At 59.2% G+C, this 230,686-nt stretch carries 166 protein-coding genes, 1 tRNA gene, 6 pseudogenes and 2 riboswitches (2 of these 175 running past the window's edge); of the genes and pseudogenes, 118 read left to right on the top strand and 55 right to left on the bottom strand.

The features are described from left to right. Positions 1–1,149: the 3' portion of a mechanosensitive ion channel family protein gene (locus ACZ9H3_RS04750; protein WP_476219900.1), read on the top strand. 471 nt of this gene lie to the left of the window's left edge; the window shows 1,149 of its 1,620 coding nt (coding positions 472–1,620); the start codon falls outside the window, past its left edge; the stop codon is at positions 1,147–1,149. Positions 1,150–1,214: 65 nt separating this feature from the next. Here ACZ9H3_RS04750 and ACZ9H3_RS04745 read toward each other — a convergent pair whose 3' ends face one another. Together ACZ9H3_RS04745 and ACZ9H3_RS04740 are read right to left on the bottom strand one after the other, a co-directional pair. Beyond that, positions 1,215–1,583, bottom strand: a complete 369-nt coding sequence (locus ACZ9H3_RS04745) for a DUF5064 family protein (protein WP_330523588.1) — start codon at positions 1,581–1,583, stop codon at positions 1,215–1,217. A 10-nt stretch (positions 1,584–1,593) separates the two neighbouring features. Continuing rightward, positions 1,594–2,502 (bottom strand): universal stress protein, encoded by a 909-nt coding sequence (locus tag ACZ9H3_RS04740; protein WP_476219898.1) that lies wholly within the window; start codon positions 2,500–2,502, stop codon positions 1,594–1,596. Positions 2,503–2,813: 311 nt separating this feature from the next. Here ACZ9H3_RS04740 and ACZ9H3_RS04735 point away from each other — a divergent pair, with 311 nt between their 5' ends. Then, complete coding sequence (locus tag ACZ9H3_RS04735) at positions 2,814–3,566, top strand: carbonic anhydrase (protein ID WP_065758358.1); 753 nt, start codon at positions 2,814–2,816, stop codon at positions 3,564–3,566. A gap of 70 nt (positions 3,567–3,636) precedes the next feature. Here the strand turns inward: ACZ9H3_RS04735 and ACZ9H3_RS04730 are convergent, their stop codons facing one another. Next, complete coding sequence (locus ACZ9H3_RS04730) at positions 3,637–4,818, bottom strand: acetyl-CoA C-acetyltransferase (RefSeq protein ID WP_330523590.1); 1,182 nt, start codon at positions 4,816–4,818, stop codon at positions 3,637–3,639. Positions 4,819–4,943: 125 nt separating this feature from the next. On the opposite strand from ACZ9H3_RS04730, the gene ACZ9H3_RS04725 reads away from it, so the two are divergent. Next, on the top strand, positions 4,944–5,846 hold the full coding sequence (locus tag ACZ9H3_RS04725; protein WP_099774899.1) for a LysR family transcriptional regulator: 903 nt from the start codon (positions 4,944–4,946) through the stop codon (positions 5,844–5,846). 2 nt (positions 5,847–5,848) lie between these two features. Here the strand turns inward: ACZ9H3_RS04725 and ACZ9H3_RS04720 are convergent, their stop codons facing one another. The 4 genes from ACZ9H3_RS04720 to ACZ9H3_RS04705 form a co-directional block, all read right to left on the bottom strand. Further along, positions 5,849–6,970 (bottom strand): AI-2E family transporter, encoded by a 1,122-nt coding sequence (locus tag ACZ9H3_RS04720; protein WP_476219895.1) that lies wholly within the window; start codon positions 6,968–6,970, stop codon positions 5,849–5,851. Between the two features lie 189 nt (positions 6,971–7,159). Next, positions 7,160–9,307, bottom strand: coding sequence for a TonB-dependent siderophore receptor (locus ACZ9H3_RS04715; protein WP_476219894.1), 2,148 nt, complete (start codon positions 9,305–9,307; stop codon positions 7,160–7,162). Between the two features lie 212 nt (positions 9,308–9,519). Next, positions 9,520–11,520 (bottom strand): peptidase U32 family protein, encoded by a 2,001-nt coding sequence (locus ACZ9H3_RS04710; protein ID WP_476219892.1) that lies wholly within the window; start codon positions 11,518–11,520, stop codon positions 9,520–9,522. Positions 11,521–11,642: 122 nt separating this feature from the next. Next, complete coding sequence (locus ACZ9H3_RS04705) at positions 11,643–12,023, bottom strand: RidA family protein (protein ID WP_099774894.1); 381 nt, start codon at positions 12,021–12,023, stop codon at positions 11,643–11,645. 443 nt (positions 12,024–12,466) lie between these two features. Here ACZ9H3_RS04705 and tssA point away from each other — a divergent pair, with 443 nt between their 5' ends. From tssA to fhuF, 31 genes and pseudogenes are all read left to right on the top strand, one after another. Beyond that, positions 12,467–13,474, top strand: a complete 1,008-nt coding sequence (tssA, locus tag ACZ9H3_RS04700) for a type VI secretion system protein TssA (protein ID WP_099774892.1) — start codon at positions 12,467–12,469, stop codon at positions 13,472–13,474. 30 nt (positions 13,475–13,504) lie between these two features. Beyond that, on the top strand, positions 13,505–14,017 hold the full coding sequence (gene tssB, locus ACZ9H3_RS04695) for a type VI secretion system contractile sheath small subunit (protein WP_102052920.1): 513 nt from the start codon (positions 13,505–13,507) through the stop codon (positions 14,015–14,017). 11 nt (positions 14,018–14,028) lie between these two features. Further along, positions 14,029–15,519, top strand: coding sequence for a type VI secretion system contractile sheath large subunit (tssC, locus tag ACZ9H3_RS04690; RefSeq protein ID WP_102052921.1), 1,491 nt, complete (start codon positions 14,029–14,031; stop codon positions 15,517–15,519). Positions 15,520–15,556: 37 nt separating this feature from the next. Continuing rightward, positions 15,557–16,027: an Hcp family type VI secretion system effector gene (locus ACZ9H3_RS04685; RefSeq protein ID WP_102052922.1), complete on the top strand. Its 471-nt coding sequence runs from the start codon at positions 15,557–15,559 to the stop codon at positions 16,025–16,027. A 110-nt stretch (positions 16,028–16,137) separates the two neighbouring features. Further along, positions 16,138–16,626, top strand: coding sequence for a type VI secretion system baseplate subunit TssE (gene tssE, locus ACZ9H3_RS04680; RefSeq protein ID WP_145991796.1), 489 nt, complete (start codon positions 16,138–16,140; stop codon positions 16,624–16,626). Then, entirely contained in the window at positions 16,619–18,493 is a 1,875-nt protein-coding gene (gene tssF, locus ACZ9H3_RS04675) for a type VI secretion system baseplate subunit TssF (RefSeq protein ID WP_102052923.1), read from the top strand. Before tssE ends, tssF begins: the two co-directional genes overlap by 8 nt. Beyond that, the gene (gene tssG, locus ACZ9H3_RS04670) at positions 18,478–19,440 is read left to right on the top strand and encodes a type VI secretion system baseplate subunit TssG (protein WP_102052924.1); all 963 of its coding nucleotides are present in this window, start codon (positions 18,478–18,480) and stop codon (positions 19,438–19,440) included. The genes tssF and tssG overlap by 16 nt, the downstream gene beginning before the upstream one ends. A gap of 19 nt (positions 19,441–19,459) precedes the next feature. Beyond that, positions 19,460–22,087, top strand: a complete 2,628-nt coding sequence (gene tssH / locus ACZ9H3_RS04665; protein WP_476219887.1) for a type VI secretion system ATPase TssH — start codon at positions 19,460–19,462, stop codon at positions 22,085–22,087. Positions 22,088–22,468: 381 nt separating this feature from the next. Then, complete coding sequence (locus ACZ9H3_RS04660; RefSeq protein WP_476222700.1) at positions 22,469–22,840, top strand: DUF4280 domain-containing protein; 372 nt, start codon at positions 22,469–22,471, stop codon at positions 22,838–22,840. Between the two features lie 10 nt (positions 22,841–22,850). Next, the gene (locus ACZ9H3_RS04655; RefSeq protein ID WP_476219885.1) at positions 22,851–24,941 is read left to right on the top strand and encodes a type VI secretion system Vgr family protein; all 2,091 of its coding nucleotides are present in this window, start codon (positions 22,851–22,853) and stop codon (positions 24,939–24,941) included. After that, positions 24,928–25,467, top strand: a complete 540-nt coding sequence (gene tssJ, locus ACZ9H3_RS04650; RefSeq protein WP_476219883.1) for a type VI secretion system lipoprotein TssJ — start codon at positions 24,928–24,930, stop codon at positions 25,465–25,467. The genes ACZ9H3_RS04655 and tssJ overlap by 14 nt, the downstream gene beginning before the upstream one ends. Beyond that, positions 25,454–26,794, top strand: coding sequence for a type VI secretion system baseplate subunit TssK (gene tssK, locus ACZ9H3_RS04645; RefSeq protein WP_476219881.1), 1,341 nt, complete (start codon positions 25,454–25,456; stop codon positions 26,792–26,794). The genes tssJ and tssK overlap by 14 nt, the downstream gene beginning before the upstream one ends. Then, positions 26,791–28,002 carry a type IVB secretion system protein IcmH/DotU gene (icmH, locus tag ACZ9H3_RS04640; protein ID WP_099774876.1) on the top strand — a complete coding sequence of 404 codons (1,212 nt, stop codon included), beginning with the start codon at positions 26,791–26,793 and terminating at the stop codon, positions 28,000–28,002. Before tssK ends, icmH begins: the two co-directional genes overlap by 4 nt. A gap of 46 nt (positions 28,003–28,048) precedes the next feature. Further along, the gene (tssM, locus tag ACZ9H3_RS04635; RefSeq protein ID WP_476219879.1) at positions 28,049–31,321 is read left to right on the top strand and encodes a type VI secretion system membrane subunit TssM; all 3,273 of its coding nucleotides are present in this window, start codon (positions 28,049–28,051) and stop codon (positions 31,319–31,321) included. A gap of 121 nt (positions 31,322–31,442) precedes the next feature. Next, on the top strand, positions 31,443–32,138 hold the full coding sequence (locus ACZ9H3_RS04630; protein ID WP_476219877.1) for a hypothetical protein: 696 nt from the start codon (positions 31,443–31,445) through the stop codon (positions 32,136–32,138). Positions 32,139–32,614: 476 nt separating this feature from the next. Then, positions 32,615–34,855: a TonB-dependent siderophore receptor gene (locus tag ACZ9H3_RS04625; protein ID WP_476219875.1), complete on the top strand. Its 2,241-nt coding sequence runs from the start codon at positions 32,615–32,617 to the stop codon at positions 34,853–34,855. A gap of 69 nt (positions 34,856–34,924) precedes the next feature. After that, positions 34,925–35,965: a GNAT family N-acetyltransferase gene (locus ACZ9H3_RS04620; RefSeq protein ID WP_476219873.1), complete on the top strand. Its 1,041-nt coding sequence runs from the start codon at positions 34,925–34,927 to the stop codon at positions 35,963–35,965. Between the two features lie 103 nt (positions 35,966–36,068). Then, positions 36,069–36,272 carry an MbtH family protein gene (locus ACZ9H3_RS04615; protein ID WP_476219871.1) on the top strand — a complete coding sequence of 68 codons (204 nt, stop codon included), beginning with the start codon at positions 36,069–36,071 and terminating at the stop codon, positions 36,270–36,272. A 114-nt stretch (positions 36,273–36,386) separates the two neighbouring features. Further along, complete coding sequence (locus ACZ9H3_RS04610; RefSeq protein ID WP_158240129.1) at positions 36,387–37,706, top strand: lysine N(6)-hydroxylase/L-ornithine N(5)-oxygenase family protein; 1,320 nt, start codon at positions 36,387–36,389, stop codon at positions 37,704–37,706. Positions 37,707–37,771: 65 nt separating this feature from the next. After that, positions 37,772–39,424, top strand: a complete 1,653-nt coding sequence (locus tag ACZ9H3_RS04605) for a multidrug ABC transporter permease/ATP-binding protein (protein ID WP_476219868.1) — start codon at positions 37,772–37,774, stop codon at positions 39,422–39,424. Beyond that, a complete protein-coding gene (locus ACZ9H3_RS04600) occupies positions 39,421–41,088 on the top strand; it encodes a multidrug ABC transporter permease/ATP-binding protein (RefSeq protein WP_476219866.1) in 1,668 nt (555 codons plus the stop codon). Before ACZ9H3_RS04605 ends, ACZ9H3_RS04600 begins: the two co-directional genes overlap by 4 nt. Before the next feature lie 44 nt (positions 41,089–41,132). Next, a complete protein-coding gene (locus ACZ9H3_RS04595; RefSeq protein WP_476219864.1) occupies positions 41,133–43,535 on the top strand; it encodes a penicillin acylase family protein in 2,403 nt (800 codons plus the stop codon). A gap of 118 nt (positions 43,536–43,653) precedes the next feature. Next, positions 43,654–44,370: a thioesterase II family protein gene (locus ACZ9H3_RS04590; RefSeq protein WP_476219862.1), complete on the top strand. Its 717-nt coding sequence runs from the start codon at positions 43,654–43,656 to the stop codon at positions 44,368–44,370. A gap of 53 nt (positions 44,371–44,423) precedes the next feature. Continuing rightward, positions 44,424–45,401: a TauD/TfdA family dioxygenase gene (locus ACZ9H3_RS04585; RefSeq protein WP_476222698.1), complete on the top strand. Its 978-nt coding sequence runs from the start codon at positions 44,424–44,426 to the stop codon at positions 45,399–45,401. A gap of 87 nt (positions 45,402–45,488) precedes the next feature. Continuing rightward, complete coding sequence (locus ACZ9H3_RS04580; RefSeq protein ID WP_476219860.1) at positions 45,489–57,806, top strand: non-ribosomal peptide synthase/polyketide synthase; 12,318 nt, start codon at positions 45,489–45,491, stop codon at positions 57,804–57,806. Further along, on the top strand, positions 57,772–58,374 hold the full coding sequence (locus tag ACZ9H3_RS04575) for a phosphopantetheine-binding protein (RefSeq protein ID WP_476222696.1): 603 nt from the start codon (positions 57,772–57,774) through the stop codon (positions 58,372–58,374). The genes ACZ9H3_RS04580 and ACZ9H3_RS04575 overlap by 35 nt, the downstream gene beginning before the upstream one ends. 2 nt (positions 58,375–58,376) lie before the next feature. Beyond that, the gene (locus ACZ9H3_RS04570; protein WP_476219858.1) at positions 58,377–64,229 is read left to right on the top strand and encodes an amino acid adenylation domain-containing protein; all 5,853 of its coding nucleotides are present in this window, start codon (positions 58,377–58,379) and stop codon (positions 64,227–64,229) included. After that, on the top strand, positions 64,153–69,318 hold the full coding sequence (locus ACZ9H3_RS04565) for an amino acid adenylation domain-containing protein (protein ID WP_476219856.1): 5,166 nt from the start codon (positions 64,153–64,155) through the stop codon (positions 69,316–69,318). Before ACZ9H3_RS04570 ends, ACZ9H3_RS04565 begins: the two co-directional genes overlap by 77 nt. Before the next feature lie 15 nt (positions 69,319–69,333). Then, positions 69,334–77,862 (top strand): annotated as a pseudogene (locus ACZ9H3_RS04560) (amino acid adenylation domain-containing protein); the annotation flags it as partial. A 232-nt stretch (positions 77,863–78,094) separates the two neighbouring features. Continuing rightward, positions 78,095–78,592: a sigma-70 family RNA polymerase sigma factor gene (locus ACZ9H3_RS04555; RefSeq protein WP_065761045.1), complete on the top strand. Its 498-nt coding sequence runs from the start codon at positions 78,095–78,097 to the stop codon at positions 78,590–78,592. Positions 78,593–78,641: 49 nt separating this feature from the next. Next, positions 78,642–79,412, top strand: a complete 771-nt coding sequence (gene fhuF / locus ACZ9H3_RS04550; RefSeq protein ID WP_476219854.1) for a siderophore-iron reductase FhuF — start codon at positions 78,642–78,644, stop codon at positions 79,410–79,412. Between the two features lie 9 nt (positions 79,413–79,421). Here the strand turns inward: fhuF and fhuB are convergent, their stop codons facing one another. From fhuB to ACZ9H3_RS04535, 3 genes are all read right to left on the bottom strand, one after another. Next, positions 79,422–81,401 carry a Fe(3+)-hydroxamate ABC transporter permease FhuB gene (fhuB, locus tag ACZ9H3_RS04545; protein ID WP_476219852.1) on the bottom strand — a complete coding sequence of 660 codons (1,980 nt, stop codon included), beginning with the start codon at positions 81,399–81,401 and terminating at the stop codon, positions 79,422–79,424. Further along, positions 81,398–82,264 carry an ABC transporter substrate-binding protein gene (locus tag ACZ9H3_RS04540; protein ID WP_476219850.1) on the bottom strand — a complete coding sequence of 289 codons (867 nt, stop codon included), beginning with the start codon at positions 82,262–82,264 and terminating at the stop codon, positions 81,398–81,400. The genes fhuB and ACZ9H3_RS04540 overlap by 4 nt, the downstream gene beginning before the upstream one ends. 61 nt (positions 82,265–82,325) lie before the next feature. Then, positions 82,326–83,093 carry an ATP-binding cassette domain-containing protein gene (locus tag ACZ9H3_RS04535; RefSeq protein ID WP_476219848.1) on the bottom strand — a complete coding sequence of 256 codons (768 nt, stop codon included), beginning with the start codon at positions 83,091–83,093 and terminating at the stop codon, positions 82,326–82,328. Between the two features lie 234 nt (positions 83,094–83,327). Between ACZ9H3_RS04535 and ACZ9H3_RS04530 the strand changes: the two genes are divergently transcribed. Continuing rightward, positions 83,328–83,912, top strand: a complete 585-nt coding sequence (locus ACZ9H3_RS04530; RefSeq protein ID WP_330522533.1) for a hypothetical protein — start codon at positions 83,328–83,330, stop codon at positions 83,910–83,912. A 35-nt stretch (positions 83,913–83,947) separates the two neighbouring features. Beyond that, the gene (locus ACZ9H3_RS04525) at positions 83,948–85,354 is read left to right on the top strand and encodes a tetratricopeptide repeat protein (protein WP_476219846.1); all 1,407 of its coding nucleotides are present in this window, start codon (positions 83,948–83,950) and stop codon (positions 85,352–85,354) included. Positions 85,355–85,437: 83 nt separating this feature from the next. On the opposite strand, the gene ACZ9H3_RS04520 is transcribed toward ACZ9H3_RS04525, so the two are convergent. From ACZ9H3_RS04520 to ACZ9H3_RS04510, 3 genes are all read right to left on the bottom strand, one after another. Then, positions 85,438–86,196 (bottom strand): hypothetical protein, encoded by a 759-nt coding sequence (locus tag ACZ9H3_RS04520; RefSeq protein ID WP_476219844.1) that lies wholly within the window; start codon positions 86,194–86,196, stop codon positions 85,438–85,440. Positions 86,197–86,389: 193 nt separating this feature from the next. Continuing rightward, positions 86,390–89,794 carry a hypothetical protein gene (locus tag ACZ9H3_RS04515; RefSeq protein ID WP_476219842.1) on the bottom strand — a complete coding sequence of 1,135 codons (3,405 nt, stop codon included), beginning with the start codon at positions 89,792–89,794 and terminating at the stop codon, positions 86,390–86,392. Between the two features lie 81 nt (positions 89,795–89,875). Continuing rightward, positions 89,876–90,202 (bottom strand): hypothetical protein, encoded by a 327-nt coding sequence (locus ACZ9H3_RS04510; RefSeq protein ID WP_065761036.1) that lies wholly within the window; start codon positions 90,200–90,202, stop codon positions 89,876–89,878. Between the two features lie 309 nt (positions 90,203–90,511). Here ACZ9H3_RS04510 and ACZ9H3_RS04505 point away from each other — a divergent pair, with 309 nt between their 5' ends. From ACZ9H3_RS04505 to ACZ9H3_RS04475, 7 genes are all read left to right on the top strand, one after another. Next, a complete protein-coding gene (locus ACZ9H3_RS04505) occupies positions 90,512–91,429 on the top strand; it encodes a universal stress protein (RefSeq protein ID WP_476219840.1) in 918 nt (305 codons plus the stop codon). After that, on the top strand, positions 91,426–92,145 hold the full coding sequence (locus ACZ9H3_RS04500; protein ID WP_476219838.1) for an ABC transporter ATP-binding protein: 720 nt from the start codon (positions 91,426–91,428) through the stop codon (positions 92,143–92,145). The genes ACZ9H3_RS04505 and ACZ9H3_RS04500 overlap by 4 nt, the downstream gene beginning before the upstream one ends. Then, positions 92,142–93,029, top strand: a complete 888-nt coding sequence (locus ACZ9H3_RS04495; RefSeq protein ID WP_476219836.1) for an efflux RND transporter periplasmic adaptor subunit — start codon at positions 92,142–92,144, stop codon at positions 93,027–93,029. Before ACZ9H3_RS04500 ends, ACZ9H3_RS04495 begins: the two co-directional genes overlap by 4 nt. Further along, complete coding sequence (locus tag ACZ9H3_RS04490) at positions 93,029–94,522, top strand: efflux transporter outer membrane subunit (protein ID WP_476219834.1); 1,494 nt, start codon at positions 93,029–93,031, stop codon at positions 94,520–94,522. Before ACZ9H3_RS04495 ends, ACZ9H3_RS04490 begins: the two co-directional genes overlap by 1 nt. Further along, entirely contained in the window at positions 94,519–95,661 is a 1,143-nt protein-coding gene (locus ACZ9H3_RS04485; protein ID WP_454241580.1) for an ABC transporter permease, read from the top strand. Before ACZ9H3_RS04490 ends, ACZ9H3_RS04485 begins: the two co-directional genes overlap by 4 nt. A 110-nt stretch (positions 95,662–95,771) precedes the next feature. Then, entirely contained in the window at positions 95,772–97,553 is a 1,782-nt protein-coding gene (gene polX, locus ACZ9H3_RS04480; protein WP_476219831.1) for a DNA polymerase/3'-5' exonuclease PolX, read from the top strand. Between the two features lie 65 nt (positions 97,554–97,618). Next, a complete protein-coding gene (locus tag ACZ9H3_RS04475; protein ID WP_476219829.1) occupies positions 97,619–100,312 on the top strand; it encodes a cation-translocating P-type ATPase in 2,694 nt (897 codons plus the stop codon). A 24-nt stretch (positions 100,313–100,336) separates the two neighbouring features. On the opposite strand, the gene ACZ9H3_RS04470 is transcribed toward ACZ9H3_RS04475, so the two are convergent. The 3 genes from ACZ9H3_RS04470 to ACZ9H3_RS04460 all read right to left on the bottom strand — a co-directional run bounded on the left by ACZ9H3_RS04470 (position 100,337) and on the right by ACZ9H3_RS04460 (position 102,564). Further along, entirely contained in the window at positions 100,337–100,945 is a 609-nt protein-coding gene (locus ACZ9H3_RS04470; RefSeq protein ID WP_476219827.1) for a trimeric intracellular cation channel family protein, read from the bottom strand. A 141-nt stretch (positions 100,946–101,086) separates the two neighbouring features. Further along, a complete protein-coding gene (locus ACZ9H3_RS04465; protein ID WP_476219825.1) occupies positions 101,087–102,340 on the bottom strand; it encodes a HipA domain-containing protein in 1,254 nt (417 codons plus the stop codon). Continuing rightward, positions 102,337–102,564, bottom strand: a complete 228-nt coding sequence (locus ACZ9H3_RS04460) for a helix-turn-helix domain-containing protein (RefSeq protein WP_065761721.1) — start codon at positions 102,562–102,564, stop codon at positions 102,337–102,339. The genes ACZ9H3_RS04465 and ACZ9H3_RS04460 overlap by 4 nt, the downstream gene beginning before the upstream one ends. A gap of 434 nt (positions 102,565–102,998) precedes the next feature. On the opposite strand from ACZ9H3_RS04460, the gene ACZ9H3_RS04455 reads away from it, so the two are divergent. The 7 genes from ACZ9H3_RS04455 (at position 102,999) to ACZ9H3_RS04425 (ending at position 109,430) form a co-directional block, all read left to right on the top strand. Then, positions 102,999–103,607: a dTMP kinase gene (locus ACZ9H3_RS04455; protein ID WP_409277238.1), complete on the top strand. Its 609-nt coding sequence runs from the start codon at positions 102,999–103,001 to the stop codon at positions 103,605–103,607. A 275-nt stretch (positions 103,608–103,882) separates the two neighbouring features. Further along, positions 103,883–104,437: a helix-turn-helix domain-containing protein gene (locus ACZ9H3_RS04450; protein WP_476219822.1), complete on the top strand. Its 555-nt coding sequence runs from the start codon at positions 103,883–103,885 to the stop codon at positions 104,435–104,437. Between the two features lie 27 nt (positions 104,438–104,464). Then, positions 104,465–105,811, top strand: a complete 1,347-nt coding sequence (locus ACZ9H3_RS04445) for a glutamine synthetase family protein (protein ID WP_454241572.1) — start codon at positions 104,465–104,467, stop codon at positions 105,809–105,811. An 80-nt stretch (positions 105,812–105,891) separates the two neighbouring features. Continuing rightward, the gene (locus tag ACZ9H3_RS04440) at positions 105,892–106,665 is read left to right on the top strand and encodes a gamma-glutamyl-gamma-aminobutyrate hydrolase family protein (protein WP_409277207.1); all 774 of its coding nucleotides are present in this window, start codon (positions 105,892–105,894) and stop codon (positions 106,663–106,665) included. 71 nt (positions 106,666–106,736) lie between these two features. Next, positions 106,737–108,095, top strand: a complete 1,359-nt coding sequence (locus tag ACZ9H3_RS04435) for an aspartate aminotransferase family protein (protein ID WP_476219820.1) — start codon at positions 106,737–106,739, stop codon at positions 108,093–108,095. Between the two features lie 523 nt (positions 108,096–108,618). After that, positions 108,619–109,173 carry a helix-turn-helix domain-containing protein gene (locus tag ACZ9H3_RS04430; RefSeq protein ID WP_099776672.1) on the top strand — a complete coding sequence of 185 codons (555 nt, stop codon included), beginning with the start codon at positions 108,619–108,621 and terminating at the stop codon, positions 109,171–109,173. 181 nt (positions 109,174–109,354) lie between these two features. Beyond that, positions 109,355–109,430: transfer RNA gene (locus ACZ9H3_RS04425), tRNA-Phe, on the top strand. A gap of 409 nt (positions 109,431–109,839) precedes the next feature. On the opposite strand, the gene ACZ9H3_RS04420 is transcribed toward ACZ9H3_RS04425, so the two are convergent. From ACZ9H3_RS04420 to ACZ9H3_RS04380, 9 genes are all read right to left on the bottom strand, one after another. Beyond that, positions 109,840–110,757, bottom strand: coding sequence for a LysR family transcriptional regulator (locus ACZ9H3_RS04420; RefSeq protein ID WP_476219817.1), 918 nt, complete (start codon positions 110,755–110,757; stop codon positions 109,840–109,842). A gap of 50 nt (positions 110,758–110,807) precedes the next feature. Further along, positions 110,808–111,485 carry an alpha/beta hydrolase gene (locus ACZ9H3_RS04415; protein WP_476219815.1) on the bottom strand — a complete coding sequence of 226 codons (678 nt, stop codon included), beginning with the start codon at positions 111,483–111,485 and terminating at the stop codon, positions 110,808–110,810. Further along, a complete protein-coding gene (locus tag ACZ9H3_RS04410; RefSeq protein ID WP_476219814.1) occupies positions 111,478–112,320 on the bottom strand; it encodes a DODA-type extradiol aromatic ring-opening family dioxygenase in 843 nt (280 codons plus the stop codon). The genes ACZ9H3_RS04415 and ACZ9H3_RS04410 overlap by 8 nt, the downstream gene beginning before the upstream one ends. A gap of 20 nt (positions 112,321–112,340) precedes the next feature. Then, positions 112,341–112,970, bottom strand: a complete 630-nt coding sequence (locus ACZ9H3_RS04405) for an NADPH-dependent F420 reductase (protein WP_476219812.1) — start codon at positions 112,968–112,970, stop codon at positions 112,341–112,343. A gap of 235 nt (positions 112,971–113,205) precedes the next feature. Beyond that, a complete protein-coding gene (locus tag ACZ9H3_RS04400; RefSeq protein ID WP_476219810.1) occupies positions 113,206–114,165 on the bottom strand; it encodes an alpha/beta fold hydrolase in 960 nt (319 codons plus the stop codon). An 85-nt stretch (positions 114,166–114,250) separates the two neighbouring features. Then, on the bottom strand, positions 114,251–114,865 hold the full coding sequence (locus tag ACZ9H3_RS04395) for a nitroreductase family protein (protein WP_476219808.1): 615 nt from the start codon (positions 114,863–114,865) through the stop codon (positions 114,251–114,253). Between the two features lie 23 nt (positions 114,866–114,888). Then, entirely contained in the window at positions 114,889–115,242 is a 354-nt protein-coding gene (locus ACZ9H3_RS04390; protein WP_330522553.1) for a putative quinol monooxygenase, read from the bottom strand. Positions 115,243–115,325: 83 nt separating this feature from the next. Then, positions 115,326–115,523 carry a tautomerase family protein gene (locus tag ACZ9H3_RS04385; protein ID WP_330522554.1) on the bottom strand — a complete coding sequence of 66 codons (198 nt, stop codon included), beginning with the start codon at positions 115,521–115,523 and terminating at the stop codon, positions 115,326–115,328. Between the two features lie 330 nt (positions 115,524–115,853). Further along, positions 115,854–116,255, bottom strand: coding sequence for a DoxX family protein (locus ACZ9H3_RS04380; RefSeq protein ID WP_330522555.1), 402 nt, complete (start codon positions 116,253–116,255; stop codon positions 115,854–115,856). Positions 116,256–116,393: 138 nt separating this feature from the next. Between ACZ9H3_RS04380 and ACZ9H3_RS04375 the strand changes: the two genes are divergently transcribed. Then, positions 116,394–117,293, top strand: coding sequence for a LysR family transcriptional regulator (locus ACZ9H3_RS04375; protein WP_330522556.1), 900 nt, complete (start codon positions 116,394–116,396; stop codon positions 117,291–117,293). A 71-nt stretch (positions 117,294–117,364) separates the two neighbouring features. Then, a pseudogene (locus ACZ9H3_RS04370) lies at positions 117,365–117,580 on the top strand (SDR family oxidoreductase); the annotation flags it as partial. A 45-nt stretch (positions 117,581–117,625) separates the two neighbouring features. Here ACZ9H3_RS04370 and ACZ9H3_RS04365 read toward each other — a convergent pair. Genes ACZ9H3_RS04365 through ACZ9H3_RS04350 form a run of 4 tightly spaced genes read right to left on the bottom strand, consistent with a single transcriptional unit; the run spans position 117,626 to position 121,318 of the window. Beyond that, the gene (locus tag ACZ9H3_RS04365) at positions 117,626–118,612 is read right to left on the bottom strand and encodes an LLM class flavin-dependent oxidoreductase (protein WP_476219805.1); all 987 of its coding nucleotides are present in this window, start codon (positions 118,610–118,612) and stop codon (positions 117,626–117,628) included. A gap of 56 nt (positions 118,613–118,668) precedes the next feature. Then, entirely contained in the window at positions 118,669–119,478 is an 810-nt protein-coding gene (locus ACZ9H3_RS04360) for a sugar phosphate isomerase/epimerase family protein (RefSeq protein WP_454242196.1), read from the bottom strand. A 23-nt stretch (positions 119,479–119,501) separates the two neighbouring features. Further along, a complete protein-coding gene (locus ACZ9H3_RS04355; RefSeq protein WP_476219803.1) occupies positions 119,502–120,302 on the bottom strand; it encodes a sugar phosphate isomerase/epimerase family protein in 801 nt (266 codons plus the stop codon). Positions 120,303–120,325: 23 nt separating this feature from the next. Beyond that, positions 120,326–121,318: an LLM class oxidoreductase gene (locus tag ACZ9H3_RS04350; RefSeq protein WP_476219801.1), complete on the bottom strand. Its 993-nt coding sequence runs from the start codon at positions 121,316–121,318 to the stop codon at positions 120,326–120,328. Between the two features lie 142 nt (positions 121,319–121,460). On the opposite strand from ACZ9H3_RS04350, the gene ACZ9H3_RS04345 reads away from it, so the two are divergent. After that, positions 121,461–122,354 (top strand): LysR family transcriptional regulator, encoded by an 894-nt coding sequence (locus ACZ9H3_RS04345; protein ID WP_476222694.1) that lies wholly within the window; start codon positions 121,461–121,463, stop codon positions 122,352–122,354. Positions 122,355–122,416: 62 nt separating this feature from the next. Here ACZ9H3_RS04345 and ACZ9H3_RS04340 read toward each other — a convergent pair whose 3' ends face one another. From ACZ9H3_RS04340 to ACZ9H3_RS04330, 3 genes are all read right to left on the bottom strand, one after another. Continuing rightward, positions 122,417–122,743, bottom strand: coding sequence for an ArsR/SmtB family transcription factor (locus ACZ9H3_RS04340; RefSeq protein ID WP_476219799.1), 327 nt, complete (start codon positions 122,741–122,743; stop codon positions 122,417–122,419). A gap of 77 nt (positions 122,744–122,820) precedes the next feature. Further along, positions 122,821–123,741: a LysR family transcriptional regulator gene (locus tag ACZ9H3_RS04335; RefSeq protein ID WP_476219797.1), complete on the bottom strand. Its 921-nt coding sequence runs from the start codon at positions 123,739–123,741 to the stop codon at positions 122,821–122,823. A gap of 16 nt (positions 123,742–123,757) precedes the next feature. Beyond that, on the bottom strand, positions 123,758–124,630 hold the full coding sequence (locus ACZ9H3_RS04330; protein WP_476219795.1) for a LysR family transcriptional regulator: 873 nt from the start codon (positions 124,628–124,630) through the stop codon (positions 123,758–123,760). 148 nt (positions 124,631–124,778) lie between these two features. Between ACZ9H3_RS04330 and ACZ9H3_RS04325 the strand changes: the two genes are divergently transcribed. The 9 genes from ACZ9H3_RS04325 to ACZ9H3_RS04285 all read left to right on the top strand — a co-directional run bounded on the left by ACZ9H3_RS04325 (position 124,779) and on the right by ACZ9H3_RS04285 (position 134,949). After that, positions 124,779–125,900, top strand: coding sequence for a muconate cycloisomerase family protein (locus ACZ9H3_RS04325; RefSeq protein WP_476219793.1), 1,122 nt, complete (start codon positions 124,779–124,781; stop codon positions 125,898–125,900). A 23-nt stretch (positions 125,901–125,923) separates the two neighbouring features. Next, positions 125,924–126,214, top strand: a complete 291-nt coding sequence (gene catC, locus ACZ9H3_RS04320; RefSeq protein ID WP_476219791.1) for a muconolactone Delta-isomerase — start codon at positions 125,924–125,926, stop codon at positions 126,212–126,214. A 49-nt stretch (positions 126,215–126,263) separates the two neighbouring features. Continuing rightward, a complete protein-coding gene (catA, locus tag ACZ9H3_RS04315) occupies positions 126,264–127,199 on the top strand; it encodes a catechol 1,2-dioxygenase (RefSeq protein WP_476219789.1) in 936 nt (311 codons plus the stop codon). 552 nt (positions 127,200–127,751) lie between these two features. Next, positions 127,752–129,149, top strand: coding sequence for an MFS transporter (locus ACZ9H3_RS04310; RefSeq protein WP_476219787.1), 1,398 nt, complete (start codon positions 127,752–127,754; stop codon positions 129,147–129,149). Between the two features lie 127 nt (positions 129,150–129,276). Continuing rightward, positions 129,277–130,563: a salicylate 1-monooxygenase gene (gene salA / locus ACZ9H3_RS04305; RefSeq protein ID WP_476219785.1), complete on the top strand. Its 1,287-nt coding sequence runs from the start codon at positions 129,277–129,279 to the stop codon at positions 130,561–130,563. Positions 130,564–130,635: 72 nt separating this feature from the next. Continuing rightward, positions 130,636–131,574 carry a catechol 1,2-dioxygenase gene (gene catA / locus ACZ9H3_RS04300; protein WP_476219783.1) on the top strand — a complete coding sequence of 313 codons (939 nt, stop codon included), beginning with the start codon at positions 130,636–130,638 and terminating at the stop codon, positions 131,572–131,574. Between the two features lie 40 nt (positions 131,575–131,614). Next, positions 131,615–132,760, top strand: coding sequence for an NAD(P)-dependent alcohol dehydrogenase (locus ACZ9H3_RS04295; RefSeq protein ID WP_454241559.1), 1,146 nt, complete (start codon positions 131,615–131,617; stop codon positions 132,758–132,760). A 27-nt stretch (positions 132,761–132,787) separates the two neighbouring features. Beyond that, positions 132,788–134,239, top strand: coding sequence for an aldehyde dehydrogenase (locus tag ACZ9H3_RS04290; RefSeq protein ID WP_476219782.1), 1,452 nt, complete (start codon positions 132,788–132,790; stop codon positions 134,237–134,239). Between the two features lie 332 nt (positions 134,240–134,571). Then, complete coding sequence (locus tag ACZ9H3_RS04285) at positions 134,572–134,949, top strand: LysR substrate-binding domain-containing protein (protein WP_476219780.1); 378 nt, start codon at positions 134,572–134,574, stop codon at positions 134,947–134,949. Positions 134,950–135,125: 176 nt separating this feature from the next. Here ACZ9H3_RS04285 and ACZ9H3_RS04280 read toward each other — a convergent pair whose 3' ends face one another. Then, positions 135,126–136,496, bottom strand: a complete 1,371-nt coding sequence (locus tag ACZ9H3_RS04280) for an MFS transporter (protein WP_476219778.1) — start codon at positions 136,494–136,496, stop codon at positions 135,126–135,128. 100 nt (positions 136,497–136,596) lie between these two features. Between ACZ9H3_RS04280 and ACZ9H3_RS04275 the strand changes: the two genes are divergently transcribed. Next, a complete protein-coding gene (locus tag ACZ9H3_RS04275) occupies positions 136,597–137,457 on the top strand; it encodes a LysR family transcriptional regulator (protein ID WP_476219777.1) in 861 nt (286 codons plus the stop codon). A 230-nt stretch (positions 137,458–137,687) separates the two neighbouring features. Here the strand turns inward: ACZ9H3_RS04275 and ACZ9H3_RS04270 are convergent, their stop codons facing one another. Continuing rightward, positions 137,688–138,842, bottom strand: a complete 1,155-nt coding sequence (locus ACZ9H3_RS04270; RefSeq protein WP_476219775.1) for an acyl-CoA dehydrogenase family protein — start codon at positions 138,840–138,842, stop codon at positions 137,688–137,690. Between the two features lie 60 nt (positions 138,843–138,902). Further along, the gene (locus ACZ9H3_RS04265; protein ID WP_476219773.1) at positions 138,903–139,769 is read right to left on the bottom strand and encodes an IclR family transcriptional regulator; all 867 of its coding nucleotides are present in this window, start codon (positions 139,767–139,769) and stop codon (positions 138,903–138,905) included. A 237-nt stretch (positions 139,770–140,006) separates the two neighbouring features. Between ACZ9H3_RS04265 and ACZ9H3_RS04260 the strand changes: the two genes are divergently transcribed. From ACZ9H3_RS04260 to ACZ9H3_RS04235, 6 genes are read left to right on the top strand one after another with little or no spacing between them, the layout of a single operon-like run. Continuing rightward, on the top strand, positions 140,007–140,792 hold the full coding sequence (locus ACZ9H3_RS04260) for an enoyl-CoA hydratase (RefSeq protein ID WP_476219771.1): 786 nt from the start codon (positions 140,007–140,009) through the stop codon (positions 140,790–140,792). Between the two features lie 3 nt (positions 140,793–140,795). Further along, positions 140,796–142,325: a 3-hydroxyacyl-CoA dehydrogenase gene (locus ACZ9H3_RS04255; RefSeq protein WP_476219769.1), complete on the top strand. Its 1,530-nt coding sequence runs from the start codon at positions 140,796–140,798 to the stop codon at positions 142,323–142,325. A 24-nt stretch (positions 142,326–142,349) separates the two neighbouring features. After that, a complete protein-coding gene (locus ACZ9H3_RS04250; RefSeq protein WP_476219767.1) occupies positions 142,350–143,552 on the top strand; it encodes a 3-oxoadipyl-CoA thiolase in 1,203 nt (400 codons plus the stop codon). A 26-nt stretch (positions 143,553–143,578) separates the two neighbouring features. Next, positions 143,579–144,817: a CaiB/BaiF CoA transferase family protein gene (locus tag ACZ9H3_RS04245; RefSeq protein WP_476219766.1), complete on the top strand. Its 1,239-nt coding sequence runs from the start codon at positions 143,579–143,581 to the stop codon at positions 144,815–144,817. 56 nt (positions 144,818–144,873) lie between these two features. Further along, the gene (locus tag ACZ9H3_RS04240; RefSeq protein ID WP_476219764.1) at positions 144,874–145,623 is read left to right on the top strand and encodes an electron transfer flavoprotein subunit beta/FixA family protein; all 750 of its coding nucleotides are present in this window, start codon (positions 144,874–144,876) and stop codon (positions 145,621–145,623) included. Next, a complete protein-coding gene (locus tag ACZ9H3_RS04235) occupies positions 145,623–146,552 on the top strand; it encodes an electron transfer flavoprotein subunit alpha/FixB family protein (protein ID WP_476219762.1) in 930 nt (309 codons plus the stop codon). Before ACZ9H3_RS04240 ends, ACZ9H3_RS04235 begins: the two co-directional genes overlap by 1 nt. A 47-nt stretch (positions 146,553–146,599) precedes the next feature. Here the strand turns inward: ACZ9H3_RS04235 and ACZ9H3_RS04230 are convergent, their stop codons facing one another. Beyond that, a complete protein-coding gene (locus ACZ9H3_RS04230; RefSeq protein ID WP_476219760.1) occupies positions 146,600–148,468 on the bottom strand; it encodes a sigma-54-dependent Fis family transcriptional regulator in 1,869 nt (622 codons plus the stop codon). A gap of 316 nt (positions 148,469–148,784) precedes the next feature. Here ACZ9H3_RS04230 and ACZ9H3_RS04225 point away from each other — a divergent pair, with 316 nt between their 5' ends. The 8 genes and pseudogenes from ACZ9H3_RS04225 (at position 148,785) to ACZ9H3_RS04190 (ending at position 159,245) form a co-directional block, all read left to right on the top strand. After that, positions 148,785–149,585: an SDR family NAD(P)-dependent oxidoreductase gene (locus ACZ9H3_RS04225; protein WP_476219758.1), complete on the top strand. Its 801-nt coding sequence runs from the start codon at positions 148,785–148,787 to the stop codon at positions 149,583–149,585. Positions 149,586–149,744: 159 nt separating this feature from the next. Next, a complete protein-coding gene (locus ACZ9H3_RS04220) occupies positions 149,745–151,415 on the top strand; it encodes a flavin-containing monooxygenase (protein ID WP_476222692.1) in 1,671 nt (556 codons plus the stop codon). A 105-nt stretch (positions 151,416–151,520) separates the two neighbouring features. Continuing rightward, a complete protein-coding gene (gabD, locus tag ACZ9H3_RS04215; protein WP_476219756.1) occupies positions 151,521–152,969 on the top strand; it encodes an NADP-dependent succinate-semialdehyde dehydrogenase in 1,449 nt (482 codons plus the stop codon). 103 nt (positions 152,970–153,072) lie between these two features. After that, positions 153,073–154,404 (top strand): carbohydrate porin, encoded by a 1,332-nt coding sequence (locus tag ACZ9H3_RS04210; protein WP_476219754.1) that lies wholly within the window; start codon positions 153,073–153,075, stop codon positions 154,402–154,404. Between the two features lie 92 nt (positions 154,405–154,496). Beyond that, positions 154,497–155,279 carry a (S)-acetoin forming diacetyl reductase gene (locus ACZ9H3_RS04205; RefSeq protein ID WP_476222690.1) on the top strand — a complete coding sequence of 261 codons (783 nt, stop codon included), beginning with the start codon at positions 154,497–154,499 and terminating at the stop codon, positions 155,277–155,279. Positions 155,280–155,341: 62 nt separating this feature from the next. Beyond that, positions 155,342–156,466, top strand: a complete 1,125-nt coding sequence (locus tag ACZ9H3_RS04200) for a glycerol dehydrogenase (protein WP_476219752.1) — start codon at positions 155,342–155,344, stop codon at positions 156,464–156,466. Positions 156,467–157,754: 1,288 nt separating this feature from the next. Beyond that, positions 157,755–158,465, top strand: a pseudogene (locus ACZ9H3_RS04195) (MCP four helix bundle domain-containing protein); the annotation flags it as partial. A 42-nt stretch (positions 158,466–158,507) separates the two neighbouring features. Continuing rightward, positions 158,508–159,245 (top strand): methyl-accepting chemotaxis protein, encoded by a 738-nt coding sequence (locus ACZ9H3_RS04190; protein ID WP_476222688.1) that lies wholly within the window; start codon positions 158,508–158,510, stop codon positions 159,243–159,245. Between the two features lie 338 nt (positions 159,246–159,583). Here ACZ9H3_RS04190 and ACZ9H3_RS04185 read toward each other — a convergent pair whose 3' ends face one another. After that, a complete protein-coding gene (locus ACZ9H3_RS04185; RefSeq protein ID WP_476219750.1) occupies positions 159,584–159,850 on the bottom strand; it encodes a MarR family transcriptional regulator in 267 nt (88 codons plus the stop codon). 311 nt (positions 159,851–160,161) lie between these two features. Between ACZ9H3_RS04185 and ACZ9H3_RS04180 the strand changes: the two genes are divergently transcribed. Next, the gene (locus ACZ9H3_RS04180) at positions 160,162–160,386 is read left to right on the top strand and encodes a LysR substrate-binding domain-containing protein (RefSeq protein WP_476219748.1); all 225 of its coding nucleotides are present in this window, start codon (positions 160,162–160,164) and stop codon (positions 160,384–160,386) included. Between the two features lie 200 nt (positions 160,387–160,586). Here ACZ9H3_RS04180 and ACZ9H3_RS04175 read toward each other — a convergent pair whose 3' ends face one another. The 4 genes from ACZ9H3_RS04175 to ACZ9H3_RS04160 all read right to left on the bottom strand — a co-directional run bounded on the left by ACZ9H3_RS04175 (position 160,587) and on the right by ACZ9H3_RS04160 (position 165,558). After that, positions 160,587–162,107: an MFS transporter gene (locus ACZ9H3_RS04175; RefSeq protein ID WP_476219747.1), complete on the bottom strand. Its 1,521-nt coding sequence runs from the start codon at positions 162,105–162,107 to the stop codon at positions 160,587–160,589. A gap of 11 nt (positions 162,108–162,118) precedes the next feature. After that, positions 162,119–163,309, bottom strand: coding sequence for an EmrA/EmrK family multidrug efflux transporter periplasmic adaptor subunit (locus ACZ9H3_RS04170; RefSeq protein ID WP_476219746.1), 1,191 nt, complete (start codon positions 163,307–163,309; stop codon positions 162,119–162,121). After that, positions 163,306–164,814 (bottom strand): efflux transporter outer membrane subunit, encoded by a 1,509-nt coding sequence (locus ACZ9H3_RS04165; RefSeq protein ID WP_476222686.1) that lies wholly within the window; start codon positions 164,812–164,814, stop codon positions 163,306–163,308. Before ACZ9H3_RS04165 ends, ACZ9H3_RS04170 begins: the two co-directional genes overlap by 4 nt. Positions 164,815–164,937: 123 nt before the next feature. Next, the gene (locus ACZ9H3_RS04160; protein ID WP_476219744.1) at positions 164,938–165,558 is read right to left on the bottom strand and encodes a TetR/AcrR family transcriptional regulator; all 621 of its coding nucleotides are present in this window, start codon (positions 165,556–165,558) and stop codon (positions 164,938–164,940) included. A 1,548-nt stretch (positions 165,559–167,106) separates the two neighbouring features. Here ACZ9H3_RS04160 and ACZ9H3_RS04155 point away from each other — a divergent pair. The 4 genes from ACZ9H3_RS04155 (at position 167,107) to ACZ9H3_RS04140 (ending at position 169,920) form a co-directional block, all read left to right on the top strand. Then, positions 167,107–167,802, top strand: coding sequence for a 3-oxoacid CoA-transferase subunit A (locus ACZ9H3_RS04155; protein ID WP_065757762.1), 696 nt, complete (start codon positions 167,107–167,109; stop codon positions 167,800–167,802). Between the two features lie 8 nt (positions 167,803–167,810). Next, a complete protein-coding gene (locus tag ACZ9H3_RS04150; RefSeq protein ID WP_099774821.1) occupies positions 167,811–168,452 on the top strand; it encodes a 3-oxoacid CoA-transferase subunit B in 642 nt (213 codons plus the stop codon). 321 nt (positions 168,453–168,773) lie between these two features. Next, on the top strand, positions 168,774–169,367 hold the full coding sequence (locus tag ACZ9H3_RS04145) for a phosphoribosyltransferase family protein (protein ID WP_476219741.1): 594 nt from the start codon (positions 168,774–168,776) through the stop codon (positions 169,365–169,367). Between the two features lie 10 nt (positions 169,368–169,377). After that, positions 169,378–169,920, top strand: coding sequence for a flavin reductase family protein (locus ACZ9H3_RS04140; RefSeq protein WP_102052331.1), 543 nt, complete (start codon positions 169,378–169,380; stop codon positions 169,918–169,920). A gap of 88 nt (positions 169,921–170,008) precedes the next feature. On the opposite strand, the gene ACZ9H3_RS04135 is transcribed toward ACZ9H3_RS04140, so the two are convergent. Beyond that, positions 170,009–171,040: a GGDEF domain-containing protein gene (locus tag ACZ9H3_RS04135; RefSeq protein ID WP_065757766.1), complete on the bottom strand. Its 1,032-nt coding sequence runs from the start codon at positions 171,038–171,040 to the stop codon at positions 170,009–170,011. An 839-nt stretch (positions 171,041–171,879) separates the two neighbouring features. On the opposite strand from ACZ9H3_RS04135, the gene ACZ9H3_RS04130 reads away from it, so the two are divergent. From ACZ9H3_RS04130 to ppk2, 17 genes are all read left to right on the top strand, one after another. Continuing rightward, on the top strand, positions 171,880–173,211 hold the full coding sequence (locus ACZ9H3_RS04130) for a UDP-glucose dehydrogenase family protein (protein WP_476219738.1): 1,332 nt from the start codon (positions 171,880–171,882) through the stop codon (positions 173,209–173,211). After that, a complete protein-coding gene (locus tag ACZ9H3_RS04125; protein ID WP_099774811.1) occupies positions 173,208–174,203 on the top strand; it encodes an NAD-dependent epimerase in 996 nt (331 codons plus the stop codon). The genes ACZ9H3_RS04130 and ACZ9H3_RS04125 overlap by 4 nt, the downstream gene beginning before the upstream one ends. Before the next feature lie 38 nt (positions 174,204–174,241). After that, positions 174,242–174,985 carry a glycosyltransferase gene (locus ACZ9H3_RS04120; protein ID WP_476219736.1) on the top strand — a complete coding sequence of 248 codons (744 nt, stop codon included), beginning with the start codon at positions 174,242–174,244 and terminating at the stop codon, positions 174,983–174,985. Further along, complete coding sequence (locus ACZ9H3_RS04115) at positions 174,982–175,260, top strand: lipid-A-disaccharide synthase N-terminal domain-containing protein (protein ID WP_099774808.1); 279 nt, start codon at positions 174,982–174,984, stop codon at positions 175,258–175,260. Before ACZ9H3_RS04120 ends, ACZ9H3_RS04115 begins: the two co-directional genes overlap by 4 nt. Before the next feature lie 11 nt (positions 175,261–175,271). Next, on the top strand, positions 175,272–176,789 hold the full coding sequence (locus ACZ9H3_RS04110; protein ID WP_256587988.1) for an ArnT family glycosyltransferase: 1,518 nt from the start codon (positions 175,272–175,274) through the stop codon (positions 176,787–176,789). Positions 176,790–176,929: 140 nt separating this feature from the next. Next, positions 176,930–177,808 (top strand): SdiA-regulated domain-containing protein, encoded by an 879-nt coding sequence (locus ACZ9H3_RS04105; protein WP_476219733.1) that lies wholly within the window; start codon positions 176,930–176,932, stop codon positions 177,806–177,808. Between the two features lie 34 nt (positions 177,809–177,842). Then, on the top strand, positions 177,843–179,282 hold the full coding sequence (locus ACZ9H3_RS04100) for an ArnT family glycosyltransferase (RefSeq protein ID WP_476219731.1): 1,440 nt from the start codon (positions 177,843–177,845) through the stop codon (positions 179,280–179,282). Positions 179,283–179,493: 211 nt separating this feature from the next. Further along, complete coding sequence (pmrG, locus tag ACZ9H3_RS04095) at positions 179,494–180,186, top strand: lipopolysaccharide core heptose(II)-phosphate phosphatase PmrG (RefSeq protein WP_476219729.1); 693 nt, start codon at positions 179,494–179,496, stop codon at positions 180,184–180,186. A 2-nt stretch (positions 180,187–180,188) separates the two neighbouring features. Continuing rightward, positions 180,189–181,031 (top strand): phosphatase PAP2 family protein, encoded by an 843-nt coding sequence (locus ACZ9H3_RS04090; protein WP_476219727.1) that lies wholly within the window; start codon positions 180,189–180,191, stop codon positions 181,029–181,031. A 64-nt stretch (positions 181,032–181,095) separates the two neighbouring features. Further along, positions 181,096–181,485: a DUF2946 domain-containing protein gene (locus ACZ9H3_RS04085; RefSeq protein ID WP_476219725.1), complete on the top strand. Its 390-nt coding sequence runs from the start codon at positions 181,096–181,098 to the stop codon at positions 181,483–181,485. Between the two features lie 118 nt (positions 181,486–181,603). Next, positions 181,604–183,685, top strand: a complete 2,082-nt coding sequence (locus ACZ9H3_RS04080) for a TonB-dependent receptor (protein WP_476219723.1) — start codon at positions 181,604–181,606, stop codon at positions 183,683–183,685. A gap of 187 nt (positions 183,686–183,872) precedes the next feature. Beyond that, positions 183,873–184,472, top strand: a complete 600-nt coding sequence (locus ACZ9H3_RS04075; protein ID WP_099774796.1) for a paraquat-inducible protein A — start codon at positions 183,873–183,875, stop codon at positions 184,470–184,472. Continuing rightward, positions 184,469–185,113, top strand: coding sequence for a paraquat-inducible protein A (locus ACZ9H3_RS04070; protein WP_065757777.1), 645 nt, complete (start codon positions 184,469–184,471; stop codon positions 185,111–185,113). Before ACZ9H3_RS04075 ends, ACZ9H3_RS04070 begins: the two co-directional genes overlap by 4 nt. Next, positions 185,094–186,746 (top strand): PqiB family protein, encoded by a 1,653-nt coding sequence (locus ACZ9H3_RS04065; RefSeq protein ID WP_476219721.1) that lies wholly within the window; start codon positions 185,094–185,096, stop codon positions 186,744–186,746. Before ACZ9H3_RS04070 ends, ACZ9H3_RS04065 begins: the two co-directional genes overlap by 20 nt. Positions 186,747–186,763: 17 nt before the next feature. Beyond that, positions 186,764–187,327 carry a PqiC family protein gene (locus ACZ9H3_RS04060; protein ID WP_065757779.1) on the top strand — a complete coding sequence of 188 codons (564 nt, stop codon included), beginning with the start codon at positions 186,764–186,766 and terminating at the stop codon, positions 187,325–187,327. 6 nt (positions 187,328–187,333) lie between these two features. After that, complete coding sequence (locus ACZ9H3_RS04055; protein ID WP_065757780.1) at positions 187,334–188,524, top strand: cation:proton antiporter; 1,191 nt, start codon at positions 187,334–187,336, stop codon at positions 188,522–188,524. 107 nt (positions 188,525–188,631) lie between these two features. Further along, positions 188,632–189,450 carry a polyphosphate kinase 2 gene (gene ppk2 / locus ACZ9H3_RS04050; RefSeq protein ID WP_102052323.1) on the top strand — a complete coding sequence of 273 codons (819 nt, stop codon included), beginning with the start codon at positions 188,632–188,634 and terminating at the stop codon, positions 189,448–189,450. A 40-nt stretch (positions 189,451–189,490) separates the two neighbouring features. Here the strand turns inward: ppk2 and ACZ9H3_RS04045 are convergent, their stop codons facing one another. Together ACZ9H3_RS04045 and ACZ9H3_RS04040 are read right to left on the bottom strand one after the other, a co-directional pair. Continuing rightward, positions 189,491–189,997, bottom strand: coding sequence for a copper chaperone PCu(A)C (locus ACZ9H3_RS04045; RefSeq protein ID WP_371917201.1), 507 nt, complete (start codon positions 189,995–189,997; stop codon positions 189,491–189,493). Next, positions 189,997–190,602: an SCO family protein gene (locus tag ACZ9H3_RS04040; protein ID WP_099774788.1), complete on the bottom strand. Its 606-nt coding sequence runs from the start codon at positions 190,600–190,602 to the stop codon at positions 189,997–189,999. Before ACZ9H3_RS04040 ends, ACZ9H3_RS04045 begins: the two co-directional genes overlap by 1 nt. Before the next feature lie 238 nt (positions 190,603–190,840). Between ACZ9H3_RS04040 and ACZ9H3_RS04035 the strand changes: the two genes are divergently transcribed. The 3 genes from ACZ9H3_RS04035 to ACZ9H3_RS04025 are packed head-to-tail and all read left to right on the top strand — an operon-like array spanning position 190,841 to position 198,363. Beyond that, positions 190,841–192,700, top strand: a complete 1,860-nt coding sequence (locus ACZ9H3_RS04035; protein ID WP_476219717.1) for a zinc-dependent metalloprotease family protein — start codon at positions 190,841–190,843, stop codon at positions 192,698–192,700. 39 nt (positions 192,701–192,739) lie between these two features. After that, positions 192,740–196,972: a DUF1592 domain-containing protein gene (locus ACZ9H3_RS04030; RefSeq protein WP_476219715.1), complete on the top strand. Its 4,233-nt coding sequence runs from the start codon at positions 192,740–192,742 to the stop codon at positions 196,970–196,972. A gap of 2 nt (positions 196,973–196,974) precedes the next feature. Next, positions 196,975–198,363, top strand: a complete 1,389-nt coding sequence (locus ACZ9H3_RS04025; protein WP_102052320.1) for a DUF1552 domain-containing protein — start codon at positions 196,975–196,977, stop codon at positions 198,361–198,363. On the opposite strand, the gene ACZ9H3_RS04020 is transcribed toward ACZ9H3_RS04025, so the two are convergent. Continuing rightward, complete coding sequence (locus ACZ9H3_RS04020) at positions 198,325–199,380, bottom strand: DNA-binding protein (protein ID WP_476219713.1); 1,056 nt, start codon at positions 199,378–199,380, stop codon at positions 198,325–198,327. The two genes, ACZ9H3_RS04025 and ACZ9H3_RS04020, sit on opposite strands and share 39 nt — an antisense overlap. A 178-nt stretch (positions 199,381–199,558) precedes the next feature. Here ACZ9H3_RS04020 and ACZ9H3_RS04015 point away from each other — a divergent pair, with 178 nt between their 5' ends. Continuing rightward, a complete protein-coding gene (locus ACZ9H3_RS04015; protein WP_476219712.1) occupies positions 199,559–200,536 on the top strand; it encodes a site-specific integrase in 978 nt (325 codons plus the stop codon). On the opposite strand, the gene ACZ9H3_RS04010 is transcribed toward ACZ9H3_RS04015, so the two are convergent. Next, positions 200,489–201,814: a sigma-54 dependent transcriptional regulator gene (locus ACZ9H3_RS04010; protein ID WP_476219710.1), complete on the bottom strand. Its 1,326-nt coding sequence runs from the start codon at positions 201,812–201,814 to the stop codon at positions 200,489–200,491. The genes ACZ9H3_RS04015 and ACZ9H3_RS04010 overlap by 48 nt on opposite strands. A gap of 9 nt (positions 201,815–201,823) precedes the next feature. Between ACZ9H3_RS04010 and ACZ9H3_RS04005 the strand changes: the two genes are divergently transcribed. After that, positions 201,824–202,015: a hypothetical protein gene (locus tag ACZ9H3_RS04005; protein ID WP_476219708.1), complete on the top strand. Its 192-nt coding sequence runs from the start codon at positions 201,824–201,826 to the stop codon at positions 202,013–202,015. 111 nt (positions 202,016–202,126) lie between these two features. After that, positions 202,127–202,393 (top strand): DUF3509 domain-containing protein, encoded by a 267-nt coding sequence (locus tag ACZ9H3_RS04000; RefSeq protein WP_065758421.1) that lies wholly within the window; start codon positions 202,127–202,129, stop codon positions 202,391–202,393. A 119-nt stretch (positions 202,394–202,512) separates the two neighbouring features. Here the strand turns inward: ACZ9H3_RS04000 and ACZ9H3_RS03995 are convergent. The 4 genes and pseudogenes from ACZ9H3_RS03995 to cobW form a co-directional block, all read right to left on the bottom strand. Further along, positions 202,513–203,125 (bottom strand): annotated as a pseudogene (locus ACZ9H3_RS03995) (vWA domain-containing protein). Positions 203,126–203,178: 53 nt separating this feature from the next. Then, positions 203,179–204,180 (bottom strand): magnesium chelatase ATPase subunit I, encoded by a 1,002-nt coding sequence (locus ACZ9H3_RS03990; protein WP_476219705.1) that lies wholly within the window; start codon positions 204,178–204,180, stop codon positions 203,179–203,181. Between the two features lies 1 nt (position 204,181). Further along, positions 204,182–207,943 (bottom strand): cobaltochelatase subunit CobN, encoded by a 3,762-nt coding sequence (cobN, locus tag ACZ9H3_RS03985; RefSeq protein WP_476219704.1) that lies wholly within the window; start codon positions 207,941–207,943, stop codon positions 204,182–204,184. A gap of 3 nt (positions 207,944–207,946) precedes the next feature. Further along, positions 207,947–209,014 (bottom strand): cobalamin biosynthesis protein CobW, encoded by a 1,068-nt coding sequence (cobW, locus tag ACZ9H3_RS03980; RefSeq protein ID WP_065758418.1) that lies wholly within the window; start codon positions 209,012–209,014, stop codon positions 207,947–207,949. Between the two features lie 98 nt (positions 209,015–209,112). Continuing rightward, positions 209,113–209,312, bottom strand: a riboswitch (cobalamin riboswitch). A gap of 59 nt (positions 209,313–209,371) precedes the next feature. After that, positions 209,372–209,593: riboswitch (cobalamin riboswitch) on the top strand. Between the two features lie 97 nt (positions 209,594–209,690). Here cobW and ACZ9H3_RS03975 point away from each other — a divergent pair. From ACZ9H3_RS03975 to ACZ9H3_RS03945, 7 genes are all read left to right on the top strand, one after another. Next, the gene (locus ACZ9H3_RS03975) at positions 209,691–209,879 is read left to right on the top strand and encodes a CbtB domain-containing protein (protein ID WP_065758417.1); all 189 of its coding nucleotides are present in this window, start codon (positions 209,691–209,693) and stop codon (positions 209,877–209,879) included. Positions 209,880–209,890: 11 nt separating this feature from the next. After that, positions 209,891–210,580, top strand: coding sequence for a CbtA family protein (locus tag ACZ9H3_RS03970; protein ID WP_330522614.1), 690 nt, complete (start codon positions 209,891–209,893; stop codon positions 210,578–210,580). Further along, entirely contained in the window at positions 210,580–211,005 is a 426-nt protein-coding gene (locus ACZ9H3_RS03965) for a cobalamin biosynthesis protein (RefSeq protein WP_102052311.1), read from the top strand. Before ACZ9H3_RS03970 ends, ACZ9H3_RS03965 begins: the two co-directional genes overlap by 1 nt. 39 nt (positions 211,006–211,044) lie before the next feature. Beyond that, on the top strand, positions 211,045–211,791 hold the full coding sequence (cobM, locus tag ACZ9H3_RS03960; RefSeq protein WP_330522615.1) for a precorrin-4 C(11)-methyltransferase: 747 nt from the start codon (positions 211,045–211,047) through the stop codon (positions 211,789–211,791). Positions 211,792–211,838: 47 nt separating this feature from the next. Next, the gene (locus ACZ9H3_RS03955) at positions 211,839–212,093 is read left to right on the top strand and encodes a DUF1272 domain-containing protein (RefSeq protein WP_330522616.1); all 255 of its coding nucleotides are present in this window, start codon (positions 211,839–211,841) and stop codon (positions 212,091–212,093) included. A gap of 252 nt (positions 212,094–212,345) precedes the next feature. After that, entirely contained in the window at positions 212,346–212,954 is a 609-nt protein-coding gene (locus ACZ9H3_RS03950; RefSeq protein WP_065758412.1) for a response regulator transcription factor, read from the top strand. Beyond that, positions 212,951–216,280, top strand: coding sequence for a transporter substrate-binding domain-containing protein (locus tag ACZ9H3_RS03945; protein WP_476219700.1), 3,330 nt, complete (start codon positions 212,951–212,953; stop codon positions 216,278–216,280). The genes ACZ9H3_RS03950 and ACZ9H3_RS03945 overlap by 4 nt, the downstream gene beginning before the upstream one ends. A 2-nt stretch (positions 216,281–216,282) precedes the next feature. On the opposite strand, the pseudogene ACZ9H3_RS03940 reads toward ACZ9H3_RS03945, so the two are convergent. The 3 genes and pseudogenes from ACZ9H3_RS03940 to gntR form a co-directional block, all read right to left on the bottom strand. Continuing rightward, positions 216,283–216,708 (bottom strand): annotated as a pseudogene (locus ACZ9H3_RS03940) (methyl-accepting chemotaxis protein); the annotation flags it as partial. 111 nt (positions 216,709–216,819) lie between these two features. Next, a pseudogene (locus tag ACZ9H3_RS03935) lies at positions 216,820–217,503 on the bottom strand (PAS domain-containing protein); the annotation flags it as partial. A gap of 193 nt (positions 217,504–217,696) precedes the next feature. Continuing rightward, the gene (gene gntR, locus ACZ9H3_RS03930) at positions 217,697–218,716 is read right to left on the bottom strand and encodes an HTH-type transcriptional regulator GntR (protein ID WP_102052306.1); all 1,020 of its coding nucleotides are present in this window, start codon (positions 218,714–218,716) and stop codon (positions 217,697–217,699) included. 205 nt (positions 218,717–218,921) lie between these two features. Here gntR and ACZ9H3_RS03925 point away from each other — a divergent pair, with 205 nt between their 5' ends. Next, complete coding sequence (locus tag ACZ9H3_RS03925; protein WP_102052305.1) at positions 218,922–219,461, top strand: gluconokinase; 540 nt, start codon at positions 218,922–218,924, stop codon at positions 219,459–219,461. Positions 219,462–219,560: 99 nt separating this feature from the next. Beyond that, positions 219,561–220,913: a GntP family permease gene (locus ACZ9H3_RS03920; RefSeq protein ID WP_102052304.1), complete on the top strand. Its 1,353-nt coding sequence runs from the start codon at positions 219,561–219,563 to the stop codon at positions 220,911–220,913. Positions 220,914–220,949: 36 nt separating this feature from the next. Here the strand turns inward: ACZ9H3_RS03920 and yiaY are convergent, their stop codons facing one another. Then, positions 220,950–222,098 (bottom strand): L-threonine dehydrogenase, encoded by a 1,149-nt coding sequence (yiaY, locus tag ACZ9H3_RS03915; protein WP_102052303.1) that lies wholly within the window; start codon positions 222,096–222,098, stop codon positions 220,950–220,952. Between the two features lie 84 nt (positions 222,099–222,182). Continuing rightward, the gene (gene ilvA, locus ACZ9H3_RS03910; protein ID WP_099774761.1) at positions 222,183–223,745 is read right to left on the bottom strand and encodes a threonine ammonia-lyase, biosynthetic; all 1,563 of its coding nucleotides are present in this window, start codon (positions 223,743–223,745) and stop codon (positions 222,183–222,185) included. A gap of 336 nt (positions 223,746–224,081) precedes the next feature. On the opposite strand from ilvA, the gene wecB reads away from it, so the two are divergent. The 4 genes in view from wecB to ACZ9H3_RS03890 are tightly spaced (each overlapping or abutting the next) and all read left to right on the top strand, a layout consistent with a single transcriptional unit that may run on beyond the window. Further along, on the top strand, positions 224,082–225,236 hold the full coding sequence (wecB, locus tag ACZ9H3_RS03905) for a non-hydrolyzing UDP-N-acetylglucosamine 2-epimerase (protein ID WP_476219697.1): 1,155 nt from the start codon (positions 224,082–224,084) through the stop codon (positions 225,234–225,236). Further along, positions 225,233–227,407, top strand: a complete 2,175-nt coding sequence (nfrB, locus tag ACZ9H3_RS03900) for a cyclic di-3',5'-guanylate-activated glycosyltransferase NfrB (RefSeq protein WP_476219695.1) — start codon at positions 225,233–225,235, stop codon at positions 227,405–227,407. The genes wecB and nfrB overlap by 4 nt, the downstream gene beginning before the upstream one ends. Further along, positions 227,404–230,265 carry an NfrA family protein gene (locus ACZ9H3_RS03895; RefSeq protein ID WP_476219693.1) on the top strand — a complete coding sequence of 954 codons (2,862 nt, stop codon included), beginning with the start codon at positions 227,404–227,406 and terminating at the stop codon, positions 230,263–230,265. Before nfrB ends, ACZ9H3_RS03895 begins: the two co-directional genes overlap by 4 nt. Continuing rightward, positions 230,265–230,686, top strand: partial view of a DUF4434 family protein gene (locus ACZ9H3_RS03890; protein ID WP_454241517.1) — the start only. Its footprint extends 430 nt past the window's final position; the window shows 422 of its 852 coding nt (coding positions 1–422); the start codon lies at positions 230,265–230,267; its stop codon lies beyond the right edge, outside the window. The genes ACZ9H3_RS03895 and ACZ9H3_RS03890 overlap by 1 nt, the downstream gene beginning before the upstream one ends.

The raw sequence follows: 230,686 nt of genomic DNA, 5'->3' as shown, positions 1-230,686 counted from the left end.
TGGTTGATCTTTTTCATTCGCCGCAGGTTGCTTGCGGTACTGCCGGCATTGATGAAACGGCATGCGCTGTCGTTGAAGATTGGCCAGATGCCGCTGATCGACGCCAGTTACCTGTACCCCTTGATTAGCCGTGTCTTGTGGTTCGTGCGTTGGGTGCTGGTGGTGTTGCTCACGTACCAGTGGTTGGGCTTTGTGCTTTCACGCTTTCCGTATACGCGCCCTTGGGGTGAGAGCCTGAACAACTACTTGCTCAGCGTTGCCCAGTCATTGTTCGAGAGCATGATCGACGCTGTGCCTCGGCTGGGTGTTGTGCTGGCGATTTTCCTCATTGCTCGGGGCTTCAGTGGCTTTAGCAAAAGCGTGCTGCGGCGTATCGCCATGGCGGGTGTTTTCGGTTGGCTCAACGAAGAAACCCTGCAACCCACCACGCGCCTGACCTCGCTGGCCATCTGGCTGTTTGCTCTGGCAATGGCCTACCCGTACCTGCCGGGCGCTCATACGGAAGCCTTCAAGGGCCTGTCGGTACTGATCGGCCTGATGATCTCGCTGGGCGCCAGCAGTGTGGTCGGGCAGGCGGCGGCCGGGTTGATACTGACCTACACGCGTACATTGCGCCCAGGCGAGTTTGTGCGTATCGGTGAGCATGAAGGCACCGTGACGGAGCTTGGGATGTTTACGACTCGCATTCGTACCGGGCTTGGAGAAGTGCTGACCCTGCCCAATTCGATGATCACCAATGCGGTGACCAAGAATTACTCGCGCACCGTGCAAGGAGCTGGTTATGTCGTCGACACCACTGTCACCATTGGCTACGACACGCCTTGGCGGCAGGTGGAAGCGATGTTGTTGGAAGCTGCTCGGCGTACCACGGGCGTACTCGAACAGCCTCCACCGCAGGTGTTCCAGACGGCGCTGTCGGACTTCTACCCCGAGTACCGGTTAGTGGCGCAAGCCATTCCGAGCCAACCCCGTCCGCGTGCGGAGTTGTTGACCCTGCTGCATGCCAATATCCAGGACGTGTTCAATGAGTACGGCGTGCAGATCATGTCGCCGCACTATCTGGGCGACCCGCCCGAGGCGAAGTGGGTGCCCAGAGAAAAATGGTACAGCCCGCCCGCCGATCCGGACGGTGATCACCGGGCACCTTAGGCTCGCTGCTTCAGGGGGCGACTTGCGCTGTGGGTGCCAGGTAGATCAACCGACTAGGGCAGGGCTCAGAGCCCGTCTTTGTCCAGGTTATCCAGGTTGATCGGATCCCCTGGCTTGATACCCAGTTTGTCGCGAATATCCTTGAACATCGCGTCGTATTCGCTGTGATTGCGCATGATTGGGCTGGCATTGGGTGGTACGCCATTTTTGACCGCATGCTTGGCAATCAGGCTGGCAAAGTTGTGCGCGGTATCTCGGTGCATGTCGAACTCTTCGGAAAAAGCACGACCATTGACCTCCCCGGACATCGTGAAGTGCATCAGCATGCCTTCTTGGGGAACCTGACGGACCTCATAGAACACCTCAATGTCGAACGTTGGAACGCCAGGGATATTCGGGTTGTTAGTGCGACGCAGATGACCGGGTGTAAACATGGACGGTTCCTCAGGGTTCAAGTTTTTCTCGAGTTGCCAGTATGTTGCAGGGCACTTGATAGAGCACATTCTCGGTGGTGCTGCCTACTCGTTTATCAAGACCTGTGTGATGGGTGTTGCCCATGACGATGACGTCTGCGCGGTGCTGAGTGGCAAATTCGGCAATCGCCTTGACGGGGAATCCGGCAAGAAGGTGTTGTCGCTCAGGCGGTATCCCATAGTGTTCGGCAAGCTGAGTGAACGCATGCTGCAGTGCTTTGCGTACTTCACTGTTGAACCCTGGCATCGTTACCGTCCCGGCACCTGCATCGGTGATATGTGTGTGTGCCGTATCGTAGGCGTGCAGCAAGTGGAGCTCAGCATCGCATTGTTCAGCGAGCCGGGTAGCCGTCGCCATGATGCAGTCGTTGGTAGTTGAGGCCGGGTTTTGCGTGTGTTGTGGGGCGAGGTCCACGGCAGCGACGATGACACGTGGCAATGGGCATTGAATCTGGCTGACAAAATGCACAGCAGCCGGACATTCTCTGAGCAAGTGCCAATCCAGCGGCGTGATGAATACACGTTTGAGCAATGACTCATGGTGAACGTCTTTGATCACCAGGTCCGGCTGCAGCCGCTTCACCTGCTCAAGCATGTCTTCGTACACGGTACGGGTGAGCACCACTTCGCTGGTGACATCAATGCCGCTGCGGCGCATGACGTCAGCCTCATCGGCAAGCCACTTGCGGTGTTCATCCTGCAGTTGTTTGCGCAAGGCTTCGCCACCGCTCATCAGGCCCAGAATGTCGACATCTTCGATAAACAACGTGATGTGCAGGGCCGCCCCGGTAGCATCGGCAATTGCTTGCGCGCGCTGCATGGCGGGCGAATGGCGCATGCTCGGGCCGGCGATGAGAAAGATGCGCTGATATTGGCTCATGTGACACCTCCAACGGTTTGGATGGTCCGCTAGCTCCCCGGAATAGCGTGGGTCAATGAAGGTTTCAGGCGCGCACGCTTCACCGGCATCGACACCTTCAATATAGGCCGACATTCAGCGCATACGCAGAATAATGGCTGCTTTACGATAAGCAGTCATCGCGGGGGCTTGGCGGTCCAGGCGTCGACTGGATTGAAGCTTTACATGTCATAAGAGGAATTCTCCTACGGAGCTATCAGAATCATCCGGCGTTCACGGGAGGCAGATAACCGGAAAATGCGCGTTTTACGTGCTTCCGAGAAGGTATGCCCATGTGTGAATGTAACGAGCAACGCAATACGGCCAGCCAAGCCAGTCGCCGACAGTTTTTACGTTTTGGTGGCGGTGCCGCCTTGTTGACAGCTGGGGCGATGATGCTACCGGCCATGCCAGCAATAGCTGCACCCAAGGATGGCCCGTTACCTAAACCACAGAATGACCTCACGCCCGACCTGGCGCTGTCTCGGTTGATGGAAGGTAATCAGCGGTATGTCGAGGGCGTCGCCCGTCGGCATGACTTCCTCTCCGAGCGGGAAGCCTTGGCATCCGGGCAAAACCCCTTTGCGGCCATCCTCAGCTGTGCAGATTCACGCATTGCCCCGGAGTACGCCTTTGACAGTGCCCGTGGCGACATCTTTGCTGTGCGCGTGGCCGGCAATTTCGTTACCACCGATGGCCTGGCCAGCCTTGAGTACGCCGTAGCGGTGCTGGGCACCCCGGTGATCATGGTGCTGGGTCACGAAGCCTGTGGCGCGGTGAAGGCAGGGGTGCAGCGGGCAACCGATGGCACGACCTTCCCAGGGCATATCGACACGCTTGCCAAAGCCGTGGAGCCTTCGGTCAAGACTGTGATGGGCAAATCGGGCAATGTGCTCGACAACGCCATTCGCCAGAACGTTCTGGACAACGTCGAGCGCTTGAAAGGGGCGTCTGCGGTGTTGACCGAAGCCTTGGCCGCCAAGCGCTTGAAGATTGTCGGTGGGGTCTACGAACTGGCGAGTGGCAAGGTTCAGTTGCTGGGCTAAAACGCCAGCAAACACGCCGGTCAGCACACGCTTGTGCTGACCGGCGCTGTTCTATTGCACCTCGGCTTGATCAGTCGCGCTCAAGTGCCAGGGCAACACCCTGACCACCACCGATGCACAGCGTGGCCAGGCCTTTGTTGACATCACGTTTGATCATTTCATGCAGCAGGGTCACCAGCACCCGGCAACCGGAAGCACCGATAGGGTGCCCAAGCGCGATGGCACCTCCATTGACGTTGACCTTGTCTGCATCCCAACCCAGCTCTTTACCTACCGAGAGCGCTTGTGCGGCGAAGGCCTCGTTGGCTTCGATCAGGTCCAGTTGGTCCAGGGTCCAACCGGCCTTTTCCAGGCAGCGGCGGGTTGCGTCGACCGGGCCAATGCCCATGATTGCCGGGTCAACCCCGGCATTGGCGTAGGCTGCAATGCGGGCCAGTGCAGGCAAGCCCAAGGCCTTGGCTTTCTCTGCACTCATTAACAGCACCGCTGCTGCGCCGTCGTTGAGGCTGGACGCGTTGCCAGCAGTCACACTGCCGTCTTTCTTGAACGCCGGCTTGAGCTTGCCCAGGGATTCGGCAGTGGTTGCGCTGCGTGGTTGTTCGTCGGTGGCGAAGGCAATGGGCTCGCCCTTGCGCTGCGGGATCAGGATCGGTGTGATTTCATCGATGAAGCGACCGGCCTCGATGGCGGCACAGGCTTTCTGCTGGGAGGCCGCGGCAAACGCGTCCTGCGCTTCACGGCTGATCGCGTACTGCTCCACCAGGTTCTCGGCGGTAATACCCATGTGATAGTCGTTGAAGGCATCCCACAAGCCGTCACTGATCATGCTGTCGATCATGCTGGCATGGCCCATGCGCAGCCCCGTGCGGGCGGCCGGCAGCACATAAGGCGCCAGGCTCATGTTTTCCATGCCGCCGGCGATGATCACCTCGGCGTCGCCACACCGAATGGCCTGGGCACCGAGGTGCAGCGCCTTGAGGCCTGAGCCGCAGACCTTGTTCAGGGTCAGTGCCGGCACCGCATGGGGCAGGCCGGCGAGAATCGCCGCTTGACGTGCCGGGTTCTGGCCACTGCCAGCGGTGAGTACCTGGCCGAGGATGACTTCATCCACTTCACTGCCGCAAATCCCGGCCTGTTGCAGCAGGTTGCGTATCACCGAAGCACCCAGCTCCGTCGCAGGGATCGCGGCCAGTGAGCCTTGAAAACTGCCGATCGCGGTGCGGGTGGCGGCGACAATGACGACTTCTTGCATTGACTCTCTCCGTGTTCAGGGCCATTTGTGCTGAAGTGTTGCGCCAATACATATATTTGTTAAATTGATTTTTAAGATGAATTGATCGATAAACCTCAATAAAACGCAGCGATACAGGAGCAGTCATGACGGTCAAGCAGATACGGGCCTTTTGGGCGGTGGCGCAGAGCCTGAGTTTTGCCGTGGCCTGCGAGCGGTTGCACCTGTCGCAATCAGCGCTGAGCCTGACCATCAAGTCCTTGGAGGAGGGGTTGGGTGGGCGATTGTTCAGCCGCACCACGCGCACGGTTACCCTGACCCCGGAAGGCGAGTCACTATTGCCCCTGGCCCGCCGTCTGATCGCCGACTGGGACAACGCAGAGGATGAAATCCGCCAGCGGTTCACGCTCCAGCGGGGCCGCGTCACCCTGGCGGCGATGCCATCGTTCGCCTGCAACCTGCTGCCGCCGATCCTGAAAACCTTTCGTACGCGATACCCCAAGGTTGGCGTCACGGTAAACGATGTGATCAACGAGCAGGTGGTGGAAATGGTCCGCGATCGCCAGGTGGAACTGGGTGTCGCTTTTGAGCCGCTGCAGAGTTCGTCACTGGCGTTTACAACGCTGTACCGTGATCGATTCGTTGCCGTGGTGCCGCTTGACTCGCCGCTGGCTGAACTTCAGGAGGTCGACTGGCAAACCTTGCTTGAGCAGCCCTTTATTACCTTGCAACGCCCCTCAAGCGTGCGGGTGATGCTTGAAGATCACCTTCAAGCGCGGCAATTGAAGTTGGCGGTGGAGTTTGAAAGCCATCAGCTTGCGACCGTTGGCCGAATGGTTGCCAGCGGGCTGGGTGTCAGTACGGTACCGGCGTTGTGCGCCAGGCAAATGCAGGAGTTGGGCGCACGGTGCATTACCTTGCGCGATCCGGTGGAGCGGGCAATTGGCGTGTTGACCAAGCCCGGCCATGAGCTTTCGGCTGCGGCGCAGGCGCTGTTCGATATTCTGCTGGGCGCGCAGCCCGACGCACAGATGCCCGGGTGGCCGTGAGCTCAGTCGGCGGGCGGTTTTTCCGGCGTGTCACTTGCGTCGGGACCGTCATCTGGCAGTGTCTGATAGACCCAGTTCATGAAGAGCTGATACCCCACCGCCAGAATCACCGGCCCGATGAACAACCCGATGATGCCGTTGCTCAACATCCCGCCCAAGGCGCCAATCAGCACAACCGGCATCGGCACCGCCACGCCTCGTCCCAATAGCAGGGGTTTGAGAATGTTGTCCGAAAGCCCGGCAAATATCATCCAGGCCGTGAAGACGATGGTCGCGACGCTCACGCCATCATGCGCGAACACATAGATCACAATGGGCAGGAGGATCAAGATCGTCGGCAGCTGGGTAATGCCCAGCAGCAACACGACCAGTGACAGCAACCCGGCTGCGGGCACGCCCATCGCGACCAGGCCAATACCCACCATCAACATCTGGATGAAGGCAATGCCCACAACGCCCTGGGCCACTGCACGGATGGTGGCGGTGCACAGCGCTGCAAGCTGTGTGCCGCGCTCGGCGCCGGAAATGCGTGAGGCGATAGCCACTGCACTGTGCTGCAGACTGTCGCCTTTTGCCATCATCAGGCCGGCGATCATGAGGGCTGCGACAAACACCAGGACGCCCGTCCCGATGCCCGCAAGCTGGACCAGCAGGGTTTTGCTGACCCCTTTGATATGGGGGGCGATCTGCGAGTATGCCCAGCTCAAGTCATTGGACGCACGGCTCCAGATACCAAACAGGGTTTCGCCGATCAAAGGCCAACTGCGCACCGAGTCTGGCGGTGGAGGAATTTCGAGGGCCTGGTTATGTAGCGTCTGCATGCTGTTTTGTACGGAGTTGGCGACTGAGCTCCCCAGCAAGCTCAACGGGCCGATCAGGCAGGCGAGCCCCAGCAGAATCAGCAGAATGCTGGCCAGCCCCGGTCGATTGCCGAATACGACCGCGAGTTTCTGATTCAAGGGGTAAAGTGTGATTGCCAGGATCACTGCCCATAGCATCAGGTTCAAGAACGGCTGGAAAATCTGAAAGCACCAGCTCACCAGCACGGCGATCATCCCGGCACGAATCAGCACGTCCAGCAGCTCATGACCGCTGTTTACACCAAGGAAGCGGTTTGCAGGCATACGTATGTCCCTCCTGAACGGGATCGGAACGCCGCCACCCGTGTCGGCCAACAGGTGGCGTTGCGGACGGTGCCGCAAACCCATCAGCTCACTATAGAAGTGCGCTGCAATTGAGCAAACGCAACAGGGCGACGAGCCGGTGCGCAAGTACCCGCTCGTCCAGTGGCTGGGCCGTATGCCGTTGACGCGTCAGAAGGTATAGGCGATGCCCGCCTGAACCGTACGCGGCGCACCGGGATAGACGTAGTTGTTGAACGCGCCTTCGTCATAGCCTTTGTTGAATACGTTTTTCACGTCGAGGTTCAGACGTACATGTTCGTTGAGCTTATAGAAGCTCAACAGGTCGACCACGCTGTAACGGTCCATGGTGTAGGTCTGTGCGATGGTCTGCCCGGCCCGGTCATCGACATACTTGACCCCCATGCCCAGCCCCAGCCCCTGGGCTATGCCATCCTGGAACTCATAGACGTTGAGCAGGCTGAAGGTGTTGCGGGGAATGTTGGCCAGTCGTGTCCCAGTCTCCAGTGAGTTGTCCTTGGTCACCTCGGCATCAACGTAGGCATAGCCCCCGATAACCCGCCACTCGGGCGTGAGGTTGCCTGCAATGTTGAGGTCCAGACCACGGCTGCGCACCTCGCCCGCTGCAACCTTGTAGTCTTCATTGACTGGGTCGACGGTCAGGACGTTTTCCTTGACGATCTGATACACCGCTGCATCGACGCTCAACTGACGTTCAAGTGCTTCCCACTTCATACCCAGTTCGACGGATTTGCCTTTTTCCGGAGCAAAACCCTCATCCTGGCGGCTGGCACCGCTGTTGGGCTTGAACGAGCGCGCCGTGTTGGCATACACCGCAAGGGTATCGGTCAGGTCATACATCAGGCCAAAGCGTGGGGTGACCGCGTTGTCGGCTGCTTCCCAGCCTTTGCTGTTGGGCAGGTAGTTGTTGTAGTCGTGCTCGAAGCGCTCGACGCGTACCCCGGCCAATGCCTTGAGACGCTCGGTCAGAGCTACCTGGTCCTGGACAAAAAACGCCCAGGTCTTCAGGTTTTCCTTGTCATGGGTTGTGGTTCGGGTCAGGGCAGGGCGCGGTTGGCCGAGCACGGGATCGAAGATATCGATGGGGTACGCCGATGCCCCAGCCGCGGATCGCTGGATGATCGACTTGTAGTCGTAGTCCTCGTACTCGACGCCGGTCAGCAGGGTATGGGCGAAACCGGCGGTATCGAAGTGCCCCGTCAGGTTCAGTTGCACGTCCCGGTCGGTCCACTCCAGCTTGCGATAGTTGAAGTTACGGTTCAGGGTGCGGCCGTCCGCTTGCAGGGCGTTGGCTTCCACGGCGTTGCCTTCCACGGCGTTGCCTTCGAGGCTGCCGTCAAGCATCTGCACGCCACCGGCCAGTGTCCAGTCGTCGTTCAGCGCGTGGTCGAAGCGCAGTTGAGCCATGTTGTTGTCATTGTGCAGCAGGTTGTCGCTGCCTTTTTCCCAGATGTTGGTATCACGCGAGGCGCTGCCTTTTTGCGTGGCATAGCGCGTCAGGCCTCGGTCGAGCGGGTGGTTGTTACGCATGAAGTCACCCTCGAAAACGATCCGGGTCGTCTCGTTGACCTGCCAGCTCAGCACGGGCGCAACGTCGTAACGCTCACTCTCGACATTGTCGCGGAAACTCTCGCCACCTTCGCCCAGCAGGTTCAAACGATACGCCAGTGAACCCTCCTGGTTGAGCGTACCCGTAGCATCGAGGGTGGCACGGTGCATGCCTTGGTCGTCGATCTGGCTGCCGACAGTCACCTTTTGCTCAACCAGCGGCTGTTTGCTGACCACGTTGAAGGTGCCGCCGGGATCGCCACGGCCGTAAAGGCTGGTAGCCGGGCCGCGTAACACCTCGAGTCGCTCGACGGTGTTGGCATCGGGGGCGTTCGGGTAGCCGCGGTTGATAGGAAAACCGTTGCGGTAGAACTCGCCGGTGGTAAAGCCTCGGACAGTAAAGGTGGTCAAGCCCTGGCCACCGAAGTTGTTGGCCCGGCCAACGCCGCCAGCGTAGTCCAACGCGTCCTGCAATCGGGTCGAACCGGTGTCTTCAAGCACATCGCGTGGCACCACACTGACGGACTGCGGGGTTTCATGCAGGGCGGTGTCGGTACGGGTCGCACTGGCCGAGCGGGTTGCCTTGTAGCCTTGCACCGGGCCGTCGGCGCGCTCGGCATCGGCGGCGTCGGCATTGATACTCAAGGCTTGCAGCTCGACCAGCGGTGGCTCGGTTTCATTTGAAGGATTAGCCCACACGGTGGGCGTAACAGCATGAAGCAGGCATAGCGAGACGAACGTGCGACGCATGGAAGGCGCAATCCTTGGAGGCGAGTGGTAGCAATTTGAATGCGCGATAATAATAGTAATTATCGTTAACATTCAAAGTGTATTTTCCCACTTCACGCTTTCTCGCTGACAAGGCCCTTGAATGACAACAGGGCCCTTGGAAAACCAAGGGCCCTGTTGTAGGTGCAGGCCAAAATGAGCGGTTGCGACTGCCTTGAGCGCTACACGATCACTCAGTGAGGGGCGCGAGGAATGGTCTTGAGCAAGTCTTCCGGGCTGATGTGCCCGACGACCTGTTCCACCACGCTGCCCGGTTGCGGCAGGTCAAGGATGTGGCCCTTCATCTTGCCGATGACGTGCATTTCGCAAGGCTTGCAGTCGAACTTCAGCGTCAGCACCTCGTCGCCATGTATCAGTTGCATCGGTGCGACCTTGGTGCGCACACCGGTGACGCCCTTGGCCTGTTTGGGGCAGAGGTTGAAGGAAAAACGCAAGCAGTGCTTGGTGATCATCACCGGCACTTCGCCGGTTTCCTCGTGGGCCTCGAAGGCGGCGTCGATCAGCTTCACGCCATGGCGGTGATAGAAATCGCGGGCCTTCTGGTTGTAGACGTTGGCCAGGAACGACAGGTGCGACTCCGGGTATACCGGTGGCGGGTCTGTCTCGGCTTTGCGGCTGCCACGTGGGTGGGCGTTGATACGGGCCATGGTCAGCGCATCGATGACCTCGCGGCGTAACGCCTTGAGCTGCGAGTTGGGGATGAAATACGCCTGGGGTGCATCCAGCGTGATGGCCGTGGCGTGGTACTGGGTAGTACCCAACTGGCCAAGCAGGTCATGCAATTGCTCCAGGGCCTGTTCCGGCTTGTTGGCCAGGCCGAACGGGCCGTCCAGGGCAGCGCTGGCGGTGATGCCTTCCTCACTGGTGGCGGCCAGTTCCAGGCGATCCTCGCGCAGGCGAGCGAGCCAGGAAAGACCGACCCGGCGCTCGGCGGACGTCTTGAGCAGGGCTTGCTGCCAGTTGTGGTCCAGGTTGCGGCTCAGCGGGTGGCCTGGGCGCAACTGGTGCAGGCCCTCGGGCATTTCGTTGGGTTCGACGCGGTAGCGGTAACGCTTTTCGCCATCTTCTTCGAACTCGCCCTTGGCTTCGGCGATGTTGGCGCGAAAACCCACCACTTCGCGTTTGACCAGTACATTGAGGCCGTCGCCGTTGGACAACGGCTCATGGCTGACTACCAGCAGGTCACGCTTGCCGACCTTCTCGACGACACCCACCGGCAGGCCGGTGAAGGTTGGCGAATCAAAGGCGCCGATGTCGATCTTGCGCTCGCTGACGAAGTAGTCGGTACTGCCGCGGTGGAAGGTCTTGTCTGGATCAGGCACGAAAAAGTGCGCGGTACGGCCGCTGGAGGCGCGGGCCAGGTCCGGGCGGTCTTCGAGGACCTCGTCCAGGCGCTGGCGGTAATAGGCGGTGATGTTCTTCACATAGCCCATGTCCTTGTAGCGCCCTTCGATCTTGAACGAACGCACGCCGGCTTCCACCAGTGCGCGAATGTTGGCGCTCTGGTTGTTGTCCTTCATCGACAGCAGGTGCTTTTCGTAGGCAACCACGCGGCCTTGATCGTCTTTCAGGGTGTAGGGCAGTCGGCAGGCCTGGGAGCAGTCGCCGCGGTTGGCGCTGCGGCCGGTCTGGGCGTGAGAGATATTGCACTGGCCAGAGAAGGCCACGCACAGCGCGCCGTGAATAAAGAACTCGATCGCCGCATCGGTTTCGTCGGCGATGGCGCGGATTTCACTGAGGTTCAGTTCGCGGGCCAGTACCAGTTGAGAGAAGCCAGCCTGGTCGAGGAACTTCGCCCGCTCCAGCGTACGGATGTCGGTCTGGGTACTGGCGTGAAGTTCGATTGGCGGGATATCCAGCTCCATCACGCCCAGGTCCTGGACGATCAGTGCATCGACACCGGCATCGTACAGTTGGTGAATCAGCTTGCGTGCCGGCTCCAGCTCGTTGTCGTGCAGGATCGTATTGATGGTAGTGAACACCCGGGCGTGGTAGCGGCGGGCGAACTCTACCAATTGAGCGATATCACTCACTTCGTTGCAGGCGTTGTGGCGGGCGCCGAAGCTCGGGCCGCCGATGTACACGGCATCAGCGCCATGCAGGATAGCCTCGCGAGCAATGGCAACATCGCGGGCGGGGCTGAGTAATTCCAGGTGATGCTTGGGCAGGGACATGTTTTTCTGGTCGTTTGTCACGGTCAAGGCGCGCATTGTAGCTGCGAAACGCTTGACCGGCACCCACCTGCTGCCCGGTGGCGGCCGCTCGCGGAGGGCCGCCACTGGATAGCACCGTGGATTCAGCCCTTGGCGGCCATCGCTGTGACCTCTACGCGCATGCCTTCAACGGCAAGGGCCGCCACGCCGATCGCGGCGCGCACCGGCCAGGGCCTTGCGAAAAAGCGCTGATAAACCTCATTGAACGCGGCACGGTCGGCCATGTCGGTGAGGTAGATGGTCAGGTGCATCACACGGTCCATGGAACTGCCTGCGCGCTCCAGCGCAACCTTGAGTGCCTGCAGGGTGCATTCGCTCTGCTCGACGATGCCACCCAGCTCCAGACTGCCGTCAGCGCGGGTCGGGATCTGCGTGGAAACCAGCACGCCGCCGAAACTGGCGACGTCCGAAGAGATGGATTCCGGGTCGGGATCGGGGAGGAAGGTGAGGTCGTGGTTTGCCATTAAGGGTCTCTTGCTTGAGGTGATCATCTGCGGCACGCGTGTCGGGGCACGGCATCGTTAACGCGCCCAGTTTAAGCGCACTGGCCAGGGTATGCATGCACCAAAGCGCCCGGCGCGCAGGCATCTGTGGTCAATAGGGTAACGACGCCTTCATTTCGCAGGAAGCGTCCTACATTGCTGCGGTAACTAAACCTACTTTCACGGCCCCTGTTGATCAGCACAATAGCGTCGTCGGCAAACACCGATAAATAGAACATGCTGACAGTCATTTAAGTGATTGGGTCGCTATCAGGGTATTGAAAAACAGCCCGCTGCACTTTTAGTGGTTGCGTGTTTATAGCGTTTCTTCAAATTTCCTCGTTTGTATTCAAGGCCTGGGCGCAATGTTGTCATGCCCCGATCAACAGGTTTCGCAACTAACGTTTGTTGCAAAAGGCTAACGCATGAGTGTGGATAATTTTATTGCTGCGCTTGCCAATGAAGGGTGTGGTGAGCATCTTGAATACGACGCAGAGTTCCTTGAGCTGTTCAATCAAGTAACGGTGCGGGAAGAGTCGCAATACGGCGATTATGTATTTGTCCCTGAACCCATTGACTGGATTTCCGTCGAGGCGCGCTGCATCAGTTTGTTCAAGCGCACACATGATCTTCGCGTGGCTGTTTGCCTGGCGCGCGCATGGCTTGAGCGTGAGGGCTTGACGGGCTTTGCCAATGGCCTGCAGTTGATTGCCTTTTTGCTTCGGGAGCGTTGGGAGAGCGTGCATCCCCGGCTCAGTGCCGAAGATCACTTTGATCCGTTGGTCAGGGTCAATGCGCTTGCAGAACTTGCGGTGCCGTCGACCATCGGTGTCAGGCTGCGCCGCGAAGTGCTAGCCCGTATCCCTGGGGGCGAGAGCCTCTGTTGTTCGGACCTGGCGTTGATTGCCAGTGCAAACGAGTCCGCGGAGCGTGACGCCTCGCTGGTGCGCTTGACCGGGTTGATCGAGCCACTTTGCTCGGCGGATCTCATGCGTGGGTTGGGCGTGCTGAAGCGCCTTAAAAAGCTGTTGGTCGATATCGGTCAGTGCCTGGATGAAAAGACCGGCCTGGACGCGGTTTCGCCGCTGCATTCCATGGTGCTGCTCTTGCAGCAATGGATTCAGGTCGTTGACAGCCGGTTGCGTAACACGGCCCAGGCAGTGGCCATTGAGCGACTGGAGGAGCGACCGACGCCACAGCCGGTGGTTTACCAACACGCAGGGTTAATAGCGTTTTCCTCGCGAGAGGAGGTGGTCGTCGCGCTTGAGGCGATCGAGGCGTATTACAGCCGTCATGAGCCCAGCAGTCCGATCCCCATGTTGGTCCGCAGAGTACGCCGGCTCGCGGGAAAAGAGTTTCTGGAAATAATCGCCGAACTTGCACCGTCAAGTGTTGGCGAGATGCGCGCGTTGGCGGGTGAACAGGAAGATTGAGGGTTTAAGGTTTCTATTTGAGGGGGTGTCATGTCGAGTAATAGTGGGCAAAAGTTTATTGGTCGTAACCGCGCGCCGCGGGTTCAGATCGACTACGACGTCGAACTCTACGGGGCTGAGAAAACAGTAGAAATTCCTTTTGTGAACGGTGTATTGACGGATTTGTCGGGTGCCAATACTGCGCACTTGCCGTCCGTGGCCGATCGGAAGTTTCTGGAAATTGATATTGATAACTTCGATGAGCGCATGAATGCCATTGCGCCGTCGTTGAAGTTTGCAGTCAAGAATGAGCTGACCGGCGAAGGCCAGCTGTCCATTGCCCTGGATATCAAGAGCATGGACGACTTCAGCCCGGGCGCTATCGCACGCAATGTCGAACCCCTCAACAAGTTGTTGGAGGCGCGCAATCAGCTCTCCAACCTCTTGACCTACATGGATGGCAAGAGTGGCGCTGAGCAACTGGTCGCGCAGTTGCTCCAGGACCCTGCGCTCATGAGTTCGCTGCTGGCGCAAGCGAAGTCCCCAGCCCAAACCACTGAATGAGGTAAGCCGCCATGGCTGCAACTGAACAGATACAGGTCGCTGACAGTCAGCTCACTACCGATGCTCCCGATAGTTTCGGCAGCCTGCTGCAACGCGAGTTCAAGCCGCGCAGCGAGCGGGCCAGTGAAGCGCTGCACGCTGCGGTGCATACCCTGGCTGAGCAGGCACTGAGCGCATCGCACCTGATTGCGGAAGACACGCTGAGCACCATTGAGGCGCTTATCGCCGCGATCGACAGCAAGATGTCGAGCCAGATCAACGCGATCTTGCACCACGACGACTTCCAGAAGCTCGAAGCGTCCTGGCGCGGCTTGCATTACCTGGTCAGCAATACGGAGACCGACGAGAAACTGAAGATTCGCTTCTTCAACGTCTCCAAGGGCGATCTGGCCCGTGAACTGAAAAAGTTCAAAGGCGCGGCCTGGGACCAAAGCCCGTTGTTCAAGAAGATCTATGAGCACGAGTACGGCCAGTTTGGTGGCGAGCCCTTCGGTGTACTGATTGCCGACTACTACTTTGACAACAGCCCGCCGGATGTCGAACTGCTGTCGTCCATGGCCAAGATCGCGGCGGCAGCCCATGCGCCATTGATCAGCGCTGCCGACCCAGGCGCGCTGCTGATGGACTCGTGGCAAGAGCTGGCCAACCCACGTGACTTGAGCAAGATCTTCCAGACCCCTGAGCATGCGGCTTGGCGCAACCTGCGCAGTTCCGAAGACTCGCGCTACGTGGGCCTGACACTGCCGCGTTTCCTCGGGCGTATTCCTTACGGCGCGAAAACCGCGCCGGTGGAAAATTTCAACTTTGAAGAAGTGACGCAGGGCGACGCCAGCAAGTACCTCTGGCTCAATGCGGCCTATGCCATGGGCTTGAACATCAACCAGTCGTTCACGCAGTTTGGCTGGTGCTCGCAGATCCGCGGTATCGAGTCGGGCGGTGCAATCAGCGGGCTTCCCGTGCACACCTACCCGAGCGAAGACGGTGGTGTTGACATGACCTGCCCAACCGAGATCGCCATCAGTGATCGTCGCGAGCTGGAACTGGCGAACAACGGCTTTATGCCGCTGGTGCATTGCAAGCACACCTCGCTAGCGGCGTTTATCGGGGCGCAGTCGCTGCACAGCCCGCAGCAGTACGACGATCCCGACGCCACCGCGAATGCGCAATTGGCGGCGCGCTTGCCTTACCTGTTCGCTACCTGCCGTTTTGCCCACTACTTGAAGTGCATCGTGCGCGACAAGATCGGCTCGTTCAAAGAACGTGCGGATTTAGAGCGCTGGCTTAACAGTTGGATCATGCGTTATGTCGATCTGAACCCGGCAACGGCAACGGATATCGATAAAGCGCGTAAGCCGCTGTCGGCGGCAGAGGTGACGGTCGAAGAAAATGAGGCTAACCCTGGGTTCTATCGGGCCAAGTTTTTCTTGCGCCCACACTACCAGTTGGAAGGGTTGACTGTTTCGTTACGCCTGGTCTCAAAATTGCCGTCAGTCAAGTCTTAAAGTTTTCAATTTTTGCTTAATATGCGAGGAGTAATATATGATTTTGGTAAAGTTTTATTCGGAGATTAAGGGTACTTCCAAGGTTGAAGGCTATAGGGAATGGCTCGTGTTTGACTCTTATTCGTTCAATACAGTTAGGGACATTTCGGGGAGTGGCGCTGAGCGCAGACTTCTCGCTGGGTATATTTCGGAAGTTTCTCTTACGAAGTCTGCGGATAAGAGTTCGCCGGAATTTTTCATTCAGTCGTTGAAAGGTACGGCATTTACAGAGGCTATTATTGTTGTGCTACACGCTTCGGGTACAAACCAAAAACTGCAGGAGCTGCTACGCATAGAACTTACTAACCCAGTTATCAGTACTTTCTCGACGCACTGTCACACCGATGGTCAGCCTTCTGAACGCATCTCTTTAAACTATACGCGCATCCGTTACAAGTACAATGAATTTGATGGCACCGCCGAGAACGGTACGGCGGACAAAACTTTCGACGTGGCTGCTGCAAAGTAATGTGGTTATCAGGATCAAGGCGCGTTTGAAATGCGTTTGCCTTGGTCCTTTTGATTACGTCTGTTGGATTTCTATGCGTTATCAGTTATCGCTTGTGACCAGGCCTACCCATGAATAGCTGTGCCCACACGTTGCTTGAGCGTTTAAACCTGAATTTTCATGCTGCGAGCACACCTGACATTGCGGCAAGCAAAAATTCTCAGTTGTCCCGTTTACGCGAAGATCTGAGCACGCTGCTAAACACCCGTGGGCTTGTCAGCACACTGGACCTCAGCCAAGCGCCTCACGTCGCTCGTTCTGTACTGAACTACGGGATTGACAGCATTGCGGGCAAGACACTCTCCAGTTTTTCTCCGGAGGCTCTGGTGAAGCGTATTCATCAGGCCATTCTGGCCTACGAGCCAAGGGTGATTCGCCACAGCTTGCAGGTTTCCTGGGTAAGCCGCACCGAAGCGCCCCTGTTCGAAATACAGATGGTCATCGAGGGGCAACTGCGCGATGCAGAGGTCGCTCACCCGTTCACCTTTCGCTCCATCTGGAATACCCAAAGTGGTGCGGTACACGTCGATACAGCACCCCTCAGGGGGCGGCATGGATGAGCGACTGTTGCGCTTGTACGAGCGCGAATTGCAGTTCCTGCGCGAAGGGGCTGCCGAATTTGCCAAGGCCTACCCCAAGGTAGCAAGCCACATTGGCCTGGACACCCAACACAGCCACGACCCCGGTGTGGAGCGTCTGCTCGAGGGGCTGGGCTTCCTGACGGCTCGCATTCAACTGCAGATGGCGTCGGAGTTTCCGCAGTTCACCAGCAACCTGCTGGAGCAGGTCCAGCCTCAATCGTTAATGCCGCTGCCGTCCATGGCGGTGGTGCAGTTCACGCCGGACAAACATCAGGGCAGCCTGCTCAATGGCTTCTGCCTGCCTGCCAGTACCGCGTTGAGCGCGGTTGCCGAGCTTGACGGGCGCACCGTGCGTTGTGAGTGGCGTAGTACTCAGCCGGTCACCTTGTGGCCGGTGCAGATCGAGTCTGCCGACTACCTTGCCAGTACCAGCCTGCTGTCAGGGTTGCCTGCCAGGTTTACCGGCCAGGCGCACTCGGTGTTGCGGCTGCGCTTGCGAACCACCACGGGCGTCACGTTCAAGCAGATTGCTCTGGACGCGCTGTGCGTGTACCTGAGTGGGGCAGGGGCGCTGGCGGTTCACGAAGCGCTGCTCTCGCGTGCAGTCGGTGTGCTTGCAAGGCCGGTTGAGGACACCCCGGCCTGGTGCGAATTCATTGAGCCCGCGTGCATCACCCAGGCCAATCTTGAAGGCGCGCCTGACACACAGGAACCCCTGCGTGGCGTCAGCGGGCACGCCGGCTTCGCGCTGCTCAGGCGTTTTCTGGCGTTTCCCGAAGGGCAGCGCTTTATCAACCTGTCCGGGTTGGGCCCGGCGGTACGTCGGTGCGACAGCGAACATCTGGAACTGCTGATCGTGTTGGCGCCGTTGTCCAATCAGCTGCCCGCCGGGCTCGATGGTTCGATGTTCAATCTGTTCTGTGCGCCGGTGCAGAACCTGTTCCAGAAACGTACTGATCGCATCAACGTGTTGCACCATCGGCCGGAGATTCCTGTGCTGGTCGACCAGGCGAACCCCTTGAACCACGAAGTTCATCAGGTGCTGGAGGTGCACGGCTACTTTAGCGGCAGCCGCGAGCGCCAGCGCTTTGTACCATTGTATTCGCCGCAGGCTCGGGCAACCGACGCAGCCGGCACCGGCTTTTTTCAGGTACAGCGGGCGCCCAGCCGTCCGCGCTCGGCTGCACTGCATGGCAAGCCGTCTTATGCGGGCAGTGACCTGTCGATTGCCCTGGTAGACCCTCAGCACCCGCCGTATCGGCCGGACCTGCATCAACTGGCGGCTGAAGTGCTTTGCTCAAACCGCGACCTGCCGTTGCACATTGGCTTCGGCAAGGGCAATACCGATTTTGTCCTGGATGTCAGCGCGCCCGTACTGGCCATTCGCAGGCTGGCTGGCCCGTCGACGCCGCTCGCTGTGCCGGTTTCGGGCGAGGGGCCCTGGCAGGCGATTCAGCATTTGTCGCGGAACTACCTGCCACTGGCCAATGACGATGGACAGGCCGGGGCACAGGCGTTGCGCGAACTGCTATCGCTTTACATCGCCCCGGATGATGCGGTGCTGCAGCGCCTGCTTGAAGGCATCGTTTCCTTGCGCGCCACCGTGCTGACGCAGCGCTTGCCCGGCAGCGGGCCGGTAGCGTTCGGCCGAGGCTTGCAACTGCACCTGACCCTCGATGATGCCGCGTGCGAGGGCATTGGTACTGTTGCTTTCGGTGCGGTGCTGGATGTTTTTTTCGCCCGCTATGCGGCCATCAATGCGTTTACCCAGACCGTGCTGTACACCGTGGGACGCGGGATGATCATGCGCTGGCCGGTGAGGAGTAGCCAATGCATGACCCTGTGAGCCCTTGGGAGCAATTGCAGCGTCAGGCCTGGCGTTTTGATTTTTTCAGCGCGTTGCGCTGCCTGGATGCGCTCGACCCGCAGCGCCCGCGCCTGGGCACGTCGGAACACCTGCGTGAGGATCTACTGCGCCTGGGCCAGGCGGTGTCACTGGCCTTCGAGCCGGCCATGCTGCGCAACCTGCAACTGCGCGAGGGGCTGCCGCCACAGTTGCGGGTGACCTTTTTTGGCCTGACCGGGGTCAATGGCCCGATGCCGTTGCCCTTCAGTGAAGAGGCCTTGTCCCGCCAGATCAACCACAACGACGGAACACTGGCGGGTTTTCTGGACATCTTTCACCACCGCCTGCTGTGCCTGTTGTATCGCAGCTGGGCGATGGCGCGCCCGGTCGTCTGCGCAGACCGACCAAGCCAGGACCGTTTTTCCGAGTATGTGCAAGCGTTCGTTCCGCACAGCGAACGCTATTACGCCAGCCAATACCTCGACCAGCGACGCAGTGCCGAGGGCCTGCTGGGTGTGTTACGCGATCACCTGCAGGTGCCCGTCACCCTGCATCAATGGCATGGGCGCTGGAGTGCATTGGCGCCGACAGATCAACTGCAATTGGGCGCTGGCACCGAGGCCGCTCAACTGGGGCGCAGTTCCTTGCTCGGGCGCAGGGCGTGGAATGTCCAGCACAGCGTTCGCGTGACACTCGGGCCGCTGTCGCTGGCCGATATGACACGCTTCTTGCCTGGCACCGAGGCGTTGCGCGACCTGGCACGCCTGGTGGATGACTACCTGGGCTGCGGCTTTGAGTGGGATGTGCAACTGCTGCTCGCACCGAGTGCCAATACGCCGATGCGTCTGGGGGGCAATCTATCCCTTGGCCTGACCTCCTGGTTGTCCAGCCACCGCCCCGCGACTCAACCACGAGCCTGTGTTCTGACCCCGGCTCGTCTTCAATGACTACAACAGGAACTGCGCCATGACTGACATCAGCCGCGCCAAGCTTTTTGGAAAGCTCGACACCTTGGCTTATCAGGCGATGGAGTCCGCCACAACCTTGTGTCGGGTACGAGGCAACCCTTACGTTGAGCTGGTGCATTGGTTCCAGCTGGTGCTGCAACAGCCAGACTCCGACCTGCGACGCATCAACGAGCGCTTCGGCCTGAACGCGGGCACGCTTTCCAGCGATTTGATCAGTGCCCTCGACCGCTTGCCCGCGCAGGCGGCCTCGGTCGTCGACCTTTCCGCTCAGCTGGACGAAGCCATGGAGCGCGGCTGGTTGTATGGGGCGCTGCAACTGGATGCGAGCAGAATTCGCAGCGGTCACTTGTTGCTCGGTGTGCTGGGCACGGGAAGCTTGCGGCATACCTTGTTCGCAATGTCCCGAGAGTTCGAGAAGATCAATCGTGAGACGCTGCTCGAACAGTTCCACGAAATTGTCCAGCGTTCACCTGAGCAGCCCGTGCTACCCGGTGACGGGGCACCAGCGGACCAGCCCCGTGAAGCATCCAGCACATTGCAGCGTTACACCAGCGACCTCACCGAGCAGGCACGGCTTGGCAACCTCGACCCGGTGCTGGGGCGCAATGAGGAGGTGCGTCAACTCATCGACATTTTGATGCGTCGACGTCAGAACAACCCATTGCTAGCCGGTGAGGCGGGCGTTGGAAAAACCGCTGTGGTCGAGGGCTTTGCCCAGCGAATTGTCGCCGGTGACGTGCCCGAAGCGTTCCTCGGGGCCCGCGTGCTGGCGCTGGATATCGGCTTGTTGCAGGCCGGTGCCAGCGTCAAGGGCGAGTTCGAGCAGCGCCTGCGCCAGGTGGTCGACGAGGTGCAGGCGGCCACGCAACCGACACTCTTGTTCATCGACGAAGTGCATACCCTGGTTGGCGCAGGTGGTCAGGCCGGTACCGGTGACGCGGCCAACCTGCTCAAGCCGATGCTGGCGCGGGGCAAACTGCGTACGATCGGCGCCACCACGTGGAGCGAGTATAAAAAGCACATCGAGAAGGACCCCGCGCTCAAGCGACGTTTTCAGGTGCTGCGGGTAGACGAACCGAGCCCCGAGGTTGCGATCACCATGTTGCGCAGTGTGCTGCCCACGTTGCAGCGTCACCATCGGGTGCAGATTCTCGATGAGGCGGTGGTGGCTGCCGTCCACCTGTCACACCGTTATCTGCCGGATCGCCAACTCCCGGATAAAGCCATCAGCCTGCTCGACACCGCCTGTGCGCGGGTTGGCATCAGTCAGCAAGCGATGCCCGCACAACTGGCTGACAGCCGCGAGCGCATTGCAAACCTGCGCGCTGAAAAAGTGGTGGTGCAAACGGAACAGGCCATTGGCCTGCTCGACCCTGAGCGTCTGCAACGCCTTTCGCAGCAACTGCGCGATGAACAGCAGTACAGCGCTGAGCTGGAAAAGCGCTGGCAGGCGCAAACTGCTTGGGTCGGCGAGATCCAGCAGTTGCGCGAACGCCTCTGCACCGAGCACCTCGCGCCAAGCGCGGAGCAGGCTGAACTGCAGGCCGCCTTTCTGGAGCGCACCGAAGCGTTGCAGCAGCGCTTGCACGCCGCCCAGTCTGAAGCGCCTGCCCTGGTACTGACGGATGTCGATGCGCAGTCGGTGGCCAGCGTGCTGCAAGGTTGGACCGGCATTCCGTTGGGCACCCTGCAGCGTAATGAAATTGAAACCATCCTCAACCTCGCCGAGCGCCTGGGTGAGCGTGTCATTGGCCAATCCCATGCGATGGAAGCGATTGCCCGTCGTATTCAGACCTCCCGTGCCGGGCTCGATCACCCGGGCAAACCGGTAGGGGTGTTCCTGCTTGCCGGCCCTTCTGGCGTAGGCAAGACGGAAACCGCCCTGGCCCTGGCGGACTTGCTGTATGGCGGTAAGCACAACCTGGTAACGATCAACATGAGCGAGTACCAGGAGCCCCACACGGTTGCTTCGCTCAAGGGCGCGCCGCCGGGTTATGTCGGTTACGGTGAAGGCGGTGTCTTGACCGAGGCGGTGCGCCGTCGGCCGCACTGCGTGATCCTGCTCGACGAGATTGAAAAGGCTCACCCCGACGTCCATGAAGTGTTCTTCCAGGTGTTCGACAAGGGCTGGATGGAAGACGGCGAGGGCCAGGTCATCGATTTTCGCAATACCTTGATCCTGATGACTACCAACGTGGGCTCCGAAGTGCTGTTCAACCGGCAAGGCACCGAGACGGACCAAGACCTTGAACAGCGGCTCAAGCCGGAACTGCTACGCGTGTTCCCGCCCGCGCTGCTCGGTCGCCTTGTTGCCATTCCGTACTTTGCGCTCAACGACAACATGTTGGCCCGTATTGTCGAGTTGCAACTAAAGCGCGTCGCCGCACGCGTAGAACAGCGTTATCAGGTACCGCTGCACTATGACGCGGTATTGGTGGACTATATCGTCAGCCAGTGCACCGATATACACAGTGGCGGGCGCATGGTTGATTCCATTTTGACGAATGGGCTTTTACCGCAGCTCAGTCGCGCATTCTTGCTGGGCGAAATAAATCAAACCGTGCCTCAACGGGTCAGTTTATCGGTTGGGGATGCAGGGATTATTTACGAGTTTGCCAATGACTAAGGCCTTTTTTAGTCGACAGTCCCCGTTTTAAGGCGCGCGGTTCAGGCCACAGAGGCTGCTTCGCTACAGCACGGTTTAAAACATCGGTTTAAAACAACACGGTTTAACACCGCGCACCTGTTAGCTATGTGTGCGCGAGGTGTTTGCTTGTTTCGCATAATGGCAAATGAGTTTGGCGGGTGAATAGATGAAATGGGTGTGCGATCAAACCATTGGGTTGAATAAAACGCTGTCTGAAAATCCTTCGTGCCTCTCGGATTTTTCCTATTTAACGCTTCGTGGTTTTGGCCAAAATACCGCTTCACGTTTTCATCGGTGTCGGTTGCCGCATAACGTAACCAATTATTCAGCGGAGGGGCTGCTGTGCCAGAACAAGTTGTAATGGGGGCGCTGTTACGGTGTTCATTCGGGGCCGCGCCTGCGAACTTGGCTGTACTGCCGGTAAACCGCTACAACGTTGAAGGCCAGCCCGCCGCCAACATCATGGACCACAAGCCGATGGTCAACATCGCCCCGTTCGGCGTGTGTTCGTCGATGGCCAATCCGACGGTCTCCGCCGCGACGTCTGCGGCAATGGGGGTACTGACCCCAATGCCCTGTGTGCCGGCAACGGCCTCACCCTGGACACCCGGCGCTGTCAAGACCCATCTCGCGGGGCAACCGGCGCTGCATAGCCAATGCACCTGCCTGTGCAACTGGGGGGGCGTGATCAAGATTGTTCAGCCCGGTACCCGTAAAACGATGATTGCCTGAGGGGCTGCACGTGACTAGCGCTTCTGCAAAACACGCCCCTACCTCCTGCTCCTTCGCCGGGCCGCCAGGTTCCACTGCGTTGTTGTTCGCCGGCCTGGACGGTAGCGAGGGGCTGAGCCAGTTGTTTGAATACACGGTCAAGGCCCTGAGCCCGGAGGGCGAACTGAAGGCCGATGATTGGCTGGGCCAGCCCCTGGTCGTCGAGCTCCCGTACGACTTTCAAGCGCCTGCACGTGTCCTGCACGCGCACATCTGTGGTTTCCGCCGTGTGGCGGATCAGGGCCAACTGCCGTGCTATGAGTTTTTACTGCGCCCCTGGTTATGGTTTGCAACCTGTGCGAGCAACAGCCGGATTTTTCAAAGCAAGTCGGTGCCTGAGGTGCTCAAGGAGGTACTGAGCGTATACCCGGGAAACCTGGACTGCGTGCCCCTTGAGCAGTACCCGGCATTGGAATACTGCGTGCAGTTCGGTGAGAGTGATTTCGCCTTTGTCAGCCGCCTGATGGAGGAGGCCGGGCTTTACTACTTTTTCCGGCACACCGCTGAAGGGCACTGCCTGGTGATCACCGATTCAATGAGTGAACACACGCTGCTTGAAGGTGATCATCGGTTTGAACTGGGTGGAGGCCAGACCGAGCTGTTCAATCGCTTTTCGGCGTGGGTGCCGGAGCAGGTGTTGTGCAGTGGTCGAGTGCGTGCCACCGACTTCGATTTCACCAAGGCCAACACCCGCGAAGCCAGCGTGCTCAGCGCCGATGCCTCGGTGGTCATGGCGCATGATCAGGCCACTTATGAACACTACCACTACCCAGGGCACTTCAATGACGTCACTGCGGGTGAGGCGGCGACCAAGGTTCGGGTACAGGCGCTGAATGCCGAACAGCAGCGCATCCGCGCAGCAGGGTGTGCACCGTATCTTCTGCCCGGGGCCTGCTTCACCCTTGAGGGGCATCCCGAGCACAACCAGAACACGCAGTACCTGATCGTCCAGGCACAGCTTCAGGCAACTTGTGTGACCTCGACCTACGGCGTCAGTGGCCCACGTTTCAGTTGTCAGGTCGTGGCAATCCGCAGCGACGGTTGCTACCGCGCCGAACTCAAGACCCCACGGCCAAAGATCGTTGGTCCGCAGACCGCGTTCGTCGTCGGCAAGGAGGGCGAGCCGCTGTGGGTCGACGAATTCGGGCGGATCAAGGTGCAGTTCCACTGGGACCGTAGCGACCAGCGCAACGAGAACTGCTCATGCTGGGTGCGTGTCGCGCAGCCCCTGGCCGGGCAGCACTGGGGGGCGGTTTTCCTGCCACGGGTAGGCCAAGAGGTCGTGGTGGAATTTCTCGACGGCAATCCGGACCGTCCGCTGGTGACCGGGAGCCTCTACAACGGCGGCATGCGGCCACCCTACGCGTTACCCGCGCAGGTCGCTCGCAGTGGCATCAAGAGCCAGTCGCTGGGGGCCGAGGATGTCTACAACGAACTGCGTTTCGAGGACAAGGGTGGCGCCGAGCAGTTGTTGTTCCATGCCGGGCGCAACCAGGACATCACGGTGCGTAACGATGCCTTTGAACACATCGGCAACGATATACACCTCAAGGTAGGCGGCAATGCTTACCGCCAGGTGATGAAAGACGCCCACGAGCACATTGACGGTGACCTTAACGCTCGGGTCAGCGCGGACCACTCGCTTGATGTCGGTGGCGACCAGGCCTGTGCGATCAACGGCAGTTGCTCGCTCGAGGTGGGCGCTGATCAGCAGGTCAAGTTGGGCGGCGCGCATTCACTGGACATCGGCGCAGACAGCGATACCAAGGTTGGCGGCAAGTTCAAGCTCGGTGCAAGCAGTGTCGACGTCAAGGGCAGCCAGACGATCACCCTTGAAGCGGGCCAGACGCTGGTGCTCAAGGCCGGTTCCAGCACGGTGGAGTTAGGCCCCAAGGGGGTTTCGATCAATGGCGCGATGGTGGCCATCGACGGCAAGGGCAAGGTCGATATCAACGGGGGCGGCGAGGGTAGCTCGGCGTCCGCAGAGGCGCCGTCACCCAAACAACCGCAAAAACCGAAAAAAACCAAAGCCCCCAAGGAGGCTGATGATGGCCGCGACTAACACCATTGCACAGGTCCCGCGCACGGTGCTGCGTGGCACATTGCTGATGGCCCTGGGATTGCTGCAGGGCTGCCAGGCATTTGGCTGGTTTCAGGCGCCTGCGCCACTCGACCCGAAAAAGCGCGTGGACATTGTGGCGGCGCTCGATGTCAATCCGAACCTCTTCGGTCGTCCGTCTCCTGTGTTGCTCACGTTCTACCAACTGAGCGATGCCACAACCTTCCTCAAGGCTGACCTGTCACGTCTTGAGCATGCCAATGAGTCGTCGGCCGATGCGACCTGGCTCGTGCGCGAGACGTTTCAGCTAAGCCCTGGCGAACGGCGCGAACACCTTTTCGTACCCCATCCGCAGATGCGCCTGGTGGGCGTGGTCGCGGAGTACCGCGACCTGGATAACGCTCAATGGCGCGCGGTAGATGTCTTTCAAGCCCAAAGCCCCGAGGTACTGAAGGTGAACCTGGCGCGGGACAGGGTATCGGTTCAGGCCATTCCACTAGCAGAGGGCTTAACACATGCTCAGCAATGACGGCGTTGTCTGGTCGGAAGGCATGTTCCTCCAGCCGCAGCATTTCCAACAGCAACAACGCCACGTGCAGGCGCAGTTGGTTCAAGGGTTGCAAGCGGTACAGGCTAACGTCTGGGGGTTCAGCGCATTGAAACTCGACCCGGCGCAGTTGCTCCTGGGGCGAATCCAGTTGCTCGAGTGTGCAGGTGTTCTACCCGATGGCACGCTGTTCAGCCTCGATAGACAAGGCCTGGCGCAGGCCGGCTTTGTGGTCCCTGAGGGTGCACGCGGGCTGGACGTGGTATTGGCCTTGCCCAGAGCGGGCGCTGCACACATTGACGTCGAGCACGCGTCTGCCGCCGACAGCCTGTCGCGCTACCATCAGCTGGAGGCCACGGTGCAGGACAGCACCGCCGAGGGTGCCGCAGAGGCGACCTTGCAGCTTGCCCGGCTCAACCTGCGCCTGGCACGTCGGCAGGACGTCGAGCAGTCACATGTGTACCTGGATGTCGCCCGGGTGCTTGAACGCAGTTCTGGTGGCCAGGTCAGCCTGGATGAGGCCTTCATCGCACCGGTTCTGAACTGGCGCCTGGCGCCGCGGCTGGCGGCATTTGTGGATGACTTCCTCGGCCGTGTTCGGCAGCGGGGCTACATGTTGGCGACCAACATGGGTGTACCAGGGCTGGGCGGAATCGCCGAGGTCCATCATTTTCTGATGCTGCAGACGATCAACCGAGCCGAGCCGATGCTCGCCCACCTTGCAAGCTACCCGGGCTTGCACCCCGAGGTCCTGTTCCGTGAGTTGGTCGCACTGGCCGGTGAGTTGGCGATTTTCTCTGAAACCAGCAAGCGGCCAAAGTCCTATCCGGTGTACCGGCATGATCGGCTCGCCGACAGCTTCGACCCCGTCATGATCGACCTGGCTCATATCCTCAGTGCGCAGGCCGGAACCGATGTAGTGCCCCTGGCCTTGAATGAGCGTGAACACGGTATTCGTGTTGCCGCCGTGCTCGACACCAGCCTGTATGGCAGCGCCCGCTTTGTACTTGCAGTGCGTGCGCAAGTGCCGGATGACGAACTGCGCAAGGTGTTCCCGACGTGCCTGAAGGTTGGGCCAAGCGAACGCGTTGCCGACCTCGTCGACCTGCAGCTACCCGGAATCAACGTCTGTGTTCTGCCGGCCGCGCCACGTGAACTGCCGTATTACGCAGGCTTCAGCTACTTCGAGCTTCAGCGCGACAACCCGTTGTGGCAGGCACTTGGCAGCAGCGCCGGTTTCGGCCTGCATGTGGCCGGTGATTTTCCGGGCTTGCAACTGGCCTTCTGGGCGATCAAGGAGCCTCAATGAAACGCCGTTTCTGGACCCCTCTTGCAAACATCAAGGCGCGCTGGGGCGCGTCGGCGTTGCCGGCCCCGACAGCGCGGCCACATGACGCCTTGCCCGCGCTGAGCAGCGAAGGGCTTGGGCTGCATGCCAGTGACCTGCTGTATGAGGTCGTGCTGCTGCGCAGCCTTGAGCAGGCGCCCGACCTTGATGATCTGCGCGCCCATCTGGTCACCCAGATGCGTACGTTCCATCGAAAGGCGGTGGAGGATCGCGTACCGGTCAGCCTGGTTGAGCGCGCCCAGTACGCGATGTGTACGCTGCTCGATGAAACCATCTCCAGTGCTGAATGGGGCAGGGGAGAGTGGTCGAAACACAGCCTGCTGATGATCTTCCATGGCCAGACCTCGGGTGGAGACGGTTTTTTTGGCTACCTCGATGCAGCAGAGCTCAAGCCTGAGGAAAACCTCCCGCTGCTGGAGGTGATGTACCTGTGCCTGGCCCTTGGCCTGGAGGGCCGCTACCGCATTCAGAGTGAAGGGCGCGCCGCGCTTGCGCTACGGCGTAACCACCTGTTCGAAACGATTCGCATGCAACGCGGCTACCTGCCTACGGTCAGCCCGGATGAGCCGGTGCGTGGCTGGCGTCATGACTACTTCAGCCGTCGCCGTTATGTCTGGTGGGGGTGTGGGGCGTTGCTGGTGATGTTGGCGGCCGGCTTGGCCTATCACCTGGAAAACCGTTCCTACCAAACCCTGGTGCGGTTGCAGGCACTGGAGCAGGCACCGCTGAACACCTTGGCGCAGCAACTGGCCCTGGCGCTTTCCGCAGACGTACGGGCTGGCCGCCTGTACCTGCTTGAAGACGGCCTTGGCGTGCGCATCACGATCAGTTCCTCCGGTTTGTTTGCTGCCGGCGGTAGCGAAGTGGCGTCCCTCTACGAGCCTGTATTGAAGCGTATTGCCGCTGCACTGGAGCAGTGGCCGGTGCACATCAAGGTGATTGGCCACAGTGACGACACGCCGGTGGCGAGCCGCTTGATTTCCAATCAGGCATTGTCGCTGGCCCGTGCCGAGACCGTGCTTCGCGCGCTGGTGGGCAATGACATTGACCCTCTGCGCTATACCGCCGAGGGGCGTGGTGAGCTTGAACCCTTGTTCGCCAATGACAGCCCGGATAACCGTGCCCGAAACCGTCGCGTGGAAATTTTCGCCTATCCCACGCAAGGCTGACTGAGACGGCATTCCCCCACACCTTTTACTTGCGGATGTTGCTGCCATGCTTCTGCGCGCCATGAAAACCCTGCTGTTCGCCTGTTCGGCGCTGCTGGGCCTTGTAGTTATGATGTACCTGGTCCTGATGCATGGCCAGCGTCTGGCAGTCGATGGTTACGCACCCTTGGCCAGTGTGGTGAGCCGTCTGCTGCTCTGCGCCGGGCTTGCGGTTCTGGCACTGGTGCTATGGCTGCGTCGGCGTCGGCGCACAAAGGAAACCGATCCAGCGCCCTTGATCGACGCCGCGCCGCAGGAGGCCTGTTCGGACCGGGAACGGCTGCTGCGCGAGCGGCTGCAGGCCTGGTTTCAACGCGCCAGCGGCAGGTTGCCGGGGTTCTTGCTGATCGGCCCGCCCGGGCTGGACAAGGGCCCGTTGCTTGGCCTGAGCGGCAACGCCAACGACGACCTGCGCTGCGCCACGGTGAGCGGTTTCGCCCTGTTCGATATCAACGGCAGCCTGCTGAGCCCGTCTCAACCTGAGCAGGCACGGCTGTGGCGTCTGTTGCTCGATGAGCTCAAACAGGCTGAGGTTGGCGGCACACTGCCGCGCGGAATCCTGCTGGTGCTGTCGGCGCTGCAGTTACACAAAGCGAGCGTCGCCGAACGCGATCAGTTGGCACTGATGCTCCGTGCGCGCCTTGAAGAGCTGGCCAGTCGCTTTGGTAACGCCCTGTCGGTGCAGGTGATCGTCAGCGGTTGTGAGCAACTGCCTGGGTACACGGAGTCGCTGGCGTGGCTGGCGGCAGACCGGCGTGAATTGAGCCTGGCGTTTGCGCCTGCCCTGCGTAACCGAGACCTGCTCGCGACCTTAGGCCCGCGCATGAGGGCGCTGATTGCCGACCTGCACAGCACCGCGCTCGAGCGTCTTCAGCGTGAGCCGGATGTTCAGGTGCGTTCCATGCTGTTCGGCTTCACGCCGATGTGGCGCGCTCTCTCCATGAGCCTGCAGGCGGTGCTGGAAACGGCCCTGGCCCAAGAACGCGGCATTGCCCAGGTCGCCCTGCAGTCGGTGCGTTTCAGTGCACAACCGGCCACGGTCGAATCGCCGGCCCCGGTCTTGTTGCGGGCGTTGCACACCTGTTGGCGCCCCGGCCGACTGCGCACGCCAATGCGCCAGGGGCTGGCATGGGGCAGGTCATGGGCACACATTCTGGTGCCGGCAATCAGCCTGATGCTCGGCCTGCTGTTGCTCAGCCTGCACCGCGATCAGACCCGTCGCCTGGAACACGCCGATCAACAGATAGCAGCGTTACAGCAGGCGCCCCATCATGCCAACACCCCGGTGCTGGGGGGCGACACCCTGCTGCGGCTTGATCGGCTCGCCCACATGGCGCACACCCTCGACCAGGGCTGGTTGCCCTGGTCGACCGGTCGTCAATTGCAGTTGCATGCGGCGCAAGCCTATGCGCATGCCCTTGAACAGCAGGTGCTGGCCGATCTGCTGCAGCGTCTCGAAGATCGTCTACGCCGTGCTCAAACCCTTAGCGAAGCAACACTGCGCCAGAGCCTGTCGTTGTACCTGATGCTTGGCGGTGAAGGGCGCTTTGATGCGCAAGCGCTGGGCGAGTGGTACACCAGCGCCTTTCGCGACAGTGCCGGAAGCCGCCTGAGTGATGCGCAGCATCAGCAGTTGGACGAGCACCTGCAGCGGTTGCTCAAACGTCTGGCACTGTCTACGCCACGGCCACTGGACCGCGGGCTCATCGAGCAGGCGCGCAACCAGCTGGCGGCTGAACCTGTGGCCCACCGGTTGTACCGGCAGCTACTGGAGCAGGTGGATGATCGCACCTTGAGCGAATTCAGTATCGCCTCTGTACTGGGCGCGGGTGGCCTGTTGCTGTTCACCAAGCGCAGCGGAGAATCCCAGGCCCGTGGGGTACCGGGGCTTTACACCGTGGAGGGGCACCGGCGTTTTAGCGCACGCGTCGAGCCAATGCTGGCGCTAGCGCTTGTACAAGAGCGACGCCTGATGGGGCAGGCTGAGGTGCTGAGCATCAAGCCCATCAAGGACGAGGTGCTAGCGCTCTACCATCAGGCCTATATCGAGCAGTGGGAGGCGTTTTTCGACGACCTGCAAGTCAGCGGCCTGGATCAGTCCGAACATGTACCGCGCCGGTTGTTGCAACTGGCGCAACGCGACTCGCCGTTGCTGGAACTGTTGCACGCGGCGGCGCGCCACACCCAGCTGTCGCCCGTACTACCATCCCACGGCTTGCTGGAGCGCGCCCTGCAGAAAGGCGAGCATTTGCAGCAGCGGGTTGGCCTGGCTCAACCGGTACCGGCGGTTAGCCCGTTGCCTCATCCGGTCACCCAGCATTTCAAGCCCCTGCACCAATGGCTGGCGGCCGAGGCACCGGCGAGCACGTCCGAGCAGTTGCTGCTCGCCTTGAAAGACACCGCCTTGTTCATCGACGCCAGCCAACAGGGCGTGCGGCAGAAAGTGCCCATGGACGCCAGCGATTCGTTGCAACGCCTGAGGGAGGAGGTGGAGCAACTGCCCGCGCTGCTTCAACCCATGATGCTGGATATCGTTCAGGTCGGTCAGCAGCACGTGCAGCAACACACCCGACACGTGCTTGAGCGTGCATGGGCCAGCGACGTCGCGCCCCTCTGTGAGCGTGCGCTGAGCGGGCGTTACCCGTTCGACGGCGATTCAGACACCCAGGTGTCGCTGGACGATTTCAACCGGTTGTTTGCGGCTGACGGCGTGCTGCAGCGCTTTGTAGAACAGCACCTGGTCGGCCAGCTTGATACCCGGTCACGGCCCTGGCGCTTGAACGAAGGTGCTTCGGTGGGCAGCGTCAGTGCGCCACTGCTGGCCATCCTGGAGAACGCCGCACAGCTGCGCGACAGCTTTTTCCCGGCGGGCCAACACCAGGCACAGCTGGCATTCGAACTCAGCCCGCTGATGATGAGCGAGCGCATCGCCAGTTTTACCCTGGACTACGACGGTGCGCGCTTGAACTACAGCCACGGGCCGCTGGGTTCGGCGCTGTTCGAATGGCCCGGCAAAGCCCTGGGCAGTGAAATCCGGGCCAGCGTGACACTGCTTGACGGCCGCACCCTCATCCGCCGAAGCACCGGGCCGTGGGCCTGGTTTCGCCTGATTGACCAGGCACGGCAAATCCCGACCGAAGATCCCGAGGCACGTCAGCTGGTGTTTGATTTCGAGGGCGAAGAAGTGCGCTTGCAGTTACGTGTGGGTCGTGCGGGTGCGCCGTTTGATAGTCAGGGGGTGAAGCGGTTTAGCTGTGAAGGTGTTAATTCTTTTAGTTGAAAGTAGCAATTGTTTCTATTGGGTCATATTGCATTGGTTCTTCTGAAGCACTGGTCTCTATAGGTGGACTGTCGTTTTGTTGTGCGTGCAAGGTGGCGTATTTTTACTAAGGAGGAGTTTTATGTCGGGATGGGATGTTGTGCGCTCTATTGTGTTGTCTTGCCGTTGGCAAAGAAATATGAGCAACAGGTACCTTATGGAAGCTCAAGATGGGGTGAAATACTTTGATCGTGATGACAGATCCAAGCATTGTGTAAACATAATTGCTGGCGTTGTTTATAATCACGGAAAAATGGTGTCTAGAAGAAAAAATGAGGAGTTGGCAACATCAAGTCGCTTGTGGTTTGATCAAGGTAGATTTGGCTATGTTCTTGCGTATGACGATAAAATGCAGAAAAATTTATATCTGTTCGTGCATCGTGACGGCATGGTGCACCATTCATCTGTGTGTAGCGGCAGGCCGGTAATTGATGCGGGAATGATGACGATTGTAAATGGGCGAATTGTATACATTGAGCATAAAAGCGGTCATTATAAGCCAAACTTTGAGCAGCTCCGACATACGTTAGCCTTTCTTCAAATCAAAGGTGTCGATCTTGGAAGTGTTTTTGTCAGTCGTAGGATTGAGGGCGCAATAAAAAATGCACCAATTTTTACAACTCACGTCATGATGGGGCTTTTAAAGTTGTATTCTGCGCGTGATGTTTTTAGTGCGCAAGATTTTGATTCGATCCCTGAGGTTCGTGGGATTGATATGGACAATATTGATGCTAAAACAAGAGTGGCATGGGAAGCGCCGCAGATAACAAAGCTGTAAAATCTGATCGTGAATTTGTCTTTTTTGCTGTTGCCGTGAAGAAACGGCGGAGATCTGGATATCGTTCCGGTTCAAATTAGGCTGATTTAGTATATTCGCAAGGTCAACGATTTTTAGTTTGCTGAGGAAGCTCCGAATGAGTCAGTCAGGGCTGACTTGTTCGGAGTGTCTGCAACCACCTCGACAAGGACATCACACTCCGTTGCGGCACAACCGTTTACGCCATGTACTACTGCCGTGTCCTCTTGTACGCGTGATTCCGGCCTCTGTTGATCACCACCGACAGCGCTAAAAGTCCGCCGTTACGCTCTGACTTACCCCAAAAATTTCACTCTAGACCGCAACCCTTGAGGCGGCGGCTTCGTCTCAGGCGTTTCCTACGTTTGTGTAGGGAGAGTGTTTCCTGTTAGCGTTCGCAACTGTAAACTATTCTCAATAGCGACAGTCAACAACGTCTACAGGGAGCGGGGAGCGTCATGAAATTGGGGTTTAGTGCAGGGAAATTCGGGGCCGGTGCGTTCTCGTCACAGTGGCTAGGGCTGGGGGCTGTGACGGCGTTGAGCTCGCTGTTGCCGATGGGCGTGGCGTACGCACAGAACGCAGCGGATAGCGGCTCCGGGACGTATGTGGAGTTGGCGCCTTCGGCAGTGGAGGCCAAGGCGGTGGAAGACACCGGTTACGTCGCCACTCAAGCGCAGGGCATCACCAAGAGCAACGTGCCGCTGATCGAAAACCCGCAGTCGGTTACGGTGGTCACGCGCAAGCAAATGAACGCACAGGATGCGCAAACCCTCAGCGAAGCCCTGCGTTACACCGCAGGGGTAAACGCCGAGCCGTTCGGTGCCGATAACCGCAATGACTACATCTACATTCGTGGTTTCGATCAGTCCAACGATGGCCTGTTTCTCGATGGCCTGAACCTGCTGAACCGCAACTACGGCATGTGGCGTGTCGACCCTTACAGCCTTGAAAGTGTTGAAGTGGTGCGTGGCCCCAGCTCGGTGCTGTTCGGCCAAAGCTCGCCGGGCGGTCTGGTCAACCAGGTCAGCAAGCGTCCGACCGCGGCGCCCATCCGTGAGATCCGGGCCGAGTACGGCAGTTACGACAAGAAAGTCGGTGCGTTCGATATTGGCGGCAAGCTGGATGACGATGGCCGTTTCCTCGGGCGTCTGACTGCGCAGATAAAGGACGGCTCCACGCAGATCGATCATGTCGACGAAGAGAGCTGGTTCATCGCCCCGGCACTGACCTGGAACATCGATGACAACACCTCGCTGACAGTCCTTGCGCAGGTTCAGCACGAGCGCCTGGGCTCGGTGTTCCAGTACCTGCCGTACGAGGGCACGGTCAAAACCAACCCATTGGGCCGCTATGACACCGACCTGTTCGCTGGCGAGCCGGACTTCGACCACTTCGATCGCGATCAGGAAAGCATCGGCTACACCTTCGATCATGTGTTCAACGATGTCTGGAGCTTAAAGCAGAATTTCCGCTACCGCCATTTGACCCTGGACTACAAGTCCATTTATGGCCTGGGTTATTACAACCCGGCACCAACGGCAGACCTGGCACCAGGCGACTTTGGCCAGGGTTACCGTGGTGCGTTGACCTCCAAGACCACCGTCACTGGTTGGGCATTGGATAACCAGGCCCATGCAAACTTCAACACCGGCCCTGTCGAGCACAACGTCACCCTGGGCGGTGACATGCAGTACACCACCTACGACATCTTCAACCAGGGCAGCCCGGGCGGTGACCCGAACCCCTTCGATCTCTATAACCCAACCTACGGCAACTGGACGCCGAGCGACCTGGCGACGTCCAACGACGTGGTCAGCAAGGTGCGTCAGCTGGGTATCTACACCCAGGATCAGTTCAAGATCGACAAGTTTGCCTTTACCTTGGGTGGCCGGGTTGACTGGGCACGTGTGAACCAGGACAGCGACGGTGGTACCGGTGCCTACGCTACTGCGCGCAACGCAGCGGGTACCAACCAGCGTAACGACCGCAAGGCGACCTACCGCGCAGGTGTGGTGTATCTGGCTGACAATGGCCTGGCGCCGTACTACAGCTATTCTCAATCATTCGCCCCCAACGTGGGCCTGACCACCGACCTCATGAAGCCGACCACCGGCGAGCAACATGAGCTGGGTATCAAGTACCAGCCCAAGGGCTCCAACAGCTCGGTGACGCTGTCGTTGTTCGACCTGCGCAAGAAGGACGTCCCGACCCCCGATCCAACCGACCCGAGTGGCCAGCGGCAGGTCCAGATTGGCGAGGTCCAGTCTCGCGGCGTCGAGCTGGAAGCGGTGGCCAGCATCACCGAATCGTTCAACGTGATTACCAGCCTGACCTACAACAAGGTCGAAATCACCAAGGACACCAACTATGAAGGCAACCGGCCGTACAACGTGCCGGAGAAAATGGCCTCGATCTGGGCGGATTACACCTTCAGGAACGGTGATATCAAAGGCCTGGGCTTTGGCGCTGGCGTGCGCTATGTCGGCTCCAGCTACGGTGACGATGCCAACAAACTGGATATTCCGGCCTATGCCCTGGTGGATGCCATGGTGCATTACGACCTGGAAAACTGGCGTGTGCAGTTGAACGCCAAGAACCTGCTCGACAACAACTATGCCACCTGCCAAGGCACGGAGTTCCGTTGCAACTACGGTTACCCGCGCATGCTTTCCACCTCTGTGTCCTACAACTGGTAAGCGTCTGTAGCCATCTTCGCCCCCTCCAGGATCGAGGGGGTGAACCCATCCGCCAAGCAAGGTGTTGTCATGATTTTCTCTCCTTTATCCCTCCTGCAGGTCGATGGCCGCCGACTGTCCATCGAGCAGCAGGGTGATCAATTGAATATCGACCTCGAAGGTCGCTTTGTGGGGTCGCTCGTCGTGGCTACGGGGGGCCAACGTGCCCGGTTGATGCTGCAGCCGTGCGAGGTCGAGCAGGTCAAGGACCTGACGCTGGCCGCCTTGCATGCGGCGTTCCTGGTGCACCCGGTACGTGAGCTTGCACTGTCGGTTACTGGGCAGGCTCAGGTCAGCCTTTTGTTGCGCGAAGGCCTGGCGGTTCATGCGCCCGACAGCGAAGCATTGATTTGCCCGCAGCACCTGTTCCGCCAGCATCCTCAACCCTGGCTGGCCTATCCACCGTCCAGCCAGTATCCGTTGCAGTACCGTTTGAGCAATGGCAAGCGCCATCCGCAACGTGCACCGCGTCAGCCTGGCACGGTGTATCGACGTTACGTGGCGGAAATCGCTGAGACGATTTCGTTGCGTACGCTCGATCCACAGCAGGATCTGGAGGTGTTCAGCCGTTGGCAGAATGACCCGCGCGTAGCGGCGTTCTGGGAAATGACCGGCAGCCAGCAGGCGCATCGCGACTACCTGGACGCTTTGCTGGCAGACCCCAAGGTGCACCCCCTGATCGCCTGCTTCAATGATGAGCCTTTTGCGTACTTTGAGGCCTATTGGGCCCGCGAAGACCGCATCGCGCCGTACTACGACGTGCAAGATTACGACCGTGGCGTGCATATGCTGGTCGGGGAGCAGCGCTACCGGGGCGCTCACCGGGTGAGTGCCTGGCTGTCGTCGTTGGCGCACTTCCTGTTTCTTGATGACGCCCGCACCCAGCGCGTGGTGGCCGAGCCGCGTGCCGACAACGCGAAGATGATCAACTATCTGCAGCGGGCCGGTTTCTATCGCGAGAAGGAATTCGACTTCCCGCACAAGCGCGCAGCCATGATGATCTTGCCGCGTGAAGTGTTCTTCGCCGATGCCCCGAACCACGGCGAACAGGCGCTGGTTGCTTGTTCTTAAATTAAAATCATTCTCATTCGTCACTTCCTCGACAAGCCCAAACAGGTTGTAGGCATGTGCCTACGAATCATTTCGATGATTCCGTTCGACAGGAAGGAACACTATGAGTTTTGACAGTGAAAACGCAGTCTTCGTCGTGGTCGTCAATGGTGAGCAGCAATACTCCATATGGCCCGAATACAAGGCGATTCCCGAAGGTTGGCAGGAGGCCGGCAAGCGCGGCCTGCGGCAGGAGTGCCTGGCTCACATCGCCAGCGTCTGGACCGACATGCGGCCCTTGAGCCTGCAACAGCAATTGGCCCACTGACAGGCCGGCGACTGCCGGGAATTGAAGGGCGGATGCGTTTGCTCCGCCCCATGTATCAATGCCTCCTTGTCTGACCGAAGTCGGTAGCGCGGGGGCACCAAGAGGGAGCGCGTGATGGAACTGCTGCAAATGGCCAAGCGTCTGGATGTCGCCGGAATCGGCGTCGGCCCGTTCAACCTGAGTCTGGCCGCGCTTATGGTCCCCCAGGCACAGCTCAACAGTTGCTTCTTCGAGCGCAGGCCGCGTTTCGACTGGCACGCCGGGATGATGTTGCCCGGCACCTACATGCAGACGTCCTACCTCAAGGACATGGTCACGCCGGTCGACCCGGCCAGCCGCTATGGTTTCCTGAACTACCTGGTCGACAAAGGTCGCTTCTATCGATTCATCAATGCGGAATACACGAATGTGCGCCGCGTCGAATACGCGGACTACATGCGCTGGGTGTCTGAGCAATTGCCCAATGTCGCGTTTTCCAGCGACGTTCAGGAGGTAACGTTCGATGGCCATGATTTTGTCATCGGCTTCGCCAATCGTCCGTCCTTGAAAGCCCGGCATATCGTGGTCGCGACCGGTTTGCTGCCGTACATTCCCGAGTGGGGGCGCGTGCTGGGCGGTGAACATTGTCAGCACAGCCATGGCTACATGCATGCGCAGCATTCGCTGGCCGGTAAGCGGGTGACCGTGGTGGGCGGCGGGCAGAGTGGCGCGGAGATCTTCCTTGATGTGCTCTCCGGGCGTCGAGGCGTTGTGTCCGAGCTGAACTGGATCACGCGCCGGGCCAACCTTGAGCCGCTGGATGAGACCCCGTTCACCAACGAATACTTTTCTCCGGACTACGTGCGTGAATTCTATGCGCTGCCGGAAGCCGACAAGCGCCGCTTGGTGGTTCAACAGAAACTGGCGGGCGACGGTGTATCGCCGGTGACCTTGCGCGAATTGTCCCAGGCGCTGTACGAGAACGAGTTCTTGAACACGCAAGCGGTGCCTGCACGCATTTTGCCGCAGCGTGAAGTGGTGGCCATGCAGCGCCACGGCGGCCATTTCCAGCTCACGAACCACAACGGTTTCAACGGTGCGCGCGAACGCCTCGATGCCGATGAGGTGATTCTCGCCACGGGCTATCAGCAGACCCTGCCCAAGTGCATCGCCGCCTTGATTCCGCGGCTGGTCCATGATCAGGAAGGTGGCCTGGTGCTCAATCAGGACTACTCCGCGCAGTGGGATGGCCCCGCGAGTAACCGGATTTACGTCCAGAACGCGGGCCGATACACCCATGGCATTGCAGACCCGCAACTCAGTCTGGCCGCGTGGCGATCGGCAGTGATCATCAACAGCATCGCGGAAAAGCCGCTGTATGCGACAACGCCCGTGCCACCACCGCTGACCTGGAGCCATGCGCGTGAAGAGGGCGGTCGACAGGCGCGGGCATGACCGCTGCTGGCAGTGGCCGTTGCAAAGGCTGTTTTTCGCAACCTGTTTAAACCAAGGGAGGACGAATGGGGGTGTTTGGCTTGATCTACCGGCAGTATCGCTGGCCGTTGCTAGGGGTGTTGCTGTTGAGTGCGGCCAGCGCGGTGCTGAATGTTGGCGTCATCGCCTTCATCAAGAACCGGCTGATGGACGCTGAGGGGGCTGTCGAAGGTGCGATGCTTGCGTTCGCGGGTTTGCTGGCATTGCTGTTCGCGTTGAGTTTCGGCGTGCAGGCCTTCATCGCAAGCCTTGGGCATCGATTTGTTCATGGTCTGCGCCGCAGGTTGGTCAAGCAAGTGCTGGATTCGGATGTGGATCGTCTCGAAAGCCTGGGCAGTGCGCGTCTGTTGGCCAGCCTGAGCGGCGATGTGCAGAAGATCACCATCGGGTTCATCAACCTGCCGGAGATCGTCTATGGCTCGATCCTCACCTTGGCCGCTTTTGGCTACCTGGCCTGGTTGTCGTTGCCCTTGTTTGGCGCGACCCTGGCCTGGCTGGCGTTGATGGTGGTCGTCAGCCAGCAGCTGATGCGCCGTACCCAGGCGCACATGCGCCAGTTGCGCGAGGCGGATGATGCACTGCACGCGCATTACCGCGCAGTTATCGAGGGGCGACAGGAGCTGGCACTGAACCGCACCCGGGCGCAGCACCTGTACGAGCAGGAGTACCTGGCCAGTGCCGGTGACTACTTTCATCACGTGGTGCGTGCCGATACCTTCCATTGGTCCAACAGCAACTGGGTCAACTGCATGATCCTGGCCAGCCTCGCGCTGGTGTTTGCCTTGGTCGGTGGCTACGGTTGGGCCGATTACACCGTGGCGTCGACCTTTGCCGTGGTGATCCTGTTCGTACGCGCACCGCTGGTGTCGAGCATGGGCGCGATTCCCAATCTGCTGGGGGCCAACGTGGCGCTGGAGAAGCTGAATGCCTTGCAACTTCAGCCCTACCGGGAAGACTTCGACCTGCCCGCTGCCACGGCGTTCGAGGGTTGGCAGCGCTTGCAGCTGGATGCCGTGACGTACCGCTACCGCTCCGAGGACGGTTCGGGTTTTGTTGTCGGCCCCCTGGACCTGACCCTGCAACGTGGCGAACGGGTGTTCCTGGTCGGTGGCAATGGTAGCGGCAAGTCCACCTTGGCACGCTTGATCACAGGGCTTTACCGGCCCGATACCGGTTGCCTGCGGGTCGATGGTCGAGCCGTGGGCGAGCATGATCTTGCCGCCTACCAGCAGTTGTTCAGTACCGTGTTCAGCGATTTTCATCTGTTTCGCCAGCTCCTTGGTGTGGCGGGTGAGGATGCCCCGCGTGATGTTGTTCAGGCCTGGCTGGCACTGCTGCGCATGTCGCACAAAGTTCGCATCGAGCAGGCGCGCTTGCTTGATCTGGAACTGTCACAAGGCCAGCGCAAACGCTTGGGCCTGCTGCTTGCGGTGCTCGAGGGGCGGGGTGTGTTGCTGCTTGACGAATGGGCCGCCGATCAGGACCCGGCGTATCGCCGTGCCTTCTATCAGCAGTTGCTGCCGCAGTTGAGCGAGCAGGGCGTAACCGTCATTGCGATTACCCATGACGATCATTACTTTCACCTCGCCGACCGGCTTCTGAAAATGGAGGGCGGGCAGCTCTACGCGTTACCGGTGCCTGCCCCAGGTGAAGCACAACGTGGGAGGGCATTGCCATGAGATTGATGCGAATGCTCTTTGGGCGCCACCCCGGGCTCGCGCTGTTCATTACGCTGCTGAGCATCGTGAATGCCGGCATCGGTGTTGGCGTGATCGCGTTCATCAACCAGCGTCTGGCTCAACCCGGTACGGCACTGGGGCCTGCATTGGCACAGTTCACGGTGCTCTTGCTTGCCGTCATGGTTTCGGGGGTGATTGCGCAGATCGGCATGACCACGCTGGGGCATCGCGGCGTGCTGGCGCTGCGTAATACCGTGCTCAAGCGAATGCTCGACACGCCCCTGGCGCGCCTCGGCGCTTTGGGGGCGCCGCGACTCCAGGCCAGCCTCAGTGTCGATGTACAAGCCTTGTCGGTAGCCTTCGTACGCCTGCCGGCGGTGGTTCACGGCGCACTACTGACCGTCGCCGCCGGTGCTTACCTGGCCTGGTTGTCCTGGCCCTTGTTTCTGGCGACGCTGGCCTTGATCGGGGCCGCACTGTTGGTGGCCTGGCGCTTGCTCGGGATCACCAACCGGGAAGTGGCCAGTGCCCGCGAGGCCGCCGATCAGTTGTACGGCAGTTACCTTGCCGTACTGCAAGGGCGTAAGGAATTGCGCCTCAATCGGCACCGCGCGCGACGGGTCTATGAGGAGGAGTTTGAGCGCAGTGCCCAGGCGGACCGTTATCACCAGAGCCGCGCCGACCTGTTCTACAGTGCCTACAGCAACTGGATCAGCGTCATGCTGCTGGTGGCCATCGGCGTGAGCTTCTTTCTCGCCAGCCACTTTGGTTGGGCTGACCGTGCCGTCGCCACCACGTTCGCGATCAGCCTGTTGTACCTCAGTACACCGCTGGGGCTGCTGGTCGGGGCGATGCCTGGGCTGATTGCCGGCAATGTCGCGCTGGCCAAACTCGACAGCCTGGCGCTGGCACCCTACCAGGCGGGGTTTGCCTTGCCTGAGGCGCTGCCAGCGGACTGGCAGCAGCTTGTGCTGGAAGACGTGTGCTACCGGTACGCCGAGCGTGACGATGAAGGCGGGTTTGCGCTAGGGCCGTTGAACCTGACCCTGAAGCGCGGCGAAGTGGTGTTCCTGATCGGCGGCAACGGCAGCGGAAAGTCGAGCATGGCACGCCTGCTTTGTGGCTTGAGCATCCCCGACAGCGGCCGGATTCTGCTTGATGGTCAGCCTTTGGCGGTGGAGCAACTTCCTGCCTACCGGCAATTGTTCGCGGCGGTGTTCTCCGACTTCCACCTGTTTGCCCAGTTGCTTGATGGCAAGGGCGCTACGGCCGATTCGACGCTGGTGGCGCAATGGCTGGAGCGCCTGGCCCTCAGCGACAAGGTGACGCCCAGCAACGGGCGATTGCCGAGCACGGCCTATTCCCAGGGCCAGCGTAAACGTTTGGCACTGATGCTGGCCGCGCTGGAAGAGCGTCCTGTATTACTGCTGGATGAATGGGCCGCAGACCAGGACCCCGCATACCGTCAGCTGTTCTACCTCGGCGTGCTGGAGTACTTGCGCAGTACCGGTAAAACGGTGTTTGCCATTACCCATGACGAGCGCTATTTCCACCTCGCCGATCGCTTGCTGAAGATGGACGGCGGCCAACTTGTCGAGCTCCAGGGACCTTCCCGGGCGCGCGCCTCTCTTGATGCCGTGGCAGCCCTCAGCGCAAGCGACTGAGGGCGCCCGGTGATTGCCTATCGATCAGTTGAAACGGAAGCCCGATGATCTATCTGAAACGCTTGGCCATCCTCCTGCTGGCGGCGTTACTGCTGCTGGCAGGTGCCATGGCGGTCTACGCCTGGCGCTCGTTGCCGCAAACCGAGGGCAGGGTGTCGGTGAGCGGCTTGTCTGCCGCTGTCGATGTGCTGCGTGATGCCGATGGCATCGCACACCTGTTCGCGAAAACCCCGGCTGATGCCTATTACGCCCTTGGCTACGTGCATGCCCAGGACCGGATGTGGCAAATGGAGATGAACCGGCGCATGGCCACCGGCACCTTGGCCGAGGTGTTCGGCGCCCAGGCGGTGCCCAGTGACCGGGTGTTTCGCACCCTGGGGTTGCAGGCCATCGCCGAACGCAACCTGGCCGCGCTGGATGCCAATACCCGGGCCACGCTGGACGCCTACAGCCAAGGCGTCAACGCCTACCTGGCCGGGCACCCGGTATTGGCGCCAGAGTTCGTGATTGCCGGCTTTCGCCCAGGGCCCTGGCAGCCAAGCGACTCGCTGGCGTTTTTCCGGCTCATGGCCTGGCGCATGGCCGGCAATCTCTGGGATGAGTTGGCCACGGCAGAACTGAGCCAACAGTTCAGTCCGGCGCAAGTGGCCGAGCTGATGCCCGCTTATCCCGGCGATCAACGCCCCGTGCTGCCTGACCTCAAGCAACGCTATGCCGGCACTGGCAGCCCATGGGCCGGGCTGTTGGCTGCCTTGCCCGAGCGGCAGCCGGTGGGCATCGGCTCCAACAGCTGGGCGCTGGCCGGTAGCCGTACCGACAGTGGCAAGCCACTGTTGGCCAACGATCCGCACCTGATGCTCAGTGCGCCCACTTTATGGTACCTGGCGCAACTTCATGCGCCGGGGCTGGATGTCATCGGTGCGACATTGCCGGGCATGCCTGGGGTCATTCTGGGCCGTAATCAGCACGTCGCCTGGTCATTCACCAACACCCATTCGGATGTCGTCGATCTGTTTCTGGAAAAGCAGTTGCCTGGCGACAGCAGCCATTACCTGACGCCTGAGGGCCGTGCTGCGTTTGCCGTGCGTGAGGAGCGTATTCGGGTCAAGGATGGCGACGATGTTCTGCTGCGTGTACGCAGCACACGCCATGGCCCGGTGATTTCCGATGTGCTGGAGCGCGCCGGGCACCTGGCGGGCGAGGGCGGGGTGATGGCACTGGAGTGGGTCGGGCTGCGTGATGACGACCTTTCCCTGCAATTCCCGTTGAAGGCTGCGCTGGCAGTCGATGGTTCCGGGTTGCTGGCCGCAACGCGGGACTTTCACTCGCCACAACAGAACATCGTTTATGCCGATACGGGCGGGAGCATCGGTTTTATTGCTGCCGGCCGGGTGCCGCAGCGTCAAGCCGATAACGACCTGATGGGCCGCGCGCCGTCACCCGGTTGGGAGGCCCGCTATGACTGGCAAGGGTTCATACCTTTTGACGACTTGCCGCAACAGCGCGACCCGGCCAATGGCGAACTGGTCACCGCAAACCAGAAAATCACGCCACCGGGCTACAACCGCTGGATTACCTCCAACTGGGTACTGCCGTATCGCGCTGAGCGTATTCATGAACTGCTGGCTGAAGGCGTCAAGCATTCGCGCGACGGCATGCAGCGCATGCAAATGGACGCCAGCAATCCGGTAGCCCGCCAGTTGCTGCCGTTGATGTTGCAGGTGCCGGTGCACGATGCCCGCACCCGCGAAGCCGTGCAACGCCTGGCCAACTGGGATGGCGCGATGCTGCGTGAGCGCGCCGAGCCGCTGATCTATGCCGAGTGGTTGCGCCTGTTCACCGAGCGCCTGTATGGCGAACGCCTGGGGGACCTGTTTGAGCAGATTGGCGCACACAACCCTGCCTTTATCGCTTCGGTGCTGTCGGATCGCGCGGGGGCGAGTCGCTGGTGTGGCGAAGCCCTGGGTGAGGCAGACGGCGTCACGGCCTGCCGACGTTTGCTGGGAGATACCCTGGCTCAAACGCTGGATAATTTGAGCCAGCAGTACGGCGATGCCATGAGCGGATGGCAGTGGGGCGATGCGCATAAGGCCGTTTCCCGCCATGCCGTGTTCGGCGATGTGCCAGTGTTGTCGCGGCTGTTCAACCTGAGTATTGCCAACGATGGTGGTCGGGATACGGTGAACTATGCCGGTTACTACTACGACCCGGTCAGTAGGCAGTACCTCGACGATGTCGGGCCAGGCCTGCGTGCGGTGTATGACCTCAATGATCCGCAAGCGTCCGGTTTCATCCTCAATAGCGGTCAGTCTGGCAATCCCTTTTCAGCGCACTACAGCGACATGCTGGAGGGCTGGGCCAACGGTCGCCTGGTGCCGATGATCAGCGAGCGTAAACGGCTTGAGCAGCAGGCACATCACACCCTGGAACTGGCTCCGAGGCCTTGATCAGGGTCTGAAGCACTTGTTGTAAACTATTCTCATTGTCATTCGTCTTCTCTGCATAACGTTCCATACACGCATCAGGTTCTGTGGTGCGTTGTAGACGATTGGTGGAGAAGACCTCGTGGTAAAAATCTTCTGTTTCCCCTACGCCGGGGCCAGCGCTCAGTGCTATGCGCGCTGGCGCCGCGGCTTGCCGGCCTGGCTCGATGTTCGACCGGTCGAGCTGCCGGGCCGTGGTGCTCGCTTCGGCGAGCCGTTGCACGAGCAACTGGCGCCTTTGGTCGCGCAACTGGTCACCGAGTTGCGTGCCGATCTTCATGCGCCCTACGCCTTTTTCGGTCACAGCCTGGGCGCATTGATTGCCTTCGAGGTGGCGCATGCCTTGCGCCACGGCGGGTTGCCGCAACCTGAGCAACTGTTCCTCTCTGGTGCCAGCGCGCCCGGTCATCGGGACGATGAGCGTTACACGCGGCTGGATGCCGACGCTGACCTGATCGACGAGTTGCAGCGGCTTGGCGGCACGGCTGCAGCGGTCATTCACAGCCCTGATCTGATGGCGATGGTGTTGCCGGTGCTGCGCGCCGATTTTCGCCTGTGTGCCAACTATGCCCCGGTACCCAGGCCACCCCTGACGTGTGCCGTGCACGTACTGGGCGGTGATGGCGACGCGATAGGCGCGGCCGCCCTGCAAGCCTGGCGCGGAGAAACCCTCGGCACCTTCAGTTGCACCTCATTCGTCGGTGATCACTTCTTTTTGCACGCGCGCGAAGCCCAGGTGCTCGACCACCTGCGCGCACACCTTGCGCGATTGCGCCGCAGCGAACGGGTGTGCGGATGAATCAGCAGGCCGCCGAAGCGGCGTTCAGGAGGATTACACAGATGCACGAACGCATGAGTTGCACCGATTGGGGCGTCGACGTCCAGGCATTGATTCCCGGCCAGAGCCTGCCGCTATTGATTACCCCACAGCAGGAGCGGGCGCCCCTGATGGCCAACTTCGCCGCCCTCAGCGACCTGGCCGGTGCGCGCCTGGAGCAGGCCGGGGGGCTACTGTTCCGCGGTTTCGACGTCAACGGCATCGATGAATTCCAGGGCTTCGCGGCGGCGTTCGGCCATCCGCTGCTCAGCTACGAATTCGGCTCGACACCCCGCAGCAAGGTGTCGAGCGGCGTCTACACCTCGACCGAATACCCCAAGCACCAGCACATTCCTTTGCACAACGAGCAGGCCTACACCCGCGAATGGCCGATGCGCATCTGGTTCTACTGTGCCCAGGCCGCAACGGTTGGCGGCGCCACGCCGATTGCCGACAGCCGCGAAGTGTACCGGCGTATCGATGCGCGCCTGCGCGAACACCTTGTCCGCCGTGGCCTGCGCTATGTGCGCAACTTTGGCAACGGCCTGGATGTGGCCTGGGAAGATGTCTTCGGCAGTACCGACAAGGCCTATGTCGAAGCCTATTGCCGCAACCACGGCGTGACCTGTGAGTGGAAGGAGGACGGTGAGCTGCGTACCAGCCAGGTATGCCAGGTAACGGCGGTGCACCCACGCACCGGCGACAACGTCTGGTTCAACCAGGCGCACCTGTTCCACGTCTCCAACTTGCCGGCTGAGGTGCGTGCGTCGCTGCTGGAAGTGGTCGAACCGCACGACCTGCCACGCAACGTGTACTACGCCGACGGCTCGCCGATCGAGGACAGCCTGCTCGATGAAGTGCGCGGCGTACTCGCCGAACAGGAGATCAGCTTCCCCTGGCAAAACGGCGACATCCTCATGCTCGACAACATGCTCACCGCCCACGCCCGTCACCCGTTCGAAGGGCCGCGCAAGGTGGTGGTAGCAATGGCTCAAGGCCACCGCGCTGATTGAAACGGGTCGATGGCCTCTTGATGACTTCGCATTGTGCAGCCGCCCAGCCGGGCGCTGCTTTTCTACTCTTTCTTAGCGAGTGATGTAATGAGCGTGCAAATTCCCGCGGACAGCACTTTCGTCGAACGCCTGCAATACCTCGCCGCGCGGCAACCTACCCGTACCGCGCTGCGCTGGCTGGTCGATGGCGACGAAACCAGCCAGACCTGCAGTTTCGCCCAGCTGGATGTACGCGCCCGTACCGTCGGCGCAGCCCTGCAGGGCAGTGCAGGGGCCGGTGAGCGGGCGGTCTTGCTGTTCCCCAGCGGCCTCGACTATGTCGGGGCGTTCTTTGGCTGCCTGTACGCCGGTTGTGTCGCTGTGCCGGCTTACCCACCCGAATCGCTCAAGCCACAGCACCTTGAGCGCTTGCTGGCGATCATCGGCGACGCCGAGCCACGCTTCATCCTCACCGACAGTGCCTTGCTGCCGGGCCTGCAAGCGTTGCAGCGCGATCTGCGGGCACTGGCCGGCATTGAACTGATGGCGGTCGATGTACTCGACCCGGCCCTGGCTTCGCTTTGGCAGCAGCCGTGCATTGATCCTGACGGCCTGGCCTTTTTGCAGTACACCTCCGGCTCTACCTCGACGCCCAAAGGCGTGATGGTCGGTCACGACAACCTGATTGCCAACGCGCGGGCGATTCGCAGCGGTTTCGGCATTCATGACCGCGATGTGATCGTCAGTTGGTTGCCGCTGTATCACGACATGGGCCTGATCGGCAGCCTGCTGCAAGGAATCTACAGCGGCATCGAAGTGGTGTTGATGTCGCCCCGGCACTTCCTTGAGCGCCCGTTGCGCTGGCTGCAAGCGGTGTCGCGCTTTGGCGGCAGCGTCAGCGGCGGGCCGGATTTCGCCTTTCGCCTGTGCGTCGAGCGGGTGCGCGACAGTGCCCTGGCCGGCCTTGACCTCAGCGGCTGGCGCCTGGCGTTCTCGGGCTCCGAGCCCGTGCGTCATGACACCCTGCAAGCGTTCTGCGAGAAATTCGAACCCTATGGGTTCGACCCACAAGCGCTGTTCCCGTGTTACGGTCTGGCCGAAGCGACGCTGTTCGTCAGTGCCGGTCAGCGAGGCCAGGGCTTGCGCGCCGAGCACTTCGTGCGCGATCAACTGGCGCAGGGGCAGGCCGTTGCCGCAGAGCAGGGCGATTGCCTGGTGGGGTGTGGCGGGCCGGTGGCCGAGCACGAGGTGCGCATCGCCGCGCCGGGCTCACTGCTCGCGCTGGCCGACGGGCAGGTTGGCGAAGTCTGCTTTGCCGGGCCGAGTGTTACCCACGGCTACTGGCGCAATCCCGAGGCCACGTCAGCAGCCTTCGTGAGCGACGGCCAGCAGACATTCCTGCGCACCGGCGACCTGGGCTTTGTGCACGATGGCACGCTGTTTATCAGCGGTCGAAGCAAAGACCTGATCATCATTCGCGGGCATAACCTGTACCCACAGGACATCGAAAAAAACCTCGAGGATCAAATCGACCTGCTGCGCAAAGGCCGTGTTGCGGCATTTGCGGTGCAGGTCGATGGCCGCGAGGGTATCGGCATTGCCGTGGAAGTCAGCCGTGCGGTTCAGAAGCAGGTCACGCCGTCCGCCTTGTTCAGCGCGATTCGCGAGTGCGTGGCGCTGGCCCATCAAGAACCGGCCAGTGTGATTCTGTTGTTGCAGCCGGGGACATTGCCGAAGACCACCAGTGGCAAAGTGCAGCGCTCGACCTGCCGCCACTTGTGGTTGGCCGGCAGCGATGACGTCTATGCGTCTTACCCGACCGATCAGGTGCGCGAGCCGGGCAACGCGCCAGCCGCCGCCTTGAGCCCACGGGAAGCGCATGTCGCCGCGCTGTGGCAGGACGTGCTGAAGGTCGAGCAGGTGTTACCCGAAGACAGCTTCTTTGCCCTGGGCGGCACCTCCATTCTTGCCATGCAGGGCCTGGCCCGCCTGCAGGATGAACTCGGCATCCAGTTGGCGCCGCGCCTGCTGTTTGAAGCGCCCACCCTGCGTGCGTTCGCTGCGGTGCTGGACACCATGCTGGCCAGCGGTCGACCGGCCTTGGAGGTGATCAGCCGGTTGCCGCGCAGCGGCGCGCTGCCGTTGTCCCTCGGTCAACGCCGATTGTGGTTCCTTGCTCAGCTGGAACCGCACAGTAGCGCGTATCACATCGCCGCGACCTTGCACCTGCGTGGCGTATTGAACCGCCTCGCGCTACAGCAGGCCTTTGGCCAATTGTTCGCCCGTCATGAAAGCCTGCGCAGTGAGTTCCCGCAGCGCGATGGCCAACCCTGGTTGCGCCTGCTGCCTGTCGATGCCTTGCAGGTGACCTTCAACCATTGGCCTGCCGACAGCCTGGAGCAACTGCGCACACGTGCCGATCAGGCAATGCGTGAGCCGTTCGATCTGCAGTGCGGGCCATTGATCCGTGTGCAGGTGCTTCAGCGCGCCGACGATGAGGCGTTGCTGCTGGTCAACCTGCACCACATCATCGCTGACGGTAGCTCGATGCACGTGCTGATCGACGAGTTCGCCCGGCTCTACACGCATTTTTGCGAGCAGCCCTGCGACCGCACGGCGTTGACCTTGCCAGCGCTGCCGGTGGGCTACGTCGACTTTGCCGATTGGCAGCGCTTGCGCCTTGAGCGTGACGACGAACAGCAGCGGCAATTGAACTACTGGACGTCGCGCCTGGGCGGCGAACAGCCGGTCCTGGAATTACCTGTCGATAGCGTTACCGGCGAGCAATCATCCCAGTTGGCATCCCGTTACAGCGTGGTCGTGCCGGCCACGCGGGTTGCACTGTTAAGGCGCCTGGCGCTGGGCGAAGGCAGCACCCTGTTCATGCTACTGCTGGCCGCGTTCCAGGCCTTGCTGCAACGCTTGAGTGGGCAGCGTGACATTCGTCTCGGCGTGCCAGTGGCCAATCGTCCGCGTCGGGAGCTGCAAGGCGTGGTCGGCTTCTTCGTCAACACACTGGTACTGCGTGCCGATGTCGATCCACAGCAAAGCTTTGTTGCGCTGTTGCGCCAGTCGCGCAGCGAGGTGCTGGATGCCCAGGCCCATCAGGATCTGCCGTTCGAGCAACTGGTGGACGCCTTGGCGCCTGAGCGCAGCCTGGGCCACAACCCGTTGTTCCAGGTGGCATTCAACCACCAGCAACAGGATCACAGTGCCTTGCACGCCTTGCCGGGCCTGCAATTGCTGGGCCTGCAACGGTTGCTCGGGGATGCCCCGTTTGACCTCAGCCTGGACAGTGAAGAACAGGCCGACGGCAGCCTTGTGTTGACCTTCAGCTACGCGCACAAGCGCTTCGATGAGCGCAGCGTTGTGCGTATCGCCGAGCGATTGCTGGCCCTGCTGGCGCAGTTGCCTGAGCGGGCGTCTCGACCGCTGGCCGAGCTGGCCCTGTTGAATGCCGACGAGCATCGCCAACTGCACACCTGGAGCCAGCCAGCGGGCGTTACGCCACACCTGCCGCTGGTGCATGAAGCCATCAGCCAGCAAGCCGCCTTGCGTCCCGACGCCGTGGCGCTGGTGTGTGGCGAGCGCTCGCTGACCTTCGCTGAGCTGGAGCAGCGTGCCAACCAGCTGGCCCATCGTTTGATCGCCCTGGGCGTGGGCCGGGAAACCCTGGTTGGCGTCGCGCTGGACCGCTCGCTGGAACTGATTCTCGCCCCGTTGGCGATCCTCAAGGCCGGGGGTGCCTACGTGCCGCTGGACCCAGAGTACCCGGCCGAGCGCCTGGCCTACATGGCCAAGGACGCGGGCCTGAAGTGGGTGCTGAGCGATGCCGCGCTGGCACTGGCGTGGCCGGAAGGCGTCGAAGTCGTGGCCCTGGACCAGTTGGACCTGAGCTGCGCGCCAACACAGGCGCCCGTGTTGACGGTCGCCCCGCAGCAACTCGCCTACATGATCTACACCTCTGGCTCTACCGGCCAACCCAAGGGCGTGACCGTCGAGCACGGTGCCCTGAGCATGCACTGTCGTGCTGCTGGGGAACTGTACGGCATGAGCACTGACGACATTGCCCTGCATTTCGCCTCGATCAGTTTCGATGGCGCTGTGGAGCAGTGGCTGTCGCCGATGATGTTCGGTGCCCGGCTGGTGCTGCGTGGCCCGGGGCTGATCTCGGCAGAGCAGAGCTACCAGACGCTGGTGGACCAAGACGTTACCGTGGCCTATTTCCCCACCAGCTATGCCCATCAACTGGCCGAGTGGGCTTTGGCGCATCCGCAGCCTTTAACGTTGCGCTCATGCACCATTGGCGGCGAAGCGGTGTCGCGGGAGACCTTCGAGCTGCTGCGCCGTGGCCTGAAAGCGCCGCGCATCATCAACGGTTACGGGCCGACGGAAACCATCGTCACCCCGACCCTGTGGCGGGCAGACGGCGATGTACCGTGCGAAACACCGTACGCCCCCATCGGCCGTGCGGTCGGCAACCGCACCCTGTATGTGCTTGATGCCGACCTTAACCTGTTGCCGCCGGGTGTGGCGGGCGAGCTGTACATTGGCGGCGAAGGGCTGGCCCGTGGTTATCACCAGCGCCCAGACCTGACCGCCGAGCGCTTTGTACCGGACCCGTTTTCCGCCACCGGTGGCCGGCTGTACCGCTCTGGCGACCGCGTACGCTGGCTGGCCGACGGGAATCTGGAATACCTGGGGCGTATCGACCAACAGGTCAAGCTGCGCGGCTACCGCATCGAATTGGGCGAGATCGAAACGCGGCTGCAGGCCCATGCCGACGTCGGTGAGGCGGTGGTGCTGCTGCGTGACAAGCGCCTGGTGGGTTACGTGGTGTCGAACCGCGATGATGGCTTGGGCGATGAACTTAAAGTACAGCTCAAGGATGCGTTGCCGGACTACATGGTGCCGAGCAAAATCCTGGTGCTGCAACGCTTCCCGCTGACCCCCAATGGCAAGGTGGACCGCAAGGCCCTGCCGGAGCCAGTGTGGGAAAGCCAGGTTTATCAGGCGCCAAGCACGCCGGAAGAACTTGCACTGGCCGTGATCTGGCAACAGGTGCTGGGGCTGGAACAGGTCGGGCTGCACGACAACTTCTTTGAGTTGGGTGGCGACTCCATCGTCTCGATCCAGGTGGTTAGTCGTGCGCGGCAGGCCGGTTTGGCGCTGACCCCCAAAGACCTGTTCCAACACCAGACCCTGCAAGCCCTGGCGCGTGCGGCCAAACCGCTGGAAGGTGCGCTGGCCATTGATCAGGGCCCGGTCAGTGGCGCAGTGCCGCTGACGCCGATTCAGGCCTGGTTCTTTGAACAGCCGATTCCGCAGCGGCACCACTGGAACCAGTCAGTGCTGCTCAAGGCTGCGCAACCGCTGGACAGCCAGGCGCTGAGCCGTGCCTTGCAGGCCTTGGTGGCGCACCATGACGCCTTGCGCCTGAACTGGCAGCAGCAGGGGAACCGCTGGGTTCAACACCATCGAGCTCCGAACGAACAGGGCGTGTTGTGGGAGCGCCAAGCGTCTTCTGCCGCAGAAATCACCGCCCATTGCGACGAAGCACAAGCCAGCCTCAGCCTGCAAGACGGCCCACTGCTGCGCGCCGTGCATATTCGGCTGGCCGATGGTACGGCCCGCTTGCTGCTGGTGGTGCATCACCTGGTGGTTGATGGGGTGTCGTGGCGCATCCTGCTGGAGGATCTGCAGCAGGCCTACGCCGGGCAGCCATTGCCGGCCAAGACCAGCGCCTACAAGCACTGGGCCGAACACATGGAAGCCTTTGCCCACGACGAGGTGCTGCAAACGGAAGTGGCCTACTGGCAACAGCAGTTGGCCGGCCCCGTGGATCAGTTCCCCGAAGATGGTACCCCCGGCGGCGGTATCGAAAGCCTGACCCTGACCCTGGACAAGGCCCGCACCGCCCAGTTGCTGAAAACCGCGAACACGGCGTACCGCACGCGCATTGATGAACTGCTGCTGACGGCCCTGGCCCGTACCTTGTGCGCCTGGAGCGGGCAGCCTAGCGTGCTGATCGATCTGGAAGGCCATGGCCGCGAGGCGTTGTTCGCAGACCTCGACCTGACCCGCACCGTTGGCTGGTTCACCAGCCTGTACCCACAACGCCTGATGCGCTTCGAAGGCATCGGCGAGAACCTGAAGGCAATCAAGGAAGCCTTGCGTCAGGTGCCCAGCAAAGGCGTCGGTTACGGCGCCCTGCGTTATCTGGCGGGGGCGTCCCAACTGGCTGAGTTGCCTGCTGCGCAGGTGACCTTCAACTACCTCGGCCAACTGGACGCCAGCTTCGCGGCGCAGGGGCTGTTCGTCTTGGCAGCGGAGTCGTGTGGGCAAGTCCAGAGCGCGCAAGCCCCCTCACTCAAGCGCCTGGAAATCAATGCCCAGGTGCATGGCGCCGAGCTGAGCCTGAACTGGCGCTTTGACACGACGCAGCACAGTGTTGCCAGTGTGCAGGCCTTGCTGGACGGCTACGCCGAGGCGTTGCACGCAGTCCTCGAACATTGCCTGAGCGCCGAAGCGGGCGGTGTGACGCCAAGCGATTTCCCGCTGACCCGCCTGAGTCAGGAGCAACTGGACAGCTTGCCGTTGGCGCCCCGCGAAATCGAAGACGTCTATCCGTTATCGCCGCTGCAACAGGGCATGCTGTTCCACGCTCTGCAAGACGGCGTCGAGGATGCCTACTTCTACCAGCGTGGCTTCCTCATCGAAGGCCTGCTGGACCAGGAGGCATTGATTGCGGCCTGGACCCGGGTTGCCGAGCGCTATCCGGTATTGCGTACCGCCTATTACTGGGAAGAAGTCGGCATGCCGTTGCAGGTGGTGCAGCGCCATGCCCGGGTCACTCTGCAGGCCCATGACTGGCGCGGCCTGAGCCTGAGCGAACAGCGCCAACGCCGTCAGGACCTGCTGGACGGGGAGCGCCGTGCCGGTTTCGACTTCCGCCGTGCCGGTGAAATACGCCTGGGCCTGTTACGTGTTGCTGAAGAGCAATGGTGGATGATCTGGAGCAACCACCATATCGCCCTTGATGGCTGGAGCATGGGCCTGATCCTGCGCGATGTGCTGGGCCATTATCATGGCCATGCAGCCGGGGCGGGCGCGATCGGTTCACGGCCGTACGCCGACTATATCGGTTGGCTGCAACGGCAATCCGTAGCGGCTCGCCAGGACTTCTGGCACGGGCAATTGGCCGACTGGACGGCGCCAACGCCGCTGCCGGGTCGTCTTTCAACAGCATCCGGGCAACAGGGGTATGCCGAACTCGGCAGCACCTTTGCAAACAGTGAAACCGCGCATCTGCGTGCTGCGGCGCAGCGCCTGGGGGTTACCATCAACACCCTGTTGCAGGGCGCCTGGGCCGTGTTGCTGGGGCACTATGCCAACAGCAGCGATGTGCTGTTCGGCATCACGGTTTCTGGTCGCGGCTTGCCGCTGGCCGGTGTCGAGGAAATGGTCGGGCTGTTCATCAACACCTTGCCGCTGCGGGTCCAACTGCCGACGGAGCAATCGGTGGCGACCTGGTTGCAAGCCTTGCAGCGCACCAACCTGGACTTGCGTGCGCTGGAGCACAGCCCACTGGCCGACGTGCAGCGCGTGGCCCGTCCCGGCGACGGCGTGCAGAGCGGCGCACTGTTCGAGAGCATTCTGGTGTTCGAGAACTACCCGCTGGACGAGGTGCTGCGCCAGCAACCGGCGGGCCTGAAGCTGAGCCTGCTCGACGATCAGGCGGCCGAGGCAGCGGCACGTGGGCGTAACAACTACCCGTTGAGCCTGATCGCCAGCCTCGACGAGCAACTGCACCTGACGTTCTCGTTCCAACGCGCTGCGTTCACCGCCCAGCAGATCGAACGTTTGCTGCAGCAAGTGCGGCAGGTGCTGATGGCCATGGCCAACCAACCTGAACAGCGTGTGCAGCAACTGCCGGTGGCGCTGCCAGGCGATGCAGCGCACGCGCTGAGTGAACTGCGCGGCGATACTCGTGAGTTCCCGTGGGTGACGGTGCTCGATGGCTGGGCCGAACAGTTGGCCTTGAACCCCGATGCCCCTGCGCTACAGGACGAACAGCAGCGGCTGAGTCGGGCCGAGGTCGAGGTGGCCGCCAACCGCCTGGCCCATGCGCTGATCCAGCGCGGTGTATGCCCGGAAACGCCGGTTGGCCTGTGTGTCGAGCCATCGGTTGACCTGGTCATCGGTTTGCTCGGCATCCTCAAGGCCGGTGCGGTGTACCTGCCGCTGGACTGTCGCCAGCCCGCTGAACGCCTTGGCAGGCTGCTTGACGGTAGCGGTGCGGCGTTGCTGCTGTGCCATGCTGCCACCCAAACGTTGGCCGAGGCCTGCGCGCATCCGCTGTTGGCGCTGGACAGCGCTGAGCTGAGTGGCCAGAGCGCCGAAGCCCCGGCACTGAGCGTGTCCGCCGAGCAGGGCGCCTACCTGATCTACACCTCGGGCTCTACCGGGCAGCCTAAAGGCGTTCTGGTCGAACATGGCGCATTGGCCAACTATGTACAGGCCATTCTCGAACGCCTGCAATTGCCCTCCGGGGCAAGCATGGCGCTGGTGTCGACCAGTGCTGCGGACCTGGGCCATACCCAGCTGTTCGGCGCTTTGTGTAATGGCGGCCTGCTGCATCTGCCCGGGCAGGAGCGGCGCTTTGACCCCGACCGCTTCGCCGAGTACATGACGCGCCATCAGGTTGAGGTATTGAAAATCGTGCCAAGCCACTTGCGTGGCCTGTTGTACGCCGAGCGCGCAGCCGATGTGCTGCCCGGCCATACCCTGATCGTAGGGGGCGAAGCCTGCGACAGGGCGCTGTTGGAACGCATTCGCGCATTGCGTCCGGATTGCCGGATCATCAACCACTATGGCCCGAGTGAAACCACGGTGGGCGTGCTGACCTGGGCACTGGGCGCCGATCACTCGACACCCGATTGCCTGCCGTTGGGTCGGCCGCTGGCCAACGTGGTTGCGCGGGTGCTGGATGCCGAGCAACGGTTGTTGCCCGCCGGGCAGCCGGGAGAGCTGTACCTCAGCGGTCGCTGCCTGGCGCGAGGGTACCTGGGGCAAGCCGGGCAGACCGCTGAGCGCTTTGTCTTCGCGCCTGCATTCCCGGGCGAGCGGCTGTACCGCACGGGGGATCGTGTGTGCCTGCGTGAGGGGCAACTGGAGTTTCTCGGCCGCACTGACGATCAGGTGAAGATTCGCGGTAACCGCGTCGAACTGGGTGAGATCACCGCCTGCTTGAGTGCATTGCCGGGTGTCGCGGCCGCTGCGGTGCGACTGGCCAGCCTGAACGCCGATGAACATCCGCAATTACTGGGCTATCTGGTGGCAGAAACAGGCACACACCTGCACCTGGACAACCTGCGCGAGCACCTTGCACAGCACCTGCCGGACTATCTGGTGCCGGCCCGACTGATCCTGCTCGAGCGTTTGCCGTTGAATGCCAATGGCAAGCTCGATCGAAACGCCTTGCCCTTGCCGACCGCACCGGCCGAGGCCAGCTCCACGCAGCACTTCGCGGCCCCGCAAGGCGAGCACGAAACCCTCCTGGCCGAGATTTGGCAGGCGGTGCTCAAGTGCGACAAGGTCGGTCGTGACGACAATTTCTTTGAACTGGGCGGCGACTCGATCCTGAGCCTGCAGATTATTGCCCGTGCCAGAAAACGTGGCTTGAAGCTGACACCGAAACAGTTGTTCGCCATGCCGACCATTGCTGCCCTGGCGGCATTGCAACCGGCGCCGGCGGCCTTGGCCGCACCCGAGGCGCCGGCTATTCCCCGGCTGCCACGCACGGGCGTCTTGCCGCTGTCTGCGGCGCAACAACGGCTGTGGTTCCTGGCGCAACTGGACCCACAAAGCAGTGCCTACACCATTGCCGGTGCCTTGCAACTGAGCGGCGAACTGCAGCATGACGCCTTGCGCCAGGCCTTTGCCCAATTGGCGGAACGCCATGAAATGCTGCGCGCCGCGTTTTTCGATGACGCCGGGCAACCGCGACTCAGGATCGTCGCTGGGCGCAGACCGCAGTGGCGCGATGTCGACGTGAACCATGTAGCGCCGGGGCAACGCCTTGCTGCAGTGCATCAGATAGCCGCCGACGAGATCGCCCGTCCATTCGATCTGGAGCATGCGTCGTTGCTGCGGGTCACGCTGATGCAGCTTGAACAGGACCGGCACGTCGTGCTGGTGTGCCTGCATCACCTGATCGCCGATGGCTGGTCGATGGCATTGTTGATGGACGAACTGGGTGAGTGCTACGCCGCCGCCAAGGCTGGGCGGACTGCGCAGTTGCCTGTGTTGGCGTGGGACTACGTCGATTACGTCGCCTGGCAGCGTGAGCGTCTGGATGGCGCCGAGATGCAACGCCAACTGGGTTACTGGACCGCGCAACTGGAGGACGCGGGCGAACCGCTGGCCCTGCCGTATGACCGTGCCCGCCCGGAACTGTCGCAGGGGCGTGGCGCCTGCCATGGCTTTACGCTGGACGGGGCATTGCTCGCGGATCTGCGCCACACCGCGCAAACCAATGGCTGTACCTTGTTCCATGTGCTGCTGGCCGGTTTCGGTCTGCTGCTGCAACGCTACAGCGGGCAACACGATGTGCGCATCGGCTTGCCGGTCAGTGGCCGCGAGCAGGGCGAAAGCCAGGGGCTGGTGGGTTGTTTGATCAACACGCTGGTACTGCGCCTGCAATTGGCTGCTGTGCAGACGGTTGGCGAACTGCTGGGCCAGGCCCGGGATGTCACCCTCAACGCCCAGGCCCACGCCGACGTGCCGTTCGAGCAGTTGGTGGAGACGCTGGTCAGCCAGCGCACACCCGGGACGCACCCGCTGTTTCAGGTGTTGTTCAACCACCAGCGCCGCGATATCGCCGGCCTGGCACAACGCAGCGGGCTCGGCTTTGAACGCCTGGAACTGACTGAGCGCAGTGCTCAATTTGACCTGGTGCTGGACACCGAAGAAAACACTGACGGCGTGGTTCACGTACGCCTGTTGTATGCCGCCGAACGCTTCGAACACTCGACCATTGAGCGGTTGGGCGCACATTGGCTGCAGGTGCTCAAACACCTGGTGGCTGGCAGTGACACAGCGCTGGGTGGGGTGCAGCTCAACAGCGCTACCGAGCGGCAGCAGTTGGCGCAGTGGAGTGCAGTTCAGCAACACTTCCCGGCGTTCGTGCCGGTATCGTCCCGTATTGCTGCGCAGGCGGCGTTGCGCCCTGACGCCGTGGCGATCCGTCATCAGGGCGTCAGTGTCTGCTATGCCGAACTGGAGCAACGTGCCAATCAACTGGCCCATCGCTTGGTGAGCCTCGGTGTGGGCAGCGATGTGCTGGTCGGCGTGGCCTTGCCTCGTTCAGCGGAACTGATCGTCGCCCTGTTGGCCGTGTTCAAGGCCGGCGGTGCCTACGTGCCGCTGGATCCTGACTACCCGGCGGAGCGGCTGGCCTACATGGTCGAGGACTCCGGCCTGCAACAGGTGATCAGCCTGTCCAGCCTGGACCTGCAGTTGCCGGTACAGGTGTTGGCACTCGATACCCTGGACCTTTCTGCAGAATCGTCGAGCGCACCACAGGTCACCATCGACCCTGAGCAACTGGCCTATGTGATCTACACCTCTGGCTCGACCGGCAAGCCGAAAGGCGCGCAGTTGACCCAGCGCAACGTCGAACGCTTGCTCCAGGCCACCCAGGGCGATTTCGGTTTCAACCACGACGACGTCTGGACACTGTTCCATTCCTATGCCTTCGACTTCTCGGTGTGGGAAATCTTTGGCGCACTGGTGTACGGCGGCAGTTTGGTGATCGTGCCGTATTTCACCAGCCGTTCACCGGAAGAGTTCCTGGCGTTGCTGGTCGACGAGGGCGTGACGGTGCTGAACCAGACGCCATCGGCGTTCCGTCAGTTGATCCCTCTGGCGCAGAAAAGCACTGCGCCGCTGAGCCTGCGTTACGTGATTTTTGGCGGCGAAGCCCTGGAACTGGAAAGCCTGCGGCCGTGGTTCGAACGCTACGGCGATCGCCAGCCGCGCTTGATCAATATGTACGGCATCACCGAGACCACGGTGCATGTGACCTACCGGGAAATCACCAAGCGAGACCTTGCTCATAAAGGCCCGAGCCCGATTGGCCGACCGTTGGCCGACCTCAGCCTGCACGTGCTGGACGCGGACCTCAACCCGCAACCGGTCGGCATTGCCGGTGAGCTGTACGTCGGTGGTGCCGGCTTGGCCCGTGGCTACCTGAACCGCCCGGAACTGACCAGCGAACGCTTCATTGCTAGCCCGTTCGATGCCAGCCAACGCCTGTACCGCAGCGGCGACCTGGCCCGGCGCGCGGGTCGACGGCAGCCTGGAATACCTGGGGCGTATCGACCAGCAGGTGAAGATTCGCGGCTTCCGCATCGAACTAGGTGAAATCGAAGCGCAGTTGCAGAGCCACCCGCAGGTCAACGAAGCGGCGGTGCTGGTCAAGGAGGGCGCCGGTGGCCCCCGGCTGGTGGGCTATGTCGCCAGCCCGGACCCAGCGATTCAGGACGAGCTCAAGGCCTATCTGCACGAACGGCTGCCGGAGTACATGGTCCCGGCACAGATCGTGGTGTTGCCGACGTTGCCACTGACCGCCAACGGCAAGCTCGACCGTCGCGCGCTACCCGAGCCGGACGCTGCAGCAGGCCGCGAGTACCGGGCGCCGCAGACCGATACCGAGCGGGCTGTAGCCGGCCTGTGGGCCGAGCTGTTAGGCGTTGAGCGGGTCGGCCTGGACGATGACTTCTTTGAACTGGGCGGCCACTCGCTGCTGGCAACCCAGGTGATTTCCCGTGTGCAACAGCAGTTGGGTACTCAGGTTGCACTGCGCGAGCTTTTTGAAGCCACCACCCTGACGCGTTTCTGCGCTCAGGTCGATGCCTGCCACAGCCAGGCGTTGAACGCCGACACCGCACGCCGGATGGCAGCACTTCTCACCGATTTGGAGATTGACTGAACATGCTTGACCAGACTGTCGCGCTAGAACTGGCACAGCGCTTCATGGCGCTGCCCGGTGAGAAACGTCGGGTGTTTTTCCAACGCTTGGGGGAACAGAACCTTAACCTCAACCTGCTGCCGATCCCTGCGGGGATCGGTGCCCAAAGTGGGGTACTGTCATACGCGCAGCAACGCCTGTGGTTCCTCGCACAATTGATGCCGCAGAGCAGTGCCTACAACATCGCCGGTTCGCTGCGCCTGAGCGGCACACTGGACCGTGCCGCCCTGCAGCGTGCGTTCGAGCGGATCGTTGCGCGTCATGAAACACTGCGCAGCCGTATTCAGCGTGGTCACGATGATCAGCCACAGTTGATCGTGCTGAACCAGCAAGCGCTGGACATCCGCGAGCAGGACCTGCGCGATTTGCCGGCCGCTAAACGTGAAGGCGCTGCGCGAGACGCGGCCACGCTCGAGGCCCTGACGCCGTTCGACCTTCAGCACGACGCGTTGCTGCGGGTTGGCCTGCTGCGTCTGGCCGATGACGAGCATGTGCTGTTGGTAACCCTGCACCACATCATCGCCGATGGCTGGTCAATGAAGGTACTGATCGACGAGTTCGCCAAGGCCTATACGGCGTTCAGCGCCGGCAGCGAGCCTGAGCTCCCGGCCTTGACGATCCAGTACCGTGACTACGCGTTGTGGCAGCGCAGTTGGCTGGAAGCGGGGGAGCAGGATCGCCAACTGGCCTACTGGCGGCAACAACTGGGTGAGCGTCAGCCGATGCTCGAACTGCCCGCCGACCACCCACGCCCGGCAGTGCGCGATTACCGTGGCAGCAAACATGCGCTGGTCGTACCGGCGGCTCTCAGCGATGAGCTGCGTCAGTTTGCCCAGCGTCACGGCTGTACGCTGTTTCAGGTGCTGCTCGGGGCGTTTCAGGTCCTGTTGTATCGCTACAGTGGTCAGCGGGACCTGCGTATTGGCGTGCCTATCGCCAACCGTCAGCGCCTGGAATGTGAAGGGCTGATCGGTTTCTTCGTCAACACCCAGGTGTTGCGCAGTGAAGTGGACGGCGAACAGGGCTTCGCCCACTTGCTTGAACAGGTCAAGCAAGCCGCCCTTGGGGCACAGGCACATCAAGACCTGCCGTTTGAGCAACTGGTCGAAGCGTTGCAACCTGAGCGCAGCTTGAGCCACAACCCGCTGTTCCAGGTGATGTTCAACCATCAGCGTCGTGACCTTGATGCCCTGGCTCGGTTACCGGGGCTGCGTGTCGAGCCGTTCGAGCGTGAAAGCCGTAACGCGCAGTTCGACCTCAACCTGGACAGTGAGGAGGACAGCGCTGGCGTCTTGCGGCTGACCTTCGGCTACGCCACTGACCTGTTTGACGCGGCCAGTATTGAGCAGCTCGCGCGACACTTCCTGCGCCTGTTGCAGGTGCTGCCGCAGACCCCGGATTGTGCACTGGACGCAGTGCCATTGCTCGACGAGGACGAGCGTCGCAGCATCGTGGCCTTGGCCAATAACACACGCAGCTTCCCGGGACTGACAGCGGTGCACCGCCTGATTGAAACCTGCGCCGCACGCCAGGGGGATGCACCTGCGCTGGTTGCCGAGGGCACAACCCTGAGCTTTGTCGAGCTGGAGCAACGGGCCAATCGTCTGGCGCATCGGCTGCTAGCGCTGGGCGTTGGCCCCGATGCGCGGGTGGGGGTCTCGTTGGAGCGCTCACCCCATCTTCTAGTGGCGTTACTCGCCGTGCTCAAGGCCGGTGCGGCCTATGTGCCGCTGGACCCGGAGTTCCCGGCGGGGCGCCTGGCCTACATGATCGAAGATTCGGGCCTGGAGCTGCTATTGACCAGCACCGTGGTCGCAGATCGCCTGAACGTGGCGCAAGGGATCCAGGCCCTGCATCTGGACACACTGGACCTCGGCGCAGAGCCGAGCACGGCCCCGAACATTGCCGTGGCTGAGGAGCAGTTGGCGTACGTCATCTACACCTCGGGCTCCACCGGCAAACCCAAGGGGGTGATGGTCCGTCATGGCGCATTGAGCAACTTCCTGCAATCGATGGCCGAGGCGCCGGGCATCGCTGCCGGTCAGTCCTGGCTGGCGGTGACCTCTCTGTCGTTCGATATCGCCGCGTTGGAGCTGTACCTGCCGCTGACGCGTGGCGCCTGCGTGCTGCTGGCCAGTGCCGAACAGGCCCGCGATGGCCTGGCGCTGCAAGCCGCGCTGGAAAAGGCCGACGTCATGCAGGCAACCCCGGCGACATGGCGCATTCTGCTGGAGAGCGGGTGGCAGCCGTCATCGCGCCACACCCTGATCTGCGGGGGAGAGGCCTTGCCGCGCGATCTGGCCGAAGCGCTGGGCAGTAACGGTGCCCGGCTATGGAACCTGTACGGTCCCACCGAGACCACCATCTGGTCCACCGCGCAAGCCATGCGCGCCGTCAGCCCGGCGAACCAACCCATTGGCCGGCCCATCGCCGCGACCTCGACCTATGTACTCGATGCGCGTCTTGAGCCGGTTGCAGTCGGCATCACCGGAGAGTTGTACATCGGCGGCGCAGGCCTGGCCCGTGGTTACCATCAACGCCCGGACCTGACCGCCGAGCGCTTTGTGCCAGACCCGTTCGGTGAGCCGGGGGCGCGTTTGTACCGCACAGGCGATCTGGTGCGCTGGCGGCGCGATGGCGCCCTGGAGTACCTCGGACGTATCGACCATCAGGTCAAGGTTCGCGGCTTCCGCATTGAATTGGGTGAAATCGAAGCGCAACTGCTGGCCAACGCCGAGGTGCGTGCTGCCGTGGTGCTGGCCCGAGAAGCCGCCGCTGGCACGCGCCTGGTCGGTTATGTCGCTGCTTCAGCGGGGGAAACGCTGGACGAAACCCTTAAAGCTGAACTTCGGCGCAGCCTGCCCGAGTACATGGTGCCCGCGCAGATCGTGGTGCTGGAGCAACTGCCGCTGACACCCAATGGCAAGATCGACCGGCTGGCCTTGCCTGAGCCGGTGTGGCAGGCCCGCGCATGGCGAGCCGCCGATAGCGAGCCTGCGATCAGCCTGGCCGTGATCTGGGCGCAGGTGCTGGGTGTTGAACGGGTAGGGCTGGACGACAATTTCTTTGAGCTGGGTGGCCATTCGCTGTTGGCAACCCGGGTGATCAGCCGCATTCGTCGGCAACTCAAGCGTGAAGTGCCGTTGCGCTGCCTGTTTGAAGCCGCTGACCTTTCCGACTTTGCCAGCGCTGTCGCACAGTTGCCTGAACAGGTTGCGGCGCAGGCACCGTTAAGGGCTGCACCTCGGCCATCGGTGTTGCCGTTATCGGCCGCACAGCAACGCCTGTGGTTCCTCGCGCAGATGGAGCCTGATAGCGCGGCCTACAACATTCCGGCTGCGCTGCAACTGCAGGGCACGCTTGATCATCAGGCGCTGCAGCAGGCGTTCGACGCGCTGGTGGCGCGTCATGAAAGCCTGCGCACACGCTTTGCGCTCGACGCCGCTGGCCAACCGCAGCAGCTGATTGATGAGCCTCGACCCATTTCCATCACCCGTGTACCGATGCATGGGCAGTCGTTCACCGCCGTACTCGAAGAAGCCCGGCGTGAAGCCTTGCGCCCGTTTGATCTGGGCAATGGGCCATTGTTGCGCGTGACCCTGCTGGAACGTGCGGACGACCGCTGGGTGTTGCTGGTGACCCTGCATCACATCATCACCGACGGTGCCTCGATGGGCATTGTGATCGACGAGTTTGCCGAACTGTATCGCGCCGCCAAGGAGCACCGCGCCGCGCGTTTGCCTGCGCTTTCTCTGCAGTATGCCGACTACGCGCTGTGGCAACAGCAGCGGCTGGACGGCCCACAGGTCGCCGAACAACTGGCGTACTGGTGTGACAGGCTGGGCGGCGAGCAGCCGTTGCTGGAGTTGCCGCTGGACCATCCGCGCCCGGCAATGCCGAGTCTGCGCGGTGCCAAGCATGTACTGACCTTGCCAGCCGCCTTCGGCACACGCTTGCGCGCATTGGCCGGGCAGCACGGGGCATCGCTGTTTCAGCTGCTCCTGGCGTCCTATGCCTGGCTGCTGTATCGGCACAGTGGCCAGCGTGACCTGCGCATCGGTATTCCTCAAGCCAACCGTAACCGGTTGGAACTCGAAGGCCTGATCGGCTTTTTCGTCAACACCCAGGTGCTGCGTATTCAGGTCGATGGGCGCGAGGGCTTCGCGCAACTGCTGCAGCAGGTCAATGCCCTTGGCCTTGAAGCCCAGGCGAACCAGGACGTGCCCTTTGAGCGGCTGGTGGACGCGCTGCAACCGGAGCGCAGCCTGAGCCGTACGCCGTTGTTCCAGGTGATGTTCAACCATCAGCGTGAAACCGCAGAGGGTTTACGGCAGTTGCCAGGCTTGAGCGCCGAAGTGCTGCCCAACCACGTGGGTAACGCGCAATTTGAACTGATTCTGGACAGCCTGGAGGCGGCGGACGGTTCATTGCAGTTGAGTTTTACCTACGCCGTCGAACTGTTCGAAGCACGGAGCATTGCCCGCCTTGCTGAGCGCTTCGAGCGCTTGCTTGGGCAACTGCTGGCCCAGCCTCGCGCACCGCTGGCAGGCCTGGACCTGCTACTGCCCGCCGAGCGTCAGCTACCGGCAGTCGCCAGCTGCTACAGCGGTGCACTGCCCATTCATCAGCGCATCGCGCAACACGCGGTTGAGCGGCCGGATGCGGTGGCACTGGTCTGGGATGAGCACGGTAAACGCTTGCACATGAGCTTTGCTGAACTGGATGCGCACAGCAACCAGTTGGCTCAGCGCTTGCTCCGTGACGGGCTGCAGCCGGAGCAGCCCGTGGGCGTGTTGCTGCAGCGCACGCCACGCGCCTTGATCGCCATGCTGGCCGTGCTCAAGGCCGGCGCTGCCTACCTGCCGCTGGACCCTGAATTGCCGGTCGAGCGCCTGACGCTTATGGCCCATGAAGCCGGTCTTGAGTGGGTGCTGGCTGAAGCGCTGACCGAGATGAGCCTGCCGACGGGTATTGGCGCCTACTTGCTGGACCGGATGGACCTGCAACATGAATCCAACAGCCAACCCCAGGTCACGGTGCATTCCGGGCAGTTGGCCTACCTGATCTATACCTCCGGTTCCAGCGGCAAGCCCAAGTCCGTGGCTGTCAGCCATGGTGCATTGGCCGGTCACTTGGCGGCGATGCAGGGTATCTATCAGGTGACGCCGGATGATGCGATGTTGCTGTTCGCCTCGCTGGGCTTCGATGCCGCCGCCGAGCAGTGGTTGCTGCCGCTGGCCGCTGGGGCACGGGTGGTGATGCGCGGGCAGGATGTATGGGGCATCGAGCGTTTGTTGCAGGTGCTGGACAGCGAGCGGGTCAGCCTGCTTGATCTGCCGCCGTCCTATGCCCAGCAGTTGGGCGACACCCTGCGCAGTGAACCGCGGAAGCTGGCGGTTCGCCTCTGCACCTTGGGTGGTGAAGCGGTGCCAACGCAAATCCTGAGCCTGCTCCAGCACACGCTGGGTTGCCAGTTGATCAACGGCTACGGCCCGACCGAATGCGTCATCACGCCGATGCTCTGGCAGGCCGATGGTCGGCCGTCAACGCGCGCCTATGCGCCATTGGGTGATGTGGTCGGGGCGCGTCAGGCGCATATTCTCGATGCCGACCTCAACCCGGTTCCGACGGGCGTGATCGGCGAGTTGTATATAGGGGGCGAAGGGCTCGCGCGAGGTTACTACCAGCGCCCGGACCTGACCGCCGAACGTTTTATCCCCGACCCGCTCTCGAACATCGGTGGCCGTCTGTACCGTACAGGTGACCGTGTGTGCCGTCGTGATGACGGGCAACTGGAGTACCTGGGCCGTATCTGACCAGCAGATCAAGTTGCGCGGTTACCGCATCGAACTGGGTGAAATCGAAGCCTGCCTGCTGGCCCATGCTGCGGTTCGCGAAGCGTTGGTAGTGGTCAATGGCAAGCATCTGCTGGGTTATGTGGTCGCTGCTGCGGATGAAAGCCTGGCTGAAACCTTGCTCGCTGAATTGAGGCAGCAACTGCCGGACTACATGGTGCCGAGCAAGATCCTGATGCTGGAACGCTTCCCGCTGACCCCCAATGGCAAGGTGGACCGCAAGGCTCTGCCGGAGCCGGTATGGGAGAGCCTGGTTTATCAGGCACCGGGCACGCCGGAAGAACGTGCACTGGCTGGTATCTGGCAACAGGTGCTGGGGCTGGAACAGGTCGGGTTGCACGACAACTTCTTTGAGCTGGGTGGCGACTCCATCGTCTCGATCCAGGTGGTCAGCCGTGCGCGGCAGGCCGGTTTGGCGCTGACGCCCAAAGACCTGTTTCAACACCAGACCCTGCAAGCCCTGGCGCGTGCGGCCAAACCGCTGGAAGGCGGGTTGGCCATTGACCAGGGCCTGGTCAGTGGCGCGGTGCCGCTGACGCCGATTCAGGCCTGGTTCTTTGAACAGCCGATTCCGCAGCGGCACCACTGGAATCAGTCAGTACTGCTCAAGGCTGCGCAACCGCTGGACAGCCAGGCATTGAACCGTGCCTTGCAGGCCTTGGTCGCACACCATGATGCCTTGCGCCTGAGCTGGCAGCAGGAGGGGAGCCGCTGGGTTCAACACCATCGAACTCCGAACGAACAGGGCGTGTTGTGGGAGCGCCAAGCGTCTTCTGCCGCAGAAATCACCGCCCATTGTGACGAAGCGCAAGCCAGCCTGAACCTGCAAAACGGCCCACTGCTGCGCGCCGTGCATATTCGGCTGGCCGATGGAACGGCCCGCTTGCTTCTGGTGGTGCATCACCTGGTGGTTGATGGCGTGTCGTGGCGCATCCTGCTGGAGGACTTGCAGCAGGCCTACGCCGGGTTACCGTTGCCGGCCAAGACCAGCGCCTACAAGCACTGGGCCGAACACATGGAAGCCTTTGCCCACGGCGAGGTGCTGCAAACGGAAGTGGCGTACTGGCAACAGCAGCTTGCGGGGCCCATGGATCAGTTCCCGGAGGACGGCACCCCTGATGGCGGTATCGAAAGCCTGACCCTGACCCTGGACAAGGCCCGCACCGCCCAGTTGCTGAAAACCGCGAACGCGGCGTACCGCACACGCATTGATGACCTGCTGCTGACGGCCCTGGCCCGGACCTTGTGCGCCTGGAGCGGGCAGCCTAGCGTGTTGGTTGATCTGGAAGGCCATGGCCGCGAGGCGTTGTTCGCGGACCTCGACCTGACCCGCACCGTTGGTTGGTTCACCAGCCTGTACCCGGTTCGCCTTGGCGCTCACAGCGATCTGGCGACGACGCTGAAGGCGACCAAAGAGACCCTGCGTCAGGTGCCGCATAAAGGTGTTGGTTATGGTGCCCTGCGTTACTTGGCAAGGGCCGAGCAGTTGCATGAGTTGCCTGCGGCACAGGTCACCTTCAACTACCTGGGGCAGTTCGACACCAGCTTCGGCGCCGACGACCTGCTGCACCCCGCCAGTGAATCGGCAGGGGTGTTGCAGGGGGCAGGTACGCTCGCATTGGCTGCGCTGGAAATCAACTGCCAGGTGTATGCCGGCGAGTTGCGCTTGAGTTGGCGCTTTGACGCTGCCCGTTTCAGTCGTGCCCGGTTACAGGTGCTGTTGGACGATTACCAGCGCGAACTCATCCGCTTGCTTGATCACTGCATGAGCCCAATGGCCTGCGGTGTGACGCCCAGTGATTTTCCACTGGCGCAACTGACCCAGGCGCAACTCGATGGCCTGGCCGTCCCACCACGTGAAATTGAAGACATCTACCCGCTGTCGCCTATGCAGCAAGGGCTGTTGTTCCACTCATTGTTCGCACCGCACGCCGGTACTTACATCAACCAACTGTGTGTTGATATCGACGGCCTGGATGTCGAGCGTTTCCGCGCCGCCTGGCAGGCTGCACTGGAGCGTCACGCGATCCTGCGCACGGGCTTTGCCTGGCAAGACCTGCCAGCGCCGGTACAAGTGGTTCATCGTCAGTTACAGGTGCCGATGCAGGTGCTCGACTGGCGTGAACGCGCCGTTGAGGAAAAGGCCCTGGTACAGGTTGCACGCGAAGAGCACGCCCGTGGCTTCGATTTGCAGCACGCACCCTTGCTGCGCTTGTGCCTGGTGCGCGTCAGCGACCAGCGTCATCGACTGATCTGGACCAGCCATCACCTGTTACTCGATGGCTGGAGCAACGCCCAACTGATTGGCGAGGTACTTCGCCACTACGCTGATCCCTTGGCACTGAAACCGGTCAAAGGCGGTTTCCGTGACTACATCGACTGGCTCCAAGAGCAGAATGTTGAGGCCAGTGAGCACTTTTGGCGTGCACGGCTGGCGCCACTGGACGAACCGTGCCTGTTGGCCAGTGCTGTCTCCCAGAGCCAGGAAAGCGGTTATGGCGCATGCGCATGGGTGCTGACCAAAGACGAAACACATCGTCTGCGCGAATTTGCACAGCGTCAGCGGATCACGCTCAACACCTTGGTGCAAGGCGCATGGTTGCTTTTGCTGCAGCGCTACACGGGCCTTGAGCATGTGTGCGCCGGCGTCACCGTAGCGGGTCGCCCCACGCAGCTGGAAGGGGTCGAGTCCTGGCTGGGCCTGTTCATCAACACATTGCCGGTTATTCATCAGCCGCTCGCCGAACAGGCGGTGGGCGACTACTTGCGCGCCCTGCAAACCGACAACCTGGCCATGCGCGAGCATGAACACACGCCGCTGTACGCGATACAGGGCTGGGCCGGGCAAGGCGGGCAAGCGCAGTTCGATACGCTGGTGGTGTTCGAAAACTACCCGGTGGATCAGGCGTTGCGCCAGCATCAGGACCAGGCCCTGCAGTTCGGCCCTGTCGATCAATTGGAGATGACCAACTACCCATTGGCCCTGACCGTTAACCTGGGCGAAGCGTTGGCGTTTTCCTGTAGCCATGACCGTGCGGCATTCGATGACGCAACCGTGCAGCAGCTGATGGCACAACTGTGCTGCTTGATGCTCGGTATGGCCCGTGATGCTGCGCAACCGCTTGGGCGGCTGGAGCTGAATGACGTCACCGCGCGTCAACAACTGGTGCACTGGAGCGCGGTGCAGCAACACTTCCCGGCGTTCGTGCCGATCTCGACCCGTATTGCCGCGCAGGCGGCGTTGCGCCCTGACGCCGTGGCGATCCGTCATCAGGGCGTCAGCCTCTGCTATGCCGAGCTGGAACAGCGTGCCAATCAACTGGCCCATCGCTTGGTGAGCCTCGGTGTGGGCAGCGATGTACTGGTCGGCGTGGCCTTGCCTCGTTCAGCGGAGCTGATCGTCGCTCTGTTGGCCGTGCTCAAGGCCGGCGGTGCCTACGTGCCGCTGGATCCTGACTACCCGGCGGAGCGGCTGGCCTACATGGTCGAGGACTCCGGCCTGCAACAGGTCATCAGCCTGTCCAGCCTGGACTTGCAGTTGCCGGTACAGGTATTAGCCCTGGACACCCTGGACCTTTCTGCAGAGCCATGCAGCGCACCACAGGTGACTATCGACCCGGAACAACTGGCCTATGTGATCTACACCTCGGGCTCGACCGGTCAGCCGAAAGGTGCGCAGTTGACCCAGCGCAACGTCGAACGCCTGTTCCAGGCCACCCAGGGCGATTTCGGTTTCAACCACGACGACGTCTGGACACTGTTCCATTCCTACGCCTTCGACTTCTCGGTGTGGGAAATCTTTGGCGCACTGGTGCACGGCGGCAGTTTGGTGATCGTGCCGTATTTCACCAGCCGTTCACCGGAAGACTTCCTCAAGCTCCTGAGCGAAGAGGGCGTGACGGTGCTGAACCAGACGCCGTCGGCGTTCCGTCAGTTGATCCCTCTGGCGCAGAAAAACACGGCGCCGTTGAGCCTGCGTTACGTGATCTTCGGCGGCGAAGCCCTGGAACTGGAAAGCCTGCGGCCTTGGTTCGAACGCTACGGTGATCGCCAGCCGCGCTTGATCAACATGTACGGCATCACCGAAACCACGGTGCATGTGACCTACCGGGAAATCACCGGGCAAGACCTTTCACATAAGGGCCCGAGCCCGATTGGCCGGCCGTTGGCCGACCTCAGCCTGCACGTGCTGGACGCCAACCTCAATCCGCAACCGGTCGGCATTGCCGGTGAGCTCTACGTCGGTGGTGCCGGCTTGGCCCGTGGCTACCTGAACCGCCCGGAACTGACCAGCGAACGCTTCATCGCCAGCCCGTTCGATGCCAGCCAACGCCTGTACCGCAGCGGCGACCTGGCCCGGCGCCGGGTCGACGGCAGCCTGGAATACCTGGGGCGTATCGACCAGCAGGTGAAGATTCGCGGCTTCCGCATCGAACTGGGTGAAATCGAAGCGCAGTTGCAGAGCCACCCGCAGGTCAACGAAGCGGCGGTGCTGGTCAAGGAGGGCGCCGGTGGCCCCCGGCTGGTGGGCTATGTCGCCAGCCCGGACCCAGCGATTCAGGACGAGCTCAAGGCCTATCTGCACGAACGGCTGCCGGAGTACATGGTCCCGGCACAGATCGTGGTGTTGCCGACGTTGCCACTGACCGCCAACGGCAAGCTCGACCGTCGCGCGCTACCCGAGCCGGACGCTGCAGCAGGCCGCGAGTACCGGGCGCCGCAGACCGATACCGAACAGGCCATCGCCCGTATCTGGGCGCAGGTACTGGACGTAGAGCGTGTGGGCCTTGATGACCACTTTTTCGAACGGGGCGGGCATTCCTTGCTGGCGGTACAGACCGTTTCACGCCTCAAGCGTGAGTTCGATCTCGACGTTGGCGTGCGCGAGCTGTTCGAACACCCACAGCTTGAGGCCTTCGCCCGTTATGTCGAGGCATTGCGCCCTTACGCCGAGGCTGCGCGCCAAGAACTGCAAGATGATATCCATGCGGCATTGGCAGAACTCGACGGTCTTTCGACTGAAGAACTTGAAGCCCTGCTGGCGGAATAGGACAGAACTGAATTTATGCAAAGCCTGATCGCATCCTTGAAAGACCTTGCCCCTGAAAAACGCAAGGCACTGGCCGCACTCTTGAAGAAGAAAGGTATCGACCTGTTTGCGCAGATGCCTATCAGCCCGGCTGATCGCACCCTGCCTCTGGCCTTGTCTTATGCTCAGCAACGGTTGTGGTTTCTCACGCAACTGGAGCCGGCCAACAGTGCCTACAACATTCCGGGCGCGCTGCGCCTGCGCGGTCAGCTTGATCAAAACGCGCTGCAGAACGCTTTCGATGGGCTAGTGGCGCGTCACGAAAGCCTGCGCACCCGTTTTATCGCAGATGCCAATGCACAGCCACGGCAGGTGATTGATGCGCCGACGCCCCTGGCCATCAGGTCGGTTGATTTGCGTGGGCAAAGCCCGGAAGCCCTGGCTGCCGCCGTTGAAGCCGAAGCCTTGCAACCCTTCGACCTGGCTAACGGTCCGTTGCTTCGGGTCACCCTGTTGACCTTGGCCGATGACGAGTACGCGCTGCTGTTGACCTTGCACCACATCATTGCCGATGGCTGGTCTATGAACGTGTTGGTGGATGAGTTTGCTGCCGCCTATAGCGCTAGTGTTCAAGGCCATGCGCTGGACCTTCCGGGGTTGCCGGTGCAGTACGCCGACTATGCGCAATGGCAGCGCGAGTGGCTCGAAGCCGGCGAGCTGCAACGCCAGCTCGAGTACTGGACGGCTCAGTTGGGGGATACCTCAGCGGTGCTGGAGCTACCGGGGGACTTCCCGCGCCCGGCGGTGCAAAGCTATCGCGGTGCCCAGCAGCGGCGTGTACTTGACGAAGCCTTCGGTCAACGCCTGCGCGAGTTCGCTCAGGCACAGGGCTCGACGACCTTCCAGGTACTGCTGGCGACCTTTGCCGTCTGCCTGCACAGGGCCAGTGGCCAGTGCGACCTGCGTATCGGCGTGCCGACGGCCAACCGCAATCGGCTGGAAATCGAGGGGTTGATCGGTCTGTTCGTCAACACCCAGGTGCTGCGCTGCGTGGTCGATAGCCACGCAGGCTTTGCCGACCTGCTGGAGCAGGTACGCGAACGGGCCCTTGGCGCCCAGGCCAATCAGGACCTGCCCTTCGAACAATTGGTTGAGGCGTTGCATCCAGAACGCAGCCTGAGCCACAACCCGTTGTTCCAGGTACTGTTCAACCATCAGCGGCAGCGCTTTGGCGCATTGGCTCACCTGCCGGGGCTGACCCTGGAAGCCTTGGATCAGGTGGAAACCGCCGCCCAGTTTGACCTGGGGCTGGACAGCAGCGAAGACGATAGCGGGCGTATTGTGCTGTCGTTCACCTATGCCGTGGATGTGTTCCTGCCTGCCAGTATCGAGCGCTTTGCTCAGCGTTTTGAGGCGGTGCTGCGCCAAGTGATGGAGCAACCGCAGCAACCGTTGCTGGCGTTGGACTGGTTGACCGATGACGAGCATCGCCAACTGTACGCCTGGAGCCAAGCAGCGGGTGTTACGCCACACCTGCCGCTGGTGCATGAGGCCATCAGCCAGCAAGCCGCCTTGCGTCCCGACGCCGTGGCGCTGGTGTGTGGCGAGCGCTCGCTGACCTTCGCCGAGCTGGAACAGCGTGCCAATCAGCTGGCCCATCGCTTGATCGCCCTGGGTGTGGGCCGGGAAACCCTGGTTGGCGTCGCGCTGGACCGCTCGCTGGAACTGATCCTCGCCCCGTTGGCGATCCTCAAGGCCGGCGGCGCCTACGTGCCGCTGGACCCAGAGTACCCGGCCGAGCGCCTGGCCTACATGGTCAAGGACGCGGGCCTGAAGTGGGTGCTGAGCGATGCCGCGCTGGCACTGGCGTGGCCGGAAGTCGTCGAAGTCGTGGCCCTGGACCAGTTGGACCTGAGCTGCGCGCCAACACAGGCGCCCGTGTTGACGGTCACCCCGCAGCAACGCGCCTACATGATCTACACCTCTGGCTCGACCGGCCAACCCAAGGGCGTGACCGTCGAGCACGGTGCCCTGAGCATGCACTGTCGTGCTGCTGGGGAACTGTACGGCATGAGCGCCGAAGACATTGCCCTGCATTTTGCCTCGATCAGTTTTGACGGCGCGGTGGAGCAGTGGCTGTCGCCGATGATGTTCGGTGCCCGGCTGGTATTGCGTGGCCCGGGGCTGATCTCGGCAGAGCAGAGCTACCAGACGCTGGTGGACGAAGGCATCACCGTGGCCTATTTCCCCACCAGCTATGCCCATCAACTGGCCGAGTGGGCCTTGGCGCATCCGCAGCCGTTGCGGCTGCGCTCCTGCACCATTGGCGGCGAAGCGGTGTCGCGGGAGACCTTCGAGCTGCTGCGCCGTGGCCTGAAAGCGCCGCGCATCATCAACGGTTACGGGCCGACGGAAACCATCGTCACCCCGACCTTGTGGCGGGCCGACGGTAATGTACCGTGCGAAACACCGTACGCCCCCATCGGCCGTGCGGTCGGCAACCGCACCCTGTACGTGCTCGATGCCGACCTTAACCTGCTGCCACCGGGTGTGGCGGGCGAGCTGTACATTGGCGGCGAAGGGCTGGCCCGTGGTTATCACCAGCGCCCAGACCTGACCGCCGAGCGCTTTGTGCCGGACCCGTTCTCCACCACCGGTGGCCGCTTGTACCGCTCCGGCGACCGCGTGCGCTGGCTGGCCGACGGCAATCTGGAATACCTGGGGCGTGTTGACCAACAGGTCAAGCTGCGCGGCTACCGCATCGAACTGGGCGAGATCGAAGCGCGGCTGCAGGCCCATGCCGACGTCGGTGAGGCGGTGGTGCTGCTACGCGACAAACGCCTGGTGGGTTACGTGGTGTCGAACCGCGATGACGGCTTGGGCGATGAACTTAAAGCACAGCTCAAGGATGCGTTGCCGGACTACATGGTGCCGAGCAAGATCCTGGTGCTGCAACGCTTCCCGTTGACTCCCAATGGCAAGGTGGACCGCAAGGCCCTGCCGGAGCCAGTGTGGGAAAGCCAGGCCTTCCAAGCGCCGACTTCTGTCGAGGAGTTGGCCTTGGCGGCGATCTGGCAACAGGTGCTGGGGCTGGAACAGGTCGGGTTGCACGACAACTTCTTTGAGCTGGGTGGCGACTCCATCGTCTCGATCCAGGTGGTCAGCCGTGCGCGGCAGGCCGGTTTGGCGCTGACGCCCAAAGACCTGTTTCAACACCAGACCCTGCAAGCCCTGGCGCGTGCGGCCAAACCGCTGGAAGGCGGGTTGGCCATTGACCAGGGCCTGGTCAGTGGCGCGGTGCCGCTGACGCCGATTCAGGCCTGGTTCTTTGAACAGCCGATTCCGCAGCGGCACCACTGGAATCAGTCAGTACTGCTCAAGGCTGCGCAACCGCTGGACAGCCAGGCATTGAACCGTGCCTTGCAGGCCTTGGTGGCGCACCATGATGCCTTGCGTCTGAGCTGGCAGCAGGAGGGGAACCGCTGGGTTCAACACCATCGAGCTCCGAACGTACAGGCCTTGCTGTGGGAGCGCGAAGCGGCTTCTGCTGCTGAAATCACCGCCCATTGCGACGAAGCGCAAGCCAGCCTCAGCCTGCAAGACGGCCCACTGCTGCGCGCCGTGCATATTCGACTGGCCGATGGGACGGCCCGCTTGCTGCTGGTGGTGCATCACCTGGTAGTTGACGGCGTGTCGTGGCGCATCCTGCTGGAGGACTTGCAGCAGGCCTACGCCGGGTTACCGTTGCCAGCCAAGACCAGCGCCTACAAGCACTGGGCCGAACACATGGAGGCCTTTGCCCACGGCGAGGTGCTGCAAACGGAAGTGGCGTACTGGCAACAGCAGTTGGCCGGGCCCGTGGATCAGTTCCCCGAAGATGGTACCCCTGGCGGCGGTATCGAAAGCCTGACCCTGACCCTGGACAAGGTTCGCACCGCCCAGTTGCTGAAAACCGCGAACACAGCGTACCGCACGCGCATTGACGAACTGCTGCTGACGGCCCTGGCCCGTACCTTGTGCGCCTGGAGCGGGCAGCCCAGCGTGCTGATCGATCTGGAAGGCCATGGCCGCGAGGCGTTGTTTGATGGCCTCGACCTGACCCGTACCGTCGGTTGGTTCACCAGCCTGTACCCGGTGCGCCTTGGCGCTCACAGCGATCCGGCAACGACACTGAAGGGCTGCAAGGAGGCCCTGCGTAATCTACCTCACAAGGGCGTCGGTTTCGGCGCACTCCGCTACCTCGGTACGCCACAGGTCCGGGCCGCGATGCAGGCGTTGCCGCGGGCGGACATCACCTTCAACTACCTCGGCCAGTTCGATGGCAGCTTTGCTGAAGGCGGCTTGCTGCAACCGGCCGTTGAGTCTGCCGGTCGTGAGCATGGCGCGCAATCCGGCCCGGCTCGGCGCCTGGAAATCAATGGCCAGGTCTATGGCGGCGAACTGAGCCTGAGTTGGCGCTTTGACACCTCCCGCCATAGCACTGCCCGCATGCAAGCGCTGGTGGATCACTACCGCGACACCTTGCAGGCGCTGCTCGACCATTGTCTGGAGGCCGGTACTGGCGGCGTGACGCCGAGTGACTTTCCGCTGGTACGTTTGAGCCAGTCGCAACTTGATGGCCTGCCGCTGGGCGCTGATGCACTTGAGGATATCTACCCGCTGGCACCGATGCAGCAGGGCCTGCTGTTCCATTCGTTGTACGCACCCGAGGCCGGAACCTATGTGAATCAGCTTTGTGTGGATGTCGACAACCTGGATGTCGAGCGTTTTTGCGCCGTCTGGCACATAGCGCTGGCACGCCATGGCATCTTGCGTACGGGCTTTGTCTGGCGCGGTGATCTACCTGAACCGCTGCAAGTGGTTCGGCGCCAGGTCGCGGTGCCATTGCAGGTACTTGACTACCGTGACCGGGGTGACGTGCAGTCGTTGTTGCAGCAATTCGCATCTGCCGATCACGCCCGTGGCTTTGAGCTGGACGAGGCGCCTTTACTGCGTTTGACCCTTATCCGTTTCGAGCCCGAACGTTACCGGCTGATCTGGACCAGCCATCATTTGCTGCTTGATGGCTGGAGTAGCGCCCAACTGATCGGTGAGGTGCTGCAGGCCTATGCCGACCCGCACAGCCTGCGGCCAGTCACTGGCGGTTATCGCCAATACATCCAGTGGTTGCAGGCTCAGGATGCAACCGTCAGCGAGGCGTTCTGGCGTGAGCGCTTGAGCCTGCTCGATGAGCCATGCCTGCTGGCCAATACCATGGTCGCGCCTGCAGCCGGCGAGGGCTCGGGCAACTGGAAACAGGCAATGACGGTCGAGCAGACGGCCGCTCTGCAAACGTTCGCCCAGCGCCAGCGGATTACGCTCAACACCTTGGTACAGGGCGCATGGTTGCTGTTGCTGCAACGCTATACCGGCCTGCAGAGCGTGTGCACCGGTGTCACCGTGGCTGGGCGTCCGACACAGCTGGAGGGCGCCGAATCCTGGCTGGGGCTGTTCATCAATACTTTGCCGCTACTGGTTCGGCTCGACGCCGGGCAGGCGGTGGGTGACTACTTGCGCAAGCTGCAGGCCGACAACCTGGCGCTGCGCGAGCACGAACACACGCCGCTGTACGCGATACAGGGCTGGGCCGGGCAGGGTGGCCAAGGCCTGTTCGATACGCTGATCGTGTTCGAGAACTACCCGGTGGATGCGGCATTGCGTCAGGCATCGGACAGCGGCCCACGCTTTGGCCCAATGGAACAGTTGGAGATGACCAACTACCCGCTGGCCCTGACCGTCAACCTCGGTGAACGCCTTGAGATCGGCTACAGCTACCACTGTTCATGCTTTGATCAAGCCACACTGATGCGCCTGGATGGGCAGTTGCGGCAGATCTTGCTGAATATGGCCCAGGATGCCGAGGTTGCGTTGGGGCGTATCCCGCTCAACGATGCCGTGGCGTTGCGACAGTTGGCCCAGTGGAGCGCAGTGCAGCAGCATTTCCCGGCGTTCGTGCCGGTATCGTCCCGTATTGCCGCGCAGGCGGCGTTGCGCCCTGACGCCGTGGCGATCCGTCATCAGGGTGTCAGCTTCTGCTACGCCGAGCTGGAGCAGCGTGCCAATCAACTGGCCCATCGGCTGATACGCCTGGGCGTGGGCAGCGATGTACTGGTCGGCGTGGCCCTGCCACGGTCGCCTGAACTGATCGTCGCCCTGTTGGCTGTGCTCAAGGCGGGTGGTGCCTATGTGCCGCTGGATCCGGACTACCCGGCAGAGCGGCTGGCCTACATGGTCGAGGATTCCGGCCTGCAACAGGTGATCAGCTTGTCCAGCCTGGACTTGCAGTTGCCGGGACAGGTATTGCCGCTGGACACCCTGGACCTTTCTGCAGAGCCATGCAGCGCGCCACAGGTGACTATCTACCCGGAACAACTGGCCTATGTGATCTACACCTCGGGCTCGACCGGCAAGCCGAAAGGCGCGCAGTTGACCCAGCGCAACGTCGAGCGGCTGTTCCAGGCCACCCAGGGCGATTTCGGTTTCACCCAAGACGACGTCTGGACCCTGTTCCATTCCTATGCCTTCGATTTCTCGGTGTGGGAAATCTTTGGCGCCCTGGTGCATGGCGGCACTTTGGTGATCGTGCCGTATTTCACCAGCCGGTCACCGGAAGAGTTCCTGGCGTTGCTGGTCGACGAGGGCGTGACGGTGTTGAACCAGACGCCGTCGGCGTTCCGTCAGTTGATCCCGCTGGCGCAGAAAAACACGGCGCCGTTGAGCCTGCGTTACGTGATTTTTGGCGGCGAAGCCCTGGAACTGGAAAGCCTGCGGCCGTGGTTCGAGCGCTACGGTGATCGCCAGCCGCGCTTGATCAATATGTATGGCATCACCGAAACCACGGTGCATGTGACCTACCGGGAAATCACCGCGCAAGACCTTGCCCATAAAGGCCCGAGCCCGATTGGCCGGCCGTTGGCCGACCTCAGCCTGCACGTGCTGGACGCCAACCTGAATCCGCAACCCGTAGGTATCGCGGGTGAGCTGTACGTCGGTGGTGCCGGTCTGGCCCGTGGCTACCTGAACCGCCCGGAACTGACCAGCGAACGTTTCATCGCCAGCCCGTTCGATGCCAGCCAACGCCTGTACCGCAGCGGCGACCTGGCCCGGCGCCTGTCCGATGGCAGCCTGGAATACCTGGGGCGTATCGACCAGCAGGTGAAAATTCGCGGCTTCCGCATCGAGCTGGGTGAAATCGAAGCGCAGTTGCAGAGCCATCCGCAGGTCAACGAAGCGGCGGCGCTGGTCAAGGAGGGCGCCGGTGGCCCCCGGCTGGTGGGCTATGTCGCCAGCTCGGACTTGGCGATTCAGGACGAGCTCAAGGCCCACCTGCACGAACGGCTGCCGGAATACATGGTCCCGGCACAGATCGTGGTGTTGCCGACGTTGCCACTGACCGCCAACGGCAAGCTCGACCGTCGCGCGCTACCCGAGCCGGACGCTGCAGCAGGCCGCGAGTACCGGGCGCCGCAGACTGATACCGAACAGGCTGTTGCCCGTATCTGGGCGCAGGTGCTGGAGGTAGAGCGTGTGGGCCTTGACGATAACTTCTTCGACCTCGGAGGCCATTCGCTGTTGGCATTGACCTTGACCGCTGCACTGCAAGACCGACTGGGCCTGAAGGTCCGGCTCGATCAACTGATGCAGTACCCGCGCTTGAGTGAGCTGTTGCAACGGGTGCAAGGGCCATCTGCCGAGGTGTCACCGCGCGTGCCCCTCAATCAGGCCAGCGCAGGAGCCCCTCGGCTGTTTTGCGTACACCCGGGCGGCGGCACGCTGTTTGGTTACTACCCCTTGGCGCGTGCATTGGAAGCGACCTGGCAGGTTGATGGTTTGTTGTGCCGCAGTTTTGTAGAGCCGACCTGGCGCGACAGCTCTCTGGAGCAGATGGCCCAAGACTATGTACAGGCGATTCGCCGGGTTCAACCGCAGGGGCCGTATCACCTGCTGGGCTGGTCCCTGGGAGGCGCCCTCGCGGTGGAGATGGCGCGGTTGCTGCGTGAGGCCGGTGAACCGGTAGCCTTCCTCGGATTGGTCGACCCGTTCGTTCCTGGCGTGGGTGCTGCGACGGGTGAGGCGCAGCACGCCGACCTGGACAGCGGTTTTGCCCGTTACCTGGCGGAGTTGTTCGGCGATGTGCCGCTGGCCGCTGTTCAGGCTCGTATCGCTGAGGCGCGACGGGAGGGCTGCAGCGATGCCGAGTTGATCGAGGGCGTACTGGCCTGGGCGGTCGCACAATCGCGTGGCGATGCGCCGCGTATCGAGCAGGGGGATATCGCTCAAGGTTTCGCCGTGATGCGCCACCTCAATGGTCTGACGGCTAACTGCACATTGAAGCCTTGCGATGTGGCACCGCAGTGCTGGTGGTCAAGCGAAGTGGCAGAGGTTTCCATGGCTGCGCAGACCGCATTGGAGCGGGGTATTGGCGTGCAGGCGCACAGCAGGCAGGAGATCGAGGGCAGTCATGCCGGAATCGTCCGGGAGCCAGTGTTCCTGCGCAGCCTGGCTGAGGTGTTGCCTGGCGCCTGAATGGTTTGAGCGCAACTTAACCACGTGCCTGGATGGGTCCATGCACGTGGTTTTGGCTTCATGAGCGCACAGGCGGATTCGCCTCGAACGCGGCGTAGTAACACCTTGTCATTAATTGCTAATGATAATGGTTTGTAATAGCATTATTCGCGATCGGACTCACCCCTTCTTATTGACCTGAAGGTGTTTCGCTTTGACGACTCATGGAACGAACAACAACCCGGAGCTACTGATGGCTTTTCTGGACAATCGCCAGGCATTGATCGACAGAGCCAACGCCATACTGGGCTGTCGTTATCAGGCAGAAGATGTTGCTCAGGATATCTACCTCAAATTGTGTGAACAGCCTGTTTGTCTGCCTGTGGCCCATCCGCTGGGTTATCTCTACCGGATGGTGCGCAACCTGTCCATCGACCGCCTGCGGCGTCAGCACTGGGAGAACTGCCACAGCGTTGGGGAAGAGCAGGCGTATGTCCTGTTGTGTTCAAAACCCTCGCCGGAGGCTGCCGTTATCCATCGGGCAATGCTTGAGCAGGTGCACCGCGCCTTGTTGGAATTGCCCGAGCGCACCCGGCGCATTTTTGAAATGACCCAACTGCAAGGGCATACCCAGCGCGAAGCCGCACGCCGTGAGGACGCCTCGCCGACCCTGATCAATTTTCTCCTGCGTGATGCCCTGCGTCATTGTCGCCAGCGACTGGGCGTTGTGCCTGCAAACCGGGCACAGTAATGCCTTTTGAAATGACTTTTGGCCCGCCTCTTACACGGATGTACAGCTCTTGATCGATGTATTGGCCCCTCTGTTTTGTGGAGAACTGGCGGTATACGCCGAAGGCCTGAGCCTGAGTGCCGGCGACCAGCCGGTGGTGTCAGGGCGGCGCTTTGTTGAAGCCGAGCAGCTTGAACAGTGCCTGGACCTGTATGCCGTGGGGTATCCCGGTGCCGACCGGCGCGCCTTGGTCTCCTTATGGTCCAAGGACTATTTCCTGACCGTGCTGCCTGCAGTGGTTGCGTCAAGCCTGGTGCTGGGGTGGCACTTGCCCGTCACGCTGGACGACATCGAGGTGGTCATCGATGCGCAAGGGCTGCCTGCCCGCCTGGTATTGCCTCACCCTGGTGAGCGGGTAGCGCCTGATGATGCCTGGCAGCGATTTGCACCCTTGATAGAGGGCAACCTGGAGCCTTTCATCGATGCGCTGGCACGTGTGGTCAAGCTGTCCCCCCGGGTGCTGTGGAACAACGCCGGCAACTATGTGGAGAGCATTATCGGTGTGCTGGCCGAGCGTGGCTTTCCAACCGACACCCTGGCCCATGGCGAGGCGCTGATCAGGGTCCGCGAGTGGCCGCACGGCAAGCGCAACCGGCTTTTCGAGCCTGTGCGCTATGTGCAGATGCCAGGGCCACAAGGCCCGCTGCAGATCCGCCAGCGCCGCCAGTGTTGCCTGCGTGACGGGCTACCCGGTTATGAATGCTGTAGCGATTGCCCGCTGATCAGCGATGAGCTGCTGTTGCGCTATGCCTTGGCCGAGCGCGGCCTGAGCGTCGAATGAGCCGACGGCTCAGCGCCGCCACAACTGCAGCATCAGGTAAGGCCCTGCGATCAGCGCCGCCAGCAAACCGGCGGGCATCTGGTAAGGGTAGAGCACATTGCGCCCCAGCCAGTCCGCCGCGACCATCACCAAGGCACCCAGCAGAATGGCGCCCATCAGTTGTGCCCGTGCCCGCACCAGCCCGAGCATACGGGTCAAGTGCGGAGCCAGCAGGCCAATGAAGCTCAAGGGGCCAATGACCACCGTGGCGCAGGCTGTCATCAACGCACTCAAGCCCAGTAATGCCAGACGGCTGCCACGAAGGCTGACACCGAAGCCTCGGGTTGCGGCCTCACCCAGTGGCAGAATGTCCAGCCAGCGATGAAGCATCAGGCACAGCCCGCCGAACAGCATCAACATCCCCCCAAGCAGCCACGCCGTCTGCTCATTGGCGCGGTAGGTGGAGCCTGCCATCCAGTTGAGCATGTGTTGTGCGCGTGAGTCGCCGTTGGCCAGGAGTATTTGCAGCAGGGCATCGAACAACGCACCGACGGCGATGCCCACCAGCAACAGTTGGGTTGGTGAGAAGTTGTCACGTCGGCTCAAGGCCAGCAACGCGGCGAAGGTGAGCACGGCGCCTGCGGTACTGGCCCCGACCAGCGTACCGTTGCTGGCAGCGGGCAGTGCGATCAAGGCGAGCAACATGCCCATGGCTGCCCCTGAACTGATGCCGAGCAGTTCCGGGCTTGCCAGTGGGTTACCGGTGAGGCGTTGGATCAGGCAACCCGCCAGAGCCAGCAAGGCTCCGCAGCCCAGTGCGGCGAACACCCGTGGCGTGCGCCATTCCAGCAACGCCTGAAGCATCGGGCCGTGGCTCCAGGTCCAGCCTTGCGGGCCATCGCCCACGGCCAGCGCTACCATCACCGTGGCGACCAGCAACAGTGCCAGGCCCGACAACAGTACGCGGTTTGAATACCGGGGGCGGCTGCTGTGGGCGCTAGAGTGCGGCGCATCGCCGCGCAAGCGCAAGCCTTGTACCAGCCAGATCAACAGTGGGGCACCCACCAGCGCCGTCGCTGCGCCGGTGGGCAGGAAGCCGCTGTCAAAGCCTTCCAGGCTTTGCACCAACAGATCGGTGAGCCATAGCAGCAGCGCACCGAGCACCGGTGACCACAATAGTCGATCCTTCAGCCGGCGCGCACCGAGCATGCTGCACAGGCTGGGGGCAGTAAGGCCAATAAAACCGATCATGCCGACGCTGGCCACCACGCAGCCGCTGAGCCACAGGGCCAGCACCAAGGCAATCACACGGCTGCCATTGAGTGAAAGGCCCAGTGCGCGGGCGCCGGAATCTTCCAGGCCAAGCAGGGTCAGCGGACGAATCAGCAGCAGCACACCCAGGGCCGGCAGCAGCCGTGGCAGCAAAAACGCTACTTGCTGCCAGTCCTGTTGCACGAGTGAGCCGGCTCCCCAGATGAACAGTGGCCCCAGTTCCTGGCCGTGGATGATCATCAACCCGGCATTGACCGCACCGAAGTACAACGACACAAGAATGCCGCCCAAGATCAGTGCCAACGGGCTGAAGGCTCTGCGCCAGGCCAGGGCGAACACCAGCAGCAGCGCCACCGCGCCGCCGGCCAGCGCCAGCCATTCGCGGCCATGGACGAGCAGCCCGGGTGCCCACAGGGTGGCAATGCTCAACGCCAGTTGCGCGCCTGAAGCAATGCCAAGGGTGGCAGGCTCGGCCAATGGGTTGCGTAACGCTTGCTGCAGTATGCAGCCGGTCAGCGCCAGGGTTGCTCCACACAACCAGGCCATGGCCATTCGCGGCAGCCAACTGTAATGCACCAGCAGTTGGTCGAGTTGTTCTGTCTGGGGGGCGCTGACGGCTTGCCACCACAGGCCAGGGGGCAGGTGCGTGGCAAGGTTGCCGGTTGCCAGGGCAAGTGCTGCGAGTAGCATCAGGGTCAGTAGCGGTGCGGGGTGGCGATTGATGTAACGCAGGATCATGGCTGGGCGCTCGGGGCAAAACGCTGCTTTAGCAGCAGGGCGAGGCGCTCGGCACTGCTGACGCCGCCGTAGGGCCATACGGCAGGAAGGCTGTCGACGCGCTGCTCACGCACGGCGCTCAGGGCTTTCCAGATGGGGTTGCGATTCAGCGCAGCGGCGTCCGGCAACGGCTCGAACAGGACCAGGCGTGCATCGGACGGGGTGGCAAGTGCCGCCAAGGTAATGGTCGCAAACCCCCAGGAACTGGTGGGGCCGTGCCAGGCGTTACGTAAACCGAGCTCATCGAGCACCGCCTGGTAAAGGCCTTGCCCACCGTTGACGCGCAAGTGCCGCTCATCAAGAAAGGTGACCAGGTACAAGGGTTCCAGGGCTTGCCCGGCGAGCGCGGCCCGGGCTTCGGCGAAGTGATTGTCGACTCGCTTGAGCAGTGCATCCGCCTGCGCTTGGTGATCGAGCATGCGCCCAAGCAGCGTTGTGATCTGCCGCGAGCGTTGCAACGGCTGGCCACTGTCATCGAACGTGGCCAGGAGCATGGTCGGCGCCACCGCGTTCAACAGCGGCAGGATCGAGGCGTACTCGGGTGTTGCCAGGATCAGGTCCGGGCGCAACTGGCTCATGGCTTCCAGATTAGGTTCGCGACGAGCCCCCACATCGGCCACGCTGGTCGGTAACGCCGGGGTCGATACCCAGCGGCGATAACCGTCTGGTTCGCCGACCCCTACGGGAGTGACGCCGATGGCCAGCAGTTGCTCCACAAGCCCCCAGTCGAGCACGATGACCCGGCGTGGTGGTTGCTTGAAGGTGACGGGACCAAAATCATCGTTCCAGGTCACAGGCTGTGCGAAGGCGGCAGGTAGCAACACAGAGAGCACAATCGTTAGAGCGGCACGCAGCGCGATGGCAGGCAACAGGATGCTCTCCGGGTCAGTAGACGAAGCTGATGGGCGAGCCGCCTTGAGGGTGGGGCAGCACGCCCATGGCGATGCCGTAGATGTTTTCCAGGGTGTCGCTGCGCATGAGTTCGGCAGGGCAGCCTTCAGCCATCAGGCGCCCCTGATGCAGGGCGAGCAGATGGTCGCAATAGCGTGCAGCCATGTTGACGTCGTGGAGCACCACCAGCACGCCGAGCCCTAACTGAACGCTCAGGTTCTTGACCAGCGCGAGCACTTCCACCTGATGGGCGATATCCAGGGCCGAGGTGGGTTCATCCAGGAGCAGGTAGCGGCTGTTTTGCGCAAGCAGCATCGCCAGCCAGACACGTTGACGTTCGCCGCCGGACAAATGGTCGACCATGCGCTCGGCAAAGACGAGCGTGTGGGTGAGCTCCAGGGCGCGTTGTACCTGCTCGCGATCCTCTTTGCCAAAACGCCCCAGGGCGCCGTGCCACGGGTAGCGGCCAAGGCTGACGAGCTCACGCACGGTGAGGTTGTCGGCAGGTGGCAGTTGCTGCGGCAGGTAAGCGACCTGTCGCGCGAATTCACGGTTCTGCCAGCCTGACAGGGGGTTGCCGTCCAGCGTGATCTGCCCTTCGGTTGGCAGTTGCTGACGGGCCAGCAGCTTGATCAATGTCGACTTCCCCGAGCCGTTATGCCCGATCAGGCCGACCATGCGGCCGTGGGGGATTCTCAGGTTCAGCGGGTGCAGCAGGGTTCGTCCGGGAACACTGAAGCTGACCGATTGCAGTTCAAACATCGTGTTTTCGCAATAGCCCCGGCAGTCAGGGCGCGTGAAGTAGGGCTGCTGACATTAACACTAATAGTAATGCTTATCAATTATTGGTCTTCTCATCGAACACCTGCTCGTGAGCAGTCGCCGCGACCACAGCCCTGACGCAGGGCGCAGAAAGAGGCGGAACTGGCCGCTGGATAATCGTCAGCTATGCTCTTGTACGAACAATTTCCTACCCATGGCTACAAGGACGTGCACATGAACGCAGAACAGGACAGTCGGGTCATAACCGGTATTATCCGTGCCTATGGCGGCTCATCCTACAAGATGACCAGAACCTATACCCCGGCAGTAACAAGCGCTGGCCTCTATATTCTCTATTTCGTCACGTCGACCGCGGACGGCGCGTGCTTCCCGGTCTATTGCGGTTATACATCCCGCACGCTGGAGACTCGCCTCAAGGAGCACACTCAGCCCGGTGGCCAGATCAGCAAAATGAGGACGCCAGGCGGGATAGTGACTACCTCCGGGGTTCCGATCGCCACGGCCGACGGCGAGGTTTATGTCGGGTTTATCAGATGCACCGGCATGCTGGCGAAACTCATAGAAAGCAGCTTTCTGTTCAACTATGACTTTGTGCTCAATGCTTCTGAAAATGGTCAGCGAAGGGCGCTCGATGTTACTGAGGTTCAAGAGTCCAGTTGGGCCGCGCTTGACGACACCCATACCGCCAGGGAGCAAATACACGCGTGGAATGACGCAGTAGAAAGCACCGTCAACGAAGCGATAGACGATGCCAGGCAACTGAGCTTGTATCTGGAGCAGTTTCGAGGGTTTGTCTAGCATTGGCGTCACAAACACCTCGCTATGGCACAGCGGTGGGTACTGGTCGGGCTGCGCATGAGCAGCCTGCAGCCGGTGACGGGCTCGCACAGATCGAAGAGGGGCACCGGCTGTGCCTCTCTCGTCGCTACGAGGATGCCGAGGTCTGTTTCAGGGCTGTTGCGAAACAGCAGCCAGACTGGCCTATGGCTCATAACAACCTGGGCTGGGTTCTGCAGGCGCAAGGCAGGAATGAAGAAGCTTTGGCCAGCTACAAGACGGCTTTGCAACGTGACCCCGGGTTTGAACTGGCGCGTGCGAACCTTGCCTACCTGCTCGCCCATTTGTATGTCCACATTGGCAAGTTCGACGAAGCAAGGGCAATGTGGCGGGTGCTGGTCGAGCGCTACCCGCATGACCCGGAAATACTGGACAACCTGATCAGCACGGCATTGAAGGCCAACGATCTCGTCGATGCGGGCTACTGGGCGACCCGGTATGCCGCAGTCACCCGGGCCAGTGTTTATCACCCGATGCCAGCCCATCCGCCCCTGGTAACGATACCCGAGCCAAGGTTATCGAAGGGCAAGCTGCAGCATGACCTAGAACAGTACCGGTATTTGCGCAGTCACGGCCTGCTGGGCGAGGTCTTCGATGGCATCATCGACTGCTATGGCCAGGCGGTTCAGTGTTTTGACGAAAACGACGCTGCGTTGAGGCAGCGCGTGGGTGACGCTGTGCACATGAAGAGCACTTACGGGCGCATCGTTCATCATTATCCGGCGGCGAGGCTGCCTGAAAACGCGTTGTCGCGCACTGGGGTAAACCTGGACGCTGAGAAGGCCTATCTGGCAAGCACGCTGGGTATCGTGGTAATCGATGATTTCCTGACGCCGAAAGCACTCTCGGAGTTGCAGACGTTCTGCCTGGAATCCACCGTCTGGCATGCCAACAGGTATGCCTATGACCGCCTGGGCGCGTTCTTCAGGGACGGCTTCAATTGCCCGTTGTTGTTGCAGATTGCCGAAGAGATCCAGCAGGCATTCCCGAATGTGATTGGTCGCCGGCATCCGCTGTTGCAGATGTGGGGGTTCAAGTACCGGCATGACCAACCTGCAACGCACCCTCATGCGGATTTTGCAGCGGTGAACGTGAACTTCTGGATTACGCCAGATGAGGCGAATCTGGACCAGGCGTCTGGTGGGCTGCTGATCTATGACGTGGAAGCACCAATGGATTGGGATTTCGAGGCCTACAACCGACAAGGGGACAGGATCTCGGCCTTTTTGAGAGACGCAGGTGCGAAGCCTGTGGTCATACCGTATCGCTGTAACCGGGCAATCATCTTCAACTCGGACCTGTTTCATGCGACGGCGCCGATCAGATTCCGACCGGGTTATGCTGACAAAAGAGTCAACATAACCTTGCTCTATGGCGAGCGGGAACGCTCAGGCACAGAATGACCGCACAGGCTCCCGATCAGCCCACTCGGGTGTTTGCCAGACAGCCGCCCGATTATCTGCAACGGCTGCCTGGTGGCTGTGTACTAGCTGGGTTGGGTAACGATATGTACCTCTAGTGTCCCGTGGTTATCCTTCAGCCCAGCGCCATAGATCCCATTGACGTCATCATTGATACACAGGTGCATCTGCCCGGACTGCCCGACCGGTGCCTGGCCCAGGGTGCCTACCAGGAAAGGCGCATTGTCGCCAATCCTGGCGACCAACGCACCTTCCGGTGCACCGGGCAGGGTATACCCGGGTTTGGCGATGAATGCGCGGTTGCCAGCGGGGCCCACCATGCCGGTTGCGGGGTTGGCGGTCCATGAGCCCTGTGCGCTGATTTGTGTGTCCTGGCGACCTGTGACATGCAACCCGGTGGCTTGCCAGGGCTGATTGGATTGCACCGAGACTGTGATGGGGTAAAGCACATTCACGGCATCGGCTGCGGTGTTCGCATCGAACCCGGCGCCGGTCAGGGCGCTTAACATCACTGCTGCCGGCGTGTCTGGAAAAACCTCGGCGGCAAGGATGACGTTGCCAATGTCGAGGGCCGACAGTGCGGGGTAGCTTTCATGCAGGATCATGGCCAGTTCTGCAGGGTTCAGTGGCACGAATACCTGGGTCAGGGCGCGTGCCACGGCTTCACTGCTGGCGATGATCGCCTCATGGGGCACTACCAACGCAACCGAACCGTCGCCCGCCGATGCTTGCGACAGCAGGGCATTCACCGCCTGAAGCGGGCTCATGCCCTGCTGCTTCAAGGGGGCCAAGAGGCTGACTATGTGTTGTACGTCCATCATCATGGTGACGCTCCTTTGTAGTGATAATGCAGGTCGTGCGTTTGTACAGGGCGGTCGAATGCCACCCGACCTTGGGGCGATCAGCACACTTTGCGTGACCGCATGCTCTTTGCCTCAGTGATAAGCACTCACTAGCGCGACGGACATCTCCAGAGGCGACAGGGCAGGGAAGGCCGCCTTCAATCCGCTTGACGTGTCATCGGCCAGATACCCGGCTTGCGCCATGGCGCTTGCCATCTCCTTGGCGGTCAGGACAGGGTACGCCTTGATCAGGGCCTGAGCGCAATCCGTGCCAGGGGCTCCCTGACGGCGCATATCCCGCGCGATTTGAACCGGGTCCGGATAGGCCCGGGTCAACGCCGCCGCCAACGCAGCCGGCGGTGTGTCTGGCCAGGCGCGGAGCAGTCCTTTGCTGGTGTCGGCGGCTGCATAACCGGCTTGGGCCATGGCGCTGGCCAGGGTGTCCAGGCTCAGGTTCGGGAACGCGTCTAGCAGCAATTGGCCGCATCGCCCCCCCTCGACTGCTTCGGCGATAAGGGCCTTGGCCATGTCGGCGGCGCTCGAAAACGCTGTGATCGTAACGTTTACCGCGTTCGAAGGTGCCCCGGCAATGACATTCAACTGACCCGCAACGGGTAGCGCCTGCACGGCCAATTGGTAGACGAGCGACGTTCCAGGGGCACCCTTGAGCGTCAGTAACGCAATCAGGTTGTCGCCCTGGGTGCTCGCGTTCAGTAGGCTGACCTGGAGGGCGCTGTCTGCGTCGGTGATCAGCGCTTGATAGCCGGAGGCACCGGTGACTGGCTGCCAACGAAGGGTCGCGGTGACGCCTGTGCTTGTTGCCTGAAGGTTCTCCGGCGTGCCGAGGCGAGTCAGCACCAGAGCCTCGGTCGGCAGGCTGGGCACCGTGGCAGAGTTGCCGTGGGCGACAAGGGTGAAGCTGAAGTCGCCAGCCGGCGCGACCGTATCGAACAACACATTGCAGCGAGTGGGCGGCGCCTGCCCCGGCGTCGTCGGCTGGAGCGTTTGATCCGGGCGTCCAGGTGCTGCCTGCATGGGTACTGGAAAGCACGTATGACAGGGCATTCTGCACAGCCGTCCAGGTCAAGGTTACGCCGGTGTTCGGGGGCGTGAGGCTGCCGTCGGGATGAGCGGCCAGGTCCGCGGGTGTCGGCAGGCGCTGAAACGGCGCCTCAACCCAGGCGCTGGCGGATGACGCATTGGTGCCCTGCACCTGGGCCTTGTAGGTGCCGGTAGGCCAACTGGAGGCGAACTCGAAAGTGGTCTGGCGTGCCTCGATGGCCAGCCCGGGCTGGTCGAGCAGAACTTTTGCGGCACTGTCGAGCAGTTGCGCATGGTAGCCACTGTTACCCTGGCCTCCGCCCCACGTCAGTGTCACTACCGTGTTGTTGATATTGACGGCGGGATGGGTAGGAGCACTCTGAGTGCCAGTGCCAGTGCCGGTACCAGTACCGTTCAGGATCGCCACGACAGCCGTTACCGTACCGGCTACGGCGGCGGCAGCACCCGCCGCACCGGCGGCAGCGGCTTCGGCAGCCGCCAGTGCCGCTGCTGCGGTGCTCGCTACTGCGTCGGCGGCCGCACCTTCGATCAGATGTTGGCACGCCAGTGTGGCAGCGTAGGAGGCGGCCGCCTTGCCGGCTGTCAGGGCGATCAGCGTGGCAATGGCTTCGCTGTTTTTGAGTAGCCCCTGCACGAACGACTCTGCCGCTTGTTCAAGCGCTTTATCGATGTAAGCGCCTAGTTCAGAGAGCTTGGCAGTGTTGGGCAGGGGGATCGAAACGATGCCGGGAAAGGGGATCGCCACAGCAGTGAGGGAGGTGTCGGCGATCGAAAGGGTGTAATTGCCGTCAAGTTGCAAGCTTACGCCGTTACTCTGCGTACTGAACGACACGCTGATGGTGAAGCTGGACTTGAGCAGCGTATTGAAAGCGAAATCTGCCAGTTGGCCGCAGCCTGGCTTGCCTTCACTTGACAGCTTCTGCAGGGTCTTGATGAAGTCGATGGCCTTGGTCAGGTATTCAAAGTTTGGCCAGTGGGTAATCTGGAACCCGCCATCCTTGCTGTAGCGCACCCCCAATGACGTGTTCTTGGGCAGGAAGGGGGCGTAATCGGAGAGGGCGGTGAGCGTTCCATCGATCTGCAGGTTGCCGCTTTGGTTCTTGCTTGCCGCCACGGTGATATCGACGCCAAATGACGCTTGCATGAACCACAGACTGCCGGCGAACCCCATGGACGCTTTATCGCCGACCGTGGAAATGTACAGCGTCGGCCCGCCTGTGGCGCTGGTCGCCTTCGGTGCAGCGATGGTCAGAATATAGATGTCGATGGGTTTGGTCAGGGCAATGGACGCGGTGATGCCATCCTTGGCAATCTGAATATTACCGATCACTTCGAGGGTGCTGACGAGCGTCAGGTCAAAAACAGCCTGAATATTGAAACCGGGCAGGTACGGAATGCTGCTGGCCGGTGGTGCGACGGGCACCACGCCTGTCCCTCCCGACGCCGGGCAGGCGAACGTATTCAGGCTCAGCGGCGCGGAGCCTGCGGTTGCGCAGTAATAGAGTTGGCTGCCGGCCTTGAAGGTGATGTCTATCAGCGAGGTGGGCGGCTGCTTGATACCCAGGCACTGTCTGAACAGATCGCCGATTGATAGGGTCTGGTCGACCTTGACGCTTGCCACCTGAGGCGTGCCGTTTTGCAGGTAGATCTGCCCGGTGAGTTGAGCCGATCCCACCTTCACCGAACCTTGCACCTGAAAATGCTTCTGTGCCGAGGCATCGCCATACTGGACATAGGCGCCGAACACAAGGTTTGAGAACGAGATGCCGGTCATGGCCCCCCCGAACAGCGAGGGTATCGTGGCATCAAGTTGCGCCGCCTGCAGGCAGGCCGTTACGGTTTTCTTTGCGTCATCGGAAATCAGCGCACCGGAGAAGGCATAGTCGTTGCTGAACACCGTCACGGTCAGGTTTCCGCTGATGCTCAGTCGCCTGGCCGTGGTGAACTGGTAGCCCACCTTGATGTTCTCGAAACCGAACATGCCGAACAACTTGAAGTTCGGCAGGGCCACCTCATAGACGGCCTGCTTTACGGCAGAGCCTGCAGATGTGCCGCTGGCCAATAGTGCGGACAGCGAGAGCGTGTCTCCGGCGCCTGCTGAGGTGTCATAACCGATCTGGATCAAGCTGTCGAACAACTCGATGTCCTTGAGTCGCACCGTGAGCCAGAAGCCACAGGTGCTGTCCATGGACAGAGTCGTTTCAGCCACGCTCATGGGGACCGGCGTCTGAGGGAATACATTGAGCAGCGTCGTACCGCTCGGTGGCGCGCCATCGCCAAAATGGCTGAAGGTGAAAAAGCCGGCATCCTGCACCAGGATCTTTCCTGTGGGCAGTTGCGTGTCGAACGCATCATTCAATAACGAGAAAACGTCGAGCCCGGTGCCGCCAGGAGTTGCCAGATCGGCGTAGATCAGACTGTATTGCCGCGATAAGTCCAGTTCGCAGGTGCTTTGGCTATTGAATTTTCCACCAAAAATTTCTGACCAGCCGAACTGGGCCGAGATGCGGATATCCATGGGCGAAGGGCCCTCCCGCAGACGATAGGCTTCGATGCGGCGAGGTGGTCAGGAACACCCCGTCGCACACTCGAGCGCTGCTTAGCTGAAGGTATGCTTCTCGCGGTTGTAGGTGCCTTCCGACACGACAACATTCAGGTCTTGAACCACATCACTGCCGATGGCACCGGAAATCACATCCATGGGCGGTGAAACGGCAACGAACACCTGGTTGGTACTGCCTACGGCGACCTCGAGCAGTGTCTGCGGAGCCGGTGCTTTACCTCCATCGGGCGTCGGAGCCTGCGAGATCACGCTGAACTGGAAAGGTGCGTCCTTGGTGGGGGCGGAACTCGGGATGTTGAGGGACGCGGTGTAGGTTTTGCTGTCGATGTTGAAGACAGCATTGACGATAGCGCTGATTGCCATATGAGAACTCCATTCTGCACTGACTGGCTATTGCGGGATGTGTGAAAGACAAGACTCCTGAAACACGAGCGATGGCGCGTTGAAACTGTAGTTCGAGATTATTCGACGGGCAAATTCAGTCGTTAAAAAAGCGATTTCCAGGCCTTTGGCGCGGCGCCCCCGTGACCTGCCCACTGCATTCCCCCTTCGAAACGGACTTCAACGTAAACGACTTGCCTCGAACTGATAAAAATCAAGTCGTCCGCGCCCGAAGCGCTCAACCTTGAGTGGTCGTTCTCGCATTGAAATGGCCCCGCGCCGAGGTGCCTCATGTCCCAGACCCAGCGTTTGCTCCTGATTGCCTCGTCATCAATGACCCGTACGCCTGCGTTTGAACGCGCAACGGCCTTGGCTCAGGCGATGCAACTACCTTTGCATATCGTGGCATTCGATTACCTCGAAGCCTTGGCGGTGGCCGGTTTTTTTGCCCCCGAGCAAATCCGGCAAGCCCGTGACGGCTACCTGGAGAGCCATCGGCAATGGCTTGAGGAGCAAGCCGCGCAGGCGAGAAAGCACCGGATCGAGGTGACCAGTGAGGTGGTCTGGGTTCAAGACCCCTATGAGGAAATCCTGCACTTCGTCAATGAGATGCCCTTGGCGCTGATCATCAAGGATGCCCAGGAGGAGTCGGTGTTGAAACGGATCTTCTTTACGCCACTGGATTGGCGGTTGTTGCGCGATTGTCCGGCGCCCGTGCATCTGGTCACCAATGCCCTCCACCCAAGGCCGCGCAACGTGCTGGCGATCGTCGATGTATTACGCAGTGAAGCGCAGGACCTGGTTTTCAACGACCAGATCATCGCCGCAGCCGTGAAGCTGGCCGAACAATGCAACGCACAGCTCGACCTGGTCCATGTGTATGACTGGGCCGCGGTGTATGCCATGGATATGGGGGGCGGCGCATTGCCGCTGGCCACCGGTATCTGCGAAGCGTTGTCAGAGGCCCAGCACGAAGCGTTTTCGGCCCTGATCGAACGCAATGGCGTTCCAGCGGATCGCTGCCACTTTATCGAGGGCACACCCTTGCCGAGTATCTGTGCGTTTGCAGTTGATCATCAGACTGACGTGATCGTCATGGGAACGGTGCAGCACAGCGGTTTGAACAAACGCTTGGGCAGCACTGCCGAGTACCTGCTGCATCAGGCTCCGTGCAGTGTTCTGGCGATAAAGCCAAGTGAGTGCCCATGAGTTCAGATCAAACGGCTGCGGCCCCGCATCCAGCGATCGTCTCGCGCGGCCTGACCAAATGGTTCGGGGAGGGCGACGCACGGATGAAAGCGGTCGACCAGGTCTCGCTGGTTGCTCAGTTTGGCGAAATGGTATTCATCGTCGGCCCATCCGGTAGCGGCAAGACCACGCTCCTGAGCATGATCTCGGGCATCCTGAGGCCTGACGCCGGAACCGTGCATATCAATGGATGTGATATCTGGGCCTTGAACAATGATCAATTGGCAGCGTTACGCCTCAATAGCATTGGGTTCGTGTTTCAGGACTACCATCTTTTTGCGCGCTTGACCGCTGCCGAGAACGTCGCGATTCCTTTGATTCTCAAGCATTGTGACTGGGACGCGGCCATCTCGCAGGCGAAGCAGAGCCTGGAAGTGGTAGGCCTGAAGGACCGTGGTGATGTGCTGCCGCTCAAGCTCTCCGGCGGCGAACAACAGCGTGTGGCGATTGCCCGTGCGATCATCGGCAGCCCGCAGATACTGATTCTCGATGAGCCCACTGCCTCTCTTGATGGCGACACGGGCAAGATGATCATTGCCTTTGTAAAGTCTAAGATCCTCAACAAGCAGCGTTGCATCCTGATCGTCACTCACGATGTGCGGATCAACGAGTACGCCGACCGAATCATCCACATGGAGGACGGCCGTATCAGCGAACCTGACTGGACTTCATCATGAAGAACCGGGTGCTGTTTGTGCTGGCGATCATCGGCGTACTGGCCGGCCTGGTTGCTGCGTATCTGTTCGGGCGTACGCCCCATGCCTTGCCGCCAGCCTTCGCCCCGGCGAGTAGCCCCTATGAAACCGCCATTTATGCCAATGGCATCATCGAAAGCGAGCAGTCCGGTGGCTCCAACATCGTGATTTATCCGCAGGTTTCCGGGCCGGTCACTCACGTCTTGGTGCACGAGGGGCAGGTGGTCACCCGCGGCATGCCTTTGGTGAGCATCGATGATGCAGTGCCCAGGGCAAACGTTGAATTGGCCCAGGCCAACCTGCGAACCGCCCAGGATCAGTACCTCAAGCGCGTGGCTTCATACCAGATTGATCCCAAGTCCATCAGCAAAGACACGCTGGACACTGCAAAAAATAACGCTGCTCAGGCACAGGCTGCGCTCAAGGCCTCGCAGGCATCGCTGGCGCAGTACGCGATCATGGCGCCGGTGGATGGCGTGGTGCTGGCTATCAATACCACGGTGGGCAGTTATGTATCGCCTCAGGGCGCTTATGATCCGTACACCCAGCAATTCAGTCCGCTGCTGGTGATGGGGGCTGAACAGACGCACCTGGCGGTACGCTGCTATGTGGACGAGATCCTGATTACCCGCTTGCCCGCGCCTGAACATATCCAGGCACAGATGCTGATTCATGGCTCGGACATCAAGGTGCCGCTGGAATTTGTCCGTGTACAGCCGTATGTGTCGCCGAAAATCCAGTTGTCCAATCAGCGGCAGGAGAAAGTCGACCTCAGGGTGTTGCCGGTGCTTTTCCGGTTCGAGAAAAAAGACCTCCCGATGGTGTATCCGGGGCAGTTGGTGGATGTCTTCATAGGGCACAAATGATGGACCTGTTCAGCGTCTATCGACCTTCGTGGCCACAGGCCCGGGCGCTGTCCATGCTCGTGCTGATGTTGATGAGTGCCTGCACGGTAGGCCCTGATTTTTCACGCCCGGCAGCGCCGCCGCAGACCGCCTATGTGCGTAATCCGGTAGCGGCCACCCTCCCTGCGCAGGGCCAGACGCAACATTTTTCGCCGGGTGCTGACGTTGCGTTCGACTGGTGGCGACTGTTCAAGTCTGACGCTCTGAACTCGGTGGTCCGCCAGGCAATCGCCAACAACCAGACCCTGCAGGCTGCCGAGGCCAGCCTGCGGCAAAGCCAGAATACACTCATGGCCGGTCATGGCGTTTTCTATCCGCAGCTTGATGCGCGTGCTGGTGCGACCCGTGAGCGTAGTTCTCCGGTACAGCCAGGGCTGAACAGTGCAGGGTCGACGTTCAATGTTGTCACCCTGAGTGGAACGATCAGCTATACGCTCGATATCTTTGGGGGCGCGCGCCGCACCGTGGAGGGGCTGCAGGCAGAAGTCGACCACCAAACCTGGTTGACCCGCGCGGCCTACCTCGCCCTGACCGCCAATGTCGTCAATACAGCCATTGCACGGGCGGGCTATGCAGCACAACTGCGCACAACCGAGCAGTTGATCGGGCTGCAAAAGCAACAGTTACAGACCATTGAGGTGCAGGTACGTAGCGGTACGGCGCCTTATTCGGACAGCCTCAGCCTACGCAGCCTGATTGCCACGAACGAGGCTTTACTGCCGGCACTTGAGCAGAAAATCAGCCAGTCCGAACATCTGTTGGCCACCCTCGAAGGCGTCGCGCCGACGGAGGTGCGCGTCCCCGTGATCGAACTGACAGCGCTTTCACTGCCCACCGATTTGCCGGTCAGCCTGCCTTCGCAACTGGTGAGGCAGCGACCGGATATCTTGTCCGCTGAAGCGCAGCTACACCGCGCCAGTGCCAACATCGGCGTAGCAACGGCGGCGATGTTTCCCAGTTTCAGCCTGACCGGGACCTATGGGACGGCAGGCTCGAGCCTGGGCTCACTGTTTTCGGGTGCCGGGAGGTTCTGGAGCATCGGCCCCTCGATCGACATCCCGTTGTTTCAGGGGGGGAGCCTGTGGTTTGGTCGTCAAGCCGCGATTGATGCTTATCAGCAAGCGGCGGCGAATTACCGACAGACCGTGCTTGAGTCTTTCGCCCAGGTGGCCGATGCCCTCAAGGCGTTGGAGTTCGATGCGCAGGTCCTTCTGAAACAGGCGCAGGCGCAGGCCAGCGCTGAGGAGGCGCTGCGCTTGCTGCAAGCCAACTACCGATCCGGCCTGGTGACTTATCTGGACCTGCTGGTGGCCGACGTCCAGCTTCAGCAGATCAATATTGCCTATCTGCAAGCACTGGCTCAGCGGCACCAGGACACCGTCGGGCTGTTCGCCGCGCTTGGGGGCGGCTGGTGGAATGCACCCCCAAGCGCCGATAGCAGGCAAATGCCATGAAGTACTCAGGCATCCTGAAAATCGGCTTCAAACTGCTGGTGAACGACAAGGCCAAGTTTTCGGCTTTGCTGGTCGGGATTACGTTCTCGGTGTTCCTGATGATGCAGATGACTGCAATGTTCGCCGGCATTCTGAACCGCGCCTACTCGACGGTGACCAATATCGGTGCAGCGATGTGGATCATGGACCCGGCCGTGAATACGCCGACCAGTGTCATTCCGCTGCCGGATTACCTGCTCGATGCTGTACGCAGCATGGAGCAGGTGCGCTATGCAGTGCCTGTATTCATTGGCGGGGCGCAAGTCAGGTTAGCCAGTGGCACCTATCAAGCGGTGAGTGTGGTGGGCCTGGACGACACCAGCCTGTTCGGTCGCCCAGAGCTTGAACAGGGGGCTATCGAAGACATCTACGCTGACAACGCATTTATCGTCGTTCGCGATACTGAATATTCGAAACTGGAGAGCCCCGGGATCGGCACCGCCTTCGAGCTCAATGACCACCGCGGCACCATCGTCGGCATCGCCAAGGTGCTGACCAGCGGATTGACCGGTGTACCGACGCTCTACACCACCTACCGACGCGCCATCGAATACATCCCGACCACCCGCTTTACGGTGTCTTACATTCTGCTGGAGCCCAGGAACGAGGCCGCACAAGCCGCCATCAAACTGCAGGTTGCCCAGTTGGGTTATCTCGCCTTGACCAGGGAAGAGTTCAATCAGCGCATCACCGAGTACTACATTTATCAGACCGGGGTTGGCACCAACATACTGACGATGACCATCATCAGTTTCCTGGTCGGGCTATCCATCTCGGGGCAAACGTTTTACACCTTCATTCTGGAAAACCTGGACAAGTTTGCAGCCCTCAAGGCTATTGGCGCCAAAGGCCGCGAGCTGATCTACATGATCCTCTTCATGGCGACCTTCACAGCCCTCACGGGGTACGGTCTAGGTGTCGGCCTGGTCACGTTGATGATCGTCACGGTACGCACCTATCTGCCCAATTATGCCGCGATCATCACATTCTGGAACCTGGGGTTGGCCTTCGGCCTGGTGCTGCTGATTGCCGCAGCCTCCAGTTATGTCGGGATACGCAAGGTGCTCAGAATCGAGCCGTTCGACATTTTCAGGGGGTGAATTTGAACCGACATTCAGGCGATGTCTGATGTATATCAATGACAGGGTGGCGGGATCGGCAATGCTGATCTGATGACGTCCATCGAGTCGATTGCGCTATGAAGCTGACCGTGGCACCTCTTCAAGAGCCGGCACCCGTTTTGCCTTCTTCGGCCACGGCCGGGCAGTTGGTCGGAAATGATCAGATCGCCGCCGTCTTTGAAGATATCGCCAATCTGTTGGAAATCGAGGACGCCAATCCCTTCCGTATTCGGGCCTACCGCAATGCAGCAAGGACCTTGAGGGCCTTGACCTTCGAGCTGGCAGAGCTGATTGCACGAGGGGAACCGCTTCCTAAACTCAGCGGTATCGGCGTTGATCTTGCGGGCAAAATCAATGAAATCGTCACCACCGGCGACTGTGCGCTACGCCAACGGCTCTGTACCGCATTGCCTGCGGGCTTGGTCGAACTGCTTTCCATCGCCGGCTTGGGGCCCAGACGAATCAAACACCTCTATCACGACCTGGGTATCGAATCCGTTCAGCAACTGTGCCATGCCGCCAAAGAGGGGCTCATTCGTCATGTGCCCGGCTTCGGTGAAAAGATGGAGGCCCGGCTGCTGCAGGCGGCACAGAAGGGGATCGGCAGGGACCACAGGCTGCCGCTGGCCGTTGTGGCTCCCGTGGCCAGTCGCCTTGCCGATTACCTGAAACAGCTCCCGGGTGTTGAGGTTGCCACGGTTGCCGGCAGCGTTCGACGCATGCGCGATACGGTCGGGGACATCGATATTCTGGTTGCCGCTGCGCGGTCGGTGGACGTCACCGCACATTTGCTCAAGCATCAGGACGTCTCCACTGTGCTGGTGCGCGGGCGCACGCGTGCCAGCGTGGTGCTGGGCACCGGTATGCAAGTGGATCTGCGTGTGGTCGAACCAGCTGCCTATGGCGCAGCACTGGTGTATTTCACTGGCAGCAAGGCGCATAACATTGCGATCCGCCAGCTGGCCCAAAAGCAAGGTCTCAAACTCAGTGAGTACGGCGTATTCAGCGCAAGAAAATGCGTGGCCAGCGCCACTGAACGCGCTGTCTATCAGGCGCTGGGGCTGGAATGGATGACACCTGAACTGCGTGAGGATCGCGGCGAGATTGCGGCGGCACAAGCGGGCACCTTGCCCAAGCTGATTGAGTTGGGCGACCTTAAAGGCGATTTGCATGCCCACACCGATGCTTCGGACGGAAGTCACAGCCTGGAAGTGATGGCGTTGGCCGCACAACAGGCCGGGTTGGAGTACCTGGCGATCACCGAGCATTCGAGATCCCTCAGGGTCGCCCATGGCCTGGATGTCGACAGGTTGCTCAAGCAGATCGATCAGATTGATGCGCTAAATGCCCGTCTGAAGGGCATTACCCTGCTCAAGGGCATCGAGGTGGACATTCTCGAAGACGGCAGCCTGGACCTGCCGGATGACATCTTGGGCCGGCTGGACGTGGTGGTTGGCGCAGTACACAGTCATTTTCTCCTGACACTGCGCCAGCAGACCCAACGCTTGTTACGGGCCATGGATCATCGCTATTTCACGATGCTGGCGCACCCGTCATGCCGACTCATCAACCAGCGCGACCCGCTGAACCTGGATTTGCCCGCAATCATCAAGGCTGCTCGCCAGCGCGGTTGCTGCCTTGAGCTCAATGCACAGCCCCAACGCATGGACCTGCTGGACCTGCAGTGCCGGTACGCCAAGGATGAAGGTGTGCTCATCAGCATCAACTCGGATGCCCACCGCAGCGCCGACTTTGCCTATTTGCAGTATGGGGTCGCACAGGCACGCCGTGCCTGGCTGGAAAAACATGACGTGCTCAACACCCGCTCGCTGAAGGCGCTCAAGGGATTCCTGAACTCAAGTTCTGCCTGAGCTTAACTTGCTGTTGATGGGGTGATTGAAACGGTCCATTCCTTTTCGGCACCAATGGCACGCACATGAACATACATCAGCAGTCGGTTACCGATGCCCTGGCCAGCCTCCACACCACGGCCCAGGGGTTGTCTTCTGGCGAGGCACAGCGGCGCTTGCAGCAGTTCGGGCCAAACCACGTGGCACCGGCCAAGCGCCGAAACCGCTTGTGGGCATTGCTCGCAGAGTTCACGCAACTGTTCTCCGTTGTGCTCTGGATTGCCGCACTGCTGGCCTTTGCCGTTGAATGGCAGGTACCCGGTGAGGGCATGGGGCGCCTTGGCGTGGCTATCGTTGCCGTCATCCTGATTAGCGGGGTGTTCTCATACTGGCAGGAGTACCGCATCGAAAAGGCTTTAAGCGCCTTGGTCAAGTTGTTGCCACAGCAGGTGCAGGTACAACGTGATGGAACCGTTCAAGCGATCATGATTGATGATCTGGTGCCCGGGGACCTGATGCTGTTAGCGGAAGGCGACAGTGTCCCTGCGGATGGTCGGCTGATCGAAGCCTCTGGCATGCGGGTCAACAACGCCACGATCACCGGCGAAGCCACTGCCGAACTGCGCGATGCATCTGCCAGCGACAGTGAAGACCGGCTGCACGCCCGCAACATTGTGCTGGCTGGTACGTCCATCACGTCCGGTAAAGGCACTGCCGTGGTATTTGCCACGGGGCTCCACACCGAATTCGGGCGAATTGCGCACCTGACTCAAGTCAGCGGTGATCAGATGTCGCCGTTGCGTCTTCAGATCATCCGCCTAAGCCGAAGCATCCTGGCACTTTCATTGGGCATCAGCGTGCTGTTTTTCTTTCTGGGCAACCTGTTTGGCGTTCCGTTCTGGGAAGACTTGATCTTCGCCATCGGCCTGATTGTGGCGATGGTACCTGAAGGGCTCTTGCCGACGCTGACGTTGGCGCTGGTGCTGGCGACTCAGCGCATGGCTCGCCAGCAGGTACTGATTCGACATTTGCCTTGTGTGGAGGCGTTGGGCTCTGTGACGGTGATCTGTACCGACAAGACCGGGACACTGACGCAAAACCGCATGACCGTACAAACCCTATGGCTGGACGGCAGTGAGTACCCTGACGTCGAGCAGGGCTTGTCACCGGCATTGTGCGAGGCGAACCTGCCGTTTTTCTGGGTTGCCGGGCTTTGCCATAACGTGCGCCTTGTCGGGCAGGGTGAAACCGCGACGTACTGTGGCGACCCGATGGAGCAAGCGCTGATGCACATGGCCGCGCCACAGATCGCCCCGTGGAATGGGGCACAGCGTATCGACGAGCTGCCTTTCGACGCCGTTCGCATGTGTATGTCGGTGATTTATGACCTCCCCGAAGGGCGGGTGTTGCTGTGCAAAGGGGCATTGGAAAAACTGCTGCCGCTGTGCGATTCGACCTGGCATTTGCAGCGCCCAGCACCGCTTTCGTGCGAGCCGAGGGCGAACATTCTCAACGCGCAAGAACGCATGGCCGATCGAGGGTTGCGTGTCCTGGCGCTGGCCTGGCGATGGTTGCCACCTGGGCAGGAACCGTGTGAGCGAGGCTTGATACTGGCAGGGCTCGCAGGCCTGCAGGACCCACCGAGGCCAGAGGTGCCTGCGGCAATCATGGCCTGTCGGCAGGCCGGCATCAAAACCATCATGGTCACGGGTGATCATCCTCACACCGCTGTTGCCATTGCCCGGCAGATTGGCCTGGTGACCATTGCATCGCCGCTGGTGCTCAGTGGCGAGCAGATCACGAACCTGTCGCATACCCAGCTACTGCTGGCGCTCGATGCACCGCAAATCATCTGTGCCCGTATTTCGGCGGATCAGAAGCTACGTATTGTCACGGCGCTTGAAGGCAAGGGCGAGATCGTTGCCGTCACGGGGGATGGGGTTAACGATGCGCCGGCGCTCAAGCATGCGCATGTCGGTATCGCCATGGGTGTATCGGGAACCGACGTCGCCAGGGAAGCGGCCGATATGGTGCTGCTGGACGACAACTTTGCGAGCATCGTTTCCGCCATCGCTGAAGGCCGGGCAGTCTTCGACAACATCCGCAAGTTCCTGACCTATATCCTGGCCCACAACATGGCTGAGCTGATCCCCTATCTGTGTTTCGCACTTGCCAGGGTTCCGCTGGCAATCACGCCGCTGCAGATGCTGGCCATCGACATGGGGACCGACTCATTGACCGCGCTGGGGCTTGGGGTAGAGCGGGCGGACGCGGATATCATGCGCAGGCCACCACGCCCTCCCAAGCAACGTCTGTTCAATCTGGCCTTGGCGTTACGAGGCTATCTGGTTCTCGGGCTTGTTGAAGCGCTTGGCACATTGGCAGCGTTCTTTTTTGTGCTGACGCGGGGAGGGTGGACGTGGGGGCAGGCACTGCCTTCCAGCGATGCGCTCTACTTGCAGGGAACCACAGCCAGCATGGTCGCAATCGTTGTGTTGCAGATCGTCAATGTCTTCATGTGCCGTAGCGCAAGCCGGTCTTGCCTGCAAACAGGGCTGCGGGGGAACCGCTTGATAACCTGGGGTGTCATGCTCGAGGTCTTGCTGATCCTGGTGTTCGCCTATACCCCTTGGGGCAACCAGTTGCTGGGAACCAGCCCGGTTTCCTGGCAGGTGTGGCTGTTGTTAATACCGTTCGTGCTGGCGCTGATCGGGCTTGAAGAGTTTCGCAAGTACTGGAGTCGACGCCGGATCTCGAGAAAGGCCGCACATTACGTGTGAGCGGTCACGACCTTGGGCCAGTCCTTACCCTTGCTTGGTGGAGAAAATCGCGGGCATTTGCAGTTCCTTGTAAATGGCGAGAAACCTCAAGCCCGAGGTGAATATCAAGGCTACCCAACCGGCAATCCAGATCGACGGAAATGCACTGCGCAACAGAACATAAAGGCTGCACCCAAACAGGATCGGCGTGGCGTAGATCTCACGTGACATCAGCAGCGAGGGCCTTGCGGCCAGAACATCACGCGCGATACCACCTCCAATACTGGTCAACAGGCCCATCATCACCGCCAGCGGCGCAGCAAGATTCAGTCCCAGCACTTTCTCGGTAGCGACCAACCCAAAGAGGGCAGCCGCCAAGCCATCAAGGTAGAGCAATAGACGATAGCGTCGTTGCAGTCGCTTGGTGAGAAAAAAAGCCAGCAGCGCTGCGAACAAGGCAACCCAGATGTAGTTGAAATCTGCGATCCAGAATATCGGTTGATCGAGCAACAGGTCTCTAAGGGTGCCACCCCCAATTGCCGTGATGATGCCCAGGACCACGGCCCCAAACAAATCGACACCAACCTTATGGATCGCCAACACCCCGGTAATGGCAAACACGGCGGTGCCCAGCATTTCCTGAAAATACAGCATGCCTGACTCCGCCCTCAGGTTATAAGGTGAACGACAGCTACGTGTACGTCCGTACCTTTGCCGAGCTGCAATGCATCGCCGTCGGCAAGGATGTGCAATGTCTAATGGTAGCTATTGCAATTGGTTTCACAGATATCCCGATCAATCCTTCAGCTGTCGCACCATGTCAGCGATCACACCATGCACGATTCGCCTGACAAGCCTGCTCTCACCGGCATTCATTGCATGAGCGTATTCGTTCAGAATTGCGCTGGCCGCGTTGCTCACACCTTCGGCCAGTTCATTGATGATCTTGGTTGCCAGGGCTTTGTTCACGCCAATGGCTTCACCCAGGCTGATAACACTGGCCCTGGTGACCTCCGCATGCGTACGAATACCCTCTGGCTTCCACACCAGCTCGGCCTCTAGCCACGGTGCTGCGGACTCGCCATAGACCACCGTGCACAAGAGGTCGTAGTGAGGGGCAAGGTAGTAGGAGTCCGCACGCACGAAAAATGAGAGATTTTTCAGGTGGGCATCATTGTTGCCAACCAGGATGTTGAAGACCAACCACTTGAACAACTGTATCCGCGTCTGCGCAACGTTCCGCACGAGGCCCAGGATTTTTCGCAACGTTTCAGGCGTCGCCTGCTGATACTTGAAGCTTTTATCCAACCCCAGCATCTGGCAGGCATCCAACACGTGTTCCCGCTCTAGCCGATTGTTTACCCGTTGGCGGTCAAACCGCTCAATCAGGTACACCGGTTCAGGCACACGACGAATGTACACGGCCGGAACGCCCAGCTTTACTTCCTGGGCAATGCTCATCACAAACCACTCGTTGACGGCAGTTGCGTCATACAGATCGCGCTGAGAGTGATCAGGCTTGAGGATATGGGTTGAAGGGGTGCTGCCCATAGGCTCGAACAGGCTGCCATTTTCCAGCACGACAGCCAGTTTGTGCTGTGCGCCGGCCAGCGACATGCGCTTCGGGGCGCCGGTGGTCAACGCAACGCGTGGTAGATTGCGAATCCTTTCGCTGAGTTCTGTATCGGGGAGCGGTCTGAGCCCACCCTCCGCTGGCAAGTATGGGTCGTTGAGCAACGTCACTGCGCCGGCGGACTCGGCCCCGTAATAGCCAAGCAGGCCAAAGGCATCCGAAAATTCGATTTTTGCATCGCTGGCCAGCAATGAGCGCGCCTGCTCCTCAGGTAGCAGGTTGTCGAAGAACCATTGAACAGGGCGCTCTGAAGAACCATCAACGATCACGCCCTTTGCTCTTGCAAGGGCGGGAGACAGGTCGTAACCGTCGGCGCTGGCAATCCATTCAGGGGTGTATTCAAGGCTCCAGACGCCTGCGGTGTCTCTCAACGTCGCGACGTGATTCGCATTGATGACAACCTCGAGTGTTCTCATTTTCCGGGTATATCCATGTAGAGGCGTATGCCTAACTCCTGCATCACGAGCAGAACGCTGGCCAGAGAGACAGTGCCTTTTCCTGTCTCGATATCTCTCAGCAATACGTGACTCTTCCCAGCGATCAATGCCAGATCTGACTGAGTGATGCCTTGGGCCTTTCGAACCTTGCGTACCGCCTTCCCCAAGTCATCAGGGGTATGGATCTGTACGAGCGCGCTCATGGTGTGGTCAACCTGTCTGGCTGTCAGTAAAAACGAAGCTATGACTGCGATTATGTGGGCGAAACCCATGAAGTCAAGGAAAACTAAGCCATAGCTTCGTTTTTACGATTTAAGCTGGATATTCCATGAAAACGAAAGTATGGCTTCGTTTTTATCGCTGGACGTGTTGAGCATCAGAAAACAGAGCTGTGCTGATCAAGGGTGAGCAAATCGAATTTTTGGAAAGGCACTGTTTGGTCAAGAGGGTAAAACAGCAGGGTGTTAGCCTATACACCAGATCGCGCGGGCTAGATGACTTCCCTTGGGCAAAGCTGCGCCCGATCGCAGTGTTTTACCTGACAGCCCTCACTGCTTATATCCAATGGTCAAGGAAGCAAAATGCTATTGTGCGATTCGAGTCTTGGAAAAGACGTATATCACTCGTTATGTGAAGAATGAATCGTCAGTTATTTATTTCTCTGGATGGGCCCAAGGGGACCGGCAAAACCACACTGTTGGAGGCCGTTACGAAAGTACTGAGGGCCGACAACAAGAAGGTGATCCGACTTTGCGAGAAAAAAAGCGATCCCTACAGGGGTGAAACGATGGCCCTCGTTAACACGCTCGTCAGGAATCCCAGCCGGGATTTGGAGTTGGGGGTTTGTGAGCGCTTTGCTGATAGCCGTACCTGGATTTCCCAGCACGTGCTGGTTAAACAGCCACCGGACAGCATCATCTTGATCGATCGCTGGTACCCGTCGGATGCCGCGTTTCGCCGGATAGTCCCGTTTGCAGAGATTCTGCAGTTGAACATTGAGCGAAACGTGCGAGTGCCAGACCTGCATGTCGGGGTTGTCACCGCCCCTGATATCTCATGGGCGAGGGCAGCGGCACGGTCGCGTGGGCTGAGCAGTACGCTGCTCCATACCCAGGAAGAGCAGGTCGCGTGTACCAAGGCGTTCGAGCGAGCGATTGCCGATCACGGCTGGTTTCTATGCCGTAATGAAGGAACGCTCGAAGACGCAACGATGCACGTGGTTTCCGAGATTTATAGGCTGCTTTGATGCCCCGTGACAGACGCTAGAAAATGACGTTTCCAGGACGCAGCGACCGCTTGGCCTGCCTCTTCAGCGTGAGCTTTTGCTCCGTCCCCTTCGTTTGAATCAAACCCTATGACCTGAGTAGCTGGCGCTGGATTTCACCCAGCGCTTGCTGCTGCGTGTGCACCTGCCTTGACCAATGGCGCAGCCAAATTCAGCGTTCGACTTGACCTGTGAAATTTTTCATGTATTTTTTCATGAAAAATAACTCAAATATTTTCACGGCATGCTCCTGAACAATGAATATGCACGAAGAAGTCGAAGGCCTGGCGATCTTTATCCACGATCTGCGCACATTCAAGAACCTGACACTGGGCGAATTGGCTGAACGTGTCGATCGTTCGGATGACTTTCTTTCCAAGGTTGAACAGGGGGTGTCGCGCCCGACCGTGGCGGACCTCACGGCTATCAGCGAAACACTCGGTGTATCGACCGCGTACTTTTACAACCTGAGTAAGCCCCGTGGCATCACTTGGGTTACTCGCCCCCATGAGCGGCGCACACTGTACCTCGGCTCAGGTATTACCGATGTACTGGCCTCGCCTCGTATTACTGGCAGCTTCTCCATGCTCGACAGCCGTCTTGAGCCGGGTGCCACCAGTGGCGATCAGTACCTTTGCGACCGCTCGGAGCAGGGCTGTTTCGTGCTCGAAGGCGAACTGACGGTTTGGCTGGAAGACGCCGACCCCGTGACACTCCATGCAAACGACAGCTTCCAGCTGCAACCCCACACGCATTTCCGTTACGCCAACCTGACGGACAACCTCACCCGCGTGTTCTGGGTATTCAATTGAATTCGTTCACCTCACAAGGAAAAGAAGATGAGTGCCATCTTTCCGGATCTGCTGACTGAAGTGCGCTCTTTTCGAGCGAAGTACCCTGAAGTACGTTACGTGGACTTGATTGCGCTGGATATTCCCGGGCACTTCTATGGCAAGCGCTACCCCATGGATATGCTTGAGAAAGTCGCAGCGGGGGCACCCCTGAAGTTGCCTCAGAACTGTGTACTGCTGGGTACCCAGGGCGGCCTGTACAATATTGGCGACTATTGCTTTGCCGATGGCGACCCGGATGCATCACGGCGCCTGGTGCCGGGTACGTTGAAACCGGTGCGCTGGGAAAAGGACGTGATCGCGCAGATGCTGATCACTTCGGACGGCACCTCGAAGCCTATCGAGTTCGAGCCCCGTGAAGTGCTGGCCCGTGTGATCGAACGCCTTGCCCGACGTGGCGTGCGCCCGGTGGTTGCCTTCGAACTTGAGTTCTACCTGTTCGATCGCAAGCTTAAGGACGGCCTGCCACAGTTCCCACGCGATACGTCGACCGATGATGAAGACGACCAGCCGAACATGCATATCGAACGACTGTCGCGTTTTTCGTCGGTACTGCACGAGATGGTCGATGTCGCCAACGAGCAGGGCGTGCCGGCGAACGTCATCACGGCGGAACTGGGCCCTGGCCAATTCGAAATCAACTTCTCCCACAGTGATGATGCCCTGAGTGCGGCGGACTGGTCGGCGCTGTTCTGTCGCAGTACCCGCGGCGTTGCGATGAAACACGGCTATCGCGCCAGCTTCATGAGCAAGCCTTACCTGGACGCCCCGGGTAGCGGGATGCATGTGCATGTCAGCCTGTACGACGAGGCTGGAAACAACCTCCTGGCACGCTTCGAGCAGCGCAACCTGCGCCATGCGGTGGCGGGTTGCCTGGAATTGCTGCCCCATTGCATGCCGATCTTCGCGCCCAACCACAATGCCTATCGCCGCTACGGCGCGATGGTCAACGCTGCAAGCCTCGCAAGCTGGGGCTTTGAAGACCGAGATGCGTGCATTCGCATTCCCGAGTCCGACCCGCGCAACCTGCGTATCGAACACCGGCTGGCCGGGGCCGATGCCAACCCGTACCTGGTACTGGCGGCCATCCTGACGGGGATGGAGCACGGCCTGGATCGCGGCGTCGAACCCATTGCGCCGCTGAACGAAAATCGCCAGAGCGGCATCGACTTCCCCAAGGACGCGCTGAGCGCAGTGGCTGCCATGCGTCACCATCCGGTGATCAATGAAGGGCTGGGCAGTGAGTTCGTGATGGTCTACTGCGAAAACAAGCGCCAGGAGCAACTGGATTTTCTGAACGAAATCAATGCGCGCGAATATCGCTGGTTTTTGTAAGTCCTGATGCTCTCGTTACGCCGCACGCTCTACCCACACGTTTGAATACAACTCGAAAGATTGATTTGCCGGAGAATGATATGCCACGTGTGCCAGTTATCGGCATCACTGCATGCACCAGCGAAATTGAGCTGCATGCTACCCAGACCATCAGTGAGAAGTATGCCCGTGCTGCGAGCAAGGCGGCATGCGGTTTGCCGATCGTGATTCCCAGTCTCGCTGACCTGATAGATACCGCCGACATCATTGACCTGGTGGATGGGCTGATCTTCACCGGCTCGCCGTCCAATATAGAACCGTTCCATTACAACGGCCCGGCCAGTGCGCCGGGCAGCCATCACGACCCCGCGCGTGATGCCACGACCTTGCCGCTCATGCGTGCGGCCATCGCGGCGGGTGTTCCGGTGCTCGGTATTTGCCGTGGCTTTCAGGAAATGAATGTGGCGCTGGGAGGCACCCTCCACCAGAAAGTTCATGAGACCGGTTTGTTCATGGACCATCGTGAGGTCAAGGGTGAGCCCATGGAAAAGCAATATGGCCCACGCCACAAGATGCATATACAGCCGGGCGGCGTGATGGACCGCATGGGCTTGCCGCCGATCATCGATGTCAATTCCATACATGGCCAGGGCATTGATGCACTGGCGCCTGGGCTAAGGGTGGAAGCACGCGCACCCGATGGACTGGTGGAAGCGATCTCGGTTGAAAACAGCAAGGGTTTTGCCCTGGCCGTTCAATGGCATCCAGAGTTTCAGGTGCTTGAAAACCCGCATTACCTAACGATTTTCCAGTCGTTTGGAAAAGCCTGTCGGCAACGCTCGGTACTGCGCCAACTGATGCTGAAGTCCGCCTGAATACTGGACGTTCTCAATATAAAAAAAGTGCCCCCGCAGCCCGGCTGCGTATTTTTGATGGAGAGAAGTAGATGAGTGGAAAGAATTCGCAAACGCTTGCCTGGCAAGCGATGAGCCGTGATCATCATCTGGCACCCTTCAGCGATGTCAAACAACTTGCAGAGAAAGGCCCACGCATCATCACCTCGGCGAAGGGCGTGTACCTGTGGGACAGCGAAGGCAACAAGATTCTCGATGGCATGGCTGGCCTGTGGTGCGTGGCAGTCGGCTACGGTCGTGACGAACTGGCTGAAGTGGCCAGCCGGCAGATGAAGGAACTGCCGTACTACAACCTGTTCTTCCAGACCGCGCACCCGCCAGCGCTGGAGCTGGCCAAGGCGATTGCCGATGTGGCCCCGCAAGGTATGAGCCATGTGTTTTTCACTGGCTCCGGCTCCGAAGGCAACGACACCGTATTACGCCTGGTTCGCCATTACTGGGCGATCAAGGGCAAGAAGGACAAGAAGGTCATCATTGGCCGCATCAACGGCTACCACGGCTCCACCGTGGCTGGCGCGGGCCTGGGCGGCATGGCTGGCATGCACCAGCAGGGCGGCCTGATCCCGGATATCGTGCATATCCCGCAACCGTACTGGTTCGGCGAAGGCGGCGACATGACCGAAGCCGAGTTCGGCGTGTGGGCGGCCGAGCAGTTGGAGAAGAAGATTCTCGAAGTCGGCGAGAACAATGTCGCCGCCTTTATCGCCGAGCCGATCCAGGGCGCCGGCGGCGTGATTATCCCGCCGCAGACCTACTGGCCGAAGATCAAGGAAATCCTCGCCAAGTACGACATCCTCTTTGTCGCCGACGAAGTGATCTGCGGCTTTGGCCGTACCGGTCAGTGGTTTGGTTCTGACTACTACGGCCTCAAGCCCGACCTGATGACCATCGCCAAGGGCCTCACGTCCGGTTACATCCCCATGGGCGGTGTGATCGTGCGTGACGAAGTGGCCAAGGTGATCAGCGAAGGAGGGGACTTCAACCACGGCTTCACCTATTCCGGCCACCCGGTAGCGGCGGCGGTGGGCCTGGAAAACCTGCGTATCCTGCGAGAAGAGAAGATTATCGAGCAGGTTCGCGAAGTGACCGCGCCGTATCTGCAAAAGCGCCTGCGTGAGCTGGCTGACCACCCGCTGGTGGGCGAAGTGCGCGGCCTGGGCATGCTCGGTGCCATCGAGTTGGTGAAGGATAAGGCCACGCGGGCGCGTTACGAAGGCAAGGGTGTCGGCATGATTTGCCGCCAGCACTGTTTCGACAACGGCCTGATCATGCGCGCGGTGGGCGACACCATGATCATTGCACCGCCGCTGGTGATCAGCATTGAAGAGATCGACGAATTGGTGGAAAAGGCTCGCAAGTGCCTGGACCTGACCTATCAGGCTATCCATTAAGACATAGCACCTCGGCATGATTCTGCTGACAGTCTGCAGACTCATGCCGAGCTGCTCGCTTTGCGCTCAGTCGCTGAAATGAATCACCCTTCAGAGCCCTTGGTCTTGACTTGCCCTGGTACATCGTCAGGGTTTTGCCCCGCTAGCGACAACGTGCACCGCTCCACGCTGCGGCTGAGTTTCGTGATGCGCTTGATTTGTGAAATTATTCATGTATTTTTTCATGAAAATAACTAAATAATTTTACAGCTGCGCTTAACCATGGCCCACAAACTCGCTTCACAGCCTGCTGATTGCGATACTGACATCTTGCCTGGCCGACCTCTGCGCAGCGCTTTGGGAGCGATTGGCCTTGTCCTCTCTACCCTCACGTTTCACAAAAATCTCGGCAGCTCCGGTGTTGATTGACGCGTATGTGAACCGTGTCCTGGAAAATAAGGCGCAAGCATTCGTGTTGTCGGTTTTTTGAGGCGTTGAGCAAGGGCTTTGCAGCGCATGCACTTTTTGATCGATGGGTTTAATGATGAAAATGCACGAAGAAGTTGAAGGCCTGGCGATACTTATTCGCGACTTGCGCAAATTCAAAGGGCTGACGCTGGGCGAGCTGGCTCAACGCATTGGCCGATCGGTTGGCTTTCTTTCCCAGGTTGAACGGGGTGTGTCGCGCCCAACAGTGGCAGACCTGACGGCTATCAGCGAAACACTCGGTGTATCAACAGCCTATTTTTACAACCTGAACAAGCCCCGTGACCTTAGTTGGGTAACGCGTCCGCATGAGCGTCGTACGCTGTATTTCGGAGGTGGTATTACCGATGTCCTGGTCTCGCCCACGATAGCGGGCGGCTTCTCCATGCTTGACAGCCGTCTTGAGCCTGGGGCAACCAGTGGGGAAGAGTACTTGGACGACAGTTCGGAGCAGGGCTGCTTCGTGCTTGAAGGCGAGCTGACCGTCTGGCTGGATGAGGGCGATCCCGTGACGCTCTACGCAAACGATAGTTTTCAGCTACAACCCCATGCAAGCTTCCGTTATGCCAACCTGACGGACACGCTCACCCGTGTGCTTTGGGTGTTCAATTGAGTGTGATCAGGCTCGATTGTTCATCGTGTTCGCGACCTTGCGAGAGAGGCATCAGCTTTATTTAGCGCCAATAGCTTCGTGGCTTTTCCACATTACGGAAAATCCTAAGCATAGGATTTAGTTGATTTTTTTTGATTTCGTGCTTGACGCCCCAGCCGTAAAAACGTTTAATTTCGCTGCGGCCCAGATAGCTCAGTCGGTAGAGCAGGGGATTGAAAATCCCCGTGTCGGCGGTTCGATTCCGTCTCTGGGCACCACTACTTCTAAACCCCTGACTCCTAATGGTTTCAGGGGTTTTCTATTTTTAGCGACCGCAGCTATTTGAGAGCACGGGTTCTATCCATCTTCAGCGATCAAGGCAGTCGTTTACGACTTCAGTCCGAGCCGCGCGGGCGAGCATGCCCGCCACTTCCTTAGCTCTGGATACTGCCTCAAGCGCTGGACGGCACTGACTCGGTATGAACGTGGCCATGCTGCCAACAATCTGCCCTTGTCAGACGCGCGCTGATTGATCATTTGCTCGAGCAATTGCTTGAGCAAAACAGGATGGTCGGGAAGGTTTTCGGGCATGGAAATCACGCCGCGGATTATACCGAATCAGGCGACGTAACGAGGCGTCAAAACCTGATGAGAGTGTTAGTGGCTACCCTAAGCAGTAGTGGGCCATCAACGTGGCGACGGAGTGCTGGGCGATGCGGCGAAAAGGCTTAGCAACTCATCAACCAAGCAACGAATCTTGGGTCGTAAATGATTGCTCTTGGACCATAGGGCATGAACTTCTACAGGCTCCGGCTCATAGTCCTGCAGCACCTGCACAAGCGCCCCTTTCGCGATAGATTGTTCGAACAGGCAGATGGGCATCTGGCAAATCCCTAGTCCCGCCACGGCCGCCGCGATCATGGCCTCGGCATCATCGAATTGGTACGTCGCAGGAGGCGAATACTTCATTGCCTGGCCGGCCTGAGTCATTTTCCATGGCAACAAGCCGCCACGGCGATAGCCAACTATGGCGCGGTGGCCTGCCATGTCCTCAATTGTCTTGGGGCAACCGAATTCGTCGAGATATTCCGGGGACGCGCAGGTTACCCAGCGGTGGGAGGTCAAGCGCCGCGCCACTAGACCCGGCACGCTATCCACGCTGCCGAATCGGATGGCCAAGTCGATTCCCTCGTCAGTCAAGTCCACCAACTGATCGCTGAAGGTCAATGTCAGCTGCAACTGCGGGAAGCGGCGACTCATGCTAAGCAATACGGGCAGCACCACTTGTTTGCCGAACGCCACGGGCATGTCTACCCTCAGCCGGCCTGCTGGAACCCCCAACTGACTGCCAAAGCTGCTCTCGGTTGAACGTATTTCCTCTAGCGCTGATGACCAGACGGCGAAGTAGGCTTCGCCATCAGGTGAAAGGGACAGCTTGCGCGTGGATCGGTAGAACAGGCTGGTCCCGAGTCGCTCCTCCAGCCGAGCTATGGCTTTGCCTACTGCAGATTTCGAGAGCCCTAGGCGCTCAGCCGCTTCGGTGAAGGTAGCTGAGCGTGCCGTTACGAGAAAAATGTTTATTCCGCTGAACGTGTCGTCAGTCATGCAGACTTACCAGGTAGACGTGAGTGCTACCCAAAAGGATACCCGAGTGCTCAACGTAAAGGGGGGAGTGCAAAGGTGTTGTCCAGCCATTGCGAGAAGTCAGCCAGCTCTGGCGCAACGATTTCGTGACCCATGTTGTAGTAGTGCGTTTCGTGAGCGACCCCCAGTGTGCTCAGCCAGGCGTCGGCTTCCTTCGCCCAGCGCTCCGGCAGCACGTTGTCTTCATGGCCGTGGGCAATGAATGCGTGCAGATGCTTGCGGCGATTCGGCTCGGCGATGATGGGGGCCAGTTCACGGAGTATACGGCCGCTGAGAATTGCAAAGCCTGCGACTCGCTCGGGCTCGGTTAGGGCGACGCTGGCACTCATGATGCCGCCTTGGCTGAAGCCGGCAATCACAGTCGGCAATGCGGGAAGGGCATCAATGAAGCGTAGGAGCAGTTGCCGGCTCGTCTCAGCCTGCACTTCATTGTACGAGGGACCGTCATTGGTAAATGTCACCTGGAACCAGGCAAATCCTTGCGGGCTGAGCTGCAACGGACCTCGAAGCAGAATCACTTCCAGCTCTTCGGGCAGCGAGGCGGCCAAGCTTGCCAGATTGGCTTCATTTGAACCTACTCCGTGCAGCAGGATCAGGCGCCCTTTCGGCGACGAAGTGGTGCAGGCCTTACGGAAAATCAGACCCGTACCCGGTTCGCGGGCGGGGTCGGAGAACGTGGTGTCACGCATGGTTGGCATTGCCTCTGTTGAACTGAGTCGGCTCGATGTGCGCTTGGGCTACCGAGGAAAAGAGATAACTGTCCATCGCCAGCACCCCATAGGTGATACCCCCCTCCAATATCCGTGCATGGTAGGTTTCACCTGCGGCGCCCAAGGCAATGAGCAACGGCAGAAAGTGCTCGTCGGTTGGATGGGCTCGCTCGGCGCCAGGCGCCAGGCGGCGGTAATCTAGGACTTGTGCGGTATCTCCGGCCTCGAGCACTTGCGCTGTCCAGGCGGCAAATTGTTTGACGTATGCTTCGCCGTGAGTAGTTGCGCCTCTGAATTCGTACAGGTTATGGGTCAGGCTGCCCGACGCGACAATTAGCACGTTCATGTCGCGCAAGGGCTTCAATGCCTGGCCCAGCTTCAACGCGCTATGAGTATCCATTGGCATGGGCATGGATACCTGGATCACAGGCGTGAATGCTTCGGGCGCCAGGTAAAGTAGCGGTACCCATGCGCCATGATCGAGCCCGCGGCGGGCGTCCAGCCGTGCCTTCCAGCCGGCATCGCCCAACAGATCTACGATCTCCTGCGCCAGAGACGGTGCACCTGGTGCGGGATACTGCAGCTCGTACAGCGCGTCCGGAAAACCACCGAAATCATGGATGGTTTCTGGATGAGTGCTCGCAGTGACACAGACCTCGCCGCGGGTCATCCAGTGCGGCGAGATGACCACAATGGCGCGCGGTTGCGTCAGCTCGCGACCGAGCTTGGTCAGTTGATCCCCTGCTTGGCCGGGCTCGATTGCGAACATGGGAGCCCCATGAGACACAAAGAGAACAGGTAAAGGCGTGTTCATGGCATATCCTCAAAAAACGTTTACTTGCTCAACCACACCGGGGCAATAGACGTGCCCAGGCCTGCGCCATAGCCGAGATAGATGTTGAGCCCGGCCAGAGGCTCCAGATACCGCGCATTAACCAGTCCACCGGCGTCAACGGTGTTCCAGCCCATGCTTTGAGCCAGCGCGATCGCGGTTTGTTTGGCACGCTCATGGTCGGCGGCAACAAACACGGTGCCCCGTTGGCTGTCGGCGAATTCAGGGCCGTCGGCAAGCACTTGGGCGAACAGGGTGTTGAAGGCTTTGACGATGTGCGCCTGTGGTACCGCCTTGGCGATTTCTTCAGCAGCGCTGGATGAGTGGCCAATGGTCAGCGACATGTAATCGGCGCTCAGTGGGTTGGTTATATCGATGACCACCTTACCGGTTAGGTCGCCCAAGCCGTGCAATGCAGGAACTGCATCGTCGTAGGCCGTCGCAATGATCACGGCATCGCTGTCGCCCAAGGCTTCGGATGCGGCGTACGCAGTGACATTCGGATACTGATCTGCCAAGGCTTGCGCTTTTGCGAGGTCGCGGCCGGTGACACGTACGGTGTGACCCGCGTTGGAGAGCTGCTTTGCAAAACCCGAACCCATGTTGCCGGTACCAATTACTGTGATTTTCATAGCTACCTCTGATCGTTGGTTTGCGTTTCGATCAGGTCATTCTATAGGCCATTAAAATGAGATAAACCTGCCTTAATGTGATTAATAGTCTCACTAAACGAGATTATTGACATGACTGAAACAGAAAAGCCAAGACCATCGGGCCTTGGCTTTCTTGGGGCAATTTCGCAGTTGATTTCAGATGCGCAGCTCACATGGGAGCTGGCAAGAATGATTACTAGGTGGCGATCTTTATTTATGAAGAGGCGCCCGCTATGAAAGCGTGCAGATCGGCGCTGAATTTCTCTGGGTTCTTGAAGGCCAGGAAATGGTCGCCGTGCTCGGCTTTGGTATAGACATGCAGAACTGCGCCTGGGATCACGCCGCTCATCCATCGCTGGCTTTCCAGCCAGTCACTGTACTCACCCGAGAAAATTGCAGTCGGTACATCGATTTTCGTGCGGATGACATCACGCCAATCGTTGGTGGCATGGTCGAAGAGCACGCGCCCAGTGAAGGCCATGTCGTCGTCGACGACTGCCTGTAAAAGGTTCATCGCATTGTGATAGTAGGGAGAGTCGAGTGCCATGGCACGCTCGAAGACATGGTTGGCCGAAATCAACTGGTTGGTTGGGGCCATGCTCGTATACGACGCGATCATGCGTTCAACAGAAGTCGTGAACGCACCAGCTTCAAGACGCTCCTGTTCCGACCAGTCCGCATGGCAATAGATCGAAGGCGCTTGGTCGATAATACTCAGGGTGCGGATGCCTTGGGTGCCGAACAGGTCGATGTAGGCCCACATCACGGAGGCGCCCATTGACCAGCCGCAAAAGTCTGCCTGGGCGATGTGCAGATGCTCGGCGAATTCTTTCACGTCCATTGCGAAGCGAGAGATGCGAGTGCCATGGGCAACGCGCTGCGAAAGGCCCTGGTTACGTACGTCTAGCACATATACGTGATAATGCTTGCTAAGGATGTGCATGAGGTGGAAATACAGCGCGCCGTTGGCCGACCATCCAGGAATGAAGATCAAGGGACGGCCGCTACCGGCTTCCCAGTAGCTCAGATGGACATTGTCACTGGTGCGAAAGCTGCTGATCGTCAGCGCTTGAAAATCGGCAGGCCGCAGGGGTTGGCCAGCGATTTCGTGAGGGAGGTGGAAGTCGTCTCCAATGAGTGATCGGAGCGATAGCCTGTCGATGGGGAATCTCAAGATACGGTCCTCGCAGGGTCAGGTATAAAGTCGGATCTAGCCACACCGAGTCGCCCCTCTACCGGCGAATAGAGGGGCTTTGCGGTCAAACCAGTTCCAGAACCTCATGCACCGCTTTACGGGGCTTCTGAGGCCAGTTGGAGGCACCGGGGTAGCCGACAGTAACCAGCATCACAGGGACGTCATTCGCCGTGAGGCCGAATGCTTTGGCTACCGCAGCGGCATCGAAACCAATCATCGGGGTTGACGCCAAGCCTTGACCCTGAGCTGCCAGCATCAAGGTCATTGCTGCGAGCGAACCCGAGCGGATAGCCTCGTCACGCTGCAGTTGTAGGTTGTCTTGGTACATGCCCTTAGCGGCCTGGACCCACATGTCATAGACCGACTGGTCGATAATGCCGGCATTGCGTGCGGGCTCCAGTGCTGATGGCAGCGACTCATGGGGGGCGAGTGTGCCGCACACGATGAACGTCACAGCAGCGTCCACTACCTTCTGTTGACCGAACGCCAAGGGCAGTAGTCGGGCTTTTTCTTCTGGGCTTCGCACCGCCAGAAAACGCCAGTTCTGTGAATTGAACGCCGAGGGCGCAAGTGTTGCCAGTTCAACCAGGTTTGCGATCTCTTGGTCAGTCAAGCCACGCTCGGTGTCGTACTGGTTGACGGAAGTGCGCGACCTGATGGCTTGAGCAATCGTCGACATGAAGAACTCCTTGAATAAAACGGTTAACGGCTGAAGCCATCGAAAGGTGTCATGTACACAGCGCCGAAGGGGTCGAGGCGTTTGCGGATTTCAGCATCCGGGGTGCCATAAACGACCAAACCTTTCACTGTGCAGAGCTCGAGAAAGCGCTCACCGAAGGGGGCGAAGGTGGTGTCCACATGGCTGACGACTGCATCAGCGTTGTAACGCTCCAAAATATGGACGGTGTTGGTGTCTTCATTGACGCTGTATTCGTAAACGAGCGTGCCAGGTTCTTGCTTGGTCACTGCAACGATCTTGCTGATCAGCGCTTTGAATTCCGGAAAATCGGTCGGTTTAACGGCAAGGGTAAAAAGGCAGGAGATGTAGGGATGCATGGGATGAATTCGTCGTGGGCGATGATCTGGCCTGGATGGGAGCGCGCCGTCACTCTCTAACGGCGCGAGAGTGTTCACACGGTTCAAGTGTTCTCAGGATCGTCTGCGAACAACTTGCCTGCGCCAGCCCAATCCGATGGTTTGACGTCTTCAAAGATTACGTAGATGTACTCTGCCGGTGTGCCGGTGTTTTTGACGATCGTCTCGGTGATGTCTGCGGCAACAGTGGCTTTTTGTGCATGGTCTTTGCCTTCGAACCAGCTGACACGTACTACGGGCATAGGAACAATCCTTTTGAATAGTGATTGGACGAGTACCTCAAAGCTTGCTGACGGGAAGAGGGCAGACGTTAAGTCAGCAGCTGAGGCAAGCTAGGAAAGTAGTGTCTGCTCTCGAATCAACTGTGGATTCATCGTAGTGTAGAAATTGATAACGATAAACTGCCTATAAATCCAATATTTGTAGAATTTATCTCTACCTTCTACGGAGAGATACAAATCTTTCAAGCGGGGCGAAAAGAAAATCCCGGCCAAGGGAACACGGGAGCGAGAACCTGGCCGGGCAAAGCGTGATTAGCAGAAAGGGAAGGTGGCGTTGAGCTTGCAGTCAGCTCACGCTTTCACTGCGGGTTTGGCTGCGTATGCGCCATCACCCAACAGGGCAACGACCAAAGCACTGATGGTCAAGTAAATCGGATACTCCCAGCCGCCGTTTGCGTTGGTGAAGCTCCAGCCATTACCGAAGTGAACGGTAGCGGCAACGAACAGCTGAATCACGGCTACGCAAGCTACCCAGCGAGCATAGACACCCAGCACCAGCATCAGGCCGCCGATGACTTCGAACGCCATGACCGGGTATGCCAGAAAGCCCGGGAAGCCGATCGATTCGAAGAAACCTGCAGTGCCCGAAGGGGTGAATACGAAAACCTTGGTCAGGCCGTGTGCAATGAACATGATGCCCAGGGCCAGTCGCATGGCAAGGGCGGCGTAGGGGGCGGTGCGAGTGTCAATCATGATGAGTATCCGCTTTTGAAATTAGGTAATTGATGCATTTGATCGGCCTGGACAAGGCCGACGAGCACAGTCTATAGGCTTGAATTTTGGGATAAACTCATATTTATGTGACTTACAGTTCCACTTAGTGAGACAAAAATGGATCGTGCACTCGAAATGCAGGTGTTTTGCACTGTGGTCGACAAGGGCAATTTTGTCGGCGCTGCAGAACCCCTGGACATGTCCAAGGCCGCAGTATCGCGTCATGTCAATGCGCTGGAAGAGCGGCTTGGGGTGCGGTTGATTCAGCGCACTACCCGGCGGCTCTCGTTGACGGATGAAGGCAGGCAGTTCTATCACCAGGCGCGGGAAGTGCTGGCATTGATGGATCAGGCAGAGGAGGCGGTCACTTCAGCCTCGCCGGAGCCCACCGGCGTGCTGCGGGTCAATGCGCCTTTGAGTTTTGGTGTACTCCACCTTGCGCCAGTCTGGGCGGACTTCATGCGGCTTTATCCAAAAATCGAGTTGGACATCAGCCTCAACGACAGACAAGTGGACCTGGTTGACGAAGGCTTCGACGCGGCGGTGCGCATTGCCCGAATGGAAAGTTCGTCGCTTATTGGTCGGCGTCTTGCCGGGACACGGATGCGCCTTTGCGCTTCGCCCGATTACCTGGCGAGTCACCCCGCCATAACCACCCTGTCGGACCTGGAACAACACGGTGCAATTGCCTACACGAACTTTTCGAGCGGTAATGAGTGGCATTTTACAGGGCCCTCTGGCCCCGAGAGTGTACGCACCCGGTCGACGGTGCGCTGCAACAATGGCGATACCTGTCGCAGCATCACGGTCGCAGGGGGCGGTATTTCTTTGCAGCCGAGCTTCATGGTCAGCAATGACCTGAGCACGGGGGTTTTGGTGGAGGTGTTGCCTGAGTACAAGTCAGTTGAACTGGGTGTCTACATTGTCTACCCGACACGCAAACACCTGTCACCCAAAGTTCGCGCGCTCATCAACTTCCTGGCTGAACGTTTTGCCTCGCCGCCTTGGCAAGACTGAAATACCCAGAAGGTAGACTAAATTGCTGCCAATTTCGGATTTTAAAGGAATTATGGTCAATTACGGAGCCGTCGAAAACGGCTCAACTGGCGCTATCCCGCGGCTTGGCCAAATGGCTGCTGGCAGCCGATTTCGTCATGTCGCATCGTCCCACTTCCTTGATTCAGCGCGCGGCGACTGTGGAAGAGGTCGCCAACATGGTGGTCTACGTCTGTTCGACGCTTGCTTCTGCCACCAGCGGCGCTGCGCTTCGCGTGGATGGCGGGGTGGTGGACGACATTCTCTGAGGGTAGGAATATGAGCGGGATTTCTCCCGCTCGAGCCCAAGTTTTTCAATCGTTCAGCAGGTCTGCAATGGACTGTACAGCCAACTGATAGGATCGGCAGCGTGCTACAGGGTCATGGATTCGCGCATCGATCATCAGTTCATCGACTTGCGTGGTGGCGATGAACTGACGAAGCCAGGTGCCCACGTCGTCGATGTCCCCGATTGCAGAGCAGGCCATGGCCTGATTCAAACCTTCCCGGTCGTAATCGGAGATCTTGTTCAGATACCCTTCTTCAGGCATTGGCAGTAACCCGGCCCGCCCTGCGTGCAGCTTCACCACCCATTGCTGGTGTGAACTCGCCAGCCAATGCGCTTGCGCTCGTGTTTGTGCGGCAATCACGTTCACTCCTGCCATGGTGTAGGGCTTGGCGAGGAACTCGGAGGGGCGAAAGCTCGTGCGGTAATGCTCGAGTGCCTGCATCAGCATCTGCGGTGCGAAGTGTGAAGCGAACGCGTAGGGAAGCCCCATCTTCGCAGCCAGGTCTGCGCCCTGCATGCCAGAGCCCAGCACCCATACCGGTACGTCATGGCGCCCTGGAAGGGCACTTACTGGCTCGCGCCCATTGTTTTGCAAGTAATTGATCAGCCGGGCAACGTCCTGGGCGAAGTCGCGCTCTTGCGCCAAGCCGCGGATGGCACGAATGGTAGGACCGCCGCTGCCAGCAGCACGGCCTACACCGAGGTCGATCCGGTCGGGAAAAAGCGTATGCAACGTACCGAACTGCTCAGCAACGATCAGCGGCGAATGATTCGGCAACATGATGCCGCCCGCGCCGACGCGCAGGGTCGAAGTCGACGCCGCCAGGTGCTGGATAATCAACGGTGTGGCCATCGAGCCGATGCCTGGCAAGTCGTGGTGTTCGGCGATCCAGTAACGGCGATAGCCGTGCTGCTCGACGTGCCGGGCCAGCAACCGGGCGCCTTCGAGCGTATCGGAAAAGGTGTTGCCTTCACCGATCATCATCAGGTCAAGTACTGAGAGTGCAGTCATGAGAGCTCCTTGTAGAAGAGGCGGGCGCCAGGCATCGCTGCTCGGCACCCAGAGCGTTAGCGAGCGAGCGGGATGTCTGCCCAGGTTGGGTGTTCTGCCAGGCGCTGCTGGATGCCGCGCATGGCTTTGAGCGATCGCTGAAGCTTGATATAGACGTCACCGCAGTAATCCCAGCCGAGAAGACCGATCCGGCCGTTGTATCCCATGCGTTGAAGGGCACCCAGCAATGCGAAGTTGTCCAGTTCCCCCCGGTCTGGCGGTTCCATGGTCGCAACACCTCCCCACCCCAATTGTGAAAGGGTCGACCCTGAGGTGGTCACTTGCATCAGCCAAGGCTTCATGGCGTCAAGACGCCCTTGCAGGTCGCCTTCTTGGCTGGCATACCAGTGGTAGCCATTGAAGACTGCGCCGAGTTGAGGATGATCGAAAAATCGACACACCTCTACGACTTGGGATGTGGTCTCGGTGACATGATTGCGATGTGGGTAAAGCGCTAGCTTTAGCCCCCTGCGCTCGACAATAGGCAACAAGCGCTCGATGGACTGCAGTATCGCCTTTACGCCGTTGATCGAGGTTTGAATGGCCAATTCGATGAGTTGCACGCCCTCGACTGACTCGACGATTTGCTTGACCAGGTGATCATTGCGCCCTTCATGCAGCACCAAATACAGGGCTGCTACATCCAGCCCATGCTTTGCCTTCACCTGCGGCAGCAGTTTCAAATCGGTCAGTGGGTGTCCGCTCCAGGCCGCCACGGTTATTGCGTCATAGCCGACTTCAGCGACCATCTCGCATTGTGACTGGAAGCTGTATACCCCCATTGAGGTATAGAAAAAGGAGTCGAGCGCGTGGATGGGGTTGTTCATGGCGTTCATCAGTTACCGCTGCGTCAGCGTGGAAGATCGGTCATAAGTGCCCAGTGCGGATTACGCGCCAGACGCTCTTCCATGGAGCGGAATGCCGTGAGCGAGCGCAGCAGATTGCCATGCACATCGCCGCCCATGCTTTCCCACCCTAGGAACCCATAGCGGCCTTTGTAACCGCGGCGCTCCAGCGCGCCGAGCAACACGAAGTTGTCCATCTCCCCCTCATCCAAGGGCTCGATGGTTGCCGCTCCTCCCCAACCGAGTGGAGAGAGGCGGCAACCTGCAATGTTCACCTGACGCAGCCAAGGCATGACGGCATCCAGTCTTTGCTCCAGTGCCCCTTCCTGGCAGGCATACCAGTGGTAGCCGTTGAAGACGATGCCAAGATTGGCGTGATCGAAACGCTCGCACAGTTCAACAGCCTCGCGGGTCGTCTGCATGCCGTAACGGATATGCGGATACAGCGCGATCTGGATGCCGCGTTGCTCGCAGATCGGCAGCAGCCGCTCGAGCATGTGCAGGTCATGGTCTTGAACGCTGTCACCGGAGTGCAGGGCGAGCTCAATGGAACTACAGCCTTCTAGCGTTTCGAACAGGTTGATCAGGCGGCCTTCCAGGCCCTGGCGGTAGATCGCATAGATGGCACCTACGTCCAGGCCCCATTCGCGCTTCACCTTTGGCAAGTCCCTGAGCTCAGCGCTCCAGGACGATACGGTGATGCCCTGGTAACCCAGGGAGGCGAGCATTTCGCACTGCACCGCTAGGGGATAGGTCCCCAATTTGGTCTGAAAGATGAAATCCATCGCATGGACAGCGTGTTGCATAGTGAAAACTCCGTTGAGATGGGTTATGCGCCTGCAGGAACATGGGTAGGGAAATGCGGAAGCACGTACTCACCAAGCTCATCGATGACTTCAGAGGCGGGGCGATGTTGTGGTTTAAAGTTCAGGGCGACATGCGAAACGCCTTGGTCCTGCTGGCGCAACCACAATTCGATGAGGGTATTACGGCCGGCACGCATTACCCGCCCTTGTTGCAGTGGTGCATTCGGGTCTGGATCGAGGTCGAAGAAGGTTCCGTAGCCATACGGCTTGAACGGTTTTCCGGCAGAAGCCTGTTGCCACTGGGACACGACACTCGGCACGCGGATGGGGTCATTGAGGTAGCCGATCATTCCGTCCGTGTGTTCGGCAATCCACTCCAGCGTCTGTCCGGCCATGCCCACAACCAAGGTGGGGAGCCTTGGTGCCAACGGTTTGGGTACTAGGTCGAGGCTGCCAGTGAGTTGTCCATAAAACAGCGAAGACACTGTTGGCCAGTCCTGTTCCGTTGCTGCCCTGAGCACCGCAAGCGCATCCCGGAAGCGATCGGCGCGGCTATCGAATTCAACCCCGAACGCGGGGTATTCGATGGGCCGGTCACCGCCCGCAAGGCCCAGAATCAAGCGCCCTCCCAGCAATTGGTCGACACTTGCAGCCTGCTTTGCAACGATCAGTGGGTCGCGCAGTGGCAGCACTATACCGGCGGTACCGATCGCTATATTGCGGGTGACTGCGGCGAGATAGCCGGCATAGACCAAGGGATCCAACACCTGTGCGACATCGCCAAAATGGGGGTCATAGAAGGGAACGTCCCTCAGCCATATGACGGAGAACCCCGCCTCATCGACTTTCTGAGCCATGGCCGTGTGATTGGCCAGTGTCGGGCCAGGGGTTTCTGGGTAACTCTCCAAAGGCGCAATGAAACCGAAGGTCAGGTGCCCGGGGCGGAATACTCTTGCAAACCCTCGGTGGCTGGACAGTTCGGTTGGCAACGTTGCGGATGGATGTTTGAAGCTCATCTTTACCTCGTCGATTCGTTTGAGCCCATCATCAGAGGCTCGACAACAGCGGTTGGACGACTATAAAGAGGATTATCGTGAAGAAAAATAAGCTACAATTCCGAACATTAAGGAATATTTGGATGCAATAATGTCTGCGATGATGGGTCAGATGGGAGCCTTGGGGGCGTTTGTTTATGCGGCGGAAGCACGCAGCTTCACGGAGGCCGGCAGGCGGCTGGAGGTGTCCTCATCCGCTATCGGCAAAGCCATTGCCCGGCTGGAGGAGCGGCTTGGCGTACGGCTGTTTCATCGTTCCACCCGAGCCATCACCCTTACACCAGAAGGCGCGCTATTTCTGGAGCGCTGCCACCGAATCTTCGCCGAACTTGAGGTGGCTGAGCGCGAACTGCATCAGTCGGCGGCAAAACCGCAAGGTAAGCTGCGACTGAGTTTACCGCAGCTGGGGATGCGCCTAATGCACCACCTGATTGCATTTCAGCAGACCTACCCAGCCGTGGAGCTGGAGATGGACTTCAGTGATCGCTTGGTGAATGTGATCGAGGAGGGGTTTGACGCTGTCATGCGTATAGGTGAAGTAGAGGACTCCAGATTGATGATGCGCAGACTGCAGGGTTTCAGTCATCGCATCGTTGCCACTCCAGGCTATCTTGAACAACGCGGCACGCCGAAGCGTCCCTCGGAGTTGGTAAGTCACGCGTGTTTACACTATCGCTATCCCTCGAGCGGCAAGCTGGATGCCTGGCCGTTGAGCGAACACGGCAAACCCGTGCATCTGGACCTTCCTCAAAGTGCGGTCGCCAATGCCATCGATCCCTTGCTGGCAATGGCTGAAGCCGGGCAGGGTATTGCCTGCCTTCCCGACTTCATACTGGTCGATGCTCTTGCACAGGGGCGACTGGTATCTTTGTTGGAAGCGTATGTGTCAGATCGGCGCAATTTCACTATATTGTGGCCGTCGAGCCGGCAACCATTGCCCAAGATAAAGGCTTTCGTGGACTTCATGGTTAACCGGTTACCAGCGGACCGCGGGTAACTCAATGCGTCAGCACTGGGCAGGATGAGCCTCCGTGAGTGATAACGGAGGCTCACTTTTATTTACAGCGCATCTTGCAAGGCCTTCAGCATGCTTTCGATCAGAGCCTCATTGCGGCTGAAAAACTTGCTTTGTCCTTGTCGGTTCACCAGGATCAGCCCACCCCTTTGCAGTTTCGCTAGGTGTGTCGACATTGTCGATTGGGCGAGATCACAGCGCCGTGAGATCTGCTGCGCACAGACGCCGAATTCGTGCCCATAAGACTGATCGGGAAAGTGCACAGCAGGCTGTTTCAGCCACGTGAGTATTTGACGACGGATCGGATGTGCCAAGGCTTTGACCAACACATCAAGATCATCAGTTTCTACTGTGGTGCGCACGTTGAGCACGGCATTGTTCCTGTGAGAAATCGATTAAGGCGAGGGCCTTCAGATCCCTCGTGAAGGCTAACGCAACCGTTAAATGGCTATCGAACGGGTGTTTCGTGATCCGAGAACAGGTCGAACATCAGTTGCCGCAGCCAGCGATTGGCGGGGTCTTTATTGAAGCGGGCATGCCAGAACAGGTTGATTTCGATGTTCGGCAGTTCAACCGGGGGCGGCAATATACACAGGTCGAAAGGGCCTTCACAGCTGATCGCGAATCGCTCGGGCACCGTTGCTAGCAGGTCGGTTCGCTGCAGAATGTGGCCCACTGCAACGAAGTGGGGAACTTCCAGGCGAACGTTGCGCACCACGCCTGCTCTTGAATAGAAAGTATCGACTTCGCCGTGACCTGTATTAGCGGCAACAACCCTGACGTGGTCATATTGGGTGAAACGCTCTACCGTCAAGGGCTCCCGCGTGGCGGGGTGGCCTGCCCGGCATAGGCACACGTAGCGATGATGGAACAGGCGGCGCTGGAAGAAACCTGCTTGCAAATGGGGCAACAACCCGACCGCCAGATCGATGGTCCCGTTTTGCAAGCCTTCGGCAAGGGTATCGGCGGTATTGCGCAGCGTGCTGATGGTGCAGCCTGGCGCAAGCTCAGCCAAAGCGTCCATCAACTTTGGCATGAAGTAGATTTCGCCGATGTCGGTCATGGCCATGGTGAAGCGCCGGTTGCAAGTGCGAGGGTCGAACACATCCTGTCGACCGAGCGCGTCTCGTAAAGTTTGAATTGCGAGTGTCACCGGTTCAGCCAGTTGCAACGCATAAGGCGTGGGCTCCATGCCCTGATAGGTGCGAACGAACAATTCGTCCTGCAGTGCCGTGCGCAGTCGCTTGAGCGCATTGCTCATCGCAGGCTGAGTCAGCTCAAGATTTTCTGCAGCGGTGGAAACCTTGCGGTCGATCAACAGTTGGTTGAACACCAGCAGCAGGTTCAAGTCCAGGTCGCGTAATTCCATGATGCCTCGTCGTCGCTTAACGATTGATGGTCGAGATGATTGCCAGACAACGCTGGGTTATGGGACTGATGTCACTGGCCCGACGACTGAGAATGATCGGGGAGACTGCTTCGCTTTCTTCGAGGCGTGCATAGGTCAAGTCTGCACGGTGCTGCTGCTGGACAGAGGCGGGAACAAGGGCAATACCGAGTCCAGCCGCCACCAGACCCAGTGCTGTCTGCAGCTCGTTGGCCCACTGGGAGACCTGTATGCTCATGCCATTGTTGGCGAACAACGCCAATACGTGGTCGGCGTAACTGGGCCTGGGGTTGGCTGGATACAGTACGAAACGTTCCTTCGATAAATGCTCCAGTGTTATCGGTTGGCCTAACAGGTGATGCCCGATAGGCAACACAGCTACAAGAGGGTCCTCACGCAACACTTCCTGGTGTATAGCCGCGTCGTCGAAATGGATGCGGCCAAAACCTATGTCAATGCGGCCGCTTTTGAGCGCCTCAATCTGCTGCAAGGTGGTCATCTCTTGCAGCCCTAGCTCAAGGTCAGCATCGCGGCGAAGTTCACGTATCAGCTCCGGCAGTACGGCATAGAGCGTGGACGGCGCAAAGCCTATGCCAAACCATTGCCGTTGCCCTTCACCTATACGCCTGGTGTTTTCGCATACCTGTTCAAGCTGCTTGAGCAAGGTGACGCTCTGCTCATAGAAAAACCGGCCTGCTTCGGTCATCTGCAGTGGTCGGCTGCGCTCAAGCAATGCTGTGCCCAGATGTTCTTCCAACTGCTGAACCTGGCGACTCAGGGGCGGTTGGGCGATGTTCAGACGCTCGGCAGCACGGGTGAAATTCAAGGTTTCCGCGACTGCCTGGAAGTAACGAATATGCCTGAGCTCCACAATACCTCCTGAGTATTGTTCGAGATTAAAACAATATTGGACTCAATGAATACGCTGGGTCGATCCTACGGTACACGAAACAAGATTCTATGGGTATTGATGCAGTGGCATCGCACCCCAGCCTCCACCTTGCGTAATGGAACCCGAAATGAAAGCAGCCCGAATCGAGCGCCTTGAGACGATCATCGTCGACTTGCCTACCATTCGCCCGCACAAGCTGGCCATGCACACCATGCGCGGCCAGACACTGGTCATCCTTCGTTTGTTGTGTAGCGACGGCATCGAGGGGATCGGTGAGGCCACCACCATCGGCGGGCTCGCCTACGGCAATGAAAGCCCAGAAAGCATCAAGAGCAACCTGGACAGCTACTTCGCGCCTTTGCTGATCGGTCAGGACGCAGAGAACATCAATGCCGCGATGCAGCGCCTGGACAAGGCAATCAAAGGCAACACATTCGCCCGCTCTGCAGTGGAAACGGCGTTACTGGACGCACAAGGCAAGCGGTTGGGACTGCCTGTGAGTGAGTTGTTGGGTGGTCGGGTACGTGATGCTCTGGAAGTGGCCTGGACCCTTGCGAGTGGGGATACTGGCAAAGACATCGAAGAAGCCGAGCGTATGCTCGAGCAACGACGCCACCGCATTTTCAAACTCAAGATTGGTGCCAATGCTCTGGAGCATGACCTTGCCCATGTGGTGGCCATCAAGAAAGCGTTGGGCGAGCGCGCCAGTGTGCGTGTCGACGTCAACCAGTACTGGAGCGAGTCGCAGGCCATCAAGGGCTGCCAGGTGCTGGGTGAAAATGGCATCGATCTCATCGAACAGCCGATTTCGCGGATCAACCGAAGCGGGCAGGTGCGGCTTAACCAGCGCAGCCCAGCGCCCATCATGGCGGACGAATCCATTGAAAGTGTCGAGGACGCTTTCAGTCTGGCGGCCGATGGTGCTGCGAGTATCTTCGCGCTGAAGATCGCCAAGAATGGCGGCCCTCGCGCGGTACTGCGCACCGCACAGATTGCCCAGGCAGCAGGCATTGCACTGTACGGCGGGACCATGCTGGAAGGAGCCGTGGGCACTCTGGCATCGGCCCATGCGTTCATCACCCTGGATAAGCTGCAATGGCACACCGAGTTGTTCGGCCCACTGCTGCTGACCGAAGAAATCGTGACTGAAGCGCCTGTGTACCGCGACTTCCAACTGCACGTTCCTGCTACGCCGGGCCTCGGGCTGATGCTCGATGAAGAACGCCTGGCCAGATTCCGTCGTACTTGAAACCTCTATAGGAGATTTGGCAAATGCTGTTTCACGTGAAGATGACTGTAAAGCTGCCGGTGGACATGGATCCGCAACTGGCTGCCCGTTTGAAGGCTGACGAGAAGGAACTGGCCCAGCGCCTGCAGCGCGAGGGCAAGTGGCGTCATCTGTGGCGCATTGCTGGCCACTACGCCAACTTCAGTGTGTTCGACGTGGAAAGCGTCGAAGCACTGCACGACACCCTTATGCAACTGCCGCTGTTCCCCTACATGGACATCGAAGTGACTGGCATGTGCCGCCACCCTTCGTCGATTCATGAAGATGACCACTGAGCTTCACGCTTTCTGTTGTGAATCATAAGAACAAGATGAGGATCCCATCATGACGGTAAAAATTTCTCAAACCGCCCAGTTGCAGGCGTTCTTCAAACAAGCCGCTGGCCTGGACAACGATCAGGGCAGCCCCCGCGTCAAACAGATCCTGCTGCGCATCCTCCAGGACAGTGCACGCCTGATCGAGGACCTCGAGATCACCGATGACGAATTCTGGAGCGCCATCGATTACCTGAATCGCCTAGGCGGCCGTGGCGAAGCCGCGTTGCTGATTGCCGGCCTGGGCATCGAGCATTTCCTGGACTTGCTCAACGATGCCCGAGATGAACAGATCGGCCACACCGGCGGTACGCCGCGTACCATCGAAGGGCCTCTGTACGTTGCCGGCGCTCCGCTGTGTGAGGGCGAAGCACGCATGGACGACGGCACTGAAGACGGCGACGCCACTACCCTGTTCATCGAAGGCCAGGTCATCGACTTGCAAGGCAAGCCTATTGCCGGGGCAATCGTTGATCTTTGGCAAGCCAACACCAAAGGTAACTACTCGTACTTCGACAAGTCACAGTCGGGGTTCAACCTTCGTCGTCGTATCGTTACCGATGCAGACGGTCGGTACCGTGCTCGCAGCATTGTTCCTTCAGGGTACGGTTGTGACCCGCAGGGGCCGACTCAGGAATGCCTGAACCTGCTCGGGCGTCACGGCCAGCGGCCAGCGCATATCCACTACTTCATCTCGGCACCCGGTTTCCGTCATCTGACTACGCAAATCAACCTATCAGGGGACAAGTACCTGTGGGATGACTTTGCCTATGCCACGCGCGAAGGGCTGATCGGGGAAGTGCGCTTTATCGAGGACGCGGGCCTGGCCGCCAAACGAGGTGTAGAAGGGCGCTTTGCGGAACTATCCTTTGACTTCCAGTTGCAACCGGCAGCTGAAACTGCCGAAGAGCAACGTAGTTTGCGTCCGCGCGCGCTTCAGGCTTAACACAGAGGAGGGCAGCAACCCATTGACGGTTGCTGCCTGACCTCCTCCTGGCAAATAGCATGCTGCAGCAACGGCACAGGCTCGGTGCCGATTTGAATTTGAGCAATGGGTTACAGGTAATGTACCGAACTGGGTTACAACCGGCCCAGTCGATCAGGTCTTCCCAGAATCTGAACCTTGAAATGAGCGTCGACTACCTTGTCCGCCGTCTTAGACACGACGGTATCTACTACCTCCCAGCATTGCTCTAGGGCGGTTCTCACCTTTGCGCAACCGACTACTGTCAACGCTACCGTGCTCCTGCACGCTCGCCCTAAGCGATAGATGAAACCAGTTCCCATATCAGCATCAGGTGTGTGAAGTGGTGACGAATATTCAGGCTGGAAATACTTGTTATTCGTTTCGCTGCATGTGAGACCACTGTCGGCTTGGTCATGATGACCCTCAGCGCACCTCAGCCTGTTGGTCACTGTCCAACGATACACCACGGTGCTGAGGGCGTAACAAGGGGGTTAAAGCCCCGCCATAACAATTACAAGAATGAGCAATGCCATGCGAACAATCGACGTTTCGGCCCTGATAAACGGGGCGCGTTTCAATACCTTTCATGCGCGAATTCTGGTCTGGTGCGCACTTATCATCATCTTCGACGGCTACGACCTAGTGATCTACGGCGTGGTGTTGCCGTCGTTAATGACCGAATGGGGGCTCAGTGCAGTGCAAGCGGGCGCACTGGGTAGCTGTGCGCTGGTCGGGATGATGTTGGGCGCCTTGTTTTTCGGATCAATCTCAGACCGGGTCGGCCGCCGTAAGACCATCATGATATGTGTGCTGCTGTTTAGCGGCGTCACCGCATTGAATGGTCTTGTATCCAGCCCGGGGGGCTTCGCGCTGTGTCGCTTCATTGCGGGGCTCGGGATCGGTGGCGTGATGCCGAACGTCGTGGCTTTGATGAATGAATATGCCCCGCAAAAATCACGCAGCACCTTGGTTGCGATTATGTTCAGCGGCTACTCGCTGGGCGGGATGTTATCCGCGGGGCTGGGTATGCTGTTCATCCCGCAGTGGGGATGGCAGGCGGTGTTCTACGTTGCCTTGATACCGATGCTGATACTCCCGCTGCTGCTCCGGCAGTTGCCGGAGTCGATGGACTTTCTGCTGCGCAGCGGGCAAATCGAGCGGGCCAAATCCTTGTTGGCGCAAACGACGCCAAGCTACTTGCCCGAAGCAGACGATCAGTTAGTTCATTCGGTTTCGCGTGGCTCAACCGCCTCGATCGGGGAGCTGTTCCGTGATGGCCGCCTCGTCAGCACCTTGGCCTTGTGGGTCGCATTCTTCTGCTGCTTGTTGATGGTGTACGCGTTGAGTTCGTGGTTGCCCAAGATAATGAACAGCGCAGGTTACGGACTCAATTCGAGCTTGGCGTTCCTGCTGGTGCTGAACGGTGGCGCCATTGTCGGCGCTATCGCAGGTGGCTGGCTCGGCGACCGGGTGGGCATCACCAAGGTCTTGCTGATGTTCTTTGCCTGCGGCGCCTTGTCATTAAGCCTGCTGGCAATAAAGGCGCCTTTGGCGGTGCTGTATCTGCTGATCGCCATTGCTGGAGCTTGCACCATCGGCACTCAAATTCTGGCCAATGCTTGCGCTGTGCAGTATTACCCGCCGCATGTGCGGTCCACGGGGTTGGGCTGGGCAATGGGAATAGGGCGAACCGGGGCAATCATCGGCCCAGTACTTGGCGGGGTATTGCATGGGTCAAACTTGCCGTTGCAGGCCAGCTTCCTGGTTTTTGCCATACCCGGAGCCATTGGCGCGGCAGCGATCCTGGTCTTTCTGAAGCACCGCAAGGTGCTGCCGCCTGCGCAGATCAGCACGCAGGCGGCTTCCTGCTGGGCGCGTGTTCAGCGGCTTGAACGTCGGCCTGCGTGCTTGAACTCAGGCAACGGATGACGTTCGTGCCTGCGAGCAATATTCATGGCTGTGATGTCGCTTATGGGTTTCACGGTATTTATCAATAGCGACGCAGCGGTGATCATCCGTGAACTCCAATAACAATCAGCCCCAAGGGTACCTTGCTATGCAAAACTCTACTTCTGCTCTGAACGTCTCGATTATCGGTGGTGGTATCGCAGGCGTTGCTCTGGCACTGGATCTGTGCCGTCACACTCATCTGAATGTCCAACTGTTCGAAGCAGCGCCCGCTTTCGGTGAAGTAGGCGCAGGCGTCTCCTTCGGCGCCAATGCCGTGCGCGCCATCGCTGGCCTCGGTATCGCCGAACCCTACCGCAACATCGCTGACAGCACGCCTGCGCCTTGGCAGGACATCTGGTTCGAATGGCGCATGGGGCGCGATGCCCAGTATCTGGGGTGCAGCGTTGCCGAAGGTGTCGGGCAATCGTCTGTGCATCGTGCCGACTTCCTCGACGCCCTGGCCAGCCAGCTCCCTGAGGGCATCGCCCAGTTTGGCAAACGTGCCCAGTGCGTGGAGCAGGACGGTGAACAGGTTCGAGTAACGTTCACTGATGGCACTGAGCATCGCTGCGACTTGTTGATCGGTGCCGATGGCATCAAGTCTTCGATCCGTGACCATGTGCTGCAAGGCTTGAACCAGCCACTTGCTGCGCCTCGTTTCAGCGGTACCTGTGCCTACCGAGGCCTCATTGATAGCCAGCAACTGCGCGAAGCCTACCGGGCACGTGGCGTTGATGAGCATCTTATCGATGTTCCACAGATGTACCTTGGGCTTGACGGCCACATCCTCACCTTCCCGGTCAAGCAAGGGCGCTTGATCAACGTCGTCGCGTTCATCTCCGATCGTAGTCAACCAAACCCGGTCTGGCCCAGCGACGCGCCTTGGGTGCGTAACGCAACACAAGCAGAAATGCTGACCGCGTTCGAGGGCTGGGATGACGCCGCGCAGGTGCTTCTGGAATGTATTCCAACTCCTTCGCTGTGGGCACTTCACGATCTGGCGGAGTTGCCGGGTTACGTCTATGGCCGTGTCGGCCTGATCGGGGACGCTGCCCATGCCATGTTGCCGCACCAGGGCGCTGGCGCTGGGCAAGGGCTGGAGGATGCATGGCTGCTGGCGCGCCTGCTGGCTGACCCGAAAGTGCTGGAGAAGCGTCCACAGGCAGTGCTCGACGCCTATGACGCAGTACGCCGGCCACGTGCATGCCGCGTGCAGCGGACCTCTTGGGAAGCTGGCGAACTCTACGAGTTCCGTGACCCGGCGGTACTGGAAGACAAGGAACGGCTCGGCAAGGTACTCGCCGAGCGGTTCGACTGGCTGTGGAATCACGACATGCAGGAAGACCTGCAGCAGGCCCGTGAGCAGCTCGGCTTGCACGCGCAAGCGGCTTGATCCAATTCCAAGATAGGGCAGGGCGCTGATGCCTTGCCTCACTCAGAACACATATAAGAAGGTGTCATCACCATGGCGATCACTATTTCCAACCTGCCTGAAATTCAAGCGTTTTTCCGTCAAGCTGCCGGCTTTGATCACGACCGGGGCGATGCTCGCTGCAAACAGATAATCCTGCGCGTGCTGCAGGATGTCGCGCGACTGATCGAAGACCTGGAAATTACCGAAAACGAATTCTGGAAAGCGGTCGACTACCTGAACCGTCTGGGTGCCAAGAACGAAGCCGGTTTGCTCGTAGCCGGCCTGGGCATTGAACACTTTCTTGATCTTCTGGCCGATGCCAAGGATGAAGCCGAGGGCCGTACTGGCGGAACCCCGCGCACGATTGAGGGCCCACTCTATGTCGCAGGTGCTCCGATCTACGAAGGTGTCGCGCGCATGGATGACGGGACTGAGGATGACCGTGCGACCGTGATGTTCCTTGAGGGGCAGGTGGTCGACTTGCAGGGACAGCCTATTGCTGGTGCAGTCGTGGACCTGTGGCAAGCCAACACTGAAGGGAATTATTCCTACTTCGACAAGAGTCAATCCGAATACAACCTGCGCCGCCGGATCATCACGGATGAGCAGGGCCGGTACCGCGCGCGCAGCATCGTACCATCCGGATATGGCTGCAACCCGGCCGGCCCTACCCAGGAGTGTCTCGATACGCTTGGCAGACACGGGCAGCGTCCAGCGCACGTGCATTTCTTCATCTCCGCGCCTGGGCATGAACATCTCACTACCCAGATCAACCTGTCCAACGACAAGTACCTGTGGGATGACTTCGCCTACGCAACCCGTGACGGACTTATCGGCGATATCCAATTTGTCGACGACGCTGAGCGCGCCAAGGCAAGGGGTGTGGAAGGGCGTTTTGCCGAAATGACCTTCGACTTTTGCTTGCGCCCTGCAGTGAGCCAGAAAGCGACCGAGCGAAGCCAGCGACCACGTGCACTGCAACCAGCCTGATCCGCGCCGCTGGCCAGTGTGAGTATTCGAGGAGAAGCAAATGTCCCACGATAATATGCAGAAGATGCGTATCCAGGCGGCAGTCCTGCGAGAGTCAGGTGCACCTCTGAAGGTCGAGGATGTGCTGATCGAAGCACCCCGTCCCACTGAAGTTCGTGTACGGGTTGTGGCATCGGGTGTCTGTCACACCGATATGGTAGTACGCGACCAACTGTTCCCTACACCGATGCCGATCATTCTCGGCCACGAGGGCGCAGGTGTGATCGATGCGGTCGGCTCTGCGGTGACAACGGTCAAACCGGGTGATCATGTTGTGATGACCTACATGTCTTGCGGCCTGTGCCTGCCTTGTGAGACAGGACACCCGGCGCACTGCACGCACATGCATCCGCTGAACTTTGGCGGCGGTCGCTTGGATGGCAGTGCTTCAAGCTGCGGCTGTGAATCGGGCATGCCAATACATGATCATTTCTTTGGTCAGTCATCCTTCTCGACGTATGCCATCGCCAACGAACGCAACGTGGTCAAGGTCGCCAAAGAGGCTCCGCTGGAATTGCTGGGGCCACTGGGTTGCGGTATTCAGACAGGTGCAGGGTCTGTACTGAACGCACTGAAGGTCGAGGCTGGCTCCAGCTTCGTCGCCTTCGGCGCAGGAGCAGTCGGCCTGGCCTCAGTCATGGCTGCCCGTATCGCTGGTGCGACCACCATCATCGCGGTGGATGTCACCCCGAGCCGACTTCAATTGGCGCTGGAACTCGGTGCGACACATGTCATTAACAGCTGTGAAGAAAACCCGGTCGAGCGCATACAACAGATTACCGCAGGCGGCGCCAACTACAGCCTGGAGTGTTCGGGGCGCGCGGAAGTGCTGCGCCAAGCCATCGATGCACTGGCCACGCTTGGCACTTGCGGCATCGTTGGCGCGACCAAGTTCGGAACTGAAGTAGCGTTCAACATCAACGAAGTGATGATCCCTGGCAAACGCATCATGGGTATCGTCCAGGGCGACGTGGTCGCCAACGCGTTCATTCCGAAGCTTGTGGATCTCTACCTGCAAGGTCGGTTCCCATTCGACAAGTTATGCAAGTTCTATGAGTTCGATCAGGTCAACGAAGCCATGGCGGATAGTGAGCGCGGCGTGACCATCAAGCCGATCTTGCGGATGCCGGCAGTATCAGCAGCCTGATTTTTTTGTTACCTAGAGGTATCTACCATGACTGTACAACTGGTGATAGATAACCAGAAGCAATCCGCATCCGACGGCAAGACCTATCAGCGAGTCGATCCCATCAGCTCGCATACTGTCAGCGTCGGTGCCGCTTGCAGCGTTGCAGACGCACTGCGTGCCGCAGAATCGTCCGAGCGAGCGTTCCGAACCTGGGCTGGTACAGGGCCAACAGAGCGTCGTCGTATCTTGCTGGCCGCCGCCGATGCACTCGAAGCCAAGATGACGGACTTCTGCGTCGCAATGGCCGATGAAATCGGTGCCTCGCAGCTGTGGGCGCAATTCAATGTGGGGGCATCTGCAAACCTGCTGCGTGAAGCTGCTGCAATGACCACGCAGATCAAGGGTGAAACCATACCCACCGACAAGCCAGGCGCTCTGTCTATGACCCTGCGCCAACCGGTCGGTACGGTACTTTCGATCGTGCCATGGAACGGTCCGGTCATTCTTGGCGCGCGGGCGATCGCGTATCCACTGGCGTGCGGCAATACGGTGATCTTCAAGGGGTCCGAGAGCAGCCCGCGCACCCATGCTTTGCTGGCTGAGGCATTCTACGAAGCCGGCTTGCCAGCGGGCGTTCTCAACTTTCTGATCAGTGCTCCGGAAGATGCTGCGGCGGTTACCGAAGCACTGGTTGCCCATGACACCGTACGTCGCGTCAACTTCACAGGCTCAACCAAGGTCGGTCGCATGATTGCGCAAACCTGTGCGACCCATCTTAAGCGTTGCCTGCTGGAACTGGGGGGCAAAGCGCCTTTCATCGTTCTGGATGATGCTGATATCGAGGGCGCTGTAAACGCCGCAGTGTTTGGCGCGTTTTTGTACCAGGGGCAGATTTGCATGTCCACGGAGCGCTTCGTGGTGGACGAAGCTGTAGCGGACGTGTTCGTCGCCCGCTTTGCCGAGCGAGTCAGCGCACTCGAGACGGGCTTGCCGACGAAATCTCCAGCCTGTGTGATCGGCCCCATGATTGGTCAAGGTTCCGTACAGCGGATCAATCATCTGCTGGATGATGCGGTTAACAAGGGAGCCAAAATTGTCACTGGGGGGCTCGCCCAGAGCGCACTGATGGGCCCGACATTGGTCGACTGCGTGACCCGGGAAATGGCCATCTACGATGAGGAGACCTTTGGCCCGGTAACCACCATCGTCAGGGTAAAAGGGGCCGAGCAGGCCTTGGCCGTTGCCAACGACACAGCCTACGGTCTTTCATCTTCGATCTTCAGCCGTGACGTCACCAAAGCACTCGGCCTCGCCAGCCGCCTGGATGCTGGCTGCGTTCACATCAATGGTGCGACCGTGCAAAACGAGCCGCAGGCGCCTTACGGCGGCATGAAGAAAAGCGGATATGGCCGCTTCGATGGCAGTGCAGTGATCGAAGAGTTCACTGAGGTGAAATGGGTAACGGTGGAGCCGTCGGGCCAACCATATCCTTTCTGAGTTTTATCCCGACACCGCTGCTTTGGTTTTTGGGTCGTCCGTATCGTTCGGGTACGGACGGCTCTTTTTGTCTAGGACGGCTTTCCCACGGTCAGCAGCCGATGCTGCGGCTATCTAATGGCGATCTGCGCCGTCACCCAGCGGCTATGTCTGCCACTGTACACTTTCATCCACCTACATGCCCGGCACCAGCTGGTTACTCTGATTACCGAACCGCGCTGTCACTTAAATGGTGCCGGAACTGCTGTTGAGCTGGCTGTCGACAGAGTCCACCAGGCCCTTGCGATAAAAGCCCGATTCGTTGGTCAGGCCCAGACCATCTCATCGACCCCATGGAAGAAAGGGTGGATCTGGTTATCCACTTCTGCGACCCAGGCGACCATCAAGGTTTGATCGCCCGGCCTTTGGCACGTCAACGCCTGATCCTCTGTGCAGCTCCTGCTTACTTGCAGGCTCGGGGCACACCGACATCACTGGAAGAAGTTGACCAGCACCCACGCATCGTTACTTTCAGACGAGGCCAGCCCTTGGGCTGGCAGGTGATGAAGGACGGCCAAGGCACGCACATTGTGCCTCCCGCGCACAAACCAGATTGGCGATGGTGCGGCGATAATCGACTTTGCGCTGGCCGGTCTAGGGGGATGCCAGATGCCCATATGCGTTTGCATTTTGCGTTTTGCGCGAGCATTTGGAGGCGGGTAGCCTGCTAAGCGTGTTGGAATCTTTCGAGCCCGAGCTGGTGGCTGTCTACGCGTTGTGACCCAAGACCGCGCATTTAAGGCCCAAGGTGCGCTGTTTGATTGATACGCTGCTAGTGATGGGCGAGAGAGGCAAGCTTGAATGATCCGTGGCACTGCCGGTATCGGGAGATTGAGGTTGGGACGGCTCAGTGTGCGAGAACCGAGCTATCCGCTTTCCGAACCATCCATAGGTTAGTTACCAAACACAGGGCCAGTGCAGCCACGCACAAGAGCATTGATGTCGACATGCCTTGAGTAAATGCCAATCTATCTGTATGGGCAATCAAAAGGCCAAAGATTGCCACGCCCAATACACCTCCAACTTGTCGTGCAGACGACATCAACCCAGAGGCGATTCCGGCGTCTTGCTGGGTTACCGCCGCGAGCATGGTGTTGTTCATCGAGGGTACGGTGGCTGCGCTTCCAATCCCGACGATCATCAGCGCTGAATCCAGCATCCAGGCAGCGCTTTCAGGAGTGATTCGTGACAGTAGCAAGAAGCCTGATATCTGCAGGCCGACACCCATTGTCATGATTTGCAACGCGCTGAAGTGCCGGGCAACCCTGGCCGAAGTTAGCGAAGAGAAGGCCATGACAGCCGTTAGCGGGATGAACGCAAAACCCGTTTGCACAGCGTCGTAGCCCAGAATCGTCTGGAAATAAATGCTCAGGACGAAGACGACGCCGTAAAACGTGAAATTGATGACCGACCCCGTCAGCATCATCGCTATAAGCACGTTGTTACGTGCAAGGCGAACTGGAATCATGGGAGCAGTCACTCGCTGTTCGATAAGGACAAAGGCCAACAGCACTGAGCAAGAAGTAGCGAGAACCGATATAGGTATCAGTGACCAGCCTCGCTCACTTGCCTCGGTCAGTCCGTAGGTCAACAGCGCCAGTGCCAACGCGATGGTCACTTGACCATACACGTCTACGCGTTTTTCTACCTTGGGTGAAGCCGGCGTGAAACGCAACGTCAACGCGATGGCCAAAAGGCCCAATGGGATGTTGATCAAAAACACGCTGCGCCAGCCGAGATGCTCGATCATCAGACCGCCAAGCACCGGTCCGGCCGCTAGGGCGATACCTCCACTGGCTCCCCATAATGCCACTGCCGCTTTGCGCTGTTCGGGGTTGGTAAAGTTGAGCCGCAGAAGGGTGAGTGATGTAGGAATCATCAATGCTGCGCCTAGCCCCTGTAGGCAACGAAAGCTGATCAGCTGAGCCATGCTGCCCGCAATTGCGCAACCTAGGGAACTCAGGGTGAAAACGATGAACCCGCCGACGAATACCGACTTGGCGCCCAGTTTGTCGCCGCAACTGCCACCAAAAATCAGCAAGGCCGAGAAGGTAAGTGCGTAGCTGTTGATCACCCACTGCAAACCAGTGAGGTTGGTATCAAAAGCTGCCTTCAAGGCGCCCAGACCCACGTTGACCACGCTCACATCCAGTTGTACGACGAAGAAGCCCAGGCACGCTGCCACCTGGATGGCGGAGAGTTTTGTTGCGTTGTACATGGCAAACCAGAAGCGGACGGAGATGAATCGAGATTAAAACTTGCCATACCATGCGTAAATACTAAAATTTGCGTACTTGCCATGCAGGTTTGCATAGATTATGAATTGGGAAGATTTACGCTTTTTTTTGGCCATTGGACAGTCCGGCACATTATCGGGTGCAGCCCGTGCCCTTCAGGTGGACCAAGCGACAGTGAGTCGACGGTTGATAGCTTTGGAGTCAAGCCTGGGTGTGCGCCTGGTTAACCGTCTACCCCGTGAAGCACAGCTAACTATCGCGGGGCAGCAAGTGCTCAAGCAAGCCCTGGAAATTGAACAGCATGCCTACAGCGTCCAGCGCATGGTGGCAGGCTTGGGTGAGCAAGAACGAGCGACCGTATCGATCTCTGCCCCTCCAATACTCGCTCGACATTTTCTGGCACCTCATTTGCTCTCCCTTTCCCAAAAGCTTGAACAGGTAAAACTGTCCATTTTCAGCGAATCCCATTTCGCGTCACTGGCCCGCCTTGAAGCAGATTTGGCAATTCGACTCGCTGCCGGTTCCACAGACACAGACATCATCAAAAAGATAGGTCACGTCGACTTCGGGCTTTACGCAGCACACACGTACCCCTGGTCGTCAGACCCTTCGCGGTGGGATTTTGTGGGGTATACAGAGCGGCAGAAAGATTTCGATCACAAGCGATGGTTATATGAAGTGATTGGCGACCGGCGGGTGATCTGTGAGGTATCTGACCTGAGCAACCAATACGAAGCAGCCTGTTCGGGTATCGGCGTGGCTGGACTGCCGTGCTTTCTTGCTGATAGAGATGAGCGCCTAGTGCGATTGGATGCCCGCGAGACAATGCTCACTCTGGATATATGGTTGGCAATCCATCCAGATCGCCGTAACGATGTGCTCATTCGCCGAACGATGGCGGCGATCAGCGAGTTGGTTGTAGGAGCAGGGCTCACACGATGAAGGTGCTTGAGAAGCTGTTCGCAACCTCGGCAGTTGCCCTCAAAGCGACCACCGAGCCCTGCGGGGTGCTTATTTATAAGTGATTACATGCCCACTGCCAGGTTGCGGGGATCAATGCCGGCTTCTTCGACCGGGATACCGGCGTAATGCAGTGACGATTTCGTTCTGTTATGAATCATGGCTACCCGTCATTGTATTTATGGTGGTTCTGGAGCTAAGCGCGCTCGGCCCTAGCCTTGAGCATCACGGATCATGTTTCGAGCAATGACGATCTGCTGGATCTGGGTAGTACCTTCATAGATGCGGAACAGCCGCACATCCCGGTAGAAGCGCTCGATGGCATATTCACTGACATAGCCGGCACCTCCATGAATCTGTACGCAGCGGTCGGCAACGCGCCCGCACATCTCCGTTGAGAACATCTTGGCGCAGGAGGCTTCGGTACTGACGTTATGGCCGTCGTCGCGCTTGCGAGCGGCGTCCAGCACCATGCAGCGACTGGCGTAGATTTCTGCTTTGCTGTCGGCAAGCATCGCCTGGATCAGTTGAAATTCAGCAATAGGTTTGCCGAACTGTTTACGCTCCAATGCATAACGCAGGGCATCATCGAGCATCCGTTCAGCCGCACCCACGCTCAACGCCGCAATATGCAGGCGTCCTTTGTCGAGCACTTTCATAGCGGTTTTGAAACCTACACCCTCGACACCACCGATCAATTGGCTCGCGGGCACTCGTGCGTTCTCGAAGATCACGTCGCAGGTATGGGCGCCTTTATGGCCCATTTTGTGATCAGGCTTGCCCAGTGACACACCCGGCGTGCCGCGCTCGACGATGAAAGCGCTGATCCCGCCTGCACCTTTGATATCAGTGCTGGTTCGCGCCATCACAGTATAAATACCGGCGTGAGGAGCATTGGTGATGAAACGCTTGGTGCCATTGAGGACATAGCTGTCGCCGTCGCGAACGGCGGTGGTCTTCAGTGAAGCGGCATCAGAGCCCGCGTCGGGTTCGGTCAAGCAGAAGGAACTGAGCAGATCGCCACTGGCGAGCTGGGGCAGGTAATGCTGTTTCTGCTCTGCAGTACCATCCAGCAGAATGCCGATGGAGCCGATCCCATTGTTGGTGCCGATGTAGGAGCGAAATGCTGGGGAAGTGCGCCCCAGCTCGAAGGCGATGTTCACCTCTTCCTCCATGGTGACACCCAACCCGCCAAACTCTTCCGGCAGCGTCAGGCCAAACAGCCCCATTGCTTGCATCTGCTCGACAATGTCCTTGGGAATCGTGTCAGTTTCAGACACCTCATTTTCCCGGGGGATCAGTACTTCGCTAACGAACTGACGAAGTGAATCCAACAGGATGTCCAGGGTTTCGGTATCACGGATCATGTGCGCTCCTATCGCTCGCAAGCAAGCGGGTCTTTATTAGGGCGCCGTTACTCCGTTGCGTCAGCGAGCAGCGGCGCCAATGTTGTTAACCATGTTGATCAGGCGGGGCCCGATATCGTCCATCAGTCGTTCGCGCGTCAGCTGAAAGCTCGGCCCACCGCAGTTGAAGGTCAGCAACCCGTACTGGGGGTGTAGCAATGGCACAGCAACAGAGTTAACGTCGCGATGCCACTCACCGATTGATAGGCAGAAGCCGTAGTCGGTGTAATCCCTGAATGCCCGGTCCAGCCCTTTGCGAATCGTTGGCCACTGATCCGACTCGCGCTGGCGGATGTGATCGAGCAGAAACTCCCGTTCGGTTTCCGGCATTGCTGCCAGGCAAGCGCGCCCTACAGAACTTTGTGCCAGTGGCAAGTAGCTGCCGATCTGACGACGCATTGTCATGTTGCCCTGGCCCTGAACCACATCCAGATACACCATCTGCAGGCGATCGCGAGAGGCCATGGCGACCGCTGCCTGGGCATGGTTGGCCAGATCCTCCATCAACGGATGGGCGACCGCTCGAATCGCCAGATTCGACAGCATGGCGTAGCCAAAGCCCAACACCCCGACATCCAGTTGATATTTGCCTGAATGCACTTCTCGTTTTAGGCAGCCCAGGCGCATCAACGTATTGGTCAACCGCGTCACGGTCGGTTTGGGAAGGCCGGTCATACGCGCCAACTCCTGATTACCCAGCACGTTGTCGCGCGGAGTGAAACACCTCATCAGTTCCAGGCCACGCGCCAATGCCGTCACGAACTGACCGCTGTTTTCGTCTTCGCTCAATGCATTGGCGGGGTCGAGCATGCCCATCTTCAGTAACCCGATTTCATCCGCTCCCGTTGCCGTGTCAGTGGCCTGTTGATCTGCCTTGATGCGAGCCATGGTAGAACCTCATTTCAGAAAAATGCAAGAAAATAAAATTCAGTTTCGTCAGGCGAAATTATATTCATTGGATTGTCAAAAGAGAAGTGCCTTTATTTGAAATCGTAACTTATTGTTAATAAAGGATTTATATAGATCTTTTGCTTTTTCTGTTTACAGGGATTTGCAAGCCTACCTATGATTGATCGTAATTACGGTATTCAGTTTCGCTAGGCGAAACAAAAATAAGAGGTCGCTATGAACTCCCCACCAGAAACTGTCGTACACCTACACATCCAAGATAATGCGGTCGCTGTGGTTCGCATCGAGCGGCCCGAAGCCAAGAACGCTCTCAGCATCGCAGTACGTGAACAACTGGCAGCTATCTTCCACGCATTGGCTAGTGATGACCGCGTCCGCTCGATCGTCCTCACCGGCGGTGAGCAGTGCTTCGTCGCAGGGGCCGACATCCGCGAGTTTGCCCAGGCCAGCCCAATTGAGATGTATCGTCGCCACACGGAATACCTATGGGACGCCATCGCTCGCTGTCCTAAACCGGTGATTGCCGCAGTGAATGGGTTTGCCCTGGGCGGCGGCTGCGAACTGGCGATGCATTGCGACATCATCGTCGCCGGCCAATCGGCGCGCTTCGGGCAGCCGGAGGTCAAACTTGGCCTGATGCCGGGCGCCGGAGGGACTCAACGGTTGATCCGCGCTGTCGGCAAATTCCAGGCAATGCGTATCGCTCTGACCGGCTGCCTGGTGCCAGCACCCGAGGCGCTTGCCATGGGCATGGTCAGCGAGGTGGTGAGTGATGAGCGCACGCTGCCACGAGCACTTGAACTCGCTGCACAAATAGCCGAGCTGCCCCCGCTGGCTGTCGGGCAGATTAAGGAAGTGATGTTGCTCGGTGCGGATCTACCCCTGGACAGCGCACTGGCCTTGGAACGCAAGGCATTTCAGTTGTTGTTTGACTCCAGGGATCAAAAAGAGGGTGCCAGTGCCTTCCTTGAAAAACGCAAAGCCAGCTTTTCCGGGGAGTGACGCATGACACGTGAAATCAGACAAATAGCTGTCGTGGGCGCAGGCGTCATGGGGACTGGCATCGCTCAGATTGCCGCCCAGGCAGGCATTGAGGTCTTGCTGTTTGACAATCGAGAAGGCGCAGCCCATACCGCTCGCGAAAATTTGAGTCAAACCCTGGATAAACTTGTGGCCAAGGGCAAGATGACGGCTAGCGACGCGCAGGCGACACTCGAACGCCTTAGGGTTGCAGCTGTATTGTCGGAACTCAGTGACGTCGACCTAGCGGTGGAAGCCATCATTGAACGGCTGGATGCCAAGCAGGCGTTGCTTGCACAGCTGGAGGCCGTTGTACGAGACAACTGTATTCTTGCCACCAATACGTCATCGTTGTCGGTAACCAGTATCGCTCGAGAGTGCCGCCATCCTGAGCGAGTGGCGGGCTTCCACTTCTTCAATCCGGTGCCACTGATGAAAGTGGTGGAGGTCATTGATGGCTTGGCCAGTGATCCGAGCGTCGGCGATAGATTGCAGGCGTTGGCTAAGCGCATGGGACATCGTGGGATTCGAGCCAAAGATACCCCCGGTTTCATCATCAACCATGCCGGACGTGCGTACAGCACAGAAGCCCTACAGATACTCAAGGAAGGCGTGACGCAGCCGGCTGAAATTGATCGGATCCTGCGTGACGGACTGGGCTTCCGCATGGGGCCGCTGGAGTTGTTCGACCTGACGGCACTGGATGTTTCTCACCCGGTAATCGAGTCAATCTATAACCAGTTCTACCAAGAGCCCCGTTATCGCCCCGCAGCACTAACCCGGCAAATGCTTGAAGCCGGATATGTCGGGCGTAAGGTCGGCCGCGGTTTCTACCGCTATGCCAACGGCCAGATCGTTGACGCCCCGCAAGCCCAGGCTGTCCCCGTCATAGATGCTATGCCGCCGGTGTGGCTGGGTACTGAAAACGATACCGACCATGCCAGCCTCAGCGCATTGCTCGAGCGACTGGGCGCGCGAGTAGAGCAGGGGGCCATGCCCTCTGACGTGGCATTGTGCCTGCTGGCACCCTACGGGGTGGATGCGACCTGCGCGGCACAGCGGTTCGGCGTCGACCCGGCGCGAACGGTGTGCATCGACCCGCTGCTTGATTGCGCGCGCTACCGCACGCTCATGCTGACACCAGCCATCCGCATCGATATGCGTGATGCCGCACATGCGTTGCTGGCTAGCGATGGCGTGGGCGTAAGTGTGATCAATGACAGCGTCGGCTTCGTCGCCCAGCGTGTGCTGGCAATGATCGTTAACCTGGCAGGCGAAATCGTTCAACAGGGTATTGCCAGCGTTGAAGACCTGGATGAAGGCGTGCGACGCGGGCTGGGTTACCCGCAAGGTCCGTTGGCCTGGGGTGACAGCATCGGTGCCCAACGCTTGCTGACGATCTTGGAGCGCATGACGGAACTGACCGGAGACCCGCGCTATCGGCCTGGCCCTTGGTTGCGCCGTCGCGCGGCACTTGGTCTGTCGTTGTGCCATCCCGAACCGACACTGATCTGACCTTTCAACGCTTAGGATACTGCCATGCTCGATGCTTACATTTTTGCGGGATTGCGCACCCCTTTCGGCCGCCACGGCAGCGCATTGGCGCCTGTACGCCCCGACGACCTTGCTGCCCATGTGATCCGGGAACTGCTGGCCCGCCATGCCATACCCGGCGACGCAATCGAGGATGTGATCCTCGGTAATACTAACCAAGCCGGTGAAGACAGCCGCAATATCGCGCGCCACGCAGCGCTGCTTGCCGGATTGCCGGTAACGGTTCCAGGGCAGACGGTCAATCGTTTGTGCGCCAGTGGCCTGGCTGCGGTGATCGATGCTGCTCGCGCTGTCACCTGCCAGGAAGGTGAACTGTTAGTGGCCGGCGGGGTAGAGAGCATGTCGCGCGCGCCGTTCGTCATGGCCAAAGCCGAGGCGGCCTACAGCCGTGATTTCTCGGTGTATGACAGCACGATCGGCGCACGCTTTCCGAATCCGAAGATCGTTTCAGAGTTTGGCAATGACAGCATGCCGCAGACCGGTGACAACGTAGCCCAGGAATATGGTATCGACCGAGAACAGGCCGACATCTTCGCAGCACGCTCGCAGGCTAACTACGAAGCCGCGCGTGCGAACGGATTCTTCGATGACGAATTGTTGGGCGTCAATGTGCCCACTGGTCGTAAGACGCCACCCAACCTAGTGGAGCAGGATGAGCACCCACGGCCGCAATCTGATCTTGCCGCGTTGAGTCGCCTGCGGCCTCTGCACGAGGGCGGTGTAGTCACTGCTGGCAATGCGTCAGGTGTCAACGATGGGGCCGCCGCACTGCTGATTGGCTCTTCTGCCGCAGGAGAGCGGCACGGATTGCAGCCCATGGTGCGCATCCTTTCGAGCGCGGCTGCGGGAGTGGCGCCGCGCATCATGGGTGTTGGTCCGGTTGAAGCGATTAACAAAGCCTTGGCGCGTGCCAGCCTGACGCTGGCGGACATGGATATCATCGAAATCAATGAAGCGTTTGCCAGCCAGGTACTGGCTTGCCTGAAGGGGTTGGGCCTGGCTTTCAATGATCCTCGGGTTAACCCCAACGGTGGCGCCATTGCGGTGGGTCATCCCTTGGGGGCTTCAGGTGCGCGCCTGGCGCTGAGCGCAGCGCGGGCGTTACAGCAGAGTGGCAAGCGCTATGCCGTGGTCAGCCTGTGTATTGGTGTCGGCCAAGGGCTGGCAATGGTTATCGAGCGTGTGTGAATGCGCTCCTGCAAAGGTGAAATAACATGGGTGCTTTGACTGGATACCGCGTGCTCGACTTGAGCCGCGTCCTTGCCGGCCCTTGGTGTGGACAAACACTGGCTGACCTCGGGGCAGAAGTGATCAAGGTCGAACGACCGGGCGTTGGTGACGATACCCGTGGCTGGGGACCACCCTGGATGAAAGGCCAGAGTGATCAACTGACGTCCGAAGCCTCTTATTATCAGTCGACCAATCGTGGCAAGTTATCGGTAGCGCTGAACCTGGCCAGCCCTGAAGGGCAGGAATTGGTACGAGCGCTGGCGACTCACTGCGATGTGCTGATCGAGAATTACAAGGCCGGTTCCCTGGCCAAGTACGGCCTGGATTACGCCTCGTTGTCGCAGTTGAACCCGCGGCTGGTCTACTGTTCCGTCACGGGCTTCGGGCAGACCGGGCCGCGTGCGGCTGAACCGGGCTACGACTTTATCGTGCAGGGAATCGGCGGCCTGATGAGCATCACTGGGGAGCGCGATGATTTACCCGGTGGTGGACCGCAAAAGGTCGGTGTGGCATTTTCCGACCTGATGACCGGACTTTATTCTACGGTTGCCATTCAGGCTGCGCTCCTCAGCCGGGAAAAGACCGGGGTAGGCCAGCATATTGACATGGCGTTGCTGGATGTACAGGTTGCAACCTTGTGTAACCAGAGCCAGAACTACCTTGCCTCGGGAAAGCCGCCTGGACGCTATGGCAATGCTCACGCCAACATAGTTCCGTATCAGGTATTCCGTGCCAGTGATCAGGATTTTATTATCGCCTGCGGCAACGACTCACAGTTCGTCGCATTGTGTGAGGCCATTGGCCTGGCGCATCTACCTGAAGACCCGCGTTTCACGCGCAACGCCGACCGGGTAGCAAATCGGGAGGCAATCATCGAGATTTTGTCGCGGCATTTCCTCCAGGGGCGTGCAGAGGACTGGATTGGCCGTGTCCACCCGCGCGGGGTACCGATCGGGGCGATCAACAGTATCGCCCAAGCTCTGGATGAGCCTCAGGTCAAGGCGCGCAACATGCTGGTAACTATCCCTCATCCGCTAAAGGCAGATTTCGTGACTGTTGGTAGCCCGATCAAACTGTCAGGCACACCAGTGGAATACCTGCGTCCTGCGCCGATGCTTGGTGAGCACACGGATGAGGTCCTCAAGCGTCAGCTAGGGCTGGATGACGAGCGCCTCGCACAATTGAAGGCTCGCGGCGTGATTGAGCAGTTGGGTGAGTGCTGACCTGTTTCTCTGCCACGCCGATGGCGTGGATTCACTATTTTGCTATGGAGCTATCCATGAAAGTCCTCGTAGCCATCAAGCGGGTGGTCGACTATAACGTCAAGGTTCGCGTCAAGGCGGACAACTCCGGCGTCGACCTTGCTAACGTCAAGATGTCCATGAACCCCTTCTGCGAGATCGCTGTGGAAGAGGCCGTACGCCTGAAGGAAAAAGGCGTGGCGACCGAGATCGTCGTCGTTACCATCGGTCCGAGCACTGCTCAGGAGCAACTGCGTACGGCGCTGGCGCTGGGCGCCGACCGTGCCATCCTGGTCGAGTCCGCTGAAGCGCTCAATTCCCTGGCCGTGGCCAAACTGCTCAAGGCGGTTGTCGACAAGGAGCAGCCACAGCTGGTGATCCTTGGCAAGCAAGCCATCGACAGCGATAACAACCAGACCGGTCAGATGCTGGCAGCGTTGAGCGGTTTCGCTCAGGGCACCTTCGCTTCCAAGGTTGAAGTCGCCGGTGACAAGGTCAACGTCACCCGTGAAATCGACGGCGGCCTGCAGACCGTTGCACTGAACCTGCCCGCCATCGTCACCACCGACCTGCGCCTGAACGAGCCGCGCTACGCGTCCTTGCCGAACATCATGAAGGCCAAGAAGAAGCCGCTGGAAACCGTCACCCCGAGCGCCCTGGGCGTATCCACTGTCTCTACCCAACAGATCCTGCGCGTCGACGCTCCAGCTAACCGAAGCGCCGGCATCAAGGTCAAATCGGTGGCTGAACTGGTCGAGAAACTGAAAACTGAAGCGAAGGTGATCTGATGGCTATCCTGGTTATCGCTGAACACGAAAACGGTGCCGTTGCCCCGGCTACCCTGAACACTGTTGCCGCTGCTGCGAACATCGGTGGTGATATTCACGTACTGGTTGCTGGCCAGGGCGTTGGCGCCGTAGCGCAGGCCGCTGCGAACATCGCTGGCGTCAGCAAGGTGCTGGTTGCCGACAACGCTGCCTACGCGCACCAGTTGCCAGAGAACGTTGCGCCGCTGGTTGCCGAGATCGGCAAGGCCTACAGCCACGTGCTGGCACCTGCGACCTCCAACGGCAAGAACATCCTGCCGCGGGTTGCCGCACTGCTGGACGTTGACCAGATCTCCGAGATCATCTCGGTTGAGTCGGCCGACACCTTCAAGCGTCCGATCTACGCGGGCAACGCCATTGCCACCGTGCAGTCTAGCGCTGCGGTCAAGGTCATCACCGTGCGTGCTACCGGCTTTGACGCCGTTGCCGCAGAAGGCGGTTCGGCGGCTGTCGAAGCGGTTGCCGCTGCCCACGATGCCGGCAAGTCGGCGTTTGTCGGTGAAGAGCTGGCCAAGTCTGATCGTCCTGAACTGACCGCTGCCAAGATCGTCGTTTCCGGCGGCCGTGGCATGCAGAACGGCGACAACTTCAGGCACCTGTATGCGCTGGCTGACAAGCTGGGCGCTGCGGTCGGTGCTTCCCGTGCCGCCGTCGACGCCGGTTTCGTACCCAACGACATGCAAGTCGGTCAGACCGGCAAGATCGTTGCGCCGCAGCTGTACATCGCTGTCGGTATCTCCGGTGCCATTCAGCACCTGGCCGGCATGAAAGATTCCAAGGTGATCGTTGCGATCAATAAGGACGAAGACGCACCGATCTTCCAGGTGGCTGATTACGGGCTAGTGGCAGACTTGTTCGAAGCTGTGCCTGCGTTGCTGCAAGCCCTCTGAGCGAGGAACAACACCAGGCGTCAGTCGTAGGTGACGCCTGGTGAATGCTAGTCGTAAGAGCCTTTGCCCGGCATTTTTATAGCGTACAGATTAACCTTGCGATATAGCGTTGCGCGGGAAATCCCCAGTTCCTGTGCAGCCAACATCGGCTTCCAGCGATTGCGCACCAGTGTGTCGATCAAGGCCTGGCGTTCCGGGCTCCCGGAGGCAGTGTCCAAACCTTTGGTTGGAGCAGTCACGCTCAGCGAGGCGGGAAGATCCTCCACGCAGATCACTTGGCTTTTGCATACGGCGCAGGCGTATCGCAGCACGTGGTGCAACTGCCGCATATTTCCTGGCCAGCTGTAATTCAATAGCATCTCAAGCGCCGCTTCGCTCAATTCCAGGCGCTCTCCAGAGCGCTCACATTCTTCATCCAGCAATTTAGTGATCAACGCCAACTTGTCCTTGCGTTCGCGCAGCGGGGGAATATCGAAGCGGGCACCACTCAAGCGAAAGAACAGATCTTCACGAAAGTCGCCGGTTTCGACCAGCATTGCGATATCGCGGTGGCTGGCGCAGATGATTTGGATGTCGATCGTCTGCGGTCGCGCGCCCCCCAATGGCGCCACCTCGCCCTCGCTCAAGACCCTGAGTAGACGCGTTTGCAAGGTGAGCGGCATATCTCCGATTTCATCCAGGAACAAGGTACCGCCGTCAGCCTGCAGCAACAGCCCGCGCATGCCTTTGCTGGAGGCACCGGTGAACGCTCCGGCCGCATAGCCAAACAGTTCGCTTTCAATCAGGCTCTCAGGTATTGCCGCGCAGTTGATGGCAACGAAGGCCTTGTCACGACGTTTACTGGCCCGATGCAATTGCATTGCGAAGTGTTCTTTGCCGGCTCCGGTTTCTCCATGGAGCAAGACCGGGAGCCCACGGTCCTTAACACGTACCGCCAGTTCCAGCGCTTGCGCAACCTTGGGATCGAGTGCCGACGACAGGTTGCTCGCCACGGGCACGCTGACGGGGCGCCGCGGCGCTTTGAGGCGCACATGCAGTCCCATGGCAGGTAGGAAGTGGATGCTGTCGTCACCGGCAGTGGGCAACTGAACCGATGCAAAGGCTTCGTCGATATGCGCAGGAACCTTTCCACAGCGCTGTATCAGCAGTCGTTGCGCGGCAGGGTTGAGTGCTTCGATCCGGCCATCGCGATCCCAGGCGAACAGGCATTGCGGCTGGCTGTCGACATAACCAGGCAGGGGGTGCGCACGCAGCACCCACAAGTCTTGGGTACTGTACATGAAGTACGCATTTTCCAAGTCGGTGGCACTCTGGATAACCATTTGCCGAATCAGATGCTGGCTGCGTCGATCATCGGGCGCGCGCACTGAGGAGACATCCAGTACCGCCAGCATCTCACCGTTGGGTGAAAATATGGGGGCTGCGGAACAGGTATTGCCAATGAATGCCGCGCGGAAATGATCCTGTTTGTGCACAGTGACCGGGATTTTGTCGATCAACACGGCGCAGACTGCTGTCGTACCCTCTACGTCTTCCGACCAGCAGGTTCCTACATCCATCCCCGCGCGACGGTACTCGCTGCGTAGGTTCGATTCGATCCGGTAGTCCACCGTACATCCCAGGGTATCGGTGAGCATCACGCAGTAGTCGGCGTCACGCACGCGGCTGTGCAATCGCGAAATTTCATTGCCGGCCAACTGCAGAAAATCCTCCACACGTTCGCGATGCTCGCTTAGTTGATGGGCCTCAAGCACCCTAGGGCCGTGCAGCCCCCCTGGGTCGAGCTTGTAGTGCTGGACCGAGCGGCGCCAGGAATCGAGGATGACATTTGGCACCGGCAGGGTCGGCGCGTGTTCGGCAGTGCGCAATACGCGATTCACATGCTCGACGTGAACCTTTGACAAACCAGAGGACATGGTACCTCCGAAGATTGGATCTTATTTTTTTGAGAGGTCCATTAAAGGCTGGACTGGCGCGGCCTTCAAGCTGAATCAGCCCGCCGGCCCTGATGAGACATAACATCTCAACGTTCGCAGCATGGCATGAAGTCAGGGAGACGTTATGTGTTAAATCGGCAGCGTGTGTCACACGTGACTTCAAACGCCTTGCCCCTCTATCACGGGCTTCCCAGCCTGATTATCCAATCTTGGCATTCGACTTGCTCTTACTGTCTTAGCGAGCCGCATGAGACGGCTCCATCTCAACAACAATAATGAATATGAGAGGCATCACATGAGCGAATTCAAAGCTGTTGAGTTTTCCCTGACAGGCAAAGTTGCCCTGGTAACCGGTGCCGGTCGTGGGATTGGTCAGGGTATCGCGCTGAGCCTGGCCCAAGCCGGCGCTGATCTGGTACTCGCCGATTTCGATATCCATATCGCCGAAGAAGCTGCCGCGAATGTTCGTGCCCTGGGTCGGCGAGCAGTTGCCGTGCAGGTGGATGTCAGCAAGGCCGAAAGTGTCGCCGGCATGATCGAGCAGGTCAGGTCAGCATTTGGCCGTCTTGACGTGGCCGTCAACAACGCCGGCGTGGTCAGCCTCGGCCGGGTCGATGAACTGGCGATCAGCGAATGGGACCGCGTCATGAACATCAACGCGCGTGGAGTGTTTTTGTGCTGCCAGGCCGAGCTCAAGCTGATGCGTGAGAACAGTTTCGGCCGCATTATCAACCTGGCCTCGATTGCCGGCAAAGTGGGTTTCCCGGATCTCTCCCATTACAGCGCCTCCAAGTTCGCGGTGATCGGCTTTACCAACGCCTTTGCCAAGGAAGTTGCTCGGGAAGGTATTACCGTCAACGCCCTCTGCCCAGGGGTGGTGGGCACTGGCATGTGGCGTGGAGATGAAGGGCTTTCCGCCCGCTGGGCCCAGCCTGGTGAATCCGAAGTGCAATCCTGGGAGCGGCATCAGTCCAGCCTGCTGCCTCAAGGGGAAGCGCAAACCGTGGAGGACATGGGCCAGCTTGCGGTCTACCTGGCCTGTGCACCTCACGTCACCGGCCAGGCCATCGCCGTCGACGGCGGCTTCTCGCTTTAGTCGAACCTACGGGCCTGCCTTGGGCCTTTAAGCACACGTTAAGGATGATCTTCCTTGGGCACTGGCTCAGGGAGGCGGCTACTGCTTGCCTGCAGTTTTGAATGACACATTCAAGTTAGTTCATACCAGCAGGCGTTCTAATTGAAACAGGAGAACATAATGACAAATACAGTTCTGGCTAAACGCTCCGTTGGCACCGATATCATCAACTACGACGCCATTGTGATTGGTGCAGGTTTCGGCGGCATTTATATGCTTAAGAAGTTGCGCGATGAACTGGGCTTGAAAGTTCGCGCCTTCGACAAAGCTGGCGGTATCGGTGGCACGTGGTTCTGGAACCGCTACCCCGGTGCACTTTCCGACAGCGAGTCGTTTGTCTATTGCTTTTCCTGGGATCGCGAGCTGTGCCAAGAGTGGGATATCACCACGCGTTACCTGACTCAGCCGCAAATTCTGTCTTACCTGAATCACGTTGTTGATCGACATGACCTACGTCGTGATATCCAGCTGGAAACGGGTATCACCCGCGCTGTGTTCGACGAAGAATGCAATCGGTGGTTGGTCACCGCTGACGATGGTCATCAGTACAGCGCCAAATACCTGGTCACGGCGCTGGGCCTGCTATCAGCGACTAACGTGCCGAAAATCAAAGGTTTGGACCAATTCAAAGGGCACATGTACCACACCGCCAACTGGCCAGCCGATGCCGTGCTCGAAGGCAAGCGCGTAGGGGTGATTGGTACCGGTTCTACGGGTTGCCAAGTCATCACGGCGATCGCCCCTACGGTTGGCCACCTGACGGTATTCCAGCGTTCCGCACAATATACGGTACCGGTGGGAAATGGCCCGCTCAATCGCGAATATGTCGATGACATCAAGCGCAATTATGACGCGATCTGGAAAGAGGTGCGCTCGTCGCGACTGGCGTTCGGTTTTCCTGAGAGCGACATCCCTACCATGAGTGTTGATGCTGCTGAACGTAAAGCCATCTTCCAGCGTGCCTGGGACTTTGGCGGCGGGTTCCGATACATGTTCCAGACCTTCAACGATATTGCCACCAATGAAGAAGCAAACATTGCAGCTCAGGATTTCGTCCGAGAGAAAATTGCTGAAATCGTTAAAGATCCGGAAACCGCGCGAAAGTTGATGCCGCGCGACCTTTACGCGAAGCGGCCACTCTGTGACAGCGGCTACTACGCCACCTTCAACCGTTCCAACGTGTCGCTGGTAGACGTGAAAGCCAATCCCATTGAAGAGATCACTGCCAATGGAATTCGCACGGCCGATGGGGTAGAGCACGAGTTGGATGTGCTGGTGTTCGCGACCGGCTTCGATGCGGTGGATGGCAACTACAAACGCATTGATATTCGCGGGCGTGACAATGTTTCCATGAAGGACCACTGGGCGGATGGGCCATCAAGCTACCTTTCGGTCGCTACCACCAACTTCCCCAACATGTTCATGATCCTTGGCCCCAACGGTCCATTCACAAACCTGCCACCCACCATTGAAACAGAGGTCGAGTGGGTATCGGATTTGATTGGCTTCATGGAAGAAAACGAACTGGCCTGCGTGGAGCCCAATCCACAGAGCGAGCATGAATGGGGAGTGACCTGCCAGGAAATCGCAGATCAGACGCTGTTCGCCAAGACCGACTCCTGGATCTTCGGCGCCAACATTCCTGGCAAAAGCAACAAGGTCTACTTCTACATGGGCGGCTTGAGTGCGTTCAGTGAACAACTGACCGCCGTGAAGAACGACGACTACCGCGGCTTCAAGTTCAAGGCCGTACGTGTAGCGGACCAACAAGCGCAAAAAGCACTGCACTGATCGACAAGCATTCAACTGGTGACAACGGTTGCACTCGCCTGTTTGCCCCTGCGCGCAGGCAAGTGTTCAACGGGCGCAATCGCGCCGTATAACGGAGACCCTGCAGTGAATTTGAACAACCCCCAACTCCTGCGCAATCTGGCTTACATCGACGGTGAGTGGCTGGCTGCCGACAACGAAGCCACCATTGATGTGCTCAATCCTTCTACCGGTGCGCTGATTGGCCAAGTCCCGCGTATGGGCAAGGCCGAAACACGACGTGCAATTGAAGCTGCCGAGCGTGTGCTGCCGGCCTGGCGTGAGCTTTCCGCCAAGGCCCGCGCCAATGCCTTGCGCCGCTGGTACGACCTGATCATCGAGAACCAACACGACCTAGCCCAGATCATGACCTTGGAGCAGGGCAAGCCTCTGGCCGAAGCGCTGGGAGAAATCACATTCGGGGCGTCCTATATCGAGTGGTTCGCGGAGGAAGCCAAGCGTGTTTATGGAGATGTGATCCCGGGCTCGACCGACAAGCGATTGCTGGTCCTCAAGCAACCGGTGGGTGTTTGCGCAGCCATTACCCCTTGGAATTTCCCCAGCGCGATGATTACCCGCAAAGCCGGGCCGGCACTGGCAGCCGGTTGCACCATGGTTATCAAACCAGCCTCCCAGACGCCCTTTTCGGCATTGGCTTTGGTCTATCTGGCCGAGCAGGCAGGCATACCCAAGGGGGTGCTGTCCGTGGTGCCGGGTGCAGCAGCAGAGATTGCTGAGGAACTGACCAGCAACCCGGTCGTACGCAAGATTTCTTTCACCGGCTCAACCGAGATTGGCCGCGAGATCATGGAAAAATGCGCCCAGGACATCAAGAAAGTTTCTTTGGAACTGGGGGGCAATGCACCCTTCATTGTCTTCGAAGATGCCGACCTCGATGCGGCGGTTGATGGTGCACTGGCTTCCAAATTCCGCAACGCCGGGCAGACCTGTGTCTGTGCCAACCGTTTGTACGTGCACGACAAGGTATATGACGCTTTCGTCGACAAACTGGCATCAGCGGTTGGTGCGTTGAATATCGGCGATGGCTTTACCGATGGCGTCACACTTGGGCCGTTGATCGATGGCAAGGCGGTCGCCAAGGTACACGAGCATATCGAGGACGCCCTTACCAAAGGCGCCAAGGTTGTCAAAGGGGGCCGGGTGCATTCTAGGGGGGGTAACTTCTTCGAGCCCACCATTCTGGTGGATGTGCCTGCAAATGCCCGAGTGGCCAAGGAAGAAACCTTTGGCCCTCTTGCCCCGGTATTTCGTTTTCATGATGACGCTGAAGTCATCGCCAAAGCCAACGACACGGAATTCGGCCTTGCGGCTTACTTCTATACCGCCAACCTGAGCCGCGTTTTTCGCCTGGGCGAAGCCCTGGAGTACGGCATCGTAGGGGTCAACACCGGCATTATCAGTTCCGAGGCCGCGCCTTTTGGGGGCGTCAAGGCATCCGGCGTCGGTAGAGAGGGTTCCAAGTACGGACTTGAGGACTATCTCGAGATCAAATACTTGTGCCTTGCAGGCATCTGACACTCACTCCAATCAATTCAAAGCTTTCATTTAGGCCGCAGGTGCAGTGACCTGCGGCTCGGGTAAGGCTGTGTCGTAAATATAAAAACAAGGACAAATCGACATGAACCTATCTTGGAAACTGCCGCTAGGGCTCGGGCTCTTTTCGTGCATTGCTCTTCCTGCTTCTGCAACCGAACCTTCATCACAATGGGGGACGGGCGATTGGGGAGGGTTGCGCACCGAGCTGCGCGATCAGGGTGTTGACGTAATTGTCGGGTACGTTGGCGAAGCGGCCAGCAACGTCCATGGCGGTTACAACCATGACCGCACAGCTCGCTATACCGCGCAGTGGGCCCTCGGCACCCATCTGGACCTGCATAAACTGTTGGGCTGGAATGATGCCGAGTTCCAACTACTGGTGACTGAGCGCAACGGCAATAACCTCTCCAATGAACGCATCTCCGATCCTCGCGCCCCGCACCTTAGCTCGGTACAGGAAGTGTGGGGCAGGGGCCAAACCTGGCGCCTGACTCAGATGTGGTATCGCCAGAAGTTCTTCGACAGAGCCTTGGACCTCAAGGTGGGTCGCTTGGGTGTGAACGAAGACTTCGCCAGCTTTCCCTGCGATTTCCAGAGCCTCTCATTCTGCAGCGCGCCGATCGGCAACGTTGCGGGTGATGTCTGGTACAGCGGTCCAGTCAGTCAATGGGGCGCGCGCGTGCGTTACAACCTCGATGACCGATGGGCGTTGCAGGTCGGCGTGTATGAGCAAAACCCCTCGAACCTGAGCACGGGTAACGGCTTCAAACTGAGCGGGAGCGGCACTGAGGGCGCGCTGGTCCCGGTAGAGGTCATCTGGACACCGAAACTGGGCCGCGAGGGATTGCCGGGGGAGTACCGCCTGGGCTACTACCACAGCAGCGCGAAGGCCGATGATTTGGATGAGGATATCAACGGTGAGCCACGTGCGCTGACCGGCCTACCGCCGAAAACCCGCAACAGCAAGCATGGTGCGTGGATCATCGGCCAGCAGCAACTCACCAGCCATGCAGGTGATGCGACCCGCGGTTTGAGCGTTTTTGCCAGCCTAACCGTTCATGACAAGGCCACCAGTGGCATTGAAAGCTTCCAGAACATCGGAGCTATATACAAGGGACCCTTCAATGCCCGTCCAAAGGATGATATCGGTCTGGGTATCGCCCGCCTGAAAGTCAACGATGACGTCACCCGTTACCAGCGCCAGGTCAATGACAGTACCGGTATCGACGACTACGACAATCCGCTCTACGTGCCCGTACAACACAGCGAATACAACATCGAGCTCAACTACGGCGTGCATGTGACTGACTGGCTGACCGTACGCCCGAACGTCCAGTACGTTCGTAATCCAGGCGGCGTCTATGAAGTCGACAACGCTTGGGTTTCCGGCGTGAAGATCCAGGCGAGTTTCTAGCGCGTATGGCGGCTTGAATGTTCTAGCGTCGAATCAGCGTCATGAGTGTTTGCGGTACGAATTCCCACCCACACTTGATAAGGAAAGTAAAAATGAGTAAATCCCAAGGGAAAGTCGCTTTTGTGACTGGCGCTGGCCAAGGAATCGGTGAGGCGATCGCCTTGCGCTTGGCTTCGGATGGTTTTGCGGTGGCGTGCGCCGATATGAACATCGAAACAGCCAGCCATGTCGCTGACAAAATCAACGCGTTGGGGGGCCGGGCCCTAGCGCTCAAAGTCGATGTGGCTGATCGCGATGACGTTCTCAAGGCCGTTCAGGAAACGGTCGACGGTTTGGGCGATCTGCATGTGGTCATCAACAACGCAGGGATTGCACCGATTGCACCGATCGAATCCATCACGCCTGAGGTGTACAGAAAAACCTTCGACATCAATGTCGGCGGTGTTCTGTGGGGTATACAGGCCGCTGTGAAAGCCTTCAAGGCCCTGGGCCACGGAGGGAAAATCATCAGTGCGTCTTCCCAAGCCGGGCATATCGGCAACCCGGACCTGGCAGTTTATGGTGGTACCAAATTTGCGGTGCGCGGCATCACCCAGACGGCGGCCAGGGAGTTGGCCCCTCTGGGGATCACGGTGAATGCTTACTGCCCTGGCATCGTCGATACACCAATGATGCGCAAGGTCGCCCAAGACGTAGCCGACAATGCCAACCAGAGCATTGAGTGGGGCATGGAGCAATTCGCTCAGCACATCACGCTCAAGAGGCTTTCTCGGCCGGAGGATGTGGCGGCCTGCGTATCGTTCTTGTCCGGCCCAGACTCCGACTACATGACCGGCCAGGCTGTCATCATTGACGGCGGAATGGTCTTCAACTGAATCGGGCTTACCGCTCACGCAGGTGAGCGGCGCTTTTTAAATGCCACTCAAGAGGGTGTGACATGAATGCGATCAAGGGAATTGCATCCCCAACCAAGTTTCTGATGCAAGCCGATGCTTTAGGGGATCTGGCACGGCATTGCAAGCCTTACGGGAGCCGTGCGTATTTGATTTGCGATCAGTTCATCATGGATAGGGTTCAGCAAAAAGCGTTACCCGGTTTCGTTGATGAGCAGTCTGCAGCGTACAGCGTGTTCGGTGGTCAGTGTTCTGATCGTGAAATAGACAACCACGTTGAGGCGGCGCGCAATGCAGACTATATCGTAGGGATCGGCGGCGGCAAAACACTGGATACCGCCAAGGCAGTCGCGCACTATTTGAGACGTCCCGTGCTCATCGTGCCGACATTGGCCTCGACTGACGCGCCGTGTACCGCCATTTCAGTGATCTATAACGATGACGGTTCGTTCAATCGCTACCTGTTCCTCGCAAAGAATCCCGATCTAGTCTTGGCGGACACGCGGATTCTTGCAGAGCAACCACCCCGGTTCTTCGCCGCCGGTGTCGGTGATGGCTTGGCTACCTATTTCGAGGCAAGGGCGTGCTTTGCTGCGCAACGCGATAACCTGGTCTTGGGTAACGATGGGAAGATGCTCAAGCCTACGCTGATGGGTTTTGCAGTTGCCCGAACATGCTATGAAACCATCAGGAAGTACGCGGCGCAGGCCATGTACGCGGTCAACAGCAAGACCATCACGGCCGCGCTGGAAAACACCATCGAAGCGACCATCTACATGTCCGCCGTTGGGGCCGAGTCTGGTGGTTGCGCAGCCGCGCATGCTATTCACAATGGCATGACGTTGGTCCATGACCTTCATGGCGCACAGCATGGCGAAAAAGTGGTGTTTGGCTTGTTCACCCAGTTGGTGTTGGAGGCAGCCCCGATGGCAGAGATCGAAGAGGTCGTCGATATCGCTATATCAGTTGGGCTGCCCTTAACCCTCGAAGACCTGGGGTTGAAGTCATTCAGGGAGCATGAGTGGAGAAAAGTCGCGCAAGCTGCATGCGACGTGAATGACACCATTCATAACATGCCTTTCGCCGTCACACCTGAGTTGGTCTACGACGCAATCATCTCAACTAACGCAATGCTTCGGGATTTCAAGATGAAGAAAGCTCGGGGGTAGTTCGATGCGCTGACGTTGGTGCATTGATAGGGGCGATCGAGGTCTTATAAACCGCCAACGCCAGGTCTATACCAATATCAGACCTGGTGTTGGCGCTGATTTGCGTCTCACCCAGCAAGGGCCAAACCGACGGGCATCAGCTTCAGTCAGCCGTGACGCCGCTGGTCCAATCGCCCACTATTCAGGGTGTCGACCGGTGCTCGATGCAACTATACAGCTAGCAGTGGTCACGTCAGTACAACAGCGCGTTCGCGCCTGCTATCGCTTTGTGAAAAGCGTAACGCATTGTCTGAGGTAGCTTGGATACAGTTTGGGGAGTCTCCTTGGTGGCAGCCACTCTACGGCCACCCTCCATAGCACTCAGGGGCCTACCACGCTGCTCATAGGCTGTGACCAGCCCATCACGCGGCTACCGAGAAGATTAATCGCATACCACTTTTCAAACGTTTCAAGGTCTTCTCATACCTTCTCCAGGCCAATATGAACAATTTTTAAATGCAATACTTTAACGATGTGAGGTCATTCGGCATCGCCCTATTAATGAGCATGATTTATGTGTGCGCACATAAATGGTGCAAATCCGTGTTGTTTGTATGTCGCACGCTAAAAATCACAATGCCTAGAAAAAATAATTTCATATGCTCTGTATTCCGTGTCTGTTCCATGCACGCTGCAATTTTAAAGGGCTCAAGAAGTTTTAGTACGAAAGTGCATGTTTATTTGAGTTGGCGACAGATGCCAATCGCTCTGACTGGCATGGAGCTTGCGGTGGTTTGCGTACTCACGTGTCCCAAACAGATACTCCAATGTCGTATGGCAAAACAGAACGCGACTGCTCCAGAAAACAGGTGATGCCTTGGTTTAAAAATATCGAAACATTGGAAACTAGCCACGCTGTCGGCGCGCTCGTCAAACCTTCATCTTCATCGCAAAAATAGTCGATGCTGCTGTTGGCAATCGCCTGCAGCTTCTGCGCGACCTAGGGATAGAGGGACAAATTAAATACGTCCATAAATCACCACTTACAGGTCAATTTGCCTTAAAAAATTCACAATAAACACGGTCTTGACTCGTTAACCTGTGGCGCCTTTTAAGCTGGCCGAATCGCAAATTGAGCTGTCGAGCTTAATATCTTCACCTCACGTGCCGTGGTGCACGCCCAGTCCTTAAGTTTAGTTATGACCTGCTAATAGTTTAACGCCTTCGCTTACCCACCTTTACGCCGCAGCCGACAAATACTTGCCGGATCACACCACTGTGGCCAGCCATACGAAACAGGATCGCATCCATGCAGCAATTCACCATTCGAACCCGACTCTTAATGCTGGTCAGCGCTATGTTGATCGGCTGCATAATTATCGGCGTGATGGGGCTCAATGCGCTTCAGAGAAGCGTGGCAGGGCTTAATACGGTTTATCTGGATCGAGTCGTTCCGCTTCGTGACCTGAAAACTATCGCTGATTTGTATGCAGTGAAAATTGTCGATAGCAGCCACAAAGCGCGCAGCGGTAGTATGACCTACGCTCAGGCCGAACATGAGGTGAACGACGCCGACCGGCAGATCGACACGCTCTGGCTTGCCTACCAAAAAACAAAGATGATCGATGAAGAGCAGCGCTCCGTGGACGCACTCGCTAAACGTGTTGATGCGGCTCAAGAGCCTATTGATCGTTTGAAAGGTATTTTGGAGCGTGGCGACAAGGCTGCACTCGACACCTTCGTCGAAAATGAAATGTACTTGGTGATTGATCCGCTTTCGGAGGGATTCAGTAACTTGATCCAGATCCAACTGGAGGAATCAAAGCGCGTCTACGATGCTGCCGTAGTCCTGTATGACTCTGCCCGGACTATGTTGGTGCTGCTGTTGTTGGGGATACTGATTTGTGGTGGTGTCTTCGCCGCGCTGCTCATACGCAGCATCATCCGGCCGTTAGCAGCGCTGAAGGAGGCCGCGGCTCGGGTAGCGTCCGGCGATTTGAGCCAGTCGATTCAGGTAAGCGGTCGCGATGAGGTCACCGAAGTGCAGCAGTCTGTGGAGACGATGCAGAGCACTCTGCGCGGTACCTTGCAAGATATTCAAGGCTCGGCGACTCAACTGGCAGCTGCAGCCGAAGAACTTCAGGCGGTCACTGAGGGCACGGCTCAGGGTATCCACCAGCAAAATGATGAGATGCAAATGGCGGCCACGGCAGTGACCGAAATGTCCGCAGCGGTGGATGAGGTCGCAGATAATGCAGGCCGCACATCCAATGCATCACGCGAAGCGATGGAGTTGGCCGACGGGGGACGCAAACAGGTAGTGCTGACCCGCAATACCATCGATCAACTCAGCGGCAAGCTCAATGAAACCACCAGCACGGTCTTCCGTCTTGCTGAAGAAGCATCGAACATCGGTCGAGTATTGGACGTAATCCGTGCCATCGCCGAGCAAACCAACCTGCTTGCCCTGAATGCTGCTATTGAGGCAGCCCGAGCTGGTGAGGCAGGCCGTGGATTCGCGGTAGTTGCCGACGAGGTTCGCAATTTGGCTCAGCGCACCCAGACCTCTACCCAGGAAATCGAACGAATGATTTCTGCCATACAGAACGTAACCCAAGAGGGGGTGCGTGATATGCAGCAGAGCGGCGAGTTCGCTACTCACAGTCAGACAATGGCCAGTGAAGCTGACAAGGCGCTGACGTTGATCGCCGAGCGGATAACCGAAATCAACGGGATGAACCTAGTGATTGCCAGCGCGGCAGAAGAGCAAGCTCAAGTGGCGCCGAGAGGTCGATCGTAACCTGGTCGCAATCAGCGATATTTCCAAGCAGAGCACAGCCGGAGTTCAGCAGACGTCCGTGGCCAGTGAAGAGCTGGCGCGCCTGGCTACAAATCTTAACCATCTGGTCAATCGCTTTCGTATGTAGTGCCTAGCCCGACGGGAACTGTCTGCTCCTTCACCGGGCAGACAGTCGTTCTGTTCTAGATAGAAGAAAATGACGCTATCCACCTGAGGTGGAACCAATTGCTCAATGCAGCCTCATGAATATGAAAAGTACTCACCGCAGCGTGCGATCGTTTGTTAAACCGGCCCTCCAGGCATGGGCAATTCTGGTACTGGCAGCGAGTGCGGGCGCTTCACAGGAAACGCACAATATGCTGACGATCATGGTAGAGGATGGCGCTGCAGTCGTCGGCAATCTGGGTTCCCGCAGCAGTCGTGCGTAAGCCGAGGCTGCGCCGATCGACGGGGTGTGGGGGGGGGCGTGAAATCAACCTGCGAGACTCCAGCAGCGCCAGTGTCTTTGACAGGAGCGTTTTCTCCAGCATCGCAAGCGCTGAAACGCCCTTGGGGGTGACATCGGGATGTGCTTGGATAAGACGCAGAACACGAAGCCCGCGCACATCCAGGTCTCAGCGTTGGCGGTACACTGCGTTGGTGCGCTCCATGAGAAGGGTGCTGGCCATGTCCAGTTTGAGATTCAGAAAATAGGAATACATCAGGGTGCTCCAGATCTATATCCAGAGCATGGTCATTTTGTTGATCTTTTCAACTATATTTCCAAGCGCGCCCCCTCCAGTGAGAAGGTCGTGATGGTGCTCAAAATTCCACCCTGTGCGTTTCCACTGTCCAACCTGCGTCGATAGTAATCAATCCGACAGGAGCGATTAAAGTAGGGCGTTTAGCTCCCGCCTGACCTCGATGCCAGCAACCCATGCAACCTGATTTATTCCTCCAACCTCGGTCTTTGAATCTGTTAGACGAGGGTTATGACGTGGGGTTCAGACTAGGCCCTCTGTTCAACAGCGCACTGATGGCGCACCCATTGGTTCCCTGCCACATGGTGCTATGTGCCGCGTCCGCGTATGTGTGCAATAACCCACCCATCACTGCGCCCTGGGACCTTCAAGATTATGAGTGCCTTGAATGTGCCCATTAAGTTACATCCAGAAGGGAGAGCTGATGCCGCTGCTGCCTAACTTCCCTGTCCCTGATTTGCCCACTCCATCTTTTGTACGCTCCGGGTCACCGGCTGACTCCAAAACTCCAGCATTTTTTGGAGTTTGCTACTCGCGTATTTGCTGTTGGCACCTTGTCCGATGAGGTAAGTGCCAGCGCTTCAGGCGTCGTGAGGGCAAATCACCTGAAGGTTCTTTGAGCCGCCGATACCCCCAGTGCCATGACCGCGACAACGATTACAAACCAGAAGTATTCCATGCTGGCAACCAGGGTTGATTGCTGGTGGAGGTTCTGTGTCAGCATCGACAGTGAGATCTGGTTCGCCGCCGCTGTGCCGACCTGAGGTGTCAGGGCCTGCGCAAGGTGCTGCGACTGTTCAAGATACACAGGGTCCCCGGGGCTGAAGTGTCCATTCAAATTGTTGTACTGGAGTGTCGTGCGCCACTGCAGGAACAAGGTAGCCACTGCTGTGCCCATGGCCATGGCAATCTGACCTAGCATGCTTTTGATTTGGTAGGCGTGGGCGAACAGTGTGTCGTGATGGGTTACATCGCGGAAGGTCTGCATGGCCGCAGTTGCCAGTACCAGCATCACGAAGCAGCCATTCAAGAACAGCGCAGGTAAGATGTTCGACCACATGTTGGCGTCCGTTGTGATGGATGACATTAGCCAGCCAAACCCTGTCAGCGCGCCGAAGCCTGCAAGGAAGAATTTCTTCGGGGCCGGGAATTTCGGAATGAGCACGGCCATGATCAGCCACGTCACCAGTGCACCGCCGAGCCCAAACGCCTGGAAAGTCCCGATGGTATCCCAAGAGTATCCAAGGCCTGTCTGCAGAAAGTACGGCAGCATGTAGTTATTTGCGCCCAGTACCACATAGGTGAAGCAGAAGAGTGCGACACCGAGTAGGTAGCGTGGTTGCATGAGGTCCCTGACCTTGAGGAACGGAGCGTCTTTGCGGTGTTCGGCGTGGAAGAAGATGTACAGCCCCAGCGCTGCTAACAGTGAGAATGTAACGAGAATGAATGTCTCGTTATAGAAGTCGTAGTAGGAGCGTTGCAACACGTACAAGAGAAAGAAGCTGCTCACGGACAACAGCAGAATGTTCGCAGGCGTCGAGGGTGTTCGATCGTCAATCGGAGCGGGCGCACTGGGTAGGAATCGCATACCCAGCAAGCCAGCGACCAGGGCCCCGGTAATCAGAACCCAGAAAATCGCATGCCAGGTATCCTCAATAACCACCATGGACGAAATGAAAGGTGCAGAAGCGGTGCCGACGGCCAACCCAGTGGCGAACACTTTTACACCGATAAAACGTCCTGGTCCTGGGGGAAGGAAATTGACCATCAGGCGGGCCGACGTCATGAAAGATGCGCCGCCCAATGCCATTATCACTCTGCCTGCGGTAAAGGTCGTCAAGTCGTCGCTGACTCCACAGACCAGCGCGCCAACTACGAAGATGCTGATCGAACCCAGCATGAAGTTACGCCACCCGAGCCTCTCCACCAGCCAGCGTTGCTTGGAGATCACCACAACGGCAATGCAGGCATAAAGCGCCGTGACAAGTGTGAACTCTTCAGGGCTGGCGTCGATTTCACCGCGAATCGGCGCCGAGGCGAAGGCAATCATTCCAGCCTGCAAGTACTCCAGTGCGCAAAGCAATCCGACCGTTACAAGTAGGGCAGCATTTTTCCGGTACATGATGCCCCTCGCTAAAGTTTGACACTTTGGTTGTCACGCCCACGATCCTCGTTGGCGCTGATCACCTGCTCAACAACCTGATTGGCATCCTTGAGCTCGTTGTCGAAAATGGAAGTGCTGTAGGCCGGACGGGTAGGGCTGGCCGTGTTCAACACAGCACCGTTTTGATCGTGTGTATCTACCGAGACCCGCATGGACAGGCCGAGACGCAATGGGTGCCGTTGCACTTCTTGGGCATCCAGGGCGATGCGCACAGGTACGCGCTGGGTCACCTTGATCCAGTTGCCTGTTGCGTTCTGCGCGGGCATCAGGGAGAACGCGCTACCTGTGCCGGCATCCAAGCCTACGATGGTGCCGTGGAAGACGATGTCACGGCTGTAAGCATCAGCGCGAAGTTCGACCGGTTGGCCAATACGTAAGTCTTCGATCTGGGACTCTTTGAAGTTGGCGTTGACCCAGACCTGATCGACCGGCACCACCGACATCAACGCCACGCCGGGATTGATTCGCTGACCGACTTGAACAGTGCGTTTGGTGATCAGCCCGCTCACTGGCGAGCTGATTTGCGTACGGTGCAAAGCGATGTATGCATCCCGCAAATTGCTTGCGGCCACCAAGACGTCTGGGTGCGTGCGCAGCGTAGTGTTATCGACCATCGCCAGACGAACCGCCAGCGCGTGCTGGGTTCCTTCAAGGCCCGCAACTGCGTTTTTCAGCACTTCTTCAGTATGGCTGATTTCTTCCCGCGACACGGCGCCGCTGGACGCGAGCTGATTACGTCGACGCACATCGTCCTGGGCCTTGCGCACGTCGTTCTTGCGCTGGCTGACCTCGGCTTCCAGTTGCTGAACCTGGTAATACTGGGTTCGTGCTTGGCGCACCGCCCTCGCCAGGTTGGACTTGGCACGCTCGAACTGAATTTCGGCATCTACTGCGTTGAGAGTCACCAGCGGGCTATGAGCAGCAACATAATCGGTGTTGTCACCACTGATGACCGTTACCGTACCACTGACTTGGGACGTAACCTGGACGATATTGCCCTCAACGTAGGCATCATCGGTAGACTCTGCGCCCATACGGGTCGCGTACCAGCCTCCAAGGGCCACGACCAGTAGCACGATGGCCAGGGCCAACAGCAACTGTGGGGAGCGGAAGGGTTTGGCTTGCTCTGGGGAGGGGGGTGTCGGTGTTTTGCTGGTCATGATTTTTGGGCTGCTGTGGAAGTTACGTCGGCATCAGGTTGAATTTTAGGGCGATATCCGCCCCCCAGCGCTCGGCTGAGGTTCGCCTGCAAGGAAAGTGCACGAGACTGCAAAGTGACGAGTTGTCGTTTCTCGGACAACGTGGCGTTTTGTGTGGCGAGTACCTGCAGGTAAGTTGCCAGACCAGCCGCATAGCGACTGTTGACCAGATCTGAGGCTGCCTGGGCCGTAGCGACAGCCTCGTTTTGTTGGGCCAGGCGTTCTTTGAGCCAACGCAGGGATGCAATCTGGTCGGCAATGTCTCGCAACGCATCGATGACTGTCTGGTTATAGTTCTCTACCGTGAGGTCGTAAGCAGCGTTCTGGACATCGAGGTTGCCCCGCAGACGCCCACCTTCGAAGATTGGCAAGCTGATGGCCGGGGATACACCGAGGATGCGACTGCTGTGGTCGTTGAAGGTGTCGAATGCAAGGCTCTGCATGCCAATGAAAGAAGTGAGGTTCACGTTGGGGTAGAACCGCGCCTTGGCGACTTCGATCTCGTGCCCTGATGCCTCTACTCGCCAGCGCTGGGCTACGACATCCGGGCGGTGACCGATAAGTTCGGCGGGAAGATCGGTTGGCAGGGTCACAGTACTGCTTGCCCGCATATGTGGCCGTGTGATTGTTCGGCCACGGTCTGGTCCTTTACCCAAGAGCGAAGCCAATTTGTTCTGGTTGAGCTCAATCACTTCCTTCAGCGCAGCGATGTTGGCCCGGCTGGCAGGAAGAGCTGCTTGAGATTGCTTAATGTCTATCTGGGTACCCAATTCGGCGGCAAATCGCTGCAGAGTCAGCTTCTCAATCTGCTCCTGCTGATCCAGCAGTGCTTGGGCCAGGTCCAACTGCTCGTAGTTGTCCTGCAAGGCGATGTACGTCTGTACCACCGAAGTCGAGAGCATGAGTGCTGCCGCACGCTCGTCTACCTCTAGGGCATGACGGCGCCCGACCGCAGCGTTCACTGCCTCGCGGTTCTTTCCCCAGAAGTCCAGTTCGTAGCCTAGGTTGAACGTACCCAGATGGACGTTCTGCCAAGTTCCTTTTGCCGGCGCAGGCGTTGTGCCGTTGGAGCTGAAGTGCTCGCGGGTAACACTCATGCCAACCTCGGCATGAGGCAACAGCGATGCCCCCTCTATGTCTTCCAGAGCATTGGCCTGATGCACGCGCGCGGCCGCGGCACGCAGCGTCGGGCTACCGGACAGGGCCTCTGCGACCAACACATTGAGTTGAGCGTCGTTGTAACTGGTCCACCAGGTTTCACTGGGCCACGCAGCAGGTGACAGCTTGATGTCGCTATCGGCCAGGGTCTGCTCCATACCCTGCGGCGTATTCATATGGGCGCTGGTTGTCAGGTCACTGAATGCACAGCCGGTGAGGGCGCCTAGCAACACGACGATCGAGGTGTAAGAGCTGAGGCGTATCGTAGATGGCCCCCTTGTAAAAGCCCGCTGTTTTCTGGTGTTCATGAACGGAATTCTCTGACGCAAAAAAAGGTCTACGCCCGATTGGCGCGAGTGGAGGATGGGTAGCATATAAAAACTGTTAGTGTCGTTACGGGCGTTAAAAAACATCGGCATTCCCCGTAAGGTTCAGCCGATGCGAAGACCTCGTACAATAAGTGCAACCGAACGATCGATGTCTTCCAGGTTGTCCAGATTTGCGGTGACCAAGTGCAACCAGGATGTCCCGGTCAGCATTGCTACGGCAGCATCAATGGCCGGCCCTTCGACGATTTCACCTCTGCTCACAGCTCTGGCAAAAATTTTCCGCAGCGTTCGCTCGCGGCGGGGAAGAAAGGCTGTACGAAACTCCTCGATGGCTTCGATGTCGAGTTGAATTTCGATAAACACACTGCGCAGCGTCTCGCCAGCACTGGATGAGCGCCACCACACCCACAAGGATCGCAAGTGCTCGATCAGGTCTTGCTCGAGGTTTCCGGTATTGGGGGATGTAACGAACGTGACAGCTGCACGCTCATATACATCGCGCAGTAATGCGCCTTTACTGCGCCACCATCTATAGATGGTGGGTTTGCTGGAGCCTGCACGCTCTACCAATGCGTCCATGGTGAAGGCTTTGTACCCCTTTTCCTTGAGGATGGCAGTTGCCGCATCAAGAATCGCTTCGGTGCTTTGAGGGCTGCGCACAGCGCCGATGGATGAGCGGCTTCGTGGCTTGGCGCTTTTGATCGGCTTGGCTGTATCGGTCATGGAATCTGGCATCAAGAGATTGGAGGTAAGCGTCAGGCACAATAGAAACTGTGGGTGTTTATAGCGTAGTATTTTTTGAGGGTCAACGTGGGGGCCGTCATGACTCATTGAATTACACAGGCTTCCGTCGTTTTTTGAGGCAGCGCCATGGAGAACATGCGCACGTTCTTGTGCGTGGCGCAGACAAGGGCAGGGCTTTGAGTTTCCTTCGATCGAAGCGTCCGAGTTTGGAAAATTACCGTCCAGGGATTACGAAACGCAGACAAAGAAGGCGTCGCAGCCCAGAAACACTATTTAACATAATATACATTATAAGTACCTTCGTATGGAGCTACCGGGACCGAGGTTGGTCAGATTTGAAGCCAGGCTCACCATATCATTACGCTCACACTGGCCATGAACGGTTACAGCGTCATGCAAACGGATAGCAACTGTCATGAGCTGTATTATTTGAAGATCGAGCGACCGAATTTCACGGTGCAGCCCATCTATGTTCCGTGCGGTTCGTAGAAGCTCAGTTAAAGACCGAATGAAATCATGCAGTGGCCCACAGTGGTCGCCGCTGGAGTCGGTTTGCCGCGCGTAGTTAACAGAGCTGGAACCTTCATGGCAGACCAGCCAAGCATGCCGGATAGCGTTGATGACAGCGTGACGGGCTCCACCTGGTCCACGCTCAGGTTCGTTAAAATGCTGCCGACGAAGCTCCCTTGCTAGAGCTATTTTCTGACTCAACACCTGATCATTCGGCGCACTTTTTATAGCCTGATCTTCCCGCCAATACACCTCATCAAGCGGCGTGTACAACGCATCTCTAATTCCTTTTTGGCTGCGTAAATCATACTCAGCCAGTGCTTTTGCCAGATATCGAGCCGCAGCGTGAAGCTCTCCAGGGCTGCAAATGTAGCTTCATGCGAGTATTACGGGCTCTCTGAGGGGATGGCATTCAGTCAAAGCTTCAGGACAGGGCTCACGCAAGAGGCTTCAAACTTTAGCGTTATTGCAGTACCCTACCCTTTAAATATTCGATCAGGTTATAACTCGACTAAATGACTATTTAGTCGAGTTATAAATCGCCCCATCGATTAGTCCGCGAAAACCGCACGCTGCCTTATCTCGGCTCTATGGTGGTTCACAGCGTTTACCTTTAAGCGAATTAATACATTCCGGGCGTTAATTAGCCCCATAAAACCTCCTCCTCAACCGCCATCTGTGACTAGGTGACCTGCCGCCCCAAGATGCCAGCCCGCATGGGTTCTATGGCCTTCAGGTGATACTTCGCTACCGCCCCTTGTCCGTAAATGCCGCTGGGAAACCAGCATAGCCAAGCGTTCTCGGCTGCCTGTGCTCTCCAGGCACTATCTGATGGTCGCATCTCGCACAACAGTTCGATAACCGCACAACATCCGTTTAGGTCTCTCTACTTGTGCCCAATCTTGCGGCACGCTATTGCGCAGTCACCAAATACTTCCTAGGTGCTGATTGGCCCACCGCTTCGCAGCGCGAGGGCCAGCTTGACAACTCACACTCCAGGAAAACCAGGAGCTCGCTTTGATTAATAAAACGTTTGAGTCCATCGCCAGCGCGGTGGAAGGGATCACCGACGGTTCGACCATCATGGTCGGTGGCTTTGGCACTGCCGGCATGCCGTCTGAGCTGATCGATGCCCTGATCGCCACCGGTACCCGCGACCTGACCATCATCAGCAACAATGCCGGCAACGGTGAGGTCGGTCTTGCTGCTCTGCTCAAGGCGGGCAGCGTACGTAAGGTGGTCTGCTCCTTCCCGCGCCAGTCGGACTCCTACGTGTTCGACGAACTGTACCGAGCCGGCAAGATCGAGCTGGAAGTGGTACCGCAAGGTAACCTGGCCGAGCGTATCCGCGCTGCGGGCTCAGGCATCGGTGCCTTCTTCTCGCCGACCGGCTACGGCACCCTGCTTGCCGAGGGCAAGGAAACCCGAGAAATCGACGGCCGCCAGTACGTTCTGGAAATGCCGCTGCACGCCGACTTCGCGCTGATCAAGGCGCACAAGGGTGACCGTTGGGGCAACCTGATCTACCGCAAGGCCGCCCGCAACTTCGGCCCGATCATGGCCATGGCCGCCAAGACTGCCATCGCCCAGGTCGACCAGATCGTCGAACTCGGTGAGCTGGACCCGGAACACATCATCACCCCGGGTATCTTTGTCCAGCGCGTGGTCGCCGTCACCGGCGCTGCCGCTTCTTCGATCGCCAAAGCTGTCTGAGGCCTGCCATGACCATCACCAAAAAGTTCTCCCGCACCGAGATGGCCCAGCGCGTGGCTGCAGACATCCAGGAAGGCGCGTACGTAAACCTGGGCATCGGCGCACCGACCCTGGTGGCCAACTACCTGGGCGACAAGGAAGTATTCCTGCACAGCGAGAACGGTCTACTGGGCATGGGCCCGAGCCCCGCTCCAGGCGAGGAAGACGATGACCTGATCAACGCAGGCAAGCAGCACGTGACCCTGCTCACCGGTGGCGCCTACTTCCACCACGCCGATTCCTTCTCGATGATGCGTGGCGGCCACCTTGACATCGCCGTACTGGGCGCCTTCCAAGTGTCGGTCAAGGGCGATCTTGCCAACTGGCACACCGGCGCCGAAGGTTCAATCCCGGCCGTAGGCGGCGCGATGGACCTCGCCACAGGCGCCCGCCAGGTGTTCGTGATGATGGACCACCTGACCAAGTCAGGCGAAAGCAAGCTCGTGCCCGAGTGCACGTACCCCCTGACCGGCATCGGTTGCGTCAGCCGCATCTACACCGACCTGGCCGTGCTGGAAGTGACGTCCGATGGACTGAAAGTGCTAGAGATCTGTGCCGATATCGACTTCGACCAGTTGCAGAAGCTCAGTGGCGTGCCGCTGATTCAGTAGCCCGCGGAAACCGTTTACATCCGCCTGCCGTTGATGGGGCTGAAGAAGGTCCATCGCCGCCAAGGCGGATTTTCCTGCGCATTAGCAGTCCTCGCCTCTCTGATCTGGCACTTAGCCAATACAGGTCCTTCAGGGGCAGCAGATCGAAGATATTTACGGCGATGTATAGGTAGAAGCTCCCTGACCCATCGGGTACGCCAAATTATGAATCACCGGTGATTCACCCCACTACTAACCCTACCCTTACTTCATGGGAAATCGCCAAAGCAACACCACCCCCTTGGGCTATGATCAATCTGTCGCCCTCAACGGGAGCGTGCCATGCCGATCACACCTTCGGGTCAGCGGTTGCGTTTGTACGACAGTGATGAACTCGATTGCATATTGCAGGCGATGGCAAGACAGGCTGCTGCGCTGTTGCCGCCTACTCAAGCCGTACTGATCGGTATCCAGCGCCGTGGTGAGCCCCTGGCCCAGCGTTTACAACGACTTCTGTCATGTCAGACCGGCCTGCCGGAACTGCCGCTGTATCCGCTGAAGGTCAAGCGCTATGCCGATGACCTGAAAGTGCTGCATACCCACACGCAATTGACCGAAAACCCGCTTCTGGGTGCGCTAGACCTCGCGGGTAACACCTTGTTGATTGTCGATGATGTGCTTTTTGAAGGCCACTCGCTCCTGCGTACCTGCGCTTATCTCGCGCAACTCGGTGCTCGCCGGATCTACACTGCAGTACTGGTCGACCGGCATGTCTGTCAACAACCAGTCCATGCCGATATTGTCGGTGTACATCTACAAGTCGCTGCCCATGATATTGTCGAATGCAACGTTCCGCCTTATGAAGCGGAATTCTGTATTGACGTACTGCGTCATGGCGTCACCCTCGACGGCAGATCTAAAAAAACGCTGGAGTGAGCGCAACGTGATGGAAAAGATGAACATCAGTAAAGCGTTCACGCTGATCGAATCAGGTCCGGTTGTTTTCGTTACCACGAATGAGGGTGAGAAGAACAATATAATGACCCTCTCGTGGACCATGGTGGTTGACTTTACGCCGATCATTGCGATCACCACGGGGCCTTGGAACTACTCATACGCCGCGCTCAGTAAATCCAGGGCGTGCGTGATTTCAATTCCTACGGTGGATCTGATTGATCATGTTGTGGGTATTGGAACCTGCAGTGGCGCCGACACCAACAAATTTGCAACGTTCGGGCTAACGCCAGTGAAAGGAAAGCATGTTAGGGCGCCCTTGATTAAAGAGTGCGTGGCGAATATCGAATGCAAGGTCATTGATATCGTCGAAAAATACAACATCGTTGTCCTTGAAGGCATCGCCGCATACTTCGACAGTTCACGCAAAGAGCAGCGAACGCTTCATGCTGTGGGGGATGGCACGTTCATTGTGGACGGTAGAAGACTGGATCGAAGAAAAATGATGCAATCGAAGATCCCGGACGGCGTGTAGCCTTCATGCTGCAGACGCCACGATAAAGCGGCTGACATAGGGCAGGTGCAACTCGCCACCCTGCCCTGTTGACAGCCCCTCGCTAATGTCACTGTACCTGGTTACGGCCATTGCGCTTGGCACGGTACAGAGCATCGTCGGCACGCGTGATAAGACTCTCCACGCTGTCATCACTTTCGGCAAAGGCAACGCCGAATGATGCGGTCACGGTGTCGAGCAATTCATCTGTGCTCCGTGTCTTGATTCGCAGCGTTCGGATTTTCAGGCGCAACTGCTCGGCAAAGGCATAGACGCTATCAATATCGGCACATCGTTGCAGGATGACGCAGAATTCTTCGCCGCCATAGCGCGCCGCTACGCCATGAGGAGGAAGGGCGTTGCGGAGTAGTTGGCCAACATGCTGCAGTACGCGATCACCTAGTGGATGCCCGTACTGGTCGTTGAACTGCTTGAAGTGGTCAATGTCCAGCATGACCAATGCTACGCCATCAGGCCCTTTGCTCAGTGCTTGCTCCAGCAAACGTGTGAAGGTGTTTCGGTTGAATACCTGTGTCAGGCTGTCGACCGTAGCCGCGAGTTGAACGCGTTCAAGCTTTGCTCGCAGACTGGTGATCTCGTTTTGGGCCGCGCGCAGCTGGCCGAGAAAAAGCGCCTGTTGATCCTGTATGAGCTGGGTGCTCTGTTGCAACTCGCTCAGTATGCTGGGCAAGGCGATTGGTTCATCAAGCATCTCAATGCAATGCTCCAGGCTGGCCTGGAAGTTCAGGTTAACCTTTACGCTATGCGAGACGTCACGCTCCATGTCGTCAACGAGGTCGATAGCTTGCTGTTGCCCGGCGCGGGCCTCTTCCAACTCGTCTCGAATGATGAAGTCGCGAAAAAGCTTGGTGGCGGACTCTGCGGGGAAACCGCCTTCCTCCAGGACAAGCCGATCCAGTTGGTGATTGAGCTCGGGCTCCTGCCCTCTACAGTACGTATACCAAAGCGCGTAGTGCACAGGGTTGGTAGGGATGCTGTGACGCATCATCAGGGGTACAGCTTGCTTCAGCAAGGCCGCCGCTTCTTGTGTGTCCTCTGGGTACAACGCTAGAGCAGTAGCGCGCCTTTCTGGTTCTCTCATCACGTGATAGTCGCTGGTTATTATTCGTAAGAATATACAACAAGAACCGTATAACTATAAGTCTATTACGGTAAGAAACCCTGCGTTCTTCTTAAGCCTGGCACGGCCACACCCTCCTCCGTGCAGGCCCTTGCCCTACGCGTGTTGCACTTTGTTTCGGGTCTTCCTGCGCTGGAATTTTCCTCAACCGCTAGGTAGCATGCGAAAACCTGATGTAGCACAACTCCGGCGCAGCCATAACGCTCTAGGCTGAGGTTCGACGGATGATGAGGCATGGGTCTATCGGCCCAACAATAAAAACAAGAAATGCAATGCGACGGCAGGCCGTCACCGACGCCCAAATGGCGGACATTGCAGATCAAGGTGATTGAGCATGCTGTACGAAGGCTTGGCGAAAAATTCCACCTTAACGATCAACGGCCTTCCAGCCGAGGGACCCTGCGCGCGCGTTACGCAAGCCCTGAGTGCTCTTCCCTCCTGTTTCGATGGCCGGCTTCTGCGGTACGCCTTTTCCGTCTCGAGCAATCCTATTCATCCACAAGCAGGCCTATCTATGGGCTCTTGGCCCAGGCGCCCCCTTCACAAGCGAATTTCCAGTTCTGCGAAACTGGCCGTAATCACTGTATCGACTAGCCTCTTTCAGCCAAACATCCAGCCGTTTACCGCGAACCGCAGCTTGCCCTGCAAGGCTGAGCGGCATTCCTGTATTTCTGGATTAATTTGGTGCAATAACAAAATTTTAACAAATTTGTGACATTTTTTTTCAGAGCTCTCGCAAAGCATCTCGGCCTGCCTGCTACCAGGTGTATAGCATGCGTTTCGATAAGGAATAGCAAAGGATGAAGGTCACTGTTTTTGGAACCGGCTACGTCGGTCTTACACAAGCTGCATGCCTTGCCGAAGTCGGGCATTCGGTGTGCTGTGTGGATGTCGACGAGCAGCGGATAGCTTCTCTGCTTGAAGGGCACTGCCCTATTTTCGAGCCCGGTCTCCCAGCTTTGTTGGAAAAAAACCTCGCGTCAGGGCGGCTGCAGTTCACCACGGACGCCGCGTTGGCCACTGCCTTTGCCGACATCGTCTTTATTGCAGTGGGCACCCCTCCCCGTGAGGACGGCAGTGCAGACCTGCGCAACGTTTTCGCGGTGGTCGAAACACTGATGGCTTACGCCACACACGACAAGGTCATTATCAATAAATCGACCTCTCCTGTAGGCACCGTCGACCGGATCAAGAGCATGATTGCCGATCGATCCAACGGCAGCGCGCTACGTTTTGAAGTGGTCAGCAACCCCGAGTTTCTCAAGGAGGGCTCCGCCGTCAATGATTGCATGCGACCTGAGCGCATCATTATTGGGGGCGCACAACCTGCCACCATTGAATTGATTCGCGAGCTTTACCAACCGTTCAGCCGGAATCGCGAAAAAATCATCGAGATGGATGCGCGCAGCGCCGAACTCACCAAGTACGCCGCTAACTGCATGCTCGCCACGAAAATCTCCTTCATCAACGAGATGGCCAATCTGGCGGAGCATTTGGGTGCCGATATCGAGATGGTCAGACGTGGCATCGGTTCCGACTCGCGAATTGGTTACGACTTCATCTACCCCGGCTGCGGCTTTGGCGGTTCCTGTTTCCCCAAGGATCTCTCAGCCTTGCAGAAAACAGCCGAACTCGTGGATTTCGACACCCAACTGTTGCGCGCCGTAGACGCGGTCAATCAGCGACAGAAGCACCGCTTGTTCGAAAAGATACAGCGCCATTATCGCAACGAACTGCGCGGCAAGGTCTTCGCGGTGTGGGGGCTTGCGTTCAAACCCAACACTGATGACATTCGTGAAGCCTCCAGTCGCGTGTTGCTGGAAGCCTTGTGGAAGGCCGGTGCGCGGGTTCAGGCCCATGATCCTCAAGCGATGCAGGAGTTTGAGCGTCATTATGGCCAACGCTCTGACTTGCAGTTGATGTCATCCAAGGAAGGCACATTGCAAGGTGCCGATGCGTTGGTGATCGTCACCGAATGGCAGGATTTCCGCGTGCTTGACCTGGAGCAGGTTCCCCAACTGCTTGCTGACCGGGTGGTGTTTGACGGCAGGAACCTGTTTGACCCCGAGCACATGGCCGCCGCAGGCCTTGCCTACTACGGCATAGGGCGTGGGCGGGTGGACAGCGAATGACGGTACTGATTACAGGCGCAGCAGGTTTTATCGGCTTCCACACGGCTAAACGCTTGTGCGAGCAAGGTGTCGATGTTCTAGGTATCGACAACCTCAATGACTACTACAGCGTTGAGCTCAAGCGTGACCGGTTGAAGGCATTATCCGGGTTTAAAAACTTCCGTTTTCAAACCATGGACATCGTCGACAAGCCAGCATTGCTCGCCTTGTTCGAAGCGCACGCCTTCAGCGAGGTCATACACCTGGCTGCGCAGGCGGGGGTCCGCTATTCCCTGGATAATCCGGATGCATACGGCTCGTCCAATCTGGTTGGCTTCCTGAATGTGCTCGAAGCCTGTCGATATCACATGCCCCGGCATTTGATCTACGCCTCGAGCAGCTCGGTCTATGGCTCGAACGACAAGCTACCGTTCTGTATCGAAGATGCCGTCGATCACCCGGTTTCGCTGTATGCCGCCAGCAAGCGCGCCAATGAGCTGATGGCTCACAGTTACTCTCACTTGTTTGGTATTCAGGCCAGTGGCTTGCGCTTCTTTACGGTCTACGGGCCGTGGGGGCGTCCAGATATGGCGCTGTTCAAATTTACCCGGGCGATCCTCGAAAACCAGCCAATCGATATCTACAACGACGGAAATATGTCGCGCGACTTTACCTACGTCGATGACATTGTCGAGAGCATCGTACGCCTTCGGTTAAGACCTCCGTCGTGGCAGTCGCCAGAGAAGGACGCCGTCGCACCGGCCGTTCCTAGCAAGCTTTACAACATCGGCCGCGGTCAGCCGGTAAAGCTTCTGGACTTCGTTGAGTGCCTTGAGTCCGCTCTGGGTATCAAGGCAAAACGCAACTTATTGCCCATGCAGGCAGGCGATGTTGAAAAAACCTGGGCTGATGTTTCGGCGTTGGCCAAATGGGTCGATTTTTCGCCTTCCGTTACAGTTCAAACGGGCGTCGCTGAATTTGTGAGGTGGTACCGAAACTATTACCGAGTCTAGGCAAGGCACAACACCATAGAAATAGTTGCGGGAGCGTCATGAGCAAGAACATTTACATCTCTGTGCTGATTCCAGCAAAGAATGAAGCGGCAAATCTACCACCTTTGCTGCACGAGATTCGTGCAGCTCTCGATGGCGAAGCGTACGAGATTATCGTGGTCGACGATGGTAGTACCGACAACACGCTGGAAAAACTGCGCAACCTGAAAAGCAGCGGTTTCGATCAGTTGAGAATCTTGCATCAGGCGAGTTCGCTCGGGCAGAGCACTTCGATCTATAACGCCGCTCAGGCCGCGCATGGGCACTGGCTGGTGACGCTCGACGGCGACGGCCAGAATGACCCCGCCGATATCCCAAGCATGATCGCATTGGTTCGTGGCAGCGAAGGCGATGCCGACGGCATCAAACTCGTTGCAGGACACCGGGTGAACCGTCGTGATACAGCCAGCAAGCGCTGGGCTTCGCGATTCGCCAATGGCCTGCGCAGCCGCATGCTCAAGGACGCTACGCCAGACACCGGTTGCGGGCTCAAGCTGATAGAGCGGGCAGCGTTCTTGCGCCTGCCCTACTTCGATCATATGCACCGTTACCTGCCAGCACTTATCCAGCGCAATAAAGGCCGAATGCTGGTGCATCCAGTCAATCACCGCCATCGCCAGGCCGGGACCTCGAAGTACGGCAACCTGGACCGTGCACTGGTGGGGATTCTTGACCTGCTGGGTGTCTGGTGGCTAATCCGCCGTACCCGTTTCGACGCCACCCCCCAAGAGGTGGATGTATGAACATTACTCGGGAAACACTCTGGCTCATTCTGGGGTTTACCGGGCAGGCTGTCTTTACCGGGCGCTTTTTGCTTCAGTGGATCTATAGCGAAGTCAAAAAACGCAGCCTGATTCCTGTGGGGTTCTGGTACTTGAGCATTCTTGGCAGTGCACTGCTGCTGGTGTATGCGATCTACCGGCAAGACCCGGTTTTCATCGCCGGTCAAGCCTTCGGCTTCATCGTCTACTTGCGCAATCTGCAGCTGATTGCACGTAACAAAACGCTTAAGGAATAAGCCTGGTGCGTATGTTCACCTCCCACAGGACTGAACGCCTCGCGTTTGCCCTGCTAGCCCTTGTACTGGTGGGCGCCGGCCTCGGCTTGCGTCAACCAATGAATGTCGACGAAGAGCGCTTTCTTGGTGTGGCTCTGGAAATGCTGCAAAGCGGTTCCTGGTTCATTCCACATCGTGCCGCTGAAATCTATCCAGATAAACCGCCGTTGTTCATGTGGGCGGTTGCGTTCTTCACCTGGTTGACGGGCCTGCCAAAGGTCGCATTGTACTTGCCCGGGCTACTTTCGGCGGTCACCGCCACGGTAGTGCTGCATGATCTCGGGCGTCGTTTGTGGAACCGCCGCGTCGGCCGCATTGCTGCCCTGCTCTTCCTTGCCACCTACCAGACCTACAGTATTCTGCGTACTGGCCAGATCGACAGCTTTTTATGCTTGTGGGTGGCGCTGGGCATGTACGGCCTGGTTCGTCATCTTTTGCTTGGTCCCGCCTGGGGCTGGTTCTACCTGGGCTGTGCGGCGATGGGCTTCGGGGTGATCAGTAAAGGGGTCGGCTTTGTCCCCGCGCTCATGTTGATCCCCTACGCCTATGCCGTCAGCAAGGGCTGGAAGGGTGTGGTTGCCATGCCTGGGCAAGGGCGACGCTGGTGGCTGGGGTTGCTGGTCATGCTGCTGGCCATTGCAGTCTGGCTAGTACCTTTGGTGGTAACGGCGCTGTCGAGCGGCAATGCTGCAGAGCTGGCCTATATCAAGGAAATTCTGTTACGCCAAACCGCTCATCGCTACGCCAGTGCATGGGATCACCGTGAACCGTTCTGGTACTTTTTCGTCAAGGTAATCCCGCAGTATTGGCTGCCGATGTTCCTCGCCTTGCCCTGGCTGGTACCGGCGTGGCGCCGGCAACTGCTCAAGCACGACGGGCGTGTGCTGGTATTGCTGGGCTGGGTCATTCTCGTGGTGCTGTTCTTCTGCTTGAGCACCGGCAAACGCAAGTTGTACATCTACCCGGCGCTGCCAGGCCTGGCCTTGGTTGCTGCCCCCTTGGTGCCTTGGTTGCTTCGCCGCTGGTTCGGCCAGCGCCCCATGGGGCGCAAGATTTTCACAGCAGTAGCGATCCTGTGGTTCTGCCTCTGGTTTGCTCGCGGTTTTGTCGAAGCTCACAAGGAAGGTCGCAATCCACATGAAACGCTGATGAACGAGACCGCCGCACTGACCCAAGGTGCCGATCTGGTGCTTGTCAATTGGCGCGAAGGGCACTGGTTGTTCGCGAAGCAGCCAATTATCCACTTTGGCTTCCTTAGCGGATCGAAGATCGACCAGGCTGCCTTATGGTTGCATGAGCATCCCAAGGCCTATGCACTGGTACCCGCCAGTGAACTTGAGCGCTGCTTCCAGGCAGACAAGGCTCGTAAATTAGGCGAAACGTCGCGCGCGCAGTGGTTCCTGGTCGGTGCCGACGCCGATAACGGTAGTTGCCGCCCGGCACCGCCAACCAACGTGTACCGCTTCAGCTGGCACACCAGCCCCCTGTAATTCCTTGATTTGATCACCAGGCCGTCAGCGGCCTGGTTACCTCGTATTGCCTGGAGATTGATGCAGTGATTTCAGTTGCAGGGAAAACAGCGCGTGGGCTACCGGCTCTCGCTACACCGAAGTGGATTGGCGCAGCGTTATTGTTGATCGTGCTCGTGTTGGCCTATACCGCATCGTCACGCTATTTCATACATCAGCAGATCTACGCTCAGTTACGCACTGCCTGGGCAGGAGACACGGCGCCTGGTCAGAACATCTGGTTACCTGACTACAAGGTGGTCATTGATGGAAAGGTGGTGGAAAGCACGCTGAGGAATCTCTCAGGCATCACGTACGACTACGATCAGAATCGCCTGCTGGCCATCACCAACAACACGCCAATGGAGTTGTTGGTACTGAGCAAGGCTGGCGATATCGTCAGTCGCTACCCGCTGGAGGGTTTTAAAGACACCGAAGGCTTGGCCTACCTGGGTCACGGCCGTGTGGTGGTAGCCGACGAAGACCTGCAACGACTCAATGTGGTCACCCTGCCGACAGAGGTTCGCCCGATCAAAGCCGATGACACTCAATTCATCAGCCTGGCGATCAATCTTACCAATACAAACAAAGGGTTTGAGGGTGTGACCTACGATGCTGAACATGACCGATTGTTCGCCATCAAGGAACGGGATCCCCGTCAGCTGTTTGAAGTCACCGGGATGATTAATTCGATAGGGGCGCCACTGAAGATCAAAGTGGCTGACCTTACTTCGTGGGTCGATCGCAGTGTCTTTGCCAGGGATTTGTCTGATGGCTACTACGACGCTGCCACTGGCCACATGCTGATTCTGAGTGATCAATCGAAGTCCATCACCGAACTGGATCAGGACGGGAATTTTGTCAGCACTCGTTCACTGCGCGGTGGTATTAGCGACATGAAGGACAGCGCACCTCAGGCCGAAGGCATGACGATGGACAGTGATGGCAACCTGTATGTGGTCAGTGAGCCGAACCTGTTTTACCAGTTCAAGAAACAGTAAATACACCTGACGCGGCTGTTTGAGGGGGTTGCACATGAAGTTTGCTGCCGGCAACGCAACACGCGCCTTCACCATCATCGCTTTAATGCTGGTCTTGTTGTTGCTGTTCTGGGGCTTGGGCAGCATACCGCTCTTGAGTGTGAACGAGGCACGCCGTGCCGTGACTTCTCGAGAGATGCTGGAAACCGGTCAATGGCTTTTGCCGTATATGAACGGTGATCTGTACCTCTCCAAGCCGCCGCTCTTCTACTGGTTGACGCTGATGTCCTCTCAAATGCTGGGGGCACTGAGCGAATGGAGCCTGCGCCTGCCGTCAGCCCTGTTTGCCGCGCTTTGCTGCGGCCTTGTCTACTGGCAGGGGGTGCGTCTGGCAGGGCGTCAGGTTGGTTTGTTCGCGTTGATTTTTCTTGCCGCCAATGCCGGTTTCAGCCTCTTCGCGCGCCGCGCAGAAATTGAAATGACGCTCACGGGCCTATGCTTCATGGCCTTGCTTGCCGCCTGGCAGTACCTGTTTCATGAGGGGCGTCGGGGCTGGGTATGGCTCAGTTACGCCCTGTTGGGATGCGCGCTCCTTACCAAGGGGCCTGTTTGTTTGCTGTGGGTGACTGCGCCTGTTCTGGCGTTTGCATGCATTACGCGTTCCGCAAAGGCCAAGGCTTACCTGTGTGACGGATGGGGCTGGCTGATCGCCTTGGCAATCGGTAGTTCGTGGTACTTGGCTGTTTCGCTGCAGGAAGGCTGGGGCATTTGGGCTGGCATCCTGAATGAAGATATTGTCAAAAAAATCTCGGGCCAGGGGGCTGAGTCCTGGTATGCCTACCTGTTGTACCTGGCTGGCGACTTCTTTCCATTCTGGCTGGTGTTGCTGGTTCAACCGCGCCAACTGTGGCGCAGCCTTCGCGCCCGTCCCGAGCTGATGCTGCTGTTTTGCTGCAGTGCACTGCCCTTGATCCTCTTCTCACTGTTTACCGAAAAACACGCCAAGTACCTGCTACCCACCTATCCGGCGGTTGCATTGCTGCTGGCCTGGCAGTGGAGCGAGGTGTTGTCGCGCGTGGGCAATGCCTGGCACAAGCTGATGATCGGTCTGCCGCTTGTCGTGCTGGCGGGTTTTACCGTGTTCTATATGGGCTTCGAGTCCAGAGCCTTTGCGCATCGGATCGCTGGGTTCCCACAAATCAGTAGCGCTGCTGCAGCCCATCCTGAACTGCCTGCTTACAGCCTGCTCCCCCCGGATATGCGCCTGGTCTATTACATGGGGCGTCCAGTTGCGACGATAAGTGCCGAGCAGGCGCTGGCACGCACCGAGGCCCCCGGGTTGCTGTTTGTCCAGGCACCACTCCCGGCAGAACTCAACGCACTGCAACCCTGCGTGCTGGCGCAGGTTGAGCCCTATCTGAAACCAAAACGGCGCGCACTGTTGATCGGCCTTGGAACGGCCTGCCCCAAAACACCTCTTTCTGTCACACAGTGACACTACCCTTGTGTTTCCCTGCCCGGGCCTGCCGGGTGGGGACGCGCGGATGAATTGCCAGATGCTTGACGGCTACTGACCCTTAGCCGTTTTCACACGCCCTTCACACCCGTTTGACGAGTCATTTCCTCCCGCGTCGCTATCTTCTGCGCACAACGTTCTTTCGCGGTGCTTTGCCGCAGCCCCCTCAAAAATATTGCACTGGAGTTGCATGATGCTGCACGCAGTGATTGGCCGGGCAGAAGCCCTTCCGCTTGCGCTACGCCACAAGTACGCGCGCCCTCTCAAACTTGCCGCTGGCCTTACGGTGGCAGCTGTACTGGGGGCGCTTGCCGTCTGGTTTATGGCATGGCCGCATGTGCCGGACCTCAGCGCCAGCGGTGCGATGGCCAAAGCTGGCGTTTATGAGGGCTGGAAAAAAGGCGAAGTTGTTGTACTGATACGCCACGCGGAACGCTGTGATCGCTCAAAGGCGCCCTGCCTTGCTGCGCCCGAGGGGATTACCATCAATGGTAGCCAGGCCGCTGCACAGGTCGGCAAGGGACTCAAATCGTTTGGTCTTGCGCAAACCGATATTTTCGCCAGTCCTTTGCTAAGGACACAGCAGACAGCTGATTGGATTGTCGGTAATGCGGTCGCCAGTCAAGACTGGTTGAAGCTCTGCGACAAGGGGTTTGCCAACAATGTGCTTGAGCACAAGACGCCCAATCGGAATCTGGTGCTGGTGACTCACAGTGGCTGTATCGATCAGTTTGAACGTGAGCAGAATGTGCCGGGCGGCGAACGCTCGATTGCCTATGCACAGGCGTTGTTTGTTTCAGTCAGTGACAAAGGCCTGCCACGAATTCTCGGTAGCATTTCAGCTGATGAGTGGCAGAAAGTCGCACAGCAAGCGGTGAACTAACAATGCAGGCCATATCGCGTGAAGCGTTTTATCGGGTGAACGTGGGTTATGTCCTGTTGTTTGCGTTGGCGGTGTTTGTCCTGTTCGACCTGGCAGACCTTGACCGTTTATTCAGCGATCTGCTCTATGACCCCGTCACTGGTGTGTTTCCACTTGAACACAACACGCTGTTTGAAAAGATCACTCATAAATGGGCCCGGGTAATCCCGGACTGGACAGGTGAAATAGCGATCATCGGCTCGCTGCTGTCGTTTATCTGGCCTCGCCTCGCCCCTCATCCCCAATCGCGGGTCACAACTGTCCTGGAAGCCTTCCGTATCGCGCCCGTGTTGCGCTTTACCACCCGTTATCGCCGCGATTTTCTGTTTGTCGTATTGGCCTTTTCTCTGAGCACGGGTGTTATCCACTACCTGAAAAGCCACACGGGCGTGTATTGCCCCGTAGAAACCACACTGTATGGCGGCAAGGAAATTCGCATGGAGTGGTTCCATAACTTCTCTTTGTGGCAAAAGGCAGGCCCTGGAAGATGTTGGCCAGGGGGTCATGCTTCCGGTGGCTTCAGTATGCTGGCCCTGTACTTCATTGCGCGACGCTACCGTTGGCAACACACTAGAAAGGTGGTGATGGGGGCGCTATTGCTTGGTTTTGTCTTCGGCACGACGCGGGTGCTGCAAGGCTGGCACTTTATGTCCCATACCTTTTGGTCGGGGATATTTGTCTGGCTAAGTACGTTGATGGTCGCACTGGCGCTTTATGGTAGAGAACGTCTGTCCCAGCCGCTCGCCGCGCCGTTGCCAGGAGTGGCCGAATACACTCACGCCGGATGTGACAAAATGGCACACTGACGCGCTTTTACATCTGCGCCCCACTGCGGCTAAATAGTGGCTTCTTAACTCAGCCCTTCCCCTAATGGCCTCGTTGAAACGCATAAGCCCCTGGATTGCCTGCCTGGCTGTGCTGCTCAACCTGCTGGCCATGCCCATAGGCCGTGCGCTACAGACGCAAGATGTGCAGTTGCCGCTGTGGGGCGGTTTCTGCTCCGCAAACCCTTCTACCCCTCGCGTGCCTGCGCTCGACAAACTGATCGATACGCATGCACCCGCGTCACTGAAAGTCAGTATGCAGCATGGCGATTGCTGCTGTGGCCACAATGGCCAGGCTGCGTTGCCTTCGCCATACGTTCGGCATGTCTTGGGATTGTTCGCTGTCGATGCCGAACTGCGCAATCCGGTGCTTCCACCATCGTCTCCCCGTCGGCTCTGGCCACGTCTCAACCCCCGCGCCTCTCCTGTTGCCTGATCACTAAGTCCAGTCCTTCCAGACCGTATCTGGCAAGGCATTCATTGCCGGGCCTTGGGCGATTTCGCACCGCCCATTGGCACGATTGAGTTTTCTTGGTTATCAGGACGTATGCGTTATGCCTGCTCCATGTAGTTTGCCGCGTGTAAAACAACGCGTTGTTTCCCGCTCGTTTCTTGCCTTGCTCAGCGCCAGCCTGTCTGCATTTGATCCGCTTTCAATCGCCGTTGCAGCAACCTCCAGCAGCGAAGACTCCACACTCACCCTTGGCACTGTCACTGTTTCAGGTGCAGCAGCAGGCCCCTTGGCAACCAGCAGCGTAGTCAGCTCTGTCGATATTCTTGGGGGTGATATCCTCGAAAAAATGCCAGTCAACTACAGCTGGGAGCTGTTCAGCCGCGCACCGGGGGTGATGCTCACCGAGTTCAACCAAGGCACTACCTCGGGGAAAATTTCTTTCCGAGGCTTCAACGGTGAAGGCGAAGTGAATGCCGTCAAGTTGTTGATTGATGGCATTCCGAGCAACAGCAACGACGGCAACATGCCGTATATGGACATGATTTTCCCCCTCGAACTCGACAGCATCGAGGTGGTGCGCGGCACCAGTGATGCGCGTTACGGTCTGAACAACATCGCAGGCAATGTGAACATGTTGACCCGTACCAGCGGTGACTACACCAAGGCCAGGGTCCGCTATGGCAGCTTCAATACCCAAGAGACCCAATTGGCCAAGGGCATCGAAAGCAGCAACTGGACTCAAAACTACTTCATTGCCTACCAGAAAGCCGATGGCTACCGTGACCATGCCGAGGCTGACCGGTATTCCATGTCAGGCAAGTGGTTCTATACCCCGGACGACGACAGCTACCGTATAGGCCTGATTGCCCGTCACTATGAAACCGAAGCTCAGGAGCCCGGCTACCTGACAGAAGATGACGCCCGCCATCATCCCACTATGACCAACAGCTACAACGCGACGGACAAGGGCACGCGGCGGATGAACCAGGTCAGCCTGCATTTCGATACCGAGCTGACCGACAGCCTGGCCTGGTCGGCTAAAACCTACGTCAATACCTACGATGACCGTCGCTGGACACAGTACTGGCGCACCAGCTCCCAACAGGAGCGCGACACCTATGAAACCCAATACGGTGCCCTTACCTCCCTGACCTGGCGCCCTGAAGTCAACGGGTTGTATGACTTTGCGTTAGAAGGCGGTGCAGATGTGCAACAGCAACAGAACAAGAGTGAGCGTTACAAAACCAAGTCTCGTGTGCGCCAATCCCAGACGCGGGATCAAGCATTCGACTTTGACACGTACGGTGCTTATGTTCAGGCCGAGATCAAACCGTTCGAGTCGTTGAAAATCGTCCCTGCCTACCGGGTCGATAAAATCCAGGGTGATTTCACCAATGAAATGACCGGCACGGATTACGACATCAACGACTACGGGCTGATCAAACAGCCCAAGCTCAGCATTGTTTACTCACCCTGGGCAGTGGCCAGCGTTTATGCCAACTGGGGGCGTACATTTCAGGTGGGTACAGGCGCAGCCGCGTACAAGATTCCTCCGCGTACCACCGACCTGGAACCCTCGATCAATGAGGGCTGGGAAACCGGCGTCAAATTCACCCCGAGTGACTGGGTCGATGGACGTATCGCCTATTGGCAACAGGAGGCCACCGGTGAAGTCAGCCGCCGTCTCAACGACCCGAGCGGAGAATCGGACAACGTTGGTGAAACCCGGCGCTGGGGATACGACCTGCAGGTGAACATGTATCCCAATGAGCGTATCGATTTCTGGATGGCCTACGCCTGGCAATATTCAAAGATCCTGCAGCCCAGTGCGACCTTGCCTGACAGTAAAGGCCAGGAAATCGACCACGTACCGCATCATTTGTACAACGCCGGCGTCAGCTACCAGGCTACCCCTGCCCTGCAGTTGACGGCATGGATGAATGGACAGACCAATTACTACCTGGAACGGCAGAACACCCAAGGTACCTACGGCGGTTATGTGTTGATGAACCTTGGTGCTGTCTACAAGGTGGCCGAGTCGGTCAGCGTCGACGTACAGCTCAAGAACCTGACAAACCGCTATTACGAATACGTCTGGTACGACCCGGATGGCGCCGATGCGTCACTGCACTCACCTGGCGACGGGCGTGCGCTCTACACCGGCATCACGTTTGATCTCTGAACACCCGTTTGCAGTGGGGGCACTCCGCCCCTGCTGCTGCCACCTCAAGCGGGCAGCAAAGTGAAAAATTATGGGGCTACAGTAGCGCTTGGCGATTAAAAACGCGCCGGTGGATTTGCTCAATTGCAGCGCACTTCTATATTGAGCTAGTGACAGCGGTTCCTCGCCCTTTGCTAGAGCACAGATCATGGTGAAAACTGATCGTCTGATCATTTGCGAACACTGTGACTGCGTGTACGAAAAAGTCACGCTTGCCAAACATCAGAAAGCCTTGTGTCAGCGTTGCGGCGCAGTGCTTCAACGCTACAACGGAATGACCTTGCAGCAACGGCTGGCGTTGAGCCTTACGGCGGCAGTGCTATGGATTTTCGCCAACTTCTACCCGGTCATGAGTATCAGCCTGCAAGGCCTGAGCAACAGCGCAACCCTCTGGGATTCGGTGCGGGCCTTGAGTAACGGGCCTATCACCTTCATTGCACTCGTGGCAGCCATCGCCATCATCATCGCGCCGCTCTTTCAACTCGTGCTGTTGATCTGGGTGCTGACCTTTGCAATGGCTACCAAACGCTCTCCCGCGTTCAAGCTGTGCATGCGTTGGCTTGAGACCTTGAGGCCTTGGAGCATGCTTGAGGTGTGCCTGCTTGGCGCGATGGTCGCAGTTTTCAAACTGGCGGGCATGTTGGATGTGCTGCCCGGTATAGGCCTGATTGCCCTCGCTGTGTTGAGCTTGCTGATCATAAGGGTTGCCGGGCGCGATGTTCGCGAACTGTGGGAGATGTTGCCATGAGCACGCCTGCACTCGCCGCAGAGCTGAACCTTGCCTTGTGCCATGCGTGCAGCATGGCTTGCGACATGACCGATCACCCGCACACCTGTCCTCGCTGCGGCGCGGCGCTGCACGTACGCAAGCCTGATGCGTTGGCCCGCACCTGGGCCTATATGCTTGCCGCCTTGATCTTCTATATCCCTGCCAACCTTTTACCGGTGATGAACACGAGCCTGTTCGGCAGTGGTGCCGACAGCACGATCATGAGTGGTGTCATCGAGTTCTGGGGGCACGGCGCCTGGGACATTGCTTCGATTATCTTCATCGCCAGTATCGCCGTACCCGCGACCAAATTCGTCGCCTTGACCCTGCTATTGGTCACCGTACAACGTCAGAGTGACTGGGCCCGCAGAGAGCGGGCACAGCTCTACCGCTTCGTCGAGGTCATTGGCTACTGGTCAATGCTCGACGTCATCGTGGTCGCCCTAGTGGCGGCACTGGTCAAGTTTCAGGCACTTGGCGACATTGAACCGCGCCCGGGCATTCTCTTCTTCGGCCTGGTGGTGGTGTTCACCATGCTTTCGGCGATGAGTTTCGACCCGCGTCTGATCTGGGAACCCAAAAAAACCGAGGAGCGCATGGATGAAGCCAGCAACCCCTGATAGCCAAGCCATGCCCGGCCAGCCCAGCATCAAGACCCGCCGCGTTAGTGTTTCGGTGGTGTGGATTGTACCGATCATTGCAGTCCTGGTGGGCATTTCCCTGGTGGTGCATAACTGGCTGCAACAAGGGCCTGTCATTACTGTCACCTTCAAGACCGGTGAGGGGCTGACCGCCAACAAAACGCCGGTGAAATACCGTAACGTCGTGATTGGCCAAGTCACTGACGTCCAGTTGAGCAGCGACCAGAAAAATGTGACTGCAACCCTGAAACTGGATAAACAGGCGGAACACTTTACCCGCACCGGTTCGCAGTTCTGGGTCGTGCGTCCACGCATCGGCGCCGGCGGTGTTTCTGGCATCGACACGCTGCTGTCCGGTGACTTCATCGGTGCCGATGTCGGTCAAGGTGAGGGGCGATCCAAGGCGTTCAAGGGCCTGGAGGTGCCTCCTCCCATCACCTACGGCGAGCCGGGAAAGCGTTTCTCACTGCGCGCGCCTGACCTGGGTTCGCTTGGCATTGGCTCGCCTGTGTATTACCGCAAGATTCCCGTCGGCCAGGTGGTGTCCTACACCCTGGCGCCCGATGGCAAGGGCGTGGACATTGAAGTGTTTGTCCATGCGCCCAATGATGCCTTCGTCACCAATGACACCCGTTTCTGGAACGCCAGCGGCGTCGACGTCGAACTCAGCGCTAATGGGTTTGCGGTGAGCACTGAATCGTTGTCTTCCTTGTTGGTCGGCGGTATCGCCTTTCGTGCACCGGACTACAGCCCTGACGACCGGCCAGCACTTGAGGATTCTCCCTTTGAACTGTTTGCCGACCAGGAAACCGCCCTCGCCCCACCTAACGGCAAGGCGCAGTACCTGTCACTGCGTTTCGATGAAGCACTGCGCGGCCTGAAAGTCGGCGCTCCGGTGGAGTTTCTTGGCATCGACATCGGCAAGGTCGTCTCGGTCAACCTGGACTACGATGAGCAGCGCCACAGCTTCCCGGCGAACATTGGCATTGTGATCTATCCGCAACGCTTGGGGCCCGCTCACGCCAAGATGCTCAAGGCGCTCAAGCACGATCCCAGTGACGAACAGGCAAGCGTACGCCTGTTCGGCACCTTCATCGACAATGGCCTCAGGGCTCAGGCGCGCAGTGGCAATCTGCTGACCGGGCAGTTGTATATTGCGCTGGATTTTTACCCTGATGCGAAGAAGGTGGTCTTCGATCCAAACGCGCGCCCCGTCAGCTTGCCTACGGTGCCAGGAAGCCTGGAGCAACTGCAGGAAAAATTTCAGTCAATGCTCGACAAGCTGGACAAACTTCCACTGGAGCGCATCGCCAACAACCTGGACAGTAATCTGGTGGAACTGCGCAAGGGCCTGCAACAGTTCAACAGCAACACGCTGCCGGGTGTTCACGGCACATTGCAAGAAATCAGCAAAACCCTGCAATCGGCAAATACGACCCTGGCCGACGACTCGCCACAACGAGAACAGCTCAAGCAAACCCTGGATGACGTGGGGCGTATGTCGCGCTCCCTGCGGGAGCTGTCGGACTATTTCGGGCGTCATCCCGAGTCGCTGTTGCGCGGCAGACCCAAGGATGCACCCGCAGAAAACCTGGAACCCTCGCGTAACTGATTGCAGGAGTTTGCACCATGCGGCTACCGCTCAAACCATTGTCGATCGCTTTGGCACTGTTGCTCACAGCGTGCCGCAGCGATCCGATTCACTATCACACCCTGATGCCAACCCAGGCCCCCGCCGTATCGGGCTCCAGCCACCTCGATATCCAGATTGAACGGCTCAGTCTGCCGCCGCAGGTCGACCGCCCGCAAATTGTCGTTCGCCAAGGCAACAGTGGCCTGGCCGTTCTGGAGACAGAATGGTGGGGCGCGAGCCTCGCCGACGAACTGCAAAGTGCGCTTGTCGATTTGCTCCCCAGCAATGGTGCCTCGCACAAGATCGGCTTGAGGCTGGATGTTCAGCGATTCGACTCGGTGCCTGGGCAATACGCCTTGCTCGAGACCAAATGGCGGCTTCGCGCGTTGACCACAGGGGACAACACGCCCTCCTTGAGTTGTCGGAGCGTATTCAGAACGGCCTCGGGGGTAACGATTGAGGACTTGGTTGCCGCGCACCAGCATAACGTTCAAGCGCTGGCAACGTTGATTACACAAGCAGCCAGTGACGGGCGCAGTACCTGTCCATCGCCACAGTAACCGCACATGTACCAGAACCTTGCGCTATTCACAGCCTTCCTGCTGGTTTACAGCATTTTCGCCGGGCGTTTCGAGAAGCGGCTGTTCAATGGCCCCCTGGTGTTCATGCTCGTGGGGATCGTACTCGGCCCTGCGCTCTTGGGCATTCTGCAGCCGCGGATAGACAAGGATGGCCTCAGGGCATTGGCAGAATTGACCTTGGCCATTGTATTGTTCAGCGATGCTGCCAATGCAAACCTCAAGGTACTGCGCGCCCATGAGGGGTTGCCGTTACGCCTGCTGTTGATCGGTCTGCCGCTGACCATCGTACTGGGCTGGTTGGTGGGGCTCTGGGTCTTCCCGCAGGTACGGCTGATAGAGCTTGCAATCCTGGCAACCCTACTCGCGCCTACCGACGCGGCGCTGGGAAAAGCCGTCGTCACCAATCCGAAGGTCGCCGAACCCGTGCGCGAGGGGCTTAACGTAGAAAGCGGCCTTAACGATGGGATTTGCGTACCGGTACTTTTGCTTTTCCTGGCGTTACTGGTTGAGGAACAAGCGCAGCATCCGGTTCTACTTGCCCTGGAACTGGTCGCCGAAGAGCTGGGCATTGGTGCGCTCAGCGGGGTACTTCTCACGCTCATCGCCTGGCAACTACAAAAGCTCTCCTGGAAACATCAGTGGCAAATGCAGGTATGGTCGCAACTCACCCTGCCGGGGCTTGCGGTGCTGTGCTTTGCCACGGCGCAAGTGCTGGGTGGCAGCGGCTTTATTGCCGCATTCGTCGGCGGCCTGCTTGCCGGGTACCTGTTCAAGGATCAGAAGCATCACCTGCTTCAGGCCAGCGAAGAGTTTGCCAGCCTGCTCTCGGTGCTCACCTGGGGCGTATTTGGTGCGGTGGTAATACCGAAAGCGTGGAGCAGCCTGACCTGGGATATTTGGCTATACGCCCTGCTCAGCTTGACCCTCGTCCGTATGCTTCCCGTGTTGCTGTGCCTGCTGGGAACGCGCTTCGACCTTGAGACGCGCCTGTTCATGGCGTGGTTCGGCCCGCGAGGGCTGGCGACAATTGTCTTCGCGGTGATGATCATTGACTACCCACTGGCGTCCACCAGCACCTTGGTCGCCACCGCCATTTGTACCGTTCTGCTGAGTGTGCTGTTGCATGGCCTGAGCGCCAACCCGTGGGTGGCCCGCCTGGTCCGTCGTACACCCTGAGTGAAGTGAGCACACATACCGTTCAGGCGCCGACTATCGGCAGCGCATATCGGATGGCAGTGGCTACGCTTCACTCCAATAGAGCTGCGTAGCGCAAAGGAGCAACGATGAAAAACGAGAAATCTACAGCGCGCAATCCTGCCAAGCCATCGCAAAAAAAGCTCGACCGCAAGACCTATGAAAAGCAACTGAAGGCATTGCATGTTGAGTTGGTCAAGCTACAGCAGTGGGTCGTGGAGACCGGTGCAAAGGTTCTGGTGGTTTTTGAAGGGCGCGACGGCGCAGGCAAAGGCGGCACCATCAAGGCATTGACAGAGCGTGTCAGCCCGCGGGTCTTTCGGGTTATCGCACTACCCTCACCTACCGAGCGGGAGAAAAGCCAGCTCTACTCGCAGCGCTATATGCCGCATTTCCCTGCCAGTGGTGAAGTGGTGATTTTCGACCGCAGTTGGTACAACCGGGCGGGTGTCGAACGTGTCATGGGGTTTGCGGACGAGGACCAGGTGCGCACGTTTCTTGAGCTGACGCCAATGTTTGAACGGCACATCGTGCGCTCGGGCATCATCTTGCTCAAATACTGGCTGGAGGTGAGCCCTAAAGAACAGGAGCGTCGCCTCAGAGCACGAATTACCGATGGCCGAAAAACCTGGAAGTTGTCGCCGATGGATGTGTTGTCGTTCAATCGCTGGGACGACTACACACGTGCCCGGGACGAGATGTTCAAAGCAACGGACACTCAATGGGCCCCGTGGTTCGTTGCCCCGTCGGAGGACAAGAAGCGGGTTCGGCTTAACCTGCTGACACACCTTCTTGCGCAAATCCCCTACAAGGAAATCAAACAGCCGAAGGTCAAATTGCCAAAACGCAGAATCGGCCGGTACAAGGACATCGACTACCCCTTCAAATACATCGGCGAACCGTTCTGAAGCACCGGGACGACGCGGACTCGTCCCGGTTGGAACAGGATTACTCCATGTGCATGTGACCCGACATGTGGCCATGGTCTGGCATGTTCAGTGCGCGTGCCGGCGCGCTGACGTTGATGCGTTGCAGCTGGCCCTTGGCATCTTTCACCACCAGCGTCAGCGGTACCGCGTCACCTTCCTTGATCTGCTTGACCAGGTCGATCAGCATCACATGGTAGCCAGCAGGCTCCAGCGTAACGGCTGTTCCTGCCGGCAGCGCCACCGACGTCACGGGCTGCATGCTCATGACGTCGTTTTTCATCTGCGACTGATGGATCTGCACGGTCTTGGCCACCGGGGACTCAACGCTGAGCAACGTGCTGTCACTGTCGGCAGTCACTTTCATGAATGCTCCGGTTGCTGCCTGATGAGGAACCGTGGCCCGTACCCAGGCGTCATCAACGACGGTTTGCGCTACCGCAGGCAATGTTGCGCCCAGCAGCATGAACAGCGCCACAGCGCGGTTGAGTGGCTTGACTACCATCGCGTTAGCGAATGTGGAACGCATCAACATACCTCCATAACAGTAAGCAGGTCTTCTGCACATTCCTTTGCCGTCAGGGAATGCGACAGGCCAAGACGTAGCACGCCTCGGGAGTCATAAACAAAACTGGTTGCCGTATGGGACAACGTGTAGGTCTCGCCGCTAGGGACTTTCTCGTAGAACACACCAAACTCCTTGGCGGTCTGCGCCGTCTCTTCCAGCGTGCCGGACAATGCGACAAACGAAGGGTCGAAGGCTTTTACATAAGCATCGAGCACCTGCGGCGTGTCGCGCTCGGGGTCGAGCGTAATGAAGATCACCTGAAGAAAATCGGCATCCTTGCCCATCAGTTTCTTGATCTGCACCGCACGTGCCAGCGTCGTCGGGCAAATTGCCGGGCATTGGGTAAAGCCGAAGAACACCATGGGCATCGAGCCACGGAAACTCGACAGGGTTGTTTCATTGCCTTGAGGGTCTTTCAGCTTGAATGAGCGCCCGAGGATCTGATTGCTCATGTCTTTACCGTGCTTGAACGACAAGCCACCAGAGCTATCACAACCTACGAGAGCACCCAGGCCCAGCAGGCTGATCCCGGCGACAACCTGGCGTCGGGTCAGTAAATCAGTCATGTATTACCATCCTTTCGGGAAGGTACCAGTCCTGGGAGTGGAGCCTTCAGCAAACGTTATGCAGTCACATATTCTGTCATGCGAACGGCCAGCGGTTCCAGCAATCCGTCGCTCGACCTCTGTCGTAGGCCCTCTTCAAACCACCATTTCCCTCCCCCCCTGGTATTTCTGTCAGTAGACGACCTCTTCGCGCAGCGCCTACTTTGACCCCATTCGTGAACAAGGAAGGAGTGGCGAAATGGCGCGACGTTTGAAATCGGTCATCGTGATTGTGTCTCTAGGCATGAGCCTGCTCGCTCATGCGGCTGAGCGGCCATTGAAGCCACTGGCCGAGGAGCCATTACAACAACTGCGCGGCAGCGCCAATCCTGTTCTGCGACACCTTGCCGACGATAAGACGACCCTGTCGATATCGCTGGTTCAGGTACAGGGCGAATTAATCGCTGCAACCAGCCGGGACTTGCAACTGGACCTTGAGGCCGGAGTCTCCAGGGTATTCCACAAGGCCCGAATCAGTACTCAGCCTGATGGCATTGTTACTTGGCAGGGTACCGTCAGCGCCAGGCAAGGCCCGACAGATGACCAGAATACGGCCTACCTGACACGGCATGGCGCGCACCTGGTGGGGGTGGTCAAGGTTGATGGCCAACTGTATCGCATCGAGCCGTTGGGTGACGGGCGACATGCGGTCGTCAAAGTCGACGCGTCAAAATTCCCCGAGGGCAATGACGAGGTCAACGAGGAGCCTGCGGGCATGCCTGCAACAACGCCGGCAGCGCCCGCCAAACCCGCGGCACACGCGGCCCCCGTTGTGATTCGCGTACTGACACTGGTTTCCAATAAAGCATTCGAGCTGATGCCCGACATGGACGCCAGCGTCGCCAATGCGCTGGCCATGGCCAATAGCGGCATGGAAAACAGTCAGATCAATGTGCAGTTTGAAAATGCCGGTGTGCAGCGCATCGACTGGACGGAATCGGGCACTGCAACCGGCAAAGAGGTGCTCTCCCGGTTGTGGAATGTCAACGATGCACAATTGGGACAACCCGCACGGTATCAACGAGATGCCAGTCGGGCCGACCTGCTTAGCCTGCTCACCGTGATACCCGATGTGTGTGGCTTGGCCTACACCGCCTTGAACAAGAATGCCGGTGTCAGCATCGTCGACCCGAAGTGCCTTAGCAACCATACCTTCGCCCATGAGTTGGGCCACAATTTGGCTGCCCGGCATGATCCGGACCAGTACGACGCACCTGTCACGCCTGTTTATGCCCATGGTATTCGCTGGCCCGGCCATTGGCGTACCGTCATGGCCTATGAGTGCCCGGGTAGCACCAGCCAGCGCTGCAGCCGTATCAACTATTGGTCGAATGCCCAGATGAGTTACCAGGGCTTGCCTCTGGGGTCGAAAGACAAGCATGACAACGCCCGTGTATTGCGCGATGCGGCGCCCACTGTAGCGGCCTACTACCCTGCGCCAGACCCAAGCCCCAAGCCCCCCGAAGTCAGCGTATCCGTCGCTGGCGGAACCGTAGAGCCTGCGACGGTTCAACTGAGCGCTAACGCCACTGCCAGTGGCAACGCGACAATTCACCTCGTGGAGTTTCTTCGTGGCACCGACGTGATCGGGCAAGACAGCACGTCACCTTACACCTTTACCTGGAACAACGTGGGCGCAGGCGTCTATCGCGTAAGCGCCCGCGCCAGCGACAGTGCGGGGCACCGTGTGACCTCTGCCGAACAGACCGTGACGATCACTGCGGCACCGTCAGGGTGCGACTATGGAGACCCCGAGGCCGAGCAGGTAACGCCGTGGGAGGCCAAGGATTACGCCTCGGGTATCAAAGTCAGCGCCGAGCACGCGGTGTGGATCTCATCTTGGTCGACAGGCACCGCTCCGCCTTCCAGCAACGACGCCTGGAGCCTGCTTAGCACCATCCCGGTGCCCTGGAGTGCCCAGCGCTATTACACCGCGCCCAATGAAGTGCATTACCACGGGCAACGCTATGCGGCAAAACAGTGGGTCAAGGGTACAGCCCCTGCCCCAGACAGCCAGGTCTGGCGCTTGCTGGGCCCTTGCTCGGCAGTCAAAGGCTAAGTCATTTCCTCTTGGTATGAGTGCAACGAGGTTACTACTATGGCGACTCCCCGCGTACCTGCACAGCATTGTCTGCGTGCGCCTTACCTGTTTATTACACTGACCGTTCTGTGCAGTAGCGCTGTTTCGACGCAGGCTCACGCACAGAACAAGACCGCCACCGATGGCAAGGTCATGCAGCGCCCCTCTTCCAGCCAGTTCGAGCCGGGTAAGCAGGCAAGTGCCGAGGCCTGCAAAGCCGAGCAATACGCGCTTGATGCCGTGAAGGGGCAAGGCAAGCCAGGCAACGCCAACGCCGGCAAAACCCTGAAGTACCAACAAGGGGCCTGGGTAACGAATGTCGGTCACGCATTTGAGTGCTGGAAGGACAGTGAGGCCCCCTATGGCGTGGGCAGTTGGGCCTGGTGTAACCAACCGGCTTATGCGCCCGGCCAGTCGGCGAACTGGGGGGATGCCTGGAAAGACCTCGGCGAATGTAACGCCGCGCCGAGCAGCAACAAACTTGAGCTGAGCTTTTCCACCGTTACGGGCGATGTTCCGTACAAGGCCACCACCCAGGGGGTGGGCCCCGGTGGCGATGTTACCGTCACCGGCGTGCTGCGTTGCAAAGGTGAAACAATCCCGATATCCGGCAAATCCAATACGACCATCACCGTAGAAGGCCTGAAAGCCTGCAACTACGACATCATTATGGACCCGGCGCAGGGTTATCTGCCGTTGACGACCCCCAACCAGGTCAAGTTCACCCAGGAAAACGGTGAGAAACACCAGTTTGCGGTCAAGTACCGCCGTCCGCTCGATATCAGCCAGCTACACGGGCTTCCTGGAATCAAGGTTGAGGTGTTTGCCGAAGGCTTGTCCCAGCCCCGCCAGATGGCGATGGGGAACAAGGTCTTGTACGTCGGCTCCAGTGCGATCCCCAGCTACGTCTACGAAGGGCGCATAGCCAACTTCATTTACGCACTGCCTTTGAACGCGGAAGGCAAGCCAACGGGTATCTACATCGTTGCTTCGGGGCTCGAAGAACCTCACGGCGTGGTGTACCGCGATGGTGACCTGTTCTACTCCACCACGGGTGGGCTCTATCGGGTACGCAATATCGACAGTACGTACGCCGACCCTAAACCTGAGCGAGTGCTTACCTTCCCCGCAGATGACACAAAAGCGCCGTTAGGCGCAGGGGTGTACCGCTATTGGCACCAAAAACACCCTCTCAAGTTCAACCCTTCAGACCCTTCAGATAAATGGCTTTACACCGCTGTAGGCATCCCTTGCAACCTGTGCATGATTCCCGCGGATGAACGTTATGGGACGCTGTTGCGCTACAACATTGAAACCGGTGAATCAGAAATCCTCGCCAAGGGTGTCCGCAACTCGGTCGGTTTCGACTGGAACCCCAGCGATGGCAAAATCTGGTTCAGCGATAACAATCGCCAGGGCTTTCCCAACGCTGATGAAGTCAACCGGATTGCCACTTCGGGTCAGCACTTTGGCGTGCCTTACGTATTTGGCCGCAGTACGCCCGGTTTTACCGCCGATGAGTTCAACAGACCGGAGTTGATCACACCGCAACTGACAACGGGTGCGATTGTTTCCGACAAGCCTCTCTCAGCGATCAAACCGAGCGATTACAGCCCGCCGGCCTATGAAATGGGGACCAACACCGCACCGCTGGGCTTGAAGTTCTGGAAGTCCTATCCAGCACTCATGCCTGACGTACAGCACCTGCTGGTTGCCGTGCATGGGACGGGTTCGATGAGCGAGCCCGGTATGGAAATTCGCATGCTGGGCATCCAGAACGGTGAAAAGGTCATCAACCAAATCCCGTTGATCAATGGCTGGGGCAAATCCGCCGACAGCATTGATGTCTACTGCCTGACCGACAAATGCGTCGGTCGTCCTGCCGACTTCCTCGAGCTTGCAGACAAGAGCTTGCTGGTTTCAGACGATGTGACCGGTGTCATCTACCGCGTCAGTTTCGACGCCAAGGAGTGGGGGCAGGCCGGTACGGTGTTGCACCTTCAACCTACCGTTGTACCGGATGCGCACCTGGCCGATCAGATGGTCAGTGGGCATTTGATCGACCCCGATGGGCGGAGTCGACTGTTCCAGGTGGCCTGGGGCAGCCCTGACTTGCAGATTTTCGGCTTGAAACCCGGCACCTACGAGGTACGTTTGAACGACGTCGCAGACTGGATTCCGGTAACGCGCAAGACACAAGTCACGTTCGCCAGTAACACACAGGCCGGAACCAAGATCGATACCCAGACCCGGGCCGTGAAACTGGAATACCGTAAACGGCCAACACATGTGGAGGTTGAAGCCACACTCAAGGCGCCCGCCAAACCTGCCTCCGTCAATGACGCATTCTGGAAGGTCACCGTGCTCAGCAAGAGCGCAGGCGCCGCACCTCGTGAGGTCCAGGTGCCCTGGGGCGGTCAGGCCAAGGAAATCCTGAACTATGGCGAATATGACTTCATCTACCCCTACTATCCAAAGGAGCTTCCAGAACCTACGAAAACAACGGTATCCATCAACGAAGACAGCAACAACATTGAACTGACGCCGATTACCTACCGCGCCGTCACTGACCTGGGGCAAGAGGTATTGGCAAAAACCTGCAGCACCTGCCACTCCATCGACTACTTCAACGATCAGAACAAGGCGATCACCTGGAACGTTGCCGGTAGTGATGCGCTGGTCAAACAGATCATGAGCATGCCCGTGAGCGGGCACTGTGATGTGACGTGTGCGTCGGAAATTTCCCGGCACCTGTTTGATGTGGTCTGGGCGCCCTACCTGAACCCGGCAGAGTCTTACGGTAAGCGCCAACTGCGGCTGCTGACCCCGTCAGAGTATGCCAACAGTGTTCAGGATCTGTTTGGCGTCACGATAAACACTGAAAAACTACCGGCGGATAAATCACCGAAAACCTTCAAGTACCCGGGCGATGCAGACCATGGCCTGCTGCAGGCCGATGACGTGAAATCGCTCTACGACATGGCCTGGTTCGTTGCCAACGCGGCGTCTGCAAACACCGAGACGCTCGCAGACCTGGGGCATAAGGTGTTCCGCCGGCCGCTGTCGAATGAGGAACGCACACGTTATCAGCGCTTGAAGGATGAACATGGCCAGACATCGCTGATTGCCGCGCTGCTGCTGTCGCCGAACTTCCTCTACCGTTCGGAACTGGGTGTTGCCGATGCGCAGCGCTCAGGCACCTACACACTGACACCGGGTGAAACAGCGACCGCGCTGTCGTTCGCGATCCTCGGGACCACGCCGGACATTGCCCTGTTACGCAAAGCTGAGCAGGGGCTGCTGAACACACCAGCGCAGATCAGTGCGCAGGTCGATGAAATGTTGCGGTCTGATCGTGGTGTGGAGCAGTTCAATCGCTTCATCAGCTATTACATCAAGACCAATCGCGGGGCTCAGGAAAAACCCGGCTTGAGTGCCAGTCTTGTTCAAGACATGGCCGCCGAGCAGTACCGCCTGGTACGCGAGGTAATGACCAACGGCAATGGCAGCTTCAACGCCTTGTTCAACCCGGGGTATACCTTCCTGAACCAGGCGCTGGCCGAGCACTATGGCATCTCCGGTGTCAGTGGCAACGAAATGCGCAAGGTGACGGTCGATGACCGTCGGGGTGGCCTGCTGCACCTGGGCCTGACTCAAGCTGCAACGTCAGACTATCAGGCCACCTCCTTGGTCAAACGCGGGATCATGGTCCGTGAACAGTTGTTCTGCCGCGAATTCGGCGCACCGGTCGATACGATGCCTGGAGAGCCAACGTTCCCGGCCAAGGCGGTGACCACCCGTGAACGCTGGGACCTGGTCAACGGGAAAGAGGCCTCGGAGGGCCGCTGCTGGCAATGCCACCAGTACATGAACGATACCGGTGCATCAATGGAGCACTACGACGCGACCGGGCGTTACCGTACCGAGGAGAATGCCTACAACTATGGCCAGTACCCGGTAAAACTGCCGATCAATGCCGCAGGCCCCTTCGTCGACAACACTGGGCTCATCGAATGGGCGCATGTTCAGGACGTTCGTGACATCGCCCGGCTCATCCCCACCAACAACGCAGCCCAATCCTGCATGGCCAATAGCTACATCCGCTTTGCGTTCGGCAACGAGCCTGATGCGGGTACCGCCGGCACCTTGAACGCGTTGGCAGAGGGGTTGAAAACCTCGGGTTCGCTGACCGACATGATACGTAACCTGGCAACCTCCAATGCCTTTCTCCATAAAAAAGGACGGGAATAATCATGGACATGCTCAAAAGTCGCCGTCGCTTCCTGATGCAACTGGCTGCCACCGGTGCGTTGCTGCCCTTAAGCCGTGTCGGTTTGGCGAAGATGGCCCTGCTGGGGGAGTCTCAGCAAGCCAAACTCAAGGTGGTGTTCTTTATTGTCCCCGATGGATTGGCCGTCGACGCGTTGGTTGGCCCGCAACATAACGGCAATGGTTTGTGGTTCCCTACAGCTGCGGGTAACCCCAGCCGTGGCCTTGCCCCGGATAAGCGTGATTTCGCGCTGGACACCAGTGACTTTACGCTGAATGCGGTCAGCCAGGAGTTGGCCGCTTACCGAGATCAGTCACTGTATTTGCGCGGTATAATCTCCGGCCCAGGCAATGGTGGTCACAATGGCTGGCAATATATCCTGCGCGACAACCTGGCAAGCAAGCCCTCGATTGATATGCTTTTGGGTGACGCCATGCCCGGCACCCAGCCCTCGCACCGCAGCCTGTTCGCCGGGCCACACGCGGGTACCGATGGCACCCCCTGGTATGTGTCGTGGTCTGCACAGGGGATCAGAGCGCCCTACCAGAACCCGGTACGCATGTACGAGGCGGTGTTCGGCGCGGTCAGTCAAGACGCGCGAGACACTCAGGCGCGTGGGGCGCATGTGTTTGACCCCGTGCTGGCAGACATACAGGAGGTCCAGTCGCGCCTCTCCGGTTCGCAACTGCAAAAGCTCAAAGATCACCTCGATGCGGTCGAGCAAGTCAAGACCGATATGGACGGTGCCATCCCCTCGGTGTGTGAGCCGCTCAGTATCGAGGACCATCCGATCAGTTCAGCAGCCTTCCGTAACCAGGTTCAGGCCAGCCATCACCAGGTCGTTGCGACGGCCCTCTCCTGCGGTGTGACCCGGGTCGCTACCATACAGGTGGGTCGTTCTGCCGAGTCGCTGAACATACTCGACGTCAGCGCAACAACCAACCCGCACGATTGCGCACACGGCTACGCAGGTGAAGAAGTCTGGAGGGGCTCGCGGCAGTGGTACGTGCGCCAAGCCAAGCTGTTCATGGACGAGTTGGCAAGACGCGCAGACCCCGATGTACCGGGCGACAACCTGCTCCAACACACCCTGGTCGTGCTTACCAGTGAAATGGCCGACGGCGCGCCGGAGCACATGGTCAACATGCCGTTGGTATTGATGGGCGGCGCATCGGGGTTGCTGAAGAGTGGCGACGGCAAAGGTCGGTTTTTAGACGTGCACAATCAAGGTGACTTCAAGTTTTGGGATCAAAGATATTATGTGATGATGCAGCGGGTATGGGCCAGCATCGCCTTGGCAGCCGGCACCACGGTGCCGTATGGGGGCAATGTGTCACCGATCAACGGTATCTTCACCACGGTTGGAAGTTGAGGCGTCGTGCAGTGAAAGGTCGTCGTGCGGCCGATCTTCGATAGGCTGATCGGCTGCATGTAGCTGCCTCAGTGCGGCTTCACGCTCGCGTAAAGCCGCTTCCAGGTGCTCGCTGCGCTGTACCTGCAGCACCTGTTGCAAGCGGCTTTCTTCCAACTGCTGGGCCTGTGCCTGGGCCTGTCGAAGCAACTCTTCACGCGCCCCTTGTGACTGCGCGAGGCTGGCATTAAGCGTCTGGAGCTGCTGTTTCTGCTGTTCATGCTGATCTTGCAATGCCATCCGTTCGCGTTGCAGTTGCCGAGCTTCAACGAGCAGGCGCTCATTGTCGCGATTCAGGCGCGTCAACTCGTCCTGTTTGACGATCAGGCTCTGTTGCAACTGGCGAATCTCCATCTGCACCTGCTGCAGTTGGCCCTCATGACGGCGTTGGTCCTGCTCGCGCTGTTCACGGCTCGCCGTGCGGTAGTGCTCCAAGGCATCACGGGCATGCCGATGTTTATCTTCGAGCGACTGGATCTGCTCGTCTTTGTCCGCCAAACGCACCTGCAGTTCACCTACGGCCTGATTCAGTGTGGCATTACGGGTCTGCTCGGTCTGCAAGGCACTGCGGGTGGTCGCCAGTTCGGCGGATTCGCTGGCCAGCGCGGCAGCCTGAATCTGCTGCTGTTGCTGCAGCGCCGCAAGGGCCTGCTGGCTGAGCTGCAACTGCACCAGCAATGTCTGTTTCTCTTCCTCGAACACGGCGCAGGCATCGCCTACCCGGCAGTCAGCCTCTTCGCGCAACTGTTCAGCCAGTTGGCCCACCAAATGGCTCAGTGCGTCGCTTAGCGTGTGCGTGCTGGCGACCGTGGCCGGTTGCTGCGCCTCGAGCTCTTTCAGGTAGCGGTGAATTGTGGTTTTCGAACCGGTATTGCCCAGCTCGATACGTACCGCATCGATACTTGGATGCTCGCCCCTGGCCAGCAGTGCTTGCCTGGCTTTCTGAACGACTGCCTTGTTGATCCCGCCTCGGGCCATGGGTGCTCCTACGATTTCGTATTGTGGTACGTACCATGTAATTACATATCAGATACTACCTCGGAAATTACTTAAAAACCAAAATTCTAAGATTAAATAATCAAGGCTTATCGCATCTTAGACGCTAGAATGCGTACCTGAAGCTCGTCAGGCAGTACGCATTCGCAAGGAAAGGGCAATGAACAACGTCGATCGCTATCTACAGGCCGCCGTGCGCGAGAACACACGGCGTAGCTATCGTGCTGCGGTAGAACACTTCGAAGTGACCTGGGGCGGCTTTCTCCCGGCGACCGCCGAAAGCATTGCCCGCTATCTGGCCGACTACGCAGGCGAGCACTCCATCAACACACTCAAGCAACGCCTTGCCGCGCTAGGGCAATGGCATGCCAGCCAGGGCTTTGCCGACCCGACCAAAGCGCCGCTGGTGCGCCAAATGATCAAAGGCATCCGCAGCTTGCACCCCACGCAGCCCAAGCAGGCAGCTCCCCTGCTGCTGCAACACCTGCAAGGTGCGGTCGCGCACCTGGAGCGCGAGGCCGCGCACGCGCAACACAGCCAGGACATGCCCGGGCTGTTACGCGCTCGGCGCGACAGCGCACTGCTGCTACTCGGCTTCTGGAAAGGTTTTCGAGGGGACGAACTGGCACGTTTGCGCATCGAACACATTCAGGCGCAAGCAGGTGCCGGCCTGACGATCTACTTGCCGCAAAGCAAAGCCGACCGCCAGGCCTTGGGTGTTCACCATAAAGCGCCGGCACTGAAGGTGCTCTGCCCGGTTCAAGCCTATCTGCGCTGGCTGGAGGTTGCGGGGATTGCCTACGGCCCGGTGTTCCGCAAACTTGACCGGTGGGGAAACCTCGGCGAGGACGCGCTCAACAGCAACAGCCTGATTGGCCTGTTACGTCGTATTTTCGAGCGCAGCGGTGTTCCCGCGGCGCTTTACACCGGCCACTCGCTGCGTCGCGGCTTCGCCACCTGGGCGACCGCCAGCGGCTGGGACCTGAAGGCATTGATGAGTCATGTCGGCTGGAAGGACGCCAAGTCCGCGATGCGTTACATCGATGCCTCGGCGTCGTTCGGAGAACTGGCAATGCTCAGTGGCGATCCGTCAGCGAATCTGATGCTTGTGCAACAGCCGATAGAAGGTGGGGCGTGAAACGCCAAGCACGCGCGCAGCAACACTCAGGTTATCGCTGTGACGATTGAGCACGTCGCACAGCGCCTGACGCTCCGCACGGTGCTTGTAGTCCTCCAGCGTGCCTATCGGAACCACCTCAAGGGCAAGCCCGTGCAGGCCCAGGTCCTGCGCTTCGATCTGCCGCCCTTCGGCCAGCACCAGGCCTCGACGCACACGGTTGGCTAACTCGCGCACATTTCCCGGCCAATCGTGCCTGCCCATGGCCGCCAAGGCATCCTCGCTGAACGAGCGCGGGCGACGGCCGGTTTCCTGGCTATAAAAATGGGAAAAATGATTGGCCAGCATCGACAGATCGCCATGCCGGTCACGCAGGGGCGCAGTGACCACCTGCAGCACATTGAGCCGATAGTACAGGTCCTCCCGGAACCGTCCACGGGTGATCGCCGATTCCAGATCCACGTGGGTCGCCGCCAAAACCCTTACATCAACGGGAATAGGCTGACTGCCGCCGACCCGCTCGATATGCTTTTCCTGTAGAAAGCGCAGCAGATTGGCCTGCAGCTCCAACGGCAGGTCGCCGATCTCGTCAAGAAACAGCGTCCCGGTATTGGCCGCCTCAATCCGGCCGACCTTACGCTGATGGGCGCCGGTAAATGCGCCTTTCTCGTGACCGAACAGCTCTGACTGGATCAGGTGCTCCGGGATCGCTCCGCAATTGATCGCCACAAAGGGATTGTCCCTACGCTGGGATAGCCGATGCAAGGTACGCGCAACCAGTTCCTTGCCCGTGCCGCTTTCACCACGGATCAATACCGGCGACTCCGTGGGCGCAAGCTTGCTGAGTAACTTGCGCAACTCACGAATCGGCAGGCTGTCGCCGAGCAACTCGTGCTCAGGCTCGCCCACATGCACCGCGCCTTTGCCACGTAAGCGCGCCATGCCGAAGGCGCGCCCCAGCGTGACCTGTACCCGGGAGACATCGAATGGCAATGTGTGAAAGTCAAAAAACCATTCGCAGACAAAATCCCCCACATTCTGCGTACGCAACTCCTCGGCACTGAGTACGGCAATCCATTCCGTACCGCTGCGGCTGATCAAATCCTTCACTGCATCCGGGTGCTGCAGGTGCGACGCCTGCAGGCGCATCAAGCCCACATCGCAGCGCTGCTCGGAGGCCGCCGCCAACGTACAGCTATCTACCTCCCAGCCTACACTTCGCAACCCGGGCAGCAGGCGATGGCAGTCGTCGCAGGGATCAACAATCAGCAGGCGGCGACTCAGAGCGGGCTCGAACATGAACGATCCTTGACGCCAATTATTGGGAAAGTCAGTGAAAACAGCATGTTGGCAGGTCCGTTTGTAACAGTAGCAACGAACCGTCAAGTTCCCACTACCGTTTGTCTATCAGCTGTCGGCAATAAAGCGATGCTTGGAATTTTTTATGCCGCCGAATATCCAACGACACACGCAAAACAACACGTTAGCGTGATGCGCTGATTTTTTTAATAAGCCATGTGACTCGAACAAGCCTTGCGCGCATCAGTACAAGTAACTCACCGCTGTAGCGGTTTCCATGAATGTTTGGGTATTACGAGAGGACCTGACCCGATGAACGCCTCGCTGCGTGTCAACGAAGCACTGCTAATCACCACTCACGCGTTTGAACCCTTCCAATGCGTAACGTGGGATTCACCTAACGGTACAGGCGAGCTGAGCCTGGCGGTGATCGACCGGACCAGCACCCGTATCGGCAGCAAGCAAGTCTCGAGCAGCACCTATTCCGACCCGGCGCAACTGGCGCATTTCATTGAAGAAGTGCGGGCCGAATTGAGCGAAAAAGGCTACGACCTACAACCGTGGTCGATGCCTGAATAAGCAGTAGGGCCAATGTAGAAGTGCGTCACTCTGACGCACTTCTACGCAGGAACTTATTACGCGCCTATATAACAGTGATATCAAACCGCATTATCAGTGCCATCACTTAAGTGGCTGGCCTATAACGGCTTGAACTGCTCGATATGTTGATAGTCGGCCTGTAGTTGTTCGGCCATCAGACGAGCGCGCCCCAGGCGTACTGGCGCCATTTCCATGTCAATCAACAGACTGGTGCAGGGTAACGCTTGCAACATTGGCCAGGCGCTAAGCCGTCCGTCGGTCAGAATCAGGCAACGTCGCTGTTCGTCCGGGTAACGCTTGGCCCGCTGCAGCAAACCACTGCCTGGCCTGTCCCAGCGCCGCCAGCAAGGGTGTACCACCGCCAGCGCCCAGCGCTTCCAGCCAGGGGCCAAGCGCCCTCGACGCTTTTAACCCCTGACGTTGCCACCGTGGCTCTTTGCCGCTGGCCGTCAACAGTGCCAGGCGTGCCCGTTGCCGATAGGCCTGATCGAAGAACTCGGCCAACAAGCCTTTGGCATGGCTCAACGCCTTGTAACGGCGAGTTGAAGCCGAGGCATCGACGATCACCACCCACAGTTCATGGGGTGAGGCGCTACGCTGGACCCAGCATAGGTCCAGGCGCTGACGTGGGCGCCCTTTGAGCAGCGTGGCAGGCCAGGCAACGCGCCCCTGCCTGCTGGCAACGGCTGCGCCCCGCTCACCTCGCTTCAATCGACCGGCATGCGGCCTTGCATCCGCCACGGTATGCTTGGGCGGGCGGATGCTCAGGGCTTTTTTGGCCAACTGGGCGCCTCGCGTCGAACGCCAGTCGCGGTTGCCTGCGGTGGCAACTCCCCCCACTGACCCTCTGACTGCGCATGTGCCTGGCTGCTGCCTGTCGACTTGGGCGATTGTGGCTGCGGCGAATCGGTCGCATGATCACGACGGCGATGGCGCAAGGCGAATTCCGCCACCGCATCGATATCCTGTTCGCTGATGTGCTGAGCGCCGCGCCACGCTGCATGGGCGCGCGCGGCACGTAACCAGACCAGATCGGCACGCAGGCCATCGACGCCCGCGGCAAAGCAGCGCTCGGTAATGTTCACCAAGGCTTGATCGTCCAGGGCAATGGCGGACAAGCGTTCACGTGCTTCATGGCAGCGCAGCCGTAACGCGGCTTGCGCCTCCTCCCACTGCGCGCAGAACGCAACGGGGTCGCTGTCGAACGCCAGGCGCCGGCGAATGATATGCCCACGCGCTTGTGGCAGTGGCTGGCCCTCCAGGGCGACATTCAACCCGAAACGGTCAAGCAACTGTGGCCGTAGCTCGCCCTCTTCCGGGTTCATGGTGCCAATCAACACGAAACGGGCACTGTGGCGGTGAGAAATACCGTCACGCTCGATACGGTTGGTGCCACTGGCAGCCACATCCAGCAACAGGTCGACCAGATGGTCGGCCAGCAGGTTGACTTCATCGACATAGAGCACGCCACCGTCGGCCTTGGCCAGAACACCCGGTGAAAACTGCGCGCGTCCTTGGCCGAGTGCGGCATCCAGATCGAGCGTACCGACCAGTCGCTCCTCTGTCGCGCCCAAGGGCAAGGTCACGAATGGTCCTTCGCCGAGCAGGTCCGCCAGGCCTCGGGCCAGCGTACTTTTGGCCATGCCGCGCGGACCTTCGATCAGGACACCACCGATCTTCGGATCGATTGCAGTCAGGCACAATGCCAGTTTCAGGTCATCGGCACCGACCACCGCAGCCAGAGGAAAATGTGCAGCTTCAGTCATTTCAGTTCTCTTCTTCACCGTCCAGCAACTGTTCTTCAAGCGCCTCTTTATAGGCGCCTGGTGTTTGCCAGAGGCCCCGCTGCTGGGCTTCCAGCAGGCGTTCGGTCATATCGCGCAAGGCATCGGGGTTGTGCTGACGGATAAAGTCCCGTGTCTCGCCATCCAGTAGGTAGGCGTCGGCCAGCGCCTGATAATGATGATCGTCGATCAGGTGCGTAGTGGCATCAAAGGCGAACAGGTTATCGACGGTCGCCGCCAACTCGAAGGCACCCTTGTAGCCATGACGCTTGACCCCGTCAATCCACTTGGGGTTCAACGCCCTGGCACGGATGACGCGGTTCAACTCTTCTTTGAGGGTACGGATGCGTGGCCGTTCCGGCTGGCTGTGATCGCCATGATAGCTGGCCACCGATGCGCCACCGAGGCTTTCCACGGCGGCCAGCATGCCGCCCTGGAACTGGTAGTAATCATTGGAGTCGAGTAAGTCGTGCTCGTGGTTGTCCTGGTTCTGCAGTACGGCCTGAACCTGGCTCAGGCGGCGGGCAAAATGACCACGAGCAGGCGTACCTTCGTCTGCGCCACCATAGGCATAACCGCCGTAGTTCAGGTAAACCTCGGCCAGGTCCTCACGACGATTCCACTGCCGACCATCGATCGCGTTTTGTACACCCGCACCATATGAGCCGGGCTTGGCCCCGAACACCCGCCACCCTGCCTGACGCCGCGCCTGCTCCGGTTCGACGCCGGTTGCCAGCAACTCCGCCTGTTCGGCCCGTACGCGCGCGGCCAACGGGTTGAGGTCGTCCGGTTCGTCCAGCGCTGCAACCGCTTGTACGGCGGCATCGAACAGTTTGATCAGGTTGCCGAAAGCATCGCGAAAGAAGCCCGAAACCCGCAAGGTCACATCAACCCGAGGTCTATCGAGCAGGCTCAACGGCAAAATCTCGAAGTCATCGACGCGCTGACTGCCACTGGCCCATACCGGGCGTACGCCCATCAGCGCCATGGCTTGGGCAATGTCGTCCCCGCCCGTGCGCATGGTGGCCGTGCCCCACACCGACAACCCCAGCTGACGCAGGTGGTCGCCGTGGTCCTGCAGGTGGCGCTCCAGTATCAGGTTGGCCGAGGCAAAGCCCAGGCGCCAGGCAGTCGTGGTCGGTAGGTTGCGCACGTCCACGGTATAGAAGTTACGGCCGGTTGGCAGTACGTCGAGCCGCCCCCGGCTCGGTGCGCCGCTCGGGCCGGCCGGCACGAATCGCCCATTCAGCGCATCGAGCAGGCCCTGCATTTCTGCCGGCCCACAGGCATCCAGCTGCGGTGCGACGGTTTGTACCAGCGCCTCGAGAATCGCCCGGACATCGTTCCAGGAGGGTTCTTCCGGCAAGTTCGCGACGCCGTCCAAGGCCTGCTCGATCAAGCGCAGTGCGTACAGTTCCAGTCGCTCACGGGTGTCACCCGCCGTACGCCAAGGGTCGGCACTTACCTCGTTCAGCCGGTGCGGACACGGGCCTTGCCAGGCAGCCCCCAAATCGCAATCCAGCGGATCGACGCCCAGGGCAAATGCCTTGGCCAGTGCCCTTGGCAAGCTGGCATGCTGACCACGGCCATCGCCCCGCTCTACCCGCAGCAATGCCTGCAAGGTGTCCAGGCGCAGGCGGCCCTGGGGCGATTCTCCGAACACATGCAGGCCGTCACGAATCTGCGACTCCTTGAGGTCGCACAGGTAGGTGTCCAGCCTTGGCAACCAGACGGCGGCGTCATCCAGGCTGTTTTCCAACTGCAGTTCGCGATCGATATGGTTGTCACGGACCAGCGCGAGGATATCGCGCTGCAACTCAGTGGCTCGGCGTGGGTCGAGCAGTTGAGCTTCGTAATACTCGTCAGCGAGCAATTCCAGGTCGCGCAACGGGCCGTAGGTTTCGGCACGGGTCAAGGGCGGCATCAGGTGATCGATGATCACCGCCTGAGTCCGGCGCTTGGCCTGGGCGCCTTCACCCGGGTCATTGACGATGAACGGATAGATGTTTGGCAACGGGCCCAGCAGTGCATCAGGCCAGCACTGCGCTGAAAGACCGACACCCTTGCCTGGCAACCACTCCAGATTGCCGTGCTTGCCGACATGAATCAGTGCATCGGCGGCAAAGCCATGACGCAACCAGAAGTAGAAGGCCAGATAACCATGAGGCGGCACCAGATCGGGGTCGTGGTAAACCGCACTGGCGTCCAGCTGGTAACCACGCGCAGGCTGAATGCCGACGAAGGTCAGGCCAAAACGCAGGCCGGCGATCATCATCCGCCCACTGCGGAACATCGGGTCCTGCTCAGGTTCACCCCAGCGCTCCCGCACGGCAGCCTGGTTGGCCGCCGGTAACGCGGCGAATGCGGCGAGGTAGTCCTCCTGCGCCATGCTTTGTGCACAAGGGCGCTGATCGAGGCTTTCCAGATCGTTACTGACACCGCCGAGCAGGGCCTGGATCAATGCCGTGCCGGTGTCCGGCAAGGCGCCAACCGGATACCCCTGCCCCTGAAGTGCCCGTAGAATGTTCAGCGCTGCAGCCGGGGTGTCCAACCCTACCCCGTTGCCAATTCGCCCGTCACGGGTCGGGTAGTTGGCAAGCACCAGGGCCACACGCTTCTGGGCATTGGGCAGTTGCGCCAGTTCACACCAGCGGCGTGCGAGCTCTGCAACGAAGTCCATACGCTCCGGCTGTGCACGGTAACAGACAACATCCGACTGGCTGCGCTCACTGCGCCACGCCAGGTCCTTGAAACTGATCGGGCGGGTGATGATGCGCCCATCGAGCTCCGGCAAGGCAATGTGCATCGCCAGATCACGTGCGCCCAAGCCCTGCTCGCTGGCCTGCCAACCGGGTTCGTTGTCTTGGGCGCAAATGGCCTGAAGCACCGGAATATTGCGGCGAAATGGCCGAAGGTGAGGCTTCTGCGGGCTGGACTGGGCAAACCCGGTTGTATTGATGACCAGCGCGGCCTCGACCTGATCCAGCCAGGCTTCCACTTGGGCCAGGCACTCGGCTTCCTTGAGGCTCGCCACCGCGATGGGCAGCGGGTTGAGCCCTGCGGCGCGGATGCGCTCGCAGAACACATCGATGAAGGCTGTATTGGCCGCTTGCAGATGCGAGCGGTAGAACAGGACAGGAACCACAGGCTGACTGGCTACCCAGTCAGCGAACCAGTCGTCCAGTACCGCCGCCTCGCGCTGCGGGTGATACACCAGCGTGCGCGGCAGTTGCTGGGGCACATCCCAGGTGTAGTCACGTCCGAGCCATTGATTGGCCATGCATTTGAAGAGGTTCAGCGCGTTGGCCTTGCCGCCCTGCCGCAGAAAGTGCCAGAGCCGCTCCGCGTCTGCCGCCGGCACGTTGCCAAGGCTGCTCAACTCCGGATCCGGACGGTCATCACCCGGCACCAGGATCAACTGCACGCCTTGGGCAGCCAATGCCACCAACTGCTCGACGCCATAACGCCAATACCCAATGCCACCGTGCAGCGACAGCAAAATGACCTTGGCATGGCGCAGCACCTGATCAACATACAGGTCTACCGACGCATGGTTCTGCACCTGCATCGGGTTGGCCAGACGCAGGCTGGGATAATCCTCCGGCAGTTGCCGGGCTGTTTCGGCCAGCAGTGCCAGGTGCGAATCACCGCTGCAGAGAATAACCAGCTCGGCGGGTGTCTGGCCCAAGTCGGCAATACTGTCATCCGGCACAAAGCCGCCGGGCTGGGTCCGCAGCAGGTGCATGGGTCAGGCGCCCAGCGCTGTACGCAGTTCAGCTTCCAGTGTCGCGCCATCCAGCGCCTGGCCGATCAGTACCAGACGGGTACTGCGCGGCTCGTCTGCGCGCCAGGCACGATCGAAGTGCTTGTCGAAACGCGTACCGACACCCTGGATCAGCAGGCGCATCGGCTTGCCCGGAATGGCTGCAAAGCCTTTGGCGCGGAGGATGCCGTGACGTACGACCAGTTGGGTCAAGGCATCAAGCAGCAAGCTCTCGTCGGATTCGGGCAGTTCAATCGAAATGGAGTCGAAAGCGTCGTGGTCATGATCATCATGGTCTTCGCCATCGTGATGGCTGTCATGGTGAGTGCGACGACCGTCAATGTGCGCTTCCGATTCCGCTGCCAATCCGAGCAAGACTTCAAGCGGTAGACGGCCACTGCTGGCCTCGACAACTTTGACCGCGGGTGGCAGCTCTTCGGCCACTTCGGCGCGTACCGCTGCCAAGGCATGCGCCTCGATCAGGTCGGCCTTGTTCAGTACCACCAGATCGGCACTGGCCAGTTGGTCGGCAAACAGTTCATGCAGCGGGGACTCGTGGTCCAGGTTCGGGTCGAGTTTACGCTGGGCATCCACCTGGTCCGGATACGCCGCAAACGTACCGGCAGCCACGGCCGGGCTGTCGACCACGGTAATGACCGCATCGACCGTGCAGGCGTTACGGATTTCCGGCCACTGGAAGGCTTGTACCAGAGGCTTTGGCAGGGCCAGGCCACTGGTTTCGATGAGGATATGGTCCAGGTCGCCACGACGTGCCACCAGCTCGCGCATGACCGGGAAGAACTCTTCCTGCACGGTGCAGCACAAGCAGCCGTTGGCAAGCTCGTACACCCGACCGCTGGCCTCTTCTTCCGTACAGCCGATGCTGCATTGCTTGAGGATTTCACCGTCGATGCCCAGCTCGCCAAACTCATTGACGATGACTGCAATACGGCGCCCCTGCGCATTGTCGAGCATATGCCGCAACAGCGTGGTTTTGCCCGAGCCGAGAAAGCCGGTGACGATGGTAACGGGGAGTTTTGCCAGTGTTTTCATGTCGTTGCCCTTGGCAGCAATGGCGGGCGGGCACGACGAAAACCACGGGGGTCATGTGCCCGTGCGCGTTCGCTACCGGATCACCCCGCCCGGTTGAATGTCGGAAACTGTCCGAGGCAGGTCTCCTGGCTTGCGTCGTGCTGGCGAACATACCAGCGGCACCGGCGCCTTCCCGCAAAACTACGCAGTGGCAATGCCAGGCTTTGCAACGCTTACAGTTGCGGGGGCAGCCGCGGCTTAAACCGCGTTCCCGTCTTAGCTCCGGGCTGACCGGAGAACCTCGAAACGGCAAGGCTACGCAGTCGTTCAGGGTCGGTCAACCGTCGTTGTGATTGACGCGCACCTGCGCCCGTGATTTGCTACCGCCTTCGTTTGGGTGCCTTTAACGAGGTGAAACGGGAAACCGGTGCGTCGCGGCCTGAGTTACGCGCGACAATTCCGGTGCTGCCCCCGCAACGGTAAGCGAGGAAAGCGTCTAGACCACTGTGCCAGCAACGCGGCATGGGAAGGTGACGCTCCAGGCTGAGCACAGTGTCAGCCCTCGCAAGCCCGGAGACCGGCCCAGTACAGAATTGACAAACCCGCGGTGGGCGGGCGCTGTTGCAACCTCTGGGTGAGTCCGCCCATGGGTTTCTTGCGCATGCCTGCTGCTGATAACCCCTCAGAGGAAAGCACCATGCCCGTCACAACCGCCCACAGCCACTCCGCCGCCATCAGTACCACTCGCAGCCAGCGCCTGGTCGTCGCTATCGGCGCATCGCTGCTGGGCTTGTGCCTGGTTTACTTCGCGGGTTTTTCGCACATCGAGGCGGTTCACAACGCTGCCCATGACACCCGTCACAGCGCCGCGTTTCCTTGCCACTAAGGGACAGCGCCATGATCAAGCACATTGCCCGCACGGCCGGCTTCACCGGCCTGCTCGCAGCCCTGCTGCTGACCTTGCTGCAAAGCCTGTGGGTCACCCCGCTGATTATCAAGGCGGAAGCCTACGAGAGTGCAGCGCCTGCAGTCGAAACCCACAGCCATGATGCGGGTACCGCCGAACATCATCACGATGCGCAAGCCTGGGCCCCCGAAGACGGCTGGCAACGGCTGCTGTCCACGACCGGTAGCAACCTGGTAGTGGCCTTCGGTTTTGCCCTGGTACTGGCGGGGCTGTATACCTTGCGTGCGCCTGGAGGTTGGGTCGCAGGCGTACTGTGGGGCCTGGCAGGCTTTGCGGTGTTCTGCCTGGCGCCCACGCTGGGCTTGCCAGCGGAGTTGCCAGGAACGGCCGCGGCCGATCTGGCGCAACGCCAATTCTGGTGGATCGGTACTGCAGCGGCCACCGCCATTGGCTTAGGGCTTATTGCATTCGCCAACAACGGTTTGCTCAAGTTACTGGGCGCCGTACTGCTGGTCATCCCTCATGTAATCGGTGCACCACAGCCAGACGCGCATGAGGCCTTGGCTCCGGAAGCACTGGAGGCCGAATTCAAACTCGCCTCACTGCTGACCAACGCTGCCTTCTGGCTGGCATTGGGCTTGATCAGCAGTTGGCTCTACCGTCGCCAGAGCCAGGCGTAATGCCTGAACGGCCCAATCCGTTGCGAGTATTCGCCGGGTTGGGCTGTCGCCGAGGCTGTTCGGTGGCAGCCTTGAGCGATCTACTGGATCAAACCCTGCAGGCCCATGGCCTCAGCCACGATAACCTGCTTGGCCTTGCCAGTATCGAACTGAAAAGCGAGGAGGCCGGCCTGCATGCCCTCGCCGCTCAACTCGGCATTCCACTGCTGTTTTTCAGCGCTGCCCAGTTAGCCACCTTTGAATCACGCCTGACCCACCGTTCGCTCCCCGCCTTCGCCCACAGCGGCTGTTACGGCGTCGCTGAAAGTGCTGCACTTGCATTGGCCGAGCACTACGGCTCAATGCCTGCACAGCTCCTTGTTCCACGCCATGCCAGCCTTAATGCCACCCTGGCATTGGCCTGCGGCGCGTCCTTTGACGGATAATCTGCGCCTCGCATCGACCTTACCTTCAGGATTCACCCCATGACCGTCTATTTCATCGGTGCCGGCCCCGGCGACCCGGAGCTGATTACCGTCAAGGGCCAGCGCCTGATTCATCGCTGCCCGGTCATTATCTATGCTGGCTCTCTGGTGCCCGCTGCCGTGCTCGAAGGGCACAGTGCCGAAACCGTGATCAACAGCGCTGAGCTTCATCTGGCGCAAATTGTCGAGGCAATGCGTGAAGCCCATGCCAAAGGCCAGGATGTAGCCCGGGTACACAGTGGCGACCCGAGCCTGTATGGGGCCATTGGTGAGCAGATTCGCCATTTGCGCGAACTGGCGATTCCCTTCGAGATCATTCCCGGTGTCACCGCTGCTGCCGCCAGTGCCGCCTTGCTCGGTTGCGAGCTGACCCTGCCAGAGGTTTCGCAGAGCGTCATCCTCACGCGCTATGCCGACAAATCGCCTATGCCCGCTGGCGAGGAACTGGCCAGCCTGGCCGCACACAAGGCCACGCTTGCCATACACTTGGGGGTGCAGCACCTGGCAAAGATTGTCGAAGAATTGCGCCCCCACTATGGCGGGGACTGCCCAATCGCGGTCGTGCACCGTGCGACCTGGCCGGACCAGGACTGGGTCAAAGGCACGCTGGACGATATCCTGACGCAAGTCCAGGCTAAAGGCTTCCGGCGTACTGCATTGATTCTGGTAGGACGGGTACTGGCAGCAGATGCCTTTGCCGAATCGGCGCTGTACCGTGCCGGCCACGCACACCTCTACCGGCCTTAGACGGCCTGTGTGCGACAGCGCACTCACTAAGTATGAAGGAGTCGACCATGCTTGAACTGCGTCCCAACTGTGAATGCTGTGGTACCGATCTGCCTGGCGACAGCCAGGATGCGTTTATCTGCTCCTTCGAATGCACTTATTGTCGAGACTGCAACAACAATGAATTGAAGGGCCTCTGCCCAAACTGTGGCGGTCAACTAACGGCCCGTCCGCCACGAGTTGGTGCAGCATTAGTGCGCAACCCAGCTTCGAAACAACGCATCGTCAAGGAAAACGGCTGTCCAACCCGCTCGAGCAAGTAGCCTCTCAACTGCAGGACACCGAAACGCGTCTTCATATGAGGCCGCGATTTCGGTTTTTCCAATCGTAGTTAGGCTTGCTTTACTTTGGCCGTAGGATTTTTCACTTAAACAACCTATATTTTTCTACGCTCCTATACTCTCCATACTCATTGGCTATTATTCTGCGTATCGTACGCTGCTTGCCGACAACGGCCTGGCGCGCCTTCCTGAGAGAATCAAGAAAAGGCCCACATTCACGACAAGGAGTTGCGCATGGCGAAGGTCTTAATCGTCGACGATCACCCCACTATTCGTATTGGCTTGAAGATGCTGCTGGAACAGCAGCGGCACCAGGTCCTGGGCGAGTGCGGCGACGGCGCAGAATCTATTCAGTTGGTTGAAAAGCTCAAACCCGACGTGGTCATTCTTGACCTTGGGCTGCCACGCCGTGATGGCCTGAGTGTGATCCAGCGTCTGCTGAAAGCGGATCAGCCGCCGCGCATTGTGGTGTACACCGGACAGGCAGCAGAGCTGTATGCCCGAAGGTGCCTGGATGCAGGTGCTTCCGCCTTTGTTCAAAAGGAAGAGACGGCCGACTCCCTGATGGCGGCCTTGAAAGCGGTTGTGTCCGGTTACTCTTACTTCCCTGACATGTCCTTGCGCGGCCCGATGACCACTGAGAAGCAGCGCCTGGAAGAGTTGTCCGCTCAAGAAATGGTCGTGCTGCGCTTGCTCGCCAAAGGCCGCTCCAACAAAGACATCGCTGACGACATTCAGCTCAGCCCAAAGACCATCAGTACCTACAAAACCCGAATCATGGAGAAGCTACAGGTCAATTCGCTGGTCGAAATGGTCGATCTGGCCAACCGTAATATGCTATGAAGCGCCCAAGGCTGGCCTTTCTGGCCTGCTGTCTGGTATTGCTGACAGCCAGTCACTCTTTCGCTGACAGTCAGGGCGAACCGCGTACGCTGCTCGCCCGCTCCTTGAGCAGCAGTAAACCCTTGTCGCTGTCGGAGGATGACCGTCAGTGGTTGAAAGACAAGCGCACGCTGGTATTGGGCACCTCGGCGCCGGACTACCCTCCGTTCGACATCAACCTCAGCCAGAACGACTATGAGGGCCTGACTGCCGATTACGCAGGCCTGCTCGGCGAGCAGTTGAAAATTCCGATTGAAGTGCAACGTTTCTCAAGCCGTCACGAGGCCATCGCCGCCCTGGATGCAGGCCGCATCGACCTGCTGGGCAGCGCCAACGGCTATGAGGCGGCAGACACTACGCTGATCCTGAGCCAGCCGTATGCCGACGACCAGCCCATCATTGTCACCCCACTGGGCAAACCCCGCAGTGCAGAGGACCCACTGGCAAACGTGACATTGGCCATGGTGGACCACTACCTGCCAGAGGCCGAGGTTCGCCAGCTTTACCCTGCTGCCCGCTTGCAACTCTATAACTCGACCCTGAGCGCCCTTTCTGCCGTGGCCTTGGGCCAGGCCGAGGCCTATTTCGGTGATGTCGTCAGTTCTGACTATCTGATTGGCCGGTACTTTCAAGACAGCTTGCGGATCTCGCATTTTGTCAAAAATGATCGAAGCAGCTTTTCCTTCGCGCTGTCACGCGACAATCAGACCTTGCTACGCCTGGTCAACCAGGCCCTGGGTAATATCGCTGACAGCGACCGCCTGAACGTACTACGCCGCTGGAGCAGCGGTAATGCGAGCATTCTGCTGAACCGTGAAGCGTCATCGCTGAATGCGAATGAGCGTGCCTGGATTGAACAACACCCCATCGCACGGGTTGCAGTGAACAGCACCTACGCGCCGCTTACGTTCATGGATGACAACCAGCACTTTCGCGGTATCACCGTTGACTTGCTGGAGCAGATCACATTACGCACCGGCTTGAGGTTCGAATTTGTAGAGGCCCCCTCGGTATCGGCAATCATCGAGCAGGTTGAACATGGCCAGGCTGACATAGCAGGGGCGCTGATGTATGGCCCGTCCCGGCAAGCCCGGCTCAATTTTACCCGCCCCTACCTGGCCAACCCCCAAGTGATTGTCACCAGCCTGCGCGAGGATGCACCGCAGAGCCTTGAGCAGCTCAAGGACCGACGCCTGGCGGTCGTGCGCGACTATGCGTTCAAGGACCAGTTGTTGAAGCAGCACCCGGATATTCAGTTGGTCGAGGCGCCCAATGCCATGGCGCTGATGGAGTACGTCGCTCAAGGCCGGGCAGATGCCGCCATCAGCACTCACCTGAATGCCGTTTACTTCACTCGCAGGTTGTTCAAGGACAGTCTACGGATCTGTGCAACGCTGGGTGATACACCGGTTACCGCCGCTTTCGCCACCGCGCCCGATGCCACGGTTCTGCATTCGATTCTTAACAAGGCGCTGCTGAGCATCCCCCCGGACGAGATGGTCCAGTTGACCAACCGCTGGCGAACCAATGCACTGATCAGCAATGACCGTTGGCAGAACTACCGTGCACTGATCCTGCAGATTCTGATCGGCGCCGGTCTGGTCATTGGGGCCATCTTTTTCTGGAACCACTACCTGCGCAAACTGATTCGACAACGTACCGAGGCCGAACAGGCACTGCAGGAACAGTTGGGTTTCAGCAAGCGCTTGCTTGAAGAGTTACGCGAAGCCAAAGAACAGGCCGATTCAGCCAACAGGGCCAAAAGTACCTTCCTGGCAACCATGAGCCATGAGATCCGAACCCCGATGAACGCAGTCATCGGCCTGCTGGAGCTGGCCGTCATCGATGCCGAACAGGATCGCGCAGACCCCGCTTCACTGAAGGTTGCCTCTGATGCTGCCAATGGCCTGTTGGAACTGATCGGCGATATTCTTGACATCGCCCGGATCGAGTCAGGGCACATGACCCTGACACCTCAGCCCACCGACCTGCTGGCCGTGATTGACGCGACCGTGCGCATGCATGAAGGCAGTGCAAGGCTCAAGGGGCTGACGTTGCGATCCGACTTGCAAAGGCCCTTGCCCGGCCTGGTATTGATCGATCCCCTGCGTTTCCGGCAGGTACTGTCGAACCTGTTGAGCAATGCCATCAAGTTCACCGAACACGGCCATGTCACCGTCAGCCTGCGCGCTGACAGCACCTCTTCAGACCCGCATATGGACCTGCAGCTTGACGTGGAAGACACCGGTGTCGGCATCAGTCTCGAAGACCAGGCCCGCTTGTTCAGCCCCTTTGTGCAAGCCAGTCATCAGCGCTCCCAGCAAGGTACCGGCCTGGGGCTGGTGATCAGCCGCACACTGTGCGAACTCATGGGTGGGCGCCTGACGTTGCGCAGCACACTTGGTCAAGGCACCCGGATCTGTATTGAGCTCTACCTGCCACGAATAGACCCCAGTAGCGTGGCAACCCTGCCAACCGAGGATGCTCCGCAGAACGGCATCAGTCCGAAGCTGAGCATTCTGGTCGTCGACGACTACCCCGCCAACCTGATGCTGCTTGAAAAGCAACTGAGCGTGCTGGGGCATGATGTCACCCTGGCGGATGATGGCAGCCGTGCGTTGCAAGCCTGGCAGAATCAGCGTTTCGATGTGGTTATCAGCGACTGCAACATGCCCATCATGGACGGGCATGAACTGACCCGGCGTATTCGCAGTGCAGAAGCCGAGAACAACCTGCCCCCCTGCTTGATCCTTGGTCTGACCGCCAATGCCCAAGCTGAAGAGCGAGAACGCTGCCTGGCCTCCGGCATGAATGACTGTCTGTTCAAACCCATCGGTCTGAACGAGTTGCGCCGCCAGTTGCAGACAGCCGGGGCCGGCCCTCAAGCCGATCCTGCACCTGCAAGCGGCCTTGGCCCTGTAGACAGCGCATCCAGCGCAGACAGCAGCGGCTTCGATATCGACAACCTGCGCTACCTGACGCTGGGCGATCCGAAACTGATCACACGCCTGTTGGGTGAACTGGCAGAGAGCAACGCCAAAGACCTTGAGGCACTGCAGTCACTTGGCGCTTCTCCTACGCACCAGGATGTGCGCGCACTGGCGCATCGGATAAAAGGGGGGGCCAAAATGCTCAAGGCCCGCGGCGTCGTGCAGTGTTGTGAAGCCGTAGAGCAGGCCTGTGCCGGAAAACCCTCGCAACAGGAACTGCACGCCCTGATCCTGAAACTAGAAAAGAGCATGACCGACCTGGATGCGCATTTGAATCAACGCACCCCAACCCACTAGGCTCACTTCAGCATGAGTGTCGAGTTGATCTGACTGATTGCATCGACCACGTGCTGCGAGCCTTGCTGGATCTCCAGAATCACCTCACCCGCCTCGTTTGCCAGCTCAACACCACGCCCGGTGCGAGACAGGCTCGACTGCATGCTCGCCACCGCGTTCAGCGACAAGTCTTGATTCTGCTGCACGACATCGACGATCTCCAACGTGGCCTTGCTGGTCCGAGAAGCCAGGCTACGCACCTCGTCGGCAACTACCGCGAATCCACGGCCATGATCGCCTGCACGCGCGGCTTCGATGGCCGCATTGAGTGCCAGCAGGTTGGTCTGGTCGGCGATACCGCCAATGGTCTGGACGATCTGCGCAATCAGCTTGGATTGCTGGCTGACGGCATCAAAGCTGCGCGCAGCCGCGTTGAGCTCTTCGGAGATCTCTTCGATCACGTGAACCGCCTGCTGTACGACCTGTGAGCCTTTTCGCGCACAGGCGTCGTTTTGCAATGAAGTCGCATGAGCAGCCTCCGCGGCAGACTGCTGGGTACTGACCTGAGCCGTGATGTCGCGGGCGAACTTGACCACTTTGTACAACCGTCCCTTGGTATCGAAGATCGGATTGTAGGACGCCTCCAGGTACACAACCTGCCCCCGTTTGTTGACCCGTTCAAAACGGTGCGAATGGTATTCGCCACGGTTCAACGAGGCCCAGAATTCCCGGTAAGTTGCCGACTCGCGCTCACGTGGCAGGCAAAACAGGCCATGGTGCCGGCCCACGACTTCGTCCAGACGATAACCCATGGTCGTGAGGAAGTTTTCGTTGGCATGGATCACCCTGCCTTCGGGGGTAAACTCGATGACTGCCATGGAGCGGCTGATAGCATTTATCAGGCTCTTGGCCTCGTGCTCCTGGGTCACCCGTTGGGTGACGTTCGAGGCCACCTTGATGATACGGGTCAGCTGGTGGTCAGCGTCGAAGACCGGCATATAGCTGGCTTCAAGCCAAACCTCCTGCCCGGCCTTGGTCAAACGCGCAAAGGTGCCGCTCAAGGGGTTGCCATGGGCCAGGTCACGCCAGAACTGGCGATAGGCTTCACTCTTGGCGAACGTTTCTTCGCAGAAGATACGGTGATGCTTGCCGTGTATTTCCTCAAGGGTGTAGCCCATAGTGAGGCAAAAGTTGTCGTTGGCCTCGAGTATCACCCCGTCCGGGCTGAACTCGATGATCGCCATGGATTGGCTGATAGCGGTCAACTTCCCGTTTGCATCAGCCAATGCCCGATTACACCGCTCGATTTCTGCAAGATCGGCCTTACGATGAGAATCAAACATGCCATTCAGCTCCTTGCCGTTTTTTGCCGAGCATAGATCACCCTTGGCCACTCGCAAGCAAAAAGCCATCACCCTGCATTCGTTCAGCACAGGCTCAGGTGCTTTCGCGAACAACCAGCTCGAAGCCCAGGTCCTGTGCCGGTTGCAGGCCTTTCTTGCCGTCCAGCACCGCCAGCAGTGCTTGCGCCGCACAACGCCCTACAGCGGCGCGTGGCGTTCGTATCGAGGTCAACCGGGGCACCAGGTGAGCCGATGATGGCAAGTCGTTGAACCCCACCATCGCGACACGCTCTGGCACTGCAATTCCCTGGCGCAACGCTTGAAATATCGCGCCCTGCGCCAGGTCGTCGTTACAGAAGAAAATACCGTCGAGGTCAGGGTGTTGGGCAATCAACTGGCTGAACAGCTCACTCCCCAGGCCAATGGATGAGGGTTGTGGTGCCAGCAATTCCAGCTCCGGCGCTTGCAGCCCCGCTTCGGCCAGCGCCTGGCGAAAACCTTCAGCCCGCTGCATGACACGAGGATCCAGCTGTGCGGCGATAAAGCCCAGCCGGCGTCGCCCCCGGGCCAACAGGTGTTGCGCGGCTGCGCGGCCAGCGTCGCGCTGGGAGAACCCTACCGAGATCACCCCTTCTGCGTTGCCAAGTTCCATCATGTGTACGCAGGGCACAGCACTGGCGCTCAACATCCGCTGCGCTGCCTCGGTGCGATCGAAGCCTGTAAGCAGAATGCCGCAGGGCTGATAGGCCAGGTAGTTGCGGATCAGGTTCTCCTCTTCGGCAAGGTCGTAGTGGTAGTTACCGATCAGTACCTCCAACCCGCGCGGGCGCATGACCTCATGGATCGCTTCGAGCGTGTCGATGAACAAGTGGTTGGACAACGACGGAATCAGCACGACCACCGACTGGCTTTGCGCCGAAGCCAACGCACGCGCAGCAGGGTTGGCGACATAGCCCAGTGTCGCCGCGGCAACCTGGACTTTTTCTACCAGCTCCGGGGCAACCGTACTGACACCGCGCAATGCGCGGGACGCTGTGATCGGGGAAACCCCGGAAAGCCTGGCCACTTCTGCCAGGGTGGGACGACCGGTAGTGCGGGAGCCGATTCGGGTCATGGGCCTGATATTTTTGTCTTGCAAAGAATGGGGAACGAGCACTAAGGTAGCGCTGTCTCATGCGTCAGGCAATGCAAAACTGCGTGCGTGCTGCAAGGAACACCCAGACTGCTAATACAAAATCAATAACATCTGGGCAGGTAGCGTCCGAGCCGATTTTTCTACCGGCCAAAGACAGCGCTATCTTGCTCTGCAGGAGGTACCGATGAACACTTCCCAGGCCGCGATAGTGGTAATGGGTGTAGCTGGATGCGGCAAGAGCCGCATTGGTTCAGCTATTGCCGAACGCAGTGGTGGGCACTTGATCGAAGGCGATGCCTTTCATCCAGCCGCCAACATCGAAAAAATGAGCGCCGGCATTCCACTCGACGACCACGACCGCGCCGGTTGGTTGATACGCCTGGCTGAAGAGCTGCAGGCTACGATCGCCGCAGGTGAACGCCCTATTCTCACCTGCTCGGCCCTCAAGCAACGTTACCGGCAGACCTTGCGCGATGCCGTGCCGGCGTTATGTTTCGTCTTTCTCGAATTGTCCCCAGAAGAAGCCACCCGACGCGTCCGCGCCCGTCCGGGGCATTTCATGCCCGCCAGCCTGATCGACAGCCAGTTCGCAGCACTTGAAGCCCCCCATGACGAGCCGCTGACATTGGTGCTGGATGCCACCTTGCCGGTCGATCAGTTGGCAACCAGGGTGGACCAATGGCTAAAGCCCTGCGGTGAGTCGGTACTGGCGCAAACAGCCTGACCAAAGCTGATTTTCCGGCTCACCAAAGATAGCGCTATCTCAGGCATTTCAAGCACCACCCATACTGCCCAAAATAAAGACAATATGAGGCTCTGAACCATGTTCGGACTGGCAACTGACACGTACCTGCTATTGGACGCCCTGCTCACCATCATCGGCCTGGTGCTGCTGATTACCTACTTTAAAGTCCACCCCTTCGTCGCCCTGACACTGGCTGCCGGTTTCCTCGGCCTGACCTCCGGAATGCCGGTGGCCAAGGTGATGAAGTCATTTCAAGACGGTTTCGGCGGTGTGCTCGGTTTCGTCGGTATTGTCCTGGCACTGGGTACCATGCTCGGCAAACTGATGGCCGACTCTGGCGGGGCCGACCAGATCGCACAGACACTGATCCGTGCGTTCGGCAAACGGTACGTCCATTGGGCCATGATGTTCGCGGCCTTTCTGGTGGGCATTCCGCTGTTCTTCGAGATCGGTTTCGTCTTGCTCATCCCGCTGGTATTCATCGTTGCCCGACGCTCCGGTGTGTCGCTGATCAAGATCGGCATCCCGCTGCTCGCCGGCCTGTCAGTGGTACACGGGCTGGTGCCGCCGCATCCAGGTCCGCTGCTGGCGATTGGCATTTTCAATGCTGATATTGGCAAGACGATTTTCTACGGACTGATCGTTGCCCTGCCGACCGCCATCATCGCTGGCCCGCTGTATGGCAACTTCATCTCGCGTTATATCCCAGGCTCACCCTCACAGGCATTGATGGAGCAGATTGCGCGTGAGTCCGACCAGCAGAACCTGCCGAGCTTCAGCGTGACGCTGATGACCGTGCTGTTGCCAGTGTTCCTGATGCTGCTGAAAACCTTCGCTGACGTTGTGCTGCCCGCCGAGCACATCTTCCGCCAGTGGATGGACCTGATCGGACACCCGATCACCGCCCTGCTCGCCGCACTGTTGCTAGCGTTCTATACCTTTGGCTCAGCCCGCGGGTTCAACCGCCAGCAGATCATGAAACTGCTGGACCAAAGCCTGGCCCCTACTGCCGCCATCGTGCTGATCGTTGGCGCCGGCGGTGGCTTCAAGCAAATGCTGGTCGATACCGGTGTCGGCAATGTCATCGGGCAGATGGCCGTCCAGGCGCAGATTTCGCCCATCATGCTCGCCTGGCTGGTAGCGGCGGTGATTCGCATCGCCACAGGATCAGCGACGGTCGCAACCATCACGGGCGCGGGAATCGTTGCGCCGGTGATCGGGATGATTCCCGGGGTGAACCGCGAATTGCTGGTACTGGCCACCGGGGCTGGCTCGTTGATCCTGTCTCACGTCAACGATGCGGGGTTCTGGCTGGTGAAGCAGTACTTCAACATGACCGTAGCGCAGACGTTCAAGACCTGGAGCATGATGGAGACCATCCTCTCCGTGGTCGGCATCATCTTCATCATGCTGCTGTCATGGGTGGTTTGATCAACGTGGCGCCGGGCTGACCGGCGCCACGTTACATCAGAACGCAGCCTTGAAGATGGCTTCAATCTCGGCCTGGTTCGCCGGGCGTGGGTTGGTCAGGCCGCAGGCGTCTTTCAGCGCATTGGCCGCCAGCGTCGGGATATCCTCTTCGCGGGCACCGAGCACCGCCAAGCCAACCGGAATGTCGATAGCCCGTGCCAGGCTGACGATCCCGGCGATGGCCGCATCACTACCCTGCTCCGGGCTCAGACCGTTGGTTTCGATGCCCATGGCCGTGGCCACATCGCGCAAGCGCGTGGCACTGACGCTGGCGTTGAAGCGCTGCACATGAGGCAGCAGCACGGCATTACAGACGCCATGCGGCAAGTCATAGAAGCCACCCAACTGGTGAGCCATCGCATGCACATACCCCAGCGAGGCATTGTTGAATGCCATGCCCGCCAGGAACTGCGCATAGGCCATGTTCTCGCGGGCCTTGAGGTCGGAGCCTTCGTTCACGGCCTGACGCAGGTTCTCGTTGATCAACGCTATCGCTTTCAGCGCGCAGGCATCGGTAATCGGCGTGGCTGCCGTCGACACATACGCCTCAATCGCATGGGTCAGCGCATCCATACCGGTTGCAGCGGTCAGTGACTTGGGCATGGCTACCATCAAGGCCGGGTCGTTGACCGACAAGAGCGGTGTCACGTTACGGTCGACAATGGCCATTTTTACGTGGCGGGCCTCGTCGGTGATGATGCAGAAACGCGTCATTTCACTGGCAGTACCGGCGGTGGTGTTGATCGCAATCAGTGGCAATTGCGGCTTGGCCGAACGGTCAACACCTTCGTAGTCACGGATATGCCCGCCGTTGGTGGCACACAGCGCGATGCCCTTGGCACAGTCATGGGGCGAACCGCCGCCCAATGAAATGACAAAGTCACAGCGCTCACGCTGCAGCAGGGCCAGCCCTTGCTCGACGTTGGCGATGCTGGGGTTGGGTTTGGCACCGTCAAAAATGGCGGCATCGATGTCGCGCACCGCCAACTGCTCGGAAATCCTCTCGGCAACACCGGCCTTGGCCAGGCCGCTATCGGTGACGATCAAGGCCTTGCGAAAACCGTAGCCGGCAATGGCATCCATTGCCTCTGCCAGGCAATCGATGCCCATGATGTTGACCGCTGGAATGAAAAACGTACTGCTCATGGTCCGATCCCTCATGCAATGTGCGATTGCACTCAGGATCTACCTGTAGGCTGAACGGCGTGTTGATCTGCGGCAACGCTGGGCTTAACCCAGAAACAACTGGTAGGCCGGATTATCCGTTTCGTCCCAGTAGCGATAGCCTATGGCGTCCAGCATCGCGGGTAACTCGGCACGTTCCTCTTCTGGCACCTCGAGAGCGGTAAATACCCGGGCCTCAGCCGCACCGTGGTTGCGGTAGTGAAACAGGCTGATGTTCCAGCGCTTGCCCAGCCGTTCAAGGAACGCCAGCAAGGCGCCTGGGCGCTCTGGAAACTCAAAGCGCAAGACCCGTTCGTTGGCACCGGGGCCAGCATGACCGCCAACCGTATGGCGAATGTGCAGCTTGGCCAGTTCGTTATCCGTCAGGTCGAGCACGCTGTAGCCCTGATCACGCAGGCTCGCCAACAACTGCGCACGAGGATCCCGCTGGGGGTGGGTTTGCACGCCCACGAACAGGCGAGCCTCCTTGCCGGGGTAGTAGCGGTAATTGAACTCGGTGATCTGACGCTTGCCCAGCGCCTGGCAGAACGCCCTGAAGCTGCCGGGTTGTTCCGGGATGGTCACCGCGATGATCGCTTCACGTTGCTCCCCCAGTTCTGCGCGTTCGGCTACGTGACGCAGTCGGTCGAAGTTGACGTTGGCCCCCGAGTCGATGGCCACCAGCGTCTGCCCCGTCACACCGCGCGACGCCACATACCGCTTGATGCCGGCGACAGCCAATGCGCCCGATGGTTCAGTGATCGAACGGGTGTCGTCGTAGATATCCTTGATCGCCGCGCAGATTTCATCGTTGCCAACCGTGATCACCTCATCCACGAAGTGACGGCACACGTCAAAACAATGCGCACCGATCTGCGCCACGGCCACACCGTCAGCGAAACTGCCAACCTGTGACAGTACCACCCGCTCCCCGGCCGCCATGGCCGCTTGCAGGCAGTTGGAGTCCGCTGGCTCGACACCAATGACCTTGACCTGCGGACGCAGGTACTTCACATACGCCGCGATCCCCGCGATCAACCCACCACCACCGACCGGCACGAAGATCGCATCCAGGTTGCCAGGCTGCTGACGAAGGATTTCCATGGCGACAGTGCCCTGCCCGGCAATGACGTCCGGGTCATCGAAGGGCGGCACAAAGGTCATGCCCTCGGTGTCGGCCAACGTCAGCGCATGAGCCAGGGCTTGAGGGAAGCTGTCACCGTGCAACACCACGTGGCCACCACGCGAACGCACACCTTCGACCTTCAGTTCAGGGGTGGTGGTTGGCATTACGATAGTGGCGGTCATGGCCAACTCGCGGGCGGCCAAGGCAACGCCTTGAGCATGATTGCCTGCCGACGCGGTGACCACGCCAGAGGCGCGCTGGGCGGCAGTCAAGGCACTCAATCGGGTATACGCGCCACGGATCTTGAAGGAAAAGGTGGGCTGCAGGTCTTCACGCTTGAGCAACACCTCGTTGCCCAAGGCAGCCGATAGTGCACGGGCCGATTGCAGTGGTGTTTCAATGGCCAGGTCATACACCGGTGCGGCAAGAATCCTGCGCACATAGTCCGACAGCATCGTGGTCAAGACGGTGGGTACGCTGGGGCAAGCGGTAAGGCTGGTCATCGGTGACTCCTGGTTTTTTTCAAAGTGCCCAGGAGAGAGAGAAAGAACCCGCCTCCAGGGCGGGTTCGGTGCAAGTGCCAGCTAGCCCGCCAAAACGATAATGGCGGTAATAATGCTGTGCTGAGGCAAATGCGGGAGTAAAGTCATGAGAAGGAAACTAGCTCAGGTCTCCCCCTCACGTCAACGACTTGTGCCAGGCCTGCTTCCCCGCTGGGCCTCAAGCGTCCGACCAAGCGATTGGACAAGCTTTCGGGCACCTGCTTGTATCTAACTTCTACAGGACATGATTACCGTACAACTTTTAGCACGCGCAAGGAGGCTATGAGGAGCACGAACATGCCCTATAAAGTCGTGATGGTTTTCGGCACACGCCCCGAAGCGATCAAGATGGCGCCGCTGGCGAGGGTATTGCGCCAATGGCCCGACATAGCGCTGAACATCTGCTCCAGCGGGCAACACCGGGAGATGCTCGATCAGGTTCTGAAGGACTTCGGCCTGACCGTCGACATCGACCTTCAGGTCATGACCGACAACCAGAGCCTCAACGGATTATCCCAACAGTTGCTGGGTAAGCTCGACCTTTACTACGAGCGGGTGAACCCGGATATCGTCCTTGTTCACGGCGACACCACCACCAGCTTCATCGCTGCACTCTGCGCCTTCAACCGCCATATCCCCATTGCCCATGTCGAGGCCGGCCTGCGTACCGGAAACCTCAAGGCGCCCTGGCCCGAGGAAGCCAATCGTCGTCTGACCACGATCATCGCCGACCTGCATTTCCCCCCGACCAAGAAAGCCCGCGATAACCTGCTGCGCGAAGGGGTCGTGCTGGAGCAGATCGAAGTGACCGGCAATACGGTCATCGATGCCCTGCTGTGGATGCGCGAACACCTCAAGAGCAGCCACTGGAAACCGGCAATCGGCTCGCCGCTGTCGGCTTTGCGTGATGACCAGCGCATGGTGCTGATCACCGGCCATCGCCGGGAAAACTTCGGGCATGGCTTTGAGCGTATCTGCCTGGCCATCGCCGAGCTGGCCCTGCGCTACCCCGAGGTTCAGTTCGTCTACCCGGTGCATCTTAATCCGCACGTCCAGAAGGCCGTCTACTCGGTGCTTTCGCATCAACCAAACATCCTGTTGGTTCCCCCTCAGGACTATCGACACTTTGTCTGGCTGATGGACCGCGCCTACCTGATCCTGAGCGATTCCGGAGGAATACAGGAAGAAGCACCGGCATTGGGCAAGCCACTGCTGGTGCTGCGCAAGGTAACAGAGCGCCCCTCGGTGCTGGAGGGTGGCACGGTATTGCTGGTGGGCACCCAGACCGAACGGATCGTCAAGGAGACCAGCCGCCTGCTTGAAGAGCCCGACCTCTACCAGCACATGAGCCGGGTGCTCAGCCCTTACGGTGACGGGCATGCCAGCGAGCGCATTGCCGAACGACTGAGCCGCTGGCTCGAGGACAACGCCAACGGGCGAGAGATGTCATGAGCCTGGGCCTGGTCGACGCCCTGACCTACGTGCTGTTCGGCCTCAAGCTGCTGGCCATTGTACTGGCCAGCCTGATGTTCCTGCTCGGGCTCGACGATCTGTTCATCGACCTGATCTATTGGTTGCGCAAACTCGTACGACGCTTTCGCATCTATGACAAATATGCGCGCGCCGACGAGCGCCGCCTGTTCGAGGTACCGGAAAAACCGCTGGCAATCATGGTGCCTGCCTGGCACGAAGTGGGCGTCGTTGGCGAGATGGCGCGCCTGGCAGCCTCCACCCTCGATTACGAGAACTACCAGATTTTTGTCGGCACCTACCCCAACGACCCGCAAACCCAGGCCGATGTCGATGCGGTGTGCCTGCATTATCCCAATGTTCACAAAGTCATCTGTGCCCGCCCCGGCCCCACCAGCAAGGCCGACTGCCTGAACAACATCATCGACGCGATCCTGCGCTTCCAGCGCGATGCGAGGATCGAGTTCGCCGGTTTCATCCTGCATGACGCCGAGGATGTCATCTCGCCGATGGAGTTGCGGCTGTTCAACTACTTGCTGCCCGACAAGGACATGATTCAGATACCGGTCTACCCCTTCGCCCCCCAATGGCACGGGTTCACGGCAGGTCATTACGTCGATGAGTTCGCCGAAAACCATGGCAAGGATGTCATTGTCCGCGAAGCGCTCAGCGGCCAGGTTCCCAGCGCAGGTGTCGGCACCTGCTTCAGCCGCCGGGCTATCACGGCACTGCTTGAAGACGGCGACGGTATCGCATTCGATGTACAGAGCCTGACCGAAGACTACGACATCGGCTTCAGGCTCAAGCACAAAGGCATGAAGTGCATCTTTGCCCGCTATTCGATAAGCGACCCGCAACTGGCGCTCAAGCGCGAATGGCATTGGGGCATGAGCCGTGAATTTGCCCAGGTTATCTGCGTGCGCGAACACTTCCCGCGTGACTGGCGAAACGCGATCCGCCAGAAGTCGCGCTGGATCGTGGGGATCGTCTTTCAGGGCACCAGCAACCTGGGCTGGAGCCGCATCGGGGCACTCAACTACTTCCTCTGGCGCGATCGCCGCGGGCTGTTTGCCTACCTGCTGAGCTTTCTGGTTAACCTGTTGTTCCTGGTGTTGCTGGCCATGTGGCTGGTGACGGTGATCACACCCGACGCCTGGCGCTTCCCGTCCATCCTGTCCGACAGCGCCCTGTTGTCGACGCTGCTTTGGCTCAACGGCCTGCTGTTGATCAATCGTTTGCTTCAGCGCGGTTATTTCGTCACCCGTTACTACGGCATCATTGAGGGCCTGCTTTCGGCACCCCGAATGATGTGGAGCAATTTCGTCAATTTTTTCGCCAACCTGCGTGCACTGCGCCAAGTCCTGGAGATGGGTGACTCGCGACGGGTCGCCTGGGACAAGACCACTCACGAGTTTCCGGCCCTGACCACCCCCATGCGCGAACCGTTGGGGCAGCGTTTGGTCGCCAAGGGGCTGATCAGCGAAGCGCAACTGCAGGATGCCCTGACCAGCCCGGTACGCCGGCGCCTGGGGCGTGAGCTGCTGTTGCGAGGGTTGATCGACAGCGAGCAGTTGGTCCAGGCACTTGCCGAGCAATTTGACATGGCGTGGGCGCCGCTCAACCCGTTCAACATTCCCCCGGCGCTGATTGCCCGGTTGCCTCGTCGGCTGGCTATTCTTTATGCGGTGCTGCCGGTCGCTGAAGACGGGGCGACGCTGGTTCTGGCCAGCGAGGGGCCTGTCAGCCAGGTAGCGCTGGGTGTGATCAGTCGCCAGTTGAAACGTCCCGTACGCTGCCAACTGGCCCCCCAAGGGCGAGTCACCCTGGGATTGAGTTATCACTACCCCAGCCCTTGGCAACCGGAGGACACGCGGCAAATGCTCGCAGTGCTGGCCAAGCATCAGGATGACGCTGCGCTCCTTGAGCGGGTCAGCCATCACCAGGTCATGCTTGGCGCACTGCTGCAGGTGCGTGGCATCTTGCCAACCAGCCTGTTCAATCAGGTCCTCATTGACTACAACCCGGAGCAGATGTCCATCGGCGAGCACCTGGTGGCGCGCGGTTTGATTACCGCCGAGGTTCTTCAGGAAGCGCTCGCCGAGCAGGCCGCCGAGCTGCGGATCGCCTATCAGATGGCGCAGGAAGTGGCATGAAACGACGTCCACTGCTGATTGCTGCCAGCCTGCTGGTGGCGTGCATCAGTTCACAGACGCTCTCCGCGCCGCTCAGTAGTTTTGAGCGATTCCGCAGCTTCCCCTATATGGACCGCAGCTACCGCGAGGCGCGCAACAACAACTGGCAAGAGGTCGAGCGGTTGACCCGGCACCTGCTGGAGAAAGTACCCAACAACGATGAAGCACGCGCCCTGCTGATAGAGGCGCTTACCCAGCAACGACGCTACCGCGAGGCTGAGCAGGTGGCCGAAGCCTTTGGCGCCAGCGCAGATCACGCCGACGCCCTGCTGCAACTACGCCTGACCTGGATTGAGCAAGACCCGCCCGGTAAAAGCCAGGTCGAGCGGTGGATCGCGGACAGTGACCTCACGCAACGCATACGCTTATGGCAAGCCTATAGCCTGAGCCTGGCCAAATTCGGGGGCGCCCAACGGGCATTGGACTGGCTCGACCAACTGCCAGGCAAAGGTGATGATCGTCTGCTGCGCATGGCGCGCGCCAACTGGGCCGAGCAACTGCACAACAGTGAGCAAACCATCGTACAGCTCGCGCCTTTGGCCGCGCGCGGGCCGTTGCCTGAAGAACCGTGGCGGCGCCTGGCCAATGCCTACGTCCAGCGCCTGGACGAAACAGCATTGAGCGCACTGTTGGCCAAGCCGCCGTCTGCCGAAGCGGCACGCCAAATGCGCCTGGCAATGATCGACCGGGCCATCGCGCTGGATCAAAAAAATCTGGCGCTGCGCTGGCTGAAAGCATTACCCAAGCAAGAGCTTGAGCAACCGCAACGGCGTCAGCAACTGAGGGAGCTCGTCCAGCAAAGCGACCACAGGGCCTTGGCCCAACACCTGCCGGTCGAAGCCATGGCGCATCCCCTCGATCGCCCACGTGAAGCCATTGATGCCTGGGAGCGCCTTTACCACCTCAACGGTAGCCTGGAGGCGCTGGATCAGGCGACCTACCTGCAACTCACACACCATCAGGATGACCGTGCGCAACAGTTGCTCGAACAGGCCTACGACCGTCGCCAAGGCCCCTGGCCACCGGTGTTACTGCAACGGTTAGGTGGTTTGTACAGCCGCGTCGACAGACCACTGGATGCAGGCCGTGCGAAAACCCTGATCCCGCAACTCGACAGCGCCAGCCGCGAGCAACTGCTGGCACGCTTGGCACAGAGTGGTCACTGCGAGGTCGTTCGCGCTGCGACCCCGCCAATACCTCGTGAAATCGGTGAGCTGCGTGCGCTGGGCCGCTGCGCGATGCCAGAACGCCCCGGAGTGGCCGTCGCCTATTACCAGGCAGCCGTACGACATGGCGACCCGGCCAGCCAAGTGCCATTGGCCTATGCACTGGACGCGGCGGGCGACGCCGAAGCCGCCTACAGGATCTGGCAGCAACTACCCTCCGAGCAGTGGACGGCCAATGCCCGACTCACCGCCGCCCGTAGCGCCTTGAACAGCAACCACACTCAAGAGGCCTGGGAGCATTGGCGTGCTGCGCCACACAGCAGCGCCGACGACTGGGCATTGGGCGCGGCCATTGCGCAACGCCGTGGCGCTTTCGCCGAAGCCATGGCCCTGCAACGCGAAGCCCTGCGCCATCAGCCGCGCGCCGATCACTACTATACAGCCTCCGTGACCGCACAACACGCCAACGACCCGCAGCAGAGCAATGAATGGCTGGCAGAAGCGGCACGGCTCGCCCCCGAAAACCCGCGCTATCGCGCCGACTACGGCGTGCGCCTGGCCGCCGCCGATACACCACAACTGCGCAGGCAATCGCTGCCCTACCTGATACAGGCCAGCCACGACTTTCCGGAAGACTACCGCATTGGCGAAACCCTGGCCTGGCGCTACGACGAGGTTGAAAACAGCGCAGCAGCCCGCCAGGAACTGCGCCGTATCATCGACCTGGAACAGAACATGGTGGACGACGGTACCGATGACACCCACCTCGCCGCCCGTGTGTACCGGCAACGCCGCGCCCATCAGAGCCTTTCGCAACGCGACAGCATCAGTTTGGCCAGCACCTGGTCGCCGGCCGGCGTCTCGACCAACGACACCCTGCGCAGCAACAACCCACAACGCCGTGCCGCCTCGCAGAACGTTCAGTTGGCCCTGTGGGACCATGCCCTGGGTGATGAGCCGAGCCGCAACGGCAGCACACTGTCGGTGTATGGCCGAGTGCTGTTCGGCGGCCAGGACCGCAGCCACTATGCCCAAAGCATGGGGACCGGGCTCGGCCTGCGCTACAAGCCCTTGGGCACCACCAACCTGAACCTGTACGCCGAGTTGTACCACCAACGCCAGATCGACGATCAGCACTACAGCGGCCTCAGCCTCGGCCAACTGCTCAGCCCCGGCAAGGTCGCTGACAACTATGGCGACCTGCGCGGCAATGCCCAGAGCAGCAATGACCTGCTGATACGCGCGACTGCTTCGTTCCTTGATCAAGGTGACTACCGCAATGACTGGCGTGTCGAGGAGAACCACTGGAATGAACGGTTTCTCTATCTGGACGCTGCCTGGTGGACGCACGCTGGCGAACACCAGTGGACATCACGCTTCCAGCAGGGACATACCTGGAAACTGCCATCTACCCGCCCGCAAACACTGATGCCCTATGGTTTTCTGGCGTTTTCCAGCCAGGATCCCGGCAACGACTGGCGTCAGGACCTGCGCACCGGCCTCGGCCTGCGCTGGCAATGGTGGTTCGATGACGATCGCTACAACGCCTACCGAGGCCATCTGACAGTTCGCACCGAATACCAGCAGGCGCTGGGCGGCAATCTATATGAGCGGGCCAACGGCGTGCTCCTGGGCGTGGAGTTGAACTTCTGATGCGGCGATACGTACTGGGCGTGCTACTGCTGATACTGAGTGTTCTGGTCAATGCTGACGAACGTCTGTTTTACCAGCCGCTCAGCCGCGATGCGGCGCTGAGCCCGGCACAGTGGCGCACCCTCTGGCGCGAAACCGCAAACCAGGGCGTCCAGACCCTGATCGTGCAATGGAGCCGCTACGGCAGCGAGGACTTTGGCGGCGCCCAGGGTTGGCTCGCCAACAGCCTGCGCCTGGCCCATGAACAGGGCCTGCAATTGGTACTCGGGCTGCACATGGACGACGCCTACTACAGGCGTATCGACGAACTGGACGGCGCGGGCCTGATCGCCTACTGGAAAGCACAACTGGGCCAATCGCTGGCTCAGCAGCAATGGCTAAAGGACACCTGGGCGCTTCCGGTCAGCGGTTGGTACCTGCC

The organism is Pseudomonas sp. TE3910, from assembly GCF_056279025.1.
Note: the sequence above shows the minus strand (reverse complement) of the source record. Positions and strands in the feature narration are given on the sequence as shown.

What these genes read in the sequence shown, in the direction of transcription:
- ACZ9H3_RS04745 (WP_330523588.1), bottom strand. Translation starts at nt 1,583, where the DNA reads ATGTTTACACCCGGTCATCTGCGTCGCACTAACAACCCGAATATCCCT.
- ACZ9H3_RS04740 (WP_476219898.1), bottom strand. Translation starts at nt 2,502, where the DNA reads ATGAGCCAATATCAGCGCATCTTTCTCATCGCCGGCCCGAGCATGCGC.
- ACZ9H3_RS04735 (WP_065758358.1), top strand. Translation starts at nt 2,814, where the DNA reads ATGTGTGAATGTAACGAGCAACGCAATACGGCCAGCCAAGCCAGTCGC.
- ACZ9H3_RS04730 (WP_330523590.1), bottom strand. Translation starts at nt 4,818, where the DNA reads ATGCAAGAAGTCGTCATTGTCGCCGCCACCCGCACCGCGATCGGCAGT.
- ACZ9H3_RS04725 (WP_099774899.1), top strand. Translation starts at nt 4,944, where the DNA reads ATGACGGTCAAGCAGATACGGGCCTTTTGGGCGGTGGCGCAGAGCCTG.
- ACZ9H3_RS04720 (WP_476219895.1), bottom strand. Translation starts at nt 6,970, where the DNA reads ATGCCTGCAAACCGCTTCCTTGGTGTAAACAGCGGTCATGAGCTGCTG.
- ACZ9H3_RS04715 (WP_476219894.1), bottom strand. Translation starts at nt 9,307, where the DNA reads ATGCGTCGCACGTTCGTCTCGCTATGCCTGCTTCATGCTGTTACGCCC.
- ACZ9H3_RS04710 (WP_476219892.1), bottom strand. Translation starts at nt 11,520, where the DNA reads ATGTCCCTGCCCAAGCATCACCTGGAATTACTCAGCCCCGCCCGCGAT.
- ACZ9H3_RS04705 (WP_099774894.1), bottom strand. Translation starts at nt 12,023, where the DNA reads ATGGCAAACCACGACCTCACCTTCCTCCCCGATCCCGACCCGGAATCC.
- tssA (WP_099774892.1), top strand. Translation starts at nt 12,467, where the DNA reads ATGAGTGTGGATAATTTTATTGCTGCGCTTGCCAATGAAGGGTGTGGT.
- tssB (WP_102052920.1), top strand. Translation starts at nt 13,505, where the DNA reads ATGTCGAGTAATAGTGGGCAAAAGTTTATTGGTCGTAACCGCGCGCCG.
- tssC (WP_102052921.1), top strand. Translation starts at nt 14,029, where the DNA reads ATGGCTGCAACTGAACAGATACAGGTCGCTGACAGTCAGCTCACTACC.
- ACZ9H3_RS04685 (WP_102052922.1), top strand. Translation starts at nt 15,557, where the DNA reads ATGATTTTGGTAAAGTTTTATTCGGAGATTAAGGGTACTTCCAAGGTT.
- tssE (WP_145991796.1), top strand. Translation starts at nt 16,138, where the DNA reads ATGAATAGCTGTGCCCACACGTTGCTTGAGCGTTTAAACCTGAATTTT.
- tssF (WP_102052923.1), top strand. Translation starts at nt 16,619, where the DNA reads ATGGATGAGCGACTGTTGCGCTTGTACGAGCGCGAATTGCAGTTCCTG.
- tssG (WP_102052924.1), top strand. Translation starts at nt 18,478, where the DNA reads ATGCATGACCCTGTGAGCCCTTGGGAGCAATTGCAGCGTCAGGCCTGG.
- tssH (WP_476219887.1), top strand. Translation starts at nt 19,460, where the DNA reads ATGACTGACATCAGCCGCGCCAAGCTTTTTGGAAAGCTCGACACCTTG.
- ACZ9H3_RS04660 (WP_476222700.1), top strand. Translation starts at nt 22,469, where the DNA reads ATGGGGGCGCTGTTACGGTGTTCATTCGGGGCCGCGCCTGCGAACTTG.
- tssJ (WP_476219883.1), top strand. Translation starts at nt 24,928, where the DNA reads ATGGCCGCGACTAACACCATTGCACAGGTCCCGCGCACGGTGCTGCGT.
- tssK (WP_476219881.1), top strand. Translation starts at nt 25,454, where the DNA reads ATGCTCAGCAATGACGGCGTTGTCTGGTCGGAAGGCATGTTCCTCCAG.
- icmH (WP_099774876.1), top strand. Translation starts at nt 26,791, where the DNA reads ATGAAACGCCGTTTCTGGACCCCTCTTGCAAACATCAAGGCGCGCTGG.
- tssM (WP_476219879.1), top strand. Translation starts at nt 28,049, where the DNA reads ATGCTTCTGCGCGCCATGAAAACCCTGCTGTTCGCCTGTTCGGCGCTG.
- ACZ9H3_RS04630 (WP_476219877.1), top strand. Translation starts at nt 31,443, where the DNA reads ATGTCGGGATGGGATGTTGTGCGCTCTATTGTGTTGTCTTGCCGTTGG.
- ACZ9H3_RS04625 (WP_476219875.1), top strand. Translation starts at nt 32,615, where the DNA reads ATGAAATTGGGGTTTAGTGCAGGGAAATTCGGGGCCGGTGCGTTCTCG.
- ACZ9H3_RS04620 (WP_476219873.1), top strand. Translation starts at nt 34,925, where the DNA reads ATGATTTTCTCTCCTTTATCCCTCCTGCAGGTCGATGGCCGCCGACTG.
- ACZ9H3_RS04615 (WP_476219871.1), top strand. Translation starts at nt 36,069, where the DNA reads ATGAGTTTTGACAGTGAAAACGCAGTCTTCGTCGTGGTCGTCAATGGT.
- ACZ9H3_RS04610 (WP_158240129.1), top strand. Translation starts at nt 36,387, where the DNA reads ATGGAACTGCTGCAAATGGCCAAGCGTCTGGATGTCGCCGGAATCGGC.
- ACZ9H3_RS04605 (WP_476219868.1), top strand. Translation starts at nt 37,772, where the DNA reads ATGGGGGTGTTTGGCTTGATCTACCGGCAGTATCGCTGGCCGTTGCTA.
- ACZ9H3_RS04600 (WP_476219866.1), top strand. Translation starts at nt 39,421, where the DNA reads ATGAGATTGATGCGAATGCTCTTTGGGCGCCACCCCGGGCTCGCGCTG.
- ACZ9H3_RS04595 (WP_476219864.1), top strand. Translation starts at nt 41,133, where the DNA reads ATGATCTATCTGAAACGCTTGGCCATCCTCCTGCTGGCGGCGTTACTG.
- ACZ9H3_RS04585 (WP_476222698.1), top strand. Translation starts at nt 44,424, where the DNA reads ATGAGTTGCACCGATTGGGGCGTCGACGTCCAGGCATTGATTCCCGGC.
- ACZ9H3_RS04580 (WP_476219860.1), top strand. Translation starts at nt 45,489, where the DNA reads ATGAGCGTGCAAATTCCCGCGGACAGCACTTTCGTCGAACGCCTGCAA.
- ACZ9H3_RS04570 (WP_476219858.1), top strand. Translation starts at nt 58,377, where the DNA reads ATGCTTGACCAGACTGTCGCGCTAGAACTGGCACAGCGCTTCATGGCG.
- ACZ9H3_RS04555 (WP_065761045.1), top strand. Translation starts at nt 78,095, where the DNA reads ATGGCTTTTCTGGACAATCGCCAGGCATTGATCGACAGAGCCAACGCC.
- fhuB (WP_476219852.1), bottom strand. Translation starts at nt 81,401, where the DNA reads ATGATCCTGCGTTACATCAATCGCCACCCCGCACCGCTACTGACCCTG.
- ACZ9H3_RS04535 (WP_476219848.1), bottom strand. Translation starts at nt 83,093, where the DNA reads ATGTTTGAACTGCAATCGGTCAGCTTCAGTGTTCCCGGACGAACCCTG.
- ACZ9H3_RS04530 (WP_330522533.1), top strand. Translation starts at nt 83,328, where the DNA reads ATGAACGCAGAACAGGACAGTCGGGTCATAACCGGTATTATCCGTGCC.
- ACZ9H3_RS04520 (WP_476219844.1), bottom strand. Translation starts at nt 86,196, where the DNA reads ATGATGATGGACGTACAACACATAGTCAGCCTCTTGGCCCCCTTGAAG.
- ACZ9H3_RS04515 (WP_476219842.1), bottom strand. Translation starts at nt 89,794, where the DNA reads ATGGATATCCGCATCTCGGCCCAGTTCGGCTGGTCAGAAATTTTTGGT.
- ACZ9H3_RS04510 (WP_065761036.1), bottom strand. Translation starts at nt 90,202, where the DNA reads ATGGCAATCAGCGCTATCGTCAATGCTGTCTTCAACATCGACAGCAAA.
- ACZ9H3_RS04505 (WP_476219840.1), top strand. Translation starts at nt 90,512, where the DNA reads ATGTCCCAGACCCAGCGTTTGCTCCTGATTGCCTCGTCATCAATGACC.
- ACZ9H3_RS04500 (WP_476219838.1), top strand. Translation starts at nt 91,426, where the DNA reads ATGAGTTCAGATCAAACGGCTGCGGCCCCGCATCCAGCGATCGTCTCG.
- ACZ9H3_RS04495 (WP_476219836.1), top strand. Translation starts at nt 92,142, where the DNA reads ATGAAGAACCGGGTGCTGTTTGTGCTGGCGATCATCGGCGTACTGGCC.
- ACZ9H3_RS04490 (WP_476219834.1), top strand. Translation starts at nt 93,029, where the DNA reads ATGGACCTGTTCAGCGTCTATCGACCTTCGTGGCCACAGGCCCGGGCG.
- ACZ9H3_RS04485 (WP_454241580.1), top strand. Translation starts at nt 94,519, where the DNA reads ATGAAGTACTCAGGCATCCTGAAAATCGGCTTCAAACTGCTGGTGAAC.
- ACZ9H3_RS04475 (WP_476219829.1), top strand. Translation starts at nt 97,619, where the DNA reads ATGAACATACATCAGCAGTCGGTTACCGATGCCCTGGCCAGCCTCCAC.
- ACZ9H3_RS04470 (WP_476219827.1), bottom strand. Translation starts at nt 100,945, where the DNA reads ATGCTGTATTTTCAGGAAATGCTGGGCACCGCCGTGTTTGCCATTACC.
- ACZ9H3_RS04465 (WP_476219825.1), bottom strand. Translation starts at nt 102,340, where the DNA reads ATGAGAACACTCGAGGTTGTCATCAATGCGAATCACGTCGCGACGTTG.
- ACZ9H3_RS04460 (WP_065761721.1), bottom strand. Translation starts at nt 102,564, where the DNA reads ATGAGCGCGCTCGTACAGATCCATACCCCTGATGACTTGGGGAAGGCG.
- ACZ9H3_RS04455 (WP_409277238.1), top strand. Translation starts at nt 102,999, where the DNA reads ATGAATCGTCAGTTATTTATTTCTCTGGATGGGCCCAAGGGGACCGGC.
- ACZ9H3_RS04450 (WP_476219822.1), top strand. Translation starts at nt 103,883, where the DNA reads ATGAATATGCACGAAGAAGTCGAAGGCCTGGCGATCTTTATCCACGAT.
- ACZ9H3_RS04445 (WP_454241572.1), top strand. Translation starts at nt 104,465, where the DNA reads ATGAGTGCCATCTTTCCGGATCTGCTGACTGAAGTGCGCTCTTTTCGA.
- ACZ9H3_RS04440 (WP_409277207.1), top strand. Translation starts at nt 105,892, where the DNA reads ATGCCACGTGTGCCAGTTATCGGCATCACTGCATGCACCAGCGAAATT.
- ACZ9H3_RS04435 (WP_476219820.1), top strand. Translation starts at nt 106,737, where the DNA reads ATGAGTGGAAAGAATTCGCAAACGCTTGCCTGGCAAGCGATGAGCCGT.
- ACZ9H3_RS04430 (WP_099776672.1), top strand. Translation starts at nt 108,619, where the DNA reads ATGAAAATGCACGAAGAAGTTGAAGGCCTGGCGATACTTATTCGCGAC.
- ACZ9H3_RS04420 (WP_476219817.1), bottom strand. Translation starts at nt 110,757, where the DNA reads ATGACTGACGACACGTTCAGCGGAATAAACATTTTTCTCGTAACGGCA.
- ACZ9H3_RS04415 (WP_476219815.1), bottom strand. Translation starts at nt 111,485, where the DNA reads ATGCGTGACACCACGTTCTCCGACCCCGCCCGCGAACCGGGTACGGGT.
- ACZ9H3_RS04410 (WP_476219814.1), bottom strand. Translation starts at nt 112,320, where the DNA reads ATGAACACGCCTTTACCTGTTCTCTTTGTGTCTCATGGGGCTCCCATG.
- ACZ9H3_RS04405 (WP_476219812.1), bottom strand. Translation starts at nt 112,970, where the DNA reads ATGAAAATCACAGTAATTGGTACCGGCAACATGGGTTCGGGTTTTGCA.
- ACZ9H3_RS04395 (WP_476219808.1), bottom strand. Translation starts at nt 114,865, where the DNA reads ATGTCGACGATTGCTCAAGCCATCAGGTCGCGCACTTCCGTCAACCAG.
- ACZ9H3_RS04390 (WP_330522553.1), bottom strand. Translation starts at nt 115,242, where the DNA reads ATGCATCCCTACATCTCCTGCCTTTTTACCCTTGCCGTTAAACCGACC.
- ACZ9H3_RS04385 (WP_330522554.1), bottom strand. Translation starts at nt 115,523, where the DNA reads ATGCCCGTAGTACGTGTCAGCTGGTTCGAAGGCAAAGACCATGCACAA.
- ACZ9H3_RS04380 (WP_330522555.1), bottom strand. Translation starts at nt 116,255, where the DNA reads ATGATTGACACTCGCACCGCCCCCTACGCCGCCCTTGCCATGCGACTG.
- ACZ9H3_RS04375 (WP_330522556.1), top strand. Translation starts at nt 116,394, where the DNA reads ATGGATCGTGCACTCGAAATGCAGGTGTTTTGCACTGTGGTCGACAAG.
- ACZ9H3_RS04365 (WP_476219805.1), bottom strand. Translation starts at nt 118,612, where the DNA reads ATGACTGCACTCTCAGTACTTGACCTGATGATGATCGGTGAAGGCAAC.
- ACZ9H3_RS04360 (WP_454242196.1), bottom strand. Translation starts at nt 119,478, where the DNA reads ATGAACAACCCCATCCACGCGCTCGACTCCTTTTTCTATACCTCAATG.
- ACZ9H3_RS04355 (WP_476219803.1), bottom strand. Translation starts at nt 120,302, where the DNA reads ATGCAACACGCTGTCCATGCGATGGATTTCATCTTTCAGACCAAATTG.
- ACZ9H3_RS04350 (WP_476219801.1), bottom strand. Translation starts at nt 121,318, where the DNA reads ATGAGCTTCAAACATCCATCCGCAACGTTGCCAACCGAACTGTCCAGC.
- ACZ9H3_RS04345 (WP_476222694.1), top strand. Translation starts at nt 121,461, where the DNA reads ATGGGTCAGATGGGAGCCTTGGGGGCGTTTGTTTATGCGGCGGAAGCA.
- ACZ9H3_RS04335 (WP_476219797.1), bottom strand. Translation starts at nt 123,741, where the DNA reads ATGGAATTACGCGACCTGGACTTGAACCTGCTGCTGGTGTTCAACCAA.
- ACZ9H3_RS04325 (WP_476219793.1), top strand. Translation starts at nt 124,779, where the DNA reads ATGAAAGCAGCCCGAATCGAGCGCCTTGAGACGATCATCGTCGACTTG.
- catC (WP_476219791.1), top strand. Translation starts at nt 125,924, where the DNA reads ATGCTGTTTCACGTGAAGATGACTGTAAAGCTGCCGGTGGACATGGAT.
- catA (WP_476219789.1), top strand. Translation starts at nt 126,264, where the DNA reads ATGACGGTAAAAATTTCTCAAACCGCCCAGTTGCAGGCGTTCTTCAAA.
- ACZ9H3_RS04310 (WP_476219787.1), top strand. Translation starts at nt 127,752, where the DNA reads ATGCGAACAATCGACGTTTCGGCCCTGATAAACGGGGCGCGTTTCAAT.
- salA (WP_476219785.1), top strand. Translation starts at nt 129,277, where the DNA reads ATGCAAAACTCTACTTCTGCTCTGAACGTCTCGATTATCGGTGGTGGT.
- catA (WP_476219783.1), top strand. Translation starts at nt 130,636, where the DNA reads ATGGCGATCACTATTTCCAACCTGCCTGAAATTCAAGCGTTTTTCCGT.
- ACZ9H3_RS04295 (WP_454241559.1), top strand. Translation starts at nt 131,615, where the DNA reads ATGTCCCACGATAATATGCAGAAGATGCGTATCCAGGCGGCAGTCCTG.
- ACZ9H3_RS04290 (WP_476219782.1), top strand. Translation starts at nt 132,788, where the DNA reads ATGACTGTACAACTGGTGATAGATAACCAGAAGCAATCCGCATCCGAC.
- ACZ9H3_RS04285 (WP_476219780.1), top strand. Translation starts at nt 134,572, where the DNA reads ATGGAAGAAAGGGTGGATCTGGTTATCCACTTCTGCGACCCAGGCGAC.
- ACZ9H3_RS04280 (WP_476219778.1), bottom strand. Translation starts at nt 136,496, where the DNA reads ATGTACAACGCAACAAAACTCTCCGCCATCCAGGTGGCAGCGTGCCTG.
- ACZ9H3_RS04275 (WP_476219777.1), top strand. Translation starts at nt 136,597, where the DNA reads ATGAATTGGGAAGATTTACGCTTTTTTTTGGCCATTGGACAGTCCGGC.
- ACZ9H3_RS04270 (WP_476219775.1), bottom strand. Translation starts at nt 138,842, where the DNA reads ATGATCCGTGATACCGAAACCCTGGACATCCTGTTGGATTCACTTCGT.
- ACZ9H3_RS04265 (WP_476219773.1), bottom strand. Translation starts at nt 139,769, where the DNA reads ATGGCTCGCATCAAGGCAGATCAACAGGCCACTGACACGGCAACGGGA.
- ACZ9H3_RS04260 (WP_476219771.1), top strand. Translation starts at nt 140,007, where the DNA reads ATGAACTCCCCACCAGAAACTGTCGTACACCTACACATCCAAGATAAT.
- ACZ9H3_RS04255 (WP_476219769.1), top strand. Translation starts at nt 140,796, where the DNA reads ATGACACGTGAAATCAGACAAATAGCTGTCGTGGGCGCAGGCGTCATG.
- ACZ9H3_RS04250 (WP_476219767.1), top strand. Translation starts at nt 142,350, where the DNA reads ATGCTCGATGCTTACATTTTTGCGGGATTGCGCACCCCTTTCGGCCGC.
- ACZ9H3_RS04245 (WP_476219766.1), top strand. Translation starts at nt 143,579, where the DNA reads ATGGGTGCTTTGACTGGATACCGCGTGCTCGACTTGAGCCGCGTCCTT.
- ACZ9H3_RS04240 (WP_476219764.1), top strand. Translation starts at nt 144,874, where the DNA reads ATGAAAGTCCTCGTAGCCATCAAGCGGGTGGTCGACTATAACGTCAAG.
- ACZ9H3_RS04235 (WP_476219762.1), top strand. Translation starts at nt 145,623, where the DNA reads ATGGCTATCCTGGTTATCGCTGAACACGAAAACGGTGCCGTTGCCCCG.
- ACZ9H3_RS04230 (WP_476219760.1), bottom strand. Translation starts at nt 148,468, where the DNA reads ATGTCCTCTGGTTTGTCAAAGGTTCACGTCGAGCATGTGAATCGCGTA.
- ACZ9H3_RS04225 (WP_476219758.1), top strand. Translation starts at nt 148,785, where the DNA reads ATGAGCGAATTCAAAGCTGTTGAGTTTTCCCTGACAGGCAAAGTTGCC.
- ACZ9H3_RS04220 (WP_476222692.1), top strand. Translation starts at nt 149,745, where the DNA reads ATGACAAATACAGTTCTGGCTAAACGCTCCGTTGGCACCGATATCATC.
- ACZ9H3_RS04210 (WP_476219754.1), top strand. Translation starts at nt 153,073, where the DNA reads ATGAACCTATCTTGGAAACTGCCGCTAGGGCTCGGGCTCTTTTCGTGC.
- ACZ9H3_RS04205 (WP_476222690.1), top strand. Translation starts at nt 154,497, where the DNA reads ATGAGTAAATCCCAAGGGAAAGTCGCTTTTGTGACTGGCGCTGGCCAA.
- ACZ9H3_RS04200 (WP_476219752.1), top strand. Translation starts at nt 155,342, where the DNA reads ATGAATGCGATCAAGGGAATTGCATCCCCAACCAAGTTTCTGATGCAA.
- ACZ9H3_RS04190 (WP_476222688.1), top strand. Translation starts at nt 158,508, where the DNA reads ATGCAGAGCACTCTGCGCGGTACCTTGCAAGATATTCAAGGCTCGGCG.
- ACZ9H3_RS04180 (WP_476219748.1), top strand. Translation starts at nt 160,162, where the DNA reads ATGCAACCTGATTTATTCCTCCAACCTCGGTCTTTGAATCTGTTAGAC.
- ACZ9H3_RS04175 (WP_476219747.1), bottom strand. Translation starts at nt 162,107, where the DNA reads ATGTACCGGAAAAATGCTGCCCTACTTGTAACGGTCGGATTGCTTTGC.
- ACZ9H3_RS04170 (WP_476219746.1), bottom strand. Translation starts at nt 163,309, where the DNA reads ATGACCAGCAAAACACCGACACCCCCCTCCCCAGAGCAAGCCAAACCC.
- ACZ9H3_RS04165 (WP_476222686.1), bottom strand. Translation starts at nt 164,814, where the DNA reads ATGAACACCAGAAAACAGCGGGCTTTTACAAGGGGGCCATCTACGATA.
- ACZ9H3_RS04160 (WP_476219744.1), bottom strand. Translation starts at nt 165,558, where the DNA reads ATGACCGATACAGCCAAGCCGATCAAAAGCGCCAAGCCACGAAGCCGC.
- ACZ9H3_RS04150 (WP_099774821.1), top strand. Translation starts at nt 167,811, where the DNA reads ATGACCATCACCAAAAAGTTCTCCCGCACCGAGATGGCCCAGCGCGTG.
- ACZ9H3_RS04145 (WP_476219741.1), top strand. Translation starts at nt 168,774, where the DNA reads ATGCCGATCACACCTTCGGGTCAGCGGTTGCGTTTGTACGACAGTGAT.
- ACZ9H3_RS04140 (WP_102052331.1), top strand. Translation starts at nt 169,378, where the DNA reads ATGGAAAAGATGAACATCAGTAAAGCGTTCACGCTGATCGAATCAGGT.
- ACZ9H3_RS04135 (WP_065757766.1), bottom strand. Translation starts at nt 171,040, where the DNA reads ATGAGAGAACCAGAAAGGCGCGCTACTGCTCTAGCGTTGTACCCAGAG.
- ACZ9H3_RS04130 (WP_476219738.1), top strand. Translation starts at nt 171,880, where the DNA reads ATGAAGGTCACTGTTTTTGGAACCGGCTACGTCGGTCTTACACAAGCT.
- ACZ9H3_RS04125 (WP_099774811.1), top strand. Translation starts at nt 173,208, where the DNA reads ATGACGGTACTGATTACAGGCGCAGCAGGTTTTATCGGCTTCCACACG.
- ACZ9H3_RS04120 (WP_476219736.1), top strand. Translation starts at nt 174,242, where the DNA reads ATGAGCAAGAACATTTACATCTCTGTGCTGATTCCAGCAAAGAATGAA.
- ACZ9H3_RS04115 (WP_099774808.1), top strand. Translation starts at nt 174,982, where the DNA reads ATGAACATTACTCGGGAAACACTCTGGCTCATTCTGGGGTTTACCGGG.
- ACZ9H3_RS04110 (WP_256587988.1), top strand. Translation starts at nt 175,272, where the DNA reads ATGTTCACCTCCCACAGGACTGAACGCCTCGCGTTTGCCCTGCTAGCC.
- ACZ9H3_RS04100 (WP_476219731.1), top strand. Translation starts at nt 177,843, where the DNA reads ATGAAGTTTGCTGCCGGCAACGCAACACGCGCCTTCACCATCATCGCT.
- pmrG (WP_476219729.1), top strand. Translation starts at nt 179,494, where the DNA reads ATGATGCTGCACGCAGTGATTGGCCGGGCAGAAGCCCTTCCGCTTGCG.
- ACZ9H3_RS04090 (WP_476219727.1), top strand. Translation starts at nt 180,189, where the DNA reads ATGCAGGCCATATCGCGTGAAGCGTTTTATCGGGTGAACGTGGGTTAT.
- ACZ9H3_RS04085 (WP_476219725.1), top strand. Translation starts at nt 181,096, where the DNA reads ATGGCCTCGTTGAAACGCATAAGCCCCTGGATTGCCTGCCTGGCTGTG.
- ACZ9H3_RS04080 (WP_476219723.1), top strand. Translation starts at nt 181,604, where the DNA reads ATGCCTGCTCCATGTAGTTTGCCGCGTGTAAAACAACGCGTTGTTTCC.
- ACZ9H3_RS04075 (WP_099774796.1), top strand. Translation starts at nt 183,873, where the DNA reads ATGGTGAAAACTGATCGTCTGATCATTTGCGAACACTGTGACTGCGTG.
- ACZ9H3_RS04070 (WP_065757777.1), top strand. Translation starts at nt 184,469, where the DNA reads ATGAGCACGCCTGCACTCGCCGCAGAGCTGAACCTTGCCTTGTGCCAT.
- ACZ9H3_RS04065 (WP_476219721.1), top strand. Translation starts at nt 185,094, where the DNA reads ATGAAGCCAGCAACCCCTGATAGCCAAGCCATGCCCGGCCAGCCCAGC.
- ACZ9H3_RS04060 (WP_065757779.1), top strand. Translation starts at nt 186,764, where the DNA reads ATGCGGCTACCGCTCAAACCATTGTCGATCGCTTTGGCACTGTTGCTC.
- ACZ9H3_RS04055 (WP_065757780.1), top strand. Translation starts at nt 187,334, where the DNA reads ATGTACCAGAACCTTGCGCTATTCACAGCCTTCCTGCTGGTTTACAGC.
- ppk2 (WP_102052323.1), top strand. Translation starts at nt 188,632, where the DNA reads ATGAAAAACGAGAAATCTACAGCGCGCAATCCTGCCAAGCCATCGCAA.
- ACZ9H3_RS04045 (WP_371917201.1), bottom strand. Translation starts at nt 189,997, where the DNA reads ATGCGTTCCACATTCGCTAACGCGATGGTAGTCAAGCCACTCAACCGC.
- ACZ9H3_RS04040 (WP_099774788.1), bottom strand. Translation starts at nt 190,602, where the DNA reads ATGACTGATTTACTGACCCGACGCCAGGTTGTCGCCGGGATCAGCCTG.
- ACZ9H3_RS04035 (WP_476219717.1), top strand. Translation starts at nt 190,841, where the DNA reads ATGGCGCGACGTTTGAAATCGGTCATCGTGATTGTGTCTCTAGGCATG.
- ACZ9H3_RS04030 (WP_476219715.1), top strand. Translation starts at nt 192,740, where the DNA reads ATGGCGACTCCCCGCGTACCTGCACAGCATTGTCTGCGTGCGCCTTAC.
- ACZ9H3_RS04025 (WP_102052320.1), top strand. Translation starts at nt 196,975, where the DNA reads ATGGACATGCTCAAAAGTCGCCGTCGCTTCCTGATGCAACTGGCTGCC.
- ACZ9H3_RS04020 (WP_476219713.1), bottom strand. Translation starts at nt 199,380, where the DNA reads ATGGCCCGAGGCGGGATCAACAAGGCAGTCGTTCAGAAAGCCAGGCAA.
- ACZ9H3_RS04015 (WP_476219712.1), top strand. Translation starts at nt 199,559, where the DNA reads ATGAACAACGTCGATCGCTATCTACAGGCCGCCGTGCGCGAGAACACA.
- ACZ9H3_RS04010 (WP_476219710.1), bottom strand. Translation starts at nt 201,814, where the DNA reads ATGTTCGAGCCCGCTCTGAGTCGCCGCCTGCTGATTGTTGATCCCTGC.
- ACZ9H3_RS04000 (WP_065758421.1), top strand. Translation starts at nt 202,127, where the DNA reads ATGAACGCCTCGCTGCGTGTCAACGAAGCACTGCTAATCACCACTCAC.
- ACZ9H3_RS03990 (WP_476219705.1), bottom strand. Translation starts at nt 204,180, where the DNA reads ATGACTGAAGCTGCACATTTTCCTCTGGCTGCGGTGGTCGGTGCCGAT.
- cobN (WP_476219704.1), bottom strand. Translation starts at nt 207,943, where the DNA reads ATGCACCTGCTGCGGACCCAGCCCGGCGGCTTTGTGCCGGATGACAGT.
- cobW (WP_065758418.1), bottom strand. Translation starts at nt 209,014, where the DNA reads ATGAAAACACTGGCAAAACTCCCCGTTACCATCGTCACCGGCTTTCTC.
- ACZ9H3_RS03975 (WP_065758417.1), top strand. Translation starts at nt 209,691, where the DNA reads ATGCCCGTCACAACCGCCCACAGCCACTCCGCCGCCATCAGTACCACT.
- ACZ9H3_RS03970 (WP_330522614.1), top strand. Translation starts at nt 209,891, where the DNA reads ATGATCAAGCACATTGCCCGCACGGCCGGCTTCACCGGCCTGCTCGCA.
- ACZ9H3_RS03965 (WP_102052311.1), top strand. Translation starts at nt 210,580, where the DNA reads ATGCCTGAACGGCCCAATCCGTTGCGAGTATTCGCCGGGTTGGGCTGT.
- cobM (WP_330522615.1), top strand. Translation starts at nt 211,045, where the DNA reads ATGACCGTCTATTTCATCGGTGCCGGCCCCGGCGACCCGGAGCTGATT.
- ACZ9H3_RS03955 (WP_330522616.1), top strand. Translation starts at nt 211,839, where the DNA reads ATGCTTGAACTGCGTCCCAACTGTGAATGCTGTGGTACCGATCTGCCT.
- ACZ9H3_RS03950 (WP_065758412.1), top strand. Translation starts at nt 212,346, where the DNA reads ATGGCGAAGGTCTTAATCGTCGACGATCACCCCACTATTCGTATTGGC.
- ACZ9H3_RS03945 (WP_476219700.1), top strand. Translation starts at nt 212,951, where the DNA reads ATGAAGCGCCCAAGGCTGGCCTTTCTGGCCTGCTGTCTGGTATTGCTG.
- gntR (WP_102052306.1), bottom strand. Translation starts at nt 218,716, where the DNA reads ATGACCCGAATCGGCTCCCGCACTACCGGTCGTCCCACCCTGGCAGAA.
- ACZ9H3_RS03925 (WP_102052305.1), top strand. Translation starts at nt 218,922, where the DNA reads ATGAACACTTCCCAGGCCGCGATAGTGGTAATGGGTGTAGCTGGATGC.
- ACZ9H3_RS03920 (WP_102052304.1), top strand. Translation starts at nt 219,561, where the DNA reads ATGTTCGGACTGGCAACTGACACGTACCTGCTATTGGACGCCCTGCTC.
- yiaY (WP_102052303.1), bottom strand. Translation starts at nt 222,098, where the DNA reads ATGAGCAGTACGTTTTTCATTCCAGCGGTCAACATCATGGGCATCGAT.
- ilvA (WP_099774761.1), bottom strand. Translation starts at nt 223,745, where the DNA reads ATGACCAGCCTTACCGCTTGCCCCAGCGTACCCACCGTCTTGACCACG.
- wecB (WP_476219697.1), top strand. Translation starts at nt 224,082, where the DNA reads ATGCCCTATAAAGTCGTGATGGTTTTCGGCACACGCCCCGAAGCGATC.
- nfrB (WP_476219695.1), top strand. Translation starts at nt 225,233, where the DNA reads ATGAGCCTGGGCCTGGTCGACGCCCTGACCTACGTGCTGTTCGGCCTC.
- ACZ9H3_RS03895 (WP_476219693.1), top strand. Translation starts at nt 227,404, where the DNA reads ATGAAACGACGTCCACTGCTGATTGCTGCCAGCCTGCTGGTGGCGTGC.